Source organism: Janthinobacterium foliorum (assembly GCF_978021625.1).
Genome location: NZ_CDXDQE010000011.1, coordinates 57,672 through 248,621 on the forward strand (window position 1 = coordinate 57,672; position 190,950 = coordinate 248,621).

Below are 190,950 nucleotides of genomic sequence, written 5' to 3' on the forward strand. Positions count from 1 at the left end.
CTTGAAGATGCTGACCATTTCCGCCAGCGCCGCCGCCTGCTCCTGCATCGATTCCGACGCGGCCGCCGCTTCTTCCACCAGCGCCGCGTTCTGCTGCGTCACGGTATCCATTTCCGCCACGGCTTGATTGATCTGGCCGATGCCCAGCTCCTGCTCGCGGCCGGCGGCGCTGATTTCCGCCATGATGTCCGTCACGCGGCGGATGCTGGAGACGATCTCGTCCATCGTCGTGCCCGTCTGGCTGACCAGCTCGCTACCATCGCCCACGTTCCGCACGGACGCTTCGATCAGCACCTTGATGTCCTTGGCGGCGCTGGCCGAGCGGTGCGCCAGGTTGCGCACTTCCGTGGCGACGACGGCAAAGCCACGGCCCTGTTCGCCCGCGCGCGCCGCCTCCACTGCCGCGTTCAGGGCCAGGATATTCGTCTGGAAGGCGATGCCATCGATGACGCCGATGATGTCGGCGATCTTTTTCGACGATTCGCTGATGGTGCCCATGGTGTCGACCACCTGCGCCACCAGCGCGCCGCCCTTGACGGCCACGTCCGAGGCGGAGACGGCCAGCTGGTTGGCCTGGCGCGCATTGTCGGAATTCTGCTTGACGGTCGAGGTCAGCTCTTCCAGCGACGAAGCCGTCTCTTCCAGGCTCGAGGCTTGCTGTTCCGTGCGGCTGGACAGGTCCAGGTTGCCCGAAGCGATTTCATTGCTGGCCGTGGCGATGGCGCCGCTGCCGTCGCGCACGCCGCGCACGGTGCTCGACAGGCGATCCTGCATCTGCTTCAAGCCGCTCAGCAAGGCGCCCATCTCGTCGTGGCGCGTGATGACGATGTCATTGGCCAGGTTGCCGTCGGAAATGGCGCCGAAATGGCGCAGGGCCTGGTCCAGCGGGCCGAAGATGGCGCGCAGCAGCAGGATGCTGGAAATGATGATCAGCAAGCCGCCCACCACCATGCCGATGATGGCCAGCGTCACTTGCGTGTGGTAGCTGGCCTGGCTGGCCGCATACATCTCGGCGGCAGAGCGCACCTGGTATTGCGTCAAGGTTTCCGCCGCCTGGTCCAGGGTGCGGTACAGGGGCGACAAGCCCGTCATCATCAGTTTGTCCGCCAGCTCGACGTTGCCTTCACGCAGGGCCTTCGTCATGGTCAGCACGCCATTGTTGATGTACTCGCTGCGCTTCTTGTCCATGTCGTCGGACAGGCGCTTCTCTTCCGTACTTTGCGGCAAGTCCAGATAGATCTTCCAGGCCTTGTTCGAGGACGCGAGGAATTGCTCGGCGCGCGCCAGCGTCTCCTTGGCATCGGCAGCATCGGGATGCACCATCACGCGGTCCATCGTAAAGCGGGCGCGGCCCAGGAAAATCTGCGATTCGCCGATGGCCTGCGTGGAGGCCAGCTGGTTGCTGTAGACCTCGTTGAGACTGTTATTGGCCGATTTCAGCCCGATCATGCTCATGGCGCCCAGCACGGCGATCAGCAAGCCCAGCACACTCATGGTGGCGATCAGGCGCATTTTTATTGTTATGTTCGAGAGCATGCAATTTTCCTTGGTAGGGGCGCAACCATGCCTGCGCTTGCCGGACGGCGTCGCGGCAAAGGCCAGATGGGCGGGTCATTCAGAATTGTTCAGGACAAAGTTCGGTCGATGGCGCGTGAGCGGCGGCTGGGGGGAAGGCGGCCCGCGCATATCGTCAGGAGTCAAATACAGATCAACTGGGTTGAGGTTTCCGGTATTTTTAATTTCCTGACTGCAAGATACAGGGAAAGATTACCAGTAGCAATAACCAGCATGGATTTTCACACATTGTCACAAGCGAGTGATGTTTTTGCGCAAAAATGGCATGCCGAATCCCCTGTTTCGGCATGCCATCTCCATCAGATTGCGTATCAGTACATTGTTTCCTCGATCAGCTGGCCATCGTCGCGGAACCACTGATGCCGACCCGTTTTGTTGCCGAAGTGATAGCTGCCTAGGTGCTTCGGCTTGCCGTTGCGGAAATTCTCGATGCTGGCGCCATGCAGCACGCCCGCCTGCCAGTGGCGCTGGAATTGCGGCAACTCGCCATCGGGATAAAACAGGGTTTCCGCCCCGTCGCGCTTGCCGTCGGCGAACGTGCCCTGATAGCGCCGCTTGCCATCTGGATAAAAACTTGCCATCGGCCCCTCAAGCACGCCCAGGCGGTAATGCTCGACCAGCTCCAGCTGGCCATCGGCCCCGTATTGCTCCAGCTTGCCTTCCGGTTTGCCATCGAGCATGGTCAGCACTTGCCAGCCGCCGTCCGGCGTCGCCTTCTTCCATGGCCCTTGCTGCACGTCATCGACGTAGTTGCCGCCACCGCCAGGTTCGACCCACGGGCCCTGTTTCTTGCCGTTCCCATAATTGCCCTGCCAGTACACCACCGTGCCGATGCGCCGTTCGCTGGGGCCGTCCAGGCGGTCGCGGATAAACGTATCGAAGCCCTGGTAGTTGCCCTTGCCGGCATCGCGCCATTCCTCCACGCCCGGGCTTACTTCCCAGCGCCCCGTGCGCTGGCCGTTGCGCATCTGGCCCGTCGTGGTTTCCTCGCCGCTTGCATAGGTCCATGGCCCTTCCGCCTTGTTGTCGACAAAGGCGCCCACCGAGCGGATGGTGAGCGGCTCTTCATAGTGCCACTGCCCAGTGCGCTTGCCCTGCGCATACTGGCCGCGCGCAAACACGCTGCCCAGGCAGCAATCCGCCTCATACTCGATGGCGGGGCCATCCTGGCTGCCGAGGAAACGCTGCGGCTGCGTTTCCCAATTGATCCACTTGATGTGATAACTGGGCGCGCGTCCCCCTTCCCAGCCCTTGCCCAGCAGATAGGTCACGGTCAGAAAATGGCCGTCCTTTTCCTGGAAGGTCTTTTTGTAGGCATACGCGGGCGCTGCCGCCGGCTGGCCTGGCAACAATTCGCCATCGATATTGAAATACCCGGCCAGCTTGCCATGGCCATGGTCGATGGCGTCGAACTCGGCCACCCCCGTGGGCGTGTACTCAACGCTGTAATCGATCAGCTGCAGGGATGCCAGCGCGGTGCGCACCTGCGCCTCGTCCATGGACCTGGCGCCGCGCACGATGGCATCCAGGGTCGGCTGCAGCGCGGCGACCTTGAACATCCTGCCACCGCTGCGCTCGTAGCGGTAGGCATGCAGACCATAGGCTGCGCCGCCGTCAGCGCTGCGGCTGAGCACGAACGTGGTCTCGCCTTCGCTGTCGAGGTCAAGCTGGAACACGGCAGCGATGCTCGCCTTGCCGTACTGGTCCAGGTTCATGCGCTTGTCGCTGATGCCGTTGCACTGGCAATAGTAGCCATTGACTTCGCCGTTTTCCCGCAGGAAGGCCAGCACCACGCCGCCATCGCGGCGCTCGACGACACTGGCGGTGGCCATTGCTTGTCCCTCGTAAAACCGGGCTGCGGCCCGTGCTGGCGCCCAGTAACCCAGCGCCAGCAGCGCCGTCATCGTGCTCATCCAAACTGTGTGCCGCATGCCAACTCCACTACCGAAAACCGCCATTATGCATGGCCATTCAGGCAAGCCCGGAGACGCCTGCACGCCGCCCGAACAGGGGCCGCTGCACCGTCTGCGCCAGCAGCACGCCCAGCAGCGAGATGCCGCCGCCGACCAGGTGATACACATGCATGCTTTCGTGCAGCCAGACGATGGCCAGCAGGGCCGTCAGCAAGGGCAGCAGGTTGACGTAGATGCTGCAGCGGTTCGGTCCCAGCAACTTGACGCCTTCGATCCACAGGTAGGACAGGACGATGGACGAGCCGATGCCCGCATAGCCGATCAGCGGCAAGGTGGTGGCGTCGAGCTTGGCACTGTCGGGCGGCAACAGCAGGAACAGGGGCAGCATGCAGGCCAGCGCCGCCAGCGCCTGGCAATAGATGGCTTGCCAGGCGGGAATCGACAAGCGCCAGCGGCGCAGCAGCACGCCGTACAGGGCGAAGACCAGGCAGGCCAGCAGCATCAGCGCGTCGCCCGCATGCACGCCCTGCTGCAGCAGGGCCAGCACGTCGCCGCGCCCCACCAGGTACAGCAGGCCGCCAAACGACAGCACGCCGCCGGCCGCCATGCCCACCGTCAGGCGCTCGCCCAGCAGCAGCACGCTGAGCAGGGCCGTCATCAGCGGCGCCAGGGCCGTCACGATGGCCATGTTGGTGGCCGTCGTGCTTTCCGCGGCACGGTAGGACAGGCTCTGGAACAAGGCCATCGACATCACGCCGCACAGCGCCAGCTGCCACCACTGGCGCCGGATGGCGGCGCGGTTGCGCCACAGGGGACGGGCGATGAACGGCGTCATCACCAGCAGGACCAGCACCAGGCGGTAAAAGGTGATGGCCGTGGGGGCGATGCTGGACGCGGCCAGCTTGGAAACGACGACGTTGCCGGCCCACAGCAGCATGGCGAGAAAGGGGTACAGATAGGCGCGCACAGGCATGCGGAACTCCATAAATCATTGCGGGTACTCATCATGCCGCAGGCACGCCGCGCTTTCTCGCGCTAAGATGTCTGCACCTATCGCAAAACTGACCTTCTTTTTATGGATTGCACCGCCCCCGCCTTTCAGGAACTGTTGCCCGTCACGACGCGCGCCATGGCGCTGGCCGTCGACTATGCGCACGGCCATGTGATTTCCGTGCACCGCCACACGCATGCGCAGTTGCTGTATGCCATCGAGGGCGTGATGACCATCGAGACGCAGGGCGGGCGCTGGGTGGTGCCGCCCACGCGCGGCGTGTGGCTGCAGGCGGGCGTGGCGCACCAGGTGCGCATGAGCGGCGCCGTAAAAATGCGCACGGTCTTCGTCGACTGCGCCAACTCGCCCTTGCTGCCTGGCCACAGTTGCGTTCTCGACATCAGTCCCCTGCTGCGCCAGCTGATCGTCGCGGCCGTGGATATCGCGCCCGACTTCACGGAAGGCAGTCGCGACTGGCATCTGCTGCAATTGCTGTTGCACGAGCTCGACAGTCTGCCCGTGCTGCCCCTGTACCTGCCCTTGCCGGCGGACGGGCGCCTGCGCGGCATCTGCGCGCAGCTGATGGCGCAACCGGGGGAGCAGCTGACGGTGGCGCACTGGGCGCAGGAACTGGCGATCACCGAACGCAGCCTGCATCGCCTGTTCCTGAAGCAGACGGGCATGCGCTTTGGCCAGTGGCGCCAGCAGGCGCGGCTGCTGCGGGCGCTGGAGCAGCTGGCGCGCGGCGGCAAGGTCATCGACGTGGCGATGGACAATGGTTACACGAGCCAGAGCGCGTTTACGGCCATGTTCAAGAAGCATTTCGGCACCACGCCGACGGCGTTTTACCAGGCAAAGGTGATCGTGGCATAAATAAAATGCTGCTATGCATCAATAATCATGGGCGATCGTCTCCGGGATTGTTATCATCGCAAGCCTTATCGCACCGCGCCCATCCTGGCAGCGGTGTTGACCTTATTCCACACCACCATGACACAGAATTTCTTCCAGACTTTTATCCTGCTCCTGCTCGTCACCGACCCGTTCGGCAATGTTTCCCTGTTCGTCAATGCCCTGAAACGGGTGCCCATCGAGCGGCGCTGGAAAGTCGTGGTGCGCGAGTGCATGATCGCCTTCGGCATCTTGCTGCTGTTCATGTTCTTTGGCCGTCATTTCCTGAAAGCCATGCAACTGTCGGAAATCGCCCTGCGCATCGGCGGCGGCGTGATCCTGTTCCTGATCGCCATGCGCATGGTGTTCCCGCAACCCAGCGCCGGCAATAGCGACCACGAGATGGGCGGCGAGCCGTTCATCGTGCCGCTGGCCATTCCCGCCCTGGCCGGCCCGTCGGCGCTTGCCACCGTGCTGCTGTTTTCTTCGCATGAAATGAACGAAGTCATCGCCCACGTGGCGGGCTTGACGGCCGTAGCCGTCGTCTGGCTGGCCGTCTTCCTGTGCGCCGAACGCCTGCAGCGCGCCCTCGGTCCAAGAGTCATGACGGCCTTCGAGCGCCTGATGGGCTTGATCCTGACGGCCATGGCCATCGAAATGCTGCTGGCTGGCATACGCGCCTTCCTGAAGTCCGTTTAAGATACGACATTCATCCACCGGAGGAGTCCAGCATGAGCCGTTGCGCCCACATTTGCCTGATGGCCGATTACAACCAGTGGATGAATGCCAGGATGTATGCGGCGGCGGCCAGCCTGTCGCCGGAAGAGCTGCGGCGCGAGCGGGGCGCCTTTTTCGGTTCCCTTCTGGGCACCCTGAACCACGTGATGGTGGGCGATACCCTGTGGCTGCAGCGCTATGCGAAGCACCCGGCCGGCTTTCCCCTGCTCGATCCCGTCCGCGCCATCACGCCGCCCGCCTCGCTCACGCACCCGCTGTACGCGGCCGAGGAGTTTGCCGCCATGCACGCGCACCGGCAGTGGCTGGACCAGGTCATCGTCGACTGGGCCGCCTCCATCACGGAAGCCGATCTGGACCACCTGCTCGATTACCGCAACAGCAAGGGGCCGAACCGGCGCGAGTTTTTCAGCCTGCTGATGCATTTTTTCAACCACCAGACGCACCACCGGGGTCAGGCCAGCACCCTGCTGTCGCAAGCGGGCGTGGACGTGGGCGAAACGGATCTACTGTTTCGCATTCCCAATCATATCGGGGACTGAGGGCAGGCGGTAGCGCCACGCTTTCCAGGCGATTACCACCAGCGCCAGCGCCCCCAGCAGCGCGCCGCAGGCCAGCGCGCCCTGCATGCCGTAGCGGGTGATGGCCATGCCGCCCGCCAGCGCACCTGCCGTCACGCCCAGGTTGATGGCCGCGATGTACACGCCAATGGCGAACGCGGGCGCCTCGCGCGCTTCGCTGCTGAGCCAAACTTGCGTGACGATCAGCCCGCTCGTATGCGCGGCGCCCCAGAACAGCAGCAATATTGCCAGCGCCGGCCAGCCGGTATCGCCGTCCGCATAGTGGTGCAGCAGCCAGTACGCCAGCCCCAGCACGAGCGGCTGCAGCAGCGCCGTGCGCAGCACGTGCGTGCCCAGCTGGCGCCCGGCGAACAGATTGCCGGCCACGCCACCCACGCCAAACACCACCAGCGCCAGCCCCGTCTGGCGCGCCGACAAGCCCGCCACCTGCTGCAGGTACGCGGCCGCGTACGCATACACGGCAAACATGGCGGCAAACACCAGCACGGCGGCGGCAATGGCCAGCCACAGGGCGGGTTTGCGCAGCACAGCCAGCTGGCGGCCATACGCCACGGGTGCTTCGCGCGGCGCATCCGGCAAGAAGCAATACAAGCCCAGCGCCGCCAGCGCGTTTACCAAGGCGCAAGCGAGGAACGCTGCTTCATAGCCAAGCTGCGCCGCGATCCAGGTGGTGAGCGGGATGCCCAGCACCATGCCCATGCTGGTGCCCGTGAGCGCATGCGCGCCGGCCCGCGTCGCGTCCTGCGGCGGATACAGGGCGGCGGCGGCCACCATGGCCAGCGAGAAATACACGGGGTGGAACAGGGCCGCTACCGCGCGCAGCGCCAGCAGCCACTCGAAGCGGGGCGCATGGGCCGACGCCACGCTGGCCAGCGCGAACACCAGCAGCGAGACGATCAGCACGGGCTTGCGGCGCCAGCGCGTGGCCAGCAGCACGAGGAAGGGGCCGCCTGCAGCGATTACCAGGGCGAACAGGCTGACCAGCGAGCCCGCCCCCGCAGCCGTCACGGCATAACGCTGCATGATCATCGGCAAAATGCCGACCACGCCAAACTCGATGCAATACACGCCGAACAGGCCCAGCGCGAGGAAGACGACGGGATGCGGGCGGATCATGGCGTTTCCTTGGCGCCATACACGGCCTGGCACAGTTCCGTCACGAATGGCCCCGCCATGCCTTCCAATGCCGTATTCGTGAACGCCACCACGGACAATTCACGGGCCGGGTCGACAAACCACGAGTGGCCATACGTGCCGCCCATGCGCCAGCTGCCCACGGACTCCGGCGTGGCGGCGGCAAGCGGGTCCGTCAATACGGTAAAGCCCAGGCCGAAGCCACGGCCCGGCCAGAACGGCAGGTCAACATTGCCGGTCTGGTTTTCTCCCATCTGCCGCGCCAGAGCGGGTGGCAGCAGCGGCGCGCCGCCCAGCCGCAAGGTTTCCAGCAGGCGCAGGAAATCGGGCGCCGAACCGACCATGCCAGCGCCGCCGGACGGGTAGGCTTGCGCATCGCGGGCGCGCGCCGGCGACAAGGCAAAACCGGCCATGCCGTCAAGAAATGGCAGATGGTCCTCGCCCGCGTCCAGCAGGCGGCGCGGCGGGGTTTGCCCGTCCGTCCGGTCCGCATACGCCACGGCCAGGCGCGCGGGGTCTGTCGCCATGAAGGCCGTATCGCGCATGCCCAGCGGCGCCGCCACCAGCTGTTCCACGGCTTGCGCCAGCGGCATGCCGGCCGCCTGCTCGATGACGGCGCCCAGCACGTCGGTGGCGATCGAATACTGCCAGCGCTCACCGGGCGCATGCGCCAGCGGCACCGTCGCCAGGCGGCGCAGATTGTCTGCCAGGCTCACGGTCGACGCATCCATGCCATCGGACACCCGAGCCCGCGCATACGCGCCGCCCGGCGCCTGGAAGAAGCCGTAATCGAGGCCTGCCGTATGCGTGAGCAAGTGCCGTACCGTCATCGCCGCCACGGCGCCGTCCGGCTGGCGCGGCTGGAAGTACGGCAGCCAGCGCGCCACCCGCTCGTCCAGCCCCAGGCGGCCTTGTCCCACCAGGGCCAGCGCCGCCGTCGAGACGATGGGCTTGCTGACGGACGCCAGGCGGAACAGCGCATCCTCGCGCATGGGCGTGCCCGCCTCGCGGTCCAGGTAGCCAGCGGCGCGGCGGTACACGGCCTGGCCACGGTGGCATACCAGCACCACCATGCCTACCAGGCGCTGTTGTTGTAAAACGCTGTCCAGCAGGCGATCGATGCGGACAGACAATACTACGGGAGAAAAATCGGGAGTCATGGCCAGCCTTTGATTGAAAGAGTCAGGCTGGCAGCGTAAGCTGGGCGCGATCAAAGAAAAACAGGCTATAGTTTCTGTCTATGCGGACGTTGATATCCGCAATTAGAAAGGATGCACATGGATAACCTGGCGGGATTCACGGCCTTCGTGCAGGCGGCGGAACTGCGCAGTTTTGTGGCGGCGGGCCGGGTGCTGGGCGTTTCCGCCTCGGCCATCGGCAAGAGCATCGCGCGGCTGGAAGAGCGCCTCGGCGTGCGCCTGTTTCACCGCAGCACGCGCAGCATCGCCCTGACCAGCGAAGGCACGGTGTTCCTGGAACGCTGCCGGCGCATCCTGGGCGAGATCGAGGCAGCCGAGCTGGAGCTGTCGAACAGCAAAAGTGCGCCCCAGGGACGGCTGCGCGTGAGCCTGCCGCAGGTGGGCGGCCTGCTCAATCCCGTGCTGGCCGCGTTCGCGCGCGCCTATCCGCAGGTGGAGCTCGATCTCGATTTCAGCGACCGCCGGGTCGATGTGATCGAGGAAGGCTACGACGCCGTGGTGCGCGCGGGCGAGAGCGCCGACAGCCGCCTGATGAGCCGCCAGCTGGGCCAGTTCCAGCTGCAGCTGGTGGCCGCGCCCGCCTACCTGGCGCGGCACGGCACGCCCGCGCAGCCGGCCGACCTGCAGGGCCATACCTGTCTGCTGTACAAGTTTCCCAGCAGCGGCAAAGTCGAGGCCTGGCCCTTGCCCGACTGGCCCGCCCTGCAGGCGGCGGGCTTGCCCACTGTACTGAACTGCAACAATGTGGATACCCTGCTGCACTTCGCCGAAAGCGGCCTGGGCATCGCCGCCCTGCCCGACTTTGCCGTGCGCGCGCCACTGGCTGCGGGGCGCCTGCACAGCGTGCTGGAGACGCACCGCCAGCACGACGGCGCCTTTCGCATCCTGTGGCCCAGCAGCCGCCACCTGACGCCAAAATTGCGCGCCTTCATCGACTTCCTGGCAGCGCACGTCTTTCCGCCCGACTGAGCGACGTTGCCAAGCGCGCCCTCGTTGTTTCCATGCGACAACTTATTTCATTTGCTGCCAATTCCTTAACTTTTCGCAGACTTGATACAAGTATTTGTATTGCAGTGTGGAATTTTGAGGAACAATTACAGGCTGGCCGCCATTACGTATAAACCCGTACCGGCAAGGCATCACCGCACCTGGCGCCTGGCCTGTCCAACGTTTCCTCTCAATCAGCAACACGAAAGCAATCATGTCACTCACACAATTCAAAATCGGCACCCGGCTCGGCATCGGGTTCGCGGTCGTCCTCGGCCTGCTGGTGGCCGTGCTGCTGGTCGGCCTGTATTCCATGGCGCAGCTGAGCAACCGCACGCACGACATCGTGACCGACAAGAACGTCAAGATGGCGGCCGCCAATACCATGAGCGATAACGTGCGCAACATTACCCTGGCGATCACCAGCGTGGTGGTGGCGCCGACGGAAGCGCTGGTGCAGGCGGAACTGGCGAAGATCGGCGAAGCGCGCAAGAAATACGGCGCCGCCAAGGAAATGCTGCAAAAGAAAATCACGACGGACAAGGAAACGGCCCTGATGGCCGAACTGGATGCGGCCCTGAAGGCCGGTGCGCCGCTGAACAACAAGGTCATCGAACTGCGCAATGCGGGCCAGACGGAAGAAGCCATCGCCTTCCTGACGCAGCAGGCGGCGCCGAGCCTGAAGCGCGTCCTGGGCGCACTCGACAGCCTGGTGGCGCTGGAAGGCGAACTGGCGGCGCAGGCCGCCAGCGATGCCGAAGCGCTGAGCAGCAGCGCGCGCGCCTACATGGTCATTCTGGGCAGCCTGGCCGTGCTGCTGGGCGCCTTCGTGGCGTGGATCATCACGCGCTCGATCACCCGCCCCATCAATGCGGCCGTGGGCGTGGCCGAAACGGTGGCCTCGGGCGACCTGTCCTCGCACATCGTGGTCGATTCCAGCGATGAAACGGGCCGCCTGCTGGGCGCGCTGAAAGCCATGAACACCAGCTTGCTGGGCGTGGTGGCGCAAGTGCGCCACGGCACGGATGCCATCTCCACGGCATCGAGCGAGATTGCCGCCGGCAACCTCGACCTGTCTTCGCGCACGGAAGAACAAGCCAGTTCGCTGGAAGAAACGGCCTCGGCCATGGAAGAACTGACCTCGACCGTGAAACAGAATGCGGACAACGCGCGCCAGGCCAACCAGCTGGCGAAAAGCGCCTCCGAAGTGGCCGTGCGCGGCGGCAGTATCGTCTCGCAAGTGGTCGACACCATGGGCACCATTAATGCATCGTCGCGCAAGATCGTCGACATCATCGGCGTCATCGACGGCATCGCCTTCCAGACCAACATCCTGGCCTTGAACGCGGCCGTGGAAGCGGCCCGCGCGGGCGAACAGGGGCGTGGCTTCGCCGTGGTCGCCACCGAGGTGCGCAACCTGGCCCACCGTTCGGCCTCGGCCGCCAAGGAAATCAAGGAATTGATCGCCGCGTCTGTCGCCAACGTGGACACGGGCTCGCGCCTCGTCAATGAAGCGGGCCAGACCATGGGCGACATCGTCGACAGCATCGTGCGCGTGACCGACATCATGGGCGAAATTACCTCCGCCACGCACGAGCAGACCATCGGCATCGAACAGATCAACATGGCCATCGCCCAGATGGATGAAGTGACGCAGCAAAACGCGGCCCTGGTGGAAGAAGCGGCGGCCGCCTCGCAAAGCATGCAGGAACAGGCGGGCGAACTGGCGCACGTGGTGGGCTTCTTCAAGACGGGCAATCAAGTGGCCAGCGTCAGCAAGCTGAGCCCTGCGCGCGCCACGCCGGCGGCTACCAGGATCGCACCGCCCGCCGCCAAGCCCGCGCCGGCGCCCGCGCGCAAGGCCGTGCCGGCTGCACCGGCGCGCCGCAGCAATGCGGCCGCCGAGAGCGAATGGGAAGAGTTTTAATGCGCGAGTTTTAATACCCCGCAACAACGGGACAAGGGAAAGCCAGGCAGGAAGTTGCTGCCTGGCTTTTTTTCGTCTGCAAACCCCACTTTTTTTGCGGCAAAGCCCGCGCAATAGACAAAAGTGCAAAACATGCGCTGCGCATACCCTTTACAATCCTCGCTCGCTTTACAAAATAATTGGTCATCATGAATCAGGCAGAACAGCAGCGCCTCCTGGCTATCCTGGAGTATTGGCACAAGATCGAATTCTTTATCCCGTTTGACCTGAATCAAATCACGGACGTTGAAGACCCGTCCAGCGTGCGCCTCCTGCACCGCGAACAGCTGGCGCAACTGCCGCCGCAGTTCGCCACGCAATGGCAGGTGCCGTCCGACCGCGAGATCGACGGCTTTTCATTGTTCCTCGGCGTCTTCGACAAGGCGGAAATCAGCAAGGCCTGCCCTGCCCCCGGCGGCCAGGAAAGCATGGCCGAAGGGGAAAAAACAGAATTGCTGGGACGCTCGTGCTTTGCCCGCTTGAACCTCAATGCGCTGGGCGAGCCGCAGTTCGATCCCGTTTCCGTGTCAACCTTGCCGTGGGCGCTGGGCCGCGCCCGCACGCCGGACTGGTCCGGCCTGAGCCTGGACGCCTTCAGCGACAGCCAGCTGGCCCTGCAAGACAGCCTGCGCAACTTTGCCGCCGCGCGCGCCTCTCAGCAAGTGACGGACGAGGCCGGCAATGTCTCCTCTCCCTTGTCCGGCATGGAAATCGCGGCACTGGCCGACCTGCTGCGCGACTGGGCAGGTTTCCATCCGTCCGCCGGCCAGCCGCTGGCCGTGCTGGAAGTGCGCACGCGCAAGAAACGCGCTGCCGTGGCGGACGCCGATGCGCCGGAGTCCAGCCAGAACCGCAGCCTGGATTTTGGCGATGCGGTGGAGCCAAGCATCGATATCCTCAACAGCTTTTACCTGGATGACCTGGAACAGATCATCCGCGCCTTGCGCGGCGGCAAGCTGCCCGCCACCGTGGCCGCCTACCTGACGCCGCTGGCGCAAGATGAGCGCATCGACCTGTACAGCCCGGCCGGACGCCAGGCCCTGGCCGCCATGCTCAATCCCGCGCACATGAACCGGGGCCACTGGCTGGAGGACGCCAGCTACGCCATGAGCCTGATGCAGCAGTTCGCCATCCACGGTGCCCGCACGGGCTTGCACGAGCGGGGCATCTTTTCCGTCAATGGCCCGCCGGGCACGGGCAAGACCACCTTGTTGCGCGAATTGTTCGCCGACAACATCGTGCGCCGCGCCAGCGTGCTGTCCTGCCTGGACCGCGCCGCCGACGCCTTCATCGGCAAGGTGGCCGTGGCCTTCGAAGGCGTGCGCGACCCGATTACCATCGCCCGCCTGCGCCCGGAACTGACGGGCTTTGAAATGGTCGTCGCCTCGTCGAACAACGCGGCGGTGGAAAACATTTCCGGCGACCTCCCAAAACCTAAACAGCTGGGCAAGGAATGGGCGCGCACGCGCTATTTCGACAGCGTGGCGCGCCGGGTCGTCGCCGATGGCAATGGCGCCAACCGCGCCTTGAGCGAACAGGACGCGCCCTGGGGCTTGATGTCCTGTGCGCTGGGCAACAGCGCCAACCGCCGCCGCTTCATCAGCAATTTCTATGACGACGACTGGGACAAGAGCACGCCGCGCAAGACGCCGAACGCGCAGAATATCCGCCAGTGGCTGGCCAGCTACCAGGGCGTCAGCTTCGCCCAGGCGGCGCGCGAGTTCCGCGAAACGGAACACGTGGTGGAAAAGGCCCTGGCCGAACACGCCCAATATGCTGCCCTGTGGCAAGCCGTGGGCACTTGCACGCAGGACGCATTCATCCACGGCAGCCAGCAGGCGTTGATTGCAGCCGAGCACGAGATGGATGCGGCCAACGGCGCCCTGTCCGGCGCGCTGGCACAGCAGGACACCTTGCTCGCCAGCAAGAAGGAATTGCTGGAGGAGGAACGCCTGGTGGCGCTGACGCAGCCGGGCTTCTTTGCCAGATTGTTCCGCACGGCGCCGGCGCGCGCCTACAAGGACGCCGTCGTCGCCAACGCCGAGGCGCAGCGCCAGGCCGCCCGCGACGTCTCTGCCATCAAGCTGTTGCTCAAGGGCGAACTGGAACCGCGCTGCGAGCGTGCCCGCAACAGCCTGCACATCGCCCTGCGCACGGCGCAATCGCGCCAGCGCGAATGGGATGACAGCACGGAACTGCTGCGCCGCGCGCGCCTGCGCTTCCCCACCATCCTCGCCCCCGACTCGCTGGAAGCGCTGGATGGCGACGCGCTGCAAGTCGGCGGCCTGTGGCATGAGCCGGCCCTGGCGCGCCTGCGCTCGCGCCTGTTCGCCAAGGCCCTGGCCCTGCATGAAGCATGGCTGGCGGAAGTGGCGAAAAAGGGTGGCCCCGGCTTTGGCGGCAACTTGCTGGCCGTCTCCAAATTGCTGAAAAACAAGCGCGCCTACGACCAGTCGCACATCGCCATGGTGTGGCACAGCCTGTTCATGGTGGTACCCGTCGTGTCGACCACGTTTGCCTCGTTCGCGCGCCAGTTCCAGGGCATGGGTCCCGAATCGCTGGGCTGGCTGTTCATCGATGAGGCGGGCCAGGCCGTGCCGCAGGCGGCGCTGGGCAGCCTGTGGCGCGCCAAGCGCGCCGTCGTTGTCGGCGACCCGCTGCAGATCGAACCCGTGTTCACGGTGCCGGCCCGCCTGGTGCAAGCCTTGTCGGCCCTGTCGCCGCACACGCAGGACGGCAGCTACGCGCCGACGTCCGTGTCCGTGCAGACCCTGGCGGACAAGGCCAACCGCTATGGCGCCGTCGTCGGCGCCTACAGCGAAAAACCCTTGTGGATCGGCAGCCCCCTGCGCGTGCACCGCCGCTGCGTGGAGCCGATGTTCTCGCTGGCCAACAGCATCGCCTATGAAGACAAGATGGTCTACGGGCTAACTGAGCGCACGCCGCCGGCCGGCGCGCGGGGCCTGACGCGGGGACCGAGCCGCTGGATCGACGCCGGCGGCCCCGTCAGCTACAAGCAGGTGGTGCCTGTGCAGCTCGATTTCGTGCTGGAAGTGCTGCTGAAACTCTACCGCCGCGATGGCAAGCTGCCCGACATGTATGTGATCACGCCGTTCAAGGCCGTGCGCAACGAATTGCGCTCGCGCATCATGGACCTGGACTGGGATCGCCGCCTCGGCTATGGCAAGGCGCCCACGGCCCGCGAATTGCGCCAGTGGAGCAGCCAGATGGTGGGCACCGTGCACACCTTCCAGGGCAAGGAGCAAAGCGTGGTGATGCTGGTCCTGGGTGCGGATGACAGCACGGCGGGCGCCGCGCAGTGGGCGGCCAGTACGCCCAATCTGCTCAACGTGGCCCTGACGCGCGCGCAGCATTATGTGTACATCGTCGGCAACCCGCTGCTGTGGGGCCAGTTGCCGCATTTTGCGCCGGCCTGCGCGCAATTGCCGCATACGGGCATGCATGAGTTTTTGGTGGAGATGGGCTGACGGCCCCGAGACCCTACGGCACCACGTAATCCGACAATATTATTGACGGCTCTTGTCGGATTCCGCTTGGCTTCGCCTCGCTAATCCGACCTACCCTGTGCCGGAATGCGGCGTAGGTCGGATTAGCGTAGCGTAATCCGACACCACCCAAGTCAATTACGCCGGAAAAACCAGGGTAAACGTCGTGGCGGCCGCGTCGGAGGCGACTGTCGCGCTGCCGCCGTGCAGCTGCATGATGGCCGTGACGATGGCCAGGCCCAGTCCTGTGGAAGCGGCCGAATCGCTGCGGGCCGGATCGGCACGGTAGAAACGCTCGAACAGGTGCGGCAGGTGGCGCGCGGGAATGGCGGGGCCGAGGTTGCTCACGCTCAGCTCCACGCCCTCGTTCGTCGCGTGCGAGCGCAATAAAATCGTGCTGCCGGGCGCCGCGTGGCGGATGGCGTTCGACAGCAGGTTGCCCAGGGCGCGGCGCAGCAGTTGCGGCTCGGCCGTCACCGTGCCGCTGCCGTGGCACGCCAGCGCCAGCTCGCGCTCTTCCGCCAAGCCTTCGAAGAAATCGGCCAGCCGCAAAAATTCGTCCTGCACGGGCAAGGCTTGCTTGACCAGGATCATCTCTTCCTGCTGCGCCCGCGCCAAAAACAGCATGCTGTCGATCATGCGCGACAGCCGTTCCAGCTCTTCCACATTCGACGACACCAGCTGTTCATACTCGTGCGCGCTGCGCGGGCGGGCCAGCATGACCTGGCTTTGTCCCAGCAGATTGGTGACGGGCGTGCGGAATTCATGCGCCAGATCCGCGGAAAACTGCGACAGCCGCGCATAGCCTTCCTGCAAGCGCGCCAGCATGGCATTCAGGGCGTGGATCAGCGGCAAGAGTTCTGTCGGCGCATCGCGCGCTTCCAGCTGCTGGCCCAGCTTGCCGGGCCGCACCAGGGCCGCGTGGGCGGCGATATTGCGCAGGGGCCGCAAGCCCCGCAGCAGCATCACGCTGGCCAGCAGCGCCGCCACCAGCGCGCTGACGGCCACCGAGACCACAATCTGCCAGCGGTAGGCGGCAAACATGGCCGTGCGGTCGCCATACACGCGGGCAACGGAAATATCGGCCATCTGCGCCGGATCGCCGATGCGCGCACTGGCCGCCACCACCCTGGCCGGATAGCCGTCGCGGCTGGTCCAGCTGACGATGTCGCCGGCCGTCACGGGCGCATCGACGGCCACGGGCACAGGATGCGCCACCGTCTCGCCGTTCGGATTGACATCGATCAAGCGCGTGCCATCGGCGCGCACGATACGGACCAGGGAATTCTCCTGTCCGCTCATGGTGTCGCGGAAGTACTGGGGCCGCTCGCGGATGATATCGAGGGTGCCGGCATTGCCCAGCAGCTGCTGGATCTGCCGCAGTTTTCCCAATAATAAAATGTCGTCGCGGCGCTCGATTTCCGCCACGAACGAGCGGTACAGATGCATGCCGAGCCCGGCCGACACCAGGGCCACGATCAGCACGAAGACCAGCGTGACGCGCAGGGTCAGCGAGCGGCGCAGTGGCGAGAACTTCATGCGCCGGCGCCGCTGTCGGGAATGCCGGGCGCGCGCAATTCGCAGACATAGCCCATGCCCCGCAAGGTGTGGATCAGCTTGGGTTCGAACGGGTCGTCGAGCTTGCTGCGCAGGCGGCGGATGGCCGCGTCGATGACGTTCGTGTCGCTCTCGAAGTTGATGTCCCACACTTGCGAAGCGATGATGGAGCGCGACAACACTTCGCCCTGGCGCCGCGCCAATAAGTGCAGCAAGCCGAATTCCTTGGCCGTCAGGGTGATGCGCTGGCCCTGGCGGCTGACCTTGCGCTTCATCACGTCGATTTCCATGTCGCCGATGCGGATCACGTCGTCTTCGCGCGGCGGCCCGCGCCGCAACAGCGTGCGGATGCGCGCCACCAGTTCGGCAAAGGCGAACGGTTTCACCAGGTAATCGTCGGCCCCCAGCTCCAGCCCCTTGACGCGGTCCTGCACCTCGTCGCGCGCCGTGAGAAAGATCACGGGCACGTCGGCGCCGCCCGGCAGCAGGCGCAGCGCACGCAGCACTTGCCAACCATCCATGATGGGCAGCATGACATCGAGCACGATCAGATCCGGCGTGTCCGTGCTGGCCATATGCAGGCCGTCGCGGCCATTGCGCGCCAGGCTCACCGTAAAGCCGGACTCGGCCAGACCGCGCAACAGATAATCGCCCGTCTTCGGTTCGTCTTCTATGACCAGGATGCGCATGGGTGGGGCTCTCTTGTGGGAAGTTAGCCCATTTTACGCCGCACGCCGGGCGCTGCGGATGATAAAAATGTCATGCGGCCATCATCTTCCCGTAGGGCGCCACTGGCCATACTGGCGCCATTCTTTTGCATGGACGCCATATGAAAACGTTGCTCTTCGGCAGTACCCTGCTGTGCCTGCTGGCCAGCCCTGCGCACGCCCAGTTGCGCCAGGTCACTGACCTCTCGCTGGCCGCCGCCAACACACTGGCGAATGCGGCCGTGGCCGCGTGCCAGGCGCAGGGCCGGCACATCGCCGTCACCGTGCTGGACCGTGGCGGCAATGTCGTCACCGTGCAGCGCGCCGATGGCGTGGGGCCGCATAACACGGCAGCGAGCGGACGCAAGGCCTATACGGCCCTGTCCACCAAGAACGATACCCAGGCGCTGGCCGCGGCTGCGCGCGCCAACCCGGACATGGCCAATCTGGCCACCGTGCCGGAGCTGCTGCTGCTGGGCGGCGGCCTGCCCTTGCGCGCCAAGGGAAACATCGTCGGCGCCATCGGCGTGGCTGGCGGTGGTGGCGCGCAGCCGGACCGCGCCTGTGCCCTGGCAGCGCTGGCCGCCATTCCCGAACTCGATTCCCCCACCCTGTGAAAGACACGACAATGACGAAGCTGAAACAAATCACCGCTGCCCTGGCCTTTGCCAGCCTGTCCGGCATGGCCCTGGCCGCCAATCCCTTGAGCGTGCACATCCTCGACCTGCAAAGCGGCCAGCCGACGGCCGGCGTGACCGTCACGCTGGAGCAAAAGCAGGGAACTGACTGGAAACAGTTGGCCAGCGCCGTGACGAATGCGCAGGGACGCATCACGGCCATGTATCCGGCCGAGACGCCCATGCAGGCGGGCGACTACCGCATCGTGTTCAAGACGGGCGAGCACTATGCGCGGCTGAAACAGGACACCTTTTTCCCGGAAATCCCCGTGCAATTTCAAGTGGAAAAGACGGACCAGCACTATCACATTCCCTTGCTGCTCAGCCCTTTCGGCTTTTCCACATACAGGGGTAACTGAAGGGGCAACTGCAGCCTAGCCGAGCGTCTTCGCCGTCTGCCCGAACAGCACGCTTTTGGCGTCGCCGCTGACGGTGGGCTGCACGTTGATCTCGGCTGCGCGCGCATAGGCGCGCACGGTGGCAGGACGGGCGGCGATGGCCGCGAACCAGCGCGCCAGGTGCGGGAAATCTTCCAGCTTCTGGCGCTGGCGTTCGTGCGGCACGATCCACGGATAGATCGCCATGTCGGCGATGGAATACGTGTCGCCGGCAACAAAGGCGCGGTCCGCCAGGCGCTTGTTCAGCACGCCATACAGACGGTTGGTTTCATTCACGTAGCGCGTGATGGCGTAGTCGATCGGTTCGGGGGCGTACTGCACGAAATGGTGGTTCTGCCCCGCCATGGGGCCCAGGCCGCCCATTTGCCAGAACAGCCATTGCATGACCTCGGCGCGCCCGCGCACGTCGGCCGGCAGGAATTGTCCGCTTTTCTCGGCCAGGTATTGCAGAATCGCCCCCGACTCGAACAGCGACAACGGTGCGCCGCCATCTTCCGGCGCCTGGTCGACGATGGCGGGGATGCGGTTGTTGGGCGCGATGGTGAGAAACTCCGGCTGGAACTGCTCGCCCTTGCCGATATGCACGGGGATGATGTTGTAGGGGATGCCCGCTTCTTCCAGGAACATCGTCACTTTGTGCCCGTTGGGCGTGGTCCAATAGTAAAGATCGATCATCGTGGTCTTTCAGTGTCGGTAGGGGGCTAGGCTTGCCGGTGGCGCGCGCGTGGATATTGTCGCGCCGCAACTGGTGTGCATGGATATAATGCCACGTAAGCGAAAAACAAGATGGCGCCCGCGGCAGGGCAAGCGCCCACTCGCGCCGTCACGCAGGCATCCCCACATTCCCGAGCACCAACCAAGAAAGCCGACCATGCGCAAACTCCTGATCGTCATGCTCTCCGTCCTGCTGTCAGGCTGTGTCCAGGACTTCGCCATCTACATGTTCGACGGCCAGGACCATTCCCTGACCGTGCGCCGCCAGCAGCGTTATTTTTGGCAAGATACCGTGGAAGTGCAGCTAATGGCGACCAATCTGCCGCAATGCCAGCGCCTGCACACCTTGTCGACGGATGCGCCGGCCGACATCAAGGTCGAGCTGTATGCGGCGGGCGATGGCGTGTGGAATATTCGCATGGGCAAGCAGTTATGGCAGGCGGAAACGAATACCTGCAATGAACTGACGGAAATGGAAAACGACCCGAAAGCCGACCTGGGCCAGCCGATCGGGCAATTCGTCGTCGTCGATGAAAAACTGACCTTCGAGCCGGCGCCGCAAGCGGCGGCGCCAGCCCGATAAACGCCTAGCGCGCCGCCAGGCTGCGCAACGGCTTTTTCGCCACGCCGCGCGGTGCGGCAGCCGAGCTTGCAGCCAGGCGCGGCGCCGTGCCCTGATGCTCCTGCGCCGACAGCTTGAAGCGCGCCACCAGCTGCGCCAGCACGGCCGCCTGGTCCTGCATGCTCGACGCCGCCGCAGCCGCCTCTTCCACCAGGGCCGCATTTTGCTGCGTCACGCTGTCCATCTCCGTGATCGCCTGGTTGACGTGGCCGATGCCCGTGCTTTGCTCGTGCGAGGCGGCCGTGATGTCCGCCATGATGTCCGTCACGCGCGAAACGGAAGCCACCACCTGATCCATCGTCGTGCCCGCCTGTGCCACCAGGGTGCTGCCGGCCGCGATGCTGTCGACGGAAGCGCCGATGAGTTCCTTGATTTCCTTCGCGGCCCCAGCGGACCGTTGCGCCAGGTTGCGCACCTCGGACGCCACGACGGCGAAGCCGCGCCCCTGTTCGCCGGCGCGCGCCGCTTCCACGGCGGCATTCAGGGCCAGGATATTCGTCTGGAAAGCGATGCCGTCGATGACGCCGATGATATCGACGATCTTGCGCGACGAGGCGTTGATGGTATCCATGGTGCCGATCACTTGCGCCACCACGGCGCCGCCCTGGCGTGCCACGGCCGAGGCCGACTGCGCCAGCTCGTTCGCCTGCACGGCGTTGCCCGCGTTCTGCGTCACGGTCGAGGTCAATTCCTCCATCGAGGCGGCCGTTTCTTCCAGCGAGCTGGCCTGCATTTCCGTGCGTGCCGACAAGTCCATATTGCCGCTGGCAATTTCGCTCGATGCCGTGGCAATCGTCTCGGCGCTGTGGCGGATTTCACTGATCGCCTCGACCAGGTTGGTCTGCATGGTTTTCATCGCGTACAGCACGCTGTGGCGGTCATTCGCATGCGTGCGCACGCTGCTGCTCAAGTCATTGCTGGCGATCTTTTCCGCCACCTCGGCCGCATATTCCGGGTCGCCGCCCAGCGCATGGCGCAGGCTGCGGTTGATGGCTACGACGACGGCCGCCAGCAAGGCGCACACCAGCAGCAGCACGCCCAGCGAGGTGATCAGCGACTGGCGGAAAGCAGCGTCGATATCGTCCATGTACACGCCCACGACGAGGGTCCAGGCCCATGGCTTGTAGGCCACCACGCGGCTCATCTTCGGCTCGGGATTCTTCTGGCCGGGACGGGGGAAGTAATAGTGGACAAAACCCTTGCCCGCCTCGCTCTTGCCGACGGCGACGATGTCGCGGTACAGATAGGTGCCGTTGGCATCCTTAAAATCCGACATGTTCTTGCCATTGGTTTGCGGCGCGGCAGGATTCATCACGACGACGGCGTCGAGGTTGATGATGGACAGATAGCCGGTCTCGCCAAAACGCATGCTCTTGATGACGGCGGTGGCCTGCTTTTGCGCTTCCTCCTGCGTCAGCGCGCCGCTGGCGGCCAGGTCGCCGAACATTTTGACGGCGCCCAGGCCCAGGTCGGCGGCATTGCTCAGGTCAGCGCTGCGCTCCTCGATGCGGATCTTGCGGATTTCCAGGGCGTTATAGACAAAGATGACGGTGATGCACAACAAGCTGCAAATCAGGGGAATCCATAATTTCTGCTGGAACGTCAATTTCTTCATGTGGCTGTCTCCAACTGTATGTGCGGCGAAGGGGGCAAGTCCGCAGCCGGCGCTACGGCCAGCAATGCGGCGGCGACGGCGCTCTGGCGGCACCGTTCAGACGTCTCCAGCATACGCTCGAACTACCGATATTTACAATGCCGGGAAGCAATGAATTTTGCCTGGTGTTGTTAATGCGTTGCGACAATTGATGAGAATTGATGCTGCATTGCAGTAGAACGCTCGGGGACAAGGCGCCGCGAGGCAGGCGGGGGCCGCGCGCGTGTGTCAAAATGCATGCCGGCGGATACACGACAAATCCAGATGAATCACGAAAGCACAGCATGACCAAGAATGAAGCCATGAAACGCATTAACGACCGCCTGGGCAAACCCGCCCTGACGGACAAGAACACGCACTTTGCCAGCGTCGCCAGCTATGGCACGGACGAAGGCTGGTGGCTGAAGATTCCTTTCCTGACCTTCAAGCAGGAATTGCACTTCATCCTCAATAACGAGAAAACGAAAAGCTTCCAGCACCTGAAAATCGGCGCCAACCAGATCCTCAGCCCCGGCATGAAATTTCGCAGCACGGGCGGCGCGGCCGACGCCTTCATGTCGGCCTCGGCGCCGAAACGCCTGGTCGACTTGCTCGACGGCGGCAGCAAGTACAACTTCACCAAGCATTTCGTCAACGACTACCGCTACTAAAACACCCGCCCCGGCCTGCTGCGCGTCGGTATGGGCAGGCTGCGGTGCTCACCGGCTCGGCGCCCCCGTACTCGAGTACGAGGGCGCTTCCTGGCCACAAGTCACTGCCGCTCGCGACGGTTTGGTCAGGCGCTCTTGACGTTGTCAGCCTTCCCTTGGCGGCAGCCATGCCTTGAGCAAATGCTGGGCGATGTCGAGCGCGTCGTCGCGGCTGGTGCCGAAATGCAGGGGATAGCCCCAGAACTTGCCGAACATGACGGCAAAGGCCTTGCCGGCCAGGCGCTTGGCGGCGCTGGGCTCGACCAGCACCATGCCCTGGATGTAGGCGCGGATGGCGGCCTTGTTTTGCTTCATCCATAGCGAGGCGCGCTTGCGCTCTTCCTGCGGGTGCTCGTGCCCGTCTTCATCAAAGCCTTCCTCGCTGAGAATGACAAACGCCTGCTGGCGCGCCAGCAGCGCGTCGAACTGGGCAAAGAGCATATCGGACGGGACGCTGGCGTCTGCCGCGCGGCGCATCCAGACGAGGGGAAAGGCGGAAAAATCGAGTTGCATGGGGTGACTCCTTCAAGGGGTTGCCGTTCCTCCTGGCCTTCATCAGAACACTGGCGGCGGCGGTTGCCGTTGAAGCGGGGCTGCGGATGCTCACACGATACCGGTGGCGCCACTGCGCGTCATTGCATAAAATAGCCACAATATTATTCAATCCAGCCAAAGTTCCCCCATGCCTCACGCCCTCCTGCCCCACATGCTGATGGCCCAGCTGGGCCTGGACGCTCCGCCCTCGCTCATCGATTTCGACGTCGATGGCGTGCGACGTCCACTGCTGGCCGTGGGCCTGGCCAGCGTGAGCGAAGACGCTGAACAGGCGCCGCACCAGCACCGCAAGGGACAGCTGCTGTATGCCACGCGCGGCGTGATCCATTGCGAGGTGGAAAGCGGCGTGTGGATCGTGCCGCCCCAGTGCGCCGTGTGGATACCGGGCGGCCTGATGCACGCGGCGCAGGGCGTGGGCGAGGCCGAGTGTTATTGCCTGTTCGTCGAGCCGGCCATGGCGCCGGCCTTGCCTGCCGTCTGCTGCACCGTGGCCGTCTCGCCGCTGCTGCGCGAACTGATCGCCAAGGCGGCCGGTTTCCCCACCCTGACCGCCTTGCATGGCGCGCAGGAACGCCTGGTGCTCACCCTGCTCGATGAACTGGCAACCGCGCCCGTGGAAGACTTGCATTTGCCGATGCCGCGCGATGCGCGCCTGCGCCGGCTGGCCTCCCTGCTGCTGGCGCAGCCGGCCGATAAAAGCACCCTGGCCGAATGGGCCAGCCGCATCGGCATGAGCGAGCGCAGCATGACCCGGCAGTCGCTGGAAGAAATGGGCATGAGCGTGGGCCGCTGGCGCCGGCAGCTGCACGTCATCATCGCCCTGCAGCGCCTGGCAAAAGGACACAGCGTGAAAACCGTGGCCCTGGAACTGGGCTATGAAAATACCAGCGGTTTTGTCACCATGTTTCGCAAGGCCGTCGGCAAGCCGCCGGCCCGCTACCTGGCGGAGCGGGAATCGGACCGGCCATGAAAAAAGGCGGCATCAGCCGCCTTTGTCTTGCATTGCCAGCGAAAATCAGCTTTCGCGTGCCAGCGCCAGGAATTCCGTGCGCAACGCCAGGTTCGGCTGCATCTCGCCCAGCATGGCCGAAGTGATGGTTTCTTCGCCAGGCGTGCGGATGCCGCGGCTTTCCATGCACAGGTGGCGGCAGCGCACGACGACGCCCACCGATTTCGGTTCCAGCACTTCCATCAGCGCGTTGGCGATCTGCATCGTCATGCGTTCCTGCACTTGCAGGCGCTTGGAGAAGCAATCGACGAGGCGCGTCAGTTTCGACAGGCCAACGATTTTGCCATTTGGCACGTAGCCGATGGTGGCCTTGCCGAAAAACGGCGCCAGGTGGTGTTCGCAATGGCTGTAGACGGGGATGCCGCGCACGACGATCAGCTCGTTGTACTGCTCCGCGCCATCCTCGAAGGCTTTCAACAAGTCGATCGGGTCCTGGCCATAGCCGGAAGTCCAGTGTTTCCATGCTTTCGCCACGCGCGCCGGCGTTTCCAGCAGGCCGGGACGCTGCGGATCTTCGCCAAAGCTGCTGATCAGCCGGCGCCAGTCGTTTTCGGAGAATTCTTCTTGAGACATGCTACATCACCCTAAAATTTGCAATTGCCGCCAGTATATAGAAAATGTGACAGGCTGCCCCGGCGGAGCTTGCTTTGCCTATGCCGCCGGCGGGCGGTGCGCGCGCACCAGCAGCGCGGAAATCGACACGCTGGACGTCGCTTCGGGCCACGCATCGCCGGGGCCGAACCAGCGCGCTTCGGCGATCTCGTTCTCGTCCAGGCGGATCTCGCCATCGAGATAATCGGCTGTAAACGCGATCATCAGCGAATGGGGAAACGGCCACGACTGGCTCATGAAGTATTGCAGATTGTGCACGCGCAAGCCCACCTCTTCCATCACTTCGCGGTGCACGGCTTCCTCGATCGATTCGCCCGCTTCCAGGAACCCTGCCAGCGGACTGAAGCGCTGCGAGGGCGAGTGCCTGTGCATGGCCAGCAGTACCTGATCGCCCTTGCGGATGAGCACCATCATGGCCGGCGAAATGCGCGGATACGCGAGCATGCCGCAGGCGGCGCACTTGAAGCAGCGCTCGCCCCGCGCGCGCTGCATGGGCGTGGCGCAGACGCCGCAATAACGGTGCGTGCGCGCCCATTCGGCCAGCTGCACGGCGCGGCTGGCCAGCCCAAGGAAGCCGTCGTCGACGGCATTGAACAGCGAACGCAAGCCGTGCCACGCCAGGCCGCTATCGGCAGGCAAGTACTCGTCGTCGCGCCAGACGGTCTGGCAATACCGGCCCTGCCACAGGCCAATCGGCTGGGCGCGGCTCATATCGATGTCGAGGGCGGCCACCTGCGCCGGCATCGGCAAGGCCAGGTCCGCCGTGCGCAGCAGCAAACGCCCCCGGTGAAAGACAAACGTGGCCGTGTCGGCGGCGGCCGGTGCCGGTTCGGGCACATCGATCAGGGGCAGAAAAGCGTCGGGAGTCTGGAGCATGCTGGAAGCCAATTGTAAAGGTTGCTCATCATACTCCCGCTGCGCATCGCTTGCGCGCGTAGCAGCCGCTCGCCCGCAAAGCAAGCATTCATGCGGCATGACAGTGTTTTTTTCCCAGCACGGAGAAAGCGTTGCGTAAACGAGACTGATAACGATTCTCATTTACGGAATAACGCCCAATTATTACAATGTCACCCAACCCGTCTCCACCGCCAGCCACTTGCCGCGTGCTTTTGCACCGTTGCAGCGCCAGCCAGGAACCCTACCCTGACCATACCGAGAGAGCAAGATGGCAATCAAGAGCCGCAAACACGCCCCCACCCGTTTCAACCAGCACATCGGCGCCGCCCTGGCCGTGATGCTGCTGCCCGTCGCTGCCCAGGCGGCCGACCCGGCCGGCCAGAGCGCCGCCGCATCGCAGCAAACCCTGAACGAAGTCAAGGTCGTGGGTTCCAAGGAAAATGATTTCAAGGCCGAAAAAGCCTCGTCGCCCAAGTACACGGAAGAACTGGTCAACACGCCGCAAACCATCGTCGTGATCAAGAAGGAATTGATCGAACAGCAAGGCGCCTTGACACTGACGGACGCGCTGCGCAACACGCCTGGCGTCGGCACCTTCTTCCTCGGTGAAAACGGCAACACCAACACGGGCGACGCCGTTTACATGCGCGGTTTCGATGCGTCGGGCAGCATCTATGTCGACGGCGTGCGCGACGTGGGTTCCATCTCGCGCGACGTCTTCAACATCGAGCAGATCGATGTGCTGAAGGGCCCGGCAGGCACGGACAGCGGCCGCGGTTCGCCCACGGGCTCGATCAACCTGGTCAGCAAGACGGCGACCATGGAAAACACATTCAATTCCCTGCTGACGGCGGGCAGCGGCAAGCAGAAGCGTGCCACGGCCGACTGGAACCGCATCATCGACAGCGATTCCGGCACGGCGTTCCGCCTGAACCTGATGACGCAGGACAGCGGCAACCCGGCACGCGACGAAGTCAAGAACAAGCGCTGGGCCATCGCCCCCACCGTCACCTTCGGCATCGGCAAGCCGACGCGCATCACGGCCAGCTACCTGCACGTGGATCAAGACAATGTGCCCGACGGCGGCGTGCCGACCATCGGCTTGCCGGGCTACACGACGCCGGACACCATCACGGCAACGAACAAGGTCATCCGCACCTTCCTGAACACGGCGGCGAAAGTCGATCCAAAGAATTTCTATGGCTCCACGTCCGACTACGACAAGGTCAAGGCCGACATGGGCACCTTGCGCATCGACCATGATTTCTCGCCCACCGTGCAACTGCAAAACACCACGCGCTATGGCAAGACCAAGCAGGACTACCTGCTGACAGCCTTCATGGGCACCACCGCCAACCTGAAGACGCCCGTCGCCACCGATCCGTCGACCTGGACCTTGGCGCGCTCCACGCGCACGGTGAAAGACCAGGAAAACACCATCCTCACCAACCAGACCGTGCTCAGCGCGCAATTCGACACGGGCGTGCTGAAGCACTCCATCGTGGCCGGCGCCGAATTCACCAGCGAAAAGCAGACCAATTACAGCTATGTGGCCGCCAGCATGGGTACCTTGCCGGCTGCCAACCTGTATCACCCGAATCCGCGCGACCCCGTCACCGGCTTCAATCCCGTGCGCAACGGCGCCTACAGCGAAGGCGAAGTCAACACGCAAAGCGCGTATGTCTTCGACACCATCAAGTTCGGCGACAAATGGATCTTCAATGGCGGCGTGCGCTTCGACCATTTCAACACGAGCTATGACGCCGTCACCCTGCAAGCGGCCGTGACGCCGCCCGCCGTGCAGCCATTGCCAGTGGGCACGCCGATTCCCGCGCACATCACCCTCGGCGATACCTTGACCAACGGTAAGATTTCCGCCCTGTACAAGCCGACGCCGGACAGCAGCGTGTACGCCTTGTGGGCCACGTCGAAAGCGCCGCCAGGCACCAACTTTACCCTGAGCACGGGCGCCAGCAGCGCACAAAACCCGATCTATGATCCGCAGGAAACCACCACCAAGGAAATCGGCACCAAGTGGGACTTCCTGAAACAGAAATTGTCGTTCTCGGCCGCCCTGTACCAGACGGAAGTCAAGAATGAAGTGGAACAGGATCCCGTCGACCTGCAGTACTACCAGAATGGCAAGAAGCGCGTGCAAGGCGTGGAAATCGGCGTGGTCGGCGAAGTCATGCACAACTGGCTGGTCAGCGCCGGCTACACGCGCATGAACACCAGCGTGGCAGCGGGCAAGGTCGTCACGGCGGCCGGCGTGAATAACCTCAGCTACACGCCGAAACAGGCCTTCACGGGCTGGACTTCGTACACCCTGCCCTTCGGCCTGAAGATCGGCGGCGGCGCCCGCTATGTGGGTGAAATGCTGCGCGGCACCGACGGCGCCGTCGGCACGCCGGCCCGCATCGATTCCTACTGGGTCTTCGATGCCATGGCAACGTATCCCGTCAACAAGAACCTCGACCTGCAGCTGAACGCCTACAACCTGGGCGACAAGGCCTACGTGGCGGCCATCAACAAGTCCGGCTACCGCTACACGCCGGGCCAGCCACGCTCGTTCAGCCTGACGGCAAATATCAAGTTCTAACGTCAAAAGAACACGCCTTGCGCACGACATCGAGCCCCTCTCCGGAGGGGCTTTTTTATTCTCCTGATAATCTTGCCTTTTTCGCGCGCAGGCAGCCCGCCGCGACTAGCGTATGAAAAGTCATACGGCGATCCCTGTCCCCGTCCAATATTTCGCGCAGAGCTGCTATTTTGCAACTTTCCGAAAAATAAAAAAGTGCCTTAAATCAACGACTTGACAAAGGTTCTGCTGAAAAAGCATTTCAGGCATATCCTTTGCTATGTACAGGTTTTGCTGCAAATAATCGCCAGCACGCAAGGGCTTGTTTTTGAGAAATATTGACTCCAAGCTTGAGTTGCTCGCTATCAATAATCCGCTCACAGCGGCGCTTCATTTGGAGGAGTCAAAATGAAAAAGAAACGGCCATTAACCCTGTACATCCTGATTGCCATGATTCTCGGCATCATCGTGGGGTATGGATGCAACACCGCCTTCCCCGATGCCGCAGTCAGCGCGCAGATCGCTGGCAATATCTCCATCGTCACCGATGTCTTCCTGCGCCTGATCAAGATGATCATCGCGCTGCTGGTCTTCTCCACCCTGACGGTGGGCATCGCCCACATGGGTGACGGCAAGACGGCAGGCCGCATCGGCCTGAAAGCCATGTGCTGGTTCGTCGTCGCCTCGCTGGTGTCGCTGGCGCTGGGCATGGTGCTGTCGAACCTGATGCAGCTGGGTACCAACCTGGGCTTGCCATTGCCGGACGTGCACGCCTCGACCAACCTGAAAACGGCGGCCTTCACGCTGAAAGACTTCTTCACGCACCTGGTGCCGAAATCGCCGATCGAGGCGATGGCCAATAATGAAATCCTGCAAGTGCTGGTGTTCTCCATCTTCTTCGGTGGCGCACTGGCGGGCCTGGGCGAATCGGGCAAGACCCTGACAGCCGTCGTCGACCAGCTGGCGCAAGTCATGCTGCGCATCACCGGCACCATCATGAACATGGCACCGCTGGCCGTGTTTGCCGCCATGGCCTCCGTCATTACCACCCACGGCCTGGGCGTGCTGGTCACGTTTGCCAAGTTCATGGGCGGCTTCTACCTGGGCCTGGTGTGCCTGTGGGCACTCTTGATCGCCGCCGGCTTCGTCGTCATCGGCCCGCGCGTCTTCAAGCTGGTTTCCCTGATCCGTGAACCGTTCCTGCTGGCCTTCTCGACGGCCAGCTCGGAAGCGGCGTATCCAAAACTGCTGGTGGCGCTCGACCAGTTCGGCGTGGACCGCAAGATCTCCAGCTTCGTGCTGCCGATGGGCTACTCCTTCAACCTCGATGGCTCGATGATGTACTGTACCTTCGCCGTGCTGTTCATCGCCCAGGCCTACGGCATCGACCTGTCGATCGGCACGCAGATCACCATGCTGCTGCTGCTGATGCTGACCTCGAAGGGCATGGCCGGCGTGCCGCGCGCCTCGCTGGTGGTGATCGCCGCCACCTTGAACCAGTTCAACATTCCGGAAGCGGGCCTGCTGCTGCTGATGGGCGTGGACCAGTTCCTCGACATGGGCCGTTCGGCCACCAACGCCGTCGGCAATGCCGTCGCCACGGCCGTCGTTGCCAAGTGGGAAGGTGGCCTGGCCACGGAAGAAGAAGCGGCCGCAGCCAATGCGGCCAACCAGAACACGGAAAGCCACTGGGGCGAAGCGGACCACGCTAGCAAGGCCTAAGGCGCCATGGCCCGCCACAAGCGGGCCATTTATTTGTTTTCATTGTTGAGTAACAAGCAGTCAGGTAGTGCGATCAGTAGTTATCCCCCCTCACTAGAGAGATTCTCATGAAAAAAGTCCTGTTTACCCTGCTGGCCCTTGGCGCAGCTTCCGGCGGCGCGCTGGCCCAATCGAGCGTGACGATCTATGGCGTGGCCGACGCCGGCCTGGTGCTCGACAAGGATGCGGCGGGCGACCGCCTCAACCGCGTCGCGTCCGGCGTCGCGTCCGGCTCGCGCATCGGCTTCAAAGGCAAGGAAGACCTGGGCGGCGGCATGTACGCCAACTTCGTGCTGGAAAGCGGTTTCAATATCGATACGGGCACCTCGGGCCAGGGCGGCCTGCTGTTCGGCCGCCAGGCGTATGTCGGCCTGTCCGGCAGCGCCGGCGCCATCACCCTGGGCCGCCAGTACTCGCCGTACTACCTGGCCCTGCGCGACGTGGCCGACCCGTTCGTCATCGGCCTGGCCGGCACGGCCTCGAACCTGATGGTGACGAATATCCGCGTCGACAACATGGTGCAATACACCACGCCGACCTGGAACAAGCTGTCGGCCGACCTGGCCTACGGCTTCGGCGAAGTAGCCGATGACAACGCGAAAAACCGCAGCATGGGCGGCGCCGTGCACTACATCGACGGCCCGCTGAACGTGACCCTGACGCACCACCGCAAGGAAAATGCGCTGGCGACCCAGCAAACCCGCAACACCCTGCTGGCCACGCGCTACGACTTTGGCGTCGTGCAAGGCAATTTCGGCTATGCGGACAACCGCGCCCTGGACGACAGCAAGAGCAATGACATCCTGCTCGGCTTCAGCGCCCCGTTCGGCGCCACCAAGCTGGTCGCGTCGTATATCCGCCATAACGACAAGAGCGCCCTGAACCATGATGCCCAGCAGTGGGCCATCGGCGCGTTCTACTCGCTGTCCAAGCGCAGCGACCTGTACACGGGTTACGGCCATATCAGCAACAAGAACGGCGCCACTTTCGTCGTCGGCAATGCGACGGACAATGGCACGGGCAACAGCGGCTTCAACCTGGGCATGCGCCATACTTTCTAAGGACGTCGGCCAAAACCTACTGCGCGGCGCGCTTTGCGGCCGGCGATGCTCACCGTACTAAAGTACGGTTGCGCTTCTCGGCCACAAATCACTGCCGCTCGCTACGATTTTGTCGGACGTCGTGATGTTTGTGGTATATGCGTCAAGTACGCTGCAGGCCGCCGGATTACTTTCCGGCGGCTTTTTTTATATGGCAACGCACCTTGATGCGATACTGTGGGCTCTTGCAAGTTCCACCTGACTATGACTACCAGCAGTAAACCTCTTCTTTCCTGGCGCCAGCGCCTGTCGCAACGGTCGGGCCGCGAGGCGCTGGCCTGGGGCGTGGTGCTGGCCGCCTGCCTGGCCACCGTGTGGCTCGTGTATTTCTGGACCGAACGCATCGCCATCGGCAAGCTGCAAGCGAGCGGCGCGCAGCGCCTGGAAGTGTATGTCAGCAGCCTGGAAAACGCGCTGGAAAAATACGATTTCCTGCCCAAGACGCTGGAACTGAACCGCGACGTCATCCGCCTGCTGCAGCACCCGGAAGACCCGGTGCTGGTCGACACGGTCAACCATTACCTGGAACAGATGAATGCCCAGGCAAAGTCGTCGACCATCTTCATCAGCAACCTGGACGGCAACACGCGGGCCGCCAGCAACTGGCAGCAGCCGGACAGTTTTATTGGCGACAATATCTCGTTTCGCCCCTACGCCCAGGATGCCCTGCGCGGCACGCCGGGACGCTTTTATGGCGTCGGCACGACGCGGCTGGAGCCCGGTTACTTCTTTGCCCACGGCATCTATCAGAATGGCCGCATGCTGGGCCTGGCAACGGTCAAGGTGAACCTGGAAAACCTGGAAAAGCGCTGGGTGCAAGGCGCGGACAAGGTCATGCTGGCCGATGAACACGGCGTGATCTTCCTCAGCTCCATGCCGGACTGGAAATACCGCACCCTGGCGCCCCTCTCGCCGGCCATCGTCGAAGAACTCAACCGCACGCGCCAGTACTACTCGAAGCAGCTCGAACCGATTCCCTTCGTCTCCGACCGCCAGCTGGGCAATGGCGCCCGCGTGATCAGCGTGCGCGAGCAGGAACGGGCCGATGCGCCGCCCAAGACCAGCTCCAGCGTCATGACGCAAATCAAGCTCAAGTCGCCGCGCGACTGGACCTTCATCTATCTGTCCGACCTGGCGCAGGCGAAGGCCAGCGCGCGCGCGGCGGCCGCCTTCTCGTGCGTGCTGCTGGGCTTTTTCATGCTGCTGTTCTTCTATCTGCGCCAGCGGCGCGCGGCCGTGGCGCAAAAACTGCGCGCCCGCGAAGACTTGCAACATGCGTATGACAACCTGGAAACCATGGTCGAGGAACGCACGTCGGAACTCAATGCCATGACGCAAAGCCTGAGCCAGGAAATCGAGGTGCGCAGCAAGGCCGAGCAAAAGCTGCACATCACGCAAAATGAACTATTTCAGGCTGGCAAGATGGCCGTGCTGGGGCAGATGTCGGCCAGCATCACGCATGAGCTGAACCAGCCACTGACGGCGCTGCGCACCATGTCCGACAATGCCGTCATCCTGCTGGAACGGGGCCGGCTCGACGACGCGCGGCGCAACCTGGCGAAGATCTCGCAAATTGCGGCCAGGATGGGGACCATTACAGGACAATTGAAGATCTTTGCGCGCAAATCGACGACCAGCCTGACCTCTGTCTCGATTCCCACGGCGATCAGCAACGCCCTGTTCCTGGTCGAACGGCGCCTGCAGGTTGAAAATGTGCGTTTCAGCCTGCATCTGCCGCCCGAAGACATCTTCGCCATGTGCGAAAGCAACCGTCTGGAACAGGTGCTGGTCAACCTGTACGCCAATGCGCTCGACGCCATGAATGGCAGCGATGTGCGCAGCTTGCGCGTGTCCGTCGAATGCACGCCGGAACACGTGCTGATCCACGTGGCCGACACGGGGCCGGGACTGTCGACGGAAGTCTACGAACACCTGTTCGAGCCGTTCTTCACGACCAAGCCGCAAGGCCTGGGCCTGGGCCTGGGACTGGCCATTTCCGAACAGATCACGCGCCAGTTCGGCGGCGTGCTGCGCGCCGACAACGCCCCCGGCGGCGGCGCCATCTTCACCATCGAACTACAGATTGCAACGCAGGAGGAAAAACATGTTTGAGGGCTTGAAGGTCTTGCTGGTCGAGGACGACCCCACCGTACGCGAAGGCAGCGAGCAGGCACTGCAGCTGGCCGGCCTGGACGTGCTGGCCTTCCACTCGGCCGAGCTGGCCTATAAACTGCTGACGCCGGACTTTCCCGGCATCGTCGTGAGCGACGTGCGCCTGCCCGGCATGAGCGGCCTGGAACTGCTGCAAGCCGTGAAAACGCTGGATCCGCACCTGCCCATCATCCTTGTCACGGGCCATGGCGACATCACGATGGCCGTGCACGCCATGCGCACGGGCGCCTACGACTTCATCGAAAAGCCGTATTCATCCGACCAGCTGGTCGACGTCATCCTGCGCGCGCTGGAAACGCGGCGGTTGATGCTGGAAGTGCACAGCCTGCGCCGCCAGCTCGAGGACGGCGGCGGCATCGAATCGCGTCTGCTGGGCAATTCCGTGGCGATGCGCGACATACGGCGCCTGATCCTCGACGTTGCCGACGAACCAGCCGATGTGCTGATCTATGGCGACACGGGCACGGGCAAGGAAATGGTGGCCCGCTGCCTGCATGACTTCAGCCACCGCCGCAAGCACAACTTTGTCGCCGTCAACTGTGGCGCGATTCCAGAAAGCATCTTTGAAAGCGAAGTCTTCGGCCACGAGCCGGGTGCGTTCACGGGGGCGGCCAAGCGGCAGGTGGGCAAGATCGAACATGCCGACCATGGCACTTTTTTCCTCGATGAAATCGAATCGCTGCCCCTGTCGCTGCAAGTGAAATTGCTGCGCGTGCTGCAGGAACGCTATATCGAACGCCTGGGTTCCAACGTGCCCACGCCCGTCGATGTGCGCGTCATCGCGGCGGCCAAGCTGGACCTGGAAGACCTGTCGCAGCAGCAGAAATTCCGCAGCGACCTGTACTACCGCCTGAATCTGATCGTGCTGCACTTGCCGCCCCTGCGCGAACGGCGCGAAGACATTCCTATCCTGTTCGAGCACTTCGTGCTGGCGGCAGCCGCCCGCTACAATCGCGCCGCGCCCGTCGTGTCCACGGCGCAGATGCGCAACCTGATGGCGCATTCCTGGCCCGGCAACGTGCGCGAACTGCGCAATATCGCCGACCGCTTCGTGTTGGGCATCGCCGGCGGCGCATCGAGCCTGCTGGCGGCCGGCCTGGCTAGCCCCTTGTCGCTGGCGGAACAAGTCAACGGCTTTGAACGCGCGCTAATCGAACAGGAACTGCGCGTATATTCAGGCAACGTTAGCGAAGTCAGTGCCGTGCTGGGCCTGCCGAAGCAGACGCTGTATCACAAGATGCAGAAGTACAACCTGGTGGCGGAAGAGTTCAGGTAATCAGCCCACCCGGCCCGTGCGCAAGGGCGTGACCCAGTCGGGCCGGCCGTTGGCCAGCGCCAGCCGGGCCGCCTGCTCCCAGTCATAGGCCACCGCGTGCAACTGCGCCGACCAGGCGCCATCCGCGCCCTGTTCGGCAATGGCATAGCGCGCATGCGGCGTGCCGTTTTCCATCACGTGCGGATAACCATGGTCATCGTCATACGCCTGCAAGCCCACGCTGCCCGGATTGACGATCAGCCGTCCATCGGGCAGTCGCATGCTGCGCGGCATGTGCGTGTGGCCGCACAGGATCAGCGCCGCGTCCGCCTCACCGGCGCGCGCCAGCACTTCCTCCGGCGTGGCCGCGCGGCTGCCTTGCGGCGTGACGCTGTCGAGAAAATAGACCAGGTCGCTGTGCGGCGTGCCATGCACCAGCAGCACGTCCTGGCGCAGGCGCAGGGTGGCCGGCAGCGCGTCTATCCACGCCAGCTGCTGCGGCAGCAGCTGGGCACGCGCGTACGCGTCCGACGCGCCCATGCGGGCCGGATCACCCAGCAACTGGCGCTCATGGTTGCCGCGAATGGTGGGCAAGTCCAGCGCCATCAGGCGCGCCGCCGTGGCGCGCGGCTGCAAATGGCCCGAGACGATGTCACCGAGGTTGACGATCACGTCCACGCCGCGCCGGGCGATGTCGGCCAGCACGGCGTCGAGCGCAGCGAGATTACCGTGGATATCGGAAATGGCGGCAATTTTCATGGTGTGATTCCCTCCCTTGCGCACCATTCTGCGCGCGTCAGGCGATACAGGCAATGCGTGCGCAAGCGGTGGCCCGGCGGCAGGGCCGGATGCGCGAAGGTGGCGGCCTCGCGGCGCATGCCCAGGCGCGCCATCAGGGCGCTCGAGCGCACATTCGGCACGGCCGTGAACGAGACGATTTCCGGCAGCTGCAAGCGCACAAATCCTGCTTGCAACGCCGCTTGCGCCGCTTCCTGCGCGTAGCCTTTTCCCCAGTAATCAAAGGCCAGGCGCCAGCCGATTTCCACGCACGGCGAACATGGCAGCTGTGCGTCGGGAATGTGCAGCCCGGTCATGCCGATGAAGACATTGTTTTCGCGTAAGGATACGGCCCAAAAACCCCAGCCCCGTCCGGCGATCAGGTCGCGGCAGCGCTGCGCCATGGCGTCGCTGCCCTCGCGTGACAAAATGGATGGGAAACAGGCCATCACGCGGGGATCGGCATTCAGCGCCGCAAATGGTGCCAGGTCGCTCTCGTGCCATTGCCGCAGCAGCAGGCGCGGCGTTTCCAGTTGCAGGATGGCTGGCATCGTGGTTTTCCTCTCTAACCAATATTTACATGCGGTAGGACAAATCCGACGGACAGTTGCGCCGTGCGGCTACGTGATCCAAAAGTAACAATTGCTACCATTTCCTCATTGCACTGCCGCCCCAAGGTCGCGGCGGTTTTCACTTTATCCAGAGGAGTTGCCCCCATGTTTGCCACGTCCGCCCCCGCCCGCCTGTCGCCACCCCGTCTGCACCATCTCGCCATGCGCGGCGCCATGATGCTGGGCGTACTGGGCGTTGCCACGGCCGCCGCCACCGCGCGGGCGGAACCGTCGCCCACCCTGGACCGCGTCAGCATCTCGGTGGGAGCCTTCTCGGCCGATCCGCGCATCAATGTCGGCGCCGACACCCAGTTTGGCCGCATCGACGCGCCCGAATCGAATCCCAGCCGCACGACCATTCCGCGCATCAAGGCCGAATTGCTGATCGGCGACCACCATGGCCTGGCATTCGACTACTACCGCTACGACAAATCCTACACGCCCACGCTGACCGGCCAGACCACCATCAATGGCCAGCCCGTCACGGGCACGGCCACCGCGGACGCCGACCTGAAACTGGACCTGGCCAAGATGTCCTACCGCTGGTGGCTGGGCAGCGGCAACGACACCTTCGGCATTGGCCTGGGCGCCGCCTACTACAATGCAAACCTGAACGGCACGGCCACGGGCGAAGTCAATGGCGAGACGGCCACGGCGCGCGATTCCATCGGCGAACACGCCTTTGCGCCGCTGCTGGAAGTGGGCTGGCGCCACGCCTTCACGCCGGACTTGCGCATGTATGCGGAAGCGTCCGGCATCAAGAAAAATGGCGGCCGCATCAATGGCCACATCTACGGCGGCAATATCGGCGTCGAATGGTTTCCCTTCAAGAACGTGGGCTTCGTCGCCGATTATGGCATCTCGAAAATCAAGCTGCACCGCGACAGCGAACGCGATGCCGACCTGAACATCCGCCTGGCGGGTCCCTCGGCCTACGTCAAGGTGCGCTTCTAAGCGCCGTCACGCCGCAGTGTCAGCCGGAGTTAGCAAGAACAGCTGGAACTGCGGCAAGGCGGGATCTGCCCATGGCGCCACCCCGGCAAACGGCAGGCGCGCAAACGCCTGCCGCCAAAAGGTGGTGGCGCGCGTGTCGTCGCGGAACATGGCGACCAGCCATGTCGTGTCGCTGTCCAGCAGCACCCGCCGCACCACTTCCAGCGCCAGTCCCTGGCGCCGATATTTCTTCAGAATAAAAAAGTCGCTGAACTCCCGTACCGGCACCGTCCCCGCCAGACCCGGTTCCGTGAGAAAAAATCCCGCCAGCGCGCCATCGACCTCGATCCAGACGGCCGTGTGGCTGTCCGCATGCACGTACTCGGCCAGCCCGGCGTCACACACATCGTAGCGCCCGTCCGCCAGCACGTCTTCGCCGCTCCAGGCGGCATTGTCATAGCAGTACAGCTGGAACAGCCGTGCCAGCGCCCGTTCCTCGCCAGGCGCGATCGTGCGCAATGTCATGTTCCGTGCTGCCGGCATACTCCCGCCCTTTCTGCCCGCAGGCATGATTGAAGCTGGCGAGTGTAGCACCACGTCATTCATGCCAGCCCTCCCGCATTTCATCCCTGCCTTTTCGCCCCTTGTCGCAAAAAATAAAATTTTCATCTTATTAACGATATGATTGTTTTTAAGTAACATCCGCCGTTGCGGCTGACAAGCAATAAGGGTGATCCCCTTGCACAGACCGGCAGACAGGTATCTGCCGGCTTTCATACCCAAGCTCTGGAGAGTGCTGCACATGCTATCGATCAAACAGCTGAACAAAACGTATGCCAATGGCGTCAAGGCCATCCACAATGTCAGCCTGGACATTCCCAATGGAATGTTCGGCTTGCTGGGGCCGAATGGCGCGGGCAAGTCATCGCTGATGCGCACCATTGCGACATTGCAAGATCCTGATAGCGGCAGCATTCATTTCGATGGCGTCGACGTGCTCAAGGACAAGGAAGGCTTGCGCCGCCAGCTGGGCTACCTGCCGCAGGATTTCGGCGTGTATCCGAAAGTGAGCGCGGAAACCCTGCTCAACCACTTTGCTGTCTTGAAAGGCTTGACGGAAAAAGGGCCGCGCAAGGAGGCCGTGGAAGCCTTGCTGCAGCAAACCAATCTGTGGGAAGCGCGCAAGCGCAACCTGGGCACCTACTCGGGCGGCATGCGCCAGCGTTTCGGCATCGCCCAGGCGCTGCTGGGCGCGCCGCGCCTGGTGATCGTCGATGAACCGACGGCCGGCCTGGATCCGGACGAGCGCAACCGTTTCCTCAACCTGCTGGCGAAGATCGGCGAGCAGGTGGTGGTGATCCTGTCGACGCACATCGTCGACGACGTGACGGACCTGTGCCCGCGCATGGCCATGATCGTCAAGGGCGAAGTGCTGGTGCAGGGCGAACCGCAGGCCGCCATCGACACCCTGCTTGGCAAGGTCTGGCGCCGCAGCGTCACGACGGACGAGCTGGCGCAATACCAGCAAACCCTGAACGTGCTGTCGACGCGCCTGGTGGGCGGCAAGCCGCAAATCAATGTGTATGCCGACAGCCAGCCCGACAGCGGCTTCGTGCAGATCGCCCCGGACCTGGAGGATGTGTATTTCCTGCACGTGCGCAACGCTGCCCGCCATGGCGCCGCCGCTCCCGCCGCCGCACCGGCCACCTCGGCCACGGCCGCAGCGTAAGGGGCCGCCATGTGGAAGGAATTTTTCAAGTTTGACCTCGGCTACCAGCTGAAACAGCCGCTGCTGTGGGTGTTCGCCGTCATCATGGCCTTGATGGCCTTTGGCGCCACCACCAGCGACTCCGTGCAGATCGGCGGCGCCATCGGCAACATCAACCGCAATGCACCCACCGTGGTGGCGCAAATGCTGGGGATCTTCAGTCTGCTGTCGATGTTTCTCGTCACCGTCTTCATCGCCGGCGCCGTGCTGCGCGACAGCGAAGTCGGCATGGCCGACATGCTGTTCGCCACGCCCATGCGTAAATGGGACTACCTGTTCGGCCGCTTCGCCGCCGGCTTCGTCGCCTGCCTGGTGATCTTTGTCGCCATCGCCCTGGCCACCATGCTGGGCCCCGTCATGCCCTGGGTCGATGCCCAGCGCGTGGGCCCGTTCTCGCTGCACGCCTACGCCTGGAGCTTTGCCGTCATCGTCATCCCGAATCTGCTCTTCATCGGCGCCCTGCTGATGTTGCTGGCGGCCACCACGCGTTCGATGCTGCTGGTGTACGTGGGCGTGCTGGGCTTTTTCGTGCTGTGGGCCATCGCCGGCGTCCTTACGCGCGACATCAACAATGAATGGTATGCCGTGCTGCTCGACCCGTTCGGCGTGCGCGCCTTTGGCCGCATGACGCGCTACTTCACGGCGGCCGAATCGAATGCCAGCCTGCCACCGCTGTCCGGCTTCCTGCTGGCCAACCGTCTGCTGTGGCTGGGCATCACGGCCACGCTGTTCCTCGCCACCGTGATCCTCTTCAAGCCACAGCGCTCGGGCACGGGCAAGCGCCTGTTCGGCAAGCACAAGGCACCAGCGGCCATGCCCGCCGTCACGGCGCCGCTGCACCTGCCGCGCAGCATCCCCACCTTTACTCCCGCCACGGCCTGGCGCCAATGGTGGCACATCCTGCGCTTCGACGCGGCCGGCGTCTTCCGGAGCCTGCCTTTCCTCGTCATGCTGCTGTTTGGCGTCATCAACCTGGTCGCCGGCGCCAGCGTGGACAAGAGCATGTATGGCACGGCCGTGTATCCGATGACGCACCTGATGCTGCAAAACATCAGCAACAGTTTCAGCTTCCTCTTGATCATCATCGTCACGTTTTATGCGGGCGAACTGATCTTCAAGGAACGGCAAGCCAGAATCGCCGACGTCAGCGATGCCATGCCCGTGCCTGGCTGGGTGCCGCTGCTGGCCAAGTGCACGGCCCTGATCGGCGTCATCGGCGGCTATCTGCTGGTGGGCGTCATCACCGCTATCGGCTTCCAGCTCTACAAGGGCGGCGCGCCCGTGGAACTGGGGCTGTACCTGAAAGGCACCTTGCTGGGTGCCCTCTTCTTCGTTCTGATGGGCTTGTGCGCCCTCACCCTGCAAGTGCTGTCGAATAACAAGTTCATCGGCTATCTGCTGGTGATCCTGCTGATGGTGGCACAAGGCGTGCTGGGCATGCTGCACTTCGAACACAAGCTGTATAACTTCGGCGCCATGCCGGCCATCAAGTATTCGGACATGAACGGCTATGGCCACTTCCTGACAGGCTGGGCCTGGTTTGCCCTGTACTGGAGCCTGTTCACCGTGGCGCTGGTGATGCTGGCGCGGGCCTTCTGGGTGCGCGGCCTGGCCGCCGACTGGCGCGCGCGCATGCGCCTGGCAGGGCAGCGCCTGCACGGCCGTGCCGGCGCTGCCATGGCGTTCGTGCTGCTGTGCTGGGTGGGCACGGGCGGCTGGATCTTCTACAACACGAATGTGCTGAACAAGTACGAGACGTCGGACGTCGGCATGGACAAGCAGGCGCGCTACGAAAAATTGTACAAGCAATACCAGCACTTGCCGCAGCCGAAGATCACCGACATCCAGGCCAGCGTGGATATTTATCCTGAGCAACGCAAGGTGCTGATCAAGGGCCACTATGTGCTGCAAAACAAGACGGCGCAAGCGCTCGGCACCTTGCGCATCCAGCTCGATCCGGAACTGCGGACCAGCTGGCTGAACTTGCCCGCACACACGGTGGAACTGCAGGACAAGGACCTCGGCTTCAGCATCCTCAAGCTGGCGCAGCCGCTGGCACCGGGCGCCACCCTGCCGCTGGACTTCACGGTGGCCGTCACGCACCAGGGCTTCACCAACAGCGGCACGCCGGACCAGGTCAACCTGAATGGCAGCTTCTTCAACAACCACGCCTATTTCCCCCACTTCGGCTATGCCAAGGAAATGGAATTGACGGATCGCAACGAGCGCCGCAAGCGGGGCCTGGGCGAACCGCAGCGCATGGCCAAGCTGGAAGACAAGTCGGCCTACGGCAATACGGTCTTTGGCAGCGAGGCGGACTGGATCCATTTCGACACGACGGTGTCCACCAGCGGCGAGCAGATCGCCCTGGCGCCCGGCTACCTGCAAGGCAGCTGGGAAAAGGACGGCCGCCGCTATTACCGCTACAAGATGGACCAGCCGATGATGCCGTTCTTCGCCTACCTGTCGGCCCGCTGGGACGTCAAAAAGGGCGACTGGCACGGCGTGCCGATCGAAATTTATTTCGACAGGAAGCATGGCTACAACACGCAGCGCATGATCACTTCCGTGCAAAAATCGCTCGACTATTTCAGCGCCCAGTTCACGCCCTACCAGCACAAGCAGGTGCGCATCCTGGAATTCCCCGGCTACCAGAGCTTTGCGCAGTCGTTTGCGAATACGATTCCGTATTCGGAAGGCATCGGCTTCATCGCCGACCTGCGCGACAAGGATGACATCGACTATGTGTTTTACGTCACGGCGCATGAAATGGCGCACCAGTGGTGGGGCCACCAGGTGATCGGCGCCAACGTGCAGGGCGCCACCATGCTGATGGAATCGCTGGCGCAGTACTCGGCCCTGATGGTGATGGAAAAGGAATACGGCCGCGAAAAAATGCGCCGCTTCCTGCGCTATGAACTGGACCGCTACCTGAGCGGCCGGGGCGGCGAAGCCATCGAGGAATTGCCACTGGCGCGCGTGGAAGGACAGCAATACATCCACTACAACAAGGGCAGCCTGGTGTTCTACCGCCTGCGCGACGAGATTGGCGAAGAGGCCCTGAACCGGGCCCTGAAACGCTATCTGCAGGACAAGGGCTACCAGCAGGCGCCATTTACCACCACCCTGGAACTGCTGGACTATGTCCGCGCCGAAACACCGCAGGACAAGCAGGCCCTGATCACGGACCTGTTCGAAAAGATCGTCTTCTACGACAACCGCGTGACGAAGGCGAGCGCCGTGCAGCGCAAGGATGGCCAGTGGGATGTCACCATGCAGCTGCACCTGGCCAAGCTGGAATCGGACGGTAAGGGCAAGGAAAGAGCGCGCACCTATGACGAACCGGTGGAAATCGCCATCTTCGCCCGTCCCGCGGGCGGCAAGGAAAAGGATGAAAAAGTCCTGTTCACCGACAAACGCGTATTGTCGGGCAGCGACCCCGTCATCACCATCACGGTGAAGGACAAGCCATTTGAAGTCGGCGTCGATCCCTACAACAAGATGATCGACCGGGTTGCGCGCGACAACCGCAAGGAAGTGACGGTGAATTGACTGGCAAGTACGACAAGCGGACCGCACAATAGGGCATTGGGCGGTCCGCTTGCTTAGGCAATGACACGCGACGACGCGCCAGCCACGGCGGCATCAGCGCAGCACGCTCAGGATCGGCAGGCGCGGCGGCGGCGTGCGCCGACGGCCAGCAGACCCAGGCCACCGGCAAACAGCAGATACCCCGATGGTTCCGGTACCGGTGACGTCACGACAGGCGTACTCGCCCCGCGCGCGCTGACGTTGAAGTACAAGGTGCCATCCATCACGTCACTACGGCGGTTTTCCAGCGACAGGCTGACCTCGGATGCCAGTTCGGCATCGCCGAAAGCTTGCGTCGGATTCGGCTGCTGCTGGTAATAGGCGCTGTTCAAGCGGTTCGCCGCTTCCCGCCAGATGGCTTCCTCGTCCCCGCTTGGCGCCACGCTCAAATACATGCCGCTGCTGGCGCTCTGCTCCTGGCTGGCAAGTTCAGGATGAAACGCATTGCTGGTAGCGACGCGTGACCAGCCGGTAAGTATCAACTGCGTGTTGGCCGACAGCAGGAAGCGCGAGAAGACCAGGGCTTCGGCAGAAAATCCATTGGCTGCCGTATCGTAGGGATAGGCTGCCGACGCATTGAACGACCAGGAATTCAAGGCAATGCCGCCGCTGGCGCTGGCCGTCGCATATGCACGGCCCAGGTCGTAGCGCGCCGCCACCGGGACGAAAGGATTGAGCCATTCCTGCCGTTCATGCAGTGGGCCGCCCAGGCTGACGCTCGCGGAGGATCCCACCGCCTCCCATGGCACATCCACCCGTTCAAGGGTAAACGATGGCGTGATGCCATCGTTCGGGTCCAGGTCGATCAGCTGAAAGTGGATATTGTCGAGCGAAGCGGAAGCGCTGTAACTTCCCGCTTGGGCAGCGCCAGCGCTGCCCATGGCGCCAAGCAGCGCTAGTGTTGCGGAAAGGAAACCAAATTTGAACATGGCCGACTCCAAGTAGTGAGAATCCTTTCATTATAAATTTAATAATATCAATAATGCATGCCTTCCAAAAAAAACATGCCGGATATCCACGCGATAATCACGCTGCGTTTAGCGGTACACGAGGCCGCCATCGATCAGCGGTGCCTGGCCCGTCATGTAATCGGAATCCGGTCCCGCCAGGAAGGCGACGAGTCCCGCCACGTCTTGCGGCGTCTCGGCGCGTCCCAGCGCGATGCCGTCCACGTATTTTTTATACGTCGCGCCCAGCTCGGCGCCCGTCACTTCGGCCATGCGCTTGTCGATCTCGACCCACATGTCCGTGCCGACGACGCCAGGGCAGTACGCGTTGACGGTGATGCCATCGGCCGCCAGTTCCTTCGCCGCCGCCTGCGTCAGCGCGCGCACGGCAAACTTGGTGGCCGAGTACACGCCCAGCAAGGCAAAGCCGTCATGCCCGGCGATGGAACAGGCATTGATGATCTTGCCCTTCTGCTGGCGCCGCTTGAAAGTCTTGGCGGCCGCCTGGATGCCCCACAGGGTGCCCTGCACATTGATGCGCATGATGCGGTCGACTTCGTCCGGCGTCACGTCGAGCAGCGGCTGCACCTGGGCGATGCCGGCATTGTTGACGATGATGTCGAAACCGCCCAGCTCCTTTTCGGCAAACGCCACCGCCTCGGCGACCTGGCTCAATTGCGACACGTCGGCAATAAAGGTGACGGCGCGGCGGCCCAGCGCGCGCACTTCGGCGGCGGCCGTATCCAGTTTTTCCTGGTTCAGATCGACCAGCACGATATCGGCGCCATCCTTGGCCAGGCGCAAGGCGATGGCCTTGCCGATACCTTGCGCGGCACCCGTGACCAGCGCGACTTTTCCGGAAATACCCATCTGCGTTCCTTTCAGTGTTGGCAACAAGCACAGGCCCGGCGCGGTGGCGCCCGCAACCCGCTCGGCATCCACCATACACCTCAGCTCCCGTGAATAGGCCCTGCCGCCATGCATTGAAACGTGCGCGACCATTTAAAAACACCGAGGTCAAGAAAAATGCAAAAAGCGCGAAGCCGGGGCAGGCGCACAATATCCAGGTATTGCGCCACAATATTTCTGATGCTGAAACGTCTTCAATGACATGAACCCGCCCACATCTTCGTCTTCCCGCCAAGCGCAAGAGCAAAGCATCGCCGACACCGTCGAGCGCGAGCAGCTGAAACTCGGCAATTTCATTCGCCGCCGCGTGCGCGATCCAACCGATGCCGATGACATCCTGCAAGACGTGTTCCAGGAATTCATCGAGGCCTGCCGCCTGCCGGCGCCGATCGAGCAAGCCAGCGCCTGGTTGTTCCGCGTGGCGCGCAACCGCATCATCGACCGCTTCCGCAAGAAGAAGGAAGCGTCGCTGGACGATATCGACGAGGCAGACGACGACGATGCCTACCGCCTCGACCTGATGCTGCCCTCGGGCGATGCGGGACCCGAAGCGGCCTATGCCAGGACGATGTTGCTGCAGGAATTGCAAAGCGCCCTGGAAGCCTTGCCGGCCAGCCAGCGCGAGGTGTTTATCGCGCATGAACTGGAAGGCGTGAGCTTCAAGGACATGGCGGCGCAAAGCGGTGTTGCTATCAACACTTTATTGGCGCGCAAGCGCTATGCGGTCTTGTCGCTGCGCAGGCGGCTGCAAGATTTTTATAACGACTAACAATGGAGGAATATCATGCATGTAACATCAAAAGCAAGAAAACTGGCCAAGCTCGGCCTGCTGGTGGCCGGCGCGGCGGTCCTGGGCGGCGTGGTCATGCTGCTGTGGAACTGGGTCATGCCCGGCCTGGTGGACGGCGTCGCGCGCATCGATTACTGGCGCGCGCTGGGTTTGCTGATACTGAGCCGTATCCTGTTTGGCGGTTTTCGCGGCCGTGGGCACGGGCATGGCCACTGGCAGCGCTGGCAAAAAATGACGCCGGAAGAACGCGAACAATTCCTGCAACAGCGCGCGCAGCGTGGCCGTCCGGCACAACACAACAACTAACCACTGACACCCGACATGCATCCCACCCGGCAAGACACCTCGGGGACATTTTCCCCCTACCAGAAGTTCGTCGTGGCCATGCTGGCCTTCCTGCAATTTGCCGTCATCGTCGACTTCATGCTGATGTCGCCGCTGGGCGCGATGATCATCCCCGAGCTCCACATCTCGACCAGCCAGTTCGGTCTGGTGGTCTCCGCCTATGCCTTCAGCGCCGGCATCGCCGGCTTGCTGACGGCGGGCCTGGCCGACCGCTACGACCGCAAGAAACTGCTGCTGTTTTTTTATACGGGATTCATTCTGGGCACCCTGTGGTGCGGCCTGGCGGGCAGCTATGCCATGCTGCTGCTGGCGCGCATCGTCACCGGCCTGTTTGGCGGTGTCATCGGCTCCATCGTGCTGGCCATCGCAACCGATCTGTTTGCACCGCACATGCGCGGCAGGGTCATGGGCCTGATCCAGACGGCTTTTGCCGCCAGCCAGGTGCTGGGCATTCCCATCGGCCTGTATCTGGCAAACCGCTGGGATTGGCATATGCCCTTCCTGGCGATGGCCGGTTTCGGTCTCGCCGGCGGCCTGGTGATGCTGCGCAAAATGCAGCCCGTCAACGCGCACCTGGCGCTGCCGCAGGAACACAGCCCGTGGATGCACCTGTACCACACCGTCACCGAGCGGCGCTACCTGCTGGCGTTTGCCATCACGGCCGTGCTGACCACGGGCGGTTTCATGTTAATGCCGTTCAGCAGCGCCTATATCGTCAATAACATGGGCATCGACATGCAGCAATTGCCCACGGTCTACCTGATCACGGGCATCTGCACGATCTTCTTCGGCCCCCTGATCGGCAAGGCCGCCGATGCCTACGGCAAGTTCAGGGTCTTCACCTTTGGCACGGTGGTGTCCATCATCATGGTGCTGGTCTACACGCGCCTGGGTGCCATCAGCCTGCCGGCGCTGATCGTCATCAATTCGCTGATGTTCGTCGGTATCTTTTCACGCATGATACCGTTCCAGGCCCTGGTCTCGTCCGTTCCGGCGGCGAGCCAGCGCGGCTCCTTCAACGCCATCAGTGCATCGATCCAGCAACTGGCCGGCGGCATCGCGTCCGTCATCGCCGGCCACATCGTCACCTTCGGCGCCGATGGCAAGCTGCAGCATTTCGACGTGATCGGCGACGTGATGGTCGGCACGGCGCTGCTGGCCCTGGCCCTGCTGTGGGCGCTGCAGCGCGGCGGCGCCAGCGTGCCGGTGGCGAAGTAGGCCGGCGGCGGCGTCATGGGGGACCATAAAACTGGAAGCCCTGCGCCACCAGCAATTTGACGGGAAATCCCGTCGGCGTCTTGAATTGTCTGATGCCGATGATCTTGTAGGCGCCAGCCTGGAATTGCTTGCCCTCGGTCCAGCTGGTGTCCTTCACGGCAAACTGCAACAGCTGGCGTGCGTTGTAGCGATAGCTGAAAATCGTGTACTCCCCCACGCGGCGCGTGGCGATAAAGTGTTCGTCGCCGGCATCGGCTATCAGCAGGCGTCCCGGGTAGCGCTCGATACCGGCCAGTTCGTCCTGGATGGCCACGATGGCATCGGTAAAACCGCATTCCGCATCGATGATCTTGCGGTCGTGCGCCTTGGCGATCTGCATGACCTCCTCATAGCTCTTGTTGTGGACAATCGACCAGGCAGGTGAATCGCAATAATTGGCGGCGCTGGCGACAACGGGGAAAGCAAGCGGGGCGGAAAGGAGCAAGGGAATAATTTTCATGTGGGCGGCGAAGAAGTGGACATGGACACGCGCGTCATTTTACCGCCCGCATGCCCAACGCCATTCCCGGTTTCCCGGCGGACCGCACCGCCCCCGCCGTGCGACAAGCTGCTGCACGTTTCCGCACATCACACTCGAACGCTTTGAGGTAGTATCGGCAAGCACCCCACACGCTTGCCACTCAAGGAATGACGCCATGCCAGCCCTTCACACACCCGTTCGCGCCAGCCTGCTGGCGGCCGCGCTCCTGTTCGCCAGCCCCGCCTGGAGTGCCGATCCTGTCCACAAGGAAAAAGTCGAATTATCGGCAAGCCAGGGCACGCACAGCATCAAAGGCAAGATCAAGGGCTACGCCACGGCCGAATATAGCGTCATCGGCAAGGCCGGCCAGACCCTCAAGGTCAAGCTCCACACCAGACAGCCATCGAATTACTTCAATATCCGCCAGGCCGGCCGGGACGAGGCCCTGTTCATCGGCTCGACCAGCGGCAACACCTACGAGGCGAAATTGCCGGCCGATGGCGAGTACACGGTGCAGGTCTATCTGATGCGCAATGCGGCGCGCCGGAATTCCGTGGCAAGCTATACGCTGGAAATGGGCCTGCGCGATTGAAGCTGCCGACCATCGTGCCTCGCCAGCAAGCTTGCCCATGTCCGCGTGATGAGCGGGCGCTTCCAGGGGCAGATTGGCTGGGTCGGCATGGAGCGCCTGGAAGTGGCGCCAGGCCAAGCCTGATTCCCGCCATAACGCAAAAAGCCTGTTTTCTTTTCAGAAAACAGGCTTCCAGCAAGCAAAAACAACCTCGTCCGGATTAGAACGGAATATCGTCATCCATGTCCGAGAAGTTCGGCGCTGGCTTCGGTGCCGGGCGTGGCGCCGGGGCCGGCGCCGGACGTGGGGCTGGTGCCTGGCGCGGGGCCGGGGCTTCGTAGCCGCCGCCACCGCCGTAGCTGTCATCGCCGCCGCCGGCGTCGCCGCCCATGCCGGAGCGACCGCCCAGCATCTGCATCTGTTCCGCAATGATATCGGTTGCGTACTTCTCGACGCCGTCCTTGTCCGTGTATTTACGGGTTTGCAGGCGGCCTTCGACGTAGACGGAGGAACCTTTTTTCAGGTACTGGCCGACGATTTCCGCCAGGCGGCCGAAGAACGAGATACGGTGCCACTCTGTCAATTCTTTTTGTTCGCCCGTGTTGCGGTCCTTCGATTTGTACGAAGTGGCCACGGCGATGTTGGCGATCGCGTCGCCGCTAGGCATGTAGCGGATTTCCGGGTCACGGCCCAGATTGCCGACGATGATGACTTTGTTGACTGATGCCATGAATAACTCCTGATGAACTGCGGCGGGAGCCAAAACTCGCGCGCGTTAGATTTTTTGCCAAACGAGGATTATAAGCGACCAAGCGGCGCAAAGCATGCGCTTTCTGGCTTCGCCGTCTACCGTGCGGTGGCACGTTTTTTTCACGGCAGGTGAAAACAAGAAACTTGAATACTGGTATTATATACAGTGTTTAAACGTCTGCATGCATCTGTATCAAACTTTTCCGGGGCACGCTGGCGGGGCGGCGCAAACCGCCCGTGGCCGCCTCGGGCATGCAGATCAAAACCCGGCTATAGTAACAGGTTGACCCGTTGTGGCCAGTCATCCGCACCCTGGCCCGATGCGCCGGCCGCACACTCACTGAAAGCAAGGCAATCACATGGAACAGATCCGCATTCGCGGCGCTCGCACGCATAACCTCAAGAATATCAATCTCGATTTGCCGCGCAATAAGCTGATCGTGATTACCGGCTTGTCCGGCTCCGGCAAATCCTCCCTGGCCTTCGACACGCTGTACGCGGAGGGCCAGCGCCGCTACGTGGAATCGCTGTCGGCCTACGCCCGCCAATTCCTGCAACTGATGGAAAAGCCGGACGTCGACCTGATCGAAGGGCTATCGCCCGCCATCTCCATCGAACAGAAGGCAACCTCGCACAATCCCCGTTCCACCGTGGGCACCGTGACGGAAATCCACGACTACCTGCGCCTGCTGTATGCACGCGTGGGTACGCCCTACTGCCCCGACCACCCGGAAAATGCGCTGGCCGCCCAATCCGTATCGCAAATGGTCGACGCCGTGCTGGCCATGCCGGAAGACACCAAGCTGATGATACTGGCGCCCGTCGTCGCCAACCGCAAAGGCGAGCACGTGGACCTGTTCGAGCAGATGCAGGCGCAGGGCTTCGTGCGCTTTCGCGTGCAGAGCGGCACGCACGCGGCGAAAATCTATGAAGTCGATGACCTCCCGAAACTGAAAAAGACGGAAAAACACACGATCGACGTCGTCATCGACCGCGTCAAGGTGAACCAGGACATCAAGCAGCGCCTGGCGGAAAGTTTCGAAACGGCCCTGCGCCTGGCGGACGGCCGCGCCATCGCCTATGAAATGGATACCGCGCAGGAACACGTGTATTCCAACAAGTTTGCCTGCAATGTGTGTGGCTATTCCCTGCAGGAACTGGAACCGCGTCTGTTCTCGTTCAACAACCCCATGGGCGCCTGTCCCGAGTGCGACGGCCTGGGGCACATTGAATTCTTTGACCCGAAACGCATCGTCGCGTTCCCGAATCTGTCGCTGGCCTCCGGCGCCGTCAAGGGCTGGGACCGCCGCAACCAGTTTTACTTCCAGATGCTGACGAACCTGGCCGCCTATTACGAATTCGACCTCGACACGCCGTTCGAGCAGCTGGACTTGAATTCGCAGCAAGCCGTGCTGTACGGTTCGGGCAAGCAAGTGATTCCGTTCAGCTATGTGAACGAGCGGGGCCGCACCGTCATCAAGGAACACACCTTCGAGGGCGTGGTCAACAATCTGCAGCGCCGCTACCGCGAGACGGACTCGATGGCCGTCAAGGAAGAACTGGCCAAGTTCATCAATGAAAAATGCTGTCCCTCATGCGATGGCGCGCGCCTGCGCGTCGAAGCGCGCTTCGTCAAGGTGGGAACGGGCAAGCAGCAGCGCGCCATTTATGAAGTGGCGGAAAAGCCGCTGCGCGAAACGCTGGAATTCTTTGAAAAGCTGAAACTGACAGGCGCCAAGAAAGAGATCGCCGACAGGGTCGTCAAGGAAATCATTTCGCGCCTGAAATTCCTCAACAACGTGGGGCTCGACTACCTGTCGCTGGACCGCAGCGCCGACACGCTCTCCGGCGGCGAAGCACAACGCATCCGTCTGGCATCGCAGATCGGCTCCGGTTTGACCGGCGTCATGTATGTGCTCGATGAACCGTCGATCGGCTTGCACCAGCGCGATAATGACCGCCTGATCGAAACGCTGAAACACTTGCGCGACATCGGCAACAGCGTGCTGGTGGTCGAGCATGACGAAGACGCCATCCGCACGGCCGACTACATCGTCGACATGGGCATCGGCGCGGGCGTGCACGGCGGCGAAATCATCGCCGAAGGCAGCCTGCAAGACATTTTGAAAAACAAGAAATCGCTGACGGCGCAGTACCTGAACGGCAAGCTGAAGATCGCCGTGCCGGCCAAGCGCCATGCCAGCAATCCGGAAAAGCAGCTGGTCATTACTGGTGCCACCGGCAACAACCTGAAAAAGGTATCGCTCAGCTTGCCCGTGGGCTTGATGACGTGCGTGACGGGCGTATCCGGCTCGGGCAAGTCGTCGCTGGTCAACGATACCTTGTATCCGGCCCTGTCGCGCCATCTGTATGGTTCGCAGACGGAACCGGCGCCGCACGACTCGATCAGCGGCCTGGAGCATTTCGACAAGGTCATTTCCGTGGACCAGGCGCCGATCGGCCGCACGCCGCGCTCGAACCCCGCCACCTACACGGGCTTGTTTACGCCGATCCGCGACCTGTTCTCCACGGTGCCGACGGCCAAGGAACGCGGCTACAGCGCGGGCCGCTTCTCGTTCAACGTCAAGGGCGGACGCTGCGAAGCGTGCCAGGGCGATGGCGTGATCAAGGTCGAGATGCATTTCCTGCCCGACGTCTACGTGCCGTGCGACGTGTGCCACGGCAAGCGCTACAACCGCGAAACGCTGGAAGTGCAATACAAGGGCAAGAACATCACGGAAGTGCTGGGCATGACGGTGGAAGAGGCACATGAATTCTTCAAGCCCGTGCCATTGATCGCGCGCAAGCTGCAAACCCTGCTCGACGTGGGCCTCGGCTACATCAAGCTGGGCCAGAGCGCCACCACCCTGTCGGGCGGCGAGGCGCAGCGCGTGAAACTGTCGCTGGAACTGTCCAAGCGCGACACGGGCCGCACCCTGTACATCCTCGATGAACCGACGACGGGCTTGCACTTCCACGACATCGATTTGCTGCTGAAAGTCATCCACCGCCTGCGCGACCAGGGCAACACCCTCGTCATCATCGAGCACAACCTGGACGTCATCAAGACGGCCGACTGGATCGTCGACCTGGGCCCCGAAGGGGGCGCGGGCGGCGGGCAAATCATCGCCACGGGCACGCCGGAAGACGTGGCCGTCAATCCGGCCAGCGTGACGGGTAAATATCTGGGGCCGCTGCTCAAGCAATAAGCCGCGCTGCCCTCACGATCCCCCGGCCAATGGTCTTGCCCGGGGGATTTTCAGTTTGTATCAGCTGTTTCTCGCGCATTACGCGTCCTGAGACAGCCTTACTTCACGTTGAACCCCACCACCGAGCCTCCCAGCGCACTGATATATAAAACGCCATTTGCCGACATCGACAATGCCCCGCCGGTAGGCTCGGTCCACACCAACTGGTGGGTCTTCACATCCAGCGCATAGGTCATCCCGCTGAACGAGACAAAAACCAGATTTTTGGTGACCAGGATATCCGTGCCGGCGAACGACATGAAGCGCCGCGGCACCTCCCAGTTCCACAATAATTTGCCATCGTTTTCCGCGCGCGCTTCCAGGATGGACGTTGCTTCATCCACCGCGTACACCACGCCTTCCGCATACGCAAAATTATCGCCATAGGCGCCTCTGCTGGACCACGCCACCTTGTTTTGCGCAACGTTAAACTTGACCAGTTTTCTGGTGTTGCTGCCATTTTCAGGCTGTGTGATACCGAATATGGAACCGGATACACCTGCGACCGGAGCCAGGGAGGATGTGTGCGAGGAAGTCCACATCATTTCCGGGGTGGCAATCGTCCCCTGGAGTACTCCCGTCGCGGCATCAACCATGGACAGACCTTGATCAAGGCTGAACAGATTGCCGCCCTGTACCGTCGCCGAGGTCATGGGCGCAAACCATAGCGGCGCTCCCGTTAGTGCCTCCAATGCCTGAACGCCATTCGTGCCGCCACTGGCAACGCTATAGAAAAGTTTTCCTCCGCTAAGTAACGGCTCCATCGATAAAGCAGGAATTGGATTGCCATCGCTCTTGGGGAACGATGAATAGGATGTGAATACCGTCGTTCCGGTGCTTGCATGCAAACCATACAGTACTTGCCGCTGGTCATCGGTACCAGTTCTTACATACAGCATATCGCCCGATGCGACAGACGAAGGATTTCTGCCAAAGTCGCGTCGCCATGCGACGCTGCCATCGGATTCCTTCAGCGCATACAGAATCGTACCGGCATGGACGAAAACATGATTGGCGGACAGCGTCAGTGGCGTACGTTGCATATAACTGGAACCGGGAATTGGCCAGGACCAGCGCCTGGAAAATGTCGACACATCAAGCGTTACGGGAACATAGCTGGAACGTTGCGCATTTCCTCGCAAACCTTGCCAGTCAGCAATTTCCGGCCAGCGCGTCAACGCAGTCAGGGTGGCCAACGCCCTCACTTCGACGTCATATGGTACCGACATGGTCGTCACCGGGTAGCGCGCGCTGCACTCCTTGTCGCGGCAGCCGCGTATTTCAATGGTGCCCTGATAACGTCCACTCGCCAATGCTGGCGCGGTTTTCAGCGTGAACTCATACATGAAGTCACCATTCCATCGGAAGTCGGTTGTTTTGCTGAATACGCCTTTCGAGTCGGTGGCGGTGAGATACAAGTTGACTTTGGACTGTTCGGATGGCGATGGCGCAGCGAGCACGCAGCTGATCACGGCGCCTTGCCCTTCATAAAAAGATTGCGATATAGAAGTGGGATTAACAAACTCTACCGGTATGGTATGCAGGGCGCTCACCGAATAGGGCAGCAACTGCCGGGAATAGGAAATCGGATTGCTGCAGGCTGCATCCCGGCATACCTGTATTTCCATATATCCTTCATAGGTACCAAAAGCCAAGGTGGTCGGCATCTTGACCAGCGCGGTATATGTCAGATTATTCTCTTGAGTAACGGTGCTACTCAACTGCAGTACGCCGGTTGGATCGAAGAAGCGGAAAAAAAGCGGTTCTGTCGTCGGACTGCTCAGTGCGATCTGCACTTTCGATACCCTGCTCTCGCCGAGCAGCATGACTTCCATCACCTTTGACGGCGTAAATTTCAACGCAGGATACACCGTGCCTGGCGTCGTGGGCACGACCGGATCTGGCTGCGCAGGAGTCACCGGCGTTACTGGCGCAATCGGCGTTTCCGGTACTGGTACTGGTACTGGTACTGGTACTGGTACGGTCGGTGGTACCGTGACCACAGGCGGCGGTGGAACCGGAGGGACGACATTGGTATCCGAACCGCCGCCCCCGCCGCCACAGGCGCTGAGACAGCATAGGGCAATCGAAGCGAGCTGTTTCTTTACAGACATCAACTTATCCACATTATTTTCCATCAAGAAATTTTAAGTTAGCAAATAATATAGATTGATAAAAATGTTGTCTATCTTTTAAATATATTTGTCCGCCGCGATGGTGTGGGCGCCACGCGGAAAAGTAGCCTGGCATGAAATACTTCGGTGCAATAAAAAACGGCGCGGATTGCTCATGCAATCCGCGCCGTTTCTCTTTTTGCTAGCACCCCAGTCATTGCCGGCGTGTCATTTATCGCACGCCAGTCTTTGCTGGCGTGTTTCTCCCCCACTACAACTCTCCACACCTGACAAGCTGCTGCGCGGTGCGCTACGCTGGTCAGGTGCTGCTTGACGCTAACTTACTTATGCACTCAGCCGCTTTTCCAGCGCAGCCTTGTTGTCTGCCAATTCCTGCGGCAGATGATACGCGAGTTTTTCAAACAACTCCGTATGCAATTTCAATTCTTCCACCCACGCGGCCTTGTCGATCGAGGTGATGGTGTCAAACTGTTCCTGCGTGAATGGCAAGCCATCCCAGTTCAGGTCGCCATACTGCGGCGTCGTGCCGAACAGGTTTTCCACGCCGCCGGCCTTGCCATCGATGCGGTCCAGCATCCACTTCAGCACGCGCATATTGTCGCCGAAGCCAGGCCAGACGAATTTTCCCGCCTCGTCCGTGCGGAACCAGTTGACGCAGTAGATCTTCGGCAGGGCCGCCGGGTTCACTTTACCCACTTTGACGCCCATGTCCAGCCAGTGCTGGAAGTAATCGCTCATGTTATAGCCGATAAACGGCAACATGGCAAATGGATCGCGGCGCACGATGCCCATCTGGCCCACGGCCGCGGCCGTCGTTTCGGAACCCATGGTGGCGGCCATGTACACGCCTTCCACCCAGTTGCGCGCTTCCGTCACCAATGGCACGGTGGTCGAGCGGCGGCCACCGAAGATGAAGGCCGAGATCGGCACGCCGGCCGGATCGTCCCAGGCCGCGTCGATGACGGGGTTTTGCGTCGCCGCTACCGTGAAGCGCGCGTTCGGGTGCGCAGCCTTGGTGCCGGACGCCGGCGTCCAGTCCTTGCCCTGCCAGTCGATCAGGTGCGCTGGCGCTTCCTTGGTCAAGCCTTCCCACCAGACGTCGCCATCGTCCGTCAGGGCCACGTTGGTGAAGATGGTGTTGTCGCGCATGGAAGCCATGCAGTTGAAATTGGTTTTTTCATTCGTGCCAGGCGCCACGCCGAAGTAGCCCGCTTCCGGATTGATGGCGTACAAACGGCCGTCGGCGCCCGGCTTGATCCAGGCGATATCGTCGCCGATGGTGGTCACTTTCCAGCCCTTGAAACTGGCCGGCGGAATCAGCATGGCGAAGTTGGTCTTGCCGCAGGCCGACGGGAACGCTGCCGCGACGTAATGCTTCTTGCCTTCTGGCGATTCCACGCCGAGGATCAGCATGTGTTCGGCCAGCCAGCCCGGATTGTTGTCGGCCGCTTGCGCTTCCTGGTAGCCCATGTTCGAGGCGATGCGCAGGGCGAAACACTTCTTGCCCAGCAAGGCGTTGCCGCCGTAGCCCGAACCGAAGGACCAGATTTCACGCGTTTCCGGGAAATGCACGATGTACTTGGTGCTGTTGCACGGCCATTTCACGTCAGCCTGGCCGGCGGCCAGCGGCGCGCCCACGCTGTGTACGCATGGCACGAACTCGCCATCCGTGCCCAGCACGTCATACACGGCACGGCCCATGCGGGTCATGATCTTCATGTTGACGGCCACATAAGGCGAGTCGGACAGTTCTACGCCGATGTGCGCGATGGGCGAACCCAGCGGGCCCATCGAGAATGGCACGACGTACATGGTGCGGCCACGCATGCAACCGTCGAACAGGCCATTCAAGGTGTGGCGCATTTCGCCGGGGTCGGTCCAGTTATTCGTCGGGCCGGCCGCTTCTTTCGTTGCCGAGCAGATATACGTGCGGTCTTCGACGCGGGCCACGTCGCTCGGGTCGGAGCAGGCCAGGTAGGAATTCGGGCGCTTTTCCGCATTGAGTTTTTTCATGGTGCCGCTGGCAACCATCTCGGCGCACAGGCGCTCGTACTCTTCCTGCGAGCCGTCGCACCAGTAGATGCGGTCCGGCTTGGTCAGCGCGGCAATGTCGGCCACCCAGTTGATCAGTTTCTGTTGTTTAATATAAGCTGGGACGTTGAGTGCGGCGACGCCACCCATGACGGGCTGATTCATATTACCTCCAATACCAATAAAAGAAATTCTGGTCGTTCCGGCAAGACAGGCAGCATCGTTGAGAGGTGGCTGCGGCTCATGAGCCAGCGGCAATCTCACGCTGGCAGGGCTCTGGTGTCGTGTCCGCCGCGGCGTTCGCGCCGGCGGCATTTATCTGGATCATGCTCCCAGGCTGCAGGAACAGTGTGCGCTTGCTTTGCGCTTCGCTCATCAGGAAGCAGCAAAAGTGCCGGCGATTGTACACCCGCAAAACAGCTATTCTCGCAAAAATGTAGGAGAATAGCTTGAGTAATGTAGTAGGCTATTCAGCATTTCCCGTATCCTGTTATTTCCCTACCAAATCCTCATGAAAATCGGCCATCCACCATGAAAATTGCCATACTCGATGATTACCAGGATGCCGTGCGCGGCCTCGATTGTTTCCAATTGCTCGACGGCCATGACGTCAAGGTCTTCAGCAATACGGCGCGGGGACTGGGCCAGCTGGCCATCCGCCTGGCGCCCTTCGATGCGCTGGTGCTGATCCGCGAACGCAGCAGTTTCAACCGGGCCTTGCTGTCGAAACTGCCGAATTTGAAACTGATTTCGCAGACGGGCAAGGTCAGCGGCCATATCGACGTGGCCGCCGCCACGGAACTGGGCATCGCCATCGCCGAGGGCATCGGTTCGCCCACGGCGCCAGCCGAGCTGACATGGGCGCTGATCATGGCGGCGCAGCGCAAGATCGTGCCGTATGCGCAGCATTTGCAGGAGGGCTTGTGGCAGACGTCATCGCTGGAGCCGGCGCGCAATACGCTGGGCACGGTGCTGAAAGGGCGGACCCTGGCCATCTGGGGTTACGGCAAGATCGGCCAGCTGATCGCCGGCTACGGCCGCGCATTCGGCATGACCATTCTCGTCTGGGGCAGCGAGACGAGCCGCGCGGCGGCCGTGGCGGCGGGCGATATGGCGGCGCCATCGCGCGAAGCATTCTTCGAGCAGGCAGATGTGTTGAGCTTGCACCTGCGCCTGTCCGACAAGACGCGGGGCCTGGTGACTGCGGAGGACCTGGCGCGCATGAAGCCGACGTCCCTGTTCGTCAACACCAGCCGCGCCGAGCTGGTCGCCGACGGCGCGCTGGAAGCGGCCTTGCCGCAGGGCCATCCTGGCGCGGCCGCGCTGGACGTGTTTACGGACGAACCCTTGCCGCCCGGCGCGCCGCTCCTGCGGCTGCCAAATGTGCTGGCCACGCCCCACCTGGGCTACGTCGAGCGTGACAGCTATGAGCTGTATTTCCGCTACGCCCTGCAAAACATCGTCGATTTTGAACGGGGCCAATGCACGCGCCTGCTCAACCCGGAGGCGCTGGCGCATGCGCGGCAAACCCCTCAGGAGCGCTGAAAGCCCTTCAGCAGGTCCGGCTCGCCCGTGAGCTGCCTGGCGGGCGCGGGCAGCACGTGCCGGCCGCGCCACAGGCCGGCCCAGCCGGGAGGCCAGGCGATGTCCGGCCCCGCGTACGGCGCCACGCCGGCGCGCACGGCAACCACCGGCACGGGCGGCATGTCCTGCAGGGGCTCGCCCGCGGCGCGCTGCATGTCCAGGCTGTACATATAGTCGGGCAGCAAGGCGTCGCAGACGCGGCCGAACCATTGCGTATGGTCGTCGTCGCGCCCCAGCGCCTGGGCCAGCCCCTGCGGGTCGAAACGCGCCAGCGCGTCGATCAGTTCGCCCGTGGAGGCGCCCGGGGAATCGCCCCAGCCCATGACGGGGTTGACGTTGTAGTCGGCGCCAGACCCATACCAGCCTTCGCGCCACGGCCGCTGCATCCAGTCGCGCGGCCCCGTGAACAGATGCCAGCGCCAGTGCAGGCCGGACGGCTTCGGCCAGGAATACAGATACAGTTTTTGATAGCCGGCCTGATGCAGTTCGCGCACCATGGCCATCAGGCGCCCATGTGGCATGCGGTCGGGCGGTGCGCGGCGGAACAGGATCGCTTCGCCATCGGCAAACTGCACGTCGTCCGTCGACAGGTTCAGGTCCAGGGTGCGCGCCTCGCTGCCAAAGCGCGCGGCGATCCAGCCCGTCAGCAGATTGACGGACGTGATCACGCCATAACCGCGGTGGCGGTGAAAAATGACGGTGCCGGGAGCGAGCGCTTTCATTCGGGAGTCTGGCCGGTGGGCAGGCAAAGAAACAAGTGTACTCACAGATGGCGGAATTTTCCAGACGCGATATGCGCGCGCCCGCTGCGGGCCCGCCAGTCACGCCAGGTACGCAATCCACCCAATCCACGATATCATGCCCGTCATTCTCCACTGACATCGTGACCACATCATGACTTTGCGCATACTCGCCACCGGCGGCACCTTCGACAAACACTACAACGAATTGAACGGCACCCTGGGCTTTTCCGACAGTCATTTACCCGCCGCCATCGCCCGCGCACGCATGACGGCGCCCGTGGCGCTGGAACAATTACCGCTGCTGGACTCGCTCGACATGCAGGATGCGGATCGCCAGCGCGTGCTGGCCTCGTGCCGCGCGGCGCAGGAAAAAGCCATCGTCATCATCCACGGCACCGATACCATGCGCGAAACGGCGCAAGTGCTGGGCGCGGCGAACCTGCAGCAGACGGTGATCCTGACGGGTGCCATGATCCCCTACGAAATCGACAATTCTGACGCCCTGTTCAATCTGGGCTTCGCCTGCGGCGTGGCGCAAACCTTGCCGGCCGGCGTCTACGTGGCCATGAATGGCCAGATCTTCGCCTGGGACAATGTGCAGAAGAACCGCGCCGCCGGCGTCTTTCAGCCCCTGTAAGGCAATTGCGCTGCGGCAACGTCGCAGCGCAGCAACAAAAATCAGCCGCAACATTTACAGAAGAATAAAGAATACATGCATTAATTCCCATGTGGAAATAAACAAAGTAAAAAAACAATATATTTGTTCATAATTACAATTTTTTCCTGAGCATCAATGCTATATTCAGGTCATCGACTAACCCCTTTTTTGGGAATCCATCATGACCAAGCGCAAATCGGCTACACAACTGATCCAACTGGGCGCCATTGCCGCCGCATTTGCGCTGAGCGGCGCCGCCCAGGCGACGACCAGCCTCACCAATGAATATACGGTGACGGCCTCGGCTACTGCAGCCGGCGCGAATACCTGGACCTTCGATTACAGCGTCCTGAACAATAACCAGGGCATCGGCGGCCAGACCGGCCTCGACGGCTTCACGATTTTCGTCCCTGTGTCTGCCACCCTGGTCGGCTCCAGCGCCCCGGCACCGTTGAACGGCGCGCCCGGCTTCTGGTCGCAAGGCACCAGCGGCGCGCTGGACCTGGGCGGTGACGGCTCGCAAAACCTGGTGGCGCCATCGGGCTACGCCGCCTATACGTGGTGGGGCCAAAACACGCAATCGGTGTACACGCCAGGGTCGACCGCCAACTTCAGCATCACCTTGAGTAATGTTGCCGTCGGCACCAACACTGTCGGCGTCAGCACCTACTTCGGCTATGGCGCCGCTACCGCACAATCTGCCAGCAATCAGTATGGCAATTACTCTACCTTTACCGGTACTTTCGCTTCACCGGTGGCCGCAGTGCCTGAACCGGAAACATACGCCATGCTGCTTGCCGGCCTCGGCCTCGTCGGCTTCATGGCACGCCGCAGAAAATCGGGCAAGCAAGCCACCTGATGTCCGCTCTGCAGCAACTCGACAAGCCCGCTTTCAGCGGGCTTTTTTTTACATTTATTTACTTTGTAGAAATTCTGCCAAGCAACACTTTTCCTCGAATTATTGTTGGCAAAAGAGGAAATTGCCAACATAATAATTTTATGTTGTAAAAAAACGCCATTCAACATTTTTTAAAACATTGATTTATAAAAATTAAAAATCGCCATTTAACAAATAAATTAAATATTCTTCAGTATCTCTAATTTATTGCCAAATCCGACACGGTTGCTGTCCTTTTTTTCTTGCTGAGAAGACATAATGTTTGCCTCGACAAGTAAAAAGTGCATTTATAACAATATTGCACGAAGTAGTCTTCCTTGCCCGTCCGGGCATGTGTCCGCCTACCGTACTCGCCATCGCAGACCGTCTATCCGCCGGTCATGCCGGTGCTCGGGTGCCGCTTGTCGTTATTAAAACTACTACGGAGTAATTGTTATAATGGCATTGAAAGAAAAAATCGGCGCGCGCAGCGTGCGCCTGGCCCTGACCGTTCTGGCAGGCAGCGTCTTGTTCTCTGGCCAATCCATGGCTGACGAAGCAATTCAAAAAGTAGAAATTACCGGTTCGAGTATCAAACGTATCGCCGTCGAAGGTGCATTGCCCGTGCAACGCCTGACGCAAGAAGCGATCGCCCGTACCGGCGCGAACACTGTGGCTGACCTGGTGCAAAGCCTGCCAGCCATGCAAGGTTTCACCATCGGCGCCGTGGCTGCCGGTTCCAACTCGGGTGGCCGCACCAGCGCATCGATCCATGACATCGGTGAAAGCTACACCCTGGTACTGCTGAACGGCCGTCGCATCGCGCCACAAGGTTCGGGCACCTCCGTCAACCTGAACGCCATTCCGATGAGCGCGGTTGAACGTGTCGAGATCCTGACCGACGGCGCTTCGGCCCTGTACGGCTCGGACGCCATTGCCGGCGTGATCAACTTCATCCTGAAGAAAAACGTGCAAGGCGGCACCCTGGAAGCCACCTACGGCGGCCCGGAAGACAAAGGCGGCAACGCCTGGAACACCAACGTTACCTACGGCTTCGGCGATCTGGACGAAGACCGCTTCAACGTGCTGGTATCGTACCGCCACGACGAACAATCGAAACTGAAGGCAACGGACCGTTCGTTCGCCCGTTCGTCGTACATTCCTGTCAGCTACCGCGGCCAGAACTACATCTACGACCGCACCAGCCCGTCGACGGCTCCAGGCAACGCCACCGTCGCCTTCAAGGACAGCAACACCAACCCGCAACTGCAGTTCAGCCCTTACCTGGCGGCCAACGGCAATTGCGGCCCGACCAACTACGTGACGGCAACCAACTCGGCGGTATGTGGCTTCGATGGCGGTTCGACGGTTGAAATCGTTCCAGAATCGAAACGCGACAGCCTGTTCGCACGCGGCACCTACAAACTGACGGAAAACCTGAATGCGTTCGCCGAAGTCGCCCTGTCGCGCTTTGACCTGACGGCGCGTATCGCCGCCAATCCGGTACCGATCAGCATCGCCAAGGACAGCGCACTGTACAACCAGTACGTACGCCCAGGCCTGACGCAAGCACAGCATGACGATGTCAAAACCGTCACCGCCAACTACCGCATGGTTGACTGGGGCACCCGCGCCAGCAACACCATCACCGACACCAAGCACTTCGTGGTCGGCGTGGAAGGCGAAGTCGGCGAATGGAACGTGGAATCGGCCCTGACCTGGTCGCAAAACGCGATCGACGAGCGCTATGTGGGCGGCTATGCCAAGAACGCCGAGTTCAAGGCCATGCAAAAGAATCCATTGTTCAACCCGTTCTTGCCAGCCGGTAACGCATCGCCAGAACTGCAAAAGCTGATCAACGATTCGCAGTTCAACGGCTCGATCCGTACGGCATCGACCACCATGCGCGGCATCGATGCGCACGGTTCGCGCGAACTGTTCACCCTGCCAGGCGGCAAGGCCAATATCGGTATCGGCGGCGACTACCGCGAATACAAATATGAGCAAACGCCATCGAACGGCGCGAGCAGCGACACGATCTACAACTTCAACACCTCGGCACGCTACGACCTGAGCCGCGAAACCTACGGCGTGTTCGCCGAGTTGCTGGCACCTGTCACCAAAACCGTGGAAGTGAGCCTGGCTGGCCGTTACGACACCATCACCAAGATCGACAACGGCGTGGTGAACAAGACTATCGGTAAAGACCAAAGCGCCAGCACCTACAAAGTGACGGCACGCTGGCAGCCAGTGCAGCAAGTACTGCTGCGCGGTTCGTACGGCACAGGCTTCAAGGCACCGAGCATGCTGGACATCGGTCAACCACTGGTCAACAACGGCTTTACCGCCAAACCATGGGATTGCCCATTCCCAGGCAACGACCTGTGCCGCGGCAAAGCCCAGCAATACAACCAGTTGGCTGGCGGTAACGAAAACCTGAAACCGGAAAAATCCAAGCAGTACACCGTTGGTTTCCGTATCGAACCTAGCTCGGCATTCTCGTTCGGCGCCGACCTGTGGGACGTGAAGATCACCGATGCGGTTTCGGCAGTGAGCGAAACCCAGGCCTTCAGCAACCCAACGCTGTACAAAGACCTGTTCGGTACCTACATCGAGCCATCGACCGGCAATACCTACTATGCGTTCAAGTCGCTGTCGATGAACATCGGCCAAACGCATAACCGCGGTATCGACTGGGACATGACGGCACGTCATCGCTTTGATTTCGGTAACCTGACGGCCAACCTGAGCGGCACCCATATGCTCAAGGCGGACTACACCGTGCCAGGCACCAAGAATCAGTGGACGACCAACATGAACTACTTCGGTATCACCGATGCAGTCACGTTCCGTAACCTGATCAAGCTGAACATGAGCCTGGAAACCGGCAAACTGACCAGCACCATGGTTGTCAGCTATCGTAACGGCTACACCGATGCAGCCGCTTCGGTACTCAACGTCGATACCAAGAAACTGGAAACCATCCGTCTGGAAGTTCCTTCGTACACCACCGTCGATCTGCAAGGCCGCTATGCCTTCAACTCGGCTGTGACATTGCGCGCCGGTATCAAGAACCTGTTTGACCGTGAACCGCCGCTGTCGCTGCGCGCTTCGTCGGGCCACCAGGTTGGCTTCGACCCACGCTACGCTGATCCAATGATGCGTTCGGTCTACTTCACCGGCAGCTACAAGTTCTAATTTGACGTCCTGAATTAGACTGTCCACAGAGCGCCTTGCACTTCACCGTGCAAGGCGCTTTTTTATGCGCCAGCAATTTGTACAGACGAAAAAAAAGGAGCCGCAGCTCCTTTTTTCTACCGCATGAGCGCGCTTACGCCGTCGCTTCGCCGCCCAGGGCTTCCACCACGTCGGCCATCAGCTTGCTCAGCTCGCCCGTCATCAGCATCACGTCGCCGTCGAAACGCTCTTCGTCGTTCTTCGTGCTCGATTCCGTTTCCTTGATCACGTCCAGCGGCTTGACGCTCTTGATGGCCAGGGATTCCGTCAGCACGAACGAGATTTTGTCGTTCCACGTCATGGCCAGGCGCGTGCACTGCTTGCCGGCCGCGATGTGGCGGCGCACGTCGTCCGCTTCCAGGGTGTGACGCACGTAGCGCACGGTGGCCTTGCTCTCGCCCGTGGCGCGCAATTCCGTATCCATGTCGACCGTGAAGCCGGCAGGCGCATCGTCGGCCTGCAGCCATTCCGTCATCACCGCCACGGGCGAGCGCTGCACGCGCAGGCTTTCCAGCGGCAATTTATCCACGGCTTTCAGCAGCAGCTTGATGACTTCATCGGCCTTCGCCGGGCTGGCCGCATCGACCACCAGCCAGCCATTGACGGGATCGATCCAGGTCCAGACGTTGCTGCGGATGCTGAAGGCGCGCGGCAGCAGTTCGTCGGCGACGCGTTCCTTCAATTCCTTCATGGCCTTCTTGCCGGGCGCAAAACCTTGCGCTTCTTCCATCTCGGCGGCGCGGGCCTTGGCCACCTGGTTGATGACGGTGGCCGGCAGCAATTTCTTTTCCGTGCCCAGCAAGATCAGCATCTGCTTGTTGACCACGTGGACCAGGCCGCCATTCGGGCGTGGCGTATCCCAGCCCTGGCGCATCAGATCCATGCTGGTCGCCGGCGTAAATTTGTTCGAGGACAGGGCCTCTTCCAGTTGTTCTGGCGTGTAAGCCCATGGTGCGGGCAGGCGGTAAATCTGAAGATTCTTGAACCACATAGTTTTTGTCTTCCGTTTGTTTCAGTAGTGCCAGGGGAACGCCATTCTACACTTTCGACATGCAAATGCCGTCAAAAGCGCGGTCTGGCGCGGTATGTATCTTGTGGGAAACCTTGCTACAGGGCGGGAAACAGCTCGGCCTGGGCAGGTACCTGCCGCGTGACGATGGCCGGGTCGCACAGGGTCGAGATGCGCACGCCCAGCAAGCGGATTTTCTTTTCGAACGGCACGCGCCGCAGACAATCGCGGCTGGCGCGCAAGATGGCGGCGGCATCCGCCGTGGCGCTGGGCAGGGTGATATCGCGCGTCACCGTGCTGAAATCCTCGAAACGCAGCTTGATGCCCACCGTGCGCCCCGCCAGCGACTGTTTATCCAGGTCGCCCGCCACGCGCGTGCACAGGCTTTCCAGCTTTTCCGACAGGGTGGCGCGGTCGCGCACCACCTGCAAATCGCGCTCGAACGTGGTTTCGCGGCTGACGGACTTGGTTTCCCGGCTGGTCTGCACGGGGCGCTCGTCGATGCCCAGCGCCGCCTGGCGCAGCCAGCCCGTGTACAGGTCGCCAAACTGCGTGCGCAGCATGGCCATGTCGGCCTGCGCCAGTTCGCCGATGGTATTGACGCCCAAGGCTTCCAGCTTGGCCGTGGCCTTCGGCCCGATGCCATTGATCTTTTTTGCCGGCAAGGGCCACACGCGCGTTTCGACATCCTCGGGTGACAAAATGGTCAAGCCATCGGGTTTTTCCAGGTCGGAACAGATCTTGGCCAGCAATTTGTTGGGCGCCAGGCCGATGGAACACGACAGGCCCGTCGCCTCGAATACGGCCGCCTTCAGGCGCGCCGCCATGGCCGGCGCCTGCTCGCCATGTTCCGTCAGGTCGACATAGATTTCATCAATGCCGACGTTCTGGATGATGGGACACAGATGGGCCACGGCTTGCTTGAAACGCGCCGAATACTCGCGGTAAGCCTCGAAATCGGCGGGCAGCAGGATGCTGTCGGGCGCCAGCTTGGCCGCCTTCATGATGCCCATGGCGGAAAACACGCCGAAGGCGCGCGCCGCATATGTCGACGTGGTGACGACGCCGCGCCCCACGTAATCGCGCATGCGCGCAAACTGCCGCGTGCCGTCCTGCTGCAGCACGGGCTGCTGCAAGCGCCCGCCGCCGATCACCACCGGTTCGCCACGTAATTCCGGATATTTCAGCAGTTCCACGGAAGCAAAGAAGGCATCCATGTCCAGGTGGGCGATCCAGCGGCGCGCTGCGGTATGTGGTTGGGCAGATGACATAAAAACACCTCGCGGCGGATCGGCTCGCCTGTATCAGGCAAGAACATTGGGCAAGACACTGTGCATGCATACAGTATGCACCGGAATTGCGCCAGGATGCAAGTTGAAACGAAGCGGACACATTGGCGGCGCCAGGCGGTTGCTTTTCTCAATAGCAAGATTACAATCCTGACACAACAATCAAAGGGAGTTGCCTTGCCTATCGCACATCACGCCTTGCGCCGCCTTGCCGTCTGCTCATCCATGCTGCCGGCCCTGCTGCTGTCCACGCCAGCGCCATCCGCGCTGGCTGCCGACGCCGCCCCCAATGCCGTCACCGCCCCCGTTGCCGCCAAGACAGCCTGGCAGGAAACCCGCCATGGCACGGTAGTGACGGATGACTACCGCTGGCTGCAAAAAAAGACCGATCCTGCCGTCATCGACTACCTGAATGCGGAAAACGCGTATACGGCCGCCGTGACCAAGCCGATCCAGCCCCTGGCCGACAAGCTTTACGCCGAAATCAAGGGCCGCATGCAGGAAGTGGACCTGTCCGTGCCTGTGCGCATGGGCAATTTTTACTATTACACGCGCATGGAAGCGGGCAAGCAGTACCCGCTCAACTGCCGCCGCGCCGCGGGCGCGAAAGGCGCCTACGATGCCGGCGCCGCCGAGGAAATCCTGCTGGACCAGAACCAGCTGGCCGAGGGCCACACCTTCTTTGCCGTGCGCGCGTTTGCCGTCAGCCCGAATGAACAATTGCTGGCCTACACCACCGACACGACGGGTTTCCGCCAGTACGACCTGCATGTCAAGGATTTGAAAACGGGTAAATTGCTGACCGACAGCATGCCCAGAGTCACCTCGCTGGCCTGGGCGGCGGACAACGCCACCCTGATGCTGGCGCAGGAAGACGCCACCACCAAGCGCTCGGACCGTTTGTTCCGCCTGGCGCTGGGCGGCACGCCGCAGCAGGTGTATCACGAGCCCGTGGAACAGTTCGCCATTGGCGTTGGCCGCACGCGCGACCAGCGCTACTTCGTGCTGACGTCGGGCAGCACGGATACCAGCGACGTGCTGCTATTGCCCACCAGCACGCCCAATGGCAGTTTCCGCAGCGTGCTGCCGCGCGAAAAAGGCCACCGCTACAGCGTCGAGCACCGCGACGGCCAGTTGTACATTCTCACCAACAAGGATGCGAAAAATTTCCGCATCGTCAGCGCGCCCCTGTCGGCCCCGCAGCCGCCACACTGGAAGCCGCTGGTGCCGCACAACAAGGACGCCGTCATCCAGTCCATCGATGTCTTCCAGGGCTACCTGGTGGTGATGGAGAAGGCGCGCGCCCTGAACCGCGCGCGCATCTATGATTTCGCGCATCAAAACTGGAAGACGGTGCAGTTCGACGATCCCGTCTACCTGGCCACGGCAGCGGGCACGCCGGAATTTACGGCAACGCAATTTCGCATGTCTTACCAGTCCCCCGTCACGCCGCCCACCGTCATCGACGTGGCCATGCAGGACGGCAAGCGCACGGTGCTGAAACAGCAGGAAATCGTCGGCGGCTTCGACCCTGCGCGCTACGCCACGCAGCGCCTGTGGGTCACGGCCCGCGATGGCGTGCAAGTGCCGCTGTGGATAGCCTACAAGAAAGGCGTCAAGCGCGATGGTTCCGCGCCACTGCTGCTGTACTCGTACGGCTCCTACGGCATTTCCACGGAAGCCACGTTCGGCCTGGCTCGCATCAGCCTGCTGGACCGCGGCGTCATCTATGCGCAAGCGCACATCCGCGGCGGCACCGACATGGGCGAAGCGTGGCATGAGGACGGCATGCTGATGAAGAAGAAAAACACCTTCAATGACTTCATCGACAGCGCCGACTACCTGGTGCGCGAAAAATGGACCAGCCCGAACCGCCTCAACATCCAGGGCGGCAGCGCGGGCGGCTTGCTGATGGGCGCCGTCGTCAACATGCGTCCGGAACTGTTCCACGCCGTGCACGCGGCCGTGCCCTTCGTTGACGTGATGAACACCATGATGGACGCCAGCTTGCCGCTGACCACGGGCGAATACCTGGAATGGGGCGACCCGAACCAGAAGGCCGCCTACGACTACATGCTCAGCTATTCGCCCTACGACAACATCGCGCGCAAGAATTACCCGGCCATGCTGGTGACGACGGGCCTGAACGACAGCCAGGTCATGTACTGGGAACCGGCGAAATATGTGGCCAAGCTGCGCGCGTATAAAACGGACGGCAATCCCCTGCTGCTGAAAACCAACATGGGTGCCGGCCACGGCGGCGCCTCGGGCCGCTACAACGCCATCGCCGAAAATGCCTTCAATATGGCGTGGATGCTGTCGCAGTGGGGCATCAGCGAATAATTTCAAAAAGCGCTTGCAGAAGGATTTTAGCCGTCCTATAATAGCGCCTCTTCCAGACGTGGTGACAAACGTCGGGATGGTTTTCTGAGACAAGCAACGGGTGCTTAGCTCAGTTGGTAGAGCGGCGCCCTTACAAGGCGTAGGTCGGGAGTTCGAGCCTCTCAGCACCCACCAAATCAGAAAACTGTCCAGTGCTTCATGGATCAGCAATACAGATCATACGAGCTTGGAGTGGTAGTTCAGTTGGTTAGAATACCGGCCTGTCACGTCGGGGGTCGCGGGTTCGAGTCCCGTCCGCTCCGCCAATAAAAGAAAGCCCTTTGGTTCCCTGAACCGAAGGGCTTTTCCCATTTCAGCAGCAGAAAAACCGCCCGTCTCCCATCGTCTCCACATTTTTTGCGTCTTTGAGCAAAAAAACTGCTTTTATCCCATAAGAAGAGTTGCACAAGCAGCATAGCGCCCCCTATAATAGTGCCTCTTCCAGACGTGGTGACAAACGTCGGGATAGTTTTCTGGGTATGCGGGTGCTTAGCTCAGTTGGTAGAGCGGCGCCCTTACAAGGCGTAGGTCGGGAGTTCGAGCCTCTCAGCACCCACCACCAATGCAGAAAATTATCCGGTGCTTCATGGATCAGCAACACAGATCATACGAGCTTGGAGTGGTAGTTCAGTTGGTTAGAATACCGGCCTGTCACGTCGGGGGTCGCGGGTTCGAGTCCCGTCCGCTCCGCCAATAAAAGAAAAGCCCTTTGGTTCTCTGAACCGAAGGGCTTTTCCCATTGTGGGATCAGATCCACGATACCGCTACCGCAGCGTGTTATGCCAACGCGCATGGGGGTCTGACCCAGCTGTTAGAATCAGCTACCCCCGACTCCGCCCCTGCCCGCATGCGCTTGCCCCGAAGCATCCATCCCTACCTGGCCCTGCGGCTGCGCCTTGCTCATCATGCTTTGCTGCAATTTGCCGCCAGCATGGCAAGCTCCATGGAGATTGTCTTTTTCCTGGCCGGCCCTGTCTTGCTGGGCTTGCTCAGCGTCATCGCCCTGCCCGGCTTTCTCGCCATGACCCTGCCCTGGCCCGCCGCGCTGGGCCTGCTGGGCGGGCAAGCGTTGCTGACCTGCCTGCCCGCCTGGCTGCTGCGCAAGCGGCTGTTGCCCGCCCCCATCGCCGCCTGGCTGCGCCCGCTACCCTTGCCGCCGTGCCTGCGCTGGCAAGCCGATATTGCCGTGGCGGGCATGCTGATGCTGCCGCTAGGCATCGCCTATATCGTTTCGGCCAGCATCTGGCTGCTGCAGTCGCCGCCCTGGCTGCGCCCGATTGCCGCGCCCGGCATGGCCGCCACCCTGCTCGTCTGGCTGCTGGCGTGGATATTGACGAGTTGCATCATCGCGCGGCGCCTGCGCGCACCGCGCCCCGTGCAGCGCGTGCGCCCCTCAACGATGAGCAAGTATGTGCCGCGCCGGCCACGCTGGCGCAGCGGCTTCCTGTGGCGCCAGCTGTTCTGGCTGCCGTTCTGGCGCAAGGAGAGTGTGATCGGCATCCAGCAAAGCCTGCTGCTGGCCACCGCCGGCGCCAGCATGCTGGCCTGGCTGCTGCGCGCCCCGCTCGTGCCCGCCCCCTTGCTGGGTTTGCTGGCCAGCGCCAGCCTGGTCATTGTGACGGACCGGGGCGACAAGGCCGTGCGCGAGCAGATCGCCATGCTGCGCCCTGCGCTGAACGCCTGGCCCCTGGCCAGCGGCAACCTCATCCGCCTGGCATGCGGCGCCAGCCTGCTGCCCGCCCTGATCGTGCTGCCGGGCGCCGGCATCCTGCTGTATTACATCGATCCGGCCGCCCTGCAGCAGCGCGTGACCAGCGTGTACGCCATCACGGCCAGCTTGGCCCTGCTGGCCATCGTCGGCCTGCCCCGCCTGACGGCGCGGGGGCGCGTCGCCCTCGTCGTCTTCTCCATCCTTGCCTTGAGCGCCATCGGAAGCGAATTATGGAATTGAACCTGCCCTCTCCCCTGCTGCGGATCGCGCAGCTCGATTTTCATTTCGCCACGCACAGCGTCTTCCAGCGCTTCAATCTGCAATGCGGCCCCGGCATCACCTGGCTGCGCGGCGCCAACGGGGCCGGCAAGACCACCCTGCTGAAGCTGGCGGGCGGCGCCCTGCTGCCCGCGCGCGGGTCCATCCGCCTCGACGACATCGACAGCGGGCGCATGGCGCTGGAATACCGCGCGCAAGCCTACTATTGCGGCGGCGACTCGCCCGCCTTGCCCTGGCTGCAGGTGCATGAATTTCTCGACCTGCACCTGGCCCTGTATCCGGGCAGCGACCAGGCCCTGCTGAACGCGGAACTGGACGCCTTTGCCATGACGGCGACCCTGCAGCAAGGCATCACCGCCCTGTCCCTGGGCCAGCATAAAAAACTGCAGCTGGCGCTGGCGCTGGCCTTGCCCGTGCGCCTGCTGCTGATCGACGAACCGTTCAATGGCCTCGACGCGCCCGCCATGGCGCATCTGCGCGCGCGCCTGGCCGACCCGGCCCGCCTGGCGCGCCAGTGCATCGTGCTGACCAGCCACCTTGAGCCCCAGCTGCCGCTGGCGGCCACGGTGCAGCTGTGAAATAGGCCTTTGCAGATCAGGCAGGAAACGCTTAGGATGCCGTCTTGCCCGCGCCGGCGATCCCGGCGCAGCCATTCATAACAAACGGCGACACACGGCGGCTTACCGGCACGCCGCGCCCATCCTGGAGATCCGCATGTCGAACACCCACCGCAGCGCCCTGGCCATCCTGTGCGCCATTCTTGCCACGTCCGCCCTCGCCGCCGGCCCCGCGGGCACGGCCGCCGACTATGGCAGCGCGGCACGCCATGACGCGGCCCAGCGCACCATCGAGCTGCAGGCCGACTCGCGCCACATCAACGTCACGCGCGGCGAAACCGTCACCATCGCGCGCGCCGGCCAGCGCTTTACGTGGCACGTGCAAACCTTCAGCAACAGGACCGTCTTCGCCCTGGCCGAGATCGCGCCGAAGGACATGGCCGTCGACGGCATCCAGGTGTATGTCGCCGCCAATCCCCAGTACGCGGGCAGCTGATTGGCATTTGCAACGCGCAAAAAAAAACCGGAGCAGCCTCGCGGCCGTTCCGGTTTTTTTTGCAGCGTAATGCTTACGCCGTCAGCGCTTCTTTTGCTGCGGACTCATCGACCACTTCCTCGTCGTCCGAGCGGATCAGGTGGTCAAAGGCGGACAGGGCTGCCTTGGCACCTTCGCCGGTGGCGATGATGATCTGCTTGTATGGCACCGTGGTGACGTCGCCGGCCGCGAACACGCCGGGGATCGAGGTCTGGCCGCGGGCGTCCACTTCGATTTCGCCGTGGCGCGACAAGGCTACCGTGCCCTTCAGCCATTCCGTGTTCGGCACCAGGCCGATTTGCACGAAGACGCCTTCCAGCTCGACCTTCTTCGACTCGCCGCTGACGCGGTCCGTGTAGCTCAGGCCATTGACGATCTTGCCGTCACCGTGGATTTCGGTGGTTTGCGCCGAGGTGATCACGGTCACGTTCGGCAGGCTGTGCAGCTTGCGTTGCAGCACCGCATCGGCACGCAGTTCCGCGCCGAACTCGATCAGGGTCACGTGTTTCACCAGGCCGGCCAGGTCGATCGCCGCTTCCACGCCCGAGTTGCCGCCGCCGATGACGGCCACGCGCTTGCCCTTGAACAGGGGGCCGTCGCAGTGCGGGCAGTAGGCGACACCATGGTTGCGGTATTCCTTCTCGCCCGGCACGTTGATTTCGCGCCAGCGGGCACCCGTGGCCAGGATGACGGTCTTGGCTTTCAGCACGGCGCCATTCGCCGTTTCAATCTGCACCAGCTTGCCGGGCGTCAGTTTCGTGGCGCGCTGGGTATTCATGATGTCGACTTCGTATTCCTTGACGTGCTGTTCCAGCGCCATGGCGAACTTCGGCCCATCCGTTTCCTTGACGGAAATAAAGTTTTCGATCGCCAGGGTATCGAGCACCTGGCCGCCGAAACGCTCGGCCAGCACGCCCGTCTTGATGCCTTTGCGGGCCGCGTAGATGGCCGCTGCCGCGCCGGCAGGGCCGCCGCCGACGATCAGCACATCGAACACGTCTTTCTTGTTCAGCGCTTCGGCCTGGCGGGCACCGGCATTGGTGTCCAGCTTGGCAAGGATTTCCTCGACATTCGTGCGGCCCTGGCCAAAGTGCTCGCCATTGAGGAACATCATCGGCACGGCCATGATCTGGCGCGCTTCCACTTCCTGCGGGAACACGCCGCCATCGATGGTGGTGACCTTGATGCGCGGGTTGATCACCGCCATGGCATTCAATGCCTGCACCACTTCCGGGCAGTTATGGCAGGAGAGCGAAATAAACGTTTCAAATTCGTAATCGCCGTCGAGGTTGCGGATCTGCTCGATCACGGCATCGTCGAACTTGATGGTGTGGCCGCCCACTTGCAGCAGCGCCAGCACCAGCGAAGTAAATTCATGGCCCAGCGGCACGCCGGCGAAGCGCACGCCGATATCGGTGCCCGGGCGGTTGATGCTGAACGACGGGGTCCGTACGCCAGCGTCCATGCGCTCGACCAGCGTGATCTTGTCGCTCAACAGGACTATCTCCTGGAGCAATTCCTTCATTTCGCGGGCTTTTGCGCTGTCATCGAGAGAAGCGACCAACTCAAGCGGATACACCACTTTTTCCAGGTAGGATTTCAGTTGGGTTTTGAGGGTGGCGTCTAACATGATTTTTTTCCTTTTCTACAAATATTTAGGCGAATGCCGGGCCGGACACCCGGTCCGGCATCGCGGTAACTACTTGTTTGCTGCTGTGTACTTCAAGGCGTCAAGACTTAGATCTTGCCAACCAGGTCCAGCGATGGGGTCAGGGTTGCTGCGCCTTCCGTCCATTTGGCCGGGCACACTTCGCCTGGGTGGGCGGCAACGTACTGGGCTGCCTTGACTTTGCGCAGCAGTTCCGACGCGTCACGGCCGATGCCGTTGTCATGCACTTCCAGCACTTTGATGAAGCCGTCCGGATTGATGACGAAGGTACCGCGCAGCGCCATGCCTTCTTCTTCGATCATGACTTCGAAATTGCGCGACAGGGCGCCGGTCGGGTCGCCGATCAGTGCGTATTGCACTTTCTTGATGGCGTCCGACGTGTCGTGCCATGCTTTGTGCGCGAAGTGCGAATCGGTCGAGATGCCGTAGACGTCCACGCCCAGCTTCTGGAATTCAGCGTGGTGATCGGCCAGATCTTCCAGTTCGGTTGGGCAAACGAAGGTGAAGTCGGCTGGGTAGAAGACGAATACCGACCACTTGCCTTTCAGCGACGCTTCCGTCAGATCGACGAATTTGCCATTGTGGTATGCGGTTGCCTTGAATGGTTTAACTTGGGTATTGATCAGCGACATAGTCATTTCCTCTCGTGTGGTGAATCAGTAAGACTCTAGTGTAAGGGGTTTTAACCCATATGCAAAATTGATTGTCACAATAGTTTCAATTGGTTTTAGCTATCATGACACCATGGGAACTCCATGATAGGCAGTTCCCACGGGATTGGATAGCGGTGACAGTGGATACCCCTGCCGCCGCCAGGTGTTTAGTTCTTGAGTTCTTCCGGTACCTTGCCGCCGTTTTCCGCCAGCTTGATCATCACCTGGCGGTGCAGCCAGATATTCATGCTGGCCGAATCATTCGTATCGCCCGTGAAATGCAGCTCCTGCGCCAGTTCCTTGCGCGCGGCCAGGCTGCTATCGAGTTGCAACAATTTCATCAAGTCAACGATGGACGTGCGCCAATTGAGTTTTTCCGCACTCTTGTTGGCCAGGTCGACCAGCACCACTTCCACGTCCACCACGGGCGCGGCGGCGGCAGGGGCTGCAGCGGGGGCGGCTCCTGCCGCGGCTGGCGCAGCTGCCGGTGCCGTGGCGGCAGCCGGCGTGGCGGCCGGGGCGGCGTCGGACGAGTGGTGGAAGATTTTGTTGTAGATATTGCTGAAAATGCCCATGAGTACACCTCGAGTTGGAGTGAATGGAAGAAGGTTTGCCTGCGCGCCCGGTCGATGACCGGTGACAGCTGGAGCCGGGCGCAGGCGCCAGCCAGTCGAGTATAAGCCCGTTCAGGCCGGAAGCCCTGTCCCGCAGGCCTGGCTGAAATCTGGTGGCGCCGCGCGCCCGTTTCAAGGCTGCAAGGGCCGCTGCGCGCGCAGCAGCGCGTCGAACGCTTCGATGGCCAGCGGCGGCGCAAACAGGTAGCCTTGCGCAAAATCACAGCCGATGTCCAGCAGCAGTGCGCGCTGCGCCGCCGTTTCCACCCCTTCGGCAATCACCTGCAAGCCCAGCTTGTGCGCCACGCTGATGATGGCTTCGCACAGGGCCAGTTCGCTGGCGCCGGGCGCCAGCTTGCCGATCATGGCGCCGTCGATCTTCAGGTAATCGATGCCGCACTGCTGCAATTGCGTCAGCGAGGCGTGGCCGCTGCCAAAATCGTCGAGGGCGATCTGCAAGCCGGCCGCGCGCAAGTGCTGCAGGCGCTGCGCCATGCCGCCGCCGGCCCCCAGCAGGGCGTCCTCGCGCATGTCGAGCACGATGGCCGTGGCGGGCACGTCCAGCGCCGCCAGCTGGCGCAGCCAGGTACCGGGCGCATCGGCCGCGCGCTGCCACTCCAGCGGCGACTGGTTGATGCACAGCTGCAAATCCGGCCCGATGGGGTAGCCGGCCGCGCGCCAGCGCTGCAATTGTTGCGCCGCCGCCCGCAGCACCCACTCGCCGATCTCCACGATCAGGCCGCTGCTTTCGGCCAGCGCCAGGAAGTCGGGCGGGCTGACCACGCCCCGCTGCGGGTGATTCCAGCGCAGCAAGGCTTCCACCTTGGCGATGCGCCCGTCCCGCAGCGCGACGATGGGCTGGTACACCAGCTGCATCTGCTGCTCGCGCAGGGCCGTGCGCAAGTCCGTGCCCAGGCGCATGCGGTTGACGGCCGCCACCTGCAGCGCGGGCGTGAAGTAACTGTAGCGGTTGCGCCCCGCCCCTTTCGACACATACATGGCCTGGTCCGCATGCTTGAGCAAGTCCTCGATATTGCCCGCGTCATCGGGATACAAGGTGATGCCGATCGAGGCGGACACGAACGCCTGCTCCTGCCCCAGCAGGAACGGCGCCAGCAGGCCATCGAGGATTTGCCGCGCGATGCGGTCGATCTGCTGCAGGTCGTCGAGGTCGGACAGGATCACCGTGAATTCATCGCCGCCCAGGCGCGCCACCGTGTCCGTCTCGCGCACGCCCACGCGGATGCGCCGCGCCGCCTCGATCAGCAGGATGTCGCCCTGGTGGTGCCCGAGCGTGTCGTTGACTTCCTTGAAGTGGTCGAGGTCGATGAACAGGATGGCCACGCGGCTGGCATCGCGGCGGCCCTGCGCCAGCGCCAGGCGCAAGCGTTCGTGGAACATGCGCCGGTTCGGCAATTGCGTCAGGGTATCAAAATTGGCTTGCTGCCAGATCAGCGCTTCGGATTGCCGCTTGTCCGTCACGTCTTCCAGCATGCACAAATGGTGCGGGCCGCGGTGGCGCGCCGTGTCGATGGCCGTCACGGAAGCGTCCACCCACACCACGCCGCCATCGGGGCGCACGATGCGCTTCGAGTGGCGAAAGCCGGGCAAGCGACGTTCCAGCAACTGCGCCACCTGTTCCTGCTCGCCCGCCACGTCGTCGGGATGGCTGATCTCCATCCAGCTCGATTGCTTCATGTGCTCCAGGCTGCGTCCGCTGATGGCCAGGTAACGAGGATTGATGTCGAGAAAGCGTCCGCTCAGGGTATCGATCAGGGCGATGCCCATGGGCGCTTCCTCGAACATGGTGCGAAAGCGCAACTCTCCCTGGCGGATGGTTTCTTCCGTGCGGCGGCGCTCGCGGGCCAGATTGCTGAAGTGAAACGCGGCCGCCACGGCCAGCAGGCTGCCCGCCAGGCCCAGCGACAGATATAGCCAGCCCAGGTCCGCGCCTGGCACGGGACGGTACAGGAAACCCTTGTAGGTGCTGCTGTCCGTGGCGTTGCGCGGCAGCACGTCCATGGCCGCATACGTGTCGGCGATATGCTGCCAGCGCTGCGGATTCATGTAGCCCGGTTCCACCAGGGTGGGCTGCAGCAGCAGTTCCATCTGCTGGGCTTCGTACAGCAGGTGCGCGTGGTCGTGGCGCTGGCTGTACTTGGCGTGGATCAGCTGCGCCATCTCCTCGCGGTGCGCCATCGCGTATTGCCAGCCGCGCAAGCTGGCCGCGCGAAATGCTTTCACGCGCTCGGGATGGCGGCGCAATTCATGTTCGCTGGTAAACAGGTTGTCGCCGTAGAAATCGATGCCGGCCGTGCGCGGCGTAAACTGGTAATACGGAAAGCCTGCCCGGTCCAGGTAGTCGGGTTCGTTGGTGGAATACGCGGCGATGGCATCGACCTTACCGCTGATCAAATCCTCGACCCGGTAGCTGGGCGGCACATGCCGCATCTGCTGCGCATCGACCCCCATCTTTTGCAGGAACAGCGATACCTCGTCAGCCGAAGGCTGCGTGCTGCCTGCCGCACCGATCATCACGGACGCCCCCGCCAGCTTGCGCACGTCGGGCGCGCCGCCGTGCTGGCGCATCAGCAGCACGCTGGGCGAATGCTGGAAGACCACGGCCAGCACCACCACGGGCTTGCCGGCCAGGCGGCTGAGCAGCAGGGTGCTGTTGCCCACGCCATATTCGGCCTCGCCCGCCAGCACGGCCGCCTCGGCCAGCCGGCCATTGCCGCCCTCGACCAGGGTGACGTCCAGCCCCGCCTCGCGGTAATAACTTTGCTCGATGGCCGCGTAATAGCCGGCGAACTGGAACTGGTGGGTGAAATTGAGTTGCAGCGCGACGCGCTCGAGGGCTTGCGCAGGGGATGCCAGGCACAACAGGCACAAGAGCAGCGAGGCAAGGCACGGCCAGCCGCGGGCGCGCCTGCCGGCAGGCGGCAAGGCAACACGGAAAGCGTCAGGTGCTTCCATCGGCATGGCGGGAAACCATCGGAAAACTGCCCAGCTGGCAGGACCAGCCTATTGTAGCCGTCCCTTTTGCCAATGGATAATTATTTCACTGAGGGCAATACCGATGATGTTTTTGGCAAACAGTCTGGCGCTGGTTTGCGTTAGAACACGACGCCAGCGACCAGAATGACATTGGCATACGGACTGCATTCGCCCGTGCGCACGATGGCGCGCGCGCCCCTGGAGAGTTGCTTGAACTCCTCGTGCGTCACCTGGCGCGCATCGGGCAGGGACAAGGCCGCCATTTGCGCCGCCATGGCAGGGTTGTGTTGTGGCAATTCGCTGGCCAGCAGGTGGTATTCCACCTGCATTTCGCTCAGCACCGTCTGCACGGTGTCGATGAAGCCGGGGATGCCGCGCGTCAGGGCCAGATCGATCAGGGGCACGCCCGGCTGCGACGGCAAGCCCGCGTCGCCGATGACCAGCATGTCGCCATGGCCCAGTGAGGCGATCATTTGCGACAGCGCAATATTAAGCAGCGGAGACTTTTTCATGGCCGTGGCTCAGAACAATTCGTGCAGGAAGGGAATCGACGTTTGCGCGCCAGGCTTGGTGACGCTCCAGGCAGCCGCGCGCTGGCCTTGCTGGATGGATTCCGCCTCGTCCATGCCGGACGCCAGACCCGCCACGAAGCCGCCGATGAAGGTGTCGCCGGCAGCCGTCGTGTCGACGGCCTGCACCACTTCGGCCGGGAAGCTGGTGTCGCCGCCATACAAGGCCGCGTGCACGCCCTTGGCACCGAGGGTGATGATGACGTTGTCGCTGCCCCGCTGTTGCAGCGCGGCGGCCAGCGCCGCGATATCCGTGCTGTCCGGCGCCACGCCGGCCAGCATGGCCGCTTCGATTTCATTCGGGATCAGATAGTCGACCAGTTCCAGCAAGCCGTCCGGCAAGCTGGCGGCCGGCGCCGGGTTCAGCACCACCGTCTTGCCCAGGGAGCGGGCCAGCTTGATGGCGTGCACGACGGTGTCCATCGGCGTTTCCAGCTGCAGCACGACGATGTCGGCCTGTTCAATCAAGCCTTGCGCCGCGTCAATGTGTGCGGGGCTCAATAAATCGTTGGCGCCGCCGGCGATGACGATGCTGTTCTGGCCGTTGTCGTCGACGAGGATGGACGCGATGCCCGAGGCCACGCCCGGCAAGGTGGTGATGTGGCTGTCGATGATGCCGTCGCCCGCCAGCGCCGCGCGCAGGGTCGTGCCAAACGCATCGTCGCCCACGCAGCCGATCATGGCCACTCGCTGGCCACCGGCCTCGACCTTGCCGCTCATGCGCGCGCACGCGACGGCCTGGTTGGCGCCCTTGCCGCCAGGAATCGTTCTAAAAGCGCCGCCCGTCAGGGTTTCGCCGGGGAGGGGCATGCGCGGCACGCGCAAGACCAGGTCCATATTGATGCTGCCGATAACCACGATCATGATGTCATTCCCATCAGTTCAGTTGCAGGTAAAGAAAAAGGTAACGTTGGCGCGGCGCTGGAGCCGCGCACGTGCAGCGCGGGGGCGATGCTGCGCTGCTGGCGCGGCATGGCAGGGTCGGCGATGCGCGCCAGCAGGCAGGCGGCCGTGATGTGGCCCAGTTCGCGCGTGTTTTGCGCCACGCTGCTCAAGGCCGGATGCACGAAGCTGGCCAGGTCGATATCGTCGAAGCCGACGACAGCCAGTTCGCCCGGCACGGCAATGCCCCGCTCGGCGGCGGCGCGCAAGGCGCCAAAGGCCATCAGGTCATTGCAGCAGAACAAGGCATCCGGGCGCTGCGCCTTGGGCAGCGCCAGCAGATCGAGCGCGGCCGCATAACCGCCGGCGCTGCTGAAGTCGCTGTGACGGCACAGCGCGTCGGCCAGGACCACGCCCGCTTCCGCCATGGCGCCGCGCGCGCCATCGATACGTTCATTGGAAATGCTCACTTCGCGGGGACCGGCGATGCAGGCGAGGCGCCGGCGTCCCAGGCTCAACAAGTGGCGCGCGGCGAGAAAGCCGCCGGCGCGGTTGTCGACGGCCACCGCGTCAATGGCCAGGTCGCTGGGCGCGCGGTCGAGCAGCACGGCCGGCACCTTCATCTTGCGCAGCAATTCGCCATCGCTGTCGGCCAGCGCGGACAGGATCAGGCCGTCGCAGCGCTTGGTCAGCAACACATTCAGGTACTCGCGCTGCTTGACGGGATCGTCGTCGGAATTGCACAGGATCACGCTGTAACCGGCCGCATAGCAGCTATCCTCGATGCCGCGCGCCACTTCCGAGAAATACGGATTCGTATTGTTGGGAATGATCAGGCCGATGGTGCGCGTGCTGCGGCTGCGCAGGGAGCGCGCCAGCGCGCTGGGCACATAATGCAATTGCTCCGCCGCCGCCAGCACGGCGCGGCGCGCCTCGTCGCTGACGGGGCGCGTATTGTTGAGGACGTGCGAGACGGTGGTGAACGACACCCCCGCCGCCTGCGCCACTTGTTTGATGGTTGCCATGGGGCAGTATTATGCGCGCTCGCCGCGGCGGCGGTAGGTATCGAGCACCACGGCGGCGACGATCACCAGGCCCGTGACGATGCGCTTCACGGGTTCGGACACGCCCACTTGCGCCAGGCCCGCTTCCAGCACGGAAATGATCAACACGCCGATAAAGGTGCTGATAACGGAACCGCGGCCACCCATCAGGCTGGTGCCGCCGATCACCACGGCGGCGATCACCTGCAATTCCATGCCCACGCCGCCGTTCGGGTCGGCCGCTTCCAGGCGCGAGACCTGGAACAGCGCGCCCACGCCGGCCAGGAAACCCATCAGGGCAAACACCAGCACCTTCGACGGCTTCGTATTGATGCCGGACAAGCGCACGGCTTCTTCATTCGTGCCGATGCCTATCCAGTGGCGTCCCAATACCGTGCGCGTGAGCACCAGGTGGCCGATGACGACGATGGCGATCGAGGCGATGAAGGCGGGCGACAGGCCGAACACGATCGGCGAGCTGATGCCCTCGACGGCGCCGCCGATGTATTCCGTGCGCGAATTCGTCACCTGATAGGCCAGGCCGCGCGCCATTTCCAGCACGCCCAGCGAAACGATGAACGAGGGAATGCGCCAGCCGACGGAAATGAGGCCCGTCGTCGCGCCGCAGGCGGCCGCCACCGCCATGCCCAGCATGGCCGCGCTCCACACGGGCCAGCCCCAGTGCACCACGGCCAGCGACAGCACGGAAGCGGCCAGCGCCATCACGGAACCCACCGACAGGTCGATGCCGCCGATGATCAGCACGAACGTCATGCCGACGGCCATCACGACTAAGGTCGGGATGTTGTTCGACAGGGTACTCAAGGTGGCCAGGGTGAAGAAGTTTTCGCTGGCAAACGAGAACAGCACGCACATGGCCAGCAAGGCGCCGATCAGGCCCGCATAGTTTTTCAGGTCGGCCAGGCTGCGCTGCAGATACGATGGGGAAGAGGTAGTGGTCATGGGAATCTTTCCGGCGGATCAGGCCGCAGCGGGAGTGGAAGTGGGGGTCAAATAGCCGGAGAAGGCGGCCGACAGCAGCGCGTCCTGACTCCAGGCGCCGCGCTCGAAGGTCTCGACGATGCTGCCGGCGCTCATGACGGCGATGCGGTCGCAGATCAGCATCAGCTCGCGCAAGTCGCTCGAGACGATGACGAGGCCCTTGCCCTGGCGCGCCTGTTCGGCCAGCACCTGATAAATATCAAACTTGGCGCCGATATCGATGCCGCGCGTGGGTTCGTCAAACAGCATCACGGGGCAGTCGCGGTACAGCCAGCGGGCGATCACCACCTTTTGCTGGTTGCCGCCAGAAAGCTCGGCCACCGTTTGCGCGCTGTTGCGCGAGCGGATGCCCAGGCGCTGGATGTAATCGTCGGCCACCGTCGCTTCGGCCGCGTCGTTGAGCCAGCCGGCGCCGCTGACCGTGTCCAGCGAAGCGAGCGTCGTATTCACGGCGATGGACTGGCGCAGCAGCAAGCCCTGGCCCTTGCGGTCTTCCGTGATCATGGCGATGCCGGCCTGCACGGCGGCCTGCGGCGAATGCAAGGCGGCCGGCGTGGCGCTGTCGCCGAGGAACACTTCGCCCGCGTCGGCGCGGTCGGCGCCGAAGATCAGGCGCAGCAGTTCCGTGCGGCCCGAGCCGATCAGGCCGGCGATGCCGAGGATTTCACCGGCGCGCAAGTCGAACGACGTGGGGTTGACCACCTTGCCGCGCGCCAGGCCCCGCACGCGCAGCAGCGGCGCGCCGATGGTGCGTCCGCTCAGGTCGACGGCGTCGTCGGCCGAGCGGCCCACCATCAAGCTGACGAGGTCGGCAGCGGAATGGCCGGCGATGTCGTCGTCGCACACCAGCTGGCCATCGCGCAGCACGGCGATGCGGTCGGCCACGCGCTTGAGTTCTTCCAGGCGGTGGGAAATATAGATGATGCACACGCCTTCCGCTTTCAGGCGCTCGATCTGCAGGAACAGCAGCTCCACTTCGCGGTGTGTCAGCATGGCCGTCGGCTCGTCGAGCACCAGCAAACGGCAGGAGCCGATCAGGTTGCGCGCAATCTCGATCATTTGCTGGTGGCCGATGCCCAGCGCGCCCACGAGCGTCCACGGGTCCAGGCCGCCCAGGCCGACTTTCTCCATCTGCTCGCGCGCGTCGCGCTCGAGGCGGGCGCGGTCGATGAAACCGAAGCGCTGCGGCAAATTCTTGAGGTACAGGTTTTCCGCGATCGACAAGGTGGGAATCAGATTGAGTTCCTGCATCACCATGCGGATGCCCAGCGCCTCGGCGGCGCCGCGCGAGGCGGGCTGGTACGGTTTGCCGTCAAGCAGCATGGTGCCCGTCGTGGCTTGCTCCAGGCCGCAGATGATCTTCGACAGGGTACTTTTACCCGCACCGTTTTCACCCGTCAGCGCCAGCACCTGGCCGGGGGCGAAGCGCAAGCCCACGCCGCCCAGCACGGGGCCGACATAGGACTTGCCGATGTTATCCAGGGTCAATAGGGGGACGGCGGCTGAAGGCGCCGGGGGGATGTCGGTAGGCATGATAAAACTCCGCGGAAAAAGACGGCGGGGCCGGCGCCCGCACTGTTGCGATGGCGCCGGCCCCGGCGGGATCAGACGATCAGGACTTGGCGTCCTTGGTGACCAGTTCGACCTTGGTTTCGATGACGCCGCCGAGATCGGCCTGCTTCTTCTTCTGCGCCAGGGCTTTCAGCACCGTGTCGATGCCGAACACGGCTTGCTGCGAACCGAACTGGTCGGCAGTAGCCAGCACGCGGCCATCGGCCAGCATCGGCTTGATGGCGTTGATGTTGTCATAGCCGACCACCAGCACCTTGCCCGTCTTGCCGGCCGCCTTGATGGCGGAAATGGCGCCGATGGCCATGTTGTCGTTACCGCACAGCAAAGCCTTGATATTCGGATTGGCGTTCAGCATGGCGGCGGCCACCGTGTTGGCGGGGGCGATTTCCCACTGGCCCGACTGTACGCTGACGACCTTGGCACCGGCCGCCGTCATGGCGTCCTGAAAACCCAGGGTGCGCTGCTGCGCGTTGTAGGTGGTGGACACGCCTTCGATGATGCCGACGGGGTCGCCCTTCTTGATCTGCTTGGCCAGGTAATCGCCGACGACCTTGGCGCCTTTGCGGTTGTCCGGACCGACGAACGGCACGGTAATGCCCTTTTCTTTCAGCGCGCCCGCATCGAGCTTGTTATCGATGTTGACGACGATGATGCCCGCATCGATGGCTTTTTTCAGCACCGGCACCAGCGCTTTCGAATCGGCCGGCGCGATCACCAGCGCGTTGACGCGCGAGACGATCATCTGCTCGACCAGCTTGATCTGGCTCGACGTATCCGTCTCGTCCTTGATGCCGTTCGACAGCAGGTCGTACTTGGCGGCATTCGCCTTCTGATGCGCCTTGGCGCCATTTTCCATGGTCAGGAAAAATTCATTGGCGAGCGACTTCATCACCAGTGCGACCTTGGGCTTGGCTGGCGTTTGCGCCATCGCCGGCACGGCGGGCAAGGCACACACCAGGACAGCGGCGGCAATCATTTTCAGGCGAATACGGGATGTCATGAGCGTCTCCAGAGGGTTGGGCAAGCACGTGTACAGCATGCTTTTTAGGAAATTCGTTGTGCGCAAACGTTTGCGCGAAGCGAATAGTGCCTCAATGCCCCATATCAGTGCAAGCAAAACTGTAGCTGCGGTGCAGCAAAAAGGGGACGCCCCGAATGAAACGGACAGGCCGTTGCGAGCGGCCTGCCGAGGAGAAATACGCAACAGTCAGCGGTTTGCTGCGGGACGGGCACTGGCCCACTGCACGGCCAGCACGCTGGCCAGCACCAGCAGCAGGCCCAGCATCGACCAGCCCGTCATGGCCTGGCCCAGCAAGGCCCAGCCCAGCACGACGGCCATCAGGGGACTGAGCAGCCCCAGCGAGGAAACGGCCACGGGCGACAGGCGGGCGATGCCGCGGAACCACAGCGCATACGCGAGCAGGGCGCCGGCCAGGCACAGATAGGCGTAGGCCAGCACCTGCTGCCAGGACAGCGCGGGCAAGGGCGCGTCGGCCAGCCAGGCGACGGGCGCCAGCATCAGGCCGCCGAGCAGCAATTGCCAGCCCGTCAGCGCCAGCACGGGCAGGTCCGGCTTCCAGCGCCGCGTCAGATAGGTGCCGGCCGCCATGCACGCCGTGCCGCCCAGCGCGGCCGCGATGCCGACGGGCTCCCACACGGTGCGCGGCGACAGCAACAAGACGCCCATGCCAAGCACGCCCAGCACGCTGGCAAGCAATGCCAGGCGGGCCGGGCGGCGCCCTTCCACGCCCCAGGCCAGGCCCATCACCAGCAGCGGCTGGATGGCGCCCACGACGGCCGCCAGGCCGCCGGGCAAGCGGTAGGCGGCGACGAACAGCAGCGCCTGGAAGACGCCGATATTCAAGGCCGACAGGATCAGCACGCGGCCCCAGTCGCGCCGCGCGGGCAGGCGCCGCATGAGGAGCAGCAACAGCAAGCCGGCCGGCAGCACGCGGATCAGGGCCGCCGTGAAGGGGCGGTCGGGCGGCAGCAGTTCCGAGGTGACAATGTAGGTGGAACCCCAGATGAGGGGCGCCAGCGCCGTGAGCACGATATCGCCCCAGGCGGGGCGGACAGCAGAGGTGGCCATGAACTATCTCGACATCAAGATAAAAACTGAGTGTGGACGCAAACTGTCTTGATGTCAAGATAAATACGCCAGTCTGGATAATACTGCCGGCCATAAAAAAACCCGGCGCACGGGCCGGGTTCTGGATGCAGCAATAAAAGCTTACCTGCGGCCGCTGCGGGCCGGCGTGCCGCCCTTGGCGGCCGGCTTGGCGCCACGGCCCACGGGCGCGGCGGCGGGCTTGGCCTTGGTCTTGATGGTCGACAGGATCGAGGGACGCACTTTCGACTCCACGGCCGTGGCCTTTGGCGCGGCGGCCGTGCCTCCCAGGGCGATGCGGCTCTTGCCTGGCGCCACCTTGAACTTGTCCGGCGTGCCGGCGCCATGCGTCTGGCGGCTGCGTTCGCCAGCGGCCAGGCCGCCCGATTCGGACGAGGTCCAGGCCGGAATCAGATGCTTGTCGCCATTGCCGATCAGGTCGCCACGGCCCATGTTGACCAGCGCTTCACGCAGGATCGGCCAGTTGGCCGGGTCCTGGTAGCGCAGGAACGCTTTATGCGTGCGGCGGATCTTGCCGCTGCGCGCCGTTTCCACCACTTCCGAGTCGGCCGTCACTTTACGCAGGGGATTCTTGCGCGTGTGGTACATGGTCGTGGCCATCGCCATCGGCGTGGGCATGAAGGTTTGCACCTGGTCCAGCTTGAAATTGTTTTTCTTCAGCCACAGGGCCAGGTTCAGCATGTCCAGGTCCGTCGTGCCCGGATGGGCGGCGATGAAGTAGGGAATCAAGTACTGCTTCTTGCCCGCTTCCAGCGAGAAACGGTCGAACATTTCCTTGAATTCATCGTAGGCGCCGATGCCGGGCTTCATCATCTTCGACAAGGTGCCCTCTTCCGTGTGCTCGGGCGCGATTTTCAAGAGGCCACCGACGTGGTGCGTGACCAGTTCCTTCACGTACTCGGGCGAACGCACGGCCAGGTCGTAGCGCAAGCCCGAGCTGATCAGCACTTTCTTGATGCCCGGAATGGCGCGCGCCTTGCGGTACAGGGAAATGAGCTTGCTGTGGTCCGTGCCCAAATTCACGCAGATGGACGGGTACACGCAGGACAGGCGGCGGCACGAGACCTCGATCTCTTTTTCCTTGCAGGCCAGGCGGTACATATTCGCCGTCGGACCACCCATATCGGAAATGGTGCCCGTAAAGCCTTTGGTTTTATCGCGGATATGCTCGATTTCGCGCAGGATCGACGGTTCCGAACGGCTCTGGATGATGCGGCCTTCGTGTTCCGTGATGGAGCAGAAGGTGCAGCCGCCGAAGCAGCCGCGCATGATGTTGACGGAAAAGCGAATCATTTCCCACGCGGGGATGTGCGCCTTGCCGTAGCTCGGGTGCGGGGCGCGCGCGTAATTCATGTCGTACACGCCATCCATCTCGTCCATGGCCAGCGGCAGCGGCGGCGGGTTGAGCCACACATCGCGTTCGCCGTGCGCCTGCACCATGGCGCGCGCATTGCCGGGATTCGATTCCAGGTGGAACACGCGCGAGGCGTGCGCATACATGACGGGGTCATCCTTGACGACGTCATAGGCGGGCAGGCGCACCACCGTCTTGTCGTGCTTTTCCTTGGCCATGGCCAGGCGCTCTTCGCGGCTCATGATGCGGATCGGCTTGATGACTTCGGCCGACTTCGACGCATTCTCGGTGGCGCAGGCGGTCTTGTCTTCCTGCACCATCTCGTACGGGCTGTAGTGCGGATCGATCTTGCCGGGCACGTCCACGCGGGTGGAATTGTGCACGCCCCAGTCGTCGCCGGGCAGCCAGCCGGACGGCACCATGAAGGCCGTGCCGCGCAGGTCGCGGATATCCTTGATGGCTTCGCCAGCGGCCAGGCGGTGGGTCAGGTCGACCAGCGCCCGCTCGGCATTGCCGAAAATCAGCAGATCGGCCTTGGAATCGGGCAGGACGGAACGGCGGACCTTGTCCGACCAGTAATCGTAATGGGCGATGCGGCGCAACGACGCCTCGATGCTGCCGATGACGATGGGCACGTCGGAATACGCTTCGCGCGCGCGCTGGGCGTACACGGTGACGGCGCGGTCCGGGCGTTTATTGGGTTCCGCGTTGGCCGTGTAGGCGTCGTCGGAGCGGATCTTGCGGTCGGCCGTGTACTGGTTGACCATGGAATCCATGTTGCCGGCGGTAATGCCGTAGTACAGGCGCGGCTTGCCGAGGATGCGGAAGGCGTCGGCCGACAGCCAGTCCGGCTGGCTGATGATGCCGACGCGGTAGCCCTGCGCTTCGAGCAGGCGGCCAACGAGGGCCATGCCGAAACTCGGATGGTCGATGTAGGCGTCGCCCGTGACGAGGATGACGTCGCACTGGTCCCAGCCCAGTGCGTCCATCTCGGCACGCGACATCGGCAGGAAAGGCGCCACGGCAGCGCGGGCAGACCGCTTGGGAACGGTCGCAAATAAATTGGTAGGGGAGCTCATAGGGTACGGATTGTACCGGAATTGGCCATTTCCAACCTGACGGCCTGCTGTTGACTGTTGGATTTCAGTACAAAAAACGTTTATTTTTCAAACACTTGGGAAATTCCCATCGAGAAATTGTGACTGAGGAGCAGTTTTTATCACTGCATCTATACCGTCTCGGCGCCTCTCGAAACCGTAGCGAGCAAGCTCAATGCCGGGGTGAGTAGCGGAACCGCACGCAGGTACGGTGAGCAAGGCATACCCGGCAATGGGCTGCGCGGCAGGTTTTCAGAGGTGCATCAGATACCCATGTTGGCGAGAATTTCACCCAGCTCGCGCAGCGCCGGCTCCAGCTTCGGATGCTTCACGGCAAACTTGGCCGACAATTCCTGGCTGCGCTCGGCCAATCCATAGGTGGTCGATTCTTCTGCGTCCTGCTCTTGCGCGGCGCGCTTTTCCAGCAGCAGCTGGATGTCGCCATCGAGTTTTTGCAGCAAACCATGCAGTTCTTCATCCACAGGGTCGCCGGACGCGATGCTCGATTGCAGCTGTTGTAACGATTCCTTGAGTTTGCTATCCATGTCTCTTCCTGTCAGTCAGTAAATTGCGTGTCCAGGAACAATTGTTCCACTTTGCTCCTGGCCCACGGGGTCTTGCGCAAAAACTTCAGGCTCGACTTGATGCTGGGATCGCTGATGAAGCAATTGATATCGATGTGCTTGGCCAGGCCGTCCCAGCCATAGTGGGCTTGCAGGCGCGTCACGATTGCTTCCAGGGTAATGCCATTCAAATCTTGCTCACTCATATACTCTTTCGACTGCCTTCTTGTTTCCATCTTACGCAATTCTACGCCGCCGGCACATAAAGCTTGCGTGCGCCAGGACGACGCAGCGCAAGCTTCAGATGGGGACGCCTTACTTGGCGGTCAAGCCGCGGCGTTCCAGCAGCGGTTCCACGGTGGCGTCGCGGCCGCGGAAGTCACGGAACAGCTGCAGCGCATCGACGCTGCCGCCGCGCGACAGCAATTTGCTGCGGAACCAGTCGCCGTTCTTGCGCGTCAGGCCGCCGTTTTCCTTGAACCAGTTGACCGATTCCGCGTCCAGCTTTTCCGACCACAGGTAGGCATAATAGGCCGCCGAGTAGCCGCCCGAGAAGCTGTGCGAGAAGTACGTGGTGCGGTAGCGCGGCGGCACGGGGGCGTAATCGACGCCCGCATCCTTCAAGGACGCCGCTTCAAAGGCCAGCACGTCGGTCGGGATCTGTGCCGGGGTCAGCTGGTGCCAGCGCTGGTCCAGCAGGGCCGCCGACAGGTATTCCGTGGTCATGAAACCCTGGTTGAATTTCTTTGCCGCCGTCACCTTGTCGAGCAATTCCTGCGGCATGGCCGCGCCGCTCTGGTAGTGCTTGGCATAGTTTTGCAGCACTTCCGGCCAGATGGCCCACATTTCGTTGACTTGCGAAGGGTATTCGACGAAGTCGCTCGGCACGCTGGTGCCGGCAAAGCGCGGGTATTTCACGTTCGAGAACATGCCGTGCAGCGCATGGCCGAATTCGTGGAACATGGTCGTCACTTCGTCAAACGTCAGCAGGGTCGGCTGGCCGGCCGGCGGCTTCGGAATGTTCAGCTGGTTGGCCACCACCGGATGCGTGCCCAGCAGCGACGACTGCGCCACGTATTCATTCATCCACGCGCCGCCATGCTTGTTGCCGCGCGCATAGAAATCGGCGATGAACAGGGCCAGCGGCTTGCCGTTGGCGTCGATCACGTCATAGACGCGCACGTCCGGGTTATATACCGGCAAGTCCTTACGCTCCTTGAAGCTGATGCCATACAATTTATTGGCGGCAAAGAAGACACCGTTGTTGAGCACGCTGTTCAGTTCCAGGTACGGCTTCAGTTCGTTTTCATCGAAATTGAAGCGCTGCTTGCGCAGCTTGTCCGTGTAGATGGCCCAGTCGGCAGCCGCCACCTGGAAGCCGCCCTTCTCGGCATCGACCACTTGCTGCAGGTCGGCCGCTTCGCGGCGCGCATTGGCGACGGCCGGTTTCGCCAGCTCCGACAGCAAGGTGTTGACAGCCGTCGTCGTCTTGGCCGTCTGGTCTTCCAGCGAATACGCGGCGTAGTTGGCGTAACCGAGCAAGGTGGCCCGCTCGGCGCGCAGTTTCGCCAGCTTCAGCACGATGGCGCGGTTGTCGAATTCGCCGCCCTGGCTGCCCCGGTTCAGGGAGGCATCCATCAGGCGCTGGCGCGTGGCGCGGTTGGTCAGCACGGCCAGTGGCGGCTGGCCGCTGGTGTTGACGAGGGCGATGACGAACTTGCCCGTCAAGCCACGCTCCTTGGCGGCCGCGGCGGCCGTATCGATATCGCTGTCCGTCATGCCCGCCAGTTCGGCGCGCGTGTCGACGACGATGCTCTTGGCATTGGTTTCCTTCAGCACGTTTTGCGCGAAGGCCGTTTCCAGGCCAGCCTGCTCGGCGTTGTAGGCTTTCAGCTTTTCCTTGTCCGCATCGGACAGCTTGGCGCCGGCGCGCACGAAGTCCGTGTGGTAGCGTTCCAGCAGGCGCAGGGATTCGGCGTCGAGGCCCAGCTTGTCGCGCTTGGCGTACAGGGTGTCGATGCGGGTAAACAGTTTCGGGTTCAGGGTGATGGCGTCGCCATGCGCGGCCAGTTTCGGCGACACGTCCACTTCCACCGCTTCGAGCACGCTGTTCGTGTTGGTCGAGGTCATGTTGCCGAAGATGCTCTGCACGCGGTGCAGCAGCTGCCCCGTGCGCTCGAGCGCGACGATGGTGTTTTCAAACGTGGGCGCCTGGCGGTTATTGGCGATCGCATTGACTTCGGCCAGCTGGCGCTTCATGCCTTCGGCAAACGCCGGCGCGTAGTGCTCATCCTTGATCAGGCCGAATTGCGGCATCTGGAATGGCAGCGGACTGGCTTTCAGCAGGGGGTTCTGCGCGCTGACGGCAGCGGCAGGGGCGGCGGCGGCGGCCAGGGCGGAAGGAGCGGCGTGGGCCAGCATGATGCTGGCGGCGATGACGAGCAGTTGTGGACGGATCATGACATCTTTCTGGAAGCACGGAGAAGAACCGCGATCGCATCGCGGGCCAGTTGCAGATCATAGCAGCCTGTCACACAGGCGTCATCCAACATGGCCGATATGCTGGCCCCACGGCCCAACTGCGCGGTTTACCACGGTTTGCGCGGCAATTCGCCAAATAAAAATGGCCGCCCATTGCCGGGCGGCCATTGATGTTCGCCACCGGCCAGGCCGGTGACGGGTGCGATTGATTACTTGCCGTTCAAGCCACGGCGCTCCAGCAGCGGCTCGATCTTCGCATCGCGGCCACGGAAGTTGCGGTAGATGTCCAGCGCATCGGCGCTGCCGCCGCGCGACAGCAGCTTGGCACGGAACCAGTCGCCGTTCTTGCGCGTCAGGCCGCCGTTTTCCTTGAACCATTCGACCGTGTCGGCATCCAGTTTTTCCGACCACAGGTAGGCGTAGTAGCCGGCCGAGTAGCCGCCCGCGAAGGCATGCGAGAAATACGTGGTGCGGTAGCGCGGCGGCGCCGGCGCGAAGTCGACGCCCGCATCGGCCAGCGCGGCCTTTTCAAAGGCGATCACGTCGGTCGGGATCTGTGCCGGGGTCAGCTGGTGCCAGCGCTGGTCCAGCAGGGCCGAGGCCAGGTACTCCGTGGTTTTGTAGCCCTGGTTGAAATTGTCGGCCGCCGTCACCTTCGCCAGCAGCTCGGCCGGGATGGCCGCGCCCGTCTGATAGTGCTTGGCGTAGTTTTGCAGCACTTCCGGCCACAGGGCCCACATTTCATTGACTTGCGACGGGTATTCGACAAAGTCGCGCGGCACGCTGGTGCCGGCGAAGCGCGGGTATTTCACGTTCGAAAACATGCCGTGCAGCGCATGGCCGAATTCGTGGAACATGGTGTTGACTTCGTCAAACGTCATCAGGGTCGGCTGGCCCGCTTCCGGTTTCGGAATGTTCAGGTTATTCGCGATGACCGGCTTGCGGTTCAACAAGCCCGACTGGCCCACGTAGGCATTCGCCCAGGCGCCGCCGCGCTTGTTGCTGCGCGCGTAAGGGTCCAGCGTGAAGATGGCCAGCTGCGTGCCGTCTTCGTTGAAGACATCGTACACCAGCATGTCGGCGTTGTAGACGGGCAAGTCGGTACGCTGCTTGAAGGTCAGGCCATACAATTTACCAGCGGCGAAGAACACGCCCTTGGTCAGCACGCTGTGCATTTCAAAGTAGGGTTTTAACTGCGTTTCATCGAAGTTGTAGCGTTCGGCGCGCACCTTGTCGCTATAGAAGGCCCAGTCGGCGGCGCCCACTTTAAAACCGCCCTTTTGCGCATCGATGATCTTCTGGATATCGTCCGCTTCATGGCGCGCATTGACGACGGCCGGCTTGGCCAATTCGCCCAGCAAGGCGTTCACGGCGGTGGTGTTTTGCGCCGTCTGGTCTTCCAGCGAATACGCCGCGTAGTTCGGGTAGCCCATCAGCGCGGCACGTTCGGCGCGCAGTTTCGCCAGTTCCAGCACTTCCTGGGTATTGTCGAACTCGCCGCCACGGCTGCCGCGCGCCTGCGAGGCGGCCATGATGCGTTCGCGCAAGGCACGGTTGGTCAGCAGCGCCAACGGCGCCTGGCCCGTCGTGTTGACGAGGGCGATCACATATTTGCCATCCAGGCCGCGTTTCTTGGCCAGGCCGGCAGCCACTTCGATGGCGGCCGGCGACAGGCCGTCCAGCTCTTCGCGCGTATCGACGACGACGGCCGAGGCGTTCAATTCCTTCAGCACGTTCTGTGCGAACTTGGTCGACAGGGCAGCGAGCTGGCCGTTGTAGGCGCGCAGCTTTTCCTTGTCGGCAGCCGACAGCTTGGCGCCGGCGCGCACGAAATCGGTATTGTAGCGTTCCAGCAAGCGTTTCGATTCCGCATCGAGGCCCAGCTTGTCGCGCTTGGCGTACAGGGTATCGATGCGCTTGAACAGCTTGTCGTTGAGCATGATCGCGTCGCTGTGGGCCGCCATCTTCGGCGCCAGCTCGCGTTCGAGTCCCTGGATCGTGTCATTCGTGTTCGAGCCGGACATCACCGAAAACACGGTGCGCACGCGGCCCAGCAGCTGGCCCGAGCGTTCCATGGCCACGATGGTGTTGTCGAAGGTGGCCGCTTTCGGGTTATTCGCGATGGCATTGATTTCCGCCAGGTGGGCGGCCATGCCTGCCGTAAAGGCGGGCGCGTAGTCGGCATCCTTGACCTTGTCGAACGGCGGATAGTTGAACGGCAGGCTGCTGGCCTGCGCAAACGGGTTCGACGCGGGCAACGCCGTAGCCGCGCTGGCGGTGGCCTTGGCGGAAGCGGCGGTGGCGGGCGCGGTGGTGGCGGCAAAGGCGGCTGGTACCAGCATCAGGCTGGCGGCGATGACGAGCAGGGTTGGACGGGTCATGTCTTCTTTCAAGAAACGCAAGAGAGCCGCGATTGTGTCGCGGGCCAGCCTGAAATAATAACAGCCAGAAACACTTGCGTCACCCGCAACTACCGAAGGTAACGATACGCCCGTACAGGAAAGGTTGTCATGCCCAGTGCGCCATGCTGGCAATTCAGTAATGCGGCGGACGCTCGTTGACCAGCCCGCCATTTGCCTGCTGCGCCCCATCGCGCACGTGTTCACCCAGCTTGTGCAGCATCGCTTCCAGCTGGTCGATGCGCTTGCCCTGCTGGTACACCATCTGGTTCAGCGACTCGACCAGATCCTCCTGCTGGGCCAGCTTGATTTCGATATCGACGAAACGTGTTTCCATCTGTTCTGCGTTGTCCATGATGCTCATTTCTGACTGAAAGGGGGCATTCTACCGCCGCAGTGGCGTGCGCCAGGACAAACAAAGGGCATTCTTCCCGCTGCGGCGCCGATTCCTGCCTATTCTCTCCTGATAGCTGGATCAAACCGCTTGACGAATGAGAACAAACGATTACAATGATTGAACCAACACCAACCGAGCCACTGCTGATCGATACGCGCAAGACGGCCGAATACCGGCGCTGGGAAGACTCCCTGCACGATGTGGCGGCCGCCGCCATCGACGCGCGCATCAAGCACTTGCAGCACGGCAAAAAGGGCGACTGGCGCCCCGTGGGCGAAGGCGTGTGCGAACTGCGTTTTTTACAGACGGGGCCGGGCTGGCGCGTGTATTTTCATGAAACGAATCGGGGCACCCTGATCTTGCTGCTACTCGGTGGCAACAAATCCAGCCAGCAGCGCGACATCAAGCAGGCGCAGGCAATCCTCAGGGAGCTGAAAGCCCGACAGACAGCCATCCGCAAAGCGGCGGCGGCATGCACAGGAGCACGAAGAAAATGAACCAACATACCGACCATGACACCTTCGACCTCGACGACCTCGACGCGCTGGGATTGAGCAAATTTGACCCAACGCAACACCTGACCAGCAAGGCCGCCGTGGCCGCCTACATGAGCGAAATCGTCGCCACGGGCAACGCGGAACTGTTCCAGTCCGCCATGAATGACGTGGTGCGCGCCTACGGCATGGGCAAGGTGGCGGCCAGGGCCGACATCACGCGCGAAGGCGCATACAAAGCCTTGCGCGAAGGCAGCAAGCCGCGCTTTGAAACCATCTTGAAAATGCTCGATGCGCTGGGCATGCAGCTGGCCATCGTGCCGAAGGCCACGCCGGACGGCGCCGCGGAAGCCTGAGCGCCTCTTATCCTTTCGGCGCGGCCAGCAAGGCCTTCATGCGCGCCAATCTCTCCTTGGGCGAAATCACTTCCGCTTCCGTGGGCACGGCGTCCCCCACGTCCAGTTGCATTTCCTTGATGAAGCGCGACGGGTCGCAATGGACTTGCTCGCCCGCCCGCTTGCGTTTCTTGCACCACGTGACGTGCAAGGTGCGCTGGGCCCGCGTGATGCCCACGTACATCAGGCGGCGCTCTTCCTGGATGCGCGCGGCGATGGTTTCGGCTGGCGCGTCCGCATCGCCCTTGTGCGGCAGAATCCCCTCTTCCACGCCGACGAGGAAGACGTGCGGAAACTCCAGCCCTTTCGACGCGTGCAGGGTGGACATGCGCACGGCATCCTGCTCCTCGTCCTTGCCTTCCAACATGGTCATCAGGGCCACCATCTGCGTCAGTTCCAGCACGTTCTTTTCTTCGCCGTCGCGGTCCTTGCCGCCCCGGCCACGCTCCTTGAGCCAGTTGACGAATTCCAGCACGTTCTGCCACTTGCTTTGCGCCTGCCGCTCCTCGAAGGCATCGTACAGATACGATTCGTAGTGGATTTCCTTCATCATGTCGTCCAGCACTTCGGCCGCATTGTCGCCGCTGCCGGCCGCGCCGGGCCGGCTGGCGCGCGATTCGAGATCGTTGATGAAGTTGCAGAAGTCGCGCAACGGCCCCAGCTGTCGGTCCGTCAGCTTGGCCTCGATGCCGCCTTTGAAGACCGCCTGGAACAGCGAGCACTGCCACTGCCCCGAAAACGCGCCCAGCACTTCCAGGGTCGACTGGCCCACGCCCCGCCGCGGCGTCGTCACGGCGCGGATGAAGGCCGGATCGTCGTCTTCATTCGCCAGCAGCCGCAGGTAGCTGATGATGTCCTTGATCTCGGCCTTGTCGAAGAAACTCTGGCCGCCCGAGATCGTGTACGGGATGCGTTCCTTGCGCAGACATTGCTCGATGATGCGCGCCTGGTGGTTGCCCCGGTACAAAATCGCGTAATCGGAAAATTTGTTCTTGCGCTCGAAATGGTCGGCCGAGATCATGATGGCGACCTGCTCCGCCTCCTGCTCGTCCGTCTGCATGCCCAGCACCTTGATCGGCTCGCCCAGGCCATGCTCGGACCACAGCGACTTTTCAAACAGCTTCGGATTGTTGCCGATGACGGCGTTGGCCGCGTTCAGCACGCGCATGGTGGAGCGGTAATTCTGCTCCAGCTTGATGACGCGCAGATCGGGGAAATCCGTCTCCAGCGTTTTCAAATTTTCCACGGTGGCGCCGCGCCAGGCATAGATCGCCTGGTCGTCGTCGCCCACGGCCGTAAACATCGGCTTCTTGCCGATGCCCGTCACCATCAATTTGACCAGTTCATACTGGCAAGTATTCGTATCCTGGTATTCGTCGACCAGCAGATAGCGCAGGCGGCGCTGCCATTTGTCGCGCACGGGGCCATTGTTGCGGAACAATTCCACGGGCAGGCGGATCAGATCGTCGAAATCGACGGCCTGGTAGGCGGACAGCGTGGCCACATAGCTGCGGTAGATGCGCGCCGCGTTGGCCTCGTCCTCGTCCTTGGCTTGCGCCAGCGCCATGTCAGGATCGATCAAGCCATTCTTCCACAGCGACATGGCGTTCTGGATGCCGCGGATCACCTGTTTATCGGTGGTAATGGCCAGATCTTGCACCAGCGAAAAGCAATCGTCGCTGTCCATGATGGAAAAGCGGTCCTTCAGCCCCACGCCATTGGCTTCCTGGCGCAGGATTTTCACGCCCAGCGAGTGGAAGGTCGACACCGTCAGCTGCTTGGCCTGGCGCGGCTGTTTCAACAGCTTGGCGATACGCTCCTGCATCTCCAGCGCCGCCTTGTTGGTGAAGGTCAAGGCAGCGATGGTGCGCGGGTCGTAGCCCCGGTCTTCGATCAGGTGGGCGATCTTTTGCGTGATCACGCGCGTCTTGCCCGAGCCGGCGCCCGCCAGCACCAGGCAGGGGCCGTCAAGATAGGTAACCGCTTCGCTTTGGGGAACGTTAAGACCGAATTGTGGCGCTTTGGACATCAGGGTATTTCCGGAGGGAACAGCAGCCCATTGTAACAGCGTCGCGTCCGCATTTTGCGCGCTGACGCATGCCCGAAAAACAGGCAATGGCATTGATATATCGCCATATGCCGCCATCTTGGGCGATTCAATGCGTGCGGCGATGCCACGCCTGGAGTACCATTCCGCCTATATCGCCCGCGCGCTCCCCTTACCGAATGGCAGTCCTATGAAATTTGAACACCTGATTGAAATTAACGATCCGCTCAACCCCTTGATCGACACCCTGACCCTGGAGCAAGTGTGGCGCGGCCTCGTCCTGCGCGCCGAATCGCCAAAGCTGTTCGTGCCGCACCTGGACGAGTGCAAGATCAGTGAACACAGCGATGCCGGCTTCGCCCGCAGCCTGCGCTATGGCGAACTGGTCATCAACGACAAGGTGGTGCTGGTGCCGCAGCTGCAAGTGCGCTACGAAGTGCCGGCACAGAAGGACATCAGCGCCTCGTCCCTGGTAATGACCATCGAGATGCCCGACGAGGCCAGCCTGTGGGTGCGCTTCCAGTACGACGATGGCCATGACGCGGCCACCGACGCGGCCAACGCCCTGTATGACGACTTCCGCCGCTCCGCCTACAAGGAGTCCGACATCGATACCGTGCGCATCATGCGCGAGCTGGCGGCCGAGGGACGCCTCGATGCGGGTCTGCTGAATTAAGCCATGCATGGAGGACGTGCCTGCAAGACGTTCGGGGCCGGGCGCATTGCCGCAGGCCGTGCGCAAGGACGGCCAGGCCATGCGACAGCGCCATGGGCGTCCTTGCAGGCGCGCTACACTCTTGCGCTGCGGCCCCACAGCTGGTCGGGGCGAAACTGCAAGCCCGCCTGCTCCGCGCTGAGCACTTCGCGGATGGCGTGCAAATCCACGCGCGTGTCGCGCCGCAGCGGTACGTCCAGGCGCGCGCCACGGGGGCCGATCAGCGACTGCACGTGCGGCGTGGCGGCGCTCAGGCCCTTGCGCGTGACGACGCCGATTTCTCCATTCAGCAATTTGACGAAGGTGCCGACCGGGTAAATGCCCAGCTCGCGCACCAGCAGCGAGGCCAGCGGCGCGTCCAGGGTCGCCTTGTCGGCCATCAGCATTTCACGCAGGGCCACGTTCGGCAACAGGGGCTTGCGGTAGCTGCGCCTGGACACGCGGGCGCAATAGCGGTCGGCCAGCATGATCAGCCGGGCGCCGACGCCGATCTCCGCGCCCTGGATGCCCAGCGGATAGCCGCTGCCATCGACGTTTTCATGGTGCTGCAGCACGGCTTGCAGCCAGATGGCATCGCTCACCCCGGCCGCGCGCAGCAAGTTGACGCCCGCTTGCGGATGGGCGCGGATGTAGGCCCGCTCAGCGTCGTCCAGCGGGCCTTCCTTGCACTGGAATTGCGCGTGGCGTTCCAGCATGCCCACGTTCATGCTCAGCGCCGCCAGCACCACGCTGCGGATCACGCCATCGTCGAGTTTCAGGGCACGCGCCAGCAGGGCCGTGACGACGGCCGTGTCGACGCTGTGGCGCACGGCAAAGTCGCCCGCGCCCTGGTTGTGCAAAATACAGGCGAGCGCCACGTCCGCATCCAGCACCACGGCCTCGTCCACCAGTTGCGCCAGGGCCAGCAGTGGCGCATGGCTGTCCGCCTGCCCAGCGGCAATGGCCGGCAAGACCAGCGCCAGGCCTGCGGTGACCAGGTTCAGCATGCGCAGGGCCGATGGCGTCTCGGTGGCTGCGCGCGGCGCATCTTCGCTGGCGTCGGCGATGACGCCACGCGCCAGCAGCAATTCGATCTGCGTCTCGCTGCTGATCACATGCCCTTGCCTGGCCAGCAAGCCGCCCGTCTCGCCATGCACGTCCCAGGGCAGGGCCAGGCCCAGGGCCAGTTCCCCCACATAAATGCGCCGAATCTTCACATCGTCTCCGTGTCATCGCTGCCACCCGCCTGTTTTACCATCCTGGTATCGGCGGTGATTACCAATTGAAATGTTTTTTGCTTTTAATCAATATTTCAATATGGCAGCGATGATCGCGCAATCATGTGAGCTTGTCTACATAATTAATTAAATCGCAAAGTTGCAACAAATTTTCATGGTCGCGCCCATCACACGCCGGGCGAACAGTCGGCGCAGCCGGGCGCGTGTTCCGGATCTTTTTCCAGGTGCAGCGCCAGTTCGCGCAAGGCCGTGCGCACGCCTTCCTCGATGACGGGATGGTAGAACGGCATGTCGAGCATGGCCGGCACCGTCAGCTGCGCCTGGCATGCCCAGGCCAGCAAGTGGCCCAGGTGTTCCGCCCGTGGGCCGATCAGCTCGGCACCGAGAAAGCGCTTGCTGCCAAACTCCGCATACACGCGCAGCAAGCCCTGGTTTTGCAGCATCACGCGGCTGCGGCCCTGGTTGCCGAACGACACGGCACCCACGGCGAAGCGGCCTGCGTGGCTCACGCACAATTGCTGGTACGTCGCGCCCAGGGTGGCGATCTGCGGCTCCGTGAAGGCGATGGTCAGGGGCGTGCGGCGCAGTCCCGGCTGCACGTCGGGAAAGCGCGCCGCGTTCTCGCCGGCGATGCGGCCCTCGTCGGCCGCCTCGGGCAGCAGCGGCAAGGCGTTGTCGGCGTCGCCCGCGATGAAGATGGCGCTCTTGCCGCACTGCATGGTGCGCGGATCGTGCAGGGGAATGCCGTGGCGGTCGAGTTCGATTTGCGCCGTCTCCAGGCCGATCCGGTCCACGTTCGGGCGGCGGCCGATGGCGGCCAGCACATACTCGAACTGCTCGGTTTTTTCCGCGCCGGCGCCATCGCGGCTGGTCAGGACGATGCCAGCGCCATCGGCGCTTTTTTCCAGATGCGCCACGCTGGTCTGGAAGCGGATGTCGAGTTCGCGCGCCAGCACCTTGGCCGCCTCCTGCAGCACCAGCGGATCGGTCAGCTGCGCCACCTTATTACCGCGCGCAAACAACGTCACGCGCACGCCCAGGCGCGCCAGGGCCTGGCCCAGCTCCAGCCCGATGACGCCGGCGCCGATGACGGCCACGGATCGCGGCAAATCCGTCCATTCGAACACGGCGTCGCTGCTGATGACGCGCTCGCCCGCCGCCTGCCACTCGGGCGGCATGATGGGCGTGGAACCGGTGGCGATCACCACGCTGGCCGCTTCCACCACGGTGTGTTCATCCACCTGCAATTTGCCGGGAGCAATAAAACGCGCGTGGCCGCGCAGTTTTTCCTCGTCGGGGATGGCGTTGACGCCGTCGAGCACGAAGCCGACAAAGCGGTCGCGCTCGCTGCGCACCCTGGCCATCACCTGCCGGCCATCGATGCGCACGGGGCCCGGATGCACGCCAAAGCCGGGCGCGGCAGCCACCGCATGGGCGGCCTCGGCCGCCGCGATCAAAAGCTTGCTGGGCATGCAGCCTACCCTGGCGCAGGTCGTGCCGTACGGTCCGCTTTCAATCATCAGCACGCGCTTGCCCTGCATGCTTGCCGCCTTGCGCGCCGTCATGCCGGCCGTGCCGCTGCCGATCACGGCCACATCCACTCGTATCGTCTTCATGGTGCTGTCCATCCTACTGAGGTTGCTCACAGCGTTCGATACTACCCGTTTGCCGAAAATAAGGTTTTACTTTGCTGCAATATATGCATTAGTATAACTAATCATTTTCAAAATTTATAAGCTGAGCTAATGGGATCACTCGATTATCGCGCGCTGGCCGTGCTGGATGCCGTGGCCAGCCATGGCAGTTTCGACAAGGCCGCCCTGGCGCTGGGCATCACCCAGTCAGCCGTCTCGCAGCGCATCAAGGCGCTGGAAGACGCCAGCGGGCGATTGCTGATCATCCGTGGCCAGCCAGCCGTGCCGACGGGGCTGGGCCAGCGCCTGATCGTGCATCACCGCAACGTCAAGCTGATGGAAGCGTCGCTCGACATCGACCTGGGCAACAGCGTCAGCATGCCGGAAATCGCCATCGCCATCGATGCCGACAGCCTGGCCACCTGGTTCCCCGACACCTTGTCCGCCCTGCTGGCGCCGCCCCGCTGCCAGCTCGACGTGCGCCTGGCCGACAGCGATGCGGCCTTGCAGATGGTGCGCGACGGCACGGTATTCGGTTGCGTGGCGGGCGCCTCCGGTACGGCCATCGACGCGGCGGCCGCCACCAGCGTGACGCCGCTCGGTACCATGCGCTATGTCTGCGTGGCTACGCCCGTGTTTGCCGGGCACTGGTTTGGCGACGGTGTCAGCCCGGAAGCGGTACAGCTGGCGCCGGCCGTGGTGGGCCAGCACGGCTTGCTGGCGCGTTTCCTCGCCGAACAATTGGAGGTGCGCGAACCGTTCCCGCACCATACCTTGCCCGTGGAAGCGGCGCGCCGCAGCTGCGTGCTGGACAGCCTGGCCTATGGCCTGATGCCGCAGCGCCTGGCGGCGCCGGCCCTGGCGACGGAGCGCCTGGTCGATCTGATGCCGGGCCGCACCCTGGACGTACCCCTGAGCTGGCATGCGTGGGCCCTGGACACGCCGTTTACCAAGCTGCTGTCCGAGCAGATCGTCAAGTCGGCGCGCGACTACCTGAGCTGATCAGATATCCAGCGGGTCCACTTCCAGCGACCATTTCACGCGCGTCTTCATGGCGCGCAATTCCATCAGCCATTCCTTCAGGAACGCCTGCAGGGCCGGGCGGGAGGGCGATTCCAGCAGCAGCTGGGCGCGATCCACGTTGTACACGCGCGTCATGCTCATGGGAATCGGATCATTGATGGTCACTTGCGGGTGGTCCATGCACTCTTTGGCCGCCTGCAAAAATTCGATGGCCGTGGCCAGCTCGGGCGCTTCGGCGCGCAGCAGGGCCTGAAACAGATACGGCGGCAGCGCCGCCTGCTTGCGCTCTTCCAGCAAGGTGGTGGCGAAGTGGTCGTAGTCGTGGTTGACGACGGCGTCGTACAGCGGATGGCGCGCATAGCGGGTCTGGATCAGCACTTCACTGACGCTGCCGCCTTCCGTCTGCGCGGCCCGTCCGGCGCGGCCCGCCACCTGCATCAGCTGCGCAAACAGGCGCTCGCTGGCGCGGTAATCCTGCGAAAACAGGGCCGTGTCCGGGTTCAATATGCCCACCAGGGTCAGCTTTTTGAAATCGTGGCCCTTGGCCACCATCTGCGTGCCGATCAGGATATCCACGTCGCCCCGGTGCACGGTGTCGAAGGCCTCTTGCGCGCTGCCCTTCTTGCGCGTGGAATCGGCATCGATGCGCAGGATGCGCGCCTCGGGAAACAGTTGCTGCAAGCCTTCTTCCACCCGCTGCGTGCCGCGGCCCAGCGGCTGCAGGTCGACGTTGCCGCACGTGGGGCAATGACGGGGGATGCGCAGTTCCAGGCTGCAATGGTGGCAGCGCAGCCGGTGTTCCGGCTTGTGCAGCACCATGAACGAGGTGCAGCGCGTGCAGTTGCTGATCCAGCCGCACGATTCGCAGCAGATCACGGGAGAATAGCCGCGCCGGTTCAGGAACAGCAGCGACTGCTCTCCGCGCTCCATGCGCAGTTTTAACGCGGCTACCAAGTGCGAAGTCAGGCCGTCTTTCGGCCGGTCGCGCTCCATGTCCAGGATCTTAACGCGCGGCAAGACCGCATTCTTCACGGCCCGTTCGCGCAATTCCAGCTTGCGGTAGCGCCCCGTCTGCGCATGGTGCCAGCTTTCCAGCGACGGCGTGGCCGAACCCAGCACGATGGGGATCTGCAATTGCCAGGCGCGCCACACGGCCAGGTCGCGCGCCGAATAGCGCAAGCCCTCCTGCTGCTTGTACGACGGGTCGTGCTCTTCGTCGATGACGATCAGCTTGAGCTTGGGCAACGATGCCAGGATGGCTAATCTCGTGCCGAGGATGATGCGCGCCTGGCCCTGGTGGGCGGCCAGCCAGTGCAGCATGCGCTCGCCCTCGGACAGGCTGCTGTGCAGGGTAGCCAGCGTGACGCCGGGAAAGCGCGCGCGGATATTGCCTTCCAGCTGGGGCGTCAGGTTGATTTCCGGCACTAAAATCAGGATTTGCGCATCGTCCTCGCGCGCCAGCACCTGGGCGCAGGCTTGCAGATACACTTCCGTCTTGCCGCTGCCCGTCACGCCGTACAGCAGGGTCGGTTGAAAGCCCCGGGCGCCGCCGATGGCGTCGGCCGCTTCCTGCTGGGCGGCATTCAAGGCCGGCATGTTCAGTGGCGTGCCGTCATGCGCGTCGGCCAGCTTGCCCAGCTTCTTGATGGCGCGGTCGAGCGCCACGGTGGTCAGCACGCGCAAGTTCTTCGGCAAGCCCGGCAAGGCCACCTCACCCAGCGGACGCTGGTAGTAATCGGCGGCAAAGGCGGCCAGCGCCAGCCACTGTGCCGACAGGGGCGCCAGCTGGCTGCGCACGGCCAGCACGTCCTTCAATTTCGCCTCCGGCACATCGGTGCTGTCGGACACGCCGACGATCAGCCCCATCACTTCGCGCCGGCCGAACGGGACCAGCGCCAGCTGTCCTACCTGCGGCTGCGGCGCATCGGCGCCGCCGTGCCAGCGGTAGTCGAACAGGGCGTTCAGGGGCGTGTCGAGTGCGATTTTCAGGATGCACGGCGTCGGGATGCACTGCGGCATGAGTAGTGTGGCCTATCTATCTGAATAAAAAGCGTCAAAAGCGCGCCGCAGGGACAATCGCGCAGCGGGATGCCGGGCGTGGGACCAGCCGGCCATGATACTTGTTTCGCCCCTCACCTGCCTAACGGCAGGCACGCCGGCCTATCGCAACAGGGCTGGCCGCCCTGAAGAAAATTCTGTGGATAACTTTGTGGACAAAGCAAAATTAACTTTCAGAAAAATGTGGATAGAATATTTTGAGTGCCGTCAAGAGGGGCACGCAAGAAAAAATAAGCTTTTAAAATCAGTGAGTTAAAAAAACCTGCCCGGGAGCCGTGAAAACCGGGGGACTTTTCGGCGGCTGTGCATAACTGAACCATTCGTGAATTTTTTATACAGAAATCAGAGCATTTTCCATGACTTGAATCAAGGTCCGCAGCAGCAATATGAGGCAAAGTTGACAATTGCCGGGCACACGCGCTGTTGCGGCTGCTGGCCGGCGAAACATTGTTCAATTATCATGCACTGCAACATGCACTTCAGGTGAAACCTGAGCATCTGCGCTAAGTCCCGGTTAACACATTACTTTTCAATTTTATCCACAGAATCTGTTGATAACTTTGTGGACAATGCGCTGACAAGCCTGGCGAGGAAAGGAACAACCTGCTTCTATGCCATAAAATCCGCCCAGGAATGCATTTTTTATTTCTTAATAATCAAATACTTGCATTGACTCTCCGGGCATGGCTTTTTCACTGCCTCTTATTTCCGCAGCAAAAAAAATTGTGCATAAGTCGGTATTCCTTGCGAAGGCGCAGCAAAGAAAAAAGGCAGGCCTCCGCTGGAAAGCCTGCCTTTTCGTCCCCGCCCAGGGGATGGGGCGGGAATTACTGGCCGCTGCGCATGGCGCGGCTCAGGCTATGCACGGCGTCCACCATGGCCTCCACCGATTCCGGCGGCGTGAACTGGGAAATCCCATGGCCCAGGTTGAAGACATGGCCCGTGCCGGCCGATGGCGCGCCGAAGGCGTCGAGCACTTTCGCCACTTCCGCGCGGATCTGCTCGGGGCTGGCAAACAGGATGGCGGGGTCGAGGTTGCCCTGCAAGCCCACCTTGTGCCCCACCAGCTGGCGCGCGCGCGTCAGGTTCACGGTCCAGTCCAGGCCCACGGCATCGGCGCCGATGTCGGCGATCTGCTCGATCCACTGGCCGCCACCCTTGGTAAAGACGATGGCGGGAATCTTGACGCCATCCTTGTCGCGCTTGAGCTGGGCCACCACTTGCTGCATGTAGGCCAGCGAGAATGCCTGGTAGGCGCCATCGGCCAGCGCGCCGCCCCAGGAATCGAAAATCATCACGGCTTGCGCGCCGGCATCGATTTGCGCGTTCAGGTATTGCGCCACGGACGTGGCGTTGATGGACAGGATGTGGTGCATCAGGTCAGGACGGCTGTACAGCATCTTCTTGATGGTGTGGAACTCCTTCGAGCCGCCGCCTTCCACCATGTAGCACGCCAGGGTCCACGGGCTGCCGGAAAAACCGATCAGCGGCACGCGGCCATTGAGTTCCGTGCGGATTTGCGTGACGGCATTGAAGACATAGTCGAGCGAACCCAGGTCCGGTACCTGCAGCGCCTTCACGTCCTGTTCCGTGCGCAGCGGGCGCTCGAACTTCGGTCCTTCGCCGTCGGCGAAATACAGGCCCAGGCCCATGGCGTCGGGCACCGTCAGGATGTCGGAAAACAGGATCGCCGCGTCGAGCGGGAAGCGCTCCAGGGGCTGCAAGGTGACTTCCGTGGCGTAATCGGGATTCTTTGCCAGCCCCAGGAAGGAACCGGCCCGCTCGCGCGTGGCGCGGTATTCGGGCAGGTAGCGGCCCGCCTGGCGCATCAGCCAGACTGGGGTATGCTCGGTCGGCTGGCGCAGCAGGGCGCGCAGGAAAGTGTCATTCTGTAGCGGAGCAAATTGTGGCATGGAAGGCAATCAATAGCTTGGAGAAGCGGTATTATCGCATCCAATCGCCGCCATTTCATTGATTCCAGTGCCGCTTTGCAGCATTTGCCGCGCGCGCCATGGCTTTCGCTGTGCCCGCCCTTCCATTATGATGATGCACGCTGCCACGCGCCCTGACCCTGCCTGGCGGCCCCCGATCCCCCACTACACGGAGCCCGCATGACATCGACCGCATCCAGCCCATCCGCCTTGACCGCCCCCTACGGCACCTGGCCTTCGCCGATCAGCGCGGCCATCGTCGCCGCCGGCGCCTCGCCGCTGACGCAGCTGGCCCTGGGCGGGGCCGATGGCGGCGACGTGTTCTGGCTGGCGGGCCGCGCCAGCGAAGCGGGACGCAATACCCTGCTGCGCCAGCGCGGCGCGCGCGTCGATGAACTCACGCCGGCGCCGTTCAATGTGCGCACGCGCGTGCATGAATACGGCGGCGGCGCGTATGTCGTCGATGGCGACGACGTGGTCTTTTCGCATTTCGCCGATAACCGCCTGTACCGCGTGACGGCCGGCGCCGCGCCGGAAGCGTTCAGCGCGGGCGGCAATACGCGCTACGCGGACTTCGTCGTCGATGCGGCGCGCGCGCGCCTGGTCGCCGTGCGCGAACAGCATCCGCAGGAAGGCCATGCGCACCCGGAAAACAGCCTGGCCGCCGTCGGTTTCGACGGCCGCGAAACGGTGCTGGCGCGGGGCCACGATTTTTATGCAGCGCCGCGCCTGTCGCCGGACGGCAGCCAGCTGGCGTGGATCAGCTGGGACCACCCGCGCCTGCCATGGCAGGGCACGGAACTGTGGCTGGCCGACGTGCACCCGGACGGCAGCCTCGGCTCGCCCCGCCTGATCGCCGGCGGCGCGCGCGAGTCGATCTGCCAGCCGGAATGGTCGCCCAATGGCTTGCTGCATTTCGTTTCCGACAGCAGCGGCTGGTGGAACCTGTACCGCCTGCAGGGCGGCGAGATCGAGGCGCTGTGTCCGATGGAGGCGGAATTCGCCACGCCGCACTGGACCTTTGGCGGCAGCATGTACGGCTTTCTTTCCGACGATGACATCGTCTGCACGTATATCCAGGCCGGCATCAGTTATCTGGCCCGGCTGAGTGTGGCGGCGGCCAAGCTGGAACCGATTCCCCACCCGTACCAGGAAATCCGCGAACTGCGCGTGGGCCCCGGTTTCGTCGCCTTGCTGGGCGGCAGCCCCACCATCGCGCTGGAATTGGCGCGCATCGATTTGGCTAACCATGAGCTGGAAGTGCTGGCACAATCGATCGCGCAATTGCCCGCGCTCGGCTACCTGTCCGTGCCGCGCAGTGTGAGTTTTCCTAGCAGCAATGGCCGCACGGCCCATGCCTTCTTTTATCCGCCGCAAAACAGCGATGTGCAGGCGCCGGCGGGAACCTTGCCGCCTGTCATCGTCATCAGCCATGGCGGCCCCACCAGCATGGCCAGCAATACCTTGAAGCTGGCGACGCAATACTGGACCAGCCGCGGCATCGGCGTGCTTGACGTCAACTACGGCGGCAGCAGCGGCTTCGGCCGCGAATACCGCGATGCGCTGCGCGGGCAATGGGGCATTGTCGACGTGGAAGACTGCATCGCCGGCGCGCGCTACCTGGCCGCCAACGGCCTGGCCGACCCCGAGCGCCTGATCGTGCGCGGCGGCAGCGCCGGCGGCCTGACGACCCTGTGCGCGCTGACCTTCCACGACGTCTTCAAGGCGGGCGCCAGCTACTATGGCGTGTCCGACCTGCAGGGCCTGGACAACGATTCGCACAAGTTCGAATCGCGCTACACGGATTACCTGATCGCCTCGCAGCCGCAAGCCGAAGCGCTGTACCGCGAGCGTTCGCCCATCCACCACACGGATAAGCTGTCGCGCCCGATGATTTTCTTCCAGGGCCTGGACGACAAGGTGGTGCCGCCGCAGCAGTCGCAGCAGATGGTCGACGCCCTGCGGGCGCGCGGCGTGCCGGTCGCTTACGTGCCGCTGGAAGGCGAGGGCCACGGCTTCCGCAAGGCGGAAAACATCGTGCGCACCCTGGAAGCGGAACTGTATTTCTACCAGCGCGTGTTCGGCCTGCCGGTGGCGGCCGGCGAACCACCCGTGCATATCGATAATCTGCCTGCATGACGGAAGCGCACGCAGACCAGCACCTGCTGGACGAATTCGCCGCCCTGGAGCAGCACGAGCAGATGATCCTGGCCCTGCTGGCGATCACGGGCGAGCCGGTGGGCAAGCATGCCGTGTACGAGCACTTGCAGCGGGCGAATATCGTCGAGCCGGATGGCACGCCGTTTGCCCTGCTGGTCGTCACGGGCATGCTGCAGCGCCTCACGCGCCTGGCGCTGGCGTCCGAAATCGTCGGGCGCGGCTTTGCCTGCGAAGCCAAGCTGCGCTGGCCCGCCATGCGCGCCGCCATCGAGCACCTGGCGTTCCGCGACCTGTGCCAGGCCATCGAGCTGATCAACCCCGTGCGGCGCAACTGGGATGGCTATGTGGAATTGCGCAGCTACCGGCAAGGCGTGGCGCGCCTGCGCATCGCCCTGCTGCGCAATGACGAGGTACGCCACGTGGCCGCCATCCTGGCCGCCTGCATGGCGTGCTATGAAGCGCAGCAGTTGCACCCGCTGATCGAGATCTTCGGCCGTCCCTTCGAGCCGGAAATGCTGTCCTTCGTCATGCCGCAATTGCAGGATGACATACTCGCCGTGCTGCTGGGCAACGCCCCCCGTGAACCGGGCACGGCGCGCGCCATCCGCGCCTATGCGCGCGCGCACCATGCGCGCCAGGCGGCGGCGGGCGACCATCTCGGCGCCGCGCTGCCGCTGGCCCTGGCCGAGGACGCCCTGCTGTGCGGCGAACTCGACACGGCCGCGCGCTACCTGGCGGGCCAGCAGGGGCCGCAGGTGCTGTTTATCGACAGCAGCATCGCCCTCTTGCGCGGCGAACATGCGCACGCCGTGGCGGGCTTCGAGACGGCCTTGAAAGGGCTGCGCAAGGAAGCGGGCAAGCGCAAGCTGTGCTTCACGGGCATCGGCGGCCACCTGTACGTGCTGGCCCTGCTGCGCGGCAACGATGCCAAGCTGCTGAAAAGCGCGGAAACCTACCTAGATATCGCCCTGCACGCGCAACCGAACCACGACAGCATCGTCTACCACCAGCTCAACACCCTGCGCCTGGTGCGCGCCGGCGTGCTGCAGGCGGACGCCATTCCCACGCGCAACTGGGAAACGGGTTTGCAGGCACAGCTGTTCCAGGGCTTGCTGTATTACTGGCTGGCGCTGCCGCAACTGGCCGAGCGCAAACCGCAGCTGCGATCGCTGGTGCAACAGGCGGACGCGGCCGGCTACGACCTGATCGCCGCGCAGGCGGCCGGCCTGCTGGGCCTGATGAGCGAACCGCAGCAGGAACGCTACGCGACGGCCAAGCGGGCGCAGCATGGCTTGACGGACATGGCGCCGTGGTTCGAGCGCCAGGAAGCATGGCAGCGCCAGCTGAGCGCCCTGATCAACCTGCAGCAGAACGCCCCCGCCGAGGCCATCGGCAGCGTCTCGCGCCTGGTGTGGCTGGTGGCGTTCGACCCGCGCTTTGGCCTGACGGCCGTCGAAGTGCGCGAGCAAAAACGCGACGCCCGGGGCGGCTGGAGCAAGGGCCGCGCCATGGGTCTCAAACGCCTGGCCGAAGAGGCGGGCGACATCGATTTCCTCACGCCGCAGGACGCGCGCGCGGCCGGCAGCATCGCGCCATTCAAACAGTACTATTCGTCGGCGCCCCGCTATGAAGTCGAGCTGGACAAGGCCGCCGTGCTGCTGGTGGGGCACCCGCTTGTCTTCTGGCTCGATGCGCCCGAGACGCGCGTGGAACTGATCGCCGGCGCGCCCGAGTTGCTGATCAAGTCGCACGAGGGGCAATTGTGGCTGGGCATGCAGCCGCCCCTGCCCGACAGCGGCAGCAACGTGGTGGTGCAGCGCGAAACGCCGACGCGCCTGCGCGTGGTGCACATCCTCGACGAGCACCGGCGCATCGGCGCCATCGTGGGCCTGGGACTGTCCGTGCCGCTGCATGCGGAAAAACAGGTCATGCAGGCCATCGGCGCCATCTCCTCGATGGTCACCGTGCAGTCGGACATCGGCGGCGGCACGGCCGATGCGGAAGCCATCACGGCCGACCAGCGCCTGCACGTGCATCTGCTGCCGTACCAGAAGGGCTTGAAGATGCAGATCCTCGTGCGTCCGCTGCTCGACAACGGCGCCTATTACGCGCCAGGCAGCGGCGCCGAGAGCGTGTTTGCCGACGTGGCGGGTCGGGCCGTGCAAGCGCGGCGCGACCTGAACGGGGAGCGCGAAGCGCAACGCCAGCTGATCGGGAAATGCCTGGTGCTGGAAGAGGCGGAAGAAGAGCATGGCGAGTGGCTGCTGGGCCAGCCGTCGCTGGCGCTGCAATTGCTGGTGGAGCTGCAGGCGCTGGAGCCAGACGGCATGGTGCTGGCCTGGCCCGAAGGCGAAGCGATGCGCGTGTCGAAGCGCATTGACAGCGGCCAGATGCGCCTGAATATCAAGAGTGGAAAAGACTGGTTTGCCGCCAGCGGCGAAGTGCAGATCGACGAAGACAAGGTGATGGATTTGCGCGCCCTGCTCGACTTGATGCAGAACAACAAGAGCCGCTTCGTGGCCCTGGGCGACAACCAGTTCCTCGCGCTCAGCGAGGAATTGCACCGGCGCCTGTCGGAACTGGCCGCGTATGGCGAGGCGCATGCCGATGGCGTGCACGTGCACCCGCTGGCTGCCTTTGCGCTGGAAGAGCTGGCCAACGACGCGGGCGGCGTCAACGCCGACAAATTGTGGCGCGAACACTTGCTGCGCCTGCGCGCCCTGGACGATTTTCAAGCGCAGCTGCCCAGCACCTTGCAGGCGGACCTGCGCGACTACCAGCTGGCCGGCTTCGAGTGGCTGGCCCGCCTGGCGCACTGGGGCGTGGGCGCCTGCCTGGCCGACGACATGGGCTTAGGTAAAACCCTGCAGGCGCTGGCCCTAATCCTGGCGCGCGCCCCCAGCGGCCCCACCCTGGTGGTCGCGCCCACGTCCGTGTGCCTGAACTGGATCAGCGAAGCGCAGCGCTTCGCCCCCACCTTGACAGTCAAGCTGTTCGGCGGCGGCGACCGCGCCGACATGCTGGAGACCCTGCAGCCGTTCGACGTGGTGGTGGCCAGCTATGGCTTGCTGCAGCAGGAAGCCACCATGTTTGCCGGCGTGCACTGGCATACGATCGTGCTCGACGAGGCGCAAGCCATCAAGAATGGCGCCACCAAACGTTCGCAAGCCGTGATGGCCTTGCAGGGCGACTTCCGCATGGTGGCCAGCGGCACGCCGCTGGAAAACCACCTGGGCGAATTGTGGAACCTGTTCCGTTTCATCAACCCCGGTTTGCTGGGCACGTTGGACCAGTTCAACCTGCGCTTTGCCGGGCCCATCGAAAAGGATCAGGACAAGCGGGCGGCGGCCGGCGCGCGCCTGCGCCTGCGCCGCCTGATCGCGCCCTTCATCCTGCGCCGCACGAAGACGCAAGTGTTGTCGGAGCTGCCGTCGCGTACGGAAATCGTGCTGGAAGTGCAGTTATCTCCGCAGGAAACGGCGCTGTACGAATCCTTGCGCCGCGAAGCGCTGGAAAAGCTGGCCGCGGTGGAAGGGCCGGCGTCGAAGAAGGCCATCCAGATCCTGGCGGAAATCATGAAGCTGCGCCGCGCCTGCTGCAATCCGCAGCTGGTGGCGCCGGAACTGGGCCTGGCCAGCAGCAAGCTGGCGGCTTTCGCGCAACTGCTGTCGGGCTTGCTGGAAAACCGCCACAAGGTGCTCGTCTTCAGCCAGTTCGTCGACCACCTGACGCTGATCCGCCAGCACCTGGAGCAGCATGGCGTGCGCTACCAGTATCTGGATGGCGCCACGCCCATGCAGGAGCGCAAGCGGCGCGTGGATGCCTTCCAGGCGGGCGAAGGCGATGTCTTCCTGATCAGCCTGAAGGCGGGCGGCATGGGCATCAATTTGACGGCGGCCGATTACGTGATCCACATGGACCCATGGTGGAACCCGGCCGTGGAAGACCAGGCCTCGGACCGCGCCCACCGCATGGGGCAATTGCGCCCCGTTACCATCTATCGCCTGGTGGCGAAACATACAATCGAGGAAGGCATCGTCGAGTTGCACCAGCACAAGCGCGACCTGGCCGACAGTTTATTGGAAGGCAGCGACGCGGCCGCGCGCATGTCGGCCAGCGACATGCTGGGCATGCTGCAGGAAGGCTTGAAAAAATAAACGGGGAAGCCACGTTCCATGCGATGATCCATTTTCCCTGTTTCTCTGCCACGCCATGACCGACTTTATCGCCATCAGCGCCGGCCAGCGCGCCACCTTCTTGTGCGGCAAATCCTGGACCGCCTATGTCAGCACCTTCCTCATCGCCGTGCTGCTGTTTTTCGCCGCCCTGCCGCTGGCCTTCAAGTACAACACGCGCGCCGCCCTAGTCGTGCTGATCGGCTCGGCGCTGATCGTCGGCTACCGCCTGCTGACCATCCGCAGCTATCAGCTGTACTACGACGAGGCGGGCGTATGGCTGGCGTCCGGCATCTTGCCGTGGAAGAAAAAACTCACGGGCGTCAAATGGCGCGACATGGATGAGGCCGTCTACGAAACCAACTTCTGGAGCTGGCTGTTCCAATCCTATACGGTGCGCGTCAGCCAGCGCTATACCCAGGACATCGAAATCCACGCCACCGGCATGGCGCGCGGCAAGGATGCCGTGGCAGCGCTGAATGCGCGCCACCAGGAGATGCTGCACGGCAGCGCGCTCGTCATCTAGACCCGCGAGGCCAGCAGCGCGAGCGCAAAAATCTGCGCAACGGCGGCAATTAATGCTAATCTTTGGGCCGCCCTGGCAAGCAGAGCCAACCTTTCAATAGTTGTTTGTTATTTATATTATCAGGTTATTCTTTTCTGATAATGACAAACAGCCAAATATTCAAGAGATAAACTATGCTGATAAAAAATAAAGTTGCGCTCGCCGCATTGATGATGGCCTTTACCCTGACACCGGCCAGCGCCGCCAAGAAGCCACAGAAAAACAGCAAGGCGCAGACCAGCAGCAGCAAGAAAAAAACTGTCGCCAAGAAAGCCGCCGTCGCCGGCGCCGCCACGGCAGCCACCGCCGTGGCCGTTGCGAACGAGACCAGCAGCGACCGTTCCATGAATAACCTCAGCGGCCAGTTCCTGACAGCCCTGTGGCGCCTGGACCCGGAAAGCGCGATCGCCGCCGGCAAATACGACGGCGCCGCCAACCTGAGCATTCCTGACGCCGCCAGCCGCCAGAAGCAGCTGGCCTTCATCGAGGAATGGCTGGGCAAGTTCGACAAGCTGAATGCAAGCAAAATGTCGGACAAGCAACGTACCGACCTGGCCTTGCTGACGAATAAATTGCAATCGGATCGCTGGTATCTGACCACCTTCCGCGAATTCGAATGGAATCCCGCCCAGTACAACGTGGCCAGCACCATCGACTTCATCCTGAATACGGAATACGCGGCACAGCCGCAGCGCCTGCGCACCCTGCTCAAGCGCATCGCCACCGTGCCGCAATACTATGCGGCCGCGCGCGCCAGTATCAATCACCCCACGCGCGAACACACGCAGCTGGCTATCGCCCAGAGCGCTGGCGTGCTCAGCGTGCTCGACGACCTGAACAAGACGGCGCAGGCGTCCATCCTCACGCCGACGGAAAAACAGCTGTACAACGCCCGCATCGCCGCGGCGCGCACGGCCGTGCAAGGCTACGCCGCCTGGCTGACGGAGCAGGATGCCGCGCTGGCACAGAACGGCAACGCGCGCTCCTTCCGCATCGGCAAGGACCTGTACGAACAGAAATTCGCCTACGATATCCAGGCCAGCGTCACGGCCGAGCAGATGTACCAAAAGGCCCTGGCCGCGCGCGAGAAGCTGCTCGAGCACATGGATAGCCTGTCCGACGAACTGTGGACCAAGACCATGGGCAACACGGCCAAGCCGGCCGACCGCACGGCAAAGATCGGCATGGTGATCGACAAGCTGTCGAGCAACCACGTGGCCGCCGCCGACTTCGTGCCGGAAATCCGCCGCCAGATCCCGGAACTGCAGGAATGGGTCACCAGCCACAACCTGCTAACCATGGACCCGAAAAAACCGCTGGTCGTGCGCGAAACGCCGCCGTACCAGCGCGGCGTGGCCGGTGCCAGCATCGAGGCGCCCGGTCCCTACCGTCCGCAGGACCGCACCTATTACAACGTGACGCCGCTCGACGGCGAAACGCCGGAACAGGCGGAAAGCAGCTTGCGCGAGTACAACCACTGGATCTTGCAGATCCTGAATATCCACGAAGCCATCCCTGGCCATTACACGCAGCTGGTGTACGCCAACAAGTCGCCGTCGCTGATCAAGTCGATCTTCGGCAATGGCGCCATGATCGAGGGCTGGGCCGTCTATGGCGAACGCATGATGCTTGAGTCGGGTTATGGCAATAACGCGCCGGAAATGTGGCTGATGTACTCGAAATGGAACTTGCGCAGCGTCACCAACACGATTCTCGACTACAGCGTGCACGTGCTGGGCATGACGCGGGAACAGGCGCTGGACCTGCTGACGCGCCAGGCCTTCCAGACGCAGCGCGAAGCGACGGAAAAATGGCGCCGCGTGCAGCTGAGTTCGGTCCAGCTGACCAGCTATTTCAGCGGCTACAGCGAAATCATGGACTTGCGCGAACAGCGCAAGCAAGCCTTGGGCAACAAGTTCGTGCTGAAGGATTTCCATGAGCAATTCCTCAGCTATGGCAGCGCTCCCGTGAAAGTCATCAAGGAATTGATGAATTAACTGGCGCGCAGCGCCAGCTTGCAAGGGCGCCACGGCGCCCTTTTTTATTTTTCCGCTGGCGTTTGCGCCAGCGCAAACCATCCGCCCTCCACGCCGCCTACGCTGTCATCAAGGCAGGCGCCACCGCACTCCTCACTGGCAATTGCCGATTTTCCTGCAGGCTGGATGCAAGGAGCATCCATGCATATGCCCATCCCGTCCGACACCCTCGATTACGCCACACGTCTCGTCTCGGCCGGCGTGCCGTGCCGCTGGCGGAAGCGCATGCATCTGCCCTGGGCGACGTGCTCGGTTCAGCCGTCGTCGTGCATGGCGAACTGGCGGCGCCGGAGCGCAATCTGCGGGACGAAATCCAGCTGGTGGCGCACAAGGTCGATACCAAGGTAGACACGCTGGTATCGAAGACCGATGCGCTGGAACAGACAATCGATGTCCGCCTGGAGCGCATGGACTTGCGCCAGGGCGCCGACATGCAACACGTCTGCCGGATGACGCCCCCTGATCTTGCCGAACTCGGGCATCCGCAGCAAACTGATGCCGCAGCAACAGTAAGCATGCACCAACCTTCCTGGCCACAAAAAAGCCGCTGCTCCCGAAAGTAGCCAGCGGCTTTTGCTTGCGCGGATGGACGATCGCCTAGGACGCCTCTTCCGGCGCCTGGGTGGCCTTGACGAAGATCGGCGCGACCAGCAAACCCAGCTCGAACAGCAGACACATCGGGATGGCCAGCGAAAACTGGCTGACCACGTCCGGCGGCGTGACGATGGCGGCGATCACGAAGGCGCCGACGATGACGTAGGGACGCACTTCCTTGAGTTTCGCAATCGACACGAGACCCATGCGCACCAGGATCACCACCACCACGGGCACTTCGAAGGTGGCGCCAAAAGCCAGGCACATCGACATGACGAAATCGAGGTAGTTTTCGATATCCGGGGTCACCGCGATCGAGGAGGGCGAAAAGTCGCTGATGAAGTGGAACACGCGGCCAAAGACAAAGAAATAGCAGAAGGCAACGCCGGCCATGAACAGCAGGGAAGACGAGATGACCAGTGGTGCGATCAGGCGTTTTTCATGCGTGTACAGGCCGGGGGCGATGAAGGCCCACATCTGGTACAGCACCCATGGCAGGGCGACGATGAAGGCGATCACCAACGTCACTTTCATCGGCACGAGGAACGGCGAAATGACGCCGGTGGCGATCATTTTCGAGCCGGCCGGCAGCGAGGCGATCATCGGCGCGGCGATGAAATCGTAGATATGCGAGGGGCCGGGCCAGTAAAACAGGATGGCGCAGACGACGGCGATGCCGATCGAGGCCTTGACCAGGCGGTTGCGCAGCTCGACCAGATGCGAGATAAAGGTTTCTTCCACCGGGGATTTGCTACTCATGAGTAAAAGGAGGAGGAAGTGGCGCGCGGACGGAAGCGCGCCACGCGGGCCGCCGCCGATTGCACGTGCAGCTTGCCGCCGTGGCGCTGCTTGTACCAGCCGGGGATGGCGGAGTTGCGCACCAGTTTCTTGCGGCGGAATTCACGCGCCTTGCGGGCCAGGTCATCGTTGGTGGCGCGCAGCATGGCTTCGTGGGCATCGTGCCCGTCGTCATGCCCTGCATACGCTGTCGCATCGCCGCGCCAGGCATTTTCCACCTCGGCCAGGTTGCCGGAAATCGAATTTTCCACGCCATGCATGGATTTCTCCACGCTTTGCTTGACGGAATGGGCCGCCTCCTGCACTTCCTTCTGCAGGTTCTTCAGCTCTTCCATCTCGATTTCGCGCGAGACTTCGGATTTCACCTGGTTCAGATAGCGTTGCGCGCGGCCATACAGGGTACCGGCCATGCGCGCCACTCTCGGCAGCTTTTCAGGGCCGATGACTATCAGTGCAACCACGCCGATGATGGCGATTTTAGAGAGACCGAGATCGATCATAAGCGGACAAGGCCTGTTACCGGACGAGGCAAGCGCCCCGCCACGCTATCAGAACTTGCTTTTCTCTTTCGTCTCGACGTCGATGGTGCTTTTGTCGGCCACTTGCGATGGCGCAGCAGGAGGATTGTTGGCGGGAGGAGTTTCCTCGTCGCCCTTGACGCCATCCTTGAAGCCTTTGACGGCTTTGCCGATATCACCGCCGATATTGCCCAGTTTTTTGGTGCCGAAGACCAGCATCACAATGACCAGAACGATCAGCCAGTGCCAAATACTCAATGAACCCATCACATTCTCCTTGCGGGACGGTGCCCGAATAGCGTCAACCAATGCCGGTAGTATACACGCGAACCCGGCGCGCGGCGAAATCAGTGCTGGCCGCGCCAGGGACGGGGGCCGCCGTAGACGTGCATGTGCAGGTGGTACACCTCTTGTCCGCCGTTCGGACCGCTGTTGATCATGGTCTTGAAACCGCCCGACGGCGCGCCATCGGCGTCGTAGCTGACGGCGCAGCCGAACTCGGCAGCGAGCTTCGGCGCCAGGCGCAGCAGCTTGCCCAGCACTTCCGTGTGGCTGTCATCGCAGTCGGACAGGCTGGCCACGTGGCGCTTCGGGATCAGCAGCAGGTGCACGGGGGCGGCCGGGTTGATGTCCTTGAAGGCCAGCAAGTCCTCGTCTTCGTACACTATGCTCGAAGGAATTTGTTTTGCAGCAATCTTGCAGAAAATGCAGTTATCCACGTACGCTCCAGTAGGTCAGTGTTTGTCGGCTTCGCCGGCGTCGCGCAGCGCATCCTTGCGTACCGCCTTTTCTTCCAGGCCGGACAAGCCTTCGCGGCGCGCCAGCTCGTCGAGCACCTGCTGTGGCGTCAGGTCGAATTGCGCCAGCATCACGAGGGAATGGAACCACAGGTCGGCACACTCGTACAAGACCTTCGACGGGTCGTTGTCGCGGCGCGCATCCTTGGCGGCCATCACGGTCTCCGTGGCTTCCTCGCCGATTTTTTTCAAGATGGCATCGTCGCCCTTGGCAAACAGGCGCGCCACGTACGAGGTGGCCGGATCGCCGCCATTGGCCGGCTTGCGCGATTCGATCACGGCGGCCAGGCGCTTTAAAGTTTCACTCATTTGTTTTTGGTTTCCGCGTAAATCGTGTCAGGGTCTTTCAGCACGGGGTCGGTGACTTGCCATTCGCCGGTTTTTTCATCGCCCTCGAACTTCTGGAAGAAGCAAGAATGGCGTCCCGTATGGCAGGCGATGCCGCCGGCCTGCTCGATTTTCAGCAGCACCACGTCTTCGTCGCAATCGAGGCGGATTTCCAGCACCTTTTGCGTGTGGCCGGACTCTTCGCCCTTGTGCCACAGTTTCTTGCGCGAGCGGCTCCAGTACACGGCTTCGCCCAGCTCCACCGTGCGCGCCAGGGCGTCGCGGTTCATCCAGGCAAACATCAGCACGTCATTGCTGCCCGCCTCCTGCGCGATCACGGGCACCAGGCCGTGTTCGTCCCACTTGACCTTTTTCAGCCACTTGGCATTGCTCGATACAATTGTTGCGTTTTGCATAATCTTCTATCCTGCTGGTTTACGCCAGGCGCATGGGGATGCCCTGCTGCGCCATGAATCGCTTGGCTTCCTGCACCGTGTGCTGGCCATAGTGGAAGATGCTGGCGGCCAGCACGGCATCCGCGCGGCCAACCTTGATGCCATCGACCAGGTCCTGCAAGCCGCCCACGCCGCCCGAGGCGATCACGGGAATGCTGACGGCGTCGGAGACGCCGCGCGTCAGGCCCAGGTCGAAGCCCACCTTGGTGCCATCGCGGTCCATGCTGGTCAGCAAGATTTCTCCGGCGCCCAGGCTTTCCATTTTACGCGCCCATTCGAACGCGTCCAGTCCCGTGGCAGTACGCCCGCCGTGGGTAAACACTTCCCATTTGCCGGGCGACACCTGCTTGGCGTCGATGGCGACGACGATGCACTGCGAGCCATGCTTTTGCGACGCCTCGTACACCAGTTGCGGGTTCGTCACGGCCGAGGTGTTGATGCTGACCTTGTCGGCGCCCGCGTTGAGCAGCCGGCGCACGTCTTCCACCACGCGCACGCCGCCGCCCACCGTCAGCGGGATGAATACTTGCGAGGCCACCGCTTCGATGATGTCGAAGATCAGGCCGCGGTTATCGCTGGACGCGGTAATGTCGAGGAAAGTGATTTCATCGGCGCCCTGCTCGTCATAGCGGCGCGCGATTTCCACCGGATCGCCGGCGTCGCGCAATTCCGTGAAGTTGACGCCTTTGACGACGCGGCCATTGGTCACGTCGAGGCAGGGGATGATACGTTTTGCAAGCATGATGAATTCCAGATTGTCGCCAGGCCGGGGCATGCACGCGCATCCCCCGGCCGGGCTGGCTTAAACGGCGGCGTCGGTCAGTTCGTCGGCGCGTTCCTGCGCCTGCGCCAGGTCGATCGTGCCTTCATAGATGGAGCGGCCGCAGATCACGCCTTCGATGCCTTCGGCCTGGACCGCGCACAGCGCTTCCACGTCGCCGATATTGTGCAGGCCGCCCGAAGCGATGACGGGGATCTTGACGGCTTGCGCCAGCTTGACGGTGGCGTCGATATTGATGCCGCCCATCATGCCGTCGCGGCCGATGTCCGTGTAGATGATCGATTCGACGCCGTAGGCCTCGAATTTTTTCGCCAGGTCGATCACCTCGTGACCGGACATCTTGCTCCAGCCATCGGTGGCTACCTTGCCATCCTTGGCATCGAGGCCGACGATGATGTGGCCGGGGAAGGCGCTGCAGGCGTCATGCAGGAAGCCGGGGCTTTTCACGGCCGCCGTGCCGATGATGACGTAGCTGATGCCCGCGTCCAGGTAGCGCTCGATGGTGTCGAGGTCGCGGATGCCGCCGCCCAGCTGCACGGGGATTTCCTCGATGTCATTGTCCACGGCGAAGTCCTGCACGGCTTGCAGGATGGCTTTCACGGCGCCTTCGTTCTTCGGCTTGCCGGCAAAGGCACCGTTCAGGTCGACCAGGTGCAGCCGGCGCGCGCCCTGCATCAGCCAATGGCGGGCCATCTCGGCCGGGTCTTCGGAAAATACGGTGGCAAGTTCCATATCGCCTTGTTTCAGGCGTACGCAGTGACCGTCTTTCAGGTCGATGGCGGGAATAAGCAGCATGGTCAGTGTGGTTTAGAGTGAGAGTGAGAAGCGAAAAAAAGCCGGAAGATCACGCAGCGACGTCAATAAGAAGCATCAAGGTTGCCAGTGAACGAAGTTCTTGTACAGCTGCAAGCCAGCGGCAGCGCTTTTTTCAGGGTGGAACTGTGTCGCGAAAATATTATCACGGGCGACCGCGCACGCGAACGGCGCGCCATAGATAGTCTCGCCGACCGTGTGCGCCGCCACTTGAGGTTGAGCAAAATAGCTGTGCACAAAGTAAAAATACGCATTGTCGGCAATGCCATCCCACAGTACATGGGACGCCGTTTGCCGCACTTGGTTCCAGCCCATCTGCGGCACCTTGAAGCGCGAGCCGTCTTCCTGCACCTGGCCGTCGAGCTGGAAGCGCACGACTTTACCTGGCAGCAAGCCCAATCCCGCCGCATCGCCTTCTTCGCTGCCGTCGAACAGCATCTGTTCGCCGATGCACACGCCCAGCACGGGCTTGCTGTCGGCCGCGCGCAGCAAGGCTTCCAGCACGCCCGATTCGCGCAGGCTGCGCATGCAGTCCGGCATGGCGCCCTGGCCCGGCAGGACGATGCGGTCGGCGCTGTCGATGTCGGCCGGCACGCCGGAAATACGCACATCGGCTTCCGGCGCCACGGCGCGCAGGGCCTGCGCCACCGAGCGCAGGTTGCCCATGCCGTAATCCACCACCACAATTTTATTCATGTTTAATCTCGGAATCTACAGGTAGCGCGGGCCGCGCTTACAGGCTGCCCTTGGTCGATGGAATGATGCCGGCCGCGCGCTCGTCGAGCTCGGCAGCCATGCGCAGCGCGCGGCCAAAGGCCTTGAACACGGTTTCGCACTGGTGGTGGGCATTCGTGCCGCGCAAGTTATCGATATGCAAGGTCACGCCCGCATGGTTAACGAAGCCGCGGAAAAATTCCAGCGTCAGGTCGACGTCGAAGCCGGCGATCATGGCGCGCGTAAACGGGATGTGGTATTCGATGCCCGGGCGGCCCGAGAAATCGAGCACCACGCGCGACAGCGCCTCATCCAGCGGCACGTAGGCGTGGCCGTAGCGGCGGATGCCCTTCTTGTCGCCGATGGCCTTGGCCACGGCCATGCCCAGGGTAATGCCCACGTCTTCCACAGTATGGTGGTTGTCGATATGCACGTCGCCTGTCGCTTCGATATCCAGGTCGATCAGGCCGTGGCGGGCGATCTGGTCCAGCATATGGTCGAGGAAGGGCACGCCGGTGTTCAGCTTTTGCTGGCCGGTGCCGTCCAGGTTGAGGGCGACGCGAACTTGCGTCTCGTTGGTGTTACGCGTGATTTCTGCGGTGCGGGTCATGGGAGGCTCTGGCGATTAGCTAAACGAGGGATGCCTTGAAGGCATCGTAAAAAAGGGAATTCTCTTCCGGGGTGCTGACGCTGATGCGCAGGCAATTGGCCAGCGCAACATGCATTTTACTCATATTTTTAATTAACACCCTGTGGGCAAGCAGTTTGGCGCAAACATCGTCGGAATCAGCCACACGAATCAGAAGAAAATTTGCCTTCGAGGGAAACACGGTCACGCCGGGCAGTTCGGCCAGGCGCAGCGCCAGTGCATCGCGCGCGCTGTTGAGCAATGCCGCCTGCGCATTGAGCACGTCGAGATGATCGAGCGCGAATTCGGCCGCCGCCTGCGTCAGCACATTGACGTTGTACGGCGGGCGCACTTTTTCAAATTGCGCCAGCAGGGCCGGGGCGGCCGACATGTAGCCCAGGCGGATGCCGGCCAGGCCCAGCTTCGAGACGGTGCGCATCACCACCAGGTTCTCGAACTCGGGCAGGCGGCCCATGAAGCTGTGCTGCGCGAACGGCTCGTATGCCTCGTCGACGACGGCGATGCCCGTGTCGCCCAGGGCCGCGAGGACGCGTTCGATATCAGCGCTGGCAAACAGGTTGCCCGTCGGGTTGTTCGGATAGGCGAGGAAGACCAGCGCCGGACGGTGCGCTTCGATGGCCGCCAGCATGGCCGGCATGTCCAGGCTGAAATCGGCCTGCAGCGGCACGCCGACGAAATCCATGCCCGCGAACTGCGCCGAACGGGCATACATGACGAAGGCCGGCACGGGCGCCAGCAGCACGGCGCGCTTGCCCTGCTCCTGGGTGGCGCAGGCCATGGCCAGGATCGAGATCAGCTCATCGGAGCCGTTGCCCAGCAGGACATCGTAGCCGGCGGGGACGCCCAGCTTGGCGCAGATGGCCGCCTGCAGGCTGGCGTAGGACGGCGGATAGCGGTTCAGCACGGCGCCGGCCAGGCGCGCGCCCAGCTCATCGCGCAAATGCTGCGGCAGCGGATACGGGTTTTCCATCGCATCGAGTTTGATATATCCGCTGGCATCGGCTACCTGGTAGCTTTTGACGGCCCGCACATCGGGCCGCACGGTGTTGCTGATTAACTGATCGAGGAAAGACATGCTGCAAACACTCCTGATGGAATTAGATGGATACGTCTTCCGGCACGGCAGCGCTGCGCGCCTTGCGGGCCGGGGTTTTCTTTACGGCGGGCGGTTTTTTCGCGGCGGGTGTCTTCTTGGCCGCCGGCTTGCTTGCCTTGGGGGCCGCTGCCCTGCGCTTGGCCGGCGCCTTTTCCGCCTTCGGTGCGGCCGGTTCGGCCAGTTCCTGGGCGAGCGCCGCCAATCGCTGTTCGATGATGGCGCAGTAATCGGGATTGAGCTCGAAGCCGACGAAATCGCGCCCGCAGCGCTTGGCCGCCAGCGCCGTGGTGCCGCTGCCCATGAACAGGTCGAGCACCACGCCGCCGGGCGGGCACGAGGCCTTGAGCATGCGCTCGATGATTTCCAGCGGCTTTTGCGTCGGGTGGTCGGCCCGCTCCGGATGTTCCTTGTGCAGGCGCGATACGCTCCACAAGTCTTTCGGGTTGTAGCCCACTTCCAGCCATTTCGCGCCGATGAAGATCGAGCGCGAGCGGGCTTTCTTGGTGGCCGCGTCGTAGGCGATGCGCACCGCGTCAAGGTCGAAGTAGTAATCCTTGCGCTTGACGAAGAAGCCGATGGTGTCGTGCACCGATGAAAAGCTGCGCACGCTACCGCCCATGGACGGCACGCGGCGGTCCCAGATGATTTCATTCATCATCGCCATGCGCTGCTTGAGCATGACGAAGATCTCCGGCGAATAGCGCCAGGTCAAAAAAATGTACAGGCTGCCGTTGGCTTTCAGCTTGGGCAGCGCCGCGTCGATCCACTGCTCCGTCCAGCGCAGGTAGTCCGCCACGGACTGCTGGTCCGACGCATTGCCATAATCCTTGCCCAGGTTGTACGGCGGGTCGGTCAGGATCAGGTCCACCGAGCCATCGGGAATGCGCGCCAGCCCCGCCAGCGCGTCTTCGCAATAGACCCGGTTGACCCAGTCCGGCTGCTCCGCCATATTCGTCATGGCTGCGGCTTCAGGCGCAGTTCGGCGCTGCGCGCGTGCGCCTGCAGGCCTTCGCCATATGCCAGGGTGGCGGCGACGCGGCCCAGGGTTTGCGCGCCCGCTTCACTGACGTGGATGATGGACGAGCGCTTCTGGAAATCGTACACGCCCAGCGGCGACGAAAAGCGCGCCGTGCGCGACGTCGGCAGCACGTGATTGGGCCCGCAGCAATAGTCGCCCAGCGATTCGGACGAGAAGCGCCCCAGGAACATGGCGCCCGCATGGCGGATCTGCTCGGCCCACTGCTGCGGCTGCTCCGCCGAGATTTCCAGGTGTTCCGCGGCGATGGCATTGGCGATCTCGCACGCCTCTGCCATGCTGCGCACCTTGATCAGCGCGCCCCTGTCCTGCAGCGAGGTGCTGATGGTGGCCTGGCGCGGCATCGTCGGCAGCAGCTTGGCGATGCTCTCTTCCACTTGCGCGATGTAGTCCGCGTCGGGGCACAGCAGGATGGCTTGCGCCAGCTCGTCGTGCTCGGCCTGCGAAAACAGGTCCATGGCGACCCAGTCCGGGTCCGTGCTGCCGTCGCACAGCACCAGGATTTCCGACGGGCCGGCGATCATGTCGATGCCGACGATGCCGAACACGCGGCGCTTGGCGGCGGCCACGTAGGCGTTGCCGGGACCGACGATCTTGTCCACGGCGGTGATCGTCTGCGTGCCGTAGGCCAGCGCGCCGACGGCTTGCGCGCCGCCGATGGTGATCACGCGCGTCACGCCGGCGATGGCGGCGGCGGCCAGCACCATCTGGTTTTTCACGCCGTCAGGCGTCGGCACCACCATGATGATTTCGCCCACGCCCGCCACGTGCGCGGGGATGGCGTTCATCAGCACGGACGACGGATACGCGGCCTTGCCGCCCGGGACGTAGATGCCGACCCGGTCCAGCGGCGTGATCTTCTGTCCCAGCACCGTGCCATCGGGCTCGGTGTAGGTGAAGCCGCGCAATTCCTCGCGCTGGCGTTCGTGGAAGGCGCGGATGCGCTGGGCGGCAATCTGCAGCGCCTCGCGCTGGGCCGACGGCAAGCCGTTCAGGGCCGCCTGCAACTCGGCCTGCGAAATATCGAAGGCCGCCATTTCCGCCGCGCCGCCATGCGGGATGCGGTCGAAGCGGTTGGTGTATTCCAGCACGGCGGCGTCGCCGCGCGCTTTCACGTCGGCCAGGATTTTGGCGACCGACGTTTCAATCGCTTCATCGGTGCCCGCCTCGAACGCCAGCAGCGTGTCGAGCGATTGTTGGAATCCTTCCTGGCTTGAATCGAGCTTGCGTATCTGTATCGGCATAATCGGCTTTCTGCTACTGAATGTCTAGGCTTGCGAAGCGGTTTGCGAAGCGCGTTCAAACGCCTCGATGATCGGCTGCAAGCGCTCGCGCTTGAGCTTTAACGCGGCCTGATTCACCACCAGGCGCGACGAGATTTCCATGATGTGCTCGACCTCGACGAGGTTGTTGGCGCGCAGGGTGCTGCCCGTGCTGACCAGGTCGACGATGGCGTCGGACAGGCCGACCAGGGGCGCCAGCTCCATCGAGCCATACAGCTTGATCAGGTCGACGTGCACGCCCTTGGCGGCGAAATGCTCGCGCGCCGTGTGCACGAACTTGGTGGCCACGCGCAGGCGCGCGCCCTGGTGCACGGCCTTTTCGTAGTCAAAGCCGGCCTGCACCGCCACCGACATGCGGCAGGAGGCGATATTCAGGTCGATCGGCTGGTACAGGCCTTCGCCGCCATGCTCCAGCAGCACGTCCTTGCCCGCCACGCCGAAATCGGCCGCGCCGTACTGCACATACGTCGGCACGTCGCTGGCGCGCACGATGATGACGCGCACGTTCGGATCGTTGGTGGCCAAAATCAGCTTGCGCGACGTCTCCGGGTTTTCCAGCACCTTGATGCCAGCCGCCTCCAGCAGCGGCATGGTGTCTTCAAAAATGCGGCCCTTCGACAGCGCCAGAATCAGCTGGGAGTTGTCGCCCGTGTTCGATCCGTTCATGCTCGTTCCTTTTCTTGTTTTTACTTGATGCGCACGATGTTCGCGCCGACGGCCGACAGCTTCACTTCCATGCGGTCGTAGCCGCGGTCGAGGTGATAGATGCGGTCGATGAGCGTCTCGCCATCGGCGGCCAGGGCCGCGATCACCAGCGACGCCGAGGCGCGCAGGTCGGTCGCCATCACGGGCGCGCCGCGCAGCTGCTTGACGCCGGCGATGATGGCCGTGTTGCCTTCGATGGTGATGTCGGCGCCCAGGCGGTTCATTTCCTGCACGTGCATGAAGCGGTTCTCGAAGATCGTTTCGGTAACCCGGCTGGCGCCATTGGCGATGGTATTCACGGCCATGAACTGCGCCTGCATGTCGGTCGGGAAGCCCGGGTATTCCGTGGTGCGGAAGCTGACGGGGTTCGGACGGGCCGACATCTCGGCGCGGATCCAGTCGGCGCCGAAGGTCATCGTCAGGCCCATGGCGCGCAGCTTGTCGAGCGCCGCGTCGAGGATATCGGTGCGCACGTTGCGCAAGGTGATGTCGCCGCCGGTGGCCGCCACGGCGCACAGGAAGGTCCCCGTTTCGATACGGTCGGCGATCACCGCGTGCGAGGCGCCGTGCAGCGCGTCGACGCCCTGGATCACCAGGCGGCTGGTGCCGATGCCGTCGATCTTCGCGCCCATGGCCACCAGCAGGTGCGCCAGGTCCGTCACTTCCGGCTCGCAGGCGGCGTTTTCCAGGATGGTCTCGCCTTCGGCCAGGGTCGCGGCCATCAGCAGATTCTCGGTGCCGGTGACGGTGATCATGTCGGTGACGATGCGCGCGCCTTTCAGCTTGGCGCACTTGGCGTAGATATAGCCCGCTTCGATGCGGATCTCGGCGCCCAGCGCTTCGAGGCCCTTGATGTGCTGGTCGACGGGGCGCGAACCGATGGCGCAGCCGCCCGGCAGCGAGACCTTGGCTTCGCCGAAGCGCGCCAGCATGGGGCCCAGCACGAGGATCGAGGCGCGCATGGTTTTCACCAGTTCATACGGCGCTTCCAGGGTGTCGATGGCGCTGCCGTTGAGGACCACGCGGTCGCCGTCCTGCTGCACTTTCAGGCCCGTCTGGCCCAGCAGTTTCAACATGGTGGCGACATCGTGCAGGTGCGGCACGTTGGTCAGGTCCAGGTCGCCCGCCGTCAGCAGGCCCGCGCACAGGATGGGCAGGGCGGCGTTTTTCGCGCCGGAGATGGCGATGTCGCCGTTCAGGCGGTTGCCGCCGTTGATCAGGAGCTTGTCCATGTGCTTATCCTTGGAATTCTTCAGGTGTCAGGGTTTTCATCGACAGCGCGTGGATTTCTTCGCGCATGCGGTCGCCCAGCGCCGCGTAGACGATCTGGTGGCGCTGGATCAGGCGCTTGCCGGCAAACGCGGGCGAGACGATCACGGCCTGGAAGTGCTGGCCGTCGCCCTCCACTTCGAGGTGCGTGCATTCGAGGCCGGCCGACAGATAGCCGTGGATCAGTTCTGGAGTGGTAGTCACGATAAGTCCTTGATATTGGAGAATAGGGTAATTGAGCTTGCCGCCGTCAGCGGCGCAATTAATGCCGCAATCGGTAGCCGCTTTTCAGCAGGCGGATCGATACCAGCGCCAGGATCACGAGGAAGCCGGCGACGATGGAAACGCTGAGCCACGGGCTGACGTCGGAGGTGCCGAAGAAGCCGTAGCGGAAGCCGTCGATCATGTAGAAGAAAGGGTTCAGGTGCGACACCGTCTGCCAGAACGCGGGCAGCGAGTGGATCGAGTAGAACACGCCCGACAGGAAGGTGGCCGGCATGATCAGGAAGTTCTGGAAGGCGGCCAGCTGGTCGAATTTCTCGGCCCAGATGCCGGCGATCAGGCCCATGGTGCCCAGCATGGCGGCGCCCAGGAAGGCGAAGACGACGATCCACAGGGGCGCGACAAACGACAGGTCGGCGAACCAGCAGGTGATGGCAAAGACGCCAAAGCCCACGGCCAGGCCGCGTGCGACGGAAGCGAGTACATACGCCGAAAAGATTTCCCAGTGCGACAAAGGCGTCAGCAGCACGAATACCAGGTTGCCCGTGATCTTGGACTGGATCAGCGAGGACGAAGAATTGGCGAAGGCGTTTTGCAGCACGCTCATCATCACCAGGCCGGGAATCAGGAAGGCCGTGTAGCTGACGCCGGGGCTCGGCTCCACGCGGCCGTCGAGCACATGGCCGAACACCAGCAGGTACAGCATGGACGTGAGCACGGGCGCGGCCACGGTTTGCGTCGCCACTTTCCAGAAGCGCAGCGTCTCTTTGTAGACGAGGGTGCGAAATCCTGTCGAAATCATACGGTACCTTTATCCATGATCTGCAAGAAGATATCTTCCAGGTCGGCTTGTTGCAATTGCATTTCGTCGATCTCGGCACCCGCTTCGCGCAGGCGGGCGAGGATTTTCTCGACTTCGCTGTATTCGTTGACGCGCAGGCTGAACTTGTTCGGCGCCTGCTGCTCTTCCGGGTGCAGCACCAGGTGCTGCAGGTCGGCCGGCAAGGTGCCGTATTTGAGGTGCACCTGCAGCTGCGAGCCGGCGATGCGGCGGATCAGGGCCGACATGGTGTCGAGCGCCACCACCTTGCCGGTTTTCAGCATGGCGACGCGCTGGCACATGGCTTGCGCCTCTTCCAGGTAGTGGGTGGTCAGCACGACCGTGTGGCCGCCCTCGCGGTTCAGACGCGAGATGAACTTCCACAGGGTCTGGCGCAGTTCCACGTCGACGCCGGCGGTCGGCTCATCGAGCACGATGACGGGCGGCTTGTGCACCAGCGCCTGGGCCACGAGCACGCGGCGCTTCATGCCGCCGGACAGGGCACGCATGTTGGTGTCGGCCTTGCCGGTCAGGTCGAGGTTTTCCATGACCTCGTCGATCCACTTGTCGTTGTTCGGCAGACCGAAGTAGCCGGACTGCAGGCGCAAGGTTTCGCGCACCGTGAAGAAGGGGTCGAACACCAGTTCCTGCGGCACCACGCCCAGGTTGCGGCGCGCGTTGCGGAAATCCGTGACCACGTCGTGGCCGTGGATCTTGACGGTGCCCGCGTCGGGCCGTATCAGGCCGGCGATGATGGAAATGAGGGTGGTCTTGCCGGCGCCGTTGGGACCGAGCAGACCAAAGAACTCCCCTTCCTCGATGGCCAGCGACACGCCGCCCAGCGCCTTGAGCGATTTATAGCTCTTTTCTACATTCGTTATTTGAATTGCGGTCATGTGCTTGTTTCAAGTGTAATGCGTCTGGTGTGATGCGCCAGTGCCGGCGGTGATGCGGGCCGACCGGCCGGTGCAGGGCGCCACCTTCAGGCGAGGTAGCGCAACAGTCAATTATAGTTGGAAAATTCGTGGAACACTTGGAGATCAATCCGGCGGCGCTGCTGGCCTGCCGGCTTGAAAGCTACTGCTGATGCGGGGAGTGGGACAGGATCAATGATGATGCAGGTCGGACGGGCTGCGTTCGGCGTGGCCGCCGGCGCTGCCGCAGTCTTCGGCCGTGAGCGTGCTCGAGACGAGCGAGCAGACGCCATACAGCTTGGTGAGGTTTTTCAGGTTCGTCGGCAGGTTTTTCAGTTCCAGCACGCCGCCCGCGTCCTGCGCCGCGCGTTGCCACGTGAGCATGACGGAGACGGCGGCCGAATCGACGGCCTTGACGTTGCGCAAGTCAAACTTCGTCTGACCCGAGCGGATGGCGTCCAGACCCTGCTCCAATGCCGAGGTGGCATTGTGCACGGTCAGGGAAGTCAGGGACTGCAAGGTGTCGAGAGAGTCGGGCATGGCGTCGGGCTGCGCTGGTCTGGAGCTGGGTCAGGAGCTATATGATAGCCGATTATTTGGCTTTGGCAGCGGGACGGCTGGCCAGGGCCTTGTTTTTTGCTTGCAAGGTCTTGATCAGGCCATCGATGCCGCCTTTGCTGATCTCGCTGGCAAAGCTGCTTTTGTACGTTTCCACCAGCCACGCGCCCAGCACGTTGATGTCATAGATCTTCCAGCCGGACGGGGTTTTCGCCACGCGGTAGTTCAGGGGCACGGGTTCGCCGCGCGCCATGTTCACCTGCGAGCGCACTTCCACTTCCGTGTCGCTCGGATCGGCGCGCAGCGGCTTGAATTCCACGGTTTCGTTCTTGATCTGCGACAGGGCGCCCGAATACGTGTAGATCAGCAGGGTGCGGAATTCCGCCGCCAGCTGCTTTTGCTGGTCCGGCGTGGCATCGCGCCAGTAGCGGCCGGCGGCCAGCGAGGTCATGCGCTGGAAGTCCACGTACGGCAGGATCTTGCTTTCCACCAGCTCGGTGACACGCTTGATGTCGCCAGCCTGGATGGCCTTGTCGGACTTGGCCGTGTCGATCACGTCCTGGCTGATGCGTTTTACCAACACATCGGGCGCTTCCACGGCGGGCGCGGCCTGGGCGGCGGTGGCAAAGGCGATGGTCGCCATCGCGAGCAATTGTTTCATCAATTTCATGGTTCTACCTTTCATGGTGTTGCTGTGCACCGGCTGGCGTTGATCGCAGCCGTGGTGTTCTTGTACCGTAGTTTACTCCTGAGGCTTGGCCTCGGAGGCAACGGTATTGCTACCAGATGTTACGAGCTCGGCAGGCAAGGCATCGGCGGCGGGAACGGCTTGCGCCGCCACTTTCGGCTCTTGCGGCGCCTGCTTCACGTCCTCTTCCGGCTCATAATCGCTGCTATCGTTCTTTTTCGGCGACAGGCGGTCGCGGCGGCTGGTATCGCCATCGAAGACCTTGCTTTCGCGCGCCTGCAGGAAGCCGTCGCGGATGAATTCATAGCGGTCCAGCGCCGCCGCTTCCATCAGGTTGGTGGCGTCGAGCAGCGCGGCGCGCTTGTCGACCACGCGCGTCACCGTGCCGATATTGCGCACCGACACAGGGTCCTTGTAGCGCCATGGGTCGCCCGTGATATCGAGCGGCAGGGCCACCGTGTCGCGCACGGTGGATGGTCCCAGCAGCGGCAGCATCACGTACGGACCAGGCTGTACGCCATACCAGCCCAGGGTCTGGCCGAAATCTTCGCTATGCTTGGGCACGCCGGCCTGCGAGGCGATATCGATTAGGCCGAAGATGCCGAAGGTCGAGTTCATGCCGACGCGCACGACGTCCTGCAAGCCCGCCTCGCCCTTGCCTTGCAGCAAGTTGTTCACGGCGCTCCAGACGTCGGCCAGGTTGCCGAAGAAGTTGCCCACGCCCGTTTGCACGAACGACGGCGTCACGGTCTTGTAGGCCGTGGCGACGGGCTTCAGGGCCACCTGGTCGACGGTATCGTTGAATTTGAACATGGCGCGGTTGTAACCCTCGAGCGGGTCGCGCGGATTGCTGCCGGTGGCGCAGGCGCTCAGGGTAGCGGCGATGGCCAGGGCCAGGCCGACACGCGCCAGGCTGCCTTGGAATTTCATGGTCGACTCGCTCATTTGCTGTCCTTTCCTTCTGCTGCCTTGCTGTAGATGAACTGATTGATCAGGTCTTCCAGCACTGTGGCCGATTGAGTGCGGGCAATCTTGTCGCCCTCTGCCAGGTTGGCCAAATCACCGCCCGCTTCCAGGCCGATATATTGCTCACCCAGCAGACCAGCCGTCAAAATCTTGGCCGAGCTGTCTTTCGGAAATTTGTAGCCATCTTCGATGTCGAGTTTTACCAACGCCTGGTAGGTCTTGTCGTCAAACGTGATTTCCGCCACGCGTCCGACCACCACGCCGGCGCCCTTGACGGGCGCCTGCGGCTTGAGACCGCCAATATTGTCGAACTTGGCGCTAATGGTATACGTCTTGCTGAATGACAGCGAGCTCATATTGCCAGCCTTGAGCGCCAGAAACATCAATGCCGCCACGCCCAGCAAGACGAACAAGCCAACCCAGACATCCAAAGATTTACGTTGCATAAACAATCCTAAATAATTTTTACTTGCCGCCACCTGCGCAGAACGCTGCCCAGGCCGCTAATTTTTGTCGCCTATCGGCAATTACTTGCTAAACATCAACGCCGTCATCATGAAATCCAGCCACCACACCATCAGTGACGAAATAACCACAGTGCGCGTGGTGGCGCCGGACACGTCTTCCGGCGTCGGCTGCGCCTGGTAACCCTGGAACAGGGCAATGAAGGTCACCGCGATGCCGAAGACCAGGCTCTTGATGGTGCCGTTGCCCACTTCTTTCCAGACATCCACGCCGCTTTGCATTTGCGACCAGAACGAGCCTTCGTCGACGCCGATCAGGATCACGCCCACCAGGTAGCTGCCGATGATGCCGACGGCCGTGAAGATGGCGCCCAGGATCGGCATGGCGATCACGCCGGCCCAGAAACGGGGCGCCAGCACGCGCTGGATCGGGTTCACGGCCATCATTTCCATGGCCGACAATTGTTCCCCCGCCTTCATCAGGCCGATTTCCGCCGTCAGCGACGTGCCGGCACGGCCCGCAAACAGCAGCGCCGTGACGACCGGGCCCAGTTCGCGCGTCAGCGACAGCGCCACCAGCAAGCCCAGCGACTGCTCGGCGCCATACGTGGTCAAGGTGTAATACCCCTGCAAGCCCAGCACCATGCCGACGAACAAGCCGGACACGGCGGTAATCACCAGCGAGCGGTTACCGATAAAAAACAGCTGCTCGATCACCAGGCGCGGACGGCGCCACAGGCCGGCCGACGAGGCGATGATGATAAAGAACGAGCGTACGGCAAAGCCGAGATCTTGTACCGAACGACGCAACCATGCTCCGATAGCCGCCAGGAAACGCGCGATCATCGGCCCGCTCCCGCGTGCAGACCCAGGTCGTCGGCCAGCGACTTGCCCGGATAATGGAACGGGACGGGGCCATCGGCCTCGGCATTGACGAACTGCTTGACGTACGGATGCGTCGACACGGCCATCTCGGCTGGCGTGCCGTGCGCCACGATCTTGCCCGATGACAGAAAATAGACATAATCAGCGATGGCGAAACACTCCTTCACATCGTGCGATACCAGGATAGACGTGGAGCCCAGCGCATCGTTCAAATTGCGGATCAAATTGGCCGTCACGCCCATGGAAATCGGGTCCAGGCCGGCGAACGGCTCGTCATACATGATCAATTCGGGGTCGAGGGCGATGGCGCGCGCCAGGGCGACGCGGCGGCCCATGCCGCCGGAAATCTCGGCCGGCTTCAATTGCGCCGCATTGCGCAAGCCCACGGCGTGCAGCTTCATCAGCACCAGGGTGCGGATCAGCTCTTCATTCAAATCCGTGTGTTCGCGCAGGGGGAACGCCACGTTTTCAAACGCCGTCAGGTCCGTAAACAGGGCGCCGTGCTGGAACAGCATGCCCATTTTGCGGCGCAACTGATATAACTGGTCGGTGCCCAGCGTATGCACGATCTGGCCGTCGACATTCACGGAACCCGAGCTGGGGCGCAACTGTCCGCCGATCAGGCGCAATACGGTCGTCTTGCCACTCCCGGAACCACCCATGACAGCCACAACTTTTCCACGTGGGAAATCCATTTGAAGGCCCGATAAAATCGAACGTTCTCCATAGGCAAAGTGTAAATCACGGATTTCAACAAGATTTGGCACGACGAAGCTCACTATTTTAATGGCGTATTGTAGTGCAGAAACGCCAATCTCTGCTGAGACACCCCCTTGCACGGCCCGGGACAGGGGGAGAATACAACACTAATGAATCAAAAGTCAGATATTTTATTGTAAAAAACGCCCGCCTGCACGCCGCCCGCCCATGCGCCTGGCGACGTGGACAAAAGAACAAGGGCCACGGTGCATCGCGCGCCGTGGCCCTGGTCTTGTCAATCAGAAAAGATTAACGCGGCAACAAGGAAACACCCATCAGGAACTCATCGACGGCGCGCGCGCACTGGCGCCCTTCGCGGATAGCCCATACCACCAGCGACTGGCCACGGCGCATGTCGCCGGCGGCAAACACCTTGGCCACCGATGTCTGGTAGCAGCCGGCGCCCTCCGTGGTCGCCTTGACGTTGCCGCGCGCATCCGTATCGACGCCGAAGGCTTCCAGCACTTGTTGCACTGGAGAAACAAAACCCATGGCCAGGAAGACCAGGTCGGCCTTCATCTCGAATTCCGAGTTCGGCACTTCGCTCATCTTGCCGTCTTTCCACTCAACGCGGCAGGCGATCAGCTTTTCCACCTTGCCGCCCTTGCCTTCGAAACGCTTGGTGGCCACGGCCCAGTCGCGCTCGCAGCCTTCCTCGTGCGAGGACGAAGTGCGCAGCTTGGTCGGCCAGTACGGCCAGACGAGCGGCTTGTTTTCCTGTTCCGGCGGCTGCGGCATCAGTTCGAACTGGGCCACCGAGGCGGCGCCATGGCGGTTCGACGTGCCCACGCAGTCGGAACCCGTGTCGCCGCCGCCGATCACCACTACGTGCTTGCCCGTGGCCTTGATCTGGTCCTTGAGCTTGTCGCCCGCGTTGACCTTGTTTTGCAGCGGCAGGAAATCCATGGCGAAATGCACGCCTTTCAGCTCGCGGCCCGGCACGGGCAAGTCGCGCGGCTGTTCGGCGCCACCGGCCATGATGACGGCGTCGAATTCCTTTTCCAGGTCTTCCGGAAAAATGGTTTCCTTGGCCCAGTTGTTGACATTGGCGGGGAAATCCTTGCCCACCAGTACGCTGGTGCGGAACACCACGCCTTCGGCTTCCATCTGTTTCACGCGCAGGTCGATGTGCGACTTTTCCATCTTGAAGTCGGGGATGCCATAGCGCAACAAGCCACCGACCCGGTCGCTCTTTTCAAACACGGTGACGGCATGGCCGGCGCGCGCCAGCTGCTGCGCCGCCGCCAGGCCGGCAGGACCGGAACCGACGATGGCCACTTTCTTGCCCGTGCTGAATCCTGCCGGCTGCGGCGTGACCCAGCCGTGCTCCCAGCCCATGTCGATGATTTTATGCTCGATGGACTTGATGCCGACCGGATCTTCGTGGATGCCCAGGGTACAGGCCGATTCGCACGGCGCCGGGCAGATGCGGCCCGTAAATTCCGGGAAGTTATTCGTCGAATGCAGGATATCGAGCGCTTCGCGGTAGGCGCCGCGGTATACCAGGTCATTCCAGTCAGGAATGATGTTATTCACGGGGCAGCCCGTGGTGCAGAAGGGAATGCCGCAATCCATGCAGCGCGCGCCCTGCACGGTCGCTTGCGCGTCGGACAGGTGCAGCACGAATTCCTTGTAGTTCTTCAGACGCGCGGCAGGCTCCAGATAGTGCTCGTCCTGGCGCTTGAATTCCATGAAGCCGGTAATTTTACCCACGATGTTTCCTTTGTATTTGGCTGGCGGGGAGCGGCCGGGCCGCTCCCTGGTCATTCATTTGGCAATGAGCTTGGCTGGCTCAGGCGGCGACGGCTTGCACTTCCATGGCGGCATCGGCAGCCATTTCAATCAGCGCGCGCTTGTATTCGTTCGGGAAGACCTTCACGAACTTGCCGCGCGCCGCGGCCCAGTCGTCGAGCAGGACGCGGGCGCGGGTGCTGCCCGTGTGCTTGAAGTGGCGCTCGATCAGGCGCTTGAGGATCACCTCGTCCGCTTCCGGCGCGCCATCGCGGTGCTGGGTATGCCAGGCGTCGCGGTCGACCTGCTGTTCGCTGGCCGATACGACCTTGTCGAGGCTGACCATGGCCGTATTGCACTTGCTGGCAAAGTCGCCCGCCGGGTCGTACACGTAGGCAATGCCGCCCGACATGCCGGCCGCGAAGTTGCGTCCCGTGTTGCCCAGGACCACGACTGTGCCGCCCGTCATGTATTCGCAGCCATGGTCGCCCAGGCCCTCGACCACCGTGGTGGCGCCCGAGTTGCGCACGGCAAAGCGTTCGCCCGCCACGCCATTGAAGAAGGCTTCGCCGGCAATCGCGCCGTACAGCACCGTATTGCCGATGATGATGTTGTCCACCGCCCAGCCACGGAATTCCGTATTCGGCCGCACGATGATGCGCCCGCCCGACAGACCTTTACCCACGTAATCGTTACCCTCGCCCACCAGGTCGATGGTGATGCCGTGCGCCAGGAAGGCGCAGGCCGACTGGCCCGCCGTGCCTTGCAGCTGGATGTGGATGGTGTCGTCCGGCAAGCCGGCATGGCCATATTTCTTCGCCACTTCGCCGGACAGCATGGTGCCCACCGTGCGGTTCAGGTTGCGCACGGGCGAGATGAACGAGACGCGCTCGCCCTTCTCCAGCGCCGCGCGCGCTTGCGCGATCAGCTTGTGGTCCAGTGCTTTCTCCAGCGCATGGTCCTGGTTTTCCACGTGGCGGCAGGCTTGGCCATCCGGCGTTTCCGGCTTGTGGAAGATGGCCGAGAAGTCCAGGCCCTGCGCCTTCCAGTGCGAAATCGCCTTCGATTTATCCAGCAGGTCGACGCGGCCGATCAGTTCGTCATACGTGCGAATGCCCAGCTGCGCCATCAACTGGCGGGCTTCCTCGGCCACGAAGAAGAAGTAATTGACGACATACTCGGGCTTGCCCGAGAACTTGGCGCGCAGCACGGGATCTTGCGTGGCCACGCCCACGGGACAGGTGTTCAAGTGGCATTTGCGCATCATGATGCAGCCTTCGACCACCAGCGGCGCCGTGGCGAAACCGATCTCGTCGGCACCCAGCAGGGCGGCGATGACGACGTCGCGGCCCGTCTTCATCTGGCCATCGGCCTGCACGCGGATGCGGCTGCGCAAGCCATTCAAGACCAGCGTCTGCTGCGTTTCAGCCAGACCCAATTCCCACGGCGTGCCCGCATGCTTCACGGACGACAGGGGCGAGGCGCCCGTGCCGCCGTCGTGCCCGGCGACGACCACGTGGTCCGCCTTGGCCTTGGTGACGCCGGCGGCCACCGTGCCGATGCCCACTTCCGACACCAGTTTCACGGAAATCGAGGCGCGCGGATTGGCATTCTTCAAATCATGGATCAGCTGCGCCAGGTCTTCGATCGAATAAATGTCGTGGTGCGGCGGCGGCGAAATCAGGCCCACGCCCGGCACGGAAAAGCGCAGGCTGGCGATGTATTCGGACACCTTGTGGCCCGGCAACTGACCGCCCTCGCCCGGTTTCGCGCCCTGCGCCATCTTGATCTGGATCTGGTCGGCCGAATTCAGGTAGGCGGCCGTGACGCCGAAACGTCCCGATGCCACCTGCTTGATGCGCGAGCGCATGGAATCGCCTTCCTGCAGGGGAATATCGACGACGATCTGCTGGCTGCCCACGACGGAGGCCATGGTGTCGCCCTGGCGGATCGGGATGCCCTTCAATTCCTGCGTGTAGCGGTTCGGATCTTCGCCGCCTTCGCCCGTGTTCGACTTGCCGCCGATGCGGTTCATGGCGACGGCCAGGGTAGCGTGCGCTTCCGTGCTGATGGAACCGAGCGACATGGCGCCCGTGGCGAAGCGCTTGACGATTTCCTTGGCCGGTTCCACTTCATCGAGCGGGATGGCCTTGGTCGGGTCGAGCTTGAATTCAAACAGGCCGCGCAAGGTCAGGTGGCGGCGGCTCTGGTCGTTGATGATTTGCGCATACTCCTTATAGCTGGAGAAATTGTTGCTGCGCGTGGAGTGCTGCAGCTTCGCAATCGCATCCGGCGTCCACATGTGGTCTTCGCCGCGCACGCGGAAGGCGTATTCGCCGCCCGCGTCGAGCTTGTCGGCCAGCACGGGATCGTTGCCGAAGGCCAGTGCGTGCAGGCGCAGCGCTTCTTCCGCCACTTCAAACACGCCGATGCCTTCCACGTTCGACGCCGTGCCCTTGAAGTATTTGTCCACCAGCGACTTGTTCAAGCCGATGGCTTCGAAGATTTGCGCGCCGCAGTACGACATGTAGGTCGAAATACCCATCTTCGACATGACCTTCATCAAGCCCTTGCCCACGGCCTTGGTGTAGTTGTAGATGGCCTTGTCGCCCGACAAGTCGCCGGGCAAGCCGTGCGCCATCTCGGCCAGGGTTTCCATGGCCAGGTAGGGGTGGACGGCTTCGGCGCCATAGCCCGCCAACAGGGCAAAATGATGCGTTTCTCGGGCCGAGCCCGTTTCCACGACGAGGCCGGTGGAAGCGCGCAAGCCCTTGCTCACCAGGTGCTGGTGCACGGTCGAGGTGGCCAGCAGCGCGGGGATCGCCACCTGGTCGGCGCAGATGGCGCGGTCCGAGACGATCAGGATGTTATGCCCGGATTTCACGGCATCGACGGCTTCCGCGCACAGCGAGGCCAGGCATGCTTCCACGCCTTCCTTGCCCCAGGCCAGCGGATAGCAGATGTCCAGTTCATACGACTTGAACTTGCCGCCCGTATGGGCGCTGATGTTGCGCAGGCGCGCCATGTCGTCAAAGCCCAGCACGGGCTGCGCCACTTCCAGGCGCATCGGCGGGTTGACGTTGTTCGTATCGAGCAAGTTCGGTTTCGGGCCGATGAAGGATACGAGCGACATCACCATCGCTTCGCGAATCGGGTCGATCGGCGGGTTCGTCACTTGCGCGAACAGCTGCTTGAAGTAGTTATACAGCGGCTTCAATTTGTTCGACATGACGGCCAGCGGCGAGTCATTGCCCATCGAGCCCGTCGCCTCTTCGCCGGCCAGCGCCATCGGCGCCATGAGGAATTTCAAGTCTTCCTGGGTGTAGCCGAACGCCTGCTGGCGGTCGAGCAAGGATGGCTGCTCTTTTTCGCCTTGGGCACGGTCCTGTTTTACTTGGCCTTCGGCCATCTTGATCTCGTCGAGCTTGATGCGCACCGAGTTGATCCATGCCTTGTACGGCTTGGCGTTGGCGTAGGTGTTTTTCAATTCCTGGTCGTCGATGATGCGGCCCGCTTCCAGGTCGATCAGGAACATTTTGCCAGGCTGCAAGCGCCACTTCTGGATGATCTTCGATTCCGGGATCGGCAGCACGCCCGATTCCGATGCCATCACCACCAGGTCGTCGTCCGTGACGATGTAGCGGGCCGGACGCAAGCCATTGCGGTCCAAGGTGCCGCCGATGTGGCGGCCATCCGTGAACGCCATGGCGGCGGGGCCGTCCCACGGTTCCATCATGGCCGCGTGGTATTCATAGAAGGCGCGGCGGTTGTCATCCATCGTCGTGTGGTTTTCCCACGCTTCCGGGATCATCATCATCATCGCCTGGGCGATCGGGTAGCCGGCCATCAGCAGCAGTTCCAGCGCATTGTCGAAGCACGCCGTGTCGGACTGGCCTTCATAGATCAGGGGGAAGAGTTTCTGCAGGTCGTCGCCCAGCACGGCCGACTTCATGACGCCTTCGCGCGCGCGCATCCAGTTGAAGTTGCCTTTCACCGTGTTGATCTCGCCATTGTGGGCGATCAGGCGGTACGGGTGGGCCAGCGGCCATTCGGGGAAGGTATTCGTCGAGAAGCGCTGATGCACCAGGGCCAGCGCCGAGATGCAGCGCGCGTCCTGCAAGTCCTTGTAATACACGCCCACCTGGTCGGCCAGCAGCAAGCCTTTATACACGATGGTACGGGCCGACATGGACGGCACGAAGAATTCCTTGCCGTGCAGCAGCTTCAAGGCCTGGATGGCATGGCCCGACGATTTGCGGATCACATACAGCTTGCGCTCGAGCGCGTCGGTGACCATGATGTCCGGGCCGCGGCCGATGAAAATCTGGCGGATCACGGGTTCCTTGGCGCGCACGGTGGGCGACATCGGCATGTCCGTATCGATGGGCACGTTGCGCCAGCCCAGCACGACCTGGCCCTCGATGCGCACGGCCCGTTCGATTTCCTGTTCGCAAGCGATGCGCGAGGCATGCTCCTTCGGCAGGAAGACCATGCCCACGCCGTATTCGCCAGGCGGCGGCAATTCCACGCCCTGCTTGGCCATTTCCTCACGGTAGTACTGGTCGGGAATCTGGATCAGGATGCCGGCGCCATCGCCCATCAGCGCATCGGCGCCCACGGCGCCCCGGTGATCGAGGTTCTTCAGAATCAGCAAGCCCTGTTCAACGATCGAATGGGTCTTGTTGCCCTTGATATGGGCGACGAAACCGACGCCGCAGGCATCGTGTTCATTGGCTGGGTCGTACAGGCCTTGCGCTTTCATGGGCTTCTCCGCTGCATATGACTATCGAAAAACTAGAGTAGTGCAACGCAACAAAAAACTCAACCAGAACAATTAGGGTCGGAGTCGAATTAAATTCTATTTTGTCGCCCTAAAAATTTAATAGGGACATAGTCAATGCGATTTCAATAAATGATGAGAAAGAAACCGATTTTTGTTTTAAATACGAATGATTTTCAATTGATGTCCGTGACGGAGGCGATTTTGCGGGGCCGTCCCCGCTTGGCAGGCAGCACTTGCCGCTGCATTTTCAGCTCCAGCGCCTGCTTGAATGCCTCGGCACCCAGTGGCCAGCCCTTCAGCACGGCCTGTTCCAGCACTTTCACCTGACTGCTGCCCAGGCCCTGCTCGAACAGGCGCAGATAGGCCGCCTCGCGGTCGAACGGCGTATTGCCCAGTGCCCAGTACAGCGCGTGGTCGGTGATGACGGGGTCGGGACGCAGGCCCGCATGGTGCGCATAGCTGGACCAGGCATATTCGGGCGCCTGGCCTGCCACGCCAGCCTGCACGGGCACGTATTCCAGGTAGCGGCAGCAGGTGAGGAAGAAATTCTCGGGATCGATGACGGAAGTTTTGTAGCGTCCCTGCCACAAGGCACCTTCGCGGCCATATTTCTGGTTGAAATACGGCACGTAATAACGCCCCAGCCACTGCATCAGCTGCCCCAGGCCCGTGGCATCGGCCGGCGTGGCCAGTAAATGTAGCTGATCAGGCAATAAAACGTAGGCATGGATGGCCACCTTGAACATTTTCGCGCCTGTTTTCAGCCAGGACAGGAATTGCGCGTAGTCCGCCGCATCCTGGAACACGCTCTGGCGGTTGCTGCCGCGCTGAATGATGTAATGGGGCAGTGCGGGAATGATAAGACGGGGCAAACGGGCCATGGCGCAATCGCAAAAAGAAGGCTAAGGCCTTGATTTTACACAGTATGCGCGCCGGACGCGACTCTGACCCTGTTTTATTCGACGTCCTGGAAAATGCGATTGACTCCGTCCCTTTTTTTGCCAGCCGCCCGTGGGTGGCCAGCAAGGTGCGTCAGGACAGGTTGAAACTGGCCGACAGGCTGTAGCCTTCGCCATACGCGCTGCGCAGCGGCAAGTCCTGGCCCAGGCCCGTCTTGGCTTTCTTGCGCAGGCGGTACACCAGCATGTCGACCCTGCGGCCCGCATCGGGATCTTCGCCGCCCATGCCGGCCACGATGACGTCGCGCGGCACGGGGCGGGTGTTGATGGTCAGCAGGTGCAGGAAGTTGAATTCTTTTTCCGTCAGGGCGATGACAGAACCCATCAGCTCAAGTTGGCGAGCGCTTACTTTCAAGGTCCACTTGCCCGGTTCGGGCACGGGGTCCTGCGGACCGACGCGGCGGTCGAGCGCCTCGATGTGGGCGGCCAGTTCGGGAAATTTGATCGGCTTGGTCAAATAATGGTCGGCCCCCAGGCGCAGGCCCAGAATGCGGCTGTCGAAGGCGACGCGCCCCGTCAGCACCAGCACGCCGATTTGCGGATACAACTGGCGCATGCGGGGGATGACGTTGAAGCCATCCTCATCGGGCAAGCCCAGGTCGAGGACGACCACGCCGACATTGCCATGGCTGAGCGCAGTCCACATGCCGCCAGCGGAGCTGGTGATATGCACTTCATGCTCGAGCTCAACGAGGAACTCCGCCATGTCTTCGGCGTAGTCGAGATTGTCTTCGACGATCAGTATTTTCGTCATTGCTACGCCATTCTTCCGTTAGTGAGCTGCCGTGGGCAAACCGTGTCATTGACTTCTGCACCATGATGGACGGCACAATAGGTTTACGTCAAGGAATTATCACGGTTGCCTTCAGCGGAAGCAAGGCTTTTCCTTGTCTAGACAGGAAGCGGCAGCCAAATCCGGAAAATCGCCCCGCCTTCGGGCAGATTATGCCCGTGCAAACTCCCGCCATGCACCTCGACCACGGCACGTGCCATGTACAGGCCCAGGCCCGCCCCCGGATGCGTCGCATGGGTGCCACGGCTTCCTTTTTCAAACAGGTGGGGCAGCTCCTCCTCCCGCAGGCCTGGCCCCGCATCGCGCACGCACAACGCCACCCCGCCCTCGGGTGCCAGGCTGCCCGACAAGGTAATCACGCTGCCCGGCGGACTGAACTTGACGGCGTTGTCCAGCAGGATGTTCAGGCACAGGGCCATGCCGGGCACGTCGCACCGCAGTTTGACCGGCAAGTCGTCGTCCAGTTCCAGCTGCACCGTGTGGCTGGCCGGCACGGTGGCCCCTGCCTGCTGCAGCAGGGCCAGCGGCGCAATGCCGTCGGCGGCCCGCTCGCGCCCGATGGCCGCCATGCGCTCGGGCGACAGGTAGTCGTCGATCATGCCCAGCAGGCGGTCGACGGCCGTCTGGATTTTCACGTAGCGCTTGCGCGTGGCCTCGTCGGCGTCCTGCGACGTCGAGACGAGGCGCTGGATGGCGCCATCGATGGTGGCCAATGGCGTGCGGAATTCATGCGACAGCATGGAGGCGAAACGCTTCTGCTCTTTTTCCCGTGCCGCTTCCTGCGCCTGGAGTGCCGTCACGTCGCGCACGGTGCCCGCCAGGGTCACGCCCCGTCCCGCCGCCGCGGGCACGATGGTGGAAGTAATTTCCAGCGCCAGCATTTGCCCGTCCGCATGCGGCAATGCCACTTCGCGCAGCACCGTCTGGCGGCTGGCATCGCCGTCGCGCCAGCGCTGCAGGCGGGTCGGCACGTCGGCCGCCAGGCGCGCCGCGTGCGCACGCAAGGCGGGCATGTCGTGGCCCGTCAGGCGCTGCGCGGCAGGACTGAGGTAGAGCAGTTCAAGGGTGGTGCCATCGAGCAGGAAGGCCGCGTCACGGCTGTGTTCAAGCAGCAGGCGGAACTGGTGTTCGCCGGCGCGCGCGCGCAGCAGGGCGCGGCGCAACTGGACGAAACGCAGCGCCATCAGGATGGCGCCGGCCAGCAGCAAAAGGAGAAAAGGCAGCATGCTTTATACCTGGCGAGAAATAATCGCCAAGTATAGAGCGTGCAGCGCCCTTTAATCTTCCAGCGGGGCGAAAATCTGCTGCAAGTCTTCCTGCGTGAGGGCCATCTTTTGCGATTCGCCTTCGGCCAGGATGGATTGCGCCAGTTCCGATTTCTTTTGCTGCAGCAGCTGGATTTTTTCTTCCAGCGTGCCCTTGGCGATCAGTTTATACACGAATACGGGCTTGTCCTGCCCGATGCGCCAGGCGCGGTCCGTGGCCTGGTTTTCCGCCGCCGGATTCCACCAAGGATCGTAGTGGATCACCGTGTCGGCCGCCGTCAGGTTCAGGCCCACGCCGCCCGCTTTCAGGCTAATCAGGAAGATGGGCACGGCGCCCTGCTGGAAGGCCGCCACTTGCGCGCCGCGGTCCTTCGTTTCGCCCGTCAGCAGCGCATACGGGATGTCGCGCGATTCCAGTTCCTCCTCGATCAATTCCAGCATGCTGGTAAATTGCGAGAAGACGAGGATCTTGCGCCCTTCGTCAAGCAAGTCTTCCACCATCTGCATCAGGTCGAGCAGCTTGGCCGAACCGGCCGACTGTTTTTTTGCCGGCAGGGATTTCACCAGGCGCGGATCGCAGCACACCTGGCGCAGCTTCAGCAGCGCTTCGAGGATGACGATCTGGCTGCGCGCCACGCCTTTCTTGTCGATTTCCTCGCGCACCTTTTGATCCATCGCCAGGCGCACGGTTTCGTACAGGTCGCGTTGCGGCCCCGTCAGTTCCACCTTGCGCACCATTTCCGTCTTCGGCGGGAGCTCCTTGGCCACATTGTCCTTCGTGCGGCGCAGCAGGAACGGCTTGATGCGGCGGTTCAGCAGCATGCGGCGCAGCGGGTCGTCCTGGCGCTCGATCGGGTGGCGGAACTGCGTATTGAAGGTCTTCTCGTCGCCCAGCAAGCCCGGCAGCAAGAAGTGGAATTGCGACCACAATTCGCCCAGATGGTTTTCCAGCGGCGTGCCGGACAGGCACAGGCGGTGGCGCGCGCGCAGCAGGCCCGCGCTTTGCGCCGCCTTGCTGCGCGTATTCTTGATGTAATGCGATTCGTCGAGGATGACCAGGTGGAAATCGTGCTCGCGCAGGGTTTCCTCGTCGCGCGGCAACAGCGCATACGTCGTCAGCACCAGGTCGCATTGGTCGATCTGGTCGAACTGCTGCGCGCGGTCCTTGCCTTGCAGCAGCAGCACTTTCAGGCTGGGCGCGAACTTGGCCGCCTCGTCCTGCCAGTTGCCCATCAAGCTAGTCGGCGCGATGACCAGCGCCGGATGCGTGAGGCGGCCCGCTTCCTTTTCCACCAGGATATGCGCCAGGGTTTGCACGGTTTTACCCAGGCCCATGTCATCGGCCAGGATGCCCGCCAGGTCGTGGTCGCGCAGGAATTGCATCCATGCCAGGCCATCGGCCTGGTAATCGCGCAGGGTGGCTTGCAGGCCCGCGGGCGCCGCCACTTTTTGCACGGCGCCGAACTGGCTCAGCTTGCGGCCCATGGCGCGCAGCTGCTCGCCGCCCGACCAGTGCAATTCCAGCCCGCGCGCCAGGTCTTCCAGGCGCGCCGCATCCAGGGTCGACATGCGCACGGCATGTTTGATCTTGTCGCTGAAGTAGAGTTCCCCCAGGGTGTTCAGGATCGGGCGCACGCGGCCCCATGGCAGGGCCACGCGCGTGCCGTCGGGCAAGGTTGCCAGCATCTGGTCGTCGTCGGCATGCGCCTCGATGACTTTCGGATTGAAATCGTTGGGCGCGTTGCGGATCAACTGCACCAGCACGGGCAGCAGCGGCACGCGCTCGTGGTTGACGACGATGCCCAGTTCCAGCTCGAACCACGCGTTGCCGCTGTCCGGGTCCTGGTCATCGATCTCCGCATACCAGTCGTCCACGTCGCTGACGTCGTAGCGGTACTTGGCCGTCTTTTCCACGATCCAGCCCTGGTCCAGCAAGGTATCGATGCCGGACTCGGCAAAGCGCAGCCATTCCGCCTGGGACGGCAGCAGCAAGGCGCCCTTCAAGCCGCTCAAGGGGGCCGAGCCCGGCTTCTTGAATTGCAGCTCGGCCAGGGTCGCCAGCGCGCGCGCTTCGTCGACCGTGTTCCTCTGGATAATTTCCGTCACATCGCCCACTTGCCGCACCACGCGCTGCGACGGGTCGAACGAGACGCGCTCGCCATCGTAGTCATAGGACAGCACGGCGAAATCGTGCCAGCGCTGGATGCTGCCGTCGGCCAGCATGGCGCTGTCCATCAGCAACACGGGTTGCGCGGGCACATCCTTGCGCAGGCGCTGCGGCAACGGTTGCGGCAGCGGCATCAAATGCTGCAAGCCTTGCGCCAGCAGCAGCTGCGACACGCGCACCTTGTCGTTGGCATTCAGCGGCGGCGCCTGCGCCACCAGCGCCTGCAAGTCGGCCAGGGAAATGTCGGAGCCGCCCTGGTTCAGTTCCAGCACGCCGCACGACAGGTTGTCGATGTACCACGGCGGATCGGTGGGCAGCATGTAGTCGATCTGGTCGGCGCCATGGTGCTTCGCGCCCTCCGGCGGATCGACTTGCCAGCCCAGGCGCATGGTCTTGCCCTCGTCGCGCCAGAACAGGCGCGCCGGGCGCACGGGACCTTCCTTCAGGGGATACACGAGACCGTTGCCGACGTCGGCCCAGGAATTGGCCCACAGCAGCTTGTCCTGCTCGGCCAGCATTTTCAGCAGGGCCGCGCCCACCTTGCCCTTCGGCTCCGTGGCGCTGCCCGTCTGCGAATTCTGCCCGCTGCGCATGGCCACGAAGAAACGCACGAGGTCTTCGTCGGCCGGCGTCAGAAAACTGGGCGGCGCCGACAGCAGCGAGAAGATTTCGCTGATGGGCGATGCCGCCGCCACGTCGCCATTCGGCCGCAGCCGCGCCTTGTACAGGCACAGGGCCACGTGGCGGCCGCCGCTGGTGGGCGCCAGCACGTAGATCAAGCGATGCTGGTTGAGTTTGGGATCGGGTTCGGCAATGCTCAGCACGGCCTTCGGATGGGCTGCAGCCTCCACCCGCTGCAGCCAGGTGGCGACGGCATACGGCAAAGGCGCTCCCGGGCTACTTGCCGGGGCAACTGGGGTTTCACTGGTTTCGTCGCGGGTAAAATCCATGGGGCGCATTAGTGTGTAAAGGTCGTATCCAAATCGGCAACAGGCAATATTATCCGCCATACGGCCGTTGCTGGCTTGATTCACACACGCTCTTTAAGCAGTTTTAATGCGCGATGCCTAAAAAATAAGTATTTAATACGACACTTGGACCGTGCAGACGGCAAAAATGGCCCGCAATGGGCCATTTTCGCCATTTTTGGACGACTTATCAGGCTGGCACGCTTTCTTCTTCAACCACGGCCGGTGCCTCGGTGGCGGCTGCGGCGCCGTCATTGGCGGGCGTAAAGTTGCGTAAAAACAAGAAAAACTGCCCCATCATCTGCGTCCACAATTGCAGATTGATATTCAGGTGCGTGGCGCTGACGCCGCCGGCAACCAGCACATCCATTTCCAGCACGACGAAATCGCCATGCTGGGCCACGCGGGCAAAGCGCTTGCTGCGGTGCCATTCGGCCAGCAAGCCGACCGGCAAGTCGCCGCCCTGCACGCGCAGCGGGCAGCTCAGGGTCAGGTCCGCATACTGGCCAGGCGATGCTTCGTTACCCCACAGTACCTGGAAACCGATGCCGTGGCTGGCGCTGTGCAGGCGTACCACGCCATCGTGCTCGATGCTGGTGACGGCGCAGCCGGCTGCCTTGATGGCGTCGGCCATTTGTTCGGCGTTCAGGGTGGTCAGCAAAGTGTTGGTGGTGTTTTCCATCGTCATTCCATTTCAGAAAATAAAATTATTGGGGCGCCGGCGCGGAGGCGGCCGGCGTTGCTGCCGCTTCGGATTGACGCGCATCAAAGCGTCCCTGGTACAACTGGTCGCCATACTGCTGCGCCACTTGCTCCAGCTTGACGCGGCTTTGCGCGGCGAACGGCTGGCGCGCCTGCATGACGCCCAGCACGTCGAGCCCTTCATACGCTTGCAGGATTTCTTGTCCCGTCGCATACAACTGGGCATTCTTGCTTTCGCAACGGGCCAGCGCGCCGCGCTGCGCCGTCACTTCGCCGTCCAGGCGCAGGCGTTCCGCTTCCAGCTGCTTGCCGCTGGCCGCCAGACTGTCGCTGGCCTGGCGGTACTGCGCCAGGCTGGCGGCCGCTTCCTGCGCTGCCGCCGCGCCGCGCCGCTGCTCTTCCACCAGCTTTTCCCGCTGCGCGCGCTCTTGCGCCAGCTGCGACTGGCTGCGCGCCAGGTCTTTTTTCAAGGCATCGCTGGCCGGCGCGGCGGCGGGCGCCGCCTTGGCCACCGGAGCGCCCTTGGCTTTCAGCTGCTCCAGTTCGCCCCGCGTCTGCTGCAGCTGCGCCGTGACATTGCGCAACTCGGCCCGCAGGCGCTCTTCCATGCTCTGGCCCTTTTGTCCCTGCGCCTGGGCGGCATTGCCCGCCAGCAGCAAGAGCAGGACGGCGGACATGCGTGCCGTATTGGCGTTCAAAATCGACATCATGGCTCCTTAAAAACGCGCGTTCAATTCGATCTGCAGGGTATCGATCGACAGCGCCGAACCGAACACTTCGCGGCTCGATGTCCAGCGTCCGCTGAACCAGGTGTTCTTGTCGATCGCATACGCGCCACCCAGGTAATAGCCGCGCGCATTCGTGCCGCCCAGGTGGAAGGTCGAATCGTTGTAGGCGTCAGGCAAGGCATCCGGTTCGATGCGCTTGTAGCCCAGCAACACGTTCCAGTCGCCGCGCGCCGCCGTGTTCGCCTTGCCCAGGGTCGCCTGCAGCATGTAGGCGTTGCCGCCGCTGCGGAAATCGGCTTGCGAGACGCCGCCCGTGCCACCGAAGTTGTTCATGATGCCGCCCTTGGCGCGCGCCCACATCTCGTTCTTGTCGTAGGCCATGTTGCGCACATAATCGCCTTCGACGCGCAAGTCCGTGCCACCCGCAACCTTGCTATCCCAGCGCGCGTTCAGGTTGGCCAGGCGGAATTTCGAGGCCAGGCCCACGTATTGCGGCTGCGCCGTGTTGGCCGGATCGAGCGGGTTCAGGGCTATATTGCGCAGCAACATCAAGCTGTTGCCCTTTTGCATGCTCGACGGACGCGACCAGTCCGTGCTGCAGCCATCGGCGCCCGCGTACAGCGCGCACGGCTGCGAATATTCGCCGCTGATGTTGCGGAAGTTGTAGTAGGCCAGCGCGCCGCGCAGCTGGTTGTCGCTGTTGACCTTCCACGAAGCCCCCACTTGCGCGCCCAGCAGCCATTTGTTTTCGCTGGACATTTTTGCCTGGCTGCGGCTCGGCGCATTGTCGGACGAATATTCGAGCGGAATCAGACCGAGGGTGCCGAAGACGGTCACGTCCCGGGCAGCGCCGACGGGCTGCTGCACCTTGGCGGCGATGCCGTCGAAATTGAGTTCGCTGGAAAACAGTTCATCGCCGGAAACAAACGGATTGTCGAAGCGGCCCGCCGTCACCGTCAGCCAGGACGCGGGCTTGTACGACAGCCAGGCCTGGTCCAGCCAGATGTTTTTCTTGCCCAGGCCGCCACCGAGGGTTTGCGTGGTGGACACCGGGCTGTCGTCGTTGCCGCTGGCCAGGCGGATGCCTGCCTGCGTGTTCTCGGAAATATCGGCCAGGATGCCCAGGCGGGCACGCGCGCGCAGCAAATGCTTGCGGTCCTGGCGCGTGTTCAGCAGCGCCGGCAGGGCCAGGTTGGTATTCGAATTGACGTCGTAGCCGCTGCCGCTGTTAAGCGAGCGCCAGTCGATCTCGATGTTGCTGTTGGCCATGTCGTAGTAGCGCGATTCGTAGCGGGCGCGCACGTCGCCTTCCACGCGGATGCGCTTGGTCCATGCCGGCACTTCATTCGGCGCGGCCCAGCCGCCCGCCTGCGCTTCGGCCATGACTTGTCCCTTGATCTCGTCACGGATCTGCTCGCGCACGGTTTGCGAAATGTAGGGCACGCGCACGTCGCCCGGCTGCACTTGCGCCAGGGCCACGGGCGCGGCGGCAGGACGGGCTTGCGCAGCGGCCAGCGCTTCGCTCTGCGCCTGCGCCAGCAGCGCTTCGCCGGCATCCTTGTTCAGGGCGCCGCTCTGGATCAGGCCACGGATCAGCTTGACCATGGTGCTGTCGGCCGGTGCAGCTTGCGCTTGCACCGCGCCCGCCGCCACGCTCAGGGCCAGGGCCGCCAGCGCCAGCGGAAGGCGGCGCACGCGCTGTGAGGGAGAAAATAAGGAATTCATTGTTTCTTTCGGTAAAAATTAAAATGAATGTCGTAAAGAACGCCTGGCAAAACCGGCGTGCACGGCAGTGAGTTGTCGCTGAGAAAGCGCTGCTGTGCGCATGCACAGGGACGCCGAGTCAGCGAGCATTGCTGGCCGCCCATCACGACGCGCAGCAGGCTGGGCCGGGTGTTCACGGCCGCCGGCCTTTGATGGACACGCGGGCGGGGAAACGCAAGGACGCCGGTGGACGCTCGTCGGCGCGGAAGTCGCGCACCATGGCCAGCACCTGCTCGTCCGTCTGCGCATTGCCCGTGCCCTGCACCAGCTGCACCTTCGTTGTCCTGCCTTCCGTATCGAGCCACAGGTCGACGCGGATATCGCTGAATGCCAGCTGGCGCGTGCGCGGGTCGCGGGCGAAGGCCAGCTGCAGCGCGTTGGCGACATAGCGGCCATACGATCCCGCGCCGAGTCCGCCGCCACCGCCGCCGCCCGTCATGCCGCCGCCGCGCCCGGCCTGGATGCCAAACGCATCGCTGCCGGCCTGCGCCGCGCCATCGATGGTGACGGGGTCGCCCTTGTCCGGCGACGGGCTTTCCGGCGCGTCATCCATGGGCTTGTCGGCCGGCGTCGGTTCCGGTTCCGACACTTCCGGCACCACCTTGTCGGGCGTCGGTTCCGGCAATTTTTCCGGTTCCGGCGGCGGCGGGGGCGGCGGCGGCAGCATCAGCATCGGCGTGGCCGCCACTTCGCGCTTGGTGGCCGCCGTGTCGGACAGCAGATACCAGACCAGCGCGGCCAACGCAGCGGCCAGCAGCGCGCCGCCGGCCACGCCGCCCCAGCGGCGCCACCACTGCGCGGCGCCCGACGGTTCCGCAGCCGCCATCCTTGTCATGTCGTCACGCTTCACCTTGCGCTCCTCATGCGGGCTTGCCGGTCACCAGACCCACCTGGTTCAGGTCGATGCGGCGCAGCAAGTCAAGCACTTCGACCACCTTCGCGTATTGCACGGCGGCATCGCCGCGCACGATCACGGGGAAGTCGGGCGTGAGCGCCTTTTCCGTGCGCAGGCGCTCTTCCAGCTCGGGCAAGGTAACGGGATACGCGTCGAGGAAGACCTGGCCCGCGTTATCGATGGTGATGGCCTTGGTCTTCGGCTTCTCCAGCGCCATGGCCGAGCTGGCCTTGGGCAGGTCGACCTTGATGCCGGGAATGCTCGCGTTGCTGGTCAAAATAAAGATCACCAGCACCACCAGCAGCACGTCGACGAAGGGCGTGATATTGATGCCGCCGCTACGCTTGCGGGGGGTAAACTTGGCGGAGGTGGCCATGGTTATGCGCCCCTCACGCCTGTTGCAGCACGGGACGCATCTGGCGTCCGTCGCCCTGCTCTTCAGCCAGGCGCGTGGCGAATTCGTCGACGAAGACGGCCATGTCGGCAACGATGGCGTCCGAACGCGAGGACAGCCAGTTGTAGCCGAACAGGGCGGGAATCGCCACGCCCAGGCCGGCCGCCGTACACAGCAGCGCGGCGGCCATGCCCGGCGCCACCGAATTGATGTCCACGGCGCCGGCCATGGCCGCCACGACGAACACCAGCATGATGCCGATCACGGTGCCGAACAGGCCGACATATGGCGCGCCTTCGATGGTGGTGGAGAGCCAGATCATGCGCTTGGACATGCGCTCGCTTTCGCGCACCATCACGCCATCCATGGCGGCGCGGATGGCGCCGATGGTCGCGTTCGAGACGGCGTTCAGGTCGTAGCCGCGGTCGTGGCGGCGGCGCATTTCGTCGATGGCCACGTCGTACAGACGCCACAGCGAGGAATCCGTCTTCACGGCAGTACTCAGCTTGCCGTTGCGCGCCAGGTGGTCCAGCGGCGCGCCGGCCGCTTCGTGGAACGACTGCATGAATTGCGCATTGGCGCGCGAGATGGCGCCATAGCTGCGGCCCTTGCCGATCATGATGATCCATGACAGGACCATCATCAGGCCCAGCACGCCCACGACGATCCACGCGTCGAGCGGCATGGCGGCGATGATGAAGCCGAAATGGCTCTTGCCCGCCTGCTGTTCATCGGCGCCAAACACGGCCAGGCGCGATTCGGAACCTTGCGAGACGGCATCGGCCAGCAGCAGCGCGTCGGGACGGGCCGTGCGCGACAGGCGCAGCTCGTCGATGGCGCCCGTGAAGTTGGCCAGGCCGGCGGCAGCGTTGACGTCTGCGCCCACGGCGGCGGCGGTAGCGAAGGCCGGCAGGGCGGTGGCCAGCGAGACGGCCGGACGGCCACCCACGTACAGGGCCACGTTGTTCTTGTCGGCCTTGACAGCCAGGTGCGACCATTGATTCGCCTGGATAGGCTGGCCCGGCTTGCTGCGCTGGCCATTCACCTGCACGAAGGGCACGCCCTGGTCCACGCCGATCAGCAACTCACTGGCGCCGTCGCGGCGCGCATACAGCACTTGCTGCGCGCCCAGGCTGTCCGGACGCACCCAGGCGGAAAACGTGAACGGCGCGCCGGCGGCCAGCGCCAGCGACGGCGAGGCGGGCAGCATCAGCGGCGCCGTGCCCAGGCGGGCGCCGGTGCCGATGACGGAGCCGTCGAGTGCCGGCACGGCCGTCTGCGCATGGTTGCCATACGCCGTGCTGTCGCGCGACGGCACGCCCGGTTCCGCGAAGTGGTACACGAGGCTGTAGTCGGGGTCAAACGTGCGCTGGCCGTTGCCCGAAGCGGGTGCCTTCGGATTGCCGTAGTACATCCACAGTTGCTGCGGCGTGCCTGCCGTCAGGGCCGGCACGTCGACCCAGATCAGGGCGATGCCGAGCAGCGGGTTGAATTGCTCGATCTGGTGGTTCAGCACCGTCTTGTCGTCGCCCGCGACGAAGCGCAGGTCGGCGCCGCTGTCGCTGACGCCCTCAAAGTTGAAATTACCCGAATGCAAGCGCAGCAGGACGGGAATGCGGCCCGGGTCGCGGCCCGGGTCGCCGCCCACGGCGCCCGCCTTGGGACCGGCATCGACGGTGACGGGTTTGCGGTATGCCCAGTCGGGCTGCCACCAGGCATGCGCCAGGCCGGGTACGAGCGTGCCCAGGATCGTGAGCAGAAAAAGAAAACGTTGCATGACAGTGATTCTCCGAAGAAAAGTCTAGAAAAGTGCAGTGCTGGTGAGCTGGGCCGTCAGTAGCTGGCCGACAGGTTGAAATTGATGCGCCGCACGTGCTTGTGCGTGCGCGGTCCTTCGCGCAGCGGGTAGGAAAAATCCACGCGGCCCGTCAGGTAGCGCAGGAACTGGAAGCTGCTGCCGACGCCCACCGAGGCCAGGCCGAACAGGTCTTTCTGTTCCAGCATCGGATCGCGCAGGCGCAGGCGCGCGCCATCGGCAAAGGCGAACAGGCGCCAGTTTTCCAGCCGGCTGAAATACGTCAGCTGCGGCGTGCGCCATTCGACGGTGCCCGAGATGCCGTAGTCGCCCGTCGCTTCCGCCGACAGGTATCCGCGCACGGAGTTGGCGCCGCCAGCGGCCATCTGTTCGCCCGACACGAGCGCCGCGTCGGCCAGCTGGCCCGACATGCGTCCGTGCAGCTGCGCGCCGCTGTCCAGGCTATAGGTGGCATTCGCGTCGCCCTTCAGCACGAGGAAGCTGGGCGAGGCCTTGTAGCGCTTGTTGTCATACGCGGCGCTGTCGCTGCCATAGCCGAACGAGGCGCGCGTGCCGGCCACCAGCGACAGGCCCAGGCCATACGTCGCCGACTCCGTCTGCGCAAAGCCGTTGTAGGCCACGTTGAGCGGCACATATTTCAAGGGAATGCTGGAACCGGTGCCGTTCAGTTTCAGCGCTTCCTGGTTATCCTTGAAATCGATGCCGGCGCTAAAGCTGTGCCACCAGATGCCGCTGTTGGGCACCGTGTAGTTGACTTTCATCCCCAGCGCATGGCCCTTGCCCAGCACGCTGGTGCCGCCCGCGCTGGCCACGTTGCTGTTCGACTGGTAGCCCGTCGCTTCCACGCTCCAGCCCTGCGTGCCGATGGGCGCCACGTACGAGGCGGACCACACCTTGGTCTGGTTCAGGTCGCCCGGCGTGCCGAAAAAACTGATGGTGGCGCTATGTCCCAGCTGCCACAGATTGTCGTGGCCGACCGACATGCTGGTGCGCAGCTTTTTGGTGTCGGCGCTGTAATCGTTGTTCAGGCCCACGCTGGCGCGCCACGGGCTGCTGTCCTCGACCTTCAAGTCCACGTCCATGGTGCCAGGCAGCGTACCCTGGCGCACCAGCGGCATCACCTGGCGCTTGGCGCCGCGGTTCAGCGCCGTCAGCTCCACTTGCGCCTGGGTAAAATCGGGGACCGTGCCTTCCGTCAGGGCCGGCACCTGCTGGCGCACGTCGAGCGGCGAGTTGTATTGCGCGCCGACCACGCGCAGCCGGCCCACCTTGGTTTCGCTCACCTGCAGCACCACCACGCCCTGCTCCACCTGCTGCTCGGGCAAGTCCACGTAGACGGACTGGTAGCCCCGGGCTTGATATGCCGCAACGAGGGCGTCGCGCGCCCCTTCCACGTCCTTCAGGGTGCGGCCCGGCCCCAGGAAGGGCGTCACGGCCGCCTCGATGGCGCGGGCGTCGAGCACGGTATTGCCGCGCACCAGGTATTCCTCGATGTTTACCTGGCGTTCCGGCGCGGCCGGCGCGGCGGCCGCTTCCTGCGCGCGCGCCATGCCGGGCAAGGCCAGCATGGCCAGGCACAGCATCGTCAGGGCCGTCGCGGGTGCCGCTGGCGGCATGCCCCTGCCCTTGGTTGTCATTTCACGCATCTTCCATTCACCTTAAAATCAAACGGTTGCCCTGTGTTGCGGCGCTGGGCCGGCGTTTTTTTGTTGCCAATGCTGATCTACTGATGCCTAGACAGTCGCCGCGCGCGGCGACTGCCGAATGTCATCAAATGTTCATAAAACTCCGCTCAAGGCTGCAAACCGCGCCGCTCGTTGGGCGTGAGCGCCTGCAGCTGCGGCGCCGTCAATGGCCCCGCTCCCAGCACCTGCACCACGCCAGCGGGCTGGTACAGCGATGCCTGCGGATCACGTCCCTTGCCGGCGCCACCGTCATCGGCCGACTCATTGCCAAAGCCCAGCACCTTCACGGTGAACAGCGACGGCTGCGCCTGGCGCGTGGCGGCCCGTTCGCGCTGCAGCACATCCTGCGCCGCCGTCACGGCCTGCGCAGCGGCCGCGCTGGCATTGCTGAGCGCCCCCACGTTCACCGAGGCGATCACGGGCATGCCCGTGGACTTGCCCTGCACCTGGATGTTTTCCGCGTTCACCACCTGCAAGGCCGCCAGGTTGACGTTGCCCGAGACGCGGATGCCCGCCTCGCCCGCGTCGATGCTGCCCAGCGGGGCGATCAGGTCGATGTCGCCGGGCGGCACCTCCGGGATCGGGTTCAGGGTGGCGATGCCGGCGCCCGTGCTTGGCGTGCTCGGCGACAGGCTGACCAGGCCGATGCTGTCGTAGGTGCGGCGCTGCGGCGTGTAGACGACGGTGGACTTGGTGCCGCGGCCCGCATTGATGTCGCCCGTGGCCGACCAGGCCAGGATGTTGCCGCCGAAGGTGGTGAAGATGCGGCTCTGGCCCAGCAGGATGCTGTCCTTCGCATACATCTGGATCTCGCCCGCCCCCTGCGTCAGCACGCCCGAGCCTTCGCCCGGCGCATAGCCGCCATCGACGCCGATCAGCGCGCGGCCGCCCGGCACCATGATGCCGATATCGCCGCCGAAATCCGTGTGGATGCCGGCATCGTTGACGATCACGTGCGGCACGTTGACGGTCGGACGGCCCGCCTCGGCCCACTCCTGCGGACTCAGGTAGCGCACGCCCGCGACCGGCCGCTTGGTATAGATGCCTGCGTAGTCGTTGACCGTGTACAGCGCGCTGCTGAACATCGTCAGGTCGCCCTTGTACTCGATCTTCTTGCCCGCCTTGTCCTGGGAGGGGAACAGGGTGGCGATGGCTTCGCGGCCGCGCAGGTAGCTGCCGCGGCGCATGCCGTCCGGATCGTTGTATTCGCGCCCAGCCGCCTTCAGTTCGGCAAAGTAGACATTGCTCAGGTACACCTGCTGCTGTTCCTTCGGCAAGGCGGCAAAGAAGCTGCGCGCATCGGTGGCCGGGTCGTAGCGGATGCCCAGGCCGCTGTCGCCGCCAAAGCGCGTCGTCAGCCAGTTCACCAGGTGCAACTGGCTGACCAGCGCGTATTCGCGCGCCAGGTCGCGCCGCACGCCGCCCGTTTGCGCGCCGGCCTTTTCCAGTTCCGCCTGTTTCGTGCCGAGGAAGGCGGAAGCGCCCGCCTCGTCGCCGCCGTAGCCGAACTGGCCGCGCAGCCAGTCTGCCAGGGTCAGCTTGCCGCCGTAGACGTACACGGCGCTGCCGGCCTGGTCGGCAAGCGGGCGGCCCGGGTCGGCCAGCTTGGCCGGGTCCAGGTAACGCGCCGCGAAGGCCGCGTAGTCGGGGCCATTGCGGCCCACGCCGGCGGCCACGCTGATGCCGGCGCCATTGCCGCGCTCGCCGGGACCGGTGCCGACGATGGAACCGAGACTGCGCAATTCCGCCTTGTCGGCCATGTACAGGTCGCGCCCGGCGCTCACGCTCAGCTGGCCGGGACCCGCCACATAGAAGGTGCTGTAGCGGATATCGCGCCCGGCGCTGACGACGGAGATGTCATCGGCATGGCGGTGCACGAACAGATTGCCGCGCGCCGACGAGCTGCCGGTGACGACCGGCTTGTCCGGATAGTCCGGCCGGCCGACAAAGCCCTGGCTGGTCCATCCGGCCGCGCCGTCCGGCACGTCTTCGACGCTGCCGAGCGGCGTGCCCGAATTGACGATGTCGCGCCCGGCGCGCACGGCCACGGCGCCGCCGCCCTCGTACCACACGCCCAGCGGACCCACGTCTCCCCTCAGCGTGGCCCGGTACACGATGCCGCCCGTGCGCAGGCCGACGATGTCGCCGCTGTTGGCATAGAAATGCGCAGGCAGCTGGCCCACGGGCACATAGTCCGACACCGTCGGCGCCGTCATGCTGAACAACGGATAGGTCTGTGCCTCCACGCCGGCGCCATTGGCATTCCCCGCAAACGACTTCAGCGGCGAAGGCGCCAGCGCATTCGTGCTGACGTTATGCAGGGGCAGCAGGCCGAACCAGACCTTGTCCAGCGCCCCGACGAAGCCCGGATTGAACGGGTTCGGCAAGAGGCGCGGATCGGCGCCCGATGGCGTGATCGGATAGCCGGCCGCATGGATGGAATCGGCGGCCAGCATTTCCAGCTGGCCCGTGCCCGTCTTGACGAATTGCGGCGCCACCGGCGACGGCGCCAGGATCACGCCGTTTTGCGGCATGTCGACCTTGCCGCCCTCGCCCAACCTGCCCAGGCTGGCATTGCCGTAGTACAAGCTGCCGCTGGCAGCCACGGCGCGCAGCACGGACGGCATGACGAAACGTCCGTCCGAGGGCGCATGGTTGTCGCCCGTCGCCGACTGGATCCAGGCGGACGTCGGCGTCAGGTTGCCGCCGGCGCTGAACAGGTCGATGGCGGTGGCCGGCGTCCACAGCGAGAACCAGCTCCAGCCCTCGCCGGCGCGCTCGACGCCCTGGTAGTTGAACGGCGAACCATTGCCCAGCTGCTTCACGCGGCCCGCATCGGCCGTGCCGCCCAGCACCAGGTCGCCGCGCGCATCGATGCGCACGCCGCTGTCGCCCGGCACCAGGATCGGTCCGCCGCTGGCAATCGCCGTGCCCGCCGTATAGGTTTCATACGGCCGCGATTCCTTCGGATCGGCGCGGTCGAAACGCAGCTCGACGCCGCCCACCGCGCCCGCCTCCATGCGCAGCGCGCCGCGCAGGTTCGTGAAAGTGCTGTTGAGCGTGGGAGACTGGCGCTCGTAGCGCACGTCGGCATTCGAGGCATCGCTGTTGCGGTCGAAACTGCGCACCTCGGCAACAGGGTTGAGCCCGCCGCCGATGCGGATGTCGAGGTCGCCGCCGCCCGTCAGCAGCAGCTTGCCGTCCGGCGTCACCCTGCCCGTGCTGCCCACGGCCACGTTCAGGCCCTGGCTGCGCGGCGCGTACTCGCCGCCCGGATCGGTGCGCGAGGTCAGCATGCCGGCATCGCCGCCCGCCTGCAGCAGCACATTGCCGCCCCCCAGAGTGCCGATGCCCGTAAAGCCCGATACGGCCGGCTGGCCGGCATACAGCTCGCTGCCGTCGGGACGCGCGACATAGGTGCCGAAATTGATCCACCATGCCGTCGGCACGCCCGCGCCCGTGCTGCCGCTGCCCTGGCGCCACAGCCAGGTGCCGATGTCGCTGGTATCCTGCTGACGGCTCAGGGTGCCGATGGCGTCCTCGCGGCGCTGCGTGGCGGTGCCCACGGTGTCGCCCTTGACGTCGCCCTGGGCGCGCAGCAGCAGGTTGCCGCCGTGCTCCGGATACCAGGCGCGGTACAGGCTCTCGCTGCCGCCATCGACGAAGCGCGTCAGCTGGTTGTCCAGGGCGCCGAGCAACTGGCCCTTGGCATTGACGCCGCGGGGCAGGTTGAACAGATCCTTGCCATCGACCAGCGGCGAAGCCGACTGCGTGCCCGCCGTGTAGACGCCGTACAGCGAACGCATGTCGAAATCGCCGGCGGCCAGCAGGTCGAGGTCGCCCGTGCCCGTGCGCAGCACGCTGAACAGGGGCTGGCGCGCCGGCTCCACGGAGGTCACCGTCTCGGGTGGCGTGCCGTCGGCAATCTTGACCACCAGATTGGCATAGTATTCCAGCATAAATTGCTCGCCGCCCCAGTCATCGACGTTGACCTCGCCTTCCGGAAATCCCATCTCGATGGCTTCTGGGCTGTAGATATATTTGCCCGGCAAGCCCGTGCCCGGCTTGGTCGACGTCCTTTCCCCCATGCCGTAATGCGTATCGGCCAGCATCAGATGGGCGTCCTTCGCATGCGGCCGCAGCGCGCGCGTGTCGGCCGCGGCCGTATCGGCGCCGCCCACCAGGCGCAGCGACCACGCTTGCGAACCCTGGGCCAGCATGGGCGCCAGCGCCAGGTTGCGGCCCTGGCTGCCCGTACCGTCCACCGGGCGCAGCGCCACCATGGCCGCGTCATCAGGCAGCTTGACCATGGTGCCGGCGGGCAGCACGCTGCCCTTGTCCAGCGCCAGCGCGGTGGCCAGCACCACGCCGTTGACGGGATTCCATGCATCGCCCAGGTCCCACGGCTTGCCTTCCGGGAAGGGCAAGGCCACATTCGCGGGCCACACCATGGCCGCCACCTTGGCCGCGCCAGGCAGGCGCAGGCCGGGATCGAGCTGCATGCCGCTCGATAAGGTCAGCGCCTTCTGCAAGACCGTGCCGGCCGCGTACAGCACGCTGCCGTCGGCGTTGCGCACGGCACCGCCCAGCACGCTACCGGCCGGCAAGTTCAACTCCGCCGTCAAGGTGGCGCGCGCCGCCAGCAAGGTGCCGCCGCGCAACTGCATCGGCTTCATCGGCACGGCGAAATTGAGGCTCGTGCCCGATTTGAAATACGTGTCTTCGGCCAGGGTCACCAGGCCCCCTTGCGGCACGACGACATCGCCGCCCCACGGCAAACGGCCCTTCACCAGTTGCCAGCCCTGGTCGTCCGAGGTGACGGGCAAGGTGCGGGTATCGAAACCATCCGTGATACTGCCAAAGACGCTGAGCTTGCCACCGGCGCGCACGACCAGCGCGCCCGCCTCGCCCGAGCCGTACACGCCGCTCAGGCGCGCCAGCGGATTGACGCCGTCGTAGCGCTGGCCGGACAGGTCGATATCGCCATCGATATGCAGGTCGCCGCCCGGCGTGGCGCTGACGATTTCGACGCCGGGGCGCAGGTGGAAGGCGTTCGCATCGCCGCGCAAGCCGCGCAGTTTGCTGTTCATCAAGTTGCCGTTCGCCAGCGCGTGCCGCATGAAATCCTGGCTGTCCGCGTGCTTCCCGTCCAGGTAAGCCTGGGTGATGCTCTGGTAGGTGCGGCCGTCCGCATCCTTGTCGGTACCCGCCGGGGCATCCTTGTATTGCCAGAAGGCGTTGACGTTGATGGTGCGCGCGCCCGCGATGTTCAGCGCGCCGGCCGCATCGATGTCGATATCGTCGCCCGTGGCGCCGCCCAGGCGGCGCGCGTTCAGGTCGATGCTGCCGTAGTTGCCGCCCTTGTCTCCGCTGCGCAGGTCGAGCCGCGCGCCGTTTTCCAGGGTCAGGCGTCCGCCGGGCGACGCCAGTTCGATCACGGCGCGGTTCGGCGCCTCGATCACCTGGCCGTAGCTGTCCGTGCGCAGCACCGTGCCATGCGCGTCGAGCACGGCGCCGGACTGGATGGTGACGCCGTCGCGGCCGGCCAGGCGGATGCTGCCCACCTGTTCGCCGCTGGCGTCGATGCGGCCGTTCACCGTCAGCGCGCCGCCATCGACGGACACGCTCACTTCGCGCGCCTTGACCTCGTCGCCGATGAGCAGGTCGCCCTGCTTGAGCTGGAAGCTGCGGCTGCCGAACACCTTGCCCGTGTTCAGGCGCTGGTTCAGGCCGGCGAAGTCGCCGATCCGCTGGGCGCGGATGTCCGCGCCGCCGGCCGCGTAGGCTACCTGGGTGCCGCCCGCGTCATAGCTGCCGCTGGCGCCTCCCAGCAGCGTGCCGCGCAAGTCGGCCGTGCCGGCCGCGTCGCCCGTGGCGATTACGCTCAGCTTGCCGGCGCGGTTGTTCACGGCCGACAGGTCGATCACCGAGGCCGCTGCCTGGCGCACATCGCCCTCGCGGCTGTCGAGGATCACGTCGCCGCCCCAGCTGTACTTGCTGGTGTCGTAGAAATCGATCTTGCGTCCCGCCAGGTCCAGCTTGGCCTTGTCGCCCAGCAGCACATCGCGCTCGGCGGACAGGGTTAATTTTCCGCTTGGCAAGACCACCGACGTATCCACGCTGACATTGTTGCCGCTCAGCGCCACTTCGGCGCCCAGGGCGCCGGCCAGCGCCGCATTCGTCGGCGTGGCGGCGGCCGCACCTGCCGGCGCGCTCACCGTCAGGTTGCCGCCCGCCGTGATGCGGCTGACGGAACCGGCCGCGCCCGTCAGCAGGGGCGTGTTGATCACGACGTCGCCACCGCTGTAGCGGTAGCCATTGATGGCCGTATCCCACGCGCCCTGCGACTGGTAGACCGACAGGCTGCCCTTGTTGTTGGCGGTGACTTGCTCGCTGGCATTAAGCGCCACCTGGCCGAAACCCAGTATCAAACGGTCCAGCTTATGGATGGTGTCGGGACGGCTGTCCGGCGTAAAGCCGAACTCGATGCGCTTGGCATCGACCTGCAGGCGGCCGCTGCCGGTGCCGGGGCCATCGGCAACCACGGCGCCGGGCGCGTTCGTCGCGCCTTGCCACACCAGGGTGTCCGTGTGGATGCGCGCCAGCGCGTCCGCGCCGCCATAGCCATAGATGGCGGGCGTATTGAGCACCAGGCGCGACAGCGACGACTTGCCCGTGGCCGCATCGATGGTCGACAGCTGCGTCGAGTCATAGAAATTGAAGGAATTGCGCGCCGTCAAACCCAGGCTTTCCAATGCCGGCGCGCCCGTGCTGGTATCGCCGCGCAGCAGGCGGTCGAGCACGCCCTGGTTCAGCGCCAGGCCATCGGGCAAGGCACCGCGGGCGCTGGCGTCCGCCAGCGCAGCTTCGCTGCCGATATTGATCGCGCCCATCGCCAGCTGCAGGTTGCGCGTGCCGTAGCGTACGTTGTCGCGCAGGGTAAACGCGCGCTCCGTCACGGCCGCGATGGTGCCCTCGGAGTACAGCGCGGTGCTGCCGCCGCAGGCGCCGCCCGCCTTCCTGCAGGCGCCGATATCGATGATGCCGGGGCCATACGATTCGGACGGCGGCGCTGCGGCCGGCAGCATGTCCAGCCAGCCGTTCGAGACAGCCAGCACGCTGCCCATCGGCTGGTACACATAGCCGTCGCGCGAGTCCCAGGCCGCCTTGCCGCGGCCCAGCGTATTGATGCCGGAACCCTGCTCGAGGATGATGCCGTCGTCTTTTTTCGACGTCACCAGGAACACTTCGGCCGCCTTCAGCACGGCGCCGTCGCGCAGCACGATGCCGCCCGCCGATTCATTGATGGCGGCGATGTTGGCGCGCTGGTTGCTGCCCGTGGCGAAATCGCTGTAGGTGACGCGCGGCAAGCCGCCGATGCCCACGCGCTGGGCGCCAAAGGCATTGATTTGCGAGGCGTGCACGGACACGCCATCGAAGTCCGCCAGCGGCGCCGTGCCGTCGGCCAGCACTTCGTAGCGGGTCGACGCATGCGTCCCCGTCCCCAGCAGCAGGGAACCGCCAAAGCCGCCCTCGGCCGGCGTGTACAGGGCGCTGCCATCCATCATCAATGGCGTCTGGTTATTCTCGACGCTGTGCAGGGACGGGGCGATCAGCTGCAGCCGCACGGCCTTGGCGTCGCGTTCGAGCATGGCGCGCGGCACGCCGTCGCGCGTGGCCTGCGCCACGGCGAAGGCGGCATAGCCCGTTTCATTGTATTGCGAATAGCTGCGCAGCACATCGGCCGGCGTCAGGATGGCTTGCTGCGCCACCACGTCGCGGAACGCCGTGCCCGCCACGCCCGTCTGCGCCGCCGTGGCATACGAGCCATTGCGCATGGCGACCGTGCCGCCTGTCTCGACGGCGCCGGCCAGGCCATTCAATTCCACGCGGAAGGCACCGGGCAACAGCGCGAAATTCGATGGCAGCAAGGTGTAGGTGCCGGCCGCCAGGCCGGGCACGCCCGCGCCGATGGTGATCTGGCGTCCCACGGCGGGCCTGCCCGCGCCCTGCTCGGCCATCAAAGGCGCCACGTCCGGCTGGACGCCGGGAATGATGGCGTACACGGGGTTGGTATTCAGGTCGGGCAAGGTGAAGCCGCCATTCGGCTTCATCTGTACCAGCGGATTGAGGCGCGCATCGGTGGAGCCGCCCCGTCCGGCCAGGAAGCCCGCGCCCGTCAAGGTGCCGCCGCCCGACAGGTCGAGCACGGCGCCGGCCTGCACGTCGACGGCGGCGCCCGTCAAGGCGATCTCGGGGCCGTTGCCCACGCCCTTGAACACGACGTCGTTGCCGTCATACAGGTAGCTGAGGCCATCGAGCGTGCCGCCGTACGGCATCGTCAAGCCTTTCGCGCTGACGGAGGTCACGCTGCCCGGCAACAGGTTCACACGGTCCGTATAGGCTTCATAGCCTTCGGCGCCCAGGGTGATCTGCCCCAGCGGCGCGCGCAGCACGCCGCGCTGGTTGATCGTGGGCGCCACCAGGCTCAGGCTGCCAAAGACGGAAAACGGCTGATCCGGCGTGGCGCTGCCGGGGCTGCGCTCGATATTGAGCGTGCGCAAGGGATCGAGCGTGACGCGCACGATGCCGTATTCGTCGACCCGGCTGCTCTGGCCCACGGTGACCATGCCGCTGTCGCCCGTGGCCGGGTAGATTTGCGCGGCCACCAGGGTGGCATTGCCTGGCTGGTACAAGGCCGCGTTGTTCGACATGCGCAAGTCGCCACGGCTGTTGAGGGTCAGCTGTTCGAAGGCATCGCGTTCCACGGCCAGCGGCTTGCCGCTGCTTTGCACGATCTCGCCCCGCGTGCCCATGTTGACCTCGCCCGCGAGATCGAGCATGCCCGCATCGATCTGCAGCAGGGAGCCGTCGGCCACCAGCGGCACGCCCAGCATGCCGCGCCCCTTGCCCGAGTTTTTCGACCCTTTCACGGCATTGGGCACGATGAAATTGTCCTTCTGCGCGCGCGCTGCCGTTCCCAGTCGCACATACGGCGCCGCCAGGTGCACCTGGCTGGCAAGGCCAGGCAGCTTTTCCTGGCCATCCATATCCGGCTGCTGCGGCGGCTGCGCCAGGCCCAGCGACGTGGCGCTCAGGCGCAGGCTCTGGCCCAGCGCCAGGTTGACGTCGCCATCGACGCTGAGCATGCCGTTCACGTGCATGGCCAGGTTATCGAAGCCGCCGGCCTGCACGCGGTCGGCGCCCAGGCGTGCACTGCCGTAACGCAAGGCCTCATCCTTCTGGCCGGCGCGCAAATCGGCCGGCAGCGCGCTGTCGCCCTGCACTTGCGCCAGCACGAATTCACGCGGCACCCGCACCGCATTGTCGACGCCGGCGCCTTCCAGCGTCTGGCGGTCCACCTGGCCGTAGTTGGGCGTGTCCAGCGCCAGCGCCAGGGTGCCGCCGGCCGCCCCCGCGCCACCGGCCGCCGCGCGCATGGTGCCATCGGCAAAGATGCCGTTGTACGAACTGAGCGAAATCAAGCCGCCGCCGCCGGCCACGTTGACGGCGCCCTGGTTCGGCAAGTCCAGCGTGGCTGCCGCGCCGCTGGCGTCGAGCAGTGCGCCCGGGCGCACGACGACAAAGGCATCGGCCGCATCGACGCTGGCGGCGTCGGCCTTGTAGCGGGCGCCGATTTCGATGCTGCCCCCCTTGTCGGCACGGCCATAGCGGCCGCCGCGCATGTCGGTGGCGACGGTGGCGCGGCCCGCAACGTCGAGCACGGCGTGTTCGCCGATCCAGATCGACGTGGCCTGTCCTTTGCCGTTCGGTACATCCGCATCGCTGCCCGTGCCAAACGTGCCCGGCAGCACGGCGATCTTGCCGCCCCAGGCCTCGAGGCGGCCATCGATGCTGACCTGGCCGTTGCCAGTCAAGCTGATCTGGCGGCCCGGATCGACCGTCACGACGGCGCCCTCGGCCACCGCCAGGCCGCCCTTCACGTACGGGCTGCCGGCCGTCAGCGTCAGGTCGGCGCCGGCGCGCTGCGTCAGGCGGCCCTTGCGCGCATCTTCCTGGTACAGCGGCGGCGTCCACACTTCCAGCGCGGCGCCTGCTTCCGTGCCGCCAGCCACCGTGTGGCCGGTGGCGGGATTAAAGCGCAGCACGGGCATGCGCACATCGATCTGCGCATTCTTGGCCACCACGACGCCGTCGCGGCCCGTGACGGCGTAGTCGGCAAAGCCGCTCTGGAACAGGCTGGCGTCCAGCGCCAGCATGGGCTGCACGGCAACGTCGCGCCCCAGCGCGACACCGGTCGGCAGCAGCTGGCCACGGGGCGCGGCCAGCGCTTCGGCAGCGATGCTGCCAGCCGCATACTGCGTCGTCATCGGCTGGATGGGCAAGCCGTTCGGAAAGGCCGCCGCCGAAACCACGAAGCCCGCATTCAAGCCGTTAATCGAGGTCAATACGCTACCGGCGGGAACGATGGCGCCGCTGCCCAGATAGATCGCACCGTTGACGACCACCTGCGCGCCCTGCGGCACCACCATGCTGGCCCCCAGGACCAGCGGTTTCTGCGCCGATACATCCACCGTCACGGCTTGGCTCAGGGTCTGGCCCGGCTTGATCAGGCTGGTGCTAAGGGCGAAATCGAAGGGGATCTTCTCGCCCTTGGCAATCAGGAATTCATCGGCAAGGCGCAAGCCGACGGGGGCGCTGCTTCCCGCAGGCAACACGTCGCCGTCGAGCAGCTTGCCGCCGATGCTGACGGCCGTGCCGCTATCGATCGTCAGGCGGCCGCCGCCCTTCACGCCATGGCCGCGCAGCTCGCCGTCGAGCTTGAGCAAGGCACCCGTCGGCGCTTTTTCGCGCGGCAAATCGACGGCCAGGGTGATGTCGCCGCCGCGGCCGCCCTGCAGGCTGCCATTGCTCATCAGCGCGGCGCCGGACGAGACGTCGATGACGCTGCCGCCGGCCAGCTCGATGCCGCCGGAGCTCCTCAGGCTGACCTTGCCGCCATTGAAATACGGCAACCCGGCGCTGGCGCCCGGGTCCAGTTCCAGGTTGCTCCACAGGCCGCGCGCGTCGAGACGCACGCCGGGTGCCACGCGCACGCCGGCCGGGCCCGCGGGACGCCCTTCCGGCGACACGGGCAAGTCCGCCCACACGGCGCCCCCGGTGGCAAGGTAGCGCGAAATCATGTTGCCGGCGGCAATGCTGCCGCTGCGCGCACTCACGTTCGCCTTGATCGCCACATCGGTGGCGTGCAGGGCGATGTCGCCGCCATCGGCCACGCGCACGTCGGCATTGACGTCGAGCTTGTCGTAGGCGTAGATGTTCAGTGCGCCCAATTCCAGGCCATTGAGCCAGTCCGCATCGAGCTGCAAGGTGTTGCTGCGCGTGGCCGGCAAGGCCGCAGTGAGCAGCTGGCCATCGGCGATGGCTGCCACCTTGCCGATCTCGACCTTTTCCAGCACGGCTTGCGGGCTGTCGCGCAACTGGCCCGACTTCGGATCGAAGACGGGCGTCATTTTGCCGACGATCAATTGACCGGCGCGCGCCGCCGACGTCTGGGCCTGCTTGTAGCTGTCCACGCCGTCGTCGCGCTTGCGCTGCTGGCGTTCGCCCTGGAACACGGAGGTGTCGATGTCGCCTTCCAGCACGGCCGCGCCCGTGGAAACGATCAGGCGGCCCGCATCGCGGCCCACCGTGTAGCCGTTTTCCAGGCGCTCGCGGGGACCGATCAAGGCATTGGCAAAAGTTTCCGTCGTGTTCGCGCCCCAGCGCGCATGCGTGCTTTCATAGCCACGGTACAGGCCCGTGTACAGATTGTCGCCAGGGGCCGTGCTGAGCTTGTACATCGCGCCATCGGCGCCCTTCAGCCACGTCTGCTTGACCATGCCCGTCTGTACGTCCAGCGAACCGCCGGCGATGTTGATGCGCGAACCGGCCTGCGTCACCACTTCGCCGCCGCCAAAGCCGACGGTGCCGCCCTGGGCCGCCCACTCGCCGACGCCATGGCCGCTGGTATTGAGGTAGCCGCTCACTTCCAGCAAGCCGCCCGCCGTGTACCAGCGGTCCGTGGCATAGCCGTTGGTGCCGGCCGGCACCAGCACCAGGTCGCGGCGGTCGACCCACACATCGCTGTTGTTCAGGTATTTGGCGTCGCGGCTGCCCGGCGCGTCGCGCTGCTCGTTGCCCTGCACATTGATCAGCACATTGTTGCTGCTCATGTCGACCTTCACGCCGACGGCGCCGGAGACGTCGATGGCGGCGCCGCGCGCCACGTGGCTGCGGCGGGCCGCATCGGCCAGCACCTGGCCGCCCGTGGCCAGGGTCAGCGAATCGCCCTCGAACTCGATATTGCCAGCGGACACGATGCGCACCAGCGACTGGTCGCGCCGGTCCTGCGGCGTGTCCGTGCCCTTGCCCGTGTCTTTCAGCAAGGTATCGCGCTGCACGTCCAGCGCCGTGGCGCCATTGTCATCGATGAGGATGGCGCTGACGCTGCCGCGCGCCAGGGTGACGCCGGCGTTCTCGTCCGCCGCCGTCAGGTGGATCGTGCCGCGGCCATTGACGGTCGTGCTCGACAACAGCACGCCATCCTGGCGCACGCTATTGCCGCTGAGCGTGATGTCGCCCGTTGCCGCCTGGATCAGGCCGCTGTTGACGACGCTGCCGGCGCTGCTGCCGGCCACGCGCAGCATCCCGACTTCATTGCCGCGCGTGCTCGAATATTGGTTCTTGTCCGTGCCCATGCCCTGGCGCACGATGATGGCATCGCCGGCCGCCAGCGTCGTCTGGCCGTTCGGCGTGGTGATGGCGCCCGCATTCTCGACGCTGCGGCCGGCCAGCAGCACGTAGCCGCCGCCCTCGGTCACCGTCTGCGGCTTGCGCGTGTCGATGCGCGCGCCGGCGGCGACGACGACGTCCGCCTCGGCCGCGCCATGCGTGTAGGTGTTCTGACCCAGCAGCAAGTCATTGGCGAAGGTCGGCACGGCGCCCGTGCCTTGCGCCTTGCCGTACAGGCCGCTCTTGAACTGGCTGTCGCTCATGCCCATGGCGGCGGCGGCCAGATTGCGCGTATCGACCTGGCTGCTGCCCGTAAACACGATGCCGTTGCGGTTGACGATCATCACCGTGCCGTCGGCCTTGATCTGTCCCTGAATCTGGCTGGGGCGCGCCAACGGATCATTCACGCGGTTCAACACGGCCCAGTTCGATTTCTGGTCGAACTGCAAGGTGGTGTTCTTGCCGATATTAAAGCTTTCCCAGTTCAGGATCGCCTTGTCATCCGTCTGCACGACCTGCACGACAGTCTTGCCGTCGGCCTGGGTCTGCACGGGCGCCTGGGCGTTGAGCCAGCCCGCCGTCAGGCTGTTGCTGTCGACCTGCAAACCGCCCTTGACCAGGCCGTCCGGTGCGCCGCCGGCGGCCAGCGCCGCCTGGCGCGCGGCCGCCTGTACCGCTTGCTCGGCGGCGATGCCGCGCGCGGCCAGCAGCAGGTTGTTCAGCGATTGCTGCAGCTTGCCTTCGGCCTTTTGCTGCTGCAGCAAGGGATTGTTCAGCGATGTGGCGGGCTGGCCATTCGGCAAGCGTCCCGTGGCGGCAGCCGTGCCCTGCTGCGCGCCCTTGCCCGCGAACCAGGCGCCGCTGAACGGCTGCTGCGCCTGCGTACCGCCCGCCTGCAGCAGCATGGCGATGGCCAGCGCCAGCGGTTTCAGGCGCACCGGGCGACCGGTCCGGTTGCCCGCCATGGCGGAGGAGGATGCGTGTTTCGTGACCGACTTGCTTCGCTGCATGGCGACATTCCCTTTTCATGTTCCGTTGCTGACCGATATCGCGAGGCGGCGCGCGGCACGCACGGGGGCGGGCGGCAGGCACTGATTCGCGGCTTCCAGCAGCATTGACAGGGAACGAGGGCCGGGACTGCAAAAGGTCATGAAAATGTCATAATTGGCGGCACGCCGTCGGCGTGCATCGCTAGCCGAACAGCACGATGCCGCCCGGCAGGCGCGTCACGCGCGCGCCATACGCATCCTGGATCAGGGCGATCACGTCATCGAGGCGGTCCAGCGAAAAGCTGGCCTGCACGCGGGTCTTGCCCAGCGCGTCGCTGTTCAAGATCAGCTTGCCGGGACGGTAGCGGTTCACCTCATCCACCACCTCGGCCAGGGTGCTTTGCTTGAACACCAGCAGGCGCTGGCGCCAGGCGCTGACCTCGCCCGCCCGCACCGCGCGCGTGATGCCAAAATGCGCGGGCCGGTAGCGCAGCTGCTCGCCGGCGGCCAGTTCCGCGTCATTGCCGTTCTGCGCCACGCGCAGGCGTCCCGCCAGGCACGTCACGCACACTTCCTGGCCGAACAGCCGGATATTGAAACGCGCGCTGCCGGCCGAGACGCTGCCGTCGCCGGCCTGCACGCGCAGGCGCGCCGCACCGCGCAGGCCCGCCTGGAATTCCGCCTCGCCGGCCAGCAGCACCAGCGCCGCCGTGCCGTCCTGCACGGGCGCCGCGTCGAGGCGCGTCTGCGTGTTCATCTGCACCAGCACGCCGCCATCGAGCGCCACTTCGCGCTGCTCGCCCGTGCCGGTGGCGTAGTCGGCGCCCAGGCCCGCCACGTCCGGCCACAAGTCCGTGGGCGGACGCAGCACCAGCAAGCCCAGCGAGGCGGCCACGGCGCCGCCCAGCCAGGCGCGCCGCGCCCTGTTCACGGGCTGCTGCGCCCGCTTGACGGCGCGCGCGGCCGGCGCCATGGCGCCCCACACGGCGCGCGCCTCGGCAAATGCCGTCGCGTGCGCGCGGCTGCGCGCGCACCAGTGGCGAAACACTTGCGCGTCGCGTTCGCTGACCTGGCCCGAGGCCAGGCGCACGACCCACGCCTGCGCTTCCTTCTGGATGACACCCATGTCGTCTTCCGCTTGTTCAATCATGATGTTTAGACGTTTTTCCCGCCCCGGGACCGAAGCGCTGGATGAAATCGCGGCCCATGCGCTCGCAGCAGTGTTCCAGTCCGGCGCGCAATTCCTTCTCGACCGTGCGGGCGGAAATGCCGAAACGCTCGGCGATGTCGCGGTGCGGCAATTGATCGACGCGGGCGGCGATGACGATGGCGCGCCGGCGCTTCGGCAATTCCTGCAGGGCCCGTTCCAGCTCCTCGATCTCCGCGCGCGCGCTGAAGGTGCGGGCCGGGTCGGCCAGCTCGTCGGCCATCTCGTAAAGATCGTCGATATCCGGCAGGCTGAGCAAACGCGCATTGTCGCGCCGCTGGTCTTCCGCGATGTTGATGGCGATGCGCATCAGGTAGGCGGACGGGTAGCTGATGGCTTCGGGCGCAGTCATTTTTTCCACGCGCAGATACGTTTCATGCAAGGCGTCATTCGCCAGGTCTTCCGAGCCCAGGCGGCGCTGCAGGTGGCGGCGAAACTGTCCGTAGCGTTCCAGGAACAGCTTGCGCAAGGTGGATTTCAGCAATTCCGGCATGCTCAAGGCGCCCCGGCCAGAGCGAGATACGGCGCGCAATCGGCGCCCGGATCGGGCCGCGGCGTCAGCAGGATCGTCAGCGGCTGCGGCAAGCCCGCGGGCGGCGCGCCATCCATCAGCAGGCTGCGCAGGCGCTGCTGCACGGCGCGGTCGCGCTGCGCCACGCCGCTCGGTTCGAGCACGTGCACGTCGCGCACCTTGCCCCGTTCATCGAGCCACAGCTGGAAGGCCAGGCGGTAGCGGCCGAAAGCGTCGGGATGCAAGCGGCACAGGGCGCGCGTGAGCGACCGCTGCAACACGGCCGCGTACGCTTGCAGCGCGGGCGCGGCGGCCACGGGCACGCTTGGCGCGGCGGCCGCTGCTGACGGCTCGGCGGCCAGCGCCAGCAAAGTAAACGCATTGCTGCCGCTGAAGCGCGCGCCCAGCTGCGTGCCGGCCAGCAAATGCTGCAGCGCTTCGGCCGGCGTGTACTCGCCGCGCACGGGCGAGGCCATGCGGCCCGCAGCCAGCTGGCTGCTGACCAGCACGGAATAGCCCGTCATTTCGCCAAACACCACCAGCGCCGCATCGAGCGGCTGCGCGGGCAAGTCGAAGCGCACGGTCGCTGGCGCGCCGGCATCGCCGGCATCCGCGCTGGCGGCCGGACGCACGAACGTCATCAATGTCATCAGCAAACAGGCGGACAAGGCCAGGGCATTGCCCGTTGCGGTGCGGCGGTGGGTTCGTGTCATTTTCCAGGGAAATCAACGAGAGCCTGCATAGGAAGTGTCTTGTCTGCAATGTTGCCTGCAGAATGGCAAGATAGTAGCTTCGCAAAATGACAACTGCATGACATGCGGCCAGCTGGCCGGCCGGCGTGTGTCATCGCCGCGACACATGCGCCTGCTATGCTGGCCCTTCATTTAACCGCCGCGGGAGCCAGCATGGCGCGCCTGTTCTTGACTGTCTTGTTTTGCGCTTGCGCCGCCCTGCCCGCGCAGGCGGACGAGCATGTCGTCATCGTCACGCCGGAGAAAACGGATAGCGGCTGCACGGCCGTCGACAGCGCGGGCCGGCGCGTGCAATCGATGTCTTGTCTGAATGAAAAATTACTGCCGGCGGGCGACCTCGCCACCCGGCCGCCGCCCGCCCTGTCGACGGCGGAAACGAATCTGCGGCGGCCGTCGAACCAGATGGGCTTGTACAACCGCGCCGCGCTGGAACACCGCATGGGCAATGCCTTTGGCAAATCCGTCACGCCGCAGCGCCCGCCGCCGACGGCGCCCGCCAGCCCGCTGCTGCCGCCCCGTTGACGCGGTTGTCAACGCACAGTCCATTTGCGCTGTCAAGATTGCGCAATCGCGCCGATTGCGTATCATTCCAGGCTTGATCGCTCTGGAAACAACCATGCTGCCCACTATCGAACAACGCCTTGCCCTTGAACTTGCCGCCAAACCGGTGCAGGTTGCCGCCGCCATCGAACTGCTCGACGAAGGCGCCACCGTGCCCTTCATCGCCCGTTACCGCAAGGAAGCGACCGGCGGCCTCGACGATATCCAGCTGCGCCTGCTGGAAGAGCGCTTGCGCTACCTGCGCGAGCTGGAAGAGCGGCGCGCCGCCATCGTGGCCTCGATCACGGAACAGAACAAGATGACGCCCGAGCTGCTCGACGCCGTCATGCACGCGGAAGACAAGACGCGCCTGGAAGACTTGTATCTGCCCTACAAGCAAAAGCGCCGCACGAAGGCGCAGATCGCCATCGAAGCGGGCCTGATGCCGCTGGCCGACGGCTTGCTGGACAATCCCGAGCTGACGCCGGAAATGGAAGCGGGCAAGTTCCTGCGCGAAGCGTTTACGAGTGCCGACGGCAACAACCCGGGCGTGGCCGACACCAAGGCGGCCCTCGACGGCGCCCGCCAGATCCTGATGGAGCGTTTCGCCGAAGATGCGACCTTGCTGCAAACCCTGCGCGAATACGTGCAGGAACACGGCATCGTGGAATCGAAAGTGGTGGAAGGCAAGCAGGACGAAGGCGAAAAATTCGCCGATTATTTCGATTACTCGGAAACCATTTCCACTGTCCCCTCGCACCGCGCGCTGGCGCTGCTGCGCGGCCGCCGCGAAGGCATCCTCGACGTCACCCTGCGCCTGGACACGGAAGCGGAAAAACCGAAATGGGATGCGCCGCACAACCCGTGCGAAGGCCGCATCGCCGCCCGCTTCGGCATCAAGCAACAAGGCCGTCCGGCCGACAAATGGCTGGGCGACACGGCGCGCTGGACCTGGCGCGTGAAAAGCTTCATGCACCTGGAAACGGAACTGATGGGCGCGCTGCGCGAACGCTCGGAACTCGACGCCATCAACGTCTTCGCCACCAATCTGAAAGCGCTGCTGCTGGCCGCGCCGGCCGGCCAGCGCGCCACCATGGGCCTCGATCCCGGCCTGCGCACGGGCGTGAAAGTGGCCGTCGTCGATGCCACCGGCAAGGTGGTCGACACGGCCGTGATCTACCCGCACCAGCCGAAGAATGACTGGGACGGTTCCCTGCACACGCTGGGCCGCTTGGCCGCCAAGCACAATGTGTCGCTCATTTCCATCGGCAACGGCACCGCCTCGCGCGAGACGGATAAATTGGCGCAAGACTTGATCAAGCAGCACCCGGAAGCGAAGATGACGAAGATCGTCGTCTCGGAAGCGGGCGCGTCGGTGTATTCGGCGTCCGAATTCGCCTCGAAAGAGTTGCCGGACATGGACGTGTCCCTGCGCGGCGCCGTCTCGATCGCCCGCCGCCTGCAAGACCCGCTGGCCGAACTGGTGAAAATCGACCCGAAATCCATCGGCGTGGGCCAGTACCAGCACGACGTGAGCCAAAGCCAGCTGGCCCGCTCGCTCGATGCCGTGGTGGAAGATTGCGTGAACGCCGTGGGCGTGGACGTGAACACGGCCTCCGCGCCCCTGCTGGCGCGTGTCTCTGGCCTGTCGGCCAGCGTGGCGCAAAGCATCGTCACCTACCGCGACATGAAGGGCGCGTTCACTTCGCGCGCGGCCCTGAAAGCCGTGCCGCGCCTGGGCGACAAGACCTACGAACAGGCGGCCGGCTTCCTGCGCGTGATGGGCGGCGAAAACCCGCTGGACGCCTCGGCCGTCCACCCGGAATCGTATCCGCTGGTGGAAAAGATCCTGGCCGATATCAAGAAAGACATCAAGGCCGTCATCGGCGAAACGGCGCTGCTGAAAACCCTCAGCCCCGCCAAGTACGCGGATGACACCTTCGGCGTGCCGACCATCTCCGACATCTTGAAGGAACTGGAAAAGCCGGGCCGCGACCCACGTCCGGAATTTACGACGGCCACCTTCAAGGAAGGCGTGGAAGAAATCCGCGACCTGCGCCCGGACATGATTTTAGAGGGCGTGGTCACCAACGTGGCCGCCTTTGGCGCCTTCGTCGACATCGGCGTGCACCAGGATGGCCTGGTGCATATCTCGGCCCTGTCGAACACCTTCGTGAAGGATCCGCACACGGTGGTGAAGGCGGGACAAGTCGTGCGCGTGAAGGTGCTGGAAGTGGACGAGAAACGCAAGCGCATCGCCCTGACCATGCGCCTGACGGACAGCGCGCCGCAGGCGGGCAGCAAGCCCGAGCAGCGCGGCGACCGCAACGACCGCCGCAGCATGGCGCAGCACCAGTCGCAGTCGCGCAATGCGCCGGAACCGGCGGGCAGCATGGCCGCCGCGTTCGCCAAGCTGCGCGGTTAAGCGGCATGGCCGCCGGGCGGGGCATCACCATCCTGGCTGCGGACGCGGCCGGCGTGGATGCCCGGCTGCTGCTCGATGAATTGTCAAGCGTGCTGCTGCGCATCAATGGCGACAGTGGCCGTTCCTCGTTCGACGTGGAGGCGGCCACGCCGCGCGGCGGCTTTTATCTTGCCCGCGACGCCGCCGGTGCACTGCAGGGCTGCGCCGCCCTGCGCCCGCTCGATGGCGAGGCAGGCAGTTCCACGGCGGAACTCAAGCGCATGTATGCGCGTCCCGGCAGCGCCGGCGCGGGCGCGGCGCTGCTGGCGCATGTGGAGGCGCAGGCGCGCTGTCACGGCTATGCGCGGCTGTACCTGTCGACCCGCGTGGCGAATCTCCGGGCACTGGCGTTTTATGCCAGGCATGGCTATGCCCCGGTTGCCGCCTGGGGAAAATACGTGGGCGCCGCGCAATCGGCCTGCCTGGGTAAGCTCTTGTAGGCATCAGCGTGGCTGGCTTGCCCGATTTATGACCTGAGCGCATACCCGTGGCGGCGTTTTCTTATAAAATGACGCCATCTATTTATTTACCCATCAGAGGCAGCTATGAGCGACGTACAAACCTGGATCAAAGAAACCGTGACGAACACGCCCGTCGTGCTGTTCATGAAGGGCACGGCCCAGTTCCCGCAGTGCGGCTTTTCCGGCCGCGCCATCCAGATCCTGAAAGCGTGCGGCGTGGAAAACATCGCCACCGTCAACGTGCTGGACGACCCGGAAGTGCGCCAGGGCATCAAGGATTACTCGAACTGGCCAACCATTCCACAGCTGTATGTCAAAGGCGAGTTCATCGGTGGTTCCGATATCATGAATGAAATGTTTGAATCGGGCGAACTGAAGTCCCTGCTGGATGCCTGATCACCCAGCGCAGCGGCCACGGCGTATCGTCGTGGCCATCACGGGCGCCACGGGCGCCGTGTATGGCTTGCGGCTGCTGCAATTGCTCGGCGCCATCCCCGGCGTCGAGACGCATCTGGTCTTGTCCGATGCGGCCGTGCTGACCCTGCACCAGGAAACGGGCGTGGGGCGCAAGGATATCGAAGCGCAGGCGCACGTGGTGCACAAGCTGCGCGACATCGGCGCGTCGATCGCCAGCGGTTCGTTCCAGTCGGAAGGGATGGTCGTGGCGCCGTGCTCGATGAAGACCCTGGCGGCCGTGGCCCATGGCTTGTCGGATAACTTGATCACGCGGGCCGCCGACGTGGTGCTCAAGGAGCGACGCCGCCTGATTCTGATGGTGCGCGAAACCCCGTTCAACCTGGCGCACCTGCGCAATATGACGGCCGTGACGGAAATGGGCGGCATCATCTTCCCGCCATTGCCCAGCTTTTATCACCATCCCCAAAGCATCGTGGAAATGGTCGACCATACGGTAGCGCGCGTCATCGACCTGCTCGGCATCGAGCACGGCCTGGCACCGCGGTGGAATGGTTTGAAAAATCCGGACCAGTCAGCAACCAACTAAGTCACTGCGTGCATAACGACGTGAGCTGCGTGACTATGTGAGCTGCGATGCCTGACAACAAGGCCCACGACTGCTGTCACCCTTACCCTGTAGTTGGCTTCACCAACGCACTGGCGTCACGATGCCTGACAAAAGCGTAGCGAGCGGCAGCGATTTGTGGCCGAGAAGCACAACCGTACTCTGGTACGGTGAGCATTGCAGGCTAGCTATGCCGACGCGCAGCAGCTTCGGTCAGGCATCCTCACCGCTTGTCGAACTGGTGAGCACTGGCCTGCTTCAGATCCCTGGCTTCTTCAACCATCCTGCGGTGGGCGATCCGTTTGCGCATCACTTCCGCATGTTGCGCGGCAGTCATGGGGGGCACGGTCATCAAGTCCTTCAGCTGCGCGGTATTGCTGTAGTTACTTTTCATAAGACGGCTCAAATGCTCGGCTCCGTAGTGGATGAACTGGCTGCTTCTGATGTGATTATGCGCTGCTATTGGCCGCTGCGCCGCTGCAGGCAGGATTATTGTCAAATAATTCCGCTGCAGCGCAACATGCGAGGTCTTATTGTGCGGCAAAATCATGTCTCCAGTATGACTCTGCGCAAATAAAAGAACAGGAGATACGCCGCCAGCGAAAAGCGGACAGCGCCGGCCTGGCGAGGCCTGATGGATTACTTTTGGTAGTTGACCCTGACCAGCATGCGAATAAATTCACGCGCGATTTGACGATGATGTTCATCTAATCTTTGCAAATCGGCAATTAATTTCACATCGGCAGACTCAAAACGCGACAAGGCGCTGCCCGCTTCACCATTCGGCGTGGCGCTTTCCGGACCGCCAAACCGCAGCCATTCCGCAGGCACGCCCAACCATTGGGCAATCATGCGCAATTTCTCTTGCGTCGGAATTGCTTCACCTACTAACCATTTCCTAGCAGCATGCACGGTAATCGGACGCCCGTCGAAACGGATATTGAATTCCCGGGCCAGTCTGGTCGGGCTGTCTGGAGAATAATGGGCGTTTTTGAGAGCCAACTGAAGTCGCTGGCTGAAGCTTTCGCGTTCGTTAGAAGAATTCATAGGTGTACTATTTCATGTTGTAACATGAAAGTCAGTTTCTTGAATGACCATACAGATTGTTACATTTGAAAAATGCATTAATTAACAATTAACACTCCGGCAGGGCTTTTCAGACGAAAAGCTGGGCCGAATTTTCTCTTGTTATCCTGCGTGGCTTCGGGTCAAATTCGCGGCTAGCCTTGATTTTCGCACTGCAGCACGATTCAAAGCCTCGGTTTGGCATTACAACGTACGGTATCGGATAATGCCCGCCTCTACCGAATAGCGCAATGCTCATGTCATACAATTTCTTATAGACAAAGTTTTCAGAAGCGCCATTTTGTTTTCAATATAGAAACAAATACGCCAATGTTCTCATAGTGAAACGTTGTTTTTTGAGCGTGCCCGATGGCAAAAACCAGGCCGCAAAAATTTTACTCCCATCGTAGCGAAAAAAATGTCGCCGTTACGCCAAGAAAGCTCTTTTTGGTGTCATGTCGGCCACCAACTCTCGATCTTAAGCGTGTTTGTGCCAGAAGAATCAATTTATTTTCAGTAACTGTTGCCTGAATCGCCAAATTGCCGCTTTTTCAGCGCATTTTTCTTTATTGCAGCATAGGCCAGGCACGCTACAATACAGTTGACGTTGACGTAAACGGCACTTTGCCGTCCAGCCTGCCTTGCAGCGCCCCATCTTTCTACCGACCACCCATGCAACCGACACCGCCCGCACCCATGACGACCTATACCATTACCGAACTGGCGCGGGAATTCGACATCACGGCACGCGCCATCCGCTTTTATGAAGACCAGGGTTTGCTGAGTCCGAAACGCGAGGGCGCGGGCGGACGCAACCGTGTCTACACGCCGCGCGACCGCACCCGCTTGAAACTCACCCTGCGCGGCAAGCGGCTGGGCCTGGCGCTGTCGGAAATCAAGAGCCTGGTCGACATGTATGAGTCGCCGAAGGACACGCGGGCGCAGATGGACCGCTTCCTGGGCGTGCTGGCGCAGCACCGCCAGACCCTGGAGCAGCAGCGCATCGATATCGAAATGGCACTGGCGGAAATCAGTTCGCACGAAGAAGCGTGCGCGCGCATGCTGGCGGACTTGAACCTTGATCAGGCGCAAACAAACTAGGCAGGCGCGGCGGGCGCCTGCCGCGCCCCCTTCGTTTTACGCGTTTCACTTTACGTTTACGTAAACGTCACAACTGAGTATCATAGCTTTATTGACCCGGCATCCATGACCGCCACACTATAACGACGACGAGGACGACATGCTCCATCTCCCAGGCTTGACCTTTGACCACGGCGAAGACATCGCCTCCCTGCGCGAAGCGATTCAACAATTTGCCGCCGCCGAAATCGCGCCGCGCGCGGCCGAGATCGACCGCAGCGACCAGTTCCCCATGGACCTGTGGCGCAAGATGGGCGACATGGGCTTGCTCGGCATCACCGTCAGCGAAGAATACGGCGGCGCCGGCATGGGCTACCTGGCGCACATCATCGCCATGGAAGAAATCTCGCGCGCCTCGGCCTCCGTCGGCCTGTCCTACGGCGCCCACTCGAACCTGTGCGTCAACCAGATCAAGCGCAACGGCACGGCCGAGCAAAAAGCCAAGTATCTGCCGAAACTGATTACAGGCGAACACATCGGCGCCCTCGCCATGTCCGAGCCGAACGCCGGTTCGGACGTCGTCAGCATGAAGCTGCGCGCCGACTTCAAGGGCGACCGCTGGGTCTTGAACGGCACCAAGATGTGGATCACCAACGGCCCCGACGCGGACGTGCTGGTGGTGTATGCGAAGAACGACCTGGAAGCAGGCCCGCGCGGCATGACAGCCTTCCTGATCGAAAAGAATTTCAAGGGCTTTTCCATCGCGCAAAAACTCGACAAGCTGGGCATGCGCGGCTCGCACACGGGCGAACTGGTGTTCCAGGATTGCGAAGTGCCGGCCGAAAACGTGCTGGGCGGCCTGGGCAAGGGCGTCAATGTGCTGATGTCGGGCCTCGACTTCGAACGCACCGTGCTGTCCGGCGGTCCGCTGGGCATCATGCAGGCCTGCATGGACCTGGTCGTGCCCTACGTGCACGAACGCAAGCAGTTCGGCCAGGCCATCGGTGAATTCCAGTTGATGCAGGGCAAACTGGCCGACATGTATTCGACCATGATGGCGTGCAAGGCCTACGTGTATGCCGTGGGCCAGGCCTGCGACCGCGCCACGACGCCGGAAGCCGTGCGCCAGCTGCGCAAGGATGCGGCCGGCGCCATTCTGTATAGTGCGGAGAAGGCGACGTGGATGGCAGGCGAAGCGATCCAGGCACTGGGCGGCAACGGCTACATCAACGAGTATCCGGCCGGCCGCCTGTGGCGCGATGCCAAGCTGTACGAAATCGGCGCCGGGACCAGCGAAATCCGCCGCATGCTGATCGGCCGTGAATTGTTTGCCGAGACCAAGTAAGCACGGGCGCGCGGATATCGACTGGTGATGAGCTTTCAATGCGAGCAGACACATGACGCACATTGCCTTCCCCAAATTGCTTTCTTCCCAGATTGCATTCGATATCGCGCGCACCATCCGCGAAGGCTTTGACAAGCATTACCGGCTATTCCGCGCCACCAGCCAGCAGGCGCGGCAGTATTTCGAGCAGGGCGCCTGGGCCGCGGCGCAGCAGGCGGCCCGCGAACGCATCGGATTTTATGACCAGCGCGTGCAGGAATGCGTGCAGATGCTGGAAGATGAGTACGAAGAGTCGGAGTTAAGCGACGACGTATGGCGCGAACTGAAGCTCCATTACATCGGCATGCTGAGCGGCCACAAGCAGCCGGAACTGGCGGAAACCTTCTTCAATTCCGTCTGCTGCAACATCCTGCACCGCACCTATTTCCACAACGATTACATTTTCGTACGCCCCGTCGTCTCCACGGAATACATCGAGACGGAAGAACTGGTGCCCACCTACCGCGTGTATTACCCGGGACAGGATGGCTTGCGGATCACCCTGCAGCGCATCGTCACCGATTGCCAGCTGGACTGCGCCTTTGCCGACCTCGAGCGCGACGTAGCCCAGGTCGAGACCCGCTTGCAGCAGCTGTTCGGCGGCGAGCCGCTGGAGCCGAACCACCAGCTCCAGGTCTTGACCAGTTTGTTCTACCGCAACAAGGGAGCTTACCTGGTGGGCAAGGGCATCAATGGCAACCGTGAATATCCGTTCGTCGTGCCCATCCTGCACAACCGCCATGGCAAGCTGGTGCTCGACACGGTGCTGTTCGAACACCAGCAGATCGCCATGCTGTTCTCGTTTACCCGCGCGTATTTCCTGGTCGATATGGAAGTGCCGTCGGCCTATGTGCAATTCCTGCGCAGCTTGCTGCCGCGCAAACCGCGCAGCGAAATTTATACGATACTGGGCCTGCAAAAACAGGGCAAGACGCTGTTTTACCGCGACTACCTGCAGCATTTAAAACATTCCTCGGACCACTTTGAAATTGCCCCCGGCATCCGCGGCCTGGTGATGCTGGTATTCGCCCTGCCGTCATTTCCGTACGTGTTCAAGGTGATCAAGGATTTCTATCCAGCACCGAAGGAGACTACGCGCGCGCAGATCAAGGAAAAGTACCTGCTGGTGAAGTACCACGACCGGGTGGGCCGCATGGCCGACACGCTCGAGTATTCCAACGTGGCCTTTCCCCGCGCCCGCTTCAGCGATGAACTACTGGCCGAGCTGAAACATTTCGCCCCCTCGCTGGTCGAAGAAGATAAAGAGCAAATCATCCTCCGCCACCTGTACATCGAGCGGCGCATGGTGCCGCTGAACATGTGGCTGAGCAATGCCGAAAAAGCGGGCCGCGACGACCTGGTGGAACATGGGATCGTCGAGTACGGCAACGCCATCAAGGAGCTGGTGGCCGCGAATATTTTTCCCGGCGACATGCTGTACAAAAACTTTGGCGTGACGCGTCATCAGCGTGTCGTTTTTTACGATTACGATGAAATCGAGTACATCACCGATTGCCAGTTCCGCGTCATCCCGCAAGCGCGTACGGAGGAGGAAGAAATGTCGGCCGAACCGTGGTATCCCATCGGCAAGCACGATGTGTTTCCCGAACAATTCGGCAGCTTCCTGCTGGGCAATCCCCGCATCCGCACGCACTTCATGCAGCACCACGCCGACCTGCTGACGGCCGCCTACTGGCAGGCGCGCAAGCAGCGCATCCTCGACGGCCATATCGAGGACGTCTTTCCGTATCCGCAGCACATCCGTTTCTGTCATCCCTCCCCACACTTACCGGAGATCCACCATGAATGATCCAGTCGTAATCGTCGGTGCCGCGCGCACCCCCATGGGCGCCTTCCAGGGCGATTTTGCCAACGTCACCGCCAGCGACCTGGGCGCCGTGGCCATCCGCGCCGCCGTCGAACGCGCCGGCATCGCGCCGGATGCCGTCGAGCAGGTGTATTTCGGCAATTGCCTGATGGCTGGCCAGGGGCAGGCACCCGCCCGCCAAGCCTTGCGCAAGGCCGGCTTGCCGGACTCCACCGGCGCCGTCACCCTGTCGAAAATGTGCGGCTCGGCCATGCAGACGACCATGTTCGCGCATGACACCTTGCTCGCCGGCAGCGCCGACGTGGTGGTGGCGGGCGGCATGGAATCGATGACCAATGCCCCCTACCTGGTGCCGAAGGCACGCGGCGGCTACCGCATCGGCCACGGCATGATCTATGACCACATGATGATGGATGGCCTGGAAGATGCCTACAGCCGCGATGAAAAGGGCAATGCCCGCTCGATGGGCACGTTTGCCGAAGAGTGCGCCAGCCAGTACGCGTTCACGCGCGAAGCGCAGGACGCGTTTGCCATCGAATCCGTGAAACGCGCGCAAGCCGCCACCAAGGATGGCAGCTTCGCATGGGAAATCGTGCCCGTCACCGTCTCCGGGCGCGGCGGCGACACCGTCGTCAGCATCGACGAAGGCCCGCAAAAGGCCCGCCTGGAAAAGATCCCCACCTTGAAAGCGGCTTTCAAGAAGGATGGCACCATCACGGCCGCCTCCTCCTCGTCCATCAACGATGGCGCGGCCGCCCTCGTGCTGATGCGCGAATCGACGGCGAAAAAACTGGGTTGCACCGTCATCGCGAAAATCCATGGCCACGCCACGCACGCGCAGGCGCCAAACGAATTCACCACGGCCCCCATCGGCGCCGTGAAAAAACTCTACGCAAAAACGGGGTGGAGCAGCAGCACAGTGGACTTGTTCGAGATCAATGAAGCGTTCGCCGCCGTGCCGATGGCGGCCATGCACGACCTGGACATCCCGCACAGCAAGATCAACATCCATGGCGGCGCGTGCGCGCTGGGCCATCCGATCGGCGCCTCGGGCGCGCGCATCATCGTCACCCTGCTGGGCGCCCTGAAAAAAACCGGCGGCAAGCGCGGCGTGGCCGCCCTGTGCATCGGCGGCGGCGAAGCGACGGCGATGGCAATCGAACTGGTATAAGCTACTCCTGAGCACGGGCGCGCACCGCATTCACGGTGCGCGCCTTCATTTTATTTTCAGGGAGAAAAGATATGCCTACCGCATTGATCATCGGCGCCTCGCGCGGCATCGGCCACGAAATGGTGCGTCAATACCGCCACGATGGCTGGCGCGTCATCGCCACGGCCCGCACACAAGACGCTTGCGAGACACTGAAGCAACTGGGCGCCGAAGCGCACCAGCTGGACGTGACGGACGTGGAAGGCTGCGCCGGCCTGGGCTGGAAGCTCGACGATGAAAAACTCGACGTGGCCATCCTCAACGCGGGCGTCTACGGCCCGCGCCACGACGGTTTTCCCTCGCAGGAAGATTTCGATACCGTCATGCACACCAACGTGCTGGCCGCCATGCGCCTGCTGCCGATCCTGGCGCCGCTGGTGGCAAATGCAAAAGGGAAACTCGCCGTACTGTCCTCGCACATGGGTTCCCTGAGCGAACGGGGCAACCCCAGCGGTTCGCTGTACCGCGCCAGCAAGGCAGCCTTGAATTCCGTGCTGATCGACACATCCCTCGTGCACGGCCCGCAAGGCGTCAGCTGCGTGGCCTTCCACCCGGGCTGGGTGCGCACGGACATGGGCGGCGCCGGCGCCGACCTGTCGCCGGAGGAAAGCGCCGCCGGCATCCGCGCCACCCTGGCCAGCCTGCCGGCCACGGACAAGGCCGTGTTCCGCAACTACGATGGCAAGCCCATCGCCTGGTAATTCCACCAGACACTATAAAAATTACGAGACGACGTCCCATGATACTCAATGAAGAACAAACGATGATCCAGGAAGCGCTGCGCAGTTTTTCGCGCGAGCGCCTGGCGCCCAACGCGGCCCGCTGGGACAAGGAACATCATTTCCCCAAAGAAGAGTTGCAGGAACTGGCCGCGCTGGGCGCCTTTGGCGTGGCCGTGCCGGAAGCGCTGGGCGGGGCAGGCCTCGACTACGTGTCGCTGGCCCTGGTGCTGGAAGAAATCGCCGCTGGCGATGGCGGCACGTCGACCATCATTTCCGTCAACAATTGCCCGGTCTGCAGCATCGCCATGATGTACGCCAACGACGCGCAAAAGGAACAATGGCTGCGCCCCCTGGCACAGGGCACCATGCTGGGCGCATTTTGCCTGACGGAACCGCACACGGGCAGCGACGCCTCGGCCCTGCGCACCACGGCCACCCGCGAGGGTGACGAGTACGTGATCAGCGGCACCAAGCAGTTCATTACCAGCGGCAAGTATGCGGACGTGGCCATCGTCATGGCCGTCACGGACAAGGCGGCCGGCAAGCGCGGCATCAGCGCCTTCTGGGTGCCGACGAACACGCCCGGCTACATCGTCGCGGGCCTGGAACAGAAGATGGGGCAACACTCGTCGGACACGGCGCAGATCCTCTTCGAGAACTGCCGCACCCCGGCGCAAAACCTGATCGGCGAAGAGGGCCAAGGCTACAAGATCGCCCTGTCCGGCCTGGAAGGGGGACGCATCGGCATCGCTTCGCAAGCCGTGGGCATGGCGCGCGCCGCGTATGAAGCAGCCCTGAGCTATGCGCGCGAGCGGGAAAGTTTTGGCAAGCCCATCTATGAACACCAGGCCGTGCAATTCCGCCTGGCCGACATGGCGACGCAGATCGAAGCGGCACGCCAGCTCATCCGCCATGCGGCAGCCATGAAGGATGCGGGCTTGCCGTGTTTAAAGGAAGCGGCGATGGCCAAGCTGTTTGCGTCGGAAATGGCGGAAAAAGTGTGCTCGGACGCCATCCAGGTGCACGGCGGCTACGGTTACGTGTCCGACTTCCCCGTCGAGCGCATCTACCGCGACGTGCGCGTGTGCCAGATTTACGAGGGCACCAGCGATATTCAGAAGATACTCATCGCCAGAGCTTTATAAGCAAGGAACGAAGGCGCGTGAAGCGGTAAAAGTCTCGGCGCCTTGAGCAACCATAGCGAGCAAGCTCGATATCGGCTTGAGTAACGCAGCCGTACTGAAGTACGGCGAGTAACGCCGAGTCGAGAGCGGGCTGCGCAGTAGGTTGCTCAACGCGCCAGCCACAGACGAAAAAAAGCCCGCTAAAACGCGGGCTTGTTCCAATGTATTACCAATGCTTTAATCGTGTCATGGACGCCAGTGCTATCTGCAAAGTGCCTCCTGATTTTCGGACTCCCATGCTATCTGCATGGTGACTCCAAGTGTAAATCGACCAACGTATCCGGAATTACAAAATCCACGCTTTCGCACTGTCACGCCATCGACATTACACCTGTCGGTCGCCGCGCTGAGCCTGGATAGTGAGACTATTTGCAAGCAAATCTCAATCACTGAACGGAGTATAGCACAGCCTTTTGTGCAATGCAACAACCATTTAAAATCAAGTCCTTAGCGCCAGCGGCTTGTCTTCTTCGCCACCCCGCGCCACTCTTTCGTATTCGGAAATCACCTGCGCGCCCAGCAGCAGCAAGGTGGCCCCGATTTCCAGGCTGAACATGACGACGATGGCCGTCGTCATCGAACCGTACACCACGTTCACCTGCGACAGGGTGGAAAAATACCAGACCAGCACATGGCGGGCGATTTCCCACAGCAGGGCCGCCGTCACGCCGCCGATCAGCGCATGCGTGATCGACAGCCGCCCCACGGGCATGACCAGGTAAATCGAGCTGAGCACGAGGATCTCTCCCGTCAGCCCCAGCAAATACAGCAGCACGCCGGACACGCCTTCCAGGCCCCAGTCGTGGCGCAGGAAGCGCACGCTTTCCTCGCTCATCACCTGCAAGCCGCCCGCCACCAGGGTGATCAGCAGGATGCCCACGCCCAGGCACAGGATGTAGCAGTAAGGCAAGACAGCGGAGATGAGGAAATGGCGGCGGCGGATGGCCACACGGTGCACAAAAATCACGCTCATGGCGTTTTCCAGCACCGTGAACGCCAGCGAACTGAAAAACAGCATGGTCAGCAGCAGCAGCCAGCCGATCACGCCCCGGTTGTTGAGGAAATGCGCGACTTCCGCCACGATGGCCTTCGACTGGCCCGGCACCAGCCATTCCAGGTAATGGCCTATGGTTTGCAGCAACTCGTCCTGCGCGATCACGTGCGACAGGGCCACCACCACCAGCATCAGCAGGGGCACGATGGAGAGCAGCGAGTAATACGCGACGGCGCCAGCCAGCAGCAAGCCCTGGTTGGCGCGGAAGCCCTTCAGCACCTGCAGCACGAAGGCCAGCGGGTGGCTGAGAATGTAGGCGCTGGCGCGGCGGTTAATCATGGGAAAACCGTTCAAGGATGCCGACATGGCCCCATGCCTTGCCGCACATGCTCCTAGCATACTGATAATCGCCGCGCCGCGCCGTGCGCGAACGAACAGACTACGTGACCGCCGCTTCCAGCAAGGTCAAGGTTTGCCGCTCCGCATCCAGGGTCGCCAGGATGCCCATGGGAAGGGTGAACTGGTGGCGGATGTGACCGAAGGAATAGCCGCTGACGGCTGGCACGCTCAAGGGTTGCAGGTGCTGGTCCAGCGTCTCGTTCAAGGTCAGCGAAGTATCGCCCTCGGCCGCCTCGCAATGCTCGAAAATGCCCAGCATCAATGCCGCAGCGTGCTTGAAGCCGATGGACAGGTCGAGCTGGCACAGCATCCTGTCGATGCGGTACGGCACTTCATTGATTTCTTCCAGGAACAGGATGCGTTCGCGGAAATCGGCCGCATACGGCGTGCCGGCCAGCGCGCTGACCAGGCACAGGTTGCCGCCCGTCAAGCGCCCCGTGGCTTGGCCGCCGTGCACGGTGCGGATGGCAAAGTTATCGTCCGTCTGCGCGCGGCGATGGTTCTCCAGCGCCATCGGGATCGTATAACTGTCTTGCGGCGTCATCAGCACATTTTTCAGCTGCGTCACCGTATAGTCGGAAAATGTCGAGGAGGCCACAGGGCCGTGGAAGGTCACCAGGCCCGTCTGGCTGCCGATGGCCAGGTGCAGGGCCGTGATGTCGGAATAGCCGATCAGCACCTTCGGGTTGCGGCGGATCAAGGCATAGTCGAGCAGCGCCAGCAGCGAGATGCAGCCGGAGCCGCCGCGAATCGCCCAGATGGCCTTGACCTCGGGGTCGGCGAAGGCCGCATGCAAGTCATCGAGGCGCTGCTGCACCGTGCCCGCATAGTTGCCATGCACGGCGCGGATGTTGGCGCCCAGGCTGGCGCGCAGGCCCAGCGATTCGATATTGCGCACGGCCTTGGCGATGGCGTCGTCGTCCGTAAAACCGCCGGGCGCGAGAATGGCGACCCGGTCGCCCTGGCCCAGGCGCGCCGGTTTGATCAATGGATGGTGCTGTTGCATGCGTTTGCCCTTCCCTTGCGCGGCCGCCGCCCACGCCGGTGTGCCTGCCGCCCCTACAGTGGCGGCCAGCATGCCGCCGAAGCGGCGCCGGCTGAGATTGGTCTGACTGGACATGCGGTCCTTTCTTGGAATAAAAACGGCGGCGCCAGGCGCCGCCGCTGAGAGTAGCATGCCGGCGATGTTGCCGCCGGCATCGCCGCCTTACATGAACTTGTACTTCAGCTGGAACGACAGCGAACGGCCACGCGGGTCGGCCACGCGCGGGTCCCAGCCGGCGCCCACCACTTCATCCACGTTGTGCGCCGTAAAAGGTGGATCGCGGTCGAACAGGTTCTGAATACCCACGGTGATGGTGGTATTTTTAAAGCCCGTATAGGTGCCCGACAAGTTATACGTGGTGTAGCTGGAGACGTCCGGATTGAAGCCCGGCGGCGGCGTGCCCTTGCCGCCGTTCGGCACCTGGTCCTTGTAGCCGGACGAAAAACTCTGGATCAGCAAGCCGCTCCAGTCGCCGCGCGACACGCCAAAGCTGGCATTGTGTTTCCAGCGCAGATACAGATCGCGCGTGTAAAACTTGCCGACCAGTTCCTGGTATTCCTGGCCCTGGTATTCGGCAAACTTGAAGCTGTCCATGTAGGTGCCATCCAGGGTCGCCGTCCATTTCACGTCATTGACCTTGCCTTCGCCGCGCAGGCCCACATCCAGCCCGCGCACGCGGCTGCCTGCCGCATTGATCCAGCCCGCCTGCACATAGTCGATGGTGCCGTCCGGTTTGCGGATGATGTATTGGCTCAGCGCCTGATAATTGGCCAGCACGATTTGCGGCGTGCGGTTCAGGATGCGGTCCTTGGTATTGATGGCCCAGTAGTCGAACGATGCCGAGTATCCCTTGAACGGTTCGATCACGATACCCACGCTACCCTGTTTCGACGTTTCCGGCTTCAAGTTGGTGTTGCCGCCTGTCTTGTAGTCGAGGCGATCGATGGCGCAGTACTCGGGTACGCCTGGATGCTTGGCGCAGCCTTCCTGGTCGATCACGCCATTCGGCAATTCCTGGCTCAGCGACCCCGAATACAGCTGCTGGAAACTTGGTGCGAGGAAGCCTTTGCTGGCCGAACCGCGGAACAGCAGGAAGTCGGCCGGCTGGTAGCGGAAGGCCACTTTCGGATTGGTGGTCGCGCCCACCAGGCTGTAATCGTCGCGGCGGATGGCCAGTTGCATTTCCAGGTCTTTCATGACCGGCACCAGCAGTTCGGCATACACGGCCTTGACGGTACGGCTGGCGTTGTTCAATGCAGCATTGCCTGGCGCCAGCAGAATCTGTGTGGCGTCGACGTCTTGCGCAAAGTTGTAGCCTTCACGGCGGAAATCAAAACCGGCCGCCACGGCCAGCGCACCGGCCGGCAACTGGAACAGCTCGCCCGAAACGGAGCCGTCGATCTGCGTCAGGGTCGTTTTGCCATGCTGGAAGTTGCCTCGGAACTTGGTCGATTCGATCAATTGCTTGGCCGCATCCGTCTGGCTCTGGCCCGGCCCCACCCACGGGTTGATGATGCCCGTGGCCAGCGCCGCATACAGCTTGTCCGTGTAGGAATAACCGTCCGTCAGCTTGGTCTTGGTGCTGCTTTCGGCGCGCGAAATGCCGGCCTTGTAATCCCACTTGCCGAAATTGCCCTCGAAACCCACCAGCACGCGGGCATTGTCGGTGGTGTTTTCCTGGGTACGGTTGCCCACGTCATTGGCGCGCCACTTGTAGGAAATCGGCTTGGTATTGTCGAACGTGGGAATGTAGGCCGACAAGTCCTGGTAGTAGGCACCGCCGACCGGATACACGGCCTTGTTGGCGATCGTCGCCTGCACCTGCATCGGTGTCAGGATGGCCGTGGCCTTGGTGCGCGAACCGAGCACTTCGACAAACATGCGGTGGTCGGGCGCCAGCTGCAAGGTGCCGCGCGACAGGAAATTGGCCCGCTCGACGGGGAATTGCAGCACGTAGTCGGCGCCATAGTCATACGCGCACGAGTACTTGGTGCGCAGTGGCGAGGTGACGTCTTTCCACAGTTCCGTCTGGTATTGCGACATGCCGGGGATGGTGTCGCACTTGCCCTGGAAGCTCAGCGGATTGGCTTGCAAATATTTATTCGGATCGCCAGGCAGCTGGAACGAGGCGCCCAGCGCCGTGCCGGCGCCCGACAATTGATTCGCATATGGCGTGCCCGTGGTATCGGGCGACAAGCCCCGTTCCGGCTGGAAGCCGTTGACGAAGGAGCGGTCACTGCCGTTCAGGCGCTGGGCCTTGTCGACGGTCAGGCTGGCCATGATGTTGTAGCGGTCTTCTTCCAGCGAGCCCGTGCCCGCCAACAGCGAGGCGCGACGCGTGGCGCCACCGCCGGCCTGCGTGTCATTGGTGGAAACGGATGCTTCCACGCCACTGTAGTTGGTTTTCAGGATGAAGTTGATCACGCCGCCGATGGCGTCCGTGCCGTAGATGGCCGAGGCGCCATCCTTGAGAATTTCCACCCGCGAAATTGCACCCAGCGGTATCGAATTCAAATCGACCGACTTGCCGCTGGCGCCGTGCGTGGCGATGCGGCGCCCGTTCAGCAGCACCAGGGTGCTCGACGGCCCCAGGCCGCGCAGCGAGGCGAACGAAGCGCCGCCGCTGACCCGGTCCGCATCGGCGCCAAAGACGTTGTTACCCGACGTCATGTTATCGGCGCCCGTGCCATTCGCCGACAAGGTGCGCACCAGTTGCTCGGTCGTCGTGATGCCCTGTTTTTCGATCTGGTCAAAGGTGATGACTTGCACCGGCAGCGCACCTTCCTTGGCCACGCGCTTGATGCTGCTGCCCGTGACTTCAACCCGCTGCAGCGCTGGCGCCGCCGCTTCCTGCGCCATCACCGGCCCCACCACCCCCATCAATGCCACCAACTGCGCTAGCTTTTTCAATTTCACAGGTCTTCTCCTTGTTGGGCAATCGAAACTTGAGTTATCAAGTCAGGCTGTTTTTTCACGTCGCAGTTGTCTGTCTCGCGGTACATTTTTTTATGACATTTGCGCATGACTTTATTTGTTTTCATTTTCAGAGTAGCGCGATGCCCGAGCCGCCAGCCAATGAAAAATGCTTTCCTAACCATAACTTTTTGGAATGAATGCCCTTTTCACCTGCATGGTCACTTGCCTGCGGGGCTACCCTTGGCGGTATCGACGTCCAGGTAGCGCCAGGACGTGAATTCCACGGGGTGGCGCCTGTAGTTTTTTAGCCACGGTTGTTGCAGATCGGCAGAGATGGGATGTGTCAGCAGCACCCACGGCGTGTAAGCGTGGATCAGCTGAAACAGGTCGAAGTACAGACTGCGTCGGCGCGGCGTATCGGATAGCAGGCGCGCCTCCTCATAGCGTTTATTGTAATCGGGCAAGTTGAAGCGGGCATAGTTGGCGCGGCCAACGTTGCCACCATACAACAATTGCATAAAGTTATCACCGTCGGGGAAGTCCGCGATCCAATTGGTCTCGAACATCTGCACCTTGCCCAGGCGCGAGGCCTTGATGATTTCCGTCTTCTTGTCGCTTTTAAATTCCACGCGCAGGCCGATGGCGTTCAGGTTGCGGCGCCACAGCTCATCGCGCAAGCGTCCCACCGTGCTCGGCTCCGTATGCATGGTCAGCACCAAGGGCGTGCCGTCGGGCTGGGTACGGAAACCATCGGTCCCCGCCTTGTAGCCGAAACGGTCCAGCAGGGCGCGCGCCAGCGCCGGATCGTAGGCAACGGGGCTGCGATAGTTCTTGTCGTAGCCCAGCACATTGGGTGGCAGCGGCGATTGCGCCGGCAAGGCCAGCCCTTTTTTGAGCAAGGCGATATCTTCGCGGCTGTTGTAGCTGAGGGCGATGGCGCGCCGCAGGGCCAGCTTGTCCTTGGTAGTGCCACCTAGCACCGGGTCGTCCATGTTCATCCACATGTAATACGTCTGCAGCACGGGAAAGCGCGTCAGCTGCAAGCCCTTGGCAGCCAATTCCGGCTTCAGGCCGCCATTGACCAGCACCATGTCCGTCATCGATTCGGGCACTTGCTCCAGGTAATCAAATTCGCCCTTCAGGAAACCCAGCATGCGCGACTGATATTCCTCGACGATGCGCACCTCGATGCGCTCGACCAGGGGCAGGCGCTGGCCTTCCAGCGCGGCGGCGATGGTGCGCGCGTCGGGCGGCAGGGCGGCCAGCGCCTTGGCATCCGTATGGAAGACCGTGGGGCGGAAGGTCGGGTTGGCCTGCAGCACGATCTTGTCGCTGCGTTTCCATTCCTTCACCATGAACGGTCCCGTGCCGACGGGATGGTTGCCGATCTGGCCCGGCGCCCGATACGCTTCGGCCACTTCGCGCGCCACCACGCCCGTCGCCGGCATGGCCAAGTAAAACAGGAAATTCGGGTCGACGCCGTTGAGACGGATGCGCAAGGTGTATTTGTCCAGCGCCTGCAGGCCGGCGATCGGCGTGTCGTAGCTGAATTTGGCTTTCAGGGCCGCATCGCCCACCAGCTTGTCTTCCAGCAAGAACAGCCACGGCGACTTCAGGGCCGGGTCATACAGCCGCGTCAGGCTGTAGACATAATCCTGCGCCGTCACTTCGCGCGGCTGGCCTTTAAAAGCGGGATCCGGGGTAAAGAAAATGCCGGGCTGCAAGTGAAAGAGATACGTGCGACCACCGTCTTCCACCGTCGGCAGGCCGCGCGCCGTATTGCCCTGCAACTGCACCGGGCGCGCCAGATAGTCATAGCGCAACAGCGGGTCGAAGATGTTTTCCATCAGATTCAGGCTCGCCAGGTCCGACGCCACGGCCGGGTCCAGGCCCGTCTCGCTGGTGCTGAGAAACAAATGCAGGGTCTTGCCTGCGCGGGCCGCCGCGCCGGGCGCCGCATCGGCGCTGGCCTGGGCTGCTACATTAAAAAGCGTCAACAGGGCCAGGCCGGCGGCGCAGGCGGTTTTGCGTAAAAACATCATCAGTGGTCCAGTGCAGACAGGAATAACAAATCAGGTAAGGAACAGGCCTTGCCCACACTACGCGGGCTAGCCATGGGGCGCCAATGAAAACAGGCTGCCAGCTTATAACTTTTTGGCATGCGATTGCTGCATTCTTTCATCAACTCGTATCGGGCTGCCCCTATACTTTGTTTGCAGACATTTTTCACTCCCGATACACAGAACTGATCGCATATGGCACTTAATTACATCTGGTCCGGCTTTTTCCTCGTTGGCTTCCTGGCCGCAGTGCTGCAGTGGCTGTTTCTCGGCGATACCGATATCTTCAAGCGCATCATCGACGGCACCTTCGAGACGGCGCGCATGGGCGTGATGGATATCGCCCTGCCGCTGGCGGGCGTGATGACCTTGTGGCTCGGCATCATGAACATCGGTGAAAAAGCCGGCATCGTCGGCTGGCTGGCCAAAGTGATCGCGCCCTTCTTTTCGCGCATCTTTCCGGAAATCCCGAAAGACCATCCGGCGACGGGCCACATGGTGATGAATTTCTCGGCCAACCTACTGGGCCTGGACAATGCGGCCACGCCCTTCGGTTTAAAAGCCATGGAAAGCCTGCAAACCTTGAACCCGAACAAGGAAGAGGCGACGAATGCGCAGATCATGTTCCTGGTGCTGCACACCTCGGGCCTGACCCTGATTCCGCTGGCCATCATGGCGCAGCGCTCCATCCTCGGTGCGGCCGATCCGTCCGACATCTTTATTCCCTGCATGATCGCCACCTATGTGGCCACCATGGTCGGCATCATCACGGTGTCCATCAAGCAGCGCATCAATCTGCTCAACCGCGTCGTGCTGGGCTGGATGGGCGGCATGACGAGCGCCATCGTCGCCATGATCTGGTACTTCACGCAATACCTGACGAAACAGGAAATCGAGCTGGTCTCCAAGGTGGTCAGCAACCTGGTGCTCATCAGCGTGATCGCCATCTTTATTATTGGCGCGCTGCGCAAGAAAGTGAACGTGTACGACGCCTTCATCGAAGGGGCGAAAGGCGGCATCCAGACCTCGATCACCGTGATTCCCTACCTGGTGGGCATGCTGGTGGCCATCAGCGTGATCCGCAACGCGGGCGTGTTCAATTTCCTGATGAGCGGCATGAACTGGTTCTTCGCCAACCTGGGCATCAATACGGACTTCGTGCCCGCCTTGCCGACAGCCATGATGAAGCCGCTCAGCGGCTCCGGCTCGAAAGCCATGATGATCGATGCCATGAACACCTACGGCGTCGACTCGTTTGTCGGCCGCCTGGCCTGCGTCTTCCAGGGCTCGGCCGACACCACCTTCTATATCGTGGCCCTGTATTTCGGCTCCGTCGGCATCCGCAAGACGCGCTATGCCATCACGGCCGGCCTGATCGCCGATCTGGCTGGCGTGATCACGGCCGTCTTCGTTGCCTACGTCTTTTTCCACTAAGGAGAGCCATGTTCCGTCCCGTCCTCATCGCTGCCTTGCTCGCTGGCATCGGCCTGGTGCCAGCGCTGGCCCAGGCGCAACTGCCAGAATCCGTCAGCCTGCTGCTGCGCAGCGCGAATATCCCGGAAGATGCCATGGGTGCCGTTGTCCTGCGTGGCAACACCACCGTGCTGTCGCATGGCGCCGAGCGCAGCATGCAGCCCGCTTCCACCATGAAACTGGTGACGACGGCCGTGGGCCTGGAGCAGTTGGGCCCCATCTTCCGCGGCCGCACGGAGCTGCGCACCAGCGCCGATGTCATCAATGGCGTACTGAAGGGAGACTTGATCCTGCGCGGCGGCGCGGACACGGATTTCAATGCAGACGTGCTGACGCACATGCTGCAAACCCTGCGCACGCAAGGCATCGTCAAGATCAAGGGCGACCTGATCCTCGACCGCCAGCTATTCCAGCCGGCCCGGCCCGATATCGGCGCGCCGCCCTTCGATGAGTCGGCCGAGTTCCGCTACAACGTCATCCCCGATGCCTTATTGCTGAACACCAACTTGATCGATATCGACATGAGCTCGACGGAGCGGCAACTGACCTTGCAAATGCAGCCGCCGCTGGAGAATGTCAGCATCAGCAGCGACATGCAGCTCGTCAAGGGCAGTTGTGCCAAGTGGGAAGACGGCTGGCGCCCGCCCGAATACCGGCGCGATGCCAGCGGCAAGCTGCAGGTGATACTGCACGGCACCTTTCCGCAAAACTGCAGCAAGTCCACCAGCATCAATGTGCTTGACCGCAATGACTACGCGGAGCGGCTGTTCCGCGCCACGTGGAAACGCCTGGGCGGCACGATTACGGGCACGGTGCGCGAAGCAGCAGGCACGGGCATGCCGCCCACGGCAGAACCCGTTGGCACGCGCATGCTGGCCGACCACGTGGCGCGCGCCTTGCCGGAAGTGCTGCGTGACATCAACAAGACGTCCGACAATACCCTGGCCCGCACTTTATTCCTGAGCCTGGGCAGCCTGCAAAGCGATGGCTGGCTGGGCAGCCGTCCCGTCGCCATGGCGGCACCGGAGGACACGGCCACGCGGGCGCGGCTGGTCATCCAGGAATGGTTCCAGCGGCACAATATCAATACCCAGGGCATGCTGGTCGACAACGGTTCCGGCTTGTCACGCACGGGACGCATAGCACCGGCACAATTGGCTGGTGTCCTGCAAGCGATGCAATACAGTCCGTGGGCGCCCGAGTTCCAGTCCAGCCTGCCCATCGTCGCCCTCGACGGCACCATGCGCAAGCGCCTGTTGAATAGTCCGGCCGCCGCGCGCGCGCGCATCAAGACGGGGACCTTGAAAAATGTGGTGGCCATCGCCGGCTACGTGCCCGATGCGAACAACCAGTTGTGCGTGGTGGTCGCCATGATCAATAGCGACCTGGTGGGTAATGGCAACGGCCGGGCCGCCGTCGATGCCTTGATCGAATGGGTCGCCAGGAGCAGCACCACGCCGGTGATGGCTGGGCAATAAAAGGGCAGCAAAGACAGAAAGGCAGCGCGCAGCGCTGCCTTTTTTTCGTTTGTTGCATTGGCAGCTGATGAACAGTCGGGGTCAGCCCCCCTCGCGCGCCATCGAGGGTCTGAGCGCCGGTCGGCGGATCGGCGTAGGTCGGCTTAGCGCTGCGCGCGTAAGCCAACAGTACCAGCAGCGTCCAACCGCCAGACGTAAAAAAACCCCCACCGGATCACCGATGGGGGTTTTTTTGAATAACAAGCCTGACGATAACCTACTTTCACACTGGTTGCAGCACTATCATCGGCGCAAAGTTGTTTCACGGTCCTGTTCGGGATGGGAAGGGGTGGGACCAACTTGCTATGGTCATCAGGCATAA

The 190,950-nt window shown here is 63.2% G+C and carries 148 protein-coding genes, 4 tRNA genes and 1 rRNA gene (1 of these 153 cut by a window edge); 59 read left to right on the forward strand and 94 right to left on the reverse strand.

Going from position 1 to position 190,950, the window contains the following annotated elements; genetic code table 11:
- From ACZ92H_RS20850 to ACZ92H_RS20860, 3 genes are all read right to left on the reverse strand, one after another.
- Nucleotides 1-1,536 carry the 5' portion of a methyl-accepting chemotaxis protein gene (locus ACZ92H_RS20850; protein ID WP_131378220.1) on the reverse strand. Its footprint begins 192 nt before the window's first position, so 1,536 of the gene's 1,728 nt are visible here — the first part of the coding sequence; the start codon lies at nucleotides 1,534-1,536; its stop codon lies off the left edge, out of view.
- Between the two features lie 350 nt (nucleotides 1,537-1,886).
- Nucleotides 1,887-3,506: a hypothetical protein gene (locus ACZ92H_RS20855; protein WP_465050935.1), complete on the reverse strand. Its 1,620-nt coding sequence runs from the start codon at nucleotides 3,504-3,506 to the stop codon at nucleotides 1,887-1,889.
- A gap of 40 nt (nucleotides 3,507-3,546) precedes the next feature.
- Complete coding sequence (locus ACZ92H_RS20860; protein WP_465050934.1) at nucleotides 3,547-4,461, reverse strand: DMT family transporter; 915 nt, start codon at nucleotides 4,459-4,461, stop codon at nucleotides 3,547-3,549.
- Nucleotides 4,462-4,563: 102 nt separating this feature from the next.
- Here ACZ92H_RS20860 and ACZ92H_RS20865 point away from each other — a divergent pair, with 102 nt between their 5' ends.
- The 3 genes from ACZ92H_RS20865 (at nucleotide 4,564) to ACZ92H_RS20875 (ending at nucleotide 6,647) form a co-directional block, all read left to right on the forward strand.
- Complete coding sequence (locus ACZ92H_RS20865; RefSeq protein ID WP_131378214.1) at nucleotides 4,564-5,352, forward strand: AraC family transcriptional regulator; 789 nt, start codon at nucleotides 4,564-4,566, stop codon at nucleotides 5,350-5,352.
- Nucleotides 5,353-5,469: 117 nt separating this feature from the next.
- Nucleotides 5,470-6,069 (forward strand): MarC family protein, encoded by a 600-nt coding sequence (locus ACZ92H_RS20870; RefSeq protein WP_131378212.1) that lies wholly within the window; start codon nucleotides 5,470-5,472, stop codon nucleotides 6,067-6,069.
- A gap of 32 nt (nucleotides 6,070-6,101) precedes the next feature.
- Complete coding sequence (locus ACZ92H_RS20875) at nucleotides 6,102-6,647, forward strand: DinB family protein (protein ID WP_131378210.1); 546 nt, start codon at nucleotides 6,102-6,104, stop codon at nucleotides 6,645-6,647.
- On the opposite strand, the gene ACZ92H_RS20880 is transcribed toward ACZ92H_RS20875, so the two are convergent.
- Both ACZ92H_RS20880 and ACZ92H_RS20885 read right to left on the reverse strand, forming a co-directional pair.
- On the reverse strand, nucleotides 6,612-7,802 hold the full coding sequence (locus ACZ92H_RS20880) for an MFS transporter (RefSeq protein WP_465050933.1): 1,191 nt from the start codon (nucleotides 7,800-7,802) through the stop codon (nucleotides 6,612-6,614). The two genes, ACZ92H_RS20875 and ACZ92H_RS20880, sit on opposite strands and share 36 nt — an antisense overlap.
- Nucleotides 7,799-8,980, reverse strand: coding sequence for a serine hydrolase domain-containing protein (locus ACZ92H_RS20885; RefSeq protein ID WP_465050932.1), 1,182 nt, complete (start codon nucleotides 8,978-8,980; stop codon nucleotides 7,799-7,801). Before ACZ92H_RS20885 ends, ACZ92H_RS20880 begins: the two co-directional genes overlap by 4 nt.
- A gap of 117 nt (nucleotides 8,981-9,097) precedes the next feature.
- Here ACZ92H_RS20885 and ACZ92H_RS20890 point away from each other — a divergent pair, with 117 nt between their 5' ends.
- From ACZ92H_RS20890 to ACZ92H_RS20900, 3 genes are all read left to right on the forward strand, one after another.
- Nucleotides 9,098-9,988, forward strand: coding sequence for a LysR family transcriptional regulator (locus ACZ92H_RS20890; RefSeq protein WP_465050931.1), 891 nt, complete (start codon nucleotides 9,098-9,100; stop codon nucleotides 9,986-9,988).
- A gap of 232 nt (nucleotides 9,989-10,220) precedes the next feature.
- Nucleotides 10,221-11,933, forward strand: coding sequence for a methyl-accepting chemotaxis protein (locus ACZ92H_RS20895; protein ID WP_465050930.1), 1,713 nt, complete (start codon nucleotides 10,221-10,223; stop codon nucleotides 11,931-11,933).
- Between the two features lie 188 nt (nucleotides 11,934-12,121).
- Nucleotides 12,122-15,460 carry a DEAD/DEAH box helicase gene (locus tag ACZ92H_RS20900; RefSeq protein WP_465050929.1) on the forward strand — a complete coding sequence of 1,113 codons (3,339 nt, stop codon included), beginning with the start codon at nucleotides 12,122-12,124 and terminating at the stop codon, nucleotides 15,458-15,460.
- Between the two features lie 156 nt (nucleotides 15,461-15,616).
- Here the strand turns inward: ACZ92H_RS20900 and ACZ92H_RS20905 are convergent, their stop codons facing one another.
- Together ACZ92H_RS20905 and ACZ92H_RS20910 are read right to left on the reverse strand one after the other, a co-directional pair.
- On the reverse strand, nucleotides 15,617-17,017 hold the full coding sequence (locus ACZ92H_RS20905) for a heavy metal sensor histidine kinase (protein WP_131378200.1): 1,401 nt from the start codon (nucleotides 17,015-17,017) through the stop codon (nucleotides 15,617-15,619).
- On the reverse strand, nucleotides 17,014-17,724 hold the full coding sequence (locus tag ACZ92H_RS20910) for a heavy metal response regulator transcription factor (RefSeq protein ID WP_131378198.1): 711 nt from the start codon (nucleotides 17,722-17,724) through the stop codon (nucleotides 17,014-17,016). Before ACZ92H_RS20910 ends, ACZ92H_RS20905 begins: the two co-directional genes overlap by 4 nt.
- A gap of 140 nt (nucleotides 17,725-17,864) precedes the next feature.
- Here ACZ92H_RS20910 and ACZ92H_RS20915 point away from each other — a divergent pair, with 140 nt between their 5' ends.
- Together ACZ92H_RS20915 and uraH are read left to right on the forward strand one after the other, a co-directional pair.
- On the forward strand, nucleotides 17,865-18,359 hold the full coding sequence (locus ACZ92H_RS20915; protein ID WP_465050928.1) for a heme-binding protein: 495 nt from the start codon (nucleotides 17,865-17,867) through the stop codon (nucleotides 18,357-18,359).
- Between the two features lie 11 nt (nucleotides 18,360-18,370).
- Complete coding sequence (uraH, locus tag ACZ92H_RS20920; protein WP_465050927.1) at nucleotides 18,371-18,778, forward strand: hydroxyisourate hydrolase; 408 nt, start codon at nucleotides 18,371-18,373, stop codon at nucleotides 18,776-18,778.
- 15 nt (nucleotides 18,779-18,793) lie between these two features.
- Here uraH and ACZ92H_RS20925 read toward each other — a convergent pair whose 3' ends face one another.
- Complete coding sequence (locus ACZ92H_RS20925) at nucleotides 18,794-19,492, reverse strand: glutathione binding-like protein (protein ID WP_465050926.1); 699 nt, start codon at nucleotides 19,490-19,492, stop codon at nucleotides 18,794-18,796.
- 196 nt (nucleotides 19,493-19,688) lie between these two features.
- Between ACZ92H_RS20925 and ACZ92H_RS20930 the strand changes: the two genes are divergently transcribed.
- Nucleotides 19,689-20,114 carry a YdgH/BhsA/McbA family protein gene (locus ACZ92H_RS20930; RefSeq protein ID WP_131378189.1) on the forward strand — a complete coding sequence of 142 codons (426 nt, stop codon included), beginning with the start codon at nucleotides 19,689-19,691 and terminating at the stop codon, nucleotides 20,112-20,114.
- A 4-nt stretch (nucleotides 20,115-20,118) separates the two neighbouring features.
- On the opposite strand, the gene ACZ92H_RS20935 is transcribed toward ACZ92H_RS20930, so the two are convergent.
- Complete coding sequence (locus ACZ92H_RS20935) at nucleotides 20,119-21,768, reverse strand: methyl-accepting chemotaxis protein (protein ID WP_465050925.1); 1,650 nt, start codon at nucleotides 21,766-21,768, stop codon at nucleotides 20,119-20,121.
- Nucleotides 21,769-22,091: 323 nt separating this feature from the next.
- Here ACZ92H_RS20935 and ACZ92H_RS20940 point away from each other — a divergent pair, with 323 nt between their 5' ends.
- Complete coding sequence (locus tag ACZ92H_RS20940; RefSeq protein ID WP_465050924.1) at nucleotides 22,092-22,457, forward strand: hypothetical protein; 366 nt, start codon at nucleotides 22,092-22,094, stop codon at nucleotides 22,455-22,457.
- Between the two features lie 144 nt (nucleotides 22,458-22,601).
- Here ACZ92H_RS20940 and ACZ92H_RS20945 read toward each other — a convergent pair whose 3' ends face one another.
- On the reverse strand, nucleotides 22,602-23,009 hold the full coding sequence (locus ACZ92H_RS20945; protein ID WP_465050923.1) for a hypothetical protein: 408 nt from the start codon (nucleotides 23,007-23,009) through the stop codon (nucleotides 22,602-22,604).
- 199 nt (nucleotides 23,010-23,208) lie between these two features.
- Here ACZ92H_RS20945 and ACZ92H_RS20950 point away from each other — a divergent pair, with 199 nt between their 5' ends.
- Nucleotides 23,209-24,021 (forward strand): AraC family transcriptional regulator, encoded by an 813-nt coding sequence (locus ACZ92H_RS20950; RefSeq protein ID WP_465050960.1) that lies wholly within the window; start codon nucleotides 23,209-23,211, stop codon nucleotides 24,019-24,021.
- Between the two features lie 45 nt (nucleotides 24,022-24,066).
- Here ACZ92H_RS20950 and folE read toward each other — a convergent pair whose 3' ends face one another.
- Together folE and nudC are read right to left on the reverse strand one after the other, a co-directional pair.
- Nucleotides 24,067-24,633 (reverse strand): GTP cyclohydrolase I FolE, encoded by a 567-nt coding sequence (folE, locus tag ACZ92H_RS20955; RefSeq protein WP_131378181.1) that lies wholly within the window; start codon nucleotides 24,631-24,633, stop codon nucleotides 24,067-24,069.
- A 78-nt stretch (nucleotides 24,634-24,711) separates the two neighbouring features.
- Nucleotides 24,712-25,548 carry an NAD(+) diphosphatase gene (gene nudC / locus ACZ92H_RS20960; protein ID WP_131378179.1) on the reverse strand — a complete coding sequence of 279 codons (837 nt, stop codon included), beginning with the start codon at nucleotides 25,546-25,548 and terminating at the stop codon, nucleotides 24,712-24,714.
- A 289-nt stretch (nucleotides 25,549-25,837) separates the two neighbouring features.
- Between nudC and ACZ92H_RS20965 the strand changes: the two genes are divergently transcribed.
- From ACZ92H_RS20965 to ACZ92H_RS20985, 5 genes are all read left to right on the forward strand, one after another.
- A complete protein-coding gene (locus tag ACZ92H_RS20965) occupies nucleotides 25,838-28,168 on the forward strand; it encodes a catecholate siderophore receptor Fiu (protein WP_465050922.1) in 2,331 nt (776 codons plus the stop codon).
- 387 nt (nucleotides 28,169-28,555) lie between these two features.
- Entirely contained in the window at nucleotides 28,556-29,869 is a 1,314-nt protein-coding gene (locus tag ACZ92H_RS20970) for a dicarboxylate/amino acid:cation symporter (RefSeq protein ID WP_131378175.1), read from the forward strand.
- Between the two features lie 107 nt (nucleotides 29,870-29,976).
- Complete coding sequence (locus ACZ92H_RS20975; protein ID WP_131378173.1) at nucleotides 29,977-30,969, forward strand: porin; 993 nt, start codon at nucleotides 29,977-29,979, stop codon at nucleotides 30,967-30,969.
- Nucleotides 30,970-31,212: 243 nt separating this feature from the next.
- On the forward strand, nucleotides 31,213-33,120 hold the full coding sequence (locus tag ACZ92H_RS20980; RefSeq protein WP_131378171.1) for a sensor histidine kinase: 1,908 nt from the start codon (nucleotides 31,213-31,215) through the stop codon (nucleotides 33,118-33,120).
- Entirely contained in the window at nucleotides 33,113-34,456 is a 1,344-nt protein-coding gene (locus tag ACZ92H_RS20985; RefSeq protein WP_465050921.1) for a sigma-54-dependent transcriptional regulator, read from the forward strand. Before ACZ92H_RS20980 ends, ACZ92H_RS20985 begins: the two co-directional genes overlap by 8 nt.
- Here the strand turns inward: ACZ92H_RS20985 and ACZ92H_RS20990 are convergent, their stop codons facing one another.
- Nucleotides 34,457-35,194 (reverse strand): metallophosphoesterase family protein, encoded by a 738-nt coding sequence (locus ACZ92H_RS20990; protein WP_131378167.1) that lies wholly within the window; start codon nucleotides 35,192-35,194, stop codon nucleotides 34,457-34,459.
- A complete protein-coding gene (locus tag ACZ92H_RS20995; RefSeq protein WP_131378165.1) occupies nucleotides 35,191-35,763 on the reverse strand; it encodes a GNAT family N-acetyltransferase in 573 nt (190 codons plus the stop codon). Before ACZ92H_RS20995 ends, ACZ92H_RS20990 begins: the two co-directional genes overlap by 4 nt.
- 165 nt (nucleotides 35,764-35,928) lie before the next feature.
- Between ACZ92H_RS20995 and ACZ92H_RS21000 the strand changes: the two genes are divergently transcribed.
- A complete protein-coding gene (locus tag ACZ92H_RS21000) occupies nucleotides 35,929-36,777 on the forward strand; it encodes a hypothetical protein (protein WP_131378163.1) in 849 nt (282 codons plus the stop codon).
- 6 nt (nucleotides 36,778-36,783) lie between these two features.
- Here the strand turns inward: ACZ92H_RS21000 and ACZ92H_RS21005 are convergent, their stop codons facing one another.
- Nucleotides 36,784-37,281: a hypothetical protein gene (locus tag ACZ92H_RS21005; RefSeq protein ID WP_465050920.1), complete on the reverse strand. Its 498-nt coding sequence runs from the start codon at nucleotides 37,279-37,281 to the stop codon at nucleotides 36,784-36,786.
- A gap of 277 nt (nucleotides 37,282-37,558) precedes the next feature.
- Between ACZ92H_RS21005 and ACZ92H_RS21010 the strand changes: the two genes are divergently transcribed.
- Together ACZ92H_RS21010 and ACZ92H_RS21015 are read left to right on the forward strand one after the other, a co-directional pair.
- Nucleotides 37,559-38,485 carry an ABC transporter ATP-binding protein gene (locus ACZ92H_RS21010; protein ID WP_131378160.1) on the forward strand — a complete coding sequence of 309 codons (927 nt, stop codon included), beginning with the start codon at nucleotides 37,559-37,561 and terminating at the stop codon, nucleotides 38,483-38,485.
- Nucleotides 38,486-38,494: 9 nt separating this feature from the next.
- Nucleotides 38,495-42,076 (forward strand): ABC transporter permease/M1 family aminopeptidase, encoded by a 3,582-nt coding sequence (locus ACZ92H_RS21015; protein ID WP_465050919.1) that lies wholly within the window; start codon nucleotides 38,495-38,497, stop codon nucleotides 42,074-42,076.
- Between the two features lie 107 nt (nucleotides 42,077-42,183).
- Here the strand turns inward: ACZ92H_RS21015 and ACZ92H_RS21020 are convergent, their stop codons facing one another.
- Nucleotides 42,184-43,044 (reverse strand): PEP-CTERM sorting domain-containing protein, encoded by an 861-nt coding sequence (locus ACZ92H_RS21020; protein ID WP_131378156.1) that lies wholly within the window; start codon nucleotides 43,042-43,044, stop codon nucleotides 42,184-42,186.
- A 108-nt stretch (nucleotides 43,045-43,152) separates the two neighbouring features.
- Nucleotides 43,153-43,932, reverse strand: a complete 780-nt coding sequence (locus tag ACZ92H_RS21025; RefSeq protein WP_465050918.1) for an acetoin reductase — start codon at nucleotides 43,930-43,932, stop codon at nucleotides 43,153-43,155.
- Between the two features lie 241 nt (nucleotides 43,933-44,173).
- On the opposite strand from ACZ92H_RS21025, the gene ACZ92H_RS21030 reads away from it, so the two are divergent.
- The 3 genes from ACZ92H_RS21030 to ACZ92H_RS21040 are packed head-to-tail and all read left to right on the forward strand — an operon-like array spanning nucleotide 44,174 to nucleotide 46,324.
- Nucleotides 44,174-44,740: an RNA polymerase sigma factor gene (locus ACZ92H_RS21030; RefSeq protein WP_465050916.1), complete on the forward strand. Its 567-nt coding sequence runs from the start codon at nucleotides 44,174-44,176 to the stop codon at nucleotides 44,738-44,740.
- A 15-nt stretch (nucleotides 44,741-44,755) separates the two neighbouring features.
- On the forward strand, nucleotides 44,756-45,067 hold the full coding sequence (locus ACZ92H_RS21035) for a hypothetical protein (protein ID WP_465050915.1): 312 nt from the start codon (nucleotides 44,756-44,758) through the stop codon (nucleotides 45,065-45,067).
- Nucleotides 45,068-45,082: 15 nt separating this feature from the next.
- On the forward strand, nucleotides 45,083-46,324 hold the full coding sequence (locus ACZ92H_RS21040) for an MFS transporter (RefSeq protein WP_465050914.1): 1,242 nt from the start codon (nucleotides 45,083-45,085) through the stop codon (nucleotides 46,322-46,324).
- Nucleotides 46,325-46,337: 13 nt separating this feature from the next.
- Here the strand turns inward: ACZ92H_RS21040 and ACZ92H_RS21045 are convergent, their stop codons facing one another.
- Nucleotides 46,338-46,823, reverse strand: a complete 486-nt coding sequence (locus tag ACZ92H_RS21045; protein ID WP_465050913.1) for a hypothetical protein — start codon at nucleotides 46,821-46,823, stop codon at nucleotides 46,338-46,340.
- A gap of 196 nt (nucleotides 46,824-47,019) precedes the next feature.
- Between ACZ92H_RS21045 and ACZ92H_RS21050 the strand changes: the two genes are divergently transcribed.
- Nucleotides 47,020-47,436 carry a hypothetical protein gene (locus tag ACZ92H_RS21050; RefSeq protein ID WP_465050912.1) on the forward strand — a complete coding sequence of 139 codons (417 nt, stop codon included), beginning with the start codon at nucleotides 47,020-47,022 and terminating at the stop codon, nucleotides 47,434-47,436.
- Between the two features lie 199 nt (nucleotides 47,437-47,635).
- On the opposite strand, the gene ssb is transcribed toward ACZ92H_RS21050, so the two are convergent.
- On the reverse strand, nucleotides 47,636-48,145 hold the full coding sequence (gene ssb, locus ACZ92H_RS21055; RefSeq protein WP_034781209.1) for a single-stranded DNA-binding protein: 510 nt from the start codon (nucleotides 48,143-48,145) through the stop codon (nucleotides 47,636-47,638).
- Nucleotides 48,146-48,524: 379 nt separating this feature from the next.
- Here ssb and uvrA point away from each other — a divergent pair, with 379 nt between their 5' ends.
- A complete protein-coding gene (uvrA, locus tag ACZ92H_RS21060) occupies nucleotides 48,525-51,374 on the forward strand; it encodes an excinuclease ABC subunit UvrA (RefSeq protein ID WP_465050911.1) in 2,850 nt (949 codons plus the stop codon).
- A gap of 98 nt (nucleotides 51,375-51,472) precedes the next feature.
- Here uvrA and ACZ92H_RS21065 read toward each other — a convergent pair whose 3' ends face one another.
- Both ACZ92H_RS21065 and ACZ92H_RS21070 read right to left on the reverse strand, forming a co-directional pair.
- The gene (locus ACZ92H_RS21065; RefSeq protein ID WP_465050910.1) at nucleotides 51,473-53,539 is read right to left on the reverse strand and encodes an outer membrane protein assembly factor BamB family protein; all 2,067 of its coding nucleotides are present in this window, start codon (nucleotides 53,537-53,539) and stop codon (nucleotides 51,473-51,475) included.
- A 333-nt stretch (nucleotides 53,540-53,872) separates the two neighbouring features.
- The gene (locus tag ACZ92H_RS21070) at nucleotides 53,873-55,744 is read right to left on the reverse strand and encodes a phosphoenolpyruvate carboxykinase (GTP) (RefSeq protein WP_131378140.1); all 1,872 of its coding nucleotides are present in this window, start codon (nucleotides 55,742-55,744) and stop codon (nucleotides 53,873-53,875) included.
- A 366-nt stretch (nucleotides 55,745-56,110) separates the two neighbouring features.
- Here ACZ92H_RS21070 and ACZ92H_RS21075 point away from each other — a divergent pair, with 366 nt between their 5' ends.
- Nucleotides 56,111-57,124, forward strand: coding sequence for a D-2-hydroxyacid dehydrogenase family protein (locus ACZ92H_RS21075; protein WP_465050909.1), 1,014 nt, complete (start codon nucleotides 56,111-56,113; stop codon nucleotides 57,122-57,124).
- Here the strand turns inward: ACZ92H_RS21075 and ACZ92H_RS21080 are convergent.
- A complete protein-coding gene (locus ACZ92H_RS21080; RefSeq protein ID WP_465050908.1) occupies nucleotides 57,112-57,885 on the reverse strand; it encodes an L-asparaginase in 774 nt (257 codons plus the stop codon). The genes ACZ92H_RS21075 and ACZ92H_RS21080 overlap by 13 nt on opposite strands.
- A 172-nt stretch (nucleotides 57,886-58,057) precedes the next feature.
- Between ACZ92H_RS21080 and ACZ92H_RS21085 the strand changes: the two genes are divergently transcribed.
- From ACZ92H_RS21085 to ACZ92H_RS21095, 3 genes are all read left to right on the forward strand, one after another.
- Nucleotides 58,058-58,543, forward strand: a complete 486-nt coding sequence (locus ACZ92H_RS21085; RefSeq protein ID WP_034781194.1) for an asparaginase domain-containing protein — start codon at nucleotides 58,058-58,060, stop codon at nucleotides 58,541-58,543.
- 202 nt (nucleotides 58,544-58,745) lie between these two features.
- Nucleotides 58,746-59,423 (forward strand): PEPxxWA-CTERM sorting domain-containing protein, encoded by a 678-nt coding sequence (locus ACZ92H_RS21090; protein WP_465050907.1) that lies wholly within the window; start codon nucleotides 58,746-58,748, stop codon nucleotides 59,421-59,423.
- A 477-nt stretch (nucleotides 59,424-59,900) separates the two neighbouring features.
- The gene (locus ACZ92H_RS21095) at nucleotides 59,901-62,639 is read left to right on the forward strand and encodes a TonB-dependent receptor (RefSeq protein ID WP_465050906.1); all 2,739 of its coding nucleotides are present in this window, start codon (nucleotides 59,901-59,903) and stop codon (nucleotides 62,637-62,639) included.
- A gap of 133 nt (nucleotides 62,640-62,772) precedes the next feature.
- On the opposite strand, the gene ACZ92H_RS21100 is transcribed toward ACZ92H_RS21095, so the two are convergent.
- Together ACZ92H_RS21100 and dinB are read right to left on the reverse strand one after the other, a co-directional pair.
- A complete protein-coding gene (locus ACZ92H_RS21100; RefSeq protein WP_034754435.1) occupies nucleotides 62,773-63,669 on the reverse strand; it encodes a recombination-associated protein RdgC in 897 nt (298 codons plus the stop codon).
- Between the two features lie 116 nt (nucleotides 63,670-63,785).
- Complete coding sequence (gene dinB / locus ACZ92H_RS21105; protein ID WP_465050905.1) at nucleotides 63,786-64,958, reverse strand: DNA polymerase IV; 1,173 nt, start codon at nucleotides 64,956-64,958, stop codon at nucleotides 63,786-63,788.
- A 195-nt stretch (nucleotides 64,959-65,153) separates the two neighbouring features.
- On the opposite strand from dinB, the gene ACZ92H_RS21110 reads away from it, so the two are divergent.
- From ACZ92H_RS21110 to ACZ92H_RS21145, 8 genes are all read left to right on the forward strand, one after another.
- Entirely contained in the window at nucleotides 65,154-67,319 is a 2,166-nt protein-coding gene (locus tag ACZ92H_RS21110) for a S9 family peptidase (RefSeq protein WP_465050904.1), read from the forward strand.
- A gap of 98 nt (nucleotides 67,320-67,417) precedes the next feature.
- A tRNA-Val gene (locus ACZ92H_RS21115) sits at nucleotides 67,418-67,493 on the forward strand.
- A gap of 54 nt (nucleotides 67,494-67,547) precedes the next feature.
- A tRNA-Asp gene (locus tag ACZ92H_RS21120) sits at nucleotides 67,548-67,624 on the forward strand.
- 217 nt (nucleotides 67,625-67,841) lie between these two features.
- Nucleotides 67,842-67,917, forward strand: a tRNA-Val gene (locus ACZ92H_RS21125).
- A gap of 57 nt (nucleotides 67,918-67,974) precedes the next feature.
- Nucleotides 67,975-68,051, forward strand: a tRNA-Asp gene (locus ACZ92H_RS21130).
- A 250-nt stretch (nucleotides 68,052-68,301) separates the two neighbouring features.
- Complete coding sequence (locus ACZ92H_RS21135; RefSeq protein WP_465050902.1) at nucleotides 68,302-69,309, forward strand: hypothetical protein; 1,008 nt, start codon at nucleotides 68,302-68,304, stop codon at nucleotides 69,307-69,309.
- Nucleotides 69,300-69,926, forward strand: a complete 627-nt coding sequence (locus ACZ92H_RS21140; protein ID WP_465050901.1) for an ABC transporter ATP-binding protein — start codon at nucleotides 69,300-69,302, stop codon at nucleotides 69,924-69,926. The genes ACZ92H_RS21135 and ACZ92H_RS21140 overlap by 10 nt, the downstream gene beginning before the upstream one ends.
- A 136-nt stretch (nucleotides 69,927-70,062) precedes the next feature.
- Nucleotides 70,063-70,401, forward strand: a complete 339-nt coding sequence (locus ACZ92H_RS21145) for a CzcE family metal-binding protein (RefSeq protein WP_465050900.1) — start codon at nucleotides 70,063-70,065, stop codon at nucleotides 70,399-70,401.
- 73 nt (nucleotides 70,402-70,474) lie between these two features.
- Here the strand turns inward: ACZ92H_RS21145 and ahpF are convergent, their stop codons facing one another.
- The 17 genes from ahpF to ACZ92H_RS21230 form a co-directional block, all read right to left on the reverse strand.
- On the reverse strand, nucleotides 70,475-72,070 hold the full coding sequence (gene ahpF, locus ACZ92H_RS21150; RefSeq protein ID WP_131378120.1) for an alkyl hydroperoxide reductase subunit F: 1,596 nt from the start codon (nucleotides 72,068-72,070) through the stop codon (nucleotides 70,475-70,477).
- Between the two features lie 107 nt (nucleotides 72,071-72,177).
- Nucleotides 72,178-72,741, reverse strand: coding sequence for an alkyl hydroperoxide reductase subunit C (gene ahpC / locus ACZ92H_RS21155; RefSeq protein ID WP_092717461.1), 564 nt, complete (start codon nucleotides 72,739-72,741; stop codon nucleotides 72,178-72,180).
- Between the two features lie 188 nt (nucleotides 72,742-72,929).
- The gene (locus ACZ92H_RS21160) at nucleotides 72,930-73,337 is read right to left on the reverse strand and encodes a DUF3597 domain-containing protein (protein WP_131378118.1); all 408 of its coding nucleotides are present in this window, start codon (nucleotides 73,335-73,337) and stop codon (nucleotides 72,930-72,932) included.
- Nucleotides 73,338-73,508: 171 nt separating this feature from the next.
- Nucleotides 73,509-76,358, reverse strand: coding sequence for an EAL domain-containing protein (locus ACZ92H_RS21165; protein WP_465050899.1), 2,850 nt, complete (start codon nucleotides 76,356-76,358; stop codon nucleotides 73,509-73,511).
- A gap of 134 nt (nucleotides 76,359-76,492) precedes the next feature.
- On the reverse strand, nucleotides 76,493-76,885 hold the full coding sequence (gene rbsD, locus ACZ92H_RS21170; protein WP_465050898.1) for a D-ribose pyranase: 393 nt from the start codon (nucleotides 76,883-76,885) through the stop codon (nucleotides 76,493-76,495).
- A gap of 9 nt (nucleotides 76,886-76,894) precedes the next feature.
- Complete coding sequence (gene rbsK, locus ACZ92H_RS21175) at nucleotides 76,895-77,806, reverse strand: ribokinase (protein ID WP_131378114.1); 912 nt, start codon at nucleotides 77,804-77,806, stop codon at nucleotides 76,895-76,897.
- The gene (locus ACZ92H_RS21180) at nucleotides 77,803-78,849 is read right to left on the reverse strand and encodes a LacI family DNA-binding transcriptional regulator (protein ID WP_465050897.1); all 1,047 of its coding nucleotides are present in this window, start codon (nucleotides 78,847-78,849) and stop codon (nucleotides 77,803-77,805) included. The genes rbsK and ACZ92H_RS21180 overlap by 4 nt, the downstream gene beginning before the upstream one ends.
- A gap of 9 nt (nucleotides 78,850-78,858) precedes the next feature.
- Nucleotides 78,859-79,830, reverse strand: coding sequence for an ABC transporter permease (locus ACZ92H_RS21185; protein WP_465050896.1), 972 nt, complete (start codon nucleotides 79,828-79,830; stop codon nucleotides 78,859-78,861).
- 18 nt (nucleotides 79,831-79,848) lie between these two features.
- The gene (locus tag ACZ92H_RS21190; protein WP_465050895.1) at nucleotides 79,849-81,402 is read right to left on the reverse strand and encodes a sugar ABC transporter ATP-binding protein; all 1,554 of its coding nucleotides are present in this window, start codon (nucleotides 81,400-81,402) and stop codon (nucleotides 79,849-79,851) included.
- A 79-nt stretch (nucleotides 81,403-81,481) separates the two neighbouring features.
- Entirely contained in the window at nucleotides 81,482-82,441 is a 960-nt protein-coding gene (locus ACZ92H_RS21195; protein WP_131378106.1) for a sugar ABC transporter substrate-binding protein, read from the reverse strand.
- A gap of 207 nt (nucleotides 82,442-82,648) precedes the next feature.
- A complete protein-coding gene (locus tag ACZ92H_RS21200; RefSeq protein ID WP_131378104.1) occupies nucleotides 82,649-83,530 on the reverse strand; it encodes an EamA family transporter in 882 nt (293 codons plus the stop codon).
- 141 nt (nucleotides 83,531-83,671) lie between these two features.
- Nucleotides 83,672-85,927 (reverse strand): YgiQ family radical SAM protein, encoded by a 2,256-nt coding sequence (locus tag ACZ92H_RS21205; protein ID WP_465050959.1) that lies wholly within the window; start codon nucleotides 85,925-85,927, stop codon nucleotides 83,672-83,674.
- Nucleotides 85,928-86,283: 356 nt separating this feature from the next.
- Nucleotides 86,284-86,565 carry a DUF4404 family protein gene (locus ACZ92H_RS21210; RefSeq protein WP_131378100.1) on the reverse strand — a complete coding sequence of 94 codons (282 nt, stop codon included), beginning with the start codon at nucleotides 86,563-86,565 and terminating at the stop codon, nucleotides 86,284-86,286.
- A gap of 11 nt (nucleotides 86,566-86,576) precedes the next feature.
- Complete coding sequence (locus ACZ92H_RS21215; protein WP_131378098.1) at nucleotides 86,577-86,789, reverse strand: VF530 family protein; 213 nt, start codon at nucleotides 86,787-86,789, stop codon at nucleotides 86,577-86,579.
- A gap of 109 nt (nucleotides 86,790-86,898) precedes the next feature.
- Nucleotides 86,899-89,043, reverse strand: coding sequence for a M3 family metallopeptidase (locus ACZ92H_RS21220; protein WP_131378096.1), 2,145 nt, complete (start codon nucleotides 89,041-89,043; stop codon nucleotides 86,899-86,901).
- A gap of 230 nt (nucleotides 89,044-89,273) precedes the next feature.
- Complete coding sequence (locus ACZ92H_RS21225) at nucleotides 89,274-91,445, reverse strand: M3 family metallopeptidase (RefSeq protein WP_465050892.1); 2,172 nt, start codon at nucleotides 91,443-91,445, stop codon at nucleotides 89,274-89,276.
- Nucleotides 91,446-91,599: 154 nt separating this feature from the next.
- A complete protein-coding gene (locus tag ACZ92H_RS21230; RefSeq protein ID WP_070290273.1) occupies nucleotides 91,600-91,818 on the reverse strand; it encodes a SlyX family protein in 219 nt (72 codons plus the stop codon).
- A gap of 155 nt (nucleotides 91,819-91,973) precedes the next feature.
- Here ACZ92H_RS21230 and ACZ92H_RS21235 point away from each other — a divergent pair, with 155 nt between their 5' ends.
- Together ACZ92H_RS21235 and ACZ92H_RS21240 are read left to right on the forward strand one after the other, a co-directional pair.
- Nucleotides 91,974-92,357 carry a type II toxin-antitoxin system RelE/ParE family toxin gene (locus ACZ92H_RS21235; RefSeq protein WP_465050891.1) on the forward strand — a complete coding sequence of 128 codons (384 nt, stop codon included), beginning with the start codon at nucleotides 91,974-91,976 and terminating at the stop codon, nucleotides 92,355-92,357.
- Nucleotides 92,354-92,710 (forward strand): addiction module antidote protein, encoded by a 357-nt coding sequence (locus ACZ92H_RS21240; protein ID WP_465050890.1) that lies wholly within the window; start codon nucleotides 92,354-92,356, stop codon nucleotides 92,708-92,710. The genes ACZ92H_RS21235 and ACZ92H_RS21240 overlap by 4 nt, the downstream gene beginning before the upstream one ends.
- A gap of 7 nt (nucleotides 92,711-92,717) precedes the next feature.
- Here ACZ92H_RS21240 and ACZ92H_RS21245 read toward each other — a convergent pair whose 3' ends face one another.
- Nucleotides 92,718-94,778, reverse strand: a complete 2,061-nt coding sequence (locus tag ACZ92H_RS21245) for a UvrD-helicase domain-containing protein (RefSeq protein ID WP_131378092.1) — start codon at nucleotides 94,776-94,778, stop codon at nucleotides 92,718-92,720.
- 208 nt (nucleotides 94,779-94,986) lie between these two features.
- On the opposite strand from ACZ92H_RS21245, the gene ACZ92H_RS21250 reads away from it, so the two are divergent.
- The gene (locus tag ACZ92H_RS21250; protein ID WP_465050889.1) at nucleotides 94,987-95,472 is read left to right on the forward strand and encodes an SRPBCC family protein; all 486 of its coding nucleotides are present in this window, start codon (nucleotides 94,987-94,989) and stop codon (nucleotides 95,470-95,472) included.
- 113 nt (nucleotides 95,473-95,585) lie between these two features.
- Here the strand turns inward: ACZ92H_RS21250 and ACZ92H_RS21255 are convergent, their stop codons facing one another.
- A complete protein-coding gene (locus ACZ92H_RS21255; protein WP_465050888.1) occupies nucleotides 95,586-96,707 on the reverse strand; it encodes an HD-GYP domain-containing protein in 1,122 nt (373 codons plus the stop codon).
- A gap of 188 nt (nucleotides 96,708-96,895) precedes the next feature.
- Nucleotides 96,896-98,344 carry a dihydrolipoyl dehydrogenase gene (locus ACZ92H_RS21260; RefSeq protein WP_131378088.1) on the reverse strand — a complete coding sequence of 483 codons (1,449 nt, stop codon included), beginning with the start codon at nucleotides 98,342-98,344 and terminating at the stop codon, nucleotides 96,896-96,898.
- 129 nt (nucleotides 98,345-98,473) lie between these two features.
- Between ACZ92H_RS21260 and ACZ92H_RS21265 the strand changes: the two genes are divergently transcribed.
- Nucleotides 98,474-99,364, forward strand: a complete 891-nt coding sequence (locus ACZ92H_RS21265; RefSeq protein ID WP_465050887.1) for an ArgP/LysG family DNA-binding transcriptional regulator — start codon at nucleotides 98,474-98,476, stop codon at nucleotides 99,362-99,364.
- Here ACZ92H_RS21265 and ACZ92H_RS21270 read toward each other — a convergent pair whose 3' ends face one another.
- Both ACZ92H_RS21270 and hemE read right to left on the reverse strand, forming a co-directional pair.
- Nucleotides 99,365-101,404 (reverse strand): primosomal protein N', encoded by a 2,040-nt coding sequence (locus tag ACZ92H_RS21270; RefSeq protein ID WP_465050886.1) that lies wholly within the window; start codon nucleotides 101,402-101,404, stop codon nucleotides 99,365-99,367. It abuts the gene before it with no gap.
- Between the two features lie 866 nt (nucleotides 101,405-102,270).
- Entirely contained in the window at nucleotides 102,271-103,356 is a 1,086-nt protein-coding gene (gene hemE, locus ACZ92H_RS21275) for a uroporphyrinogen decarboxylase (protein WP_465050885.1), read from the reverse strand.
- Nucleotides 103,357-103,554: 198 nt separating this feature from the next.
- On the opposite strand from hemE, the gene ACZ92H_RS21280 reads away from it, so the two are divergent.
- The 3 genes from ACZ92H_RS21280 to ACZ92H_RS21290 are packed head-to-tail and all read left to right on the forward strand — an operon-like array spanning nucleotide 103,555 to nucleotide 110,235.
- Nucleotides 103,555-105,513: a dipeptidyl-peptidase 5 gene (locus ACZ92H_RS21280; protein WP_465050884.1), complete on the forward strand. Its 1,959-nt coding sequence runs from the start codon at nucleotides 103,555-103,557 to the stop codon at nucleotides 105,511-105,513.
- The gene (locus ACZ92H_RS21285) at nucleotides 105,510-109,691 is read left to right on the forward strand and encodes an SNF2-related protein (protein WP_131378079.1); all 4,182 of its coding nucleotides are present in this window, start codon (nucleotides 105,510-105,512) and stop codon (nucleotides 109,689-109,691) included. The genes ACZ92H_RS21280 and ACZ92H_RS21285 overlap by 4 nt, the downstream gene beginning before the upstream one ends.
- Nucleotides 109,692-109,746: 55 nt before the next feature.
- On the forward strand, nucleotides 109,747-110,235 hold the full coding sequence (locus ACZ92H_RS21290) for a hypothetical protein (RefSeq protein WP_465050883.1): 489 nt from the start codon (nucleotides 109,747-109,749) through the stop codon (nucleotides 110,233-110,235).
- Between the two features lie 124 nt (nucleotides 110,236-110,359).
- Here ACZ92H_RS21290 and ACZ92H_RS21295 read toward each other — a convergent pair whose 3' ends face one another.
- Entirely contained in the window at nucleotides 110,360-110,620 is a 261-nt protein-coding gene (locus tag ACZ92H_RS21295) for a hypothetical protein (RefSeq protein WP_465050882.1), read from the reverse strand.
- Here ACZ92H_RS21295 and ACZ92H_RS21300 point away from each other — a divergent pair.
- Together ACZ92H_RS21300 and ACZ92H_RS21305 are read left to right on the forward strand one after the other, a co-directional pair.
- A complete protein-coding gene (locus ACZ92H_RS21300; protein WP_465050881.1) occupies nucleotides 110,619-112,271 on the forward strand; it encodes a DUF885 domain-containing protein in 1,653 nt (550 codons plus the stop codon). The genes ACZ92H_RS21295 and ACZ92H_RS21300 overlap by 2 nt on opposite strands.
- Before the next feature lie 245 nt (nucleotides 112,272-112,516).
- Nucleotides 112,517-112,873, forward strand: a complete 357-nt coding sequence (locus ACZ92H_RS21305; RefSeq protein ID WP_465050880.1) for a hypothetical protein — start codon at nucleotides 112,517-112,519, stop codon at nucleotides 112,871-112,873.
- Nucleotides 112,874-112,907: 34 nt separating this feature from the next.
- Here ACZ92H_RS21305 and tatC read toward each other — a convergent pair whose 3' ends face one another.
- The 41 genes from tatC to ACZ92H_RS21510 form a co-directional block, all read right to left on the reverse strand.
- Entirely contained in the window at nucleotides 112,908-113,663 is a 756-nt protein-coding gene (gene tatC / locus ACZ92H_RS21310; RefSeq protein ID WP_092717374.1) for a twin-arginine translocase subunit TatC, read from the reverse strand.
- Entirely contained in the window at nucleotides 113,660-114,202 is a 543-nt protein-coding gene (gene tatB, locus ACZ92H_RS21315; RefSeq protein WP_131378071.1) for a Sec-independent protein translocase protein TatB, read from the reverse strand. Before tatB ends, tatC begins: the two co-directional genes overlap by 4 nt.
- 48 nt (nucleotides 114,203-114,250) lie before the next feature.
- Nucleotides 114,251-114,487: a Sec-independent protein translocase subunit TatA gene (tatA, locus tag ACZ92H_RS21320; protein WP_131378069.1), complete on the reverse strand. Its 237-nt coding sequence runs from the start codon at nucleotides 114,485-114,487 to the stop codon at nucleotides 114,251-114,253.
- 80 nt (nucleotides 114,488-114,567) lie between these two features.
- Nucleotides 114,568-114,939: a histidine triad nucleotide-binding protein gene (locus ACZ92H_RS21325; protein WP_131378067.1), complete on the reverse strand. Its 372-nt coding sequence runs from the start codon at nucleotides 114,937-114,939 to the stop codon at nucleotides 114,568-114,570.
- A gap of 15 nt (nucleotides 114,940-114,954) precedes the next feature.
- Nucleotides 114,955-115,326, reverse strand: coding sequence for a phosphoribosyl-ATP diphosphatase (locus tag ACZ92H_RS21330; RefSeq protein WP_465050879.1), 372 nt, complete (start codon nucleotides 115,324-115,326; stop codon nucleotides 114,955-114,957).
- Nucleotides 115,323-115,760, reverse strand: coding sequence for a phosphoribosyl-AMP cyclohydrolase (gene hisI, locus ACZ92H_RS21335; RefSeq protein WP_131378063.1), 438 nt, complete (start codon nucleotides 115,758-115,760; stop codon nucleotides 115,323-115,325). The genes ACZ92H_RS21330 and hisI overlap by 4 nt, the downstream gene beginning before the upstream one ends.
- Before the next feature lie 19 nt (nucleotides 115,761-115,779).
- Complete coding sequence (gene hisF / locus ACZ92H_RS21340; RefSeq protein WP_034753845.1) at nucleotides 115,780-116,541, reverse strand: imidazole glycerol phosphate synthase subunit HisF; 762 nt, start codon at nucleotides 116,539-116,541, stop codon at nucleotides 115,780-115,782.
- 60 nt (nucleotides 116,542-116,601) lie between these two features.
- A complete protein-coding gene (gene hisA / locus ACZ92H_RS21345; RefSeq protein ID WP_131378061.1) occupies nucleotides 116,602-117,375 on the reverse strand; it encodes a 1-(5-phosphoribosyl)-5-[(5-phosphoribosylamino)methylideneamino]imidazole-4-carboxamide isomerase in 774 nt (257 codons plus the stop codon).
- Between the two features lie 75 nt (nucleotides 117,376-117,450).
- Nucleotides 117,451-118,089, reverse strand: coding sequence for an imidazole glycerol phosphate synthase subunit HisH (gene hisH, locus ACZ92H_RS21350; RefSeq protein WP_131378059.1), 639 nt, complete (start codon nucleotides 118,087-118,089; stop codon nucleotides 117,451-117,453).
- Between the two features lie 37 nt (nucleotides 118,090-118,126).
- Entirely contained in the window at nucleotides 118,127-118,717 is a 591-nt protein-coding gene (gene hisB / locus ACZ92H_RS21355; protein WP_092801522.1) for an imidazoleglycerol-phosphate dehydratase HisB, read from the reverse strand.
- Between the two features lie 19 nt (nucleotides 118,718-118,736).
- Nucleotides 118,737-119,831: a histidinol-phosphate transaminase gene (hisC, locus tag ACZ92H_RS21360; RefSeq protein WP_465050878.1), complete on the reverse strand. Its 1,095-nt coding sequence runs from the start codon at nucleotides 119,829-119,831 to the stop codon at nucleotides 118,737-118,739.
- Nucleotides 119,832-119,853: 22 nt separating this feature from the next.
- Complete coding sequence (locus ACZ92H_RS21365; RefSeq protein WP_465050877.1) at nucleotides 119,854-120,810, reverse strand: DNA-methyltransferase; 957 nt, start codon at nucleotides 120,808-120,810, stop codon at nucleotides 119,854-119,856.
- Nucleotides 120,807-122,132, reverse strand: a complete 1,326-nt coding sequence (gene hisD, locus ACZ92H_RS21370) for a histidinol dehydrogenase (RefSeq protein WP_131378055.1) — start codon at nucleotides 122,130-122,132, stop codon at nucleotides 120,807-120,809. Before hisD ends, ACZ92H_RS21365 begins: the two co-directional genes overlap by 4 nt.
- Before the next feature lie 24 nt (nucleotides 122,133-122,156).
- Nucleotides 122,157-122,837 (reverse strand): ATP phosphoribosyltransferase, encoded by a 681-nt coding sequence (gene hisG, locus ACZ92H_RS21375; protein WP_131378053.1) that lies wholly within the window; start codon nucleotides 122,835-122,837, stop codon nucleotides 122,157-122,159.
- Between the two features lie 20 nt (nucleotides 122,838-122,857).
- Nucleotides 122,858-124,108 (reverse strand): UDP-N-acetylglucosamine 1-carboxyvinyltransferase, encoded by a 1,251-nt coding sequence (murA, locus tag ACZ92H_RS21380; RefSeq protein WP_070257789.1) that lies wholly within the window; start codon nucleotides 124,106-124,108, stop codon nucleotides 122,858-122,860.
- A 4-nt stretch (nucleotides 124,109-124,112) separates the two neighbouring features.
- Nucleotides 124,113-124,349, reverse strand: coding sequence for a BolA family protein (locus tag ACZ92H_RS21385; protein ID WP_034753824.1), 237 nt, complete (start codon nucleotides 124,347-124,349; stop codon nucleotides 124,113-124,115).
- Between the two features lie 58 nt (nucleotides 124,350-124,407).
- Complete coding sequence (locus tag ACZ92H_RS21390) at nucleotides 124,408-125,169, reverse strand: ABC transporter permease (RefSeq protein ID WP_131378049.1); 762 nt, start codon at nucleotides 125,167-125,169, stop codon at nucleotides 124,408-124,410.
- On the reverse strand, nucleotides 125,166-126,083 hold the full coding sequence (locus tag ACZ92H_RS21395) for an ABC transporter ATP-binding protein (RefSeq protein ID WP_131378047.1): 918 nt from the start codon (nucleotides 126,081-126,083) through the stop codon (nucleotides 125,166-125,168). Before ACZ92H_RS21395 ends, ACZ92H_RS21390 begins: the two co-directional genes overlap by 4 nt.
- A 210-nt stretch (nucleotides 126,084-126,293) precedes the next feature.
- Nucleotides 126,294-126,641, reverse strand: coding sequence for an STAS domain-containing protein (locus ACZ92H_RS21400; RefSeq protein WP_131378045.1), 348 nt, complete (start codon nucleotides 126,639-126,641; stop codon nucleotides 126,294-126,296).
- A gap of 52 nt (nucleotides 126,642-126,693) precedes the next feature.
- The gene (locus ACZ92H_RS21405; RefSeq protein WP_131378043.1) at nucleotides 126,694-127,329 is read right to left on the reverse strand and encodes an MlaC/ttg2D family ABC transporter substrate-binding protein; all 636 of its coding nucleotides are present in this window, start codon (nucleotides 127,327-127,329) and stop codon (nucleotides 126,694-126,696) included.
- Between the two features lie 72 nt (nucleotides 127,330-127,401).
- Entirely contained in the window at nucleotides 127,402-128,292 is an 891-nt protein-coding gene (locus ACZ92H_RS21410; protein ID WP_465050876.1) for an MlaA family lipoprotein, read from the reverse strand.
- Nucleotides 128,289-128,759, reverse strand: a complete 471-nt coding sequence (gene mlaD, locus ACZ92H_RS21415) for an outer membrane lipid asymmetry maintenance protein MlaD (protein WP_092801545.1) — start codon at nucleotides 128,757-128,759, stop codon at nucleotides 128,289-128,291. Before mlaD ends, ACZ92H_RS21410 begins: the two co-directional genes overlap by 4 nt.
- 81 nt (nucleotides 128,760-128,840) lie before the next feature.
- Nucleotides 128,841-129,623, reverse strand: a complete 783-nt coding sequence (mlaE, locus tag ACZ92H_RS21420; RefSeq protein ID WP_131378038.1) for a lipid asymmetry maintenance ABC transporter permease subunit MlaE — start codon at nucleotides 129,621-129,623, stop codon at nucleotides 128,841-128,843.
- Nucleotides 129,620-130,429 carry an ABC transporter ATP-binding protein gene (locus ACZ92H_RS21425; RefSeq protein WP_086137632.1) on the reverse strand — a complete coding sequence of 270 codons (810 nt, stop codon included), beginning with the start codon at nucleotides 130,427-130,429 and terminating at the stop codon, nucleotides 129,620-129,622. The genes mlaE and ACZ92H_RS21425 overlap by 4 nt, the downstream gene beginning before the upstream one ends.
- Nucleotides 130,430-130,670: 241 nt before the next feature.
- Entirely contained in the window at nucleotides 130,671-132,134 is a 1,464-nt protein-coding gene (locus tag ACZ92H_RS21430; RefSeq protein ID WP_465050875.1) for a glutamate synthase subunit beta, read from the reverse strand.
- A 79-nt stretch (nucleotides 132,135-132,213) separates the two neighbouring features.
- On the reverse strand, nucleotides 132,214-136,914 hold the full coding sequence (locus ACZ92H_RS21435) for a glutamate synthase-related protein (RefSeq protein WP_465050874.1): 4,701 nt from the start codon (nucleotides 136,912-136,914) through the stop codon (nucleotides 132,214-132,216).
- Between the two features lie 194 nt (nucleotides 136,915-137,108).
- Nucleotides 137,109-137,816 (reverse strand): transposase, encoded by a 708-nt coding sequence (locus tag ACZ92H_RS21440; RefSeq protein ID WP_465050873.1) that lies wholly within the window; start codon nucleotides 137,814-137,816, stop codon nucleotides 137,109-137,111.
- Nucleotides 137,817-137,967: 151 nt separating this feature from the next.
- Nucleotides 137,968-138,648, reverse strand: coding sequence for a response regulator transcription factor (locus tag ACZ92H_RS21445; RefSeq protein ID WP_034780956.1), 681 nt, complete (start codon nucleotides 138,646-138,648; stop codon nucleotides 137,968-137,970).
- A gap of 137 nt (nucleotides 138,649-138,785) precedes the next feature.
- Nucleotides 138,786-139,913, reverse strand: a complete 1,128-nt coding sequence (locus ACZ92H_RS21450) for a PAS domain-containing sensor histidine kinase (RefSeq protein ID WP_465050872.1) — start codon at nucleotides 139,911-139,913, stop codon at nucleotides 138,786-138,788.
- A 51-nt stretch (nucleotides 139,914-139,964) separates the two neighbouring features.
- A complete protein-coding gene (locus tag ACZ92H_RS21455) occupies nucleotides 139,965-143,069 on the reverse strand; it encodes a DEAD/DEAH box helicase (protein WP_465050871.1) in 3,105 nt (1,034 codons plus the stop codon).
- Nucleotides 143,070-143,277: 208 nt separating this feature from the next.
- Nucleotides 143,278-143,769: a YbjN domain-containing protein gene (locus tag ACZ92H_RS21460; protein WP_465050870.1), complete on the reverse strand. Its 492-nt coding sequence runs from the start codon at nucleotides 143,767-143,769 to the stop codon at nucleotides 143,278-143,280.
- Nucleotides 143,770-143,794: 25 nt separating this feature from the next.
- Entirely contained in the window at nucleotides 143,795-144,499 is a 705-nt protein-coding gene (locus ACZ92H_RS21465) for a hypothetical protein (RefSeq protein ID WP_465052371.1), read from the reverse strand.
- 6 nt (nucleotides 144,500-144,505) lie between these two features.
- Nucleotides 144,506-146,242 carry a putative porin gene (locus ACZ92H_RS21470; protein WP_465050869.1) on the reverse strand — a complete coding sequence of 579 codons (1,737 nt, stop codon included), beginning with the start codon at nucleotides 146,240-146,242 and terminating at the stop codon, nucleotides 144,506-144,508.
- A 172-nt stretch (nucleotides 146,243-146,414) separates the two neighbouring features.
- On the reverse strand, nucleotides 146,415-147,131 hold the full coding sequence (locus ACZ92H_RS21475) for an energy transducer TonB family protein (protein WP_465050868.1): 717 nt from the start codon (nucleotides 147,129-147,131) through the stop codon (nucleotides 146,415-146,417).
- 10 nt (nucleotides 147,132-147,141) lie between these two features.
- Complete coding sequence (locus ACZ92H_RS21480) at nucleotides 147,142-147,552, reverse strand: ExbD/TolR family protein (protein ID WP_034753784.1); 411 nt, start codon at nucleotides 147,550-147,552, stop codon at nucleotides 147,142-147,144.
- 13 nt (nucleotides 147,553-147,565) lie between these two features.
- Nucleotides 147,566-149,347, reverse strand: coding sequence for a DUF2341 domain-containing protein (locus ACZ92H_RS21485; protein ID WP_465050867.1), 1,782 nt, complete (start codon nucleotides 149,345-149,347; stop codon nucleotides 147,566-147,568).
- 56 nt (nucleotides 149,348-149,403) lie between these two features.
- The gene (locus ACZ92H_RS21490) at nucleotides 149,404-151,032 is read right to left on the reverse strand and encodes a ShlB/FhaC/HecB family hemolysin secretion/activation protein (protein WP_131378015.1); all 1,629 of its coding nucleotides are present in this window, start codon (nucleotides 151,030-151,032) and stop codon (nucleotides 149,404-149,406) included.
- A gap of 146 nt (nucleotides 151,033-151,178) precedes the next feature.
- Complete coding sequence (locus ACZ92H_RS21495) at nucleotides 151,179-164,816, reverse strand: filamentous hemagglutinin family protein (RefSeq protein ID WP_465050866.1); 13,638 nt, start codon at nucleotides 164,814-164,816, stop codon at nucleotides 151,179-151,181.
- 181 nt (nucleotides 164,817-164,997) lie between these two features.
- A complete protein-coding gene (locus tag ACZ92H_RS21500) occupies nucleotides 164,998-165,945 on the reverse strand; it encodes a FecR family protein (RefSeq protein ID WP_465050865.1) in 948 nt (315 codons plus the stop codon).
- A complete protein-coding gene (locus tag ACZ92H_RS21505) occupies nucleotides 165,938-166,495 on the reverse strand; it encodes an RNA polymerase sigma factor (RefSeq protein ID WP_131378009.1) in 558 nt (185 codons plus the stop codon). The genes ACZ92H_RS21500 and ACZ92H_RS21505 overlap by 8 nt, the downstream gene beginning before the upstream one ends.
- Before the next feature lie 2 nt (nucleotides 166,496-166,497).
- Nucleotides 166,498-167,226, reverse strand: coding sequence for a secretin and TonB N-terminal domain-containing protein (locus ACZ92H_RS21510; RefSeq protein ID WP_131378007.1), 729 nt, complete (start codon nucleotides 167,224-167,226; stop codon nucleotides 166,498-166,500).
- 192 nt (nucleotides 167,227-167,418) lie between these two features.
- On the opposite strand from ACZ92H_RS21510, the gene ACZ92H_RS21515 reads away from it, so the two are divergent.
- From ACZ92H_RS21515 to ACZ92H_RS21540, 6 genes are all read left to right on the forward strand, one after another.
- Nucleotides 167,419-167,787 (forward strand): hypothetical protein, encoded by a 369-nt coding sequence (locus ACZ92H_RS21515; RefSeq protein WP_131378005.1) that lies wholly within the window; start codon nucleotides 167,419-167,421, stop codon nucleotides 167,785-167,787.
- A gap of 94 nt (nucleotides 167,788-167,881) precedes the next feature.
- The gene (locus ACZ92H_RS21520; RefSeq protein ID WP_131378003.1) at nucleotides 167,882-170,230 is read left to right on the forward strand and encodes a Tex family protein; all 2,349 of its coding nucleotides are present in this window, start codon (nucleotides 167,882-167,884) and stop codon (nucleotides 170,228-170,230) included.
- A gap of 5 nt (nucleotides 170,231-170,235) precedes the next feature.
- Nucleotides 170,236-170,709, forward strand: a complete 474-nt coding sequence (locus ACZ92H_RS21525; protein WP_465050863.1) for a GNAT family N-acetyltransferase — start codon at nucleotides 170,236-170,238, stop codon at nucleotides 170,707-170,709.
- A gap of 105 nt (nucleotides 170,710-170,814) precedes the next feature.
- Nucleotides 170,815-171,126, forward strand: a complete 312-nt coding sequence (gene grxD, locus ACZ92H_RS21530; protein WP_034753766.1) for a Grx4 family monothiol glutaredoxin — start codon at nucleotides 170,815-170,817, stop codon at nucleotides 171,124-171,126.
- Nucleotides 171,119-171,733: a UbiX family flavin prenyltransferase gene (locus ACZ92H_RS21535; protein ID WP_465050861.1), complete on the forward strand. Its 615-nt coding sequence runs from the start codon at nucleotides 171,119-171,121 to the stop codon at nucleotides 171,731-171,733. Before grxD ends, ACZ92H_RS21535 begins: the two co-directional genes overlap by 8 nt.
- Nucleotides 171,734-171,941: 208 nt before the next feature.
- Nucleotides 171,942-172,328 (forward strand): hypothetical protein, encoded by a 387-nt coding sequence (locus ACZ92H_RS21540; RefSeq protein ID WP_465052372.1) that lies wholly within the window; start codon nucleotides 171,942-171,944, stop codon nucleotides 172,326-172,328.
- A 62-nt stretch (nucleotides 172,329-172,390) separates the two neighbouring features.
- Here the strand turns inward: ACZ92H_RS21540 and ACZ92H_RS21545 are convergent, their stop codons facing one another.
- Complete coding sequence (locus ACZ92H_RS21545; RefSeq protein WP_034753756.1) at nucleotides 172,391-172,798, reverse strand: hypothetical protein; 408 nt, start codon at nucleotides 172,796-172,798, stop codon at nucleotides 172,391-172,393.
- 714 nt (nucleotides 172,799-173,512) lie between these two features.
- On the opposite strand from ACZ92H_RS21545, the gene ACZ92H_RS21550 reads away from it, so the two are divergent.
- The 6 genes from ACZ92H_RS21550 to ACZ92H_RS21575 all read left to right on the forward strand — a co-directional run bounded on the left by ACZ92H_RS21550 (nucleotide 173,513) and on the right by ACZ92H_RS21575 (nucleotide 180,185).
- Nucleotides 173,513-173,917, forward strand: a complete 405-nt coding sequence (locus tag ACZ92H_RS21550; RefSeq protein ID WP_086148086.1) for a MerR family transcriptional regulator — start codon at nucleotides 173,513-173,515, stop codon at nucleotides 173,915-173,917.
- Nucleotides 173,918-174,056: 139 nt separating this feature from the next.
- Nucleotides 174,057-175,241: an isovaleryl-CoA dehydrogenase gene (locus tag ACZ92H_RS21555; RefSeq protein ID WP_131377995.1), complete on the forward strand. Its 1,185-nt coding sequence runs from the start codon at nucleotides 174,057-174,059 to the stop codon at nucleotides 175,239-175,241.
- Nucleotides 175,242-175,293: 52 nt separating this feature from the next.
- Complete coding sequence (gene aceK, locus ACZ92H_RS21560; protein WP_131377993.1) at nucleotides 175,294-177,090, forward strand: bifunctional isocitrate dehydrogenase kinase/phosphatase; 1,797 nt, start codon at nucleotides 175,294-175,296, stop codon at nucleotides 177,088-177,090.
- Nucleotides 177,083-178,279: an acetyl-CoA C-acyltransferase gene (locus tag ACZ92H_RS21565; RefSeq protein WP_465050859.1), complete on the forward strand. Its 1,197-nt coding sequence runs from the start codon at nucleotides 177,083-177,085 to the stop codon at nucleotides 178,277-178,279. Before aceK ends, ACZ92H_RS21565 begins: the two co-directional genes overlap by 8 nt.
- Nucleotides 178,280-178,350: 71 nt before the next feature.
- Nucleotides 178,351-179,019 carry an SDR family oxidoreductase gene (locus ACZ92H_RS21570; protein ID WP_465050858.1) on the forward strand — a complete coding sequence of 223 codons (669 nt, stop codon included), beginning with the start codon at nucleotides 178,351-178,353 and terminating at the stop codon, nucleotides 179,017-179,019.
- A gap of 38 nt (nucleotides 179,020-179,057) precedes the next feature.
- Nucleotides 179,058-180,185, forward strand: a complete 1,128-nt coding sequence (locus ACZ92H_RS21575) for an acyl-CoA dehydrogenase family protein (protein ID WP_465050857.1) — start codon at nucleotides 179,058-179,060, stop codon at nucleotides 180,183-180,185.
- Between the two features lie 478 nt (nucleotides 180,186-180,663).
- Here ACZ92H_RS21575 and ACZ92H_RS21580 read toward each other — a convergent pair whose 3' ends face one another.
- The 4 genes from ACZ92H_RS21580 to ACZ92H_RS21595 all read right to left on the reverse strand — a co-directional run bounded on the left by ACZ92H_RS21580 (nucleotide 180,664) and on the right by ACZ92H_RS21595 (nucleotide 187,617).
- Nucleotides 180,664-181,584 (reverse strand): YihY/virulence factor BrkB family protein, encoded by a 921-nt coding sequence (locus tag ACZ92H_RS21580; protein ID WP_465050856.1) that lies wholly within the window; start codon nucleotides 181,582-181,584, stop codon nucleotides 180,664-180,666.
- 73 nt (nucleotides 181,585-181,657) lie between these two features.
- Entirely contained in the window at nucleotides 181,658-182,737 is a 1,080-nt protein-coding gene (locus ACZ92H_RS21585) for a S66 peptidase family protein (RefSeq protein ID WP_465050855.1), read from the reverse strand.
- An 87-nt stretch (nucleotides 182,738-182,824) separates the two neighbouring features.
- The gene (locus ACZ92H_RS21590; protein ID WP_465050854.1) at nucleotides 182,825-185,578 is read right to left on the reverse strand and encodes a TonB-dependent receptor; all 2,754 of its coding nucleotides are present in this window, start codon (nucleotides 185,576-185,578) and stop codon (nucleotides 182,825-182,827) included.
- A 218-nt stretch (nucleotides 185,579-185,796) separates the two neighbouring features.
- A complete protein-coding gene (locus ACZ92H_RS21595) occupies nucleotides 185,797-187,617 on the reverse strand; it encodes an ABC transporter substrate-binding protein (protein WP_465050958.1) in 1,821 nt (606 codons plus the stop codon).
- Nucleotides 187,618-187,833: 216 nt separating this feature from the next.
- Between ACZ92H_RS21595 and ACZ92H_RS21600 the strand changes: the two genes are divergently transcribed.
- Both ACZ92H_RS21600 and dacB read left to right on the forward strand, forming a co-directional pair.
- Complete coding sequence (locus tag ACZ92H_RS21600; RefSeq protein WP_034753725.1) at nucleotides 187,834-189,072, forward strand: nucleoside recognition domain-containing protein; 1,239 nt, start codon at nucleotides 187,834-187,836, stop codon at nucleotides 189,070-189,072.
- 8 nt (nucleotides 189,073-189,080) lie between these two features.
- Nucleotides 189,081-190,589 (forward strand): D-alanyl-D-alanine carboxypeptidase/D-alanyl-D-alanine endopeptidase, encoded by a 1,509-nt coding sequence (gene dacB / locus ACZ92H_RS21605; protein ID WP_465050853.1) that lies wholly within the window; start codon nucleotides 189,081-189,083, stop codon nucleotides 190,587-190,589.
- A 243-nt stretch (nucleotides 190,590-190,832) separates the two neighbouring features.
- Here the strand turns inward: dacB and rrf are convergent.
- Nucleotides 190,833-190,945, reverse strand: a 5S ribosomal RNA gene (rrf, locus tag ACZ92H_RS21610).
- Nucleotides 190,946-190,950: the final 5 nt, after the last annotated feature.

What these genes read in the sequence shown, in the direction of transcription:
- ACZ92H_RS20855 (WP_465050935.1), bottom strand. Translation starts at nt 3,506, where the DNA reads ATGCGGCACACAGTTTGGATGAGCACGATGACGGCGCTGCTGGCGCTG.
- ACZ92H_RS20860 (WP_465050934.1), bottom strand. Translation starts at nt 4,461, where the DNA reads ATGCCTGTGCGCGCCTATCTGTACCCCTTTCTCGCCATGCTGCTGTGG.
- ACZ92H_RS20865 (WP_131378214.1), top strand. Translation starts at nt 4,564, where the DNA reads ATGGATTGCACCGCCCCCGCCTTTCAGGAACTGTTGCCCGTCACGACG.
- ACZ92H_RS20870 (WP_131378212.1), top strand. Translation starts at nt 5,470, where the DNA reads ATGACACAGAATTTCTTCCAGACTTTTATCCTGCTCCTGCTCGTCACC.
- ACZ92H_RS20875 (WP_131378210.1), top strand. Translation starts at nt 6,102, where the DNA reads ATGAGCCGTTGCGCCCACATTTGCCTGATGGCCGATTACAACCAGTGG.
- ACZ92H_RS20880 (WP_465050933.1), bottom strand. Translation starts at nt 7,802, where the DNA reads ATGATCCGCCCGCATCCCGTCGTCTTCCTCGCGCTGGGCCTGTTCGGC.
- ACZ92H_RS20885 (WP_465050932.1), bottom strand. Translation starts at nt 8,980, where the DNA reads ATGACTCCCGATTTTTCTCCCGTAGTATTGTCTGTCCGCATCGATCGC.
- ACZ92H_RS20890 (WP_465050931.1), top strand. Translation starts at nt 9,098, where the DNA reads ATGGATAACCTGGCGGGATTCACGGCCTTCGTGCAGGCGGCGGAACTG.
- ACZ92H_RS20895 (WP_465050930.1), top strand. Translation starts at nt 10,221, where the DNA reads ATGTCACTCACACAATTCAAAATCGGCACCCGGCTCGGCATCGGGTTC.
- ACZ92H_RS20900 (WP_465050929.1), top strand. Translation starts at nt 12,122, where the DNA reads ATGAATCAGGCAGAACAGCAGCGCCTCCTGGCTATCCTGGAGTATTGG.
- ACZ92H_RS20905 (WP_131378200.1), bottom strand. Translation starts at nt 17,017, where the DNA reads ATGAAGTTCTCGCCACTGCGCCGCTCGCTGACCCTGCGCGTCACGCTG.
- ACZ92H_RS20910 (WP_131378198.1), bottom strand. Translation starts at nt 17,724, where the DNA reads ATGCGCATCCTGGTCATAGAAGACGAACCGAAGACGGGCGATTATCTG.
- ACZ92H_RS20915 (WP_465050928.1), top strand. Translation starts at nt 17,865, where the DNA reads ATGAAAACGTTGCTCTTCGGCAGTACCCTGCTGTGCCTGCTGGCCAGC.
- uraH (WP_465050927.1), top strand. Translation starts at nt 18,371, where the DNA reads ATGACGAAGCTGAAACAAATCACCGCTGCCCTGGCCTTTGCCAGCCTG.
- ACZ92H_RS20925 (WP_465050926.1), bottom strand. Translation starts at nt 19,492, where the DNA reads ATGATCGATCTTTACTATTGGACCACGCCCAACGGGCACAAAGTGACG.
- ACZ92H_RS20930 (WP_131378189.1), top strand. Translation starts at nt 19,689, where the DNA reads ATGCGCAAACTCCTGATCGTCATGCTCTCCGTCCTGCTGTCAGGCTGT.
- ACZ92H_RS20935 (WP_465050925.1), bottom strand. Translation starts at nt 21,768, where the DNA reads ATGAAGAAATTGACGTTCCAGCAGAAATTATGGATTCCCCTGATTTGC.
- ACZ92H_RS20940 (WP_465050924.1), top strand. Translation starts at nt 22,092, where the DNA reads ATGACCAAGAATGAAGCCATGAAACGCATTAACGACCGCCTGGGCAAA.
- ACZ92H_RS20945 (WP_465050923.1), bottom strand. Translation starts at nt 23,009, where the DNA reads ATGCAACTCGATTTTTCCGCCTTTCCCCTCGTCTGGATGCGCCGCGCG.
- ACZ92H_RS20950 (WP_465050960.1), top strand. Translation starts at nt 23,209, where the DNA reads ATGGCCCAGCTGGGCCTGGACGCTCCGCCCTCGCTCATCGATTTCGAC.
- folE (WP_131378181.1), bottom strand. Translation starts at nt 24,633, where the DNA reads ATGTCTCAAGAAGAATTCTCCGAAAACGACTGGCGCCGGCTGATCAGC.
- nudC (WP_131378179.1), bottom strand. Translation starts at nt 25,548, where the DNA reads ATGCTCCAGACTCCCGACGCTTTTCTGCCCCTGATCGATGTGCCCGAA.
- ACZ92H_RS20965 (WP_465050922.1), top strand. Translation starts at nt 25,838, where the DNA reads ATGGCAATCAAGAGCCGCAAACACGCCCCCACCCGTTTCAACCAGCAC.
- ACZ92H_RS20970 (WP_131378175.1), top strand. Translation starts at nt 28,556, where the DNA reads ATGAAAAAGAAACGGCCATTAACCCTGTACATCCTGATTGCCATGATT.
- ACZ92H_RS20975 (WP_131378173.1), top strand. Translation starts at nt 29,977, where the DNA reads ATGAAAAAAGTCCTGTTTACCCTGCTGGCCCTTGGCGCAGCTTCCGGC.
- ACZ92H_RS20980 (WP_131378171.1), top strand. Translation starts at nt 31,213, where the DNA reads ATGACTACCAGCAGTAAACCTCTTCTTTCCTGGCGCCAGCGCCTGTCG.
- ACZ92H_RS20985 (WP_465050921.1), top strand. Translation starts at nt 33,113, where the DNA reads ATGTTTGAGGGCTTGAAGGTCTTGCTGGTCGAGGACGACCCCACCGTA.
- ACZ92H_RS20990 (WP_131378167.1), bottom strand. Translation starts at nt 35,194, where the DNA reads ATGAAAATTGCCGCCATTTCCGATATCCACGGTAATCTCGCTGCGCTC.
- ACZ92H_RS20995 (WP_131378165.1), bottom strand. Translation starts at nt 35,763, where the DNA reads ATGCCAGCCATCCTGCAACTGGAAACGCCGCGCCTGCTGCTGCGGCAA.
- ACZ92H_RS21000 (WP_131378163.1), top strand. Translation starts at nt 35,929, where the DNA reads ATGTTTGCCACGTCCGCCCCCGCCCGCCTGTCGCCACCCCGTCTGCAC.
- ACZ92H_RS21005 (WP_465050920.1), bottom strand. Translation starts at nt 37,281, where the DNA reads ATGACATTGCGCACGATCGCGCCTGGCGAGGAACGGGCGCTGGCACGG.
- ACZ92H_RS21010 (WP_131378160.1), top strand. Translation starts at nt 37,559, where the DNA reads ATGCTATCGATCAAACAGCTGAACAAAACGTATGCCAATGGCGTCAAG.
- ACZ92H_RS21015 (WP_465050919.1), top strand. Translation starts at nt 38,495, where the DNA reads ATGTGGAAGGAATTTTTCAAGTTTGACCTCGGCTACCAGCTGAAACAG.
- ACZ92H_RS21020 (WP_131378156.1), bottom strand. Translation starts at nt 43,044, where the DNA reads ATGTTCAAATTTGGTTTCCTTTCCGCAACACTAGCGCTGCTTGGCGCC.
- ACZ92H_RS21025 (WP_465050918.1), bottom strand. Translation starts at nt 43,932, where the DNA reads ATGGGTATTTCCGGAAAAGTCGCGCTGGTCACGGGTGCCGCGCAAGGT.
- ACZ92H_RS21030 (WP_465050916.1), top strand. Translation starts at nt 44,174, where the DNA reads ATGAACCCGCCCACATCTTCGTCTTCCCGCCAAGCGCAAGAGCAAAGC.
- ACZ92H_RS21035 (WP_465050915.1), top strand. Translation starts at nt 44,756, where the DNA reads ATGCATGTAACATCAAAAGCAAGAAAACTGGCCAAGCTCGGCCTGCTG.
- ACZ92H_RS21040 (WP_465050914.1), top strand. Translation starts at nt 45,083, where the DNA reads ATGCATCCCACCCGGCAAGACACCTCGGGGACATTTTCCCCCTACCAG.
- ACZ92H_RS21045 (WP_465050913.1), bottom strand. Translation starts at nt 46,823, where the DNA reads ATGAAAATTATTCCCTTGCTCCTTTCCGCCCCGCTTGCTTTCCCCGTT.
- ACZ92H_RS21050 (WP_465050912.1), top strand. Translation starts at nt 47,020, where the DNA reads ATGCCAGCCCTTCACACACCCGTTCGCGCCAGCCTGCTGGCGGCCGCG.
- ssb (WP_034781209.1), bottom strand. Translation starts at nt 48,145, where the DNA reads ATGGCATCAGTCAACAAAGTCATCATCGTCGGCAATCTGGGCCGTGAC.
- uvrA (WP_465050911.1), top strand. Translation starts at nt 48,525, where the DNA reads ATGGAACAGATCCGCATTCGCGGCGCTCGCACGCATAACCTCAAGAAT.
- ACZ92H_RS21070 (WP_131378140.1), bottom strand. Translation starts at nt 55,744, where the DNA reads ATGAATCAGCCCGTCATGGGTGGCGTCGCCGCACTCAACGTCCCAGCT.
- ACZ92H_RS21075 (WP_465050909.1), top strand. Translation starts at nt 56,111, where the DNA reads ATGAAAATTGCCATACTCGATGATTACCAGGATGCCGTGCGCGGCCTC.
- ACZ92H_RS21080 (WP_465050908.1), bottom strand. Translation starts at nt 57,885, where the DNA reads ATGAAAGCGCTCGCTCCCGGCACCGTCATTTTTCACCGCCACCGCGGT.
- ACZ92H_RS21085 (WP_034781194.1), top strand. Translation starts at nt 58,058, where the DNA reads ATGACTTTGCGCATACTCGCCACCGGCGGCACCTTCGACAAACACTAC.
- ACZ92H_RS21090 (WP_465050907.1), top strand. Translation starts at nt 58,746, where the DNA reads ATGACCAAGCGCAAATCGGCTACACAACTGATCCAACTGGGCGCCATT.
- ACZ92H_RS21095 (WP_465050906.1), top strand. Translation starts at nt 59,901, where the DNA reads ATGGCATTGAAAGAAAAAATCGGCGCGCGCAGCGTGCGCCTGGCCCTG.
- ACZ92H_RS21100 (WP_034754435.1), bottom strand. Translation starts at nt 63,669, where the DNA reads ATGTGGTTCAAGAATCTTCAGATTTACCGCCTGCCCGCACCATGGGCT.
- dinB (WP_465050905.1), bottom strand. Translation starts at nt 64,958, where the DNA reads ATGTCATCTGCCCAACCACATACCGCAGCGCGCCGCTGGATCGCCCAC.
- ACZ92H_RS21135 (WP_465050902.1), top strand. Translation starts at nt 68,302, where the DNA reads ATGGAGATTGTCTTTTTCCTGGCCGGCCCTGTCTTGCTGGGCTTGCTC.
- ACZ92H_RS21140 (WP_465050901.1), top strand. Translation starts at nt 69,300, where the DNA reads ATGGAATTGAACCTGCCCTCTCCCCTGCTGCGGATCGCGCAGCTCGAT.
- ACZ92H_RS21145 (WP_465050900.1), top strand. Translation starts at nt 70,063, where the DNA reads ATGTCGAACACCCACCGCAGCGCCCTGGCCATCCTGTGCGCCATTCTT.
- ahpF (WP_131378120.1), bottom strand. Translation starts at nt 72,070, where the DNA reads ATGTTAGACGCCACCCTCAAAACCCAACTGAAATCCTACCTGGAAAAA.
- ahpC (WP_092717461.1), bottom strand. Translation starts at nt 72,741, where the DNA reads ATGTCGCTGATCAATACCCAAGTTAAACCATTCAAGGCAACCGCATAC.
- ACZ92H_RS21160 (WP_131378118.1), bottom strand. Translation starts at nt 73,337, where the DNA reads ATGGGCATTTTCAGCAATATCTACAACAAAATCTTCCACCACTCGTCC.
- ACZ92H_RS21165 (WP_465050899.1), bottom strand. Translation starts at nt 76,358, where the DNA reads ATGCCGATGGAAGCACCTGACGCTTTCCGTGTTGCCTTGCCGCCTGCC.
- rbsD (WP_465050898.1), bottom strand. Translation starts at nt 76,885, where the DNA reads ATGAAAAAGTCTCCGCTGCTTAATATTGCGCTGTCGCAAATGATCGCC.
- rbsK (WP_131378114.1), bottom strand. Translation starts at nt 77,806, where the DNA reads ATGATCGTGGTTATCGGCAGCATCAATATGGACCTGGTCTTGCGCGTG.
- ACZ92H_RS21180 (WP_465050897.1), bottom strand. Translation starts at nt 78,849, where the DNA reads ATGGCAACCATCAAACAAGTGGCGCAGGCGGCGGGGGTGTCGTTCACC.
- ACZ92H_RS21185 (WP_465050896.1), bottom strand. Translation starts at nt 79,830, where the DNA reads ATGACCACTACCTCTTCCCCATCGTATCTGCAGCGCAGCCTGGCCGAC.
- ACZ92H_RS21190 (WP_465050895.1), bottom strand. Translation starts at nt 81,402, where the DNA reads ATGCCTACCGACATCCCCCCGGCGCCTTCAGCCGCCGTCCCCCTATTG.
- ACZ92H_RS21195 (WP_131378106.1), bottom strand. Translation starts at nt 82,441, where the DNA reads ATGACATCCCGTATTCGCCTGAAAATGATTGCCGCCGCTGTCCTGGTG.
- ACZ92H_RS21200 (WP_131378104.1), bottom strand. Translation starts at nt 83,530, where the DNA reads ATGGCCACCTCTGCTGTCCGCCCCGCCTGGGGCGATATCGTGCTCACG.
- ACZ92H_RS21205 (WP_465050959.1), bottom strand. Translation starts at nt 85,927, where the DNA reads ATGTCGCGTGCCGAGATGGACGCACTGGGCTGGGACCAGTGCGACGTC.
- ACZ92H_RS21210 (WP_131378100.1), bottom strand. Translation starts at nt 86,565, where the DNA reads ATGGATAGCAAACTCAAGGAATCGTTACAACAGCTGCAATCGAGCATC.
- ACZ92H_RS21215 (WP_131378098.1), bottom strand. Translation starts at nt 86,789, where the DNA reads ATGAGTGAGCAAGATTTGAATGGCATTACCCTGGAAGCAATCGTGACG.
- ACZ92H_RS21220 (WP_131378096.1), bottom strand. Translation starts at nt 89,043, where the DNA reads ATGATCCGTCCACAACTGCTCGTCATCGCCGCCAGCATCATGCTGGCC.
- ACZ92H_RS21225 (WP_465050892.1), bottom strand. Translation starts at nt 91,445, where the DNA reads ATGACCCGTCCAACCCTGCTCGTCATCGCCGCCAGCCTGATGCTGGTA.
- ACZ92H_RS21230 (WP_070290273.1), bottom strand. Translation starts at nt 91,818, where the DNA reads ATGGACAACGCAGAACAGATGGAAACACGTTTCGTCGATATCGAAATC.
- ACZ92H_RS21235 (WP_465050891.1), top strand. Translation starts at nt 91,974, where the DNA reads ATGATTGAACCAACACCAACCGAGCCACTGCTGATCGATACGCGCAAG.
- ACZ92H_RS21240 (WP_465050890.1), top strand. Translation starts at nt 92,354, where the DNA reads ATGAACCAACATACCGACCATGACACCTTCGACCTCGACGACCTCGAC.
- ACZ92H_RS21245 (WP_131378092.1), bottom strand. Translation starts at nt 94,778, where the DNA reads ATGTCCAAAGCGCCACAATTCGGTCTTAACGTTCCCCAAAGCGAAGCG.
- ACZ92H_RS21250 (WP_465050889.1), top strand. Translation starts at nt 94,987, where the DNA reads ATGAAATTTGAACACCTGATTGAAATTAACGATCCGCTCAACCCCTTG.
- ACZ92H_RS21260 (WP_131378088.1), bottom strand. Translation starts at nt 98,344, where the DNA reads ATGAAGACGATACGAGTGGATGTGGCCGTGATCGGCAGCGGCACGGCC.
- ACZ92H_RS21265 (WP_465050887.1), top strand. Translation starts at nt 98,474, where the DNA reads ATGGGATCACTCGATTATCGCGCGCTGGCCGTGCTGGATGCCGTGGCC.
- ACZ92H_RS21270 (WP_465050886.1), bottom strand. Translation starts at nt 101,404, where the DNA reads ATGCCGCAGTGCATCCCGACGCCGTGCATCCTGAAAATCGCACTCGAC.
- hemE (WP_465050885.1), bottom strand. Translation starts at nt 103,356, where the DNA reads ATGCCACAATTTGCTCCGCTACAGAATGACACTTTCCTGCGCGCCCTG.
- ACZ92H_RS21280 (WP_465050884.1), top strand. Translation starts at nt 103,555, where the DNA reads ATGACATCGACCGCATCCAGCCCATCCGCCTTGACCGCCCCCTACGGC.
- ACZ92H_RS21285 (WP_131378079.1), top strand. Translation starts at nt 105,510, where the DNA reads ATGACGGAAGCGCACGCAGACCAGCACCTGCTGGACGAATTCGCCGCC.
- ACZ92H_RS21290 (WP_465050883.1), top strand. Translation starts at nt 109,747, where the DNA reads ATGACCGACTTTATCGCCATCAGCGCCGGCCAGCGCGCCACCTTCTTG.
- ACZ92H_RS21300 (WP_465050881.1), top strand. Translation starts at nt 110,619, where the DNA reads ATGAATAACCTCAGCGGCCAGTTCCTGACAGCCCTGTGGCGCCTGGAC.
- ACZ92H_RS21295 (WP_465050882.1), bottom strand. Translation starts at nt 110,620, where the DNA reads ATGGAACGGTCGCTGCTGGTCTCGTTCGCAACGGCCACGGCGGTGGCT.
- tatC (WP_092717374.1), bottom strand. Translation starts at nt 113,663, where the DNA reads ATGAGTAGCAAATCCCCGGTGGAAGAAACCTTTATCTCGCATCTGGTC.
- tatB (WP_131378071.1), bottom strand. Translation starts at nt 114,202, where the DNA reads ATGATCGATCTCGGTCTCTCTAAAATCGCCATCATCGGCGTGGTTGCA.
- tatA (WP_131378069.1), bottom strand. Translation starts at nt 114,487, where the DNA reads ATGGGTTCATTGAGTATTTGGCACTGGCTGATCGTTCTGGTCATTGTG.
- ACZ92H_RS21330 (WP_465050879.1), bottom strand. Translation starts at nt 115,326, where the DNA reads ATGAGTGAAACTTTAAAGCGCCTGGCCGCCGTGATCGAATCGCGCAAG.
- hisI (WP_131378063.1), bottom strand. Translation starts at nt 115,760, where the DNA reads ATGCAAAACGCAACAATTGTATCGAGCAATGCCAAGTGGCTGAAAAAG.
- hisF (WP_034753845.1), bottom strand. Translation starts at nt 116,541, where the DNA reads ATGCTTGCAAAACGTATCATCCCCTGCCTCGACGTGACCAATGGCCGC.
- hisA (WP_131378061.1), bottom strand. Translation starts at nt 117,375, where the DNA reads ATGCTGCTTATTCCCGCCATCGACCTGAAAGACGGTCACTGCGTACGC.
- hisH (WP_131378059.1), bottom strand. Translation starts at nt 118,089, where the DNA reads ATGAATAAAATTGTGGTGGTGGATTACGGCATGGGCAACCTGCGCTCG.
- hisB (WP_092801522.1), bottom strand. Translation starts at nt 118,717, where the DNA reads ATGACCCGCACCGCAGAAATCACGCGTAACACCAACGAGACGCAAGTT.
- hisC (WP_465050878.1), bottom strand. Translation starts at nt 119,831, where the DNA reads ATGTCTTTCCTCGATCAGTTAATCAGCAACACCGTGCGGCCCGATGTG.
- ACZ92H_RS21365 (WP_465050877.1), bottom strand. Translation starts at nt 120,810, where the DNA reads ATGACGAATATGGCGGAGCAGCCGGACTGGGTCAACCGGGTCTATTGC.
- hisD (WP_131378055.1), bottom strand. Translation starts at nt 122,132, where the DNA reads ATGCCGATACAGATACGCAAGCTCGATTCAAGCCAGGAAGGATTCCAA.
- hisG (WP_131378053.1), bottom strand. Translation starts at nt 122,837, where the DNA reads ATGAACGGATCGAACACGGGCGACAACTCCCAGCTGATTCTGGCGCTG.
- murA (WP_070257789.1), bottom strand. Translation starts at nt 124,108, where the DNA reads ATGGACAAGCTCCTGATCAACGGCGGCAACCGCCTGAACGGCGACATC.
- ACZ92H_RS21390 (WP_131378049.1), bottom strand. Translation starts at nt 125,169, where the DNA reads ATGATTTCGACAGGATTTCGCACCCTCGTCTACAAAGAGACGCTGCGC.
- ACZ92H_RS21395 (WP_131378047.1), bottom strand. Translation starts at nt 126,083, where the DNA reads ATGACCGCAATTCAAATAACGAATGTAGAAAAGAGCTATAAATCGCTC.
- ACZ92H_RS21400 (WP_131378045.1), bottom strand. Translation starts at nt 126,641, where the DNA reads ATGCCCGACTCTCTCGACACCTTGCAGTCCCTGACTTCCCTGACCGTG.
- ACZ92H_RS21405 (WP_131378043.1), bottom strand. Translation starts at nt 127,329, where the DNA reads ATGAAATTGATGAAACAATTGCTCGCGATGGCGACCATCGCCTTTGCC.
- ACZ92H_RS21410 (WP_465050876.1), bottom strand. Translation starts at nt 128,292, where the DNA reads ATGAGCGAGTCGACCATGAAATTCCAAGGCAGCCTGGCGCGTGTCGGC.
- mlaD (WP_092801545.1), bottom strand. Translation starts at nt 128,759, where the DNA reads ATGCAACGTAAATCTTTGGATGTCTGGGTTGGCTTGTTCGTCTTGCTG.
- mlaE (WP_131378038.1), bottom strand. Translation starts at nt 129,623, where the DNA reads ATGATCGCGCGTTTCCTGGCGGCTATCGGAGCATGGTTGCGTCGTTCG.
- ACZ92H_RS21435 (WP_465050874.1), bottom strand. Translation starts at nt 136,914, where the DNA reads ATGAAAGCGCAAGGCCTGTACGACCCAGCCAATGAACACGATGCCTGC.
- ACZ92H_RS21440 (WP_465050873.1), bottom strand. Translation starts at nt 137,816, where the DNA reads ATGGCCCGTTTGCCCCGTCTTATCATTCCCGCACTGCCCCATTACATC.
- ACZ92H_RS21445 (WP_034780956.1), bottom strand. Translation starts at nt 138,648, where the DNA reads ATGACGAAAATACTGATCGTCGAAGACAATCTCGACTACGCCGAAGAC.
- ACZ92H_RS21450 (WP_465050872.1), bottom strand. Translation starts at nt 139,913, where the DNA reads ATGCTGCCTTTTCTCCTTTTGCTGCTGGCCGGCGCCATCCTGATGGCG.
- ACZ92H_RS21455 (WP_465050871.1), bottom strand. Translation starts at nt 143,069, where the DNA reads ATGGATTTTACCCGCGACGAAACCAGTGAAACCCCAGTTGCCCCGGCA.
- ACZ92H_RS21460 (WP_465050870.1), bottom strand. Translation starts at nt 143,769, where the DNA reads ATGGAAAACACCACCAACACTTTGCTGACCACCCTGAACGCCGAACAA.
- ACZ92H_RS21465 (WP_465052371.1), bottom strand. Translation starts at nt 144,499, where the DNA reads ATGATGTCGATTTTGAACGCCAATACGGCACGCATGTCCGCCGTCCTG.
- ACZ92H_RS21470 (WP_465050869.1), bottom strand. Translation starts at nt 146,242, where the DNA reads ATGAATTCCTTATTTTCTCCCTCACAGCGCGTGCGCCGCCTTCCGCTG.
- ACZ92H_RS21480 (WP_034753784.1), bottom strand. Translation starts at nt 147,552, where the DNA reads ATGGCCACCTCCGCCAAGTTTACCCCCCGCAAGCGTAGCGGCGGCATC.
- ACZ92H_RS21485 (WP_465050867.1), bottom strand. Translation starts at nt 149,347, where the DNA reads ATGCAACGTTTTCTTTTTCTGCTCACGATCCTGGGCACGCTCGTACCC.
- ACZ92H_RS21490 (WP_131378015.1), bottom strand. Translation starts at nt 151,032, where the DNA reads ATGCGTGAAATGACAACCAAGGGCAGGGGCATGCCGCCAGCGGCACCC.
- ACZ92H_RS21495 (WP_465050866.1), bottom strand. Translation starts at nt 164,816, where the DNA reads ATGCAGCGAAGCAAGTCGGTCACGAAACACGCATCCTCCTCCGCCATG.
- ACZ92H_RS21500 (WP_465050865.1), bottom strand. Translation starts at nt 165,945, where the DNA reads ATGATTGAACAAGCGGAAGACGACATGGGTGTCATCCAGAAGGAAGCG.
- ACZ92H_RS21505 (WP_131378009.1), bottom strand. Translation starts at nt 166,495, where the DNA reads ATGCCGGAATTGCTGAAATCCACCTTGCGCAAGCTGTTCCTGGAACGC.
- ACZ92H_RS21510 (WP_131378007.1), bottom strand. Translation starts at nt 167,226, where the DNA reads ATGACACGAACCCACCGCCGCACCGCAACGGGCAATGCCCTGGCCTTG.
- ACZ92H_RS21515 (WP_131378005.1), top strand. Translation starts at nt 167,419, where the DNA reads ATGGCGCGCCTGTTCTTGACTGTCTTGTTTTGCGCTTGCGCCGCCCTG.
- ACZ92H_RS21520 (WP_131378003.1), top strand. Translation starts at nt 167,882, where the DNA reads ATGCTGCCCACTATCGAACAACGCCTTGCCCTTGAACTTGCCGCCAAA.
- ACZ92H_RS21525 (WP_465050863.1), top strand. Translation starts at nt 170,236, where the DNA reads ATGGCCGCCGGGCGGGGCATCACCATCCTGGCTGCGGACGCGGCCGGC.
- grxD (WP_034753766.1), top strand. Translation starts at nt 170,815, where the DNA reads ATGAGCGACGTACAAACCTGGATCAAAGAAACCGTGACGAACACGCCC.
- ACZ92H_RS21535 (WP_465050861.1), top strand. Translation starts at nt 171,119, where the DNA reads ATGCCTGATCACCCAGCGCAGCGGCCACGGCGTATCGTCGTGGCCATC.
- ACZ92H_RS21540 (WP_465052372.1), top strand. Translation starts at nt 171,942, where the DNA reads ATGCCGACGCGCAGCAGCTTCGGTCAGGCATCCTCACCGCTTGTCGAA.
- ACZ92H_RS21545 (WP_034753756.1), bottom strand. Translation starts at nt 172,798, where the DNA reads ATGAATTCTTCTAACGAACGCGAAAGCTTCAGCCAGCGACTTCAGTTG.
- ACZ92H_RS21550 (WP_086148086.1), top strand. Translation starts at nt 173,513, where the DNA reads ATGACGACCTATACCATTACCGAACTGGCGCGGGAATTCGACATCACG.
- ACZ92H_RS21555 (WP_131377995.1), top strand. Translation starts at nt 174,057, where the DNA reads ATGCTCCATCTCCCAGGCTTGACCTTTGACCACGGCGAAGACATCGCC.
- aceK (WP_131377993.1), top strand. Translation starts at nt 175,294, where the DNA reads ATGACGCACATTGCCTTCCCCAAATTGCTTTCTTCCCAGATTGCATTC.
- ACZ92H_RS21565 (WP_465050859.1), top strand. Translation starts at nt 177,083, where the DNA reads ATGAATGATCCAGTCGTAATCGTCGGTGCCGCGCGCACCCCCATGGGC.
- ACZ92H_RS21570 (WP_465050858.1), top strand. Translation starts at nt 178,351, where the DNA reads ATGCCTACCGCATTGATCATCGGCGCCTCGCGCGGCATCGGCCACGAA.
- ACZ92H_RS21575 (WP_465050857.1), top strand. Translation starts at nt 179,058, where the DNA reads ATGATACTCAATGAAGAACAAACGATGATCCAGGAAGCGCTGCGCAGT.
- ACZ92H_RS21580 (WP_465050856.1), bottom strand. Translation starts at nt 181,584, where the DNA reads ATGTCGGCATCCTTGAACGGTTTTCCCATGATTAACCGCCGCGCCAGC.
- ACZ92H_RS21585 (WP_465050855.1), bottom strand. Translation starts at nt 182,737, where the DNA reads ATGTCCAGTCAGACCAATCTCAGCCGGCGCCGCTTCGGCGGCATGCTG.
- ACZ92H_RS21595 (WP_465050958.1), bottom strand. Translation starts at nt 187,617, where the DNA reads ATGTTTTTACGCAAAACCGCCTGCGCCGCCGGCCTGGCCCTGTTGACG.
- ACZ92H_RS21600 (WP_034753725.1), top strand. Translation starts at nt 187,834, where the DNA reads ATGGCACTTAATTACATCTGGTCCGGCTTTTTCCTCGTTGGCTTCCTG.
- dacB (WP_465050853.1), top strand. Translation starts at nt 189,081, where the DNA reads ATGTTCCGTCCCGTCCTCATCGCTGCCTTGCTCGCTGGCATCGGCCTG.